Below are 227206 nucleotides of genomic sequence, written 5' to 3'. Positions count from 1 at the left end.
GACCCGGTACACACGAGCGTGACCTTCGCGGCGGGCAGGCGGTCGAGCGCCTTGAGGTCGACGACCAGCCCGTCGGGTATGCGGAGGTAGCCGAGCTCGGCGGCGATCCCCATGTTGCGGACCATCGACCGGCCGACGAAGGCGACCTTGCGGCCGTGTTGGTGGGCGGCGTCGAGTACCTGCTGGATGCGGTGCACGTGACTGGCGAAGCTGGAGACGATGATCCGCCGCGGGGCGGTGCGGAAGACCGTCTCGATCGCGGGTCCGAGTTCGCGCTCGGCGGTCGTGAAGCCGGGTACGTCCGCATTGGTGGAGTCGACGAGCATCAGGTCGACACCCTCCTCACCGAGGCGGGCGAACCCGCGCAGGTCGGTGATCCGACGGTCGAGCGGGAACTGGTCCATCTTGAAGTCACCGGTGTGCAGCACGAGGCCGGCCGGGGTGCGGAGAGCGACGGCGAGCCCGTCGGGGATGGAGTGGTTGACCGCGAGGAACTCGCAGTCGAACGACCCGAGAGGACGCCGGTCCCCTTCGGCGACCTCGATGGTGACCGGTCGGATGCGGTGCTCCCGCAGCTTCGCGGTGATGAACCCGATCGTGAGCCGGGACCCGACCAGCGGGATGTCGGGACGTTCGCGCAGCAGGTAGGGCACGCCGCCGATGTGATCCTCGTGGCCGTGGGTGAGCACGATGGCGACCACGCGGTCGAGCCGGTCCCGGATCCAGGAGAAGTCGGGCAGGATCACGTCCACACCCGGCTGGTGCTCCTCGGGGAACAGGACCCCGCAGTCCACGATCAGCAGGTCGCCGTTGTGCTCGAAGACCGTCATGTTGCGGCCGATCTCGCCCAAGCCGCCGAGCGGAACCACGCGCAGGCCTCCTGCCGGCAGAGGAGGCGGCAGAGGAGACTGGCGTCGTCGATTCATACCCTGACGCTACGGGAGGCTCGAAGGCCGGGCGGATCCGAGGTGCTCGTCGGCGGATGCAGCAGACATCACAGGTCAGTCTGTCATTCGAGGTCCGGAATCGTGCTGAGGGAAGGCGGCGTAATCGGACCCGACGTCCGATTACGCCGCTGGTGGGCCGTAGCGAAGTCGCGGCCCGCCATCGCAGAGCGGACGACGGTGGAGTCGAGCTCGGCACCGGAGTTGCCCCGCGCCGACCACAAGCACCGGGCCTGTGGTGCTGCGAGATCGGTATCGGCCCGACTCGCTCGTCAGGGTTCGGGGCGCGCGAGACAGCGGTGCCAGCGTGCGGATCTCGACGGCGGTCGAGTGTCCAAAGCCGGCCCGAGTGACGCCGCCATCGCCGAGCGGCCACTCGGCAGCGCGCACCGGGTCGAACAACTCTCGTCAGTTGTGTATCCCAGATCACCGACAGCCTCGAATGGCCGGGGCAGGTTGGTCCGACACGGCCTGCATCCGCGGGCTCGAGAACTGGAGCTGACGATGGTCTCTGATACGCGGACAACGGCGACGATGCTCACCCGGGCGATGGACGGGGTACTTGCCGGTCTCGCGGGCGGTGTGATGTTCGGCGCGTTGATGGCCATGATGGGGATGCTGCCGATGGTGGCGATGCTGGTCGGGTCCACTAGCCCCGTGGTCGGAGCGATCGTGCACCTGGTGATCTCGGCCGGGCTCGGGGTGCTGTTCGCGCTGGTCGTGCCGGCGTGGAGCGTCGCGATGACGCTCGTCGCCGGAGCGGTATACGGCGTGGTCTGGTGGGTGCTCGGACCGCTGCTGATCATGCCGACCGTGCTGGGGATGTCGCAGATGGTCTTCGTCGTCGACACCACCGCGCTGTTCAGCCTGATGGGACACGTGATCTTCGGAGTGGTCGCAGCCGCCGTGCTCGTCGCCCTGCGTCGCCGCCGCGCCCGGGCGTGAGGGCGCAGGATCCGCTGAGGGTGGTGGTCTCGGCAGGGTGTGCCGCGTGCCGGAGGGCCCGGGAGCTGGTCGAGGCGATCCGACGACTGCGCCCGGCCCAACCGATCGAGGTGATCGATCTCGACGACCGCGACGCCGAGGTGCCGGCCGGGGTCGTCGGGACCCCGACGTTCCTCATCGGTCGGGAGATCGTGTCCATCGGGAATCCCTGCCTGGGCCTGCTCCTCGACACACTGGACGCCGTGGAGTCGGCGGACGGGCCGTGCTGAGGCGACCGGGCGGAGGGGTCGGAGTGGAGGAGGGCCACCATTGTCTCGACGAGGTGGCGCTGTTCCGGGACCTGTCGCGCCGCGAGATGGCCGCGATGGCGGCCGGCGCACCGCGGCGGACGGTGGCGGCGGGCCAGGTCGTCTACGACCCGAGCCGGCCGACGAGCGTGCTGTTCATCGTCAAGTCCGGGCGGTTCCGGCTGTTCCGCGTCGTCCCGGACGGCCGGACGGTCACGACGGCGCTGCCGGGGCCGGGTGCGGTCTTCGGGCAGATGGACCTGCTCGGAATGCAGATGGGTGGTACGTGGGCGGTGGCCTTGGAGCCCGGCGACCTGTGCCTGATGAGCCGCGGGGACGTCCGTTCGATGCTGTTGGGCGACCCGCGGATCGCGGCGCGGGTCGCCGAGCAGCTCGGGGCGCGGATCGTCGAGCTGGAGCAGCGGCTGGCCGACATGGTGGGCAAGTCGGTGCTGGAGCGGACGGCGCACACGCTGGTGGTTCTCGCCGGTCCGGGGCCCTCGGACGTGGAGCCGGCGCCCGTGCGGCTCACCCACGAGCAGCTGGCCGGCCTGGTGGGGGCCACCCGGGAACGCACCACGACCGCGCTCGGCGAGCTCGCCGAGCGCGGGCTGGTGTCACTGCACCGCGGCCGGATCCGGATCCGGGATCGGGTGGGGCTGGCGGCGGTCGCCGACGGCGCAGCGCGCAGCGACGCGACCGGTGGCCGATCGGAGGGAAGCAATGATGGAGACGAGGGGTTCCCGCGTTTGTGACCAGGTTTTCGAGATCGACCCGCGGCGGGTTTGTCCTGCTCGTCGCGCTCACCTTCGGGCTGTCGGGGTGTTCCTCGGGTGCGGGCCCGGATTCGACTCCCGGCGCCGGGAGCGCGCAGGAGGCGACGGCGGCCGGCCCGCTCGCCTTCACCGGGACCACCCTCGACGGCTCGACGCTGGATGCGGCCACGCTGGCCGGGACCCCGGTGGTGTTGTGGTTCTGGGCCCCGTTTTGACCCTCGTGTCGGGTCGAGGGACCCGGCGTGGCGGCGGTCGCTGCCGAGTACGAGGGACGCGTCACCTTCCTGGGGATGCCCGGACGTGGCGCGGTGGGAGAGATGCGGGAGTTCGTGGCCGACACCGGCACCGGTGGCCTGACCCACGTCGTGGACGGCGACGGCGCGCTGTGGCAGCGCTTCGAGGTCTTCTCCCAGCCGGCGTTCGCGTTCATCGGCGCCGACGGGACGGCGCGGACCTTCTCCGGGAGCCTCGATCCGGAGTCGCTGCGCCGGGCCGTCGACGAATTGCTGGCCGGGTGAGGCGGTGAGCACCGCAGCGCTGGCGTTCGCCCTGGTGGCGGGTGCGGTGGCGGCGTTCAACCCGTGCGGGTTCGCGCTCCTGCCGGCGTATCTGGGGCTGCTGGTCGCTGACGAGGCGCCCGGTGGGCGGGCGGTGGCGATGCGTCGGGCTGCTCGGTTCGCCGCGGGGATGACTGTGGGGTTCGTGGCGGTGTTCGGGCTGGTTGGGGCCGTGCTGGCTCCGCTGGCGCTGTCGATCGAGCGCTACCTGCCGATCGTCACGGTCGTGATGGGCGTGGCTCTGGTCGGGTTGGGCGGCTGGTTGCTGGCCGGGCGGCAGCTGGGGATCCCGGGGCTGGCCGGTCACGGGTCGGCGCCGACGGCGGCGAGCTGGTGGTCCCAGATCGGGTACGGCGTGTCGTTTGCGCTGGCCTCGCTGTCCTGCACGATCGCGCCGTTCCTGGCCGTCACGGCGGGGGCGCTGAGCACCGGCGGTGCGCTGGGGGTGGCCTCGGCGTTCCTGGCCTACGCGCTGGGCATGGGGATCGTGGTGCTGGTGCTGGCCCTGGCCGTGGTCACTGCGCGGACTTCGCTGGTCGGGTCCATGCGCCGGGTGGGGGCGCTGATCAGTCGCGGGAGCGGGGTCCTGCTGGTGGTGGCGGGTGCCTACGTCGCGTGGTACGGCTGGTTCGAGATCCGGGTGCTCGCCGGGGCCACCACGTCGGACCCGGTGATCTCCGCGGCGGTGTCGGTGCAGTCGGCGGTGGCGCGCTGGGTGAGCGGGTTCGGTCCCGCCGGGCTGCTCGGTGTCGCCGTCGCGCTGGCCGCGATCGGGGCGGCGGCGGTGCTCGCGCGCCGGTCCCGTGCGGCGCGTCGGGAGGAATCGGCCCGATGAGCGCGGCGGCGGTCCGATGAGGGTGGCACTGGTGTCGACGGCGCTGGTGGCGGTCGTCCTCCTGGCGGCCTGTGCAGCGCCGGAGCAGGCGCCACCCCCCGGGCCCGCCGTGGCCGCGGTGACCCTGGAGGCGGTGACCGGATCGCCCCGCGAGGAGGTGCCCTCAGCACTGGACCGGATCGACGACCCGGCGCTGCCGGAGCCGCTGGTGGACCCGGCCCGGGTGATCTCCGGCGGGCCGCCGCCCGACGGCATCCCCCCGATCGACGCACCCACCTTCTCCCGCGCCGCCGACGTGGACTGGCTCACCGACGACGAACCGGTGCTGGCACCGGCGATCGGCGCCCCCGCCCGGGCCTACCCGGTACAGATCCTGATCTGGCACGAGATCGTCAACGACACCATCGACGGGCGCCCGGTGGCGATCACCTACTGCCCGCTGTGCAACTCCGCGCTGGGCTTCGACCGGCGCCTGGGTGAGCGGGTGCTGACCTTCGGCACCTCGGGCAGCCTCTACCAGTCCGACCTGGTGATGTACGACCGGCAGACCGAGTCGTTGTTCTCCCAGCTCGAGGGCCGCGCGATCGCCGGGGTGCTCGCGGGGGAGGAGCTCGACCGGGTCCCGGTGCAGACCATCACCTGGGCGCAGTTCCGCGACGCGAACCCGGACGGATTTGTGCTCAGCCGCGACACCGGCGTTGTCCGGGATTACGGCGCCAACCCCTACACCGGCTACGACGACCCGTCGTCGCAGCCGTTCCTGTTCGACGGCGAACCCGATCCCAGGCTGCCGCCCAAGGAGCGTGTCGCCGGGCTGGGCGGGGACACCGACCCGGTCGCCGTGCCACTGCCGGCCCTCGTCGAGGCTGGTGTCCTCGAGCTTCAGGTGGCCGGGCGGCCGGTCGTCGTGTGGTCGGTGGAGGGGCTGCGGTCCGCGCTGGACACCCGGGAGATCACGCGGGGCCGCACGATCGGGGCGACCGGGGCGTTCGACCCGGTGCTCGACGGGCGGCGCCTGAGCTTCACCCGGACCGCGAGCGGGGAGTTCACCGACGCGGAGACCGGTTCGACATGGAACGTGCTCGGCCAGGCCGTCGACGGCCCGCTGACCGCAGCGCGGCTCGACCCGGTCGAGCACGTGGACACGTTCTGGTTCGCCTGGGCGGCCTTCCACCCCGGCACCCGCATCACCGACATCCCCTGACCCTGGAGGCACCTGTGACCGGCCCCGACGTCGACGGCCTACGCGCGCTGTTCGTCAACTGCACCCTCACCCCGTCCCCGGGCCGCTCGCACACCGCGGGGCTGATGGCGATGAGCACGGCGATCATGGCCGCGAACGGGGTGCGCGTCGACGAGGTCCGCGCGGTCGACCACCACCTGGCCCCCGGGGTGCAGCCGGACATGACCGAGCACGGCGCCGAGCGCGACGACTGGCCGGCGTTCTACGAGCGGGTCCGCGTCGCGGACATCCTGGTGCTCGGCACACCGATCTGGCTGGGGGAGAAGTCCAGCGTGTGCACCCGGGTGGTCGAGCGGCTCTACGGCAACTCCGGCGAGCTCAACGACGCCGGGCAGTCGTCGTACTACGGCAAGGTCGGCGGGGTGATCGTGACCGGCAACGAGGACGGCATCAAGCACGTCGCGATGAACGTCCTGTACTCGCTGCAGCACCTGGGCTACGTGATCCCGCCGCAGGCCGACGCGGGTTGGATCGGCGAGGCCGGGCCGGGCCCGAGCTACCTCGACGAGGGCTCCGGTGGCCCGCAGAACGACTTCACCCGGCGAAACACCACGATCATGTCCTGGAACCTGATGCACCTGGCCGCGATGCTGCGTGCCGCCGGCGGCATCCCGTCGCACGGCAACGACCGGAACGCCTGGGCCGCGGGCGCCCGGTTCGACCACCCCAACCCCGAGTACCGGTGAGCCCGTCCGGCCCGCCGCGTCACCGCGCCGAGAACGGCGAGGACGCTGCGGCGTCGCGACCGTCGAGGGCCTGCGTGCAGCGCACCATGTCGATCGTGACGTCGAGGATGAAGCGCTGGAACAGGAACAGCAGCCCGGTGATCGCCGCGACCTCGGTGTCGGTGCAGACCGCGAGCGCCTGTTCGGGGGAGAGCCCCGCCGGGGCCGGGAACCGCCGGACGTGGTTGCGGGCGCGTTCCAGGAGGGCGAGGGCGGTGGTCTCGTAGGGGGCGCTGCGGACCACCGGGGCCAGGACGTCGTCCAGGGCCACCTCCAGGAAGTCCGGCCAGGCGGCGAGCACCCGGAAGTCGCTGACGGGCCGTGGTGCAGGTGCAGGTCGGTGACCCGGGTGAGTAGCCGCAGCACTCGCTCGTCCGCATCGCGGGGGTCCACCAGGTGCAGCGCCGCCATCGACTCCGGCGGGCCCGCCGGCAGCGTTGCAGATCCTGGCCCGTCGGGCGCGTTGCCCCCGCTGGACCGTCCCTGGATGCCCTCGCACCACGCGGTGATCAGCAGCAGGTACTTGACGTTGCCGTAGTTCAGCGCGTCCAGTGCGCGGCGGACCTCGCCGATCCCGGCTTCGCCGAACCCGAGCTCGGCCAGTCGCGGGCGCGGGTCGGGCGGGTCGGCGACCGGTAGCACGGCCAGGGCGCGCAGTTCGTCGGCGGCCCGCTCGACCCGGTCGGTGCTGAAAACGGGTGCGGCCGCTTGCCAGGCGGCCGGGACGAACCCGCCGAACACGGCGAGGCTGCGCGCGGCGAACATCACCCACGGCACCCGCAGGACCGACTGCATGTCGTCGTAGCACTGCCGCAGCGCGCCGCTCGACTCGGCGTACTCGACCTGCGGGAACTTGGGTCCGGCGCTCATCGCGGTCCGCTGGAGATCATGGCCCGATCATGCCAGCAGGGGGCCGTCGGAGGGGGAGCAGTGGTGTCCACTTCCGGTCGCTTCACGGTCTGCTCAGCGTGGACCGTCGACGCTGGTACTCGTCGTCGTCGATCTCGCCGGCGGCGTAGCGCCGCTGCAGGATGTCCGCGGCGTCGGTGCCGTCCCGGAGCATGGTCCGGTCGTGGCGCAGTCGGCGGACGAGCCAGATGCTGGCGAGCACCGCGGCGACCAGTATGGCCAGCACGGTGGCGATCAGGACGAGGGCCCAGATCCCCATGGCCGCCATCATCCCGCCGCCCATCATGTCCATGTCTGGCATGCGCGTTCTCCGTTCCTTGTTCTCGAGCCGTTGCGGATCCGGTCCTGCCGTGGCCGGATCAGCCCTTGAGTTCCTGGACCGCATCCTGGGTGGTGAGTACGGCGCCGGCCAGGAAGCCGAAGTTCGTGATGGCGGCGGCGTAGCCGTCGCCGAGCTGCGGGTGGTTGGCCGCGGCGGTGGCGTCGGACACCACCGTCACGTCGAAGCCCATTTCGAGCAGGTCGCGCAGGTGGCTCTCGACGCACAGGTTGGCCGACATCCCGGCGAGGACGACCTTGGAGACGCCGCGCTTGCGCAGCTGCAGGGCCAGGTCGTTGTTCTGCGGTCCGTAGACCTTGTGCGGGCTGGTGATGACGGTCGCGCCGTCGTCGAGGTAGGGCTTGTAGCGCTCGAGCCAGTCCGCGCCCGAGCCGGGAAGTCCCTCGCCGGTGAGCGGGCTGGTGCGGTCGAACATTCCGATCTCGTGCATCATCTTCTCGAGCGTGCCGCCGAACATCCACTCGTGGTCGGTGGGGTAGTAGAAGTGCGGGGAGACGAAGACCGGGTAGTCGCCGTTCTTGGCCGCGACCAGCAGTTGCTCGATGTGCTCCACGGTGCCGTTGTCCTCGACGCTGGCGCCGACGAGCTGCCAGGTGGCGCCGTCGGGGCTGAGGAAGTCGTTCTGCGGGTCGGTCAGGACGAGTGCGGTGTCGGTCGGGTTCACGTCGATCTCCTCGGTGGTCGGGGCCGCGGGGCGCGGCCTGCTCACCTGCAGGTGCCCGGCCTGGCATGCGACAACCGCCATGTGTCAGGGTGCTGACACGATCGGCGGCGTGGCCGCTCAGCTGCACCCGCGAGGCCCGATCTCGGTGTCGGTCGGTGTGTGCGCGATGATCCGGCAGACCACGGCGTTGCAGCCCTCGCGTTGGGCGGTGTCGGCGGCGCGGCGGGCGGCCGACAGCGCGCGACGCAGCCGGCGGAGGTCGGCGAGCTTGCGGTCGATTCCGGCGAGGTGCTCGTCGAGCAGGCTGGTCACGCGCGCACAGGTCTGTTCGCCGCCCCGTTGCAGGTCCAGCACGTCCTTGATCTCGTCCAGGGTCAGGTCGAGGGCTTTGGCCTGCCGGATGAAGTGCAGCACGTCGAGGTCGTCGGCGGTGAACAGTCGGTACCCCGATTCGGTGCGCTCCGCGGTGGGGAGCAGTCCCCTGTGTTCGTAGAGCCGCACGGCTTTGGGACTGAGCCCGACCAGTGCGGCGGCTCGGCCGACGGTCATCGGCTGCATGTTCACCTCCTGTCCGAGTTGGTGGCCTCGACTTGACCTTAACCTCGGGGCAAGGTTCTACGGTGGCGGTGTCTGCGCCGCACGGCCTGATGATCGCTCCGGGAGGTCGCAGATCGTGACGATGATGACAGTTCAGGTCGAGGTGACGGGGGACAGTCCCAAGGCCGGCGCACATCGCCACGGAACCGGGGAATCGACGACGTCCACGCCGGGGCGCACCGTGGAGAGGCAGGCATGATCGGGGACCGGACCGACGGTGCGCCGCGACGTGGTCGAGCATGACCCGGCGGCCGCGGAGCCCGGGCAACCCGACCGCGGCGTGATCCCCGAGGTCCGGTCGGTCGGCCGCGCGGTGCGGGTGCGGCTTGCTGTGCTAGGCGTGGTCGTCGCTGCGGCGGTTGTCGTCGCGGTCGTGGTGGGGTTGCCCGACGTGGAGTCGCTGCGAGCCGGCATCGCGGCGGCCGGGCCCGCGGCGCCGGTGCTGTTCGTGCTGCTCTACGCGGTCGCCACGCTGGCCCCGCTGCCCAAGAACGTGTTGTCCACCGTGGCCGGGGTGCTGTTCGGGTTGGTGCCGGGCGTGGCCCTGGTCCTGCTCGCGGCCCTGCTCGGCGCGGCGGGTGCGTTCGGGTTGGGTCGCCTGCTGGGGCGCGGTGCCGTCGAACGGTTCACCGGGGCGAGGGTGGCTCGGGTCGACGAGTTGTTGCGGCGGCGCGGGTTGCTCGCCGTGATCGGGGTGCGGCTGGTGCCGGTGGTGCCGTTCACCGCGGTCAACTATGCGGCCGGGCTGACCGCGGTCCGGATCCGCGACTACGCCCTGGGCACCGCGCTGGGCATCATCCCCGGCACCATCGCGTTCGTGGCGCTGGGGGCCTACGGCTCGTCGCCGGGTTCGTGGCCGTTCGTCGTCGCGGTCGTCGCCCTCGTCGGGCTCACCGCCGGCGGCGCGGTCGTCGCTCGCCGGTCGAGGCGCCGCAGTGCGGTCGGGCCCGGCCCGGGAGCGAGGTGAACGTGGCCGGACCGGCCGTAGGAGGTGGGCATCAGGCTGCGGATGAGGTCGGCGACCAGTAGCAGACTCTCGGCCATGGTCAGGGCAGAGGCGGCTACCTACCGCCGCTCGCCCGGTCGCGGTCAAGAGCAGTGAGATTCGTTCGGCCCGCGATCCGATGCCGCGCCCGGGTGGGCACGACGAGGTCGAGCGGCGGGACTGGGTAGTCCGACGCCAGCTCGATCACCGGCTCGGGCTGGGGCCGGTCGGGCACCAGGAACGCCACCAGCAGCACGACCCCGAGGACGATGCCGATGACGAACAACAGTGCGGTGAGGTCGCCGCCCTCGCTGTTGCGCCAGGTGCGGATCGCGAAGATCGTGAGGATCCAGAGCAGGCTGCCGGGGACCAGTACCTTCCAGCCCAGCCGCATGAACTGGTCGTAGCGCAGGCGGGGAAGCGTGCCGCGCAGCCAGATGAACAGGAACAGGAAGATCATCGTCTTGAGCAGGAAGGCGACGAACTGCAGCCAGCCGCTGGCGTTGAGGAACGAGAGCGGCCACGGCCACATCCCGCCACCCAGGAACAGCGTGGTGGCCATGGCCGAGACGGTGACCATGTTGACGTACTCGGCCAGGAAGAACAGCGCGAACTTCAGCGACGAGTACTCGGTGTGGAAGCCGCCGACCAGCTCGGACTCGGCCTCCGGAAGGTCGAACGGGGCGCGGTTGGTCTCACCCACCATCGCGATCACGAACACCACGAAGCTCGGGATCAGCAGCCAGCCGAACCAGCCGCCCGCCTGCGCCGCGACGATGTCGGCGGTGGAAAGCGAGCCCGCATAAAGGATCACCGCGACGATCGAGAGGCCCAGCGCGATCTCGTAAGAGATCACCTGAGCGGCGCTGCGCAGTGCGGAGAGCAGCGGGTACGGCGAGCCGGAGGCCCAGCCGCCGAGCACGATGCCGTAGACGCCGATCGAACTCGCCGCGAGCACGACGAGCACGCCGACCGGGAGGTCGACGAGCTGCAGCACCGTCGGCTCGCCGAAGATCGTGACCTCGCCGCCGAACGGGATGACGGAGAACGCGACGAACGCGGGGATCGTGGCGATGATCGGGGCGATGAAGTAGACCACCTTGTCGGCGTTCACCGGCATGATGTCTTCCTTGAACGCCAGCTTCAAGCCGTCGGCCAGGCTCTGCAGCCAGCCACCGGGGCCGGTGCGGTTGGGGCCGGGACGCTGCTGCATCCGGCCCACGACCTTGCGCTCGGCGTTGATCATGACAAGTGTGAGCACCACGCCGATGGCGAACAGCACCCCCACTTTGAGCAGGATCAGCCAGAGCGGGTCGTCGGCGAGCAGCTGTTGTGTGCGGGTCACCGCGGTGGTCCTCCGTCGTGTCATGGCGATGCGGCCGATGGGCGGAGCAGTGGTAGGGCTCCGGGCCGCCCGTCAGGGTCTGCCTGTGATCAGCCGGCGTCGTCGGTGTCGGCCAGGGACCGGCTGAAGGCGTGCAGCCGGCGCAGGGCGAGGTCGTCGACGTCTCGGGAGCCGGAGCGCAGCGCTTCCTTGATGGCCTGGTAGGTCCGGGCCTGCAGGCCGCAGCGGCGGCACGTCTCGAGGTGCTCGGCGACCCGGGCGGCGGTGAGGTCGTCGGCCTCGCCGTCGAGGTAGCGCTGCAGTACCCGGGAGGTGCGCAGGCAGCGGGCCATCTCGGACAACGACATCATGGTCACGGTCGGCTCCGGTGGGGGACGAGCCCGGCGGCCACCAGGCGGGTGCGGATGCGGGCGCGGGCGCGGTGCAGCCGGCTCATCACGGTGCCCCGCGGGATTCCGAGGGCGAGTGCGGCCTCGGCGTAGGTGAGGCCGTCGACGTCGACGAGCTGGACCACCGTGCGGTGCATGGTGGGCAGCGCGGCGAGGGCGTCAGCGACGACGGCCTCGAACTGGGCGTCGACCACGATGTCCTCGGCGCTGCGGGTGTCACCGCCGCGGTCGAGGCGCCCGGCGGGGTCCTCGTCGTCGTGCAGGAGTGCCGGGATGCGGGTGCGGGCCCTGTTGCGGTGGGTGTTGCGCAGGATGGTCAGCAGCCAGGCGCGGGGGTGGGCGCCGTCGAAGCGGTCGATGGCGCGGTAGGCGCGCACGAGGGTGTCCTGGACGAGGTCCTCGGCGTCGGCGGGCTGGCCCGCCATGGTCAGGGCCACCCGGTAGAGGACCGGGACTTCCGGCTCGACGTAGCGGGCGAACGCGGCCGCGGACGAGCGACGGCCCGGGTCGGGCGTCGTGGCCGCGTGGTCGTTCACGGGTTCGGAACCCCGCACGGCCCGCCGCGATTCCCCTCCCGGGAATCCGATACCGGATCAGCGGGTTCCCGACGCATGAGCGCAGAGCACCGACATCCCGGGGGGATGACCTGGTCACATCCCGCGCAGGCGCTCGGGCTGGTCCTGCGGGGCCGCACCGTCCGCACGGCCGCGCCGGTGGCGGCGGTCGTCGGGACGATCCTGTCGGCGGTGAACCAGGGCGAGGTGCTGCTCGGCGGTGCGGCCGGGACCGGGACGTGGGTGCGGGTCGCGGTCAACTTCCTCGTGCCGTTCTGCGTGGCGAGCATCGGGTTCCTCTCCGCCTGCCGGGTCCGGCCCGATGACGGTCCCCCACGATGACGATGCCGGGTGGAATCGGTCGTCACCCGGCCCGGGTTCCCTGGCCGGTTGCATTCGATCGACCGGCGGCGAGCCGGACCGGAGGAACAGATGGACACGACGTCGGTACCCAGGGTCGAAATGCTGTGGAGGCCCGGGTGCCCGTTCTGCTCGAGGTTGCGCCGGGGCCTGGACCGGGCAGGCGTCGCGACCGTCGAGCACGACATCTGGGCGGAACCGTCCGCCGCGGCCCGCGTCCGCGAGGCCACCGGCGGGGACGAGACCGTGCCGACGGTCGTGATCGGCGGGCAGGCACTGGTGAACCCGTCGGTCGCGCAGGTGCTCGCCGCGGTGCGGGCGGAGTTCCCCGACGACCCCGCGCCGACCGCGCCGCCCGCCGCCCCGTCGGGCCGGACCGGGGCCGGGTGGACCGCGGTGGTCCTGCTGGCCTGGGTGCTCCTCGCCCTGTGGCGGCCCACGACCACCTGGCACCTCGCACCGGCCCTGCTCGCGGCGGCGTGGCCCTGGGCGGCGGGGCAGGACGTGCGCACCGGTGACCGCCGCGGCGCCGTCCGAATCGGGTGGGCGGGGGTGGCGGGCCTCGCGGTGGCCGGGATCGCGGCGCTCGGGCTGGCACGCGCGAATCTGCTGCGCGGCCCGACGTTCGGGGGGTTCCCGGACGTGGTGACTGAGGCGGTGGTGCTCGGCGGTGGGGCGGCGGTGGCGGCCGTGCTGATCGGGCTGTACCGGGCGTTGCGGACCACGGTGACGCGGTCGGCCTGGGTCGGCGACGAGCGGATCGCGGTGTCCGACGACGTGGTGATGGTGGAGGGCAACGCCTACTTCCCGGCCTCGGCGGTCCGGCCGGGGGTGCTGACCCCGAGCTCGACGACGTCGGTGTGTCCGTGGAAGGGGCGGGCGCGGTACTTCACGGTGACCGTCGACGGTGTCGAGCTGCCCGACGGGGCGTGGACCTACCCGCGACCGTTGCCGCTGGCCCGGCGGGTGAAGGGCCGGATCGCGTTCTGGGGTGGGGTGGCGGTCCGGCAGGAGTGACCCCGCGCCGGCTCGGGTCGGAGCCGGCGCGGGGTCCCGCGGGTCAGGACACCCCGCGCTCGGCCTCCAGCAGCCGCAGCCACACCTCGCTCAGGGTGGGGAAAGCGGGTACGGCGTGCCAGAGCGTGTCCAGCGGCACCTGCCCGACGATGGCGATGGTGGCCGCGTGCAGCAGCTCACCGACGCCTGGGCCGACGAACGTCGCGCCGACGACCACCCGGCGGGTGGTGTCGATGACCAGCTGCGCGGTGCCGTGCACGCCCTTGCCCGCCAGCGCGCCGGCCGCGGTGGAGCCGAGGTCGTAGCGCACGGTGCGGATGTCGAGGCCCGCGTCGCGGGCCTGCTGCTCGGTGCGGCCGACGGCGGCGACCTGCGGGTCGGTGAAGGTCACCCGGGGCACCGCGACGTGGTCTGCCCAGGCGGCCCGGTCGTGCCCGGCGATGATGTCGCCGACCAGGCGGGCCTGGTACTTGCCCTGGTGGGTGAGCAGCGCGCGCCCGTTGACGTCGCCCGCGGCGTAGAGCCAGCCGCCCTCGACGCCCCGCACCCGCAGCTGATCGTCGACGTCGAGATAGCCGCCGGCGGTCAGGCCGACGGTCTCCAGGCCGATGTCGTCGGTGTTGGCGCGGCGGCCGGCGGCGACGAGCAGCTCGTCGGCGGTGAGCTCGGTGCCGTTGTCGAGGACCAGGGTGACCGGGCCGTCCGGGGACGGTCGCACGGCCCGCTCCGCGCGGACCCCGGTGCGCAGCGTGATGCCCTGTGCGGTGAGCGCGTCCGCCAGCTCGGCGCCGGCGAACGGCTCCTCCTGGGACAGCAGCCGGTCGGCCTGCTCGACGACGGTGACCTCCTCGGCGCCCAGCCAGCGGTAGGCCTGGGCCATCTCGGAGCCGACCACGCCACCGCCGAGCACGAGCAGCCGGCGCGGGACCTGCTTGGCCGCGGTCACGTCGCGGTTGTCCCACACGGCGATGTCGCGCAGCCCGTCGACCGGGGGGATCGCGGCCGCCGTGCCGGTCGCCACGACCACGGCCATGCGGGCGGTGAGCGCGGTCGTGGTGCCGTCCGCGGCGGTGACCTCGACGGCCCGCTCGCCGGTGAGTCGGCCGCGTCCGCGGACGACGTCGACGTCGATGTTCGCGAGCCAGTCGGCCTGCGGGCCGTCGTCCCAGCCGCTGCTGAACGCGTCCCGGGTGGACAGGGCCTGCTCCACGTCGACGCCGCCGGTGACCGCCGTCGCGGCGGCGGGCACCCGGCGGGCGGCGGCGAGCGCCTCGCCGGGGCGCAGCAGCGCCTTGCTGGGCATGCACGCCCAGTAGGAGCACTCGCCACCGATCAGCTCGCTCTCCACCACCGCCGCGGTCAGCCCGTTGTGCCGGGCGTACCAGGCCGCGTTCTCCCCGGTCGACCCGCCGCCGATCACGATGACGTCGTACTCCTGCCGGTCCATCTGCTCTCCCATCGCTACACGTTCCCGCCGCTCGTTCCGCGGTTTGCCTATGGAGAACCCACACCACCCCGTGACAAGGCACCTTCTGTCACTGCGCTGACACCTTTCGCGTTCAGCCGACATCTCGCCGTCGAGCAGACGTGCGGCGAACTCCTCTCGAGTCGGTTCCTCGTCGTGGTAGCCGATGAGACTGGGTGAACCGGCCGCTTATCGATGATCGATTAAGCCCGGTCAGCGCGGTGTTCCGCCTGCCGACCGGTCTCGTGCCCACCCTTCTGGGCCAGCTCGACATCCTCGCTACCGCACTGGCGATCTACCTCGCCGTGGTGGTGATCGTGTTGTTGGCCGGGGACTGTCCGACGAACGGTGTAACTGGTCCGACACGCCGAGCGCAGCTCGGGGGAAGGACCAGCAATGACCGAGACGATCGAGGGTGTGCCGGATCGGATTGATCAGCAACAGCTCGCCCAGCAGTTGGTGGAGGCGGCCCGGGCCGAGGGGGTGGAGCTCGTCGGCCCGGGCGGTCTGCTCACCGGGTTGACCAAGACCGTGCTCGAGACCGCCCTGGAGGCGGAGATGACCGAGCACCTGGGCTATGACCGCCACGACCGGGCCGGGCAGGAGAACCCCAACTCCCGTAACGGGACTCGCGTCAAGACGGTGCTGACCGAGATCGGGCCGGTGCAGATCGAGGTGCCCCGTGACCGCGACGCCAGCTTCGACCCGGTCATCGTGCGCAAGCGCCAACGCCGTCTGGACGGGATCGACGAGATCGTGTTGTCGCTGACCGCGCGCGGTCTGACCACCGGTGAGGTGGCGGCGCATTTCGACGAGGTCTACGGCGCGAAGGTCTCCAAGGACACGATCTCCCGGATCACCGACAAGGTCCTCGAGGAGATGGGCGAATGGGCCCAGCGCCCGCTCGATGCGGTCTATCCGGTGCTGTTCATCGACGCCATCCACATCAAGGTCCGCGACGGCCAAGTCACCAACCGGCCCTTCTACGTCGTCATCGGCGTCACCGTGGACGGGCACCGCGACATCCTCGGGATCTGGGCCGGCGACGGCGGCGAGGGCGCCAAGTACTGGCTCCACGTCCTGACCGAGATCAAGAACCGCGGCGTCGCCGACGCCTGCATCGTGGTCTGCGACGGGTTGAAGGGCCTGCCGGAGTCGATCACCACCGTCTGGCCACAGGCGCTGGTCCAGGCCTGTGTGCTGCACCTGATCCGCAACACCTTCCGCTACGCCAGCCGCCGCTACTGGGAACAGATGGCCCGGGACCTGCGCCCGGTCTACACCGCGCCCACCGAGGCGGCCGCGAAGGCGCGGTTCGACGAGTTCACCGCGACCTGGGGCGGGCAGTACCCGGCGATCATCGCGTTGTGGCGCAACGCCTGGTCGGAGTTCGTGCCGTTCCTCGACTACGACGTCGAGATCCGGAAGGTCATCTGCAGTACGAACGCGATCGAGTCGATCAACGCCCGCTACCGGCGCGCGGTCAAGGCCCGCGGGCACTTCCCGACCGAGCAGGCCGCGCTGAAGTGCCTCTACCTGGTCACCCGATCGCTGGACCCGACCGGGAAAGGCCGGGCCCGGTGGGCGATGCGCTGGAAGCCGGCGCTCAACGCCTTCGCGATCACCTTCGCCGGACGTATCGTCCCCAGCAACGGAAACTAGCCATCATGACCGGTTACACCGTTCATCTGACACTCCCGTTGGCCGCGGTGCTCTCGAAGGAGCCCGGTCGCCGTCGCGCTGCGCTCAGCGTCCAGCGGCTGTTGCTGCCGCGGCGCCGAGGCTCGGATCGTGACGATCCGCCCCGCGCGCCGTAGGGATCGAGGAGGTGAGGTCGGTGAGGGTGCCGGCGGTGGTGAGGTCGTAGCCGCCGAGGGCGGTGATCGCGGCCTGGACGTCAGGGTCGGTGATGGCGGTGAGCAGCGGGCGGGCGGCGCCCAGCGCAGCACCGGGCAGGGCGATGTCGTAGAACTCCCAGGCCAGCGGGATGAAGTCGAGCCCGAGGTCGGCGGCGGTGGCGCGGAGCCCCAGCGCGGTGTCGGCGATGCCGGACGCGACGGCCAGCGCGATCTCCAGGTGCGAGTCCAGCTGCGGGCCCTGCAGGGTGTGCGGGCCGGTGCCGGTGGCGAGGAGGAGCTGGTCAAGCAGCACGCGGGTTCCCGCGCCGGGTTCGCGGCGGGCGACGAGGCGCCCGGCCAGGTCGGCCGGGCTGGTGAGGTGGTGCGGGTTGCCGGCGGGAACGATCAGGCCCTGTTCGCGGCGCCACAGGTGCAGCAGGTGCGGGTGTCGCCCGCGGAGCAGGGCGCGGGCGTAGGGGGCGTTGTAGGCGCCGGTGTAGTGGCGCAGGTGGATCGCGGCGCCGTCGGCGTCACCGCGGGCCAGGGCGCGCAGGCCCTGGAAGCTGCCGCGGGTCCCGACCGGCACCACCGCCGGGCCGACGCGGTCGAGGAGCAGTTGGAGAGCGGGATCGTCGCTGCCGGCGAGGCGGAACACCCGGTCGGCGTCCAGTAGCCGAGCGGCCGCGATCGCGCCGTCGGCGGGCACACGAGCGCGGCGCCGATCGCCGAGGGTGATGATCGCGTGATCGGCGAGGTAGCCGTAGGCACGGGCGACGGTCGAGGTCGTGGTGGCGTGCTCGCGGGCGTGCTCGCGCACCGCCGGAAGGTCGACGCCGGCCGCGAGCTCACCGGTCCTGATCCGGTGCGCGATCTGCTCGGCGATCTCGACGTAGCGGGCCACGAGCGGAGAGCATATGGGCACCGGCGTTGCATCCGGCCGCGTCGACGCTGTGTCGAACAGTGTGTGCACAGTTCGGTACTGATGATCATCATACGCGGAACCGTGACCGCACACAAGACTGTGTTTGCGGCTTCAGCTGATGTTTCCTGCCGTGTATGCAAGAAGAGGTAGGGACGAGGACGTCCGACCGGCGACCGTGGATGACACCGGGCGTCGGAGGGATCGGCACGGCCAGCTTCCTGGCCGACGTCGGGCACGAGGTGCCGACCTCGTTGATGGCGAGCTTCGTGACCGCGACGCTCGGCGCCCCGGCCGCGGCGCTCGGGCTGATCGAGGGGATCTCCGAGGGTTTGGCCGGGGCCGGGCGTTTCGTCGGCGGCGCGTTGGCCGATGATCCGAAGCGGCGCCGGGCGGTGGCGGTGGGTGGCTACACTGCGACCGCGGTGCTGTCCGGGTTGATCGGCACCACGACATCGGTGGTCCAGGCCGGGGTGCTGCGCGGCGCGGCATGGGCCGCCCGCGGACTCCGGGTGCCCGCACGCAACGCGCTGCTTGCCGACCTGGTCCCCGCGCACGCCTACGGCCGCGCGTACGGGTTCGAACGCGCGATGGACAACCTCGGGGCGATCGGCGGGCCGCTGCTCGCGCTCGGGCTGGTGTCGCTGTTCAGCGTGCGGACCGCGATCCTGCTCTCGATCATCCCCGGGCTGCTCGCCGCGGTCGCGATCGTCTACGCCATCCGCCAGGCCAAGCTCCCGAAGGTCGCCGAGCGCCGCAAGCTGCGGTTCCAGGTCCGCCCGGTGCTGCGCGGGCAGCTGGGGCGGGTGATGGTCGGGTTCATCGCGTTCGAGGTCGGCAACGTCGCGGCGACGTTGCTGATCCTGCGTGCCACCGACCTGCTCACCCCGGGCCGCGGCATCGACTCCGCCACGCAGATCGCGATCGCGCTCTACGTCGTCTACAACATCGCCGCCACGATCGCGTCGTTCCCCGCCGGCGGGTTCTCCGACCGGCTCGGCAAGCGGGGCCCGCTGCTGGTGACCGCAGCCGGGGTCGCGACGTTCCTGGGCGCCTACGTGCTGTTCGCGGTGTCCGGGCCGGTGATCGTGCTGCTCGGGGTGGCGTTCGCGTTGGCCGGGATCGGGATCGGGTGTGCGGAGACCGCCGAGCACGCCGCGGTGGCCGCATTCGCGCCGGAGGAGATCCGCGGGTCAGCGTTCGGGCTGCTCGCCACGGTGCAGGCGATCGGGAACGTCGCGGCCAGTTTGGTCGCCGGGCTGCTCTACACCTTCGCCTCGCCGGCGGCGGCGTTCGGCTACCTCGCGGTGTGGATGGTGATCGCGCTCGCGGTGCTCGCCTGGGCGGCCGCGGCGGCACGTCGTTCGGAGCCGGCGGTATGAGCCGCCGGTTAACGGGATGCGGGTGGCGAACCGATCCAGCATCACCGCCGCGGGCCCTGCGCCGGGGCTGCTGGCCGACTGTGCGGCTGTTCCCGGCTCACGCGCCGCAGCCGGCACCGCGAGATCGTTCATGGAAAGCACGCTACGGCCACCCACCGACAGATCGACCTCACACCGGCTGCGGCGGCGCTACTCCCTCGGAGGGGGCTCCTCTCGTGGTGGCGGTACCGCCGGTGGCCCGGGCCGAGCCACCGGTACGTCCTCGGCCGGCTGCTCAACAGCCGGAGGCGACCCGTCCATCACCGCGTGGAGCATCTTCACCAGGTCGTCGGCCTCGGGCGCAGCGGCCGTGATGCGCTCGGCAACGACGCGACGCAGCTGGGCCTGGCTCCGCTCTCGCACCAGGACACCTAGCGCCAAGAGAATCCCGGGGAGCCGCATCAGCACCGGCGTCAACAGCAGCACCGCACCGATGAGAGGCCAGGGGAGCCCGTCGAACGAGACCAGCTGGAATTGGGCAGCATTCATTGCCGCCGCCTCCTTTGGATGGACGCGGCGGCCTCGTGAACCGCCATCGGGTGTGTGGTTGTCATCTAGCCCGTAGTGGGGGCTAGGACTCGCTGGGCCAGGGGCCAGTCGCGTGTCGGGCCGTCGTCTGAACGCGATCGGCCCGGCCGCAGGCATGAGAAAGCCCCGGTCGCGGTATCGCGCCGGGGCTCCTCGGGACGGATCTCAGGTGGGGAAAGGTAACGGGGTAACCGCCGCGGCTACGAGCCGCCCGGCCCCGAACATGCAGATGCCCCGACCACCGGCCGGGGCAACGAGCGGACGGTTTATCGCCCACCGGATTCTAGACGCGCACGCGTTCGCGCTCTGTCAAGGCGACACGCCGCAAAAACAAGAACCCCGCAGCCGATGGCTGGGGGTCCCGTATTTTTCGCGCACGAAGCTTGCGGCAATGAGCGTGACAGGTCGGAGATCCGAGCGCAAGTCCTATGCGCCGGGTCGGGCCAGGGTCTCGTCGTCAGTGGCGTCTGTGGGTCGGCGGCGGGTGAACAGGACCGCGACGGCGGTGGCGAGGGCGAGGGCGGTGGCGGTGAGTGCGACGGCGGCCAGGTGGGTGCTGATCCAGGTGGCGACTTGTGCGGAGAGCGCGCTGACGCCGCCGTCGGAGGGTCGGTCGGCGCCCAGCAGCGGGGGCAGCCAGTGATAGAGGAGGTAGCCACCGGACAGTGCGAGCAGTGCCCCGGCGATGCGCCCGGCGTAGGGGGCGACCCTGCGCATGGTGCGGGCCAGCGCGGTGCTGGCGGCGGCGGCGAGCAGGGCGAGGGCGATCAGGAGCAGCGCGGACCCGGTGGCGTAGGCGGCAAAGACGGCGAGCACCCCGATCCAGGTGGTCGCGGCGGCCTGGGTGACCACGGCGAGCAGCACAGCGAGGGTGCAGGAGGCCGACGCGATCGCGTAGCCGGCGCCGAACCCGATGAGCCCGCGGGTGCTGGTCACCTGGCGGGTGTCGGGTTGGCGGGCGCCGATCCGGAGGGTGGGGTGCCAGCCGGCGAGCATCGCGATCCCGACCAGGGCGAGCACGCCACCGAGCGCGGCGGCCAGCCACGGAACCAGGGTGATGACCGAGCGGACCCCGACGGTGAGCAGCAGCCCGATGATGGTGAAGGTGGCGGTGAACCCGGCGGTCAGGGCCACGCCGGCGCGTAGCCCACCGGTCAGCCGCTCGACCAGGCCGGTTCCCCGGGTGTTGGCGGTGGTGGTGGCGGTGAGGACGGCGGGGAGCAGCCCGAACCCGCAGGGGTTGACCGGGGTGAGCAGTCCGGCGCCGAAGGCCAGCACGAGCAGTCCGGTCACCGGGTGCCGGCCTCGGTGAGTGCGGTCTGGATCTGCGCGATGTCGGGCTTGTAGCCGCGGAAGACCTCGGTGCCGTCGGCGTCGAGGACGACGGCGACGCCGATCTGGCTGATCTGGTAGCCGCTGAGCAGCCGGCCGTCGGTGTCGATGGCGTAGGCCAGGTCGGTGGCCTGGTTGGTGTCGAGGAAGCCGCGGATGTCCTCGACGGTCTCGTTCGGGTCGAGGTCCACGGCGGCGAAGTTCGCGGCCGGGGTGGTCTGCTGGAGCTGGGCCAGCGCCTGGGCCTCGGGCCCGCAGGTGCCGCAGTTGACGGTGAAGAAGTACACGACGCTGGGTTTCCCGCCGGGCACGTCGACCTGCTGCCCGGACAGCGTGGTCGCGGTGAACTCCACCCCGGTACTCGAACCCGTGGGCGGGGTCGGGGCGGGGGAGAGCGCGGTGTAGGCCACGGCGAGCACGGCGATCACCGCCAGGCCGATCCCGGCCAGCAGCGGCCAGCGCCGCCGCGAGGGCCGGGGGGACGGTGAGCGGCCGGTCGTGGTCTGGGACATCTCAAGGCTCCTGCTTGTCGAATGTGATGAACGGAGGGGGGCGGAGGAGGTTCAGCGACCGGACGGGCATGTGCGGCGCACCGTGGCGGCGAGCCGGTTCCGGCGGGTCTGGTGGCGGGCCAGCAGCGCGGCGGCGGCGAGCAGGACGACACCGGTGGCCAGGAACGGCCACCCGTGAGTACCGGCCCCGCCGGCAGCGCCCGCGGCACCGGTCCCGACGGCGGCTACGCCACCCGCGGCGAGTGCCGGGCCCGCGCAGCACAAGCCGATCAGCGACAGCCCCGTTCCGACCAGGGCGCCCAGTGCGCCGAGCCCGCCCAGCACCGCCACGACCAGACCATCGAGCACGCGGCGCGCGAGCCCGCGGGCCCGGCCCGGCCCGGCTCCGGTCGTCGACGCAGCGCGTCGTCCCGCACCGGCGGCGCGACCGGCGCGGCGGCCGGGGACAGGGCGGTGGGGCTCACCGTTTCCGGCCGGTGTGCAGGGGCGATTCGTCGGCTGTGGGCGCAGTGGGAGGGGTGGGCGGGCCGCAGAGCTCACCGCGGGCCGCACCGGCAGCGGTGGCGCGGTGGCGCAGTCGCCAGCCGACCACGCCGAGGGCGAGCAGCACGGCGGCGCCGATCAGATAGGGGTTGAGCAGCCACGCCCCGAGCCCGCCGAGGACACCGGCGGCGAGCAGGCCGGCCCGGCGCAACACAACACCGCCAGTCCGGCGATCGCGGCAATACCGACCGAGTCGCGCATCGAGTGGTCAGTGGGGTCATCAGACATGGCGGGAGGTCCTTCCTTCTCAGGTGCGGGGTGCGATGCGCTCGCAGGCGGCCAGCGCGGCGCAGTTGTCCGCGGCCAGCGACCGGGCCAGCACGACCAGGTCGGCCACCCGCGGGTCGACCACCCGGTAGTGGGTGAACCGGCCTTCGCGGCGGGCGGCGACGTAGCCGCAGTCGGCCAGACACGCCAGATGCACCGACACCCGCCCCTGGGACAGCCCGACGTGCGCGATGCACTCGCTGACGGTGTGCTCGCCGGCGAGCAGGAACTCCAGCAGACGCAACCGGGTCGGGTCCCCCAGCGCGCGGAAGAACTTCGCCACCACCCCCACCTGCTCACCCGCCTCACCGAGCAGCGGCGCCGCCCCCGCCGCAGCGGGAGGGGCCCCTGCCGCAGGGGCAGGGGGTGCGGGCGGGGCGGTGGAGCCCGAGTTGCCGGTCATCGTGTCCCAGCTCCCTTCCACGAACGACGCATCCGCCTGGACGAATGCCCGGACGCTAGCATACATTCGGATAAGCGGATTGAACGGTTCGGTGACGGGTACCCACTCGATCAGCGACCCAGCCGATCAGGCGCGCGGGCCGGGCCCGTTCGCTCGGCACTACCGCATGAGCTTGAGGAGGTTCTTCGTGAATGACACCGTGTTCGACCTGGCCGTGATCGGTTCCGGTGGGGCCGCGATGGCCGCGGCGATCACCGCCCGGCAGGCCGGCAAGTCCGTGGTGCTCATCGAGCAGGCCACCCTGGGCGGCACGTGTGTGAACGTCGGGTGCGTGCCGTCGAAGACGCTGCTGGCCGCGGCCGGGGCCCAGCACGGCGCGCTGGGCAACCCGTTCCCCGGCGCCCCGACCTCGGCCGGCGAGGTGGACTTCGCGGCGCTGGTCGGGCAGAAGGACGAGCTGGTCGGTCGGCTGCGCCAGTCCAAGTACGCCGCCGTCGCCGACGCCTACGGGTTCGAGGTCCGCCCCGGGCGGGCCCGGTTCACCGACGAGGACACGCTGACCGTCGACGGGCGGCCGCTGCCGGCCCGGGCCTACCTGGTCGCGACCGGCGCCGAGCCCGCGCACCCCGACCTGCCCGGCCTGGACGAGATCGACTGGTTGACCTCGACCACCGCGATGGAGCAGACCGAGTTGCCCGAGTCGCTGGTGGTGATCGGCGGCGGCTACGTGGGGATGGAACAGGCGCAGCTGTTCGCCCACCTCGGCACCCGGGTCACCCTGGTCGGGCGACTCGCCCCGGCCGCCGAGCCGGAGGTCGCCGACACGCTGCGCGCCGTGTTCGCCGACGACGGGATCACCGTGATCGAGGACCGCGCCGTCGCGGTCGAGACCGTGAACGGCCAGGTCGACGTGCTCACCCGCAGCGGGCAGCGGGCCAGCGGCGCCCGGTTGCTGGTGGCGACCGGGCGCACCCCACGCACCGCCGCGCTGGACCTGGACGCGGCCGGGGTGAAGACCGACGACCGCGGCTTCGTCGTGGTCGACGCCCAGCAGGCCACCTCCAACCCGCGGATCTACGCCGCCGGTGACGTGTCCGGGGCCCCGCAGTACGTCTACGTCGCCGCCGCCACCGGGCGGGTGGCCGCGCTCAACGCCACCGGCGCCGCCGGCGCCCGCCCGGCCACGGTCGACTACACCGGGATGCCCGGGGTGGTGTTCACCCGCCCGCAGCTCGGCACGGCCGGGCTCACCGAGGCACAGGCGCTGGCCGCCGGGTATCACTGCGAGTGCCGGGTGCTGGACCTCGCGGACGTGCCCCGCGCGCTGGCCAACCGTGACACCCGCGGTGTGGTGAAGCTGGTCGCCGACGGCGACACCGGCAGGTTGCTCGGGGTGCACGCCGCGGCCGACGCGGCCGGGGAGATCATGCTCGCCGCCACCTACGCGATCAAAGCGGGGATGACCGTCGACGAGATCGCCGACACCTGGGCGCCGTACCTGACGATGGCCGAGAGCCTGCGCATCGCGGCCGGGTTGTTCCGCAACGAGATGCCCACCTCCTGCTGCGCCTGAACCCGCAGCCCACCCCCCTTACTCGATCTCCAAGAAGGGATGTTGCTGTCATGAGCATCGACGCCGACCACCTCGCCGCCAGGCTCGGCGAGACCATCAGCTCCACCCCCGGCGCCGGCGCAGACGGGATGGGCTGGCTGTGGTCGGCGCTGCTGCGCGAGCTCGCCCGCGGCCGCCCGGTCACCGTCGAGGACCTCACCCGGGTGACCGGCCGCGGCGTCGCCGAGGTGCGTGCCGGGCTGGGTGGGCTGTCGGACACCGAGTACGACGAGACCGGCGCGGTGCTCGGGCACGGGATCACGCTGCGCGAGACCCCGCACCGGTTCACCGTGGACGGCCAGGTGCTCTACACGTGGTGCGCGCTGGACACCCTGATCTTCCCCACCGTCCTGGACCGTCCCGCACACGTCGTGTCGCCCACCCCGGGCACCGGCGAGCTGGTGCGCCTGAGCGTGGACCCCGCCGCCGGGGTCACCGAGCTGGATCCCGACACCGCGGTCGTGTCGGTCCTCATCCCCGACCCGGGTGTCGGGGTGCGGTCGGCGTTCTGCAACCAGGTGCACTTCTTCGCCACCCCCGCCGCCGCCCGCGACTGGCTCACCGAGCATCCCGGTGGAGTCGTGCTGGGAGTCGGTGAGGCGTTCGAGTTGAGCCGACGTCTGGCCCAGGACCTGGTCGGTGACCAGCCCCGCTGCTGCTAGCCCAGCACCGCCGATCACCCGAGCAACGAGGAGAACATCATGTCGATCGCTACACCCACGAGGATCCGCGGGGCCGCGGAGGACCTCGGCGTGGCCGCGCTGGCCGGCTACCTGGGCACCAAGGCGATGGAACCGGTGTCGCAGAAGCTCTACGAGCTCGAATCCGACACCGACCGGGCCCAGGAGGACGCCGCCCGCCCGGGACCACCCGACCGGATCGCCGCCGAGAAGCTGACCCGCCTGGCCGGGCTCGACTTGAGCGGCGCACAGCTGGACCGTGCGTCGTTGGTGGCCCACTACGGGCTGGCGCGATCTCCTGGGCGCCGCTCTACGGGCTGCTGCGCCGCACCACCGCGCTGCGCCCGATCACCGCGGGGTTGGCGACCGGGGCGGCGATGAGCGTGCTCGCCGACGAGCTGATGACCCCGGCGTTCGGGTTCTCCGCCCCCAACCTGGACTACCCGCTGATCACGCACCTGCGCGGGATCGCCGCGCACCTGGTGTTCGGGCTGGCCGTCGCCGCGGTCACCGAGACCGCCTGGAGCCCGCGCGGCCGCCGCCCCTGATTCTCTATCTGACCCGCTCGCCCCGCCCACAGATAAAGGAGTGCCCCGATGCCGATCCCGACCGATCTGGACAGCCGTACCGTGCACAGCCCTGACGTCGAACAGCGCACCGAGCAGCGCCGCCGCTACCGCGCCGTCTACGACCTCGCTGTAGGCACGGGTGCGCTGACCCCGCTTCCCGACGTGGGCCCGGCACCGGTGGAAGGCGGCCGGCGGTGAGCGAGCAGTTCGACGCCATCGTCATCGGCATGGGTCCCGGCGGGGAGGTCGCCGCTTCCCGTCTGCTGGCCGCCGGCCGGAGGGTCGCGGTCATCGAGCAGGAACTGATCGGCGGCGAATGCGGCTACTGGGCGTGTATCCCGTCCAAGACGCTGCTGCGCCCACCCGAGGCGAGCGCCGAGGTCGAGCGGGCCGCCGGCGTCGAGGGCGCCCGCCTGGACTGGCCCGCCACCCGCGCCTGGCGCGACGACATGATCCGCCAGCTCGACGACAGCAACCAGGTCACCGGCTACGAGAAGTCCGGCGCCACCGTCGTCAAGGGCGCCGGCCGCATCACCGGGCCCGGCACCGTCGAGGTCAACGGCCACACGCTGCGCGCTCCCCACCTCATCATCGCCACCGGCTCCGACGCCGTCCTGCCCCCGGTCGAGGGACTGGACACCGTCCCGGTGTGGACCAACCGGGAGGCCACCACCCTGACCGAGATCCCCGACCGGGTCGCCATGCTCGGCGGCAGCGCCGTCGGCGCCGAGCTCGGCGGGTTCCTGCACCGCTTCGGCGCCCACGTCACCATCGTCGAGCGATCGGCCACGCTGCTGGCCCGCGAGGAACCCCGCGTCGGGGAACTGCTCGGCGAGCGGATGCGCGCCGAGGGGGTCGACGTGCGCACCGGAGCCACCGCCACCGCCGCCCACCGCGACGGCGCCGACACCGTGCTCACCCTCGACGACGGGACCGGGCTGCGCTGCGACGTCGTGGTCGTCGGTGCAGGCCGTCGCCCGCGCACCAGCGGCCTGGGCCTGGACACGATCGGCGTCACTCCCGGGGAGAACGGCGAGATCGGCGTCGACGAGCACTGCCGGGCCGCCGAGGGGGTGTGGGCGATCGGGGACGTCACCGCGGTCATGCCATTCACCCACGTCGCGAAGTACCAGGGTCGGATCGCCGCCGACGCCATCCTCGGCCGCCCGCATCCCGCCACCTACGGGGGCATCCCGCGGGTGGTGTTCACCGACCCCGAGGTCGCCGCCGTCGGCCTCACACAAGCCCAGGCCGCCCAGCAGGGCCGGCGCACCACCACCACGGAACTCGACCTCACCGGCGCGCTCGCCCGCCCGTGGACCTACGAGCAGAACCCCTGGGGTCATCTCGGGCTGCTCGCCGACCCCGACCAGGGCGTCCTGCTCGGCGCCTGGGCGGTGGCCCCGATGGCCGGGGAATGGATCCACCACGCGGCCCTGGCCATCCGCACCGCGATCCCGATCGAGGTGCTGCTCGACCAAGTCGCCCAGTTCCCCACCTACAGCGAGGGTTTCCATGCCGCGCTGGAGCAACTCGACCTCACCGACACCGATCACGGAGGCCCACGATGACAGCGGTTCTCTACCCGGCGTTGCGCCGGCTGCTCGACGACGGGGCGCAGCTGGTCGAGGTGCTGCCCGTCGGCGAGTACACCGAGATGCACTTGCCGGGCGCGGTCAACATCCCGCTCAAGACCCTCGACGCAGCCACCACCGCCGGGCTCGACCGGTCGCGGCCGGTGGTCCTGTACTGCTGGGACGCCCTTTGAGATATGAGCCACGAGCCGCGTGCCGGCTCGCCACGCTCGGGTTCACCCAGGTCTATGACTACGTGCCGGGCAAGGTCGACTGGCTCGCCCGCAACCAGCCGGTCGAAGGAACCGACGCCGACACCCCGACGATCGGCCGGCACCTGCGCCACGAGGTGACCACCGCCCGGCCGGACGAGCTCATCGCTCAGGTCCGGGCCCGGGTCGCCCGCTCCGCGCACCGCTTCTCGTTGGTCACCACCGCCGACGGGATCCTGCTCGGGCGGCTGCGCGCCGCTGTCCTCGACGACACCGATCCCACCCGGGCGGCGGGCGAGGTGATGGAGGCCGGGCCGTCCACGCTGCGCCCGCACGAGCCCACCGCCGCGATCAAGGACCGGCTGGTCGGCAAGGGGTTGACCTACGCGATCGTCGCCGACCCGGACGGGCGCCTGCTCGGCACGGTCCATCCCGGCGACCTGTAACAGCACGAGAACGGATCCCACGAACCCGCACAATCGATGAGGAGGTCATGACCGTGATGGACGGAATGATGAGCGATGGAATGACGGCGGGGATGGGGCTGTGGATGGTCCTGTTCCTCGTCACGGTCCTCGCGCTGCTCGTGCTGGCAGCCGTGGGCACGGTCTCGGTCTACCGGCGGTTGCGCACGCGGCAGGGCGACGTCGCCGCCGTCGGTGGTGACACCGCGCGGGACCGGCTGCGCGAGCGCTACGCCGCCGGCGAGATCGACGACGAGGAGTACGAGCGGCGCCTCTCCACGCTGACCCACTGGAGGTGACCTCGGCGAGTGTGATCGAACCGACGAGGCTTGACCTTCGACTCGACTGGAAGGTTTACCGTCCGGGGTGTGGGTAGCTTTCGGATCTCCCAGTTGGCCGAGCGCAGTGGTGTCCCGGCGACGACGCTGCGGTTCTACGACTCCGCCGGGTTGCTCCCGGCCCAGCGCAGCGAGTCGGGGTACCGGGTCTACGAGGAACAAGCAGTCGAGCGACTGGAGTTCATCCGCGCGGCCAAGCACGTGGGGCTGCAACTCCACGAGATCCGCGAGCTGCTCTCGGCGTGGGAGCACGGGACGTGTTCCGGAGTGCGGGCCCAGCTGCGGCCGATGATCAGCGCCCGCATCGCCGACGCCGAACGACGAGCCGCCGAGCTGGAGGTGTTCTCCACCTCGCTGCGCGCGTCACTGGCGCACCTGGACGCACTGCCGGACCGGGCAACGCAATGCGACCCGACGTGCTCCTTCCTGGAGCTGCGCGGCTCCACCCGCGACGAAGCGGGCGTGACGCAGTGACCTACGTGATCGCGCAGCCCTGCGTGGACGTCATGGACAAGGCGTGCATCGAGGAATGCCCGGTGGACTGCATCTACGAGGGCGGGCGGATGCTCTACATCCAGCCGGACGAGTGTGTGGACTGCGGCGCCTGCGAACCGGTGTGCCCGGTGGAGGCCATCTACTACGAGGACGACCTACCGCAGCAGTGGTCGGACTACACGCGGGTGAACGCGGAGTTCTTCACCGAGCTGGGCTCGCCGGGCGGTGCCGCCAAGACCGGCCCCCTTGCTGTCGATCATCCAGTGGTCGCGGCCTTGCCCCCGCAGCCGGCGTAGCCGGCGCACCCACCACCACGATCCTGGTCGCCGCCTTCCTGCGGGACCCCTGAACCCCCGGGAAATGTGCAGCGTGTCCCTGTCACGAGTGGAGTGGCTCGAACGCCACCAGATCGTCATCTACCTCGCCGCCCTGGTCCTGGGAGCGGTCGCCGGGCTGGTCCTGCCGGGGGGCGCGTCGGCTCTGGAACTGGCGATCTACCCGGTGCTCGGGGCGTTGCTGTACGCGACGTTCCTGCAGGTGCCGTTCACGGCGCTGACCCGCGCCTTCCGCGACGTGCGGTTCCTCAGCGCCACGATGGTGCTCAACTTCGTCGTCGTGCCGGTGGTGGTGGCCGCGGCGATCGCGCTGATCCCGCTACCGCAGGCGGTGCTGCTGGGTGTCCTGCTGGTGCTGCTGACCCCCTGCATCGACTACGTGATCGTGTTCTCCGGGCTCGCCGGCGGCGCCCACCAGCGGCTCCTGGCCGCGGCCCCGCTGCTGATGCTGGCCCAGATGGTGGCCCTGCCGTTGATGCTGGTGCTGTTCATGGGGCCGGGCTTGGCCGACATCGTGGAGATCGGCCCGTTCCTGGAGGCCTTCCTGATCCTCATCGTGTTGCCCCTGGGGTTGGCGTGGGCCACAGAGACCCTCGCCGCCCGGCATCGCTCCGGCCAGCGGATCACCTCCGCGATGAACGCCGCGATGGTGCCGTTGATGACCGCGACCCTGTTCGTCGTGGTCGCCAGCCAGTTCCCCCAGATCGAAGACCAGGTCGGGGCGGTCATGAGCGTGGTACCGCTCTACGTGGCATTCCTCGTGGTCATGGCCGGTCTCGGTCTGCTGCTCGCCCGAGTGTTCCGACTCGACGTCCCCTCCTCCCGGGCCCTGATCTTCAGCGGGGCCACCCGCAACTCCCTCGTCGTGCTTCCCCTGGCCCTCGCCCTGCCCGAGGCCTACGCCATCACCCCGGTCATCGTGGTCACCCAAACCCTGGTCGAGCTGATCGGCATGGTCATCTACGTGCGCGCCGTCCCGTGGCTGGTCCCTGCGCAGGCACGGTCGATGCGCTAATCGGCACGTCAACGGGGTGGGCGAGGGCGCGGAACGGGATCGGGCACGACGCCGCGCACGAGCAGGTGTCCAGGTCGGTGCATCCGGCGTCGAGGACGTCGAGCAGGGTGGCCCGGACCGCGGTCAGGTCGGCGATCTTGGTGTCGACGTCGGCGAGCTTGGCTCGTGCGGCCGCGCGCAGCCCTGGTCGCGGGCCGCGGTGCGACCCGAGGTCGAGCAGGTCGGTGATCTCGTCGAGGGTGAACCCGAGCTGCTGCACCGCTTTGATGGTCCGCAGCACCCGCAGCGCGTCCGGTCCGTACTCGCGGTGCCCGCCCAGTGAGCGCTGCGGGTCGGGGAGCAGGCCGCGGCGCTCGTAGTAGCGCAGGGTCTGCACGCTCACCCCGGCCGCGGCGGCCAGCTGCCCCGAACGCAGAGCCCCGGTCATGACCTCGAGCCCGCTGCGTGTGCCTGTCGGATGATCCCGTCGAGCACGTCGACCCGGGTGTCGGGGACCCGCACGTCGAGCTGGAGCTCCCCACGGTCGGGGGTGAGCTGGAAGTCGAAGAACGAGCAGCACGTGGACTCCCGGGCGATCAGCTCCCGCGCGGAGGCCTCCACGTCCGGGTCGCCCGCCAGGACCAGCCGCAACCAACCTGGTTCCCGCCGCTCCAGCCGACGCAGCGCGCCCGTGAACAGGGCGTCGAACTCCGCGACCCGCAACGGCTGCTCCGCGATGGGCAGCGTGCACGCATCCGCCGGCACCCACGACCCCGACGGGGCCGGCAACGCCGCAGCGGCACCTGCGCTTCGAGTCAGGACCGGGTCCAGCAGGTCGCGCACCGCCTGCGCGGGTTGCGCACCCACCAGCGTGCGGATCGGTTCACCGCCCTCGAACAGCATGAGTGTCGGGGTCGAGGAGATCTCGTAGCGGCGCACCAGCTCCGGGTTCTCGTCGGCGTTGACCGTGACGACCGGTACCCGGTCGGCGTACTCGGCCGCCACCTGTTGCAGTGTCGGTGCGAACCGGCGGCAGTTCCCGCACCAGGTCGCGAAGAACTCCACCAGCACCGGCCCAGCGCCCGTGCGCACCTGCCGATCGAACGTCGCGTCACCGACCTCGGTCAGGACGCCGGCACTGGTCGTGTCGTGCACCGCACTCGCCTCCATCACAGTCCGCATCTCGGGCCCCGACATCACGGTAAGTCTGTACCTAGGTACCGGATGCAAGTAGGCGAGTTACGAGCTGGTCGGGCCGCGGCGGGGTGAACTGTCGGATGTGTGCCCCCGTGTCGGTGTCGAGGAGGCGATCCGGTCGCACCAGCAGCTGTGCTCTGCGGCGGCCGGTTGCCTTCGGCGTTGGCCTAGTGACCTCTCGCGCGGTATCGCCGCCGAGGCCGAAGAGCGCTGACCCTGTACTCGGGTACGGGGTCATGCTGGCAGATGAGGACGAGCGAGGGACCTGTGATCAAACCTGCACCCGACGGTGTCGGGACGGAGCCGAGCGCGACGTGACCCTGCGACACCGAACTCGGTCCCGGCTGCTGCCCGTCGCGCTACCCTGCGCCCATGAGGCGGGTCCTGGTCCGTGGTGCGTCGGTGTACCTGCTCTTCGCCGTGATCGGACGCTTCGTCGAGGCCATGGGCGCGGTCCGCTGTGGCTGTGCACCGAGCTGCTGGTGTCACCAGCCGGTCCTGAGCACCTTCCGCTGGGTGTTCCCGGTCGGTCACCAGCCCGGCGCCGGCTGCTCGTAGCCACGGACGGGCCCCCTGCGACGGCCCGACGGCGGACTCCGGCGTTGAGTGCCCCGGGCCGCTCCGCGGCTGGTCGTGGGTGGCGGCGACATGATCGGTGGTTCGCCGGCCCGGGTCGGGCTGCGGGCGGTGTTCGCCCAGCCCGGCTACCGGCGACTCTGGTCGGCCCGCACGGCCTCGCAGGCGGGGGACGTGTTCGCCACGGTGGCGTTGGTGTTGTTGGTGTTCGACCTGACCGGCTCGGCGCTGGAGGTCAGCGCGGTCGTGTTCGCCGAGATCGCGCCGGTGCTGCTGCTCGCCCCGCTGGCCGGCACGCTGGTCGACCGGCTGCCACGGGTCTTGGTGATGGTCGCCGCGGACCTGTGGCGCGGCGTACTGGCCGCGGCGCTGATCGTCGTCGGGGACAACGTGGTCGCGGTGTACGTGATCGCGTTCGGGCTCTCGGTCGGCGCGGTGCTGTTCAACCCGGCCGCGAACAGCGCCCTGCCGACCCTGGTCCGCGACCACGAGCTGGTGGCCGCGAACAGCGGGATCTGGACCGCCGCGGTGCTGTCACAGATCGCGCTCGCCCCGGCCGCGGGGGTCCTCTACGCCGCATTCGGTGCCGGACCGGCGTTCGGGGCCAACGCCGCCAGCTTCGCCGTCAGCGCCGTCCTGCTCATCGGGCTGCGCCTCCCCGCACCACCGCCCTCGACCGAGCGGCGCGGGTTCTTCGCCGACGCCGTCACCGGGCTGCGCGTCCTCACCGGCGACCGGCTGCTGCGGGTGCTGGCGGCCGGGCAGCTGCTCGCGGCGTTGTCCGCCGGCGCGACCAGCGCGCTGCTGGTGGTGCTCGCCCGCGACCACCTCGCCGTCGCACCGTCGGCATATGGGCTGCTGCTCGGCGCGATCGGTGTCGGTGCGGCGCTCGGCCCGTTCCTGCTGACCCGGCTGGTCGACGATCCCCGCCGCCCGGTGTTCGTGTTCGGCCCCTACGTCCTGCGCGGCCTGGTCGACGTCGTCCTGGCCGTCTTCACCGCGCTGCCGCTGGCCCTGGTCGCGCTCGCCGCCTACGGGCTGGGCACCTCGACCGGCGCGGTCACCTTCAACTCCCTACTCCAATCCCACACCCCCGACGCCCTGCGCGGGCGGATCTTCGCAGCCTTCGACATGCTCTGGCAGCTCGGGCGGCTGGTCTCGCTGCTCGTCGGCGGACTGCTCGCCGCCGCCATCGGCATCCAGGCCGTCTACGCCCTCGGCGGCGCCCTGCTGTTGCTCGCCGCCGCCATCGGATGGACCGGCGCCCGCCCGGCCGCAGCGCGACCACATCTCCGTGATCCCGCTGAGGGGGAAGACGAGACCGGCAGTGCGTGGTGACCCGCTGGACAACCTACGGCGGCAGCCGGAGCCGATCACACCGCGTCGGTCTCGACGACGATCTCGGAGTGCAGGGTGCGGTGCACCGGGCAGCGGTCGGCGATCGCCAGCAACGCCGCGCGCTGGGTGTCGTCGAGGTCTCCGTCGAGGTGGATCGCGCGGACGATCCGGTCGAGCCGGCCGGTGTCGGTCTCGCAGGAGACGCAGTCCGCGGCGTGCAGCTTGTCGTGGGTGAGGGTCACGGTGCTGCGCCGCAGGTCCCACCCCTTGCGCTCGGCGTACATCCGCATGGTCATGGTCGTGCACGCTCCGAGGGCGGAGAGCAGCAGCTGGTAGGGGTCGGGGGCGCTGCCGAGACCACCGGCGGACGGCGGTTCGTCGGCAGACCACTCGTGCTGCGCGGTGCGGATGCGCTGGGTGAACCGGCCGACACCGTTCTCGCTCACCTCGACGGTGCCCGGCTCCGGGGCCGTCCGGTCGAGCTGGGCCTGGTCGAGGTAGGGCGCGGCCCAGGCGGCGATGATGGCGGCGACCCGGTCGGCGTCGGCGGGCCGGGTGAGCAGGTGGTCGGCGCCGTCGAGGGCGACGAACGACGCCGTCGGCCCGGCGGCGTCGAGGATCGACCGGGCGTTGCCGACGTCGACGATGTCGTCATCGGGGGCGTGCAGCACCAGCAGCGGGCGGTCGAGCGCGGCGAGGCGGCTGTGTTGGGGCTGGTCGGCGATGTCGTCGAGGAAGGCGCGCCGGACCTGGAACGGGCGCCCGCCGATGTGCACCACGGCGGTCCCGCCGACTTCGATCTCCGGACGGGCCCCATCGAACGGGTGTGGGTCGAACAGGTGCGTCACGTGGTCGGGGGAGAACGGGGCGCCGATCGTCGCCACGGCCCGCACCTCCGGGATCCGGGAGGCCGCGGCGATGACGGCGGCACCGCCCAGCGAGTGCCCGACGAGCAGGGTCGGTGCGCCGACCTCGGCCCGCAGCCAGTCGGCGGCTCGTACGAGGTCCTCGACGTTCATCGAGAACGTCGAGTCGCCGAACTCCCCACCGGACTCGCCCAGCCCGGTGAAGTCCAGGCGGAGCACTCCGATGCCGCGGGCGGTGAGGCCGCGGGCGGTCCGCGTCGTGGCCCGGTGGTCCTTGCTGCAGGTGAAGCAGTGCGCCAGCAGGGCGAGCCCCAGCGGTGGTCGCGCCGGCAGGTCGAGGTGGGCGGCGAGCGGGGCTCCGGCGCCGCCGATGGTGTGTCGGACACGTGTCACGTGATCGGAACCCGGTAGCCCTCGTCGCGATTCCGACAGCGGGCCCCGGCCGTCCGTGTGGACGACCGGGGCGGTGCTGATGCTCGGGCTCAGACGGCCGGGGCCTGGGGGACGTCCAGCTCGGTGCCGACGTAGTGGTTGAAGTAGTTGGTGTAGAGGTTGGCGGCGATGTGGGCGAACGCCTCGGTGAGCTCCTGGTCGCTCCAGCCGGCGGCCTGGGCCTGCTTCCAGGTGCCGTCCTGCACGGCGCCCACGTCGAGGGTGGCCTCGCGGGCGACGGCGAGCAGGGTGTCGAGCCGGTCGTCACCGGTCGGTCGTCCGGCCCGGGCCGCGAGCATGGTGTCGGCGTCGAGGCCCGCGGCCTTGCCGCCGAGGGTGTGCGCGGACTGGCAGTAGTCGCAGTTGTCGGCCGCGCCGACCGCGAGGGCGATGGCCTCGCGGGTCTTCCCGTCGAAGGTGCCGTGGGTGGCGATGGCCTCCTGCATGGCGGCGTAGGTGGCGAGGACGACGGGGGAGTGCGCCATCAGGGCGTGGATGTTGAGCAGCTTGCCCATCTTCTTGCTCAGCGTCTCGAGCGTGGGTCGGGTCTGCTCGGGGGCGTCGTCGAGGGTGTGGACGGGAACGCGGGGCATGGTGCCTCCTGAAGGTCGACTGTTGTGCTCGAACTCTCGGGGTAACCGGGCACGGCCGAGGTTCACACCGGCACTGTCAGCGAGACGACAGGATCAGGCTGATCGGGTCCGCTGCAGGGCCGCGACGTCGAGCAGCCGCACCGAGGAGTAGCCGACCTCGACGTGCCCGTGCCGCTCGAAGTCCTTGAGGATCTTGTTGAGCGAGGGTCGGGCGACGCCGAGCATCGCGGCCAGGGTGCGCTGAGGCAGCCGGACGACCCCGCCGCCGTCCGGGTCGTGGTCCGCCTCGTCGAGCAGCAGCCCGGCCAGCTGCGCCGGCAGCGGCCTGCCGAGCAGCGCGATGAGCCGTTCGTGGCTGGTCGCGAGGCGTTGCGCGACGCTGGAGAGCCACCGGCGGGCGATCGCGGGGTGCCGGGCGAGCAGCTCCTCGAAGTCCGCGGGGCGCAGGTGCAGGCAGGTGACGGCGTCGACGGCGCGGGCCGCGTAGGGCAGGGCCAGCCCGAGCAGCAGCGGGATGTCGCCCTCGACGTCGCCGGGACGCAGCACCCCGACGACGACCCGGTTGCGGCCGGAGGCGACGCTGAGCTCGACGTGGCCCGAACGGATGATCCACACCCCGGGGTCGGACCCGGTCGACGCCCCGAACAGCGGCGCCCCGGCGGCCAGGTCGACCGGTTGCAGGGTCGCGGCCAACGCGGCCACGTCGGCCGGGGCGAGCGGCGCGTTGGTGCCGCGCCCGACGCAGCGCGCGACCCACGCGGCGTCGCGGACGGTGGCGTCGGCGGTCACTGATCCGGCTCGTGCGGTCCGCAGCGCCTGGGACCACCGGCTGAGCTCCATCCACGGATCGTGTCACCTCGCTGACAGTCCCCGGTTGGGGGTCGGGACCAGCGGGTTCCCTGCTCTGGTCAGCGGAGGCCGTGATCGGGGTGGATCCTCGGTCCGCCCGACTCCCCTGCAGAAGGAGCCCCGGTGGTCCACCGCCCGCACACCGTCGCCTTCGACGTCGTGGAGACCCTGATCTCGCTGGAGCCGTTGCGCGCGCGGTTCGTCGAGATCGGGCTGCCCGACTCGACGTTGGAGCGGTGGTTCGACCGGATGCTGCGCGACGGCATGGCCCTGACCTTGTCCGGGGACTACGAGCCGTTCCCGGCGGTCGGCAAGGCCGCGCTGCGCGTGATCGGCGGCGGTCGGCTCTCCGACGAGGACGTGACGCACGTGATGGACGGGTTCGCGACGCTGCCCGCCCAGCCCGACGCCGAGCAGGCCATGCGGGTGCTCACCGAGGCAGGGATCGACGTGGTGTGCCTGAGCAACGGGGCCCGGGAGACCACCGAGGCGTTCCTGGAGCGCAGCGGCCTGGACCGGTTCGTCGAGCAGGTGATCAGCGTGGCCGACGTGCGGATGTGGAAGCCGCCGCGCGCGGTCTACGACCACGCGCTGTCCCGGATCGGCCGCCCGGCGGAGGAGGTGGCGTTGGTGGCGGTGCACGCCTTCGACTGCCACGGCGCGCACGCGGCCGGGCTGACCACCGGGTGGGCCGGGCGGTTGGAGCGGCACTACGCGGAGATCTTCACCAGGGCCGATGTGCTCGGCGAGGACCTGGTGGACGTGGCCAAGGCGCTCACGGCCCTGCCCGCCCGCTGAACGATGACGCAACACCCGAGAAGAAGGAGCAGTACCTGATGGCAACCCTGCGTACCCACCTGACGATCGACCGCCCGGCCGATGAGGTGTGGTCGGTGGTGAGCGATGCCGGCAGCATCTCGGCGTGGTTCCCGATGGTGGCGACCTCGGAGGCAGGTGGCGGCGAGCGGCACTGCATGCTCGACGGCGACGTCCCGCTCGACGAGGAGATCGTCACCAACGACGCCGAGCTGCGCCGGTTCCAGTACCGGATCGTCGGTGGCGGGGTCCCGGTGGAGTCGCACCTGGGCACGGTCGACGTGCTCGAGCAGGGCGGCGCCAGCCTGGTCGTCTACAGCACCGAGGTCACCCCCGACGAGGTCGCGGGCACCCTCGGCCCGGCGATCGAGGACGGCCTGCGCGGGCTCAAGTCCTACTGCGAGTCGCGCGGCTGAGAACTCCTGGAAGATCCGTGACCCGGCCCGGGTTCCCTGCGCGACCACCACCGTCGGCGCAGGGAAGGGATCACGACGTGCTCGATCGGATACGCGAGTGGGAGCGGCGGACCCGGCCCGCCGACCCCGCGTTCGCCGCGGCGCTGGCGCGCCGCTGGGCGGAGCTGCCCGACGTGGTGAAGACCCCGGGGCAGGTCCTGGGCCGGTTCGGGGTGGGCTGCGAGGGCACGCACGGCGTGTTCCCGGCGTGCGACCTGGCCTGCACGCCGTGCTACCACTCGCGCGACGCCAACCGGGTCCGCGTCGACGGCGCGCACACCCGCGCGCAGGTGCAGGCGCAGATGGCGACGCTGCAGCGGCTGCGCGGGCCGCGGGCGCACGCGCAGCTGATCGGCGGCGAGGTGACGCTGCTGCCGCCCGACGACCACGCCGAGTCGCTGCTGATCATGCGCCGGCACGGGCGCGAGCCGATGAGCATGACCCACGGGGACGTCGACGACGACTACCTCGACCGGCTGGTGCTGGGCCCGGACGGGCACAGGCGGCTGGACCGGGTGTCGTTCGCGGGGCACTTCGACTCGTTGATGTTCGGCCGTCGTGGGATCCCGCGCCCGCCCGACGAGGCGTCGCTGCACCCGTACCGGCGCCGCTTCGTCGAGCGGTTCGCGCGGCTGCGCCGCGAGCACGGGGTGCGCTCGTTCCTGGCGCACAACATGACGGTCACCCCGGTGAATGTGGGGGAGGTGGCCGACGTCGTCCGGGAGGTGGGGGCGATGGGGTTCGGCATGCTGTCGTTCCAACCCGCCGCGTTCGTCGGCGACGACCGGCGCTGGCGCGAGGAGTACCGCGCCGGGGACGTGAGCGCGGACGCGGTGTGGGCGCAGATCGAGCGCGGCGCCGGCACCCGGCTGGACCATCGGGTGTTCGAGAACGGCGACGTGCGTTGCAACCGCACCGCGTACGGCTTATCCGTCGGGCCGCGCTGGTACCCGGTGCTCGACGGCGACGACTCCCGCGACCTGCGCGTCCGGGACGAGGTCTTCCGCCGGCTCTCTGGCATCGGGCTCGCCGCCACACCCCGGCCGCTGCTGGCGGTGAAGCTGGCGCGGCTGGTGGCGCGGCACCCGTGCGTCCTGTCGGTGGCGCTCGGCTGGGCGGCGCGCACGGTGCGCCGGGTCGGGCTACGGCCGCTGCTGCGCCACGGCGTCCGCCCGCTCACGTTCGTGATGCACCGGTTCATGGACGCCGCCGACGTGGCACCCGCCTGGGAGCTCACGCAGCAGGGCGTCCTCAGCGACGACCCCCGGCTGCGGGAGACCCAGGAACGGCTCGCCGCGTGCCACTACGCGATGGCCCACCCCGAGACCGGGACGCTCGTCCCGGCCTGCGTACAGCACAGCCTGCTGGACCCGAAGGAGAACGCCGAGTTGACCGTCCTGCTCCCGATGCCCACCGCCCGCCGCCGGAACGGAACCCGATGACCTCATCAGCCCTCCCGCCGCCGCCCGATGGGAGCGCGTGGGACCTGCTCGTCGTCGGCGGCGGCACCGCGGGCCTGGTCGGGGCGCGCACGGCGGCGTCGTTCGGGGCGTCGGTGCTGATGGTGGAGCGCGACCGGCCGGGCGGGGACTGCCTGTGGACGGGCTGCGTCCCGAGCAAGGCGCTGCTCGCCGCGGCGTCGGCCGCGGCGGACGCCCGCGGCGCGGCCCGGCTCGGGGTGCACGTCGACGGGGTCCGGGTCGCGTTCGACGAGGTGATGGCCCACGTGCGGGCCGCGATCGCGACGATCGAGCCCGTGGACTCGCCGGAGGCGATGCGCGCCGCGGATGTCGTGTACGCGGCCGGGAGCGCGAGGTTCACCGGCCTGGCGACGGCCGAGGTCGACGGCCGGCGGCTGCGCTTCCGGCAGGCGCTGGTCGCCACCGGATCGGACCCGTCGCTCCCACCGATCCCCGGGCTCGCCGAGACTGACCCGCTGACCAGCGACTCGGTATGGGACCTGACCGAGCGGCCCGACCGGCTCGTCGTGCTCGGCGGCGGCACGATCGGATGCGAGCTGGGACAGGCCTTCGCCCGCCTCGGCAGCACCGTCACGATCGTCGAGGCCGCCGACCGGATCCTGGGCAACGAGGACCCCGACGCCGCCCGGCTGGTGACCGACGGGCTGGCCCGCGACGGCGCGACGGTCCTCACCGGGACCCCGGTCACCGCCGTGGACGGGGCAGAGGTGGTGCTCGGCGACGGGCGTCGGATCCCCGCGGACCGGGTGCTCGTCGCCGTGGGCCGCCGCCCCGACACCCGCGGCCTCGGGCTCGACGCGGCCGGGGTCGCCACCGACGACCGGGGGTTCGTCGCCGTCGACGCGTACCTGCGCACCAGCAACCCGCGGATCTGGGCGGCCGGGGACGTCACCGGGCACCCGCAGTTCACCCACGTCGCGGGGGTGCACGGATCCACCGCGGCGTCCAACGCGGTGCTGGGTGTGCGCCGCGCCGCCGAGGTCACCGCGGTACCCCGCGTCACGTTCACCTCCCCGGAGGTCGCGTCGGTCGGGGTGCCCGCGGAATCGGACGGCACGACCACCCGCACCCGGCGGCACGACGAGGTCGATCGCGCGATCGCCGAGGGACGCACCGTCGGCTTCACCCGGCTGGTGCTCGACCGGCGCGGCCACATCGTCGGGGCCACCGTCGTCGGCCCGCGGGCGGGAGAGACCCTGGCCGAGCTCACCCTCGCCGTCCACCGGGGCCTGCGGGCCCGGGACCTGGCCGGGGTCATGCACCCCTATCCCACCTGGGGCGACGGCCCGTGGAACGCCGCTGTTGCCGAGGTCCGCGAGCAGCTGGCCGGACCGGTGGCGCGGCGCGCCACACACGCGGCCACCGCGCTGCGCCGCCGCTGGCTGGACCGGGGCGCAGGGTCTCACCGCAGCGCGCGGTAACCCGCCACGATCCGGTGGGCGGCGCTCACGCCCACCAGCGCGGCCCACACCACCGCGATCTGCGGAGCCCAGAACGGGAACAGCAGCCACACGGTGTGCACCACGATCGTCTCCCCGCCCTCGGCGAGACCCCCCAGGAACGACAGCGACCGGCCGTCGTCGATCGTGGCGCCGGTGCGCTCGGCGATGGAGGAGAACGCCAGGAACGCCGCACCGTTGATGTAGTAGGCAAGCAGCACCAGCAGGAACGGCCACAGTGGTCCGCCGCCGAGCTCGGCGCTGCTGCCTACCGCAACCCCGACGACGGTGGCGCCGTAGACGGTGAAGTCCGCGGTGATGTCGAAGAACCCACCCGCTCCCGCGTCGACCTCACCCCTGGTGCGCCGGCGCCGGGCGAGCGGGCCGTCCAGCCCGTCGGCGAGCCGGGAGGCCAGCCACAGCAGCACTGCCGCGGTCCACAAGCCGGCCGCGGCGGCCCCGGCGCTGCCCAGGCCGAGCACCAGTCCGGCGGCGGTGATCCGGTCCGGGGTGACGGCCGCGACGTCGAGCGCGGCGGCCGCGCGGTCCAGCGGGTGTTCCAGCAGCCGGCGGGCCCGGGCGTCGAACATCAGGTGGCCGGTTCGGCCCGGCGGCGGCGAGCGACGACGAGCCCGGCCACCGACAACGCGACGAGCCCGCCGACGGCGAGCAGGAACGGCAGCGAGCCCGGCTCGGTTCCGAACGCACCGATCGCGACGAAGGCGGTGGCCCCGGGCAGGATCCCGACCGCGGTGCCCGCCACGTAGTCACGGGTGCGGACGGCGGTGAGGCCGCACAGGTAGTTGAGCGCGTTGAACGGCAGCAGCGGCACCAGCCGCACGCCGATCACGGCGAGCAGGCCGCGGCGGCGCAATAGCGCGTCGAGGCGGCGCAGCCGGTCGTTGTCGACCCGCTCCACGGCGCGCCGCCCCAGGCCGCGGGACAGCCCGAACGCCCCGACCGCGCTGAGCAGGGCGCCGGCCATGACGACGGCGAGCCCGCCGGCCAGCCCGAACAGCACCCCGGCGGCGATGCTGAGAACGGTGGCCGGGGCCGGGGTGAGGGCCAGTACCGCGTAGAGCGCGGCGAAGAGGAGGGGACCGAGCCAGCCCACTCCGTCCACCCAGGTGCGGACGTCCTCCACCGGAGGCACTCCGACGGAAACCGCCACGGCGACGCCGATCCCGAGCACGCCCACCAGGATCAGCGGCCGGATCCACCAGCGGTCGGGTCGGGTACTCGGCACGCGGTCGTCGCTCACGGGTCAGGGAACCCGCTGGTGCCGCCGATTGCTTCCCCGATCGCGGAATCAGCTGCTCGCCGACCGGGTTCCCCTCCCGACCTGCGCCGGCCCTCGGACACGGACCGGATTCCCCCGCGCGGCCCCTGGAGGATCTCACGTGCCCCGCTCCGCTTCCCGTTTCATGGCGCTGCTCTGTGGCGCCACCGCGATGCTGACGGCGTGCGCCACGTCGGCGCCGACCGGTGGCGGCGCTTCGCCCGATCCCACTGACTGGGCGTCCGTGCTCGACACGGCGAAGGGTCAGACGCTCGACTGGTACATGTACACCGGGGACGAGGCGATCAACGGAGTCGTCGAGGGATACGTCGCGCCGCGCCTGCTTCAGGAGTTCGGGGTCACGCTGAACGTGGTCGGCGTGGCCGACACCGCCGACGCGGTGAACAAGGTCCTCGCCGAGCGCCAGGCCGGCCGCGCCGGCTCGGGCACGGTGGACGCCATCTGGATCAACGGGGAGAACTTCGCCACCGGCCAGCAGGCCGACCTCTGGGCCTGCGGCTACCCCGAGGTCCTGCCCAACGCGCAGTACGTCGACCTGACCGCGCCCGTCGTGGCCACCGACTTCGGCGTCCCGGTGGACGGTTGTGAGGCGGCGTGGCAGCAGGCGAACTCCGCACTCGTCTACGACAGCGCCCGCCTCACCCCGGCCGACGTCATCTCGCTCACCGCGCTCGAGGACTGGGCTCGGGCCAACCCCGGGCAGTTCACCTACCCCGCTCCGCCGGACTTCACCGGCTCCATGGCGGTGCGCACGTTCCTCTACGACACCGCCGGGGATCCAGCGATGCTGGCCGGCTCGACCTACGACGCGGCGACGTTCGCGCCGCTCGCCGACCGGCTCTGGGCCCGCCTCGACGCGCTGGAGCCCGCGCTGTGGCGAGGCGGGGAGACCTACCCGACCAGCCAGGACGCCGTGGAGCAGCTCTACGCCACCGGGGAGATCGCCGCGTACCTGACCTACGGCCCGGGCACCGTCGCGGCGAAGGTCGCCGACGGAGCCTTCCCGGCCACCACTCGCACCGCCGTGCCGGGCGTCGGCAACATCGCCAACACCAGCTACCTCGCGATCCCCGCCGACGCCGCGGACCAGGCCGCGGCGCTGGTGCTGGCGAACCTGCTGCAGGACCCGCAGACCCAGCTGCGCTTCTACGCCGAAGGCGGCATCTACCCGGTGATCGACATCAACCGGCTCGCGGCGCCGGAGCGGGCCGAGTTCGACGCGGTGGTGCTCGGCCAGTCGGTGCTGTCGCTCGACGAGCTGACCGCCCGCGCCCTGCCCGAGCTCGACACCGGCTATGCCACGGCGGTGGAGGACGGGTGGACCGCCGCGGTGCTGCAGCGGTGAACCTGCGTGGCGTGGCGTTGGGAGTGGCGACCCGGCCGTCGCGACTCCCGCGAGGGCTGCGGGTCGCCCTGTTGCTCGCCCCCGCGCTGACGGTGGTCGTCGTGCTCTTCGGCGGCGGGTTCGTCCAGGCCGTCGCCCAGAGCATCGGCTACCAGCCGTTCCTCCCCGCCCGGGGCCCGTCGCTCGACGCCTACCGGACGGTGTGGGCCGATCCCGCGGTGCGGGCGTCGGTGGGCATCACGCTGCGGGTCGCGACGGTGTCGACCCTGGCCGCCGCAGTGCTCGGGGTGGCTGCAGCGTTGTTCGTGCGCTCACTGTGCCGGACCCGCCGGGCGTTCGCCGCGCTGCTGCAGGTGACGTTGCCACTGCCGCACGCGGTCGCCGCGCTGGCGATGATCCTGCTGCTGTCGCAGTCCGGTGCGCTGTCGCGGGCGGTCTCCACCCTCGGCTGGGTCGACGCACCCGTCGACTTCCCGGTGCTGACCCAGGATGCATTCGGCTGGGGCATCATCGCCTCCTACGTGTGGAAGGAAGCGCCGTTCGTGGCGGTCGTCGTCCTTGCTGCGCTGTCGTCCGGCGTCGCCGAACTGGAGGACGCCGCTCGTGCCCTGGGCGCGAGCGCGTGGCAGCGCCTGCGACACGTGCTCGTCCCGGTACTGGCCCCGGCGCTGGGCGCCGCGTCGGTGCTGGTGTTCGCGTTCACACTCGGCTCCTACGAGGTGCCTTTCCTGCTCGGCCGCCCGTTCCCGGCGACGTTGCCGGTGGTGGCCTATCAGCAGTTCCGCGACCCCGACCTCGCCGCCCGGCCGCTGGCCATGGCGATCGCGGTCCTCACGACCCTGCTCGTCGGTGCCTGCGCCGTGGCTTACCTGGCGCTCAGCGATCGGCTCCGCCGATGAGGAGGCTCGGAGCCGGTGTCCTGGTGGCGTTCCTGCTCGTGCCGTTGCTCCCGCTGCTGCTGTGGGCGGTGGCCGGCGACTTCCGCTACCCGGCCGTGATGCCGGCGTTCTCCGATCGCGGCCTGCGACTGCTGGGTGAACCCGCAGTGCGATCGGCGGTGGGCACGTCGCTGCTGATCGCGCTCACGGTCGCTGTGCTCGCCACCCTCATCGGCGCCGCGGCCGGACGGGCGATCGGCCTCTATGCCTTCCCCGGCCGCCGTGGCGTCCAGCTGCTGCTGCTCGCACCGGTGATCGTCCCGACGCTCGCGGTCACCCTCGGCATCCAGGTCTACTTCATCCGCTACGGGCTCGCTGACTCTGTTGCCGGGGTGGTGCTGGTGCAGCTGATTCCGACGGTCCCCTACGTGAGCCTGGTGATGGCCGCATCGTTCGCCGGACTCGATGTCGACATCGAGGACGCGGGCCGGGTGCTCGGCGCGGGACCGGTACGCCGCCTGGTGCACGTGACCCTGCCCGCCGTCGCGCCCGGTCTGGCAGTGGCGGCCCTGTTCGCGTTCCTGATCTCCTGGAGCGAGTACATCCTCACCCTGCTGATAGGAGGAGGCACCGTGCGGACGCTGCCGCTGCTGCTGTTCGCCTTGATCGGGTCGGCCGACCTCACCGCCGCCGCCGCGCTGTCGCTCGTGATCGCCGCCCCACCGGTGTTGCTGGTCGGTCTCACCGCGCGTTTCCTCACCGGCGCCTCGCCGGCCGTGGTCGGGTTCGGGCGCCTGTGATTGGCGGGGAGCTGGCCGTCTCCGGGCTGCGAGTCGCCTACCGGGCCGGTGTCCCGGTCGTCGACGGGGTCGACCTGGTGGTGCCCGGTGGAACCCTGACCGCGCTGCTCGGCCCGTCCGGTTGCGGGAAGACCACCGTGCTCAAGGTCGTCGCGGGGCTGCTCACCGCGAGCGCGGGCGAGGTGACGGTCGACGGGACCTCGCTGCTCGGGGTCCCGGCCGAGAAGCGTCCGGTGGGTCTGGTGTCCCAGAAGCCGCTGCTGTTCGGCCATCTGAACGTCGGCGACAACGTGGCGTTCGGGCTACGGATGCGGGGGGTCCCGCGCGCCGCGCGGCGTCGGCGGGTGGCCGAGATGCTCGACCTGGTCGGGCTGCCCGACCTCGCCCGGCGCCGCGTCGGGGAGCTCTCCGGCGGACAGGAGCAGCGCGTGGCGCTGGCCAGAGCGCTGGTACTCGACCCGCGGGTGCTGCTGCTCGACGAACCCTTCTCCGCCCTCGACGCCGAGCTGCGCCACCGGATGCGCGACCTGGTCCGGCACCTGCAGCGCGAACTGTCGATCACCATGCTGTTCGTCACCCACGACCAGCACGAGGCCGTCGACCTCGCCGACCGGGTCGTGCTGATGCTCGACGGCCGGATCGAGGCCGCCGGTACGCCGGCGGGTTTCTACACCGACCCGCCGACGCTGGCGGCCGCCCGGTTCTTCGGCGGGGTCAACGAAGTGCCCGGGACCGTGAGCGGGTCGTCGTTCACGTGCGCCCTCGGCGAGCTGGCACTCGGTGCCCCGGCTCGCGAGGGCCCGGGAGTGCTCGTCGTCCGCCCCGAGTCGCTGCGCATCCTCGGCGCCGGAGATGCACCGAACACCGTGGCGGCCACGGTGCGCGAGACGCGGTTCCGCGGCACCCACCGCACCGTCGTGGCCGTGGCGGGCGGGATCGAGCTCACCGCCTCCACCGCACCCGCCCTCCCGGTCGACCGGGGCGACCGGATCCATCTGCAGCTGCCGCCGTCGACGTGCCGGGTACTGCCCGCCGCCGCACCCCTGGACGACACCTCCACCACCAGCCGGAACGAGGAAGCCCGTGCGTGAACAGCACATCGACACCGATCTCCACGGAATCGTGCTGACCGACGTCTCGACCGGGTCCCCCGTGGACCTCGGCCACCTGCCCGGGGTACAGATCCTGACACTGATCAGGCACCGGTTTTGACTGCCCTGCCAAGAGCACCTGGTCCAGGTGCAGCAGGAGCTCGACGGTGCGGTACCGCTCGTCGTCGTCGGGTTCAGCCCGGCCGAGGCGCTCGCTCCGCTTGCCCGGTACCTCGGTCTCACCGGGCTGGTGCTGTCGGACCCCGACCGGCAGCTCTACCACCGGCTCGGCCTACGCCGTGCACCGATCTGGCAGGTCTACTCGCCCGGCACGATCGCCCGCTACGCGATGCTCAAGCTCCGTGGCGCGACCCTGAACAAGCCTGTCGAGGACACCCGGCAGATGGGCGGTGACGCGCTGGCCATGGACGGCCGGATCAAGCGGCTCTGGCGGCCGGCGACGCCCGACGACCGGGCTTCACCTGTCGTCATCGCCGCCGCCGCCCTGGCGCAGGCCCGGCCCGGCGGCTGATCCGCGGGAGCCGGCGATCCAGCGACGCGGCGGTGGTCCACTGGAGCTCGCGGAAACCGGCTCACGAACGCCCTGTCAACGGCGGCCGAAAACTGACCCCTTGGCGGCACGTGGGTTCCGTCGACACGCCCGCCGGCGATCGAGCGGAGTACCTCGGCTGCCGGTGCCGGGTGGTGACCGAGATCGCAGCTGGCCGACGTGCGGGTTCGGGCGTCGCGTTCGAGTACGAGGAGGACTGTGAGGACGTCTGCTCGGTAGTGGTGGTGATCGACCTGACGGCTGGGAGAAGCTGATCGTCGCACTCGCGGTCCCCGTATCGCGGTTCGCCGGGCGGGGGAGCGAACTCGAGATGACGCTCCGAAGGTGGATCTCCTCTCGCACGGGCTGCCTCCCGACCCGCTCGGGTTCCACTCGAGCGGCGGCGAAGTGACAACGGGCCCGAACCCGACCCATGCAGGACCTCTGCGCCGCGCCGGGGTCATTGCCCATGGAACGTGACCAGCGCGGTCGTCGAACGCGGGTCCGGTCAGGTAGGTCGACACAGGCTGACCGAGGTGGTGCACGGCATCCGCGAGCTCGGCACTGGGTGGTCGCGCGGTTCCAGGTCCGCCAGGCCGACGTACCCAGCCGGTCGACGGGCGCACTTCGTAGTGGGACCGGCGGTCGCAGGCGCCGCGGCCATGCGTCGGGGCGTCCGACCCTGCCCGACTCCGGGTTCGCCTGCGAAGGGCCGAGCGCCCACCCGATGCCGAGTGAGACCGCCCACCAAGTCATCCGGTAGTCGGTCATGTCGTGCGGTCTCACGTCGATCGAGCGAGCGCATCGAGTCCTTCGCGCTCGCCCGGCATCGGGCGGACCCGTCGCGCCCCACCGCGTCCGGCGGGGCCGCCCGGCTCGTGGTCGGGTGCGTTCGGATCTCCCTTGGAGCCCCACCATGACGAGCACCGACTCCTTCTTGTCCACCCGCAACGCCTCCGTCGCCGACCTGGTCGCGCTGCTACAGGCCCAGCACGCCGCGAAGCTCGACGTCGTCGCCCCGGCCCGGCACCTCATCGCCGAGAACGGTCGGCTGCGGCTGATAGGGGTCGGCGAACCCCGCCTCACCCCCAACGGCGTCACCGTGGGGGAGACGGTGCTGCGTCCGACCAGAACCGCCGACGCCGGGATCGCGGACAAGCTCGGCATCCCGCTGCCCTACCTGCGGCGGCTCCGCGCGGAGCAGGTCGGTCTCTACGACGCGAACGTCAACACCTGGCTGGGTGTCGAACCGGATCGCCGGTTCCTGGTCCGCGGGCTGCACGACCCGGACGGTGGGAGCGGGGTGGCGCGGGCGGTCCTGTCGGACTCCTACCGCATGGTCGACAACCTCGACGTCCTGATGGCCGCACTCGAAGGCGTCCGCACCGCCGGCGTCCCGGTCGACATCGCCGGGTGCGACCTGACCGAGCGCCGGATGTACGTCAAGGTCCGCGCCCCGCAGGTCGCCGAGTACGCCCCCGAGCTCCTGGCCGGGTACCGCAGCCCGTTCACCGGGGCACGCGGGGCGGACAACCCGCTCGTCTTCGCCGGGTTCGTCCTGTCCAACTCCGAGACCGGGCACGGGTCGTTCTCGCTGACCCCGCAGCTCACCGTCGAGGTCTGCGACAACGGCATGACCATCACCCGCGACGCCGTCCGCGAGGTGCACCTCGGTGGGCGGATGTCCGACGGGGTGGTGCGCTGGTCGGCCGACACCCAGGACGCGGTGCTCGACCTGGTCGTCAAGCAGGCCCGCGACGCCGTGGCCACGTTCCTCGACCACGGCTACGTCCGGGCGAAGCTCGCTGAGATCACCCGTCAGGCCGGGGTCGCGATCACCGACCCGGCCGCGACGTTGGAGCACGTCGGGAAGGCGCTGCGGTTCACCGCCGAGCAGCAGGCCACGATCTTGGCCCACTTCATCTCCGGCTCCGACATCACCTCCGGAGGCGTGCTGCACGCGGTGACATCGGCCGCGCAGACCCTCGACGACGCCGACGCCGCGCACGACCTGGAGCGCCACGCGCTGCGCGCGATGACCCTGGCCGCCGCCCACGCCGGCTGACCCCACCCGCGACCACGGCGCAGCCAGGCGCTGAACACGGTCGACCACGACGCGGGTCCGGTCCCGGCCCAGCCTGGCCGGGTCCGGGCCCGCCCCACCCAGAGAGGACCTTCCATGTCCAGCATCACCCCGGCCGGGTCACCCGGCACCCCACTTTGCGACGATCCCGGCTGCGTAGCTGCGCGTCGGCGACCTGATCCACCGTGCCCGGCCCCGGAAAGAGCGACGCGGCTGCGTGCTCGTCGCCCGGGCCGCGCTCGTCGAGGATCTCGTGCAGCTGACGCTCTACGACTCCGGCCACCCCCACCGGCACTCCCGCTGCCCACCGGCCCGACGATCGGGTGACGCTCGCCTGCCGGGACCTGATCGAACCCGACGACGGACTGACCGCGTGGACCGACGCGCGGTGGCGCCGCGCGCACCGCCGCGGCGCGGCGTTCGCGTTGATCGACCAGATTCGCGCCCGCAACGTCGGGCTCTCCCCAACGGTTCACAATGGGCGACCGACTCCGTAGTTGGCGGCTGGGTGACTCTGACCGCGACCTGCGTGCGCCGACACATGACGCTGCGCCCCGAACTGCGTCGCGACACGCTCCAGGACAGACTTGCGTTGTAGCTAGATGCATGAAACTTTTCACGGATGCAGCTACAGCACCAGGAGCTGGTGGAGAGTCTCGCGCGGCAGCACGACGAGGACTTCGCGCTCCTGCACGCCGACTTGCGCGAGGCGTTGCCCGAGGTGGCGTCACGGTGGGCGGACCGATTCCCGAACGCGGCGGACATGAGTGGGCACAACCGGTGCACTGCGGTGCGTCAGACGCTGCTGAGCATGTTCGACGGCCGGGGTGAGAGGCCGTTCTCGCTGCTCGATGCTCGCGAGGGGCCGGGGCTGTCCGTGGTGTTGTCGGACGGGTCGGGCACCCGAATCCGGGTCCGGAGGTGGCCGACGGACAACCTGAAGCGGCGGATCCGGGTGGTGGATGTGCCACCTTCGGGACAGAGCGAGGCGTTGGCGGAGGCGCGTCAGCTGGCGCTGGACGAGGGGCACGAGGAGCTGGTCCTGCCGCGGTCGGCTGGAGGCCCGTTCGACGTGTTCGTGCTGTGGTGGGCCGACGACGACGAGGTCGAGCTCGCGGGGGCGGAGCTGGCAGCGGTGGCGGACATCGACTCGTCGTCGGTGGTGCGAATCCTGGCGACCGCGCCGTTGCCGGCACCGGAGCCGGTCCGGGCCGAGCCCCCCGCGGCAGATCCTGGGCCGCACGGCGACTTCGACGAGTTCGACGAGTTCGACGACGTGGCGGGCACGGGCGATATCACACCGGCGTAGTTCGGGTGGGGGTGGTTGGTGGTGCGCGATGCGAGCGACGAGACTTGAATCGGGCCGGATATGACGACGAGGATCGAGATGTACGGGGCCCGGGTGCGGCAGGCGCGGATCCTGCGACGCATGACGGGTAAGGCCGTGCTGGCCGAGATGGGCTGGAGAGGTGCCCGGCAGACCCGGCTCGAGCAGGCCGAGGTGACCGCCCTGGACGCTGATACGGCGGCGCGGCTGGCCGAGGTGCTGCGGTTCCCGCTGGAGTTCTTCACGACCCCGCCGGTGTCGCGGGTGGCTGCGGCGAGCCTGCTGTTCCGGGCGCCGAAGGCGACCTCGGCGACGGAGAAGGAGTACCTGGCCCAGTTCGCCGTCGCGGTGGGTGACTTCCTGGAGGAGCTGAACGTGCGCTCGCAGCTGCCGCCGGTGAAGCTTCCGGCGCTGGATCGTCGCACTGGCGTCGCTGCGGCGGCCCGCGCGGCCCGGGCCCGGATGGGTATGGACGCGGACGTGCCGATCCCGTATTTGACTTACGAGCTGGAGCGGGCCGGGGTGGCGGTGGTGATGCGGGCCCGACGCACGAAGTCCTCAGGGGAGCTGAACTGGGCATCCGACGGCGCCCGGGAAAAGCACCTTGGCTACTCGACCCGGGTCGGCGAGTACGGGGATCGTCCGTTGATTGTGTTGCGAGCGCTGGATTCCTGGGAGCGGATCCGCTGGACCGTGGCCCACGAGCTGGGGCATCTGCTGTTGCACGCCGACGGGGTGAACAGCAAGGACCAGGAGGAGGAGGCCTCGCGGTTCGCCTCGGAGCTGCTCGCGCCGGCGGCGGCGGTCGCTGAGGAGGTGCCGAAGGTCGTGTCGCTGCACAACCTGGTCCCGTTGAAGCTGAAGTGGGGGATTTCGCTGGGTGCGCTGCTGCGGCACTTGTCGGAGTCCGGGCTGATCGACTCCCACCGCTACGACATGTTGCGTCGCCAGCTCTACACGCGGATCAACCCGGCCACCGGGCACACCTGGGGCCGGACCGAGCCCGGCTGGGACGCCCGGGTCCCCGAGCAGCCTCGGCTGCTGGCCAAGTGGGTCGAGCGCTGCTTCCACGCCACCTCGGCGGCCATGCTCGCGCCGCGGCGGTTGATCTGGCCGGCGGACCTGCTGGAGGACTTCCTGGCCGGGCAGCGCCCGGCCCCGTCCACCACACCGTCCGACAATTCATCGATCGCTGGCACGAACCAGCGCAGGCCCGCCCTGTCGGCGGCTGCGGTCCCGGGGACTATCGCGCTCGCCAGAGGGAACGTCGTGGACTTCGACCGGTTCCGCAACGAGCGGCGCGCTTGAAGGTCGCCGGGGGTCGACTGGGAGGCGGGGCGGAGGGGCCGAGGATGGCGCACACGCGGTGATTCACGCCCAGGACACCTGCACGGTGCTCGGGGTGATCACCTCCGGTCCCGGCGGTGCTGGAGTTCCTGTAGCCCCGTTGTTCAGGAGGATGGACAGCCGGATGAGTGTCTACATCGGCGGACCGATCGGCTACCTCGGGCCGACGACGTCTGTGTCCAAGTCGGAGTAGAGCGTGGATCGTGCGGCGGCGCGGGAGCTCGCCGAGCTGGCCAATCGGGTTGGCCGCGTCTCCGGTCGGGAGCCCTGGCGTGGATTCCTGCGGTGGATCAGCCGTGGGCGACTGGGCCGGTCGCGAGGATGGCCGGTGGTTCCCCAGCTGTCCACCCCGTGGCAGGACACCATCTCGGGTGAGCGCATCGGCTGGCGTCAGCGCGCTGCCAACCTGGGCGGCGAGTGCGCCTTCGCCGTGGACTACCAGGTCTGCCGTCGCTGCCGGCTGGGTTGGGTGGAGCAGCCCTACACGACGCCCGAGTATCAGCGATGCGGACTGGCAGCTGCGGGCTTGGCCGCGCTGCGCGCCGAGCACCCTGGCTTCGCCTGGCACACCCTCGGCGGACACCTCGCGGATTCTCGGGCGTTCTGGGCCGCAGTTGGTGCTGGCGTCGAGGGCGGCTACCAGCAGCGCTATGTCTGCGTCCACGTCAGCCCGGGAGGCTGACTGGCACGGTCCGCCCGACGGCACGGTCATGCCTGGAGACCCGCTGCCGAGCCCGTCCACACGCCAGATCCCGGATGGGAGTAGGCGCACCCCGGCACCCCGGCACAGATGAGCTCGCGATCGCTTCCTCCACTCCAACGCGCTCGACCAGACTGCGGTGAGGGCCTCGTCGGTGGAATGCAGCGTCGCCGACGTCGCGATCATGATCAGGTCCCTCGCCTGACTCTCGGCACGTCGCGACCTGTCCGCGGGAGGCGGGGCTGCGCACTATGGCAGCGCCGCCGGGCGGTGGGTCGATGCCCTCGGCCCGCTGCCGCCCGGATGAACCGGCGCGATGACCTCGCCCCGATCGTTGCGTCCTGGATGCCGCCGGTCCACGCCGTCCGGCGCAGCCCCGGGCTCCCTCCTCCCACGCCCGGCGTCGCCGCCCTGGCCGAGCGCGCCCCGCACCCCGCGGGAGCACCGGACCGCCGAGCCCGCAGCGCTCGGTCAAGGAGGATCCAGTGACCATCACCGACCTCACCCAGGACACAGACAACATCGCGAACACTGCCGCTGTGCCGGACGACCCCGCCGTCGCGAGCGACACGACCACCGCGGGCGACTCCAACGACATCGAGAACCTCGAAGCCGACCCGTCCGTCACCTCTCGGCCCGACGCCGAGATCGGCGTGCTGGTCGCCGTCGATCCACGCATCCTGGTCGTAGGCGTCAACGTGCGCCGCGACCTGGCTCTGGACAAGCCGTTCCTGCGTTCGATCGCCGAGCGCGGCGTCCGCGAGCCGATCATCGCCCGCCGCGCCGCCGACGGCGCGCTGGTGGTGCGCAAGGGCAAGCGCCGCACGGTGGCCGCCGTCGAGGTCGGCCGCGCCAGCGTGCCGGTACTGGTCGAGCCCGGATCACCGGACACCGACGACGTCCCGGACGGGCTGGATCGTGCCGCGCGGGAGATGCGGGTCGAGCGGATCGTCGACCAGCTCGAGGAGAACCAGCACCGCACCGGCACGAGCGACACCGACGAGGTCCACGCCCACCAGCAGCTGCTCGACCTCGGGTTGACCGCCGGGCAGATCGCCCGACGCACCCACGTCCCGACCGCTCGGGTCAAGGTCACCACCGCAGTGGCGCGCAGCGAACTCGCCGCTGCGGTGCTCGACCGCTACGAGGTCACCCTGGACCAGGCGGCGGTGATCGCCGAGTTCGACGACCACACCGACGCCGGCACCGACGCGGTCAAGGTCCTCACGGTGACCGCGGCGAAGAACCCCGCGCAGTTCGACCACGTCGCGCAGAAGCTTCGCGACGAGCGCGCCGATGCCGCCCTGCTCGCCGAAGCGGTCGTCGACCTGACCGGCCAGGGCCTGGAGTTGATCGACCCCGACCAGCCCGGCGACGCCCGGCAGATCAGCGGGCTGCGCCCGAGCGAGGAGACTCCCAGCGGCACCGAGCTCACCGCCGAGGCACACACGGGCTGCCCGGGCCGCGCGGCCAGTGTCGAGGTCCGCCGCGGCTTCGACCGGCAGCCTCAGCTGCGGATCGTGCACTGGTGCCTGCACCCGGACATGCACGGCCACGCCGCCCGGTGGACCCAGCTCAACGCCGGCGGCGACCGCACCGGCACCTCAGCCGCCGGGAATGGGGGAGCCGGGAGCGCGGGCGCGCTGAGCGAGGAGGAGAAGGCGCAGCGGCGGCTGGTCATCGCGAACAACCGGGAGTGGGATTCCGCGACCACCGTCCGGCGGCAGTGGCTGCGCACGTTCCTGGCCCGCAAGTCCCCGCCGCGTAACGCGGCGGTGTTCATCGCCGCCACGCTCGGGCGGGCCGGGCACGACCTGCGCCGCGCGATGGAGTCCGGACACCCCACCGCGTTGGAGGTACTCGGCCACGACCCGGTCGGCAGCGTGTACACCGGCCGGCCCCACCCCATCACCGAGGCCGCCGCGACCGCCTCGCCCCAGCGGGCCACCCAGCTGACGTTGGCGGTCCTGCTCGGCGCGGCCGAGGACGCCACCAACCGGCAGACCTGGCGATCCCCCGAGCCGGGGCACCGCGCCTACTTCACCGCGCTGCGCGACTGGGGCTACCCGCTGTCCCCGGTCGAACAGCTCGTCGTTCCCGACCCCGACCAGCCAGGCGACGACCGGGACGACGCCGAGCGCACTGACGGCAGCGGTGACGCCGGGCCGGTGCAGGACGGCGAAGCGAGCAGCTGATCCGCGGGTCGGTGGGGCCACCCCCGCGGCGGTGGCCCCACCGGCCAACCACTCGCTTCGTTGGAAGGAGATCGATGATGTTCCCGCAGTGCTTCACCCGCTACGACTGGTGCCGCAGCTACGTCCTGCCCGCCCACGTCCTCACGACGATCCCGCGCACCGGCAGTGTTGGGATGCTCGGGGCGCACAACGCTGCCCGCGGCCTGCTCGTCGAGATCTGCCGGCACGCCGACGCGACCCCGGTCGCGCTGGACTACCGCGAGACCGTGCTGCCCGACGGCGACATCGCCATCGCCGTTACCGCCACGGCCCGTCACGCCGACGGGACACCCCTGGTCGTCGCCACCACAGCCCGGGCCCGGCGTTGTCCACCGGACCGGGTCGGGGACTGGACGCTGAGGATCGACGGCGTGCACCAGGTCGAGCAGGACCGGACCTGGCCGCCGTCCCCGCCGATGCAGGGCCACATGGTGGCCCGTCTGGCCCAACGCCCACCGGCGCCGATCTCCATCACCTGACCGCCGCCCGCCGTCGCCCCGCCCGGGCGCGGCGTCGGGTTCGCTCCCGCCGCTCCGCCAGTCGATCGGGAACCGGTCATGTGGCCTCCGGTGGTCGGTGAATGCGTTGTTGGCGGCGGCCTTCTCGTCGACGCTGTAGTAGCGCTGCGGCCAGGACGGGTCGGGTGCAGCACATCGCGTCGAGGCGTCCGGCCAGGACGGCGATGGGTGTCGTCACGAAGTTCGGCCCCGGGCTGAGCGTGCGGTGGTCTGATTGATCAGCTGGTGCGCTTGCGGCGGGTCGCGGTGCGGCTGGTGCGGAGCCGGTAGGACTGGGTGCCGGTTTCGAGGATGTGGGCGTTGAAGGTGACGCGGTCGACGATGGCGGCGACCAGGCGCGGGTCGGGGAACACGGTGCCCCATTCGGAGAAGGGCAGGTTCGTGGCGATCGCGATCGAGGCGCGTTCTTCGCGTTCGGTGATGATCTGGAACAGCAGCTCGGCGCCGCGTGGGTCGATCTGGACGTAGCCGAGTTCGTCGAGGCAGAGCAGGTCGAGGCGGCCGTAGCGGGCGACGACGCGGGACAGGACGCGTTCGTCGGCGGCTTCGACGAGTTCGTTGACCAGGTGCGCGGTGGTGACGTAGCGGACGCGGCGGCCTTGTTCGCAGGCGGCCAGCCCGAGCCCGATGAGCAGGTGGGACTTGCCGGTGCCGGAATCGCCGAGGAGCACGACGGGTTCACCGGCGTTCATGTAGTGCCCGGCGGCGAGGTGGCCCAGGGTCGCGGCGGGGATGGTGGGGACGGCGTCGACGTTGAACTCCGCGAGCCGTTTGAGCCGGGGGAACTTCGCGTCGGCGATGCGGCGGGCCCGGCGGCGTGCGGTGCGGTCGTCGACCTCGGCGGCGAGGACCTCGGCGAGGTAGCCGAGGTGGGTGCGGCGTTCGCGGGCTGCGATGTCGGCCAGGCGGGTGGCTTCGGCGCGGACGGTGGGCAGGTGCAGCTCCCGGGTCGCCGCCCCGATCGAGGCCTGCGCCGCGGCGTCGACGGTGCCCTCGCTCGCGGTGCGCCCGTTCGGGGTGGTCGTGGGGGTGGTGGTCATGTGCCGCTTCCGGTGAGCAGGTCGTCGTAGTCGACGAGGATGGGTGTCGGGCGGTCGTAACGGGCCAGCGCGGCGATGTCGACCACGGGTGCGATCGGGGTGGCCCCGCGGCGAGCGTCGATGATCACCACGTGCGGGTCGAGTGCGCCGGAGGCCACCGCCCGGCCCATCGCCGCGGCCAACGCAGGCGCCGGATGTGTGCGGTGGGCCAGCAGGATCTCGATCAGCCACCGGGTTCCGAGGGTGTCGCCCTTCGCGGCGCGAGCGGCGTCCCAGTAGGCCTGATGGGCGGCGGTGAACACCCCGGACTGCCGGGCCTGGGCCAGGGCGGTGGCGCCGGGCAGCGCGCCGGGCTTGGTCTTGAGGACCTCGAGGTAGTGATCCAGGGCCAGGACGTCGAAGAACTTCCCGACCCCCCGTTCGTGGCGGGCCACGACCGTCGGACCGTCGAGGACCTCGACGGTCGTGGCGCCGAGGCGGACGGACAGGCGGCGACCGGCGAACCGGGCCGGGACCGAGTAGTTGACCTGCCGGACCGACACCCGGGCCTTCGCGTCGACCCGGGCGGACAGCAGCCGGGCGCAGTCGAACCCCTCGCCCGGCAACGCCATCAGCGTCGGCGCCTCGGCGGTGAACGCGGCGGCGACGGTGACCGGCCGGCCGGTGATCACCCGGGCGTCGTCGAGGACGTCAGCGCTGGCGAGGAGCGTGTTGAGCTCGGCGAGGGAGCCCAGGTTCGGGACCGGGACCAGGTGGCGGCGGCGGAACCGGCCGATCTCGCCCTCGACCCCGCCCTTCTCATGCGCGCCGGCCAGGCCCGGGCGGCAGAAGAACGAGTCGAACCCGTAGTGGCTGCGCAGCGCGATGAACCGCTCGGACTCCGTGCGGTCGCGTCCTTTGCAGACCCGGACCACCGCCGGTTTCAGGTTGTCGTAGCGCAGCAGCGCCGGGACCCCGCCGAAGTGGGTGAACGCCCGGACATGGCCGTCGAGGAACGCCTCCTGGGCTTGGGTGGCGAACGCGATATGGAACGCCCGCCCGGAGTTCGACAGCCGCATCACGAACATCCAGCACTTCACCGCGACCCCGCCCAGGACCGCGTGGAACTCCCCGAAGTCGACCTCCGCCTCGGCGCCGGGCGGGTGGGTCTGCGGGATCGACACCTCGACCCGGACCAGGCCCAGCTCGACACGCCGCGTCCCGACATAGCGGCTCACGCTCACCTCCGAGCACGTCGCGCCGTGCTCGGCGACCAGGCGTTGCCAGATCCGGCGTGCGGTGTGGCGCTGCTTGCGTGGCGCGTCCCGATCGGCGAGCAGCCAGCCGTCGATGACCTTCGTCCACGGGTCGATCGCCGGACGCGGTCGCGGCGGATAGGCCTTGCGCGGTGGCGGGACCGCGTCCTCGAGCGCCTGGCGCACCGTGCGCCGATGCACCTGATATCGATCAGCGAGCTCCCGGATCGACACGTCCTCCAGCCGGCGCTCACGCCGGATCCTCTCGAACAGCTCCACCCGCGAACCCATCCTGACCGACCCCCGCGCCGACGACACCGACACGCAAGATCTGAACCGGGGTGGGGCCAACATTCGTGACGACACACCGGCCCACCCACAGCGGGAACGTCACCACCCCGGTGGGGCCGAAATTCGTGACGACAACCGGCCGAAGTGGGGCCAGATCAGGTGATCACACCCACGGCGAGCTAGCTAGCCCGCGCAGGCTCGGTCCGAGCCACGGGGTGGCGTAGCAGGGCGAACAGCGCAGACCCCGGCGGCAGGCGGCCGTCCGTTCGCACCAACCACGGCGGACCGCGTCGCGTGGAAGCGGTCCGGGTTGAACTGGCCCGGGTCTGGTCGCGCAGCCACGGCGCTCCGGGCACGGTGCCGTTACCTGCGGCAACGGTCGAACCCAAGGGCGACGGAGCGGGTTCGGGCATCACGGTTCCTCATGATGATGGCAGTGCGGGCCAGTGCTCCTCATCGCCGGTCATCCCGCGGGGGGTGTCCAGGGGGACGCCCGGAGGTCAGCACAACACGGGTAGGGCGAGCGGCGATGAACCTGGGCCCAGGTCCGACCGGGTGGGACGAGCCTCGCTGCGCTCGGACGCCTGCGGCGTTCCCACCCCGGTCGGACGAGCCCGGAACCCCCGCCGTCCCTACCGGGACCCCACCCGCGCCGTGCTGAGGCCAGGGCCGCGTCACCCACCGACACCCACCTCACGAGGAGACACCACGATGAACAAGATCACCGTCCACGGCAACGTCACCGGCAAGCCCGAGCTGCGGTTCTCCCGCTCCGGGGTCCCGGTCGCGACCTTCACCGTCGCGGCCAACCGGCGCCGGCTCAACCGCGGAACCGGCCGCTGGGTCGACCTGCCCCCGGTGTTCCACCGGGTCGTGTGCTTCAACGGCCTGGCCGAGAACATCGCGGCCAGTCTGGACAAGGGCGCCACCGTCGCGGTCACCGGCGAGTTCGCCGACGACAGCTACAAGCGCGACGACGGCACCCAGGTGCGCCGGATTCAGCTCGAAGCCGCCGACGTCGCCGCGAGCCTGCGCTACGCCACCGCCACCCTGGTCAAGAACTCCCGCCCCGCCCACGACGCGGACCGGGCTGATCGCACCGAGCCCGACGCCGCCCAGCCGGACGGCGACGCGCCCGCCGACGAGCCCGCGCCGGAGCCGGTCACCCGGCCCGAGCTCGCCATCGTCGGTTCCGACTGAGTCAGATCATCGGCGGGCCTGGACCTCAGCGGTCCGGGCCCGCCGATGTGCTCGCAGACGACCTACCTGTGGGTGTCCTCGCGTCGGTTTCGCACCGTGCCCGCGAACCCGGACCACGCGCCAGCCGCTACCCGAGCACCCACACCCGGACACGATGCGGCGCGCGGTCCGGAACCGCAGACCGCCCCGGTGCTCCGACGCGAGGAGAACATCGTGACCGACCATCAGCACTGTCCACCCGCTGCGCCGACGCCTGCGTTGGGCCGGCTCGGCGCGGCAGCTGCACGCGCCGCCCGGAACGGTTGGCGGGTGTTCCCCGCCGTTCCCCGTGGCAAGGTGCCGGCGATCGCCGATTGGGAGAACGCCGCCACGACCGACCCCGACCAGATCACGGCATGGTGGCGGGCGATGCCGTGGAACGTGGCCGTCAGTACGGGAAGATCCGGGCTTCTCGTCATCGACCTCGACGCCCGGCAAGGCGCCTCCGTGCGGTCGCGGTCGGCCAGCACGCGGGACGGGTACGACATGCTTCGTCGGCTCGCCGCCGCGGCCGGCGAGCCGCCACCCACCGATACGTACACGGTCGCGACGCCGGGCGGGCTGCACTTGTACTTCCGCCAGCCAGACGGTGCGGCGTTACGCAACACCCAGGGTGCACTTGGGGCGAACGTAGACAGTCGCGGCCATGGTGGGTACGTCGTCGCTGCGGGGTCCGTCCGGGCCGCAGGCTTCTACCGGGTCGTGAGGTGCCGCCCGGTGGCCGAGCTTCCGGACTGGCTGGTCTCTGCGCTCACCCCACCCGCACCCGCACCTGCCCCACGGACCCCGCACCGGATCTCGAACACGCCGCTGCCCGACGGGAGGGCGGGGGCCTACCTGCGTGCCGTCGTCGACGGCGAGTGCGCCGCCGTCGCCGCGGCGACCGTCGGACATCGCCACCAGACGCTGCTGCGCGCGGCGCGCAGGCTCGGGCACTGGGTCGGAGGATCTGCCCTCAGCGCGACCGCTGCCCGCGCAGCGCTCATCGATGCCGCCCGTGGCTACCTCGGCGTCGACGGCTACACCCGCGCGCAGGTCGATCGCGATGTATCCGACGGACTTGCCTACGGCGCCCGGTTCCCCCGCTGTTTCGACGACATCGGCAACCGGATGTAGCTCCGGACGTCCCGCCGCATCCGCGACCGGCTCGGCCGCAGGGACGCCCTCCCATCGCACGATGCCGCTGTCATGCAGCTCTCCGCAGGATCCCCGGGGTGGTGGTCCGGCACGCCCCCGAGCTCGGCAGCCGCGATGGGTCGGGCCTCCGGTGCTCGGCTCAGGTGGATCGCCCGGAGGTCAGCACACCGGGGCGGGGGCAAGCGGCGATGAACCCGGCCCGCCCATCCCGGTGAGATCGCGTGCGGATCCGACATCGGCCGCCGGTCGGGAAGGCGAGCACACCGGGATGGGCGAGCCAGAACCCCCGCCGTCCCTGCGGGACCCCCGCCCCGGCGCGCTGAGGCTTCGCCGCGTTCCCCCAACGCCGAGCACCGGAGGCCCTCATGACCATCACCGCCACCACCGAGATCACCGAGTCCGACACCCGCGCGACCCGACTCGCCGTCCTCGAGGCGCAGGTCTGCCAAGCCCGCGACGAAGTTCGCGTCGCCCGCCTCTGCGACGACCTGTCCCTCGCGTTCGACGCGCTCGAGTCCCTGGCCACGCTCCTGCAGCACACCCTGCAGGAGCTCGCGCACGTCGGCGTCGAGACCAGCCCGCGCTGACCGCCCCCGGGCACGTGGCCCGCCCGGGTCTGGGCGGGCGGTGACGGTCGTGGCGACTGCGGCTGCGTCCGGGCAGGGTGCGGTCTCGAAAAGGATGGACCGCATGCATCCGGGACCCTGATCCCCTGCCGCCCCGCAGAACCGCGAAGCGGGCGAGTAGGCGGGCCGGGTGACGTTCGTGCGGCGGGTCGACGAGGCGCCACCGGGACAGCTGGCTACTTCAAACGGTCGCGGTCCGGTTTGCGGCATGGCCGCGATCCTGACCTGACATCGGTCGCACTCACCTCGCTCACGACGGTCACAGGCAGTGCAGTGCACGGTGTCCCGGTATCAAAGGGTGGTCCGAGCCGGGCGAGTGATGATCACCCCAGTCCGCCGGCCGCCAGGCTGCCCAGCAACCGAATGGGACGCCCGTGCGGACTATCCGCCGTGACGAGCAGATTAACAATCTGGCCAACGCCTGGATGGACAGGCACATGCGGGGTGGCCTTTTGCCTGCTCAGGTATCATAATAGAACTTATGTTCGAGTATGTTGCTCGGTCGTGGGCCCGGGAGCGGGTACTGACCGCGGTCGGTGACGGCCCTACGCTGCCCAACGTGGGTACCTGGTGGAGCGATGACGAGCGTGCGGCGCTTGTCGCGCTGCTGCGCACTCGGCCCGGCGGGATGAAGTGGCCGCAGATCGTGGCCGAGGTCGACGCCCGCTCCAGCGCGCTCGCGCTCTGGAACGAGCACAACCCCGCCGACCTGTTCAGCGATTCCGCAGTGCCTGGGCTGCTCCAGGCACGCGCGGACATCGACGAGTGGCGGGCCGCCGACCTCGGGTTTCTGACGTTCCTGGACGCCGACTACCCGGCGCAGCTCCGCGAAATCCACGACCTGCCGCCGGTATTGTTCCACCGGGGCAGGCTCCTCGACGACGAGATCGCCGTATCGGTGGTCGGGTCCCGGGAGGCGTCCCGGCAGGGGCTCGACGCCGCGCGTGCGATCGCGACGGGCCTGGTGGAGCGCGGCATCACCGTGGTCGGCGGGCTTGCGGCCGGAATCGACACGGCCGGTCACATGGCTGCGCTGGAGGCGGGCGGGCGCACTGTTGCGGTGATCGGCACTGGGATCCGGAAGTACTACCCGGCGGACAACCGCGAGTTGCAGGACCAGATCGCCGACTCTGGGCTGCTGCTCTCGCAGTTTTGGCCGGAGGCGCCCCCGACGAAGCAGACCTTCCCGATGCGCAACACCGTGATGTCCGGGTTCGGCCGCGCGACGATCATCGTCGAGGCGGGGGAGCACAGCGGCGCCCGAATCCAAGCCCGTCGAGCGGTCGCCCACGCCCGCCCGGTGATCCTCACCGAGATGGTGGTGCGGGTGAACAAGTGGGCACAGGCGCTGCTCGACCGCCCCGGTGTCCACGTCGCGACCAGCACCGCCGAGGTGATGTCGATCGTGGAGAAGGTGACGGCGCGACCGTCGGACATGCTGTCGTTACTGCGGGTCGCTGCCGGGTGACCAGCAGTCTCGCCGAGTTCTCGGAGCAGGCGCGGGCGTATCTATTTTCGCAGGTCGGTGACTGTTTTACCAACACATCGCGCGGGCCTGGCCGCTGCTTGGTGTGCACGGGGCCAACCGGCATCGCCGAGGTGCAGCTGTGCGGGCAGTGCTCACGGCAGCGAGCCGAGTTCGGCGTGGGGCTCGCCGATCTGGTGGTGCCGCTCGCCTACGTGCGCGGGTGGATGACACCGCAGCACCAGTCCGAGCACCTGGTGCGCCGCTACAAGTCGCCGGTGCAGCCGTCGCGATGGTGCGCCGAACTCCTCCAGTTCATGATCCACGCGGCGTCCGCTATCCACGGGCCGTGCATCGCGGCGGCGGCCGGTAGCTGGTGGCAGGTGATGACAATCGTGCCGTCGGCGACGCGGCTGGGTGCCGACCATCCCGTGGTCGGCCTGGCGCAGCAGGTGTTCGAGCACGGCAACAACGTCGACCGCGTGCTGCTGACGCCCACAGAGCACATCGCGTCCACGGACCGCCACCCACGCCGGGACATGTTCACCCTGTCGCCAGAGGTCGTAGCGAGGGTGCGCGGCAGACACGTCCTGGTCATCGATGACACCTACGTCTCCGGCTCCAAGTCGCAGTCGGCTGCCCTGACGCTCAAGACGGCCGGTGCACAGCGGGTGACCGTGCTGTGCGTAGCCCGGTGGTTGAGCTACCGATGGGACGACCACCGGCGCCTGATCGAGAGCGTCCTGCCGCCATACGACGCACTGATCTGCCCGGTAGGTTCAGGCCCCTGTCTCGCGCCGCGTTGATCGGCGATCACCTCGCGGCTACGGAGTGCACCACGCACGGTCCCCTCCGCTCGTCGTCCTCGGAGCGCACGAGCGTGCCGTCGTTCCCCTGGCGTCAGCGGCTTGGCGGACGCGCGGGCTGAGCCTGGGAGCAGATCAGCGATACGAAGTACAGCTTGGAAATACAGCTACGCCAGCCGCCGCAGGCATCTTCTGCCAACCTCATCGTGCCCTCTGAACTGCGCAGATGCTCTCAGCAACTTCGCCGCCCGCAGTTCACACCGAAGAGGTCACTGGTTCGATCCCAGTATCGCCCACAGCCGAACGGCCTGGTCACAGCTTCTAAGGAAGTTGCTGACCAGGTCGTTCGTCCGTTCTGGGACGGGGTGAGTGACTAACTGAGTGACTACCGCTCCCGATGGGGAAGACCCGGTTCATGACGGTCGCGCCATCGTCGATGATCGGCCGTAGCTGTTTGCGGTAGACCGTCTCGGTCACGGCCGAGCCGCCGGCGTGGCCGACCAGCCGGGCGATCTGCTCGATGGGCACGCCTTCGTCGGAGAGCAGGGAGACGAAGCTGTGGCGCAGCTCCCGCGGCGTCCAGGCCGCGGCATCTAGGCCCGCGGCCGAGGCGACGCGGCGGAAGCCACGCCGGACATTCGCGGCATCGAGTTCGGTGCCGGTCTCGGAAGCGAACACGAGGTTGTTGTCCCTCCATCGAGCCCCGGCAAGATCGCGCGCAGCGCGTTGGCGATCACGCTGTTCTCGGAGAGCCACGACGCAGCGCTCGGGCAGGGCGAGGGTACGTCGCGATGTCCTGGTCTTGGTGTCTCCGCCTGCGCGGACGGACCGCCACACCATGACGTGTGGCGGGGTCGGCGGGTTCGTGGACGGACTGCCGGAGAGGTCGACGTGGTCCCACGTCAGTGGTCGGAGTTCTTCAGTGCGGGCGCCCGTGAGGAGGGAGACCAAGACATAGGCGCCCATCGTCGAATCGGTAGCCTTCTCGATGAGTGCCTGAGCCTGATCGAGGGTCAGGGCTTTCGAGGGTCTGCCGAGCTGACCGGTAGGGGTCTCGCACAGCAGGACGACGTTGCGCTTGACCTTGTCTCTGGCCTGGGCACGGGTTACTGCTCGACGCAGGATGGACTTGATGTCACTCAGCGTGCGCGTGCTCAGTGTCCGTGCCTTGGTGGCAAGCCAACGGTCGACGTCCTCGGCGGATAGCTCGATAAGCTTCCGAGAACCGAGGGCAGGGATCACGTGTGCCTGCGCCAGGATGCGTCGAGTTTCCACTGTGCTCGCACCGCGACCGCCGAGGCCATGATCGAGCCAGTCGTTGACAGCCTGCGCGACGGTGTAGGCGCGCGAGGCAGAGGCGAGACCGTCGTCGGAGTCGCGGATGAGCTCCTTGAGCTTGTTCCGCGCTTCGGTCTTGGTCCGTCCGCTTGCTCTGCGGACGATCCGCTTCCCGGCCGGCGAGAAGCCCACCGTGACGCTCGCTATCCAGCGCTGCCGGTCTTCGTCCCAGTGCAGGCCGCCGTCGCCGCGGCTACGCCGCGCCGTCATCGTCGGCCTGGCTCTCTTCGACGAGAAGAGCGATGTAGTCGGCCATTGCCTGAGCAGGGATCAGACGGGAACGCCCTTGCCGCACCGAGCGCAGTCGACCTGACCGGATCTGTTCGTAGATGACGGTGCGGCTCATCGACAACTGCGCCATCGCCTCGGGCACTCGGTAGAGCCGCCGACTCGCGTCGGCGGTGTGTGCCTGCTCGACCGATTCTCGAACTGGATTGCCCGTGACCGGCATCTCGGCCTCCTCGCAGTAGGTACTGCGCAGGGTCGCAAGGGGTGTAGGTCGCGGCGTGGCTCCGCGTCATGGCCGCCGCTTCGGAGTCGTGGTCGTGCCGTGGTCATCGCCGGAGGTCGGGTAGAGCTGCCTGTCGAACCGCTGTGGCTGCTCGATGCCGTCGACGTACCAGGCCACGGAGTGGCGCGTCCCGAGCTGACCGACCACGAAGCGTGTCACGGATGCCGAGAGGACACGATGATCTCGTGACCGGTCTGCCGCGTAGGCGCAGGCGCGCAGTTGATCGACGAAGACGATCTCGACGGCGCCGACGTCGTCAGGCCGCATCACGTGCACGGTGAACACGGTGTCGGACATGTTGTCGTCGGCGTTGCTCATCCTCTCAGCCTTTCGGGTCACCGAAAGGCGGTACAGGTCTACTGCGTTTATGGGGACAACTTCGGCCGCGGACGAGACGCCCTCGGACGACCTCAGCGGTATGTCCGAGAACCAGCTGCTCGACGCGGTGCAACGCTCGGAGGAAGCCCGCCGTGCCGGGCGGCAGCGGACGGGGCGCCTTCTGGCTGAGTTGCATCGTCGGGGTCGGTTGTCCTGGCCGGCTATCGCTCGTGTCACGGGGATCCGGCAGACGACGGCGTACGACCTCGCCCAGCCGTTCCTCGTCTCGGACGGCGAGGACGAGGGCTCCCCGCGCTGAGCCGGCGGATCGTCAGCCGGTGATGTCGCGCCGGTCGGGGTGGGGCTGTCGACTCTGCCCGACGTCGCCTCGCGTCGGCGAAGGCCGGCGGCCCGTCCGATGCGAGTGAGATCGTCGTCGAATCCGATCTAAGGCGGGGTTCTGCGCGGCGATCTCACGGTCGATCGGCCGAGCCGCCGGGTCCCTTCGCACGCGCTGCGCCGTCGGGCTGTCCGAGTCGCGCCCCACCGCCCCTCGGCGGGGCCATCCGGGCGACGGTCTCGGGTGTCCGGCCACACCGTGGAGTCATCGTGACCCAGTCCGACACGTTCCTGACCACGCGCAACGCGACGGTCGCCGACCTCGCCCGACTGCTGCAGGTCCAGCACGCCGGCAAGCTCGACGTCGTCGCCCCGGCCCGGAGCCTGATCGCCGAGCGCGGCGACCTGCGGCTCGTCGGCGTCGGCGAGCCCAGTCTCACCCCGGACGGCGTGACCGTCGGGGAGACGCGGCTGCGCCCGACCGCCCTCGCGGACGCGGCGATCGCCGACAAGCTCGGGATCCCGGGCACCTACCTGCGTCGGCTGCGAATCGAGCAGATCGGCCTCTACGACGCGAACGTCAACACCTGGCTGGCCGATGACCCCGACCGCCGGTTCCTGGTCCGCGGTCTGCGCGACCCGGACGGCGGGACCGGGGTCGTCCGCGCGCTGCTGTCTGACTCCTACCGGGTCGTGGACAACCTCGACGTCCTGATGGCGGTGCTCGAGGGCATCCGCACCGCGGGGGTCGAGGTCGACATTGCGCGGTGCGACCTGACCGAGCGTCGCATGTACGTGAAGGTGCGGGCTCCGCAGATCGCCGAGTACGCCCCGGACCTGTTGGCCGGGTACCGCAGCCCGTTCACCGGGGCCCGTGGCGCGGACAACCCGACGGTGTTCGCGGGGTTCGTGGTGTCGAACTCCGAGACCGGGCACGGGTCGTTCTCGCTGACCCCGCAGCTCACGGTGCAGGTCTGCGACAACGGGATGACCATCTCCAAGGACGCGATGCGCGAGGTCCATCTCGGGGCGCGGATGTCGGACGGGGTGATCCGTTGGGCGGCTGATACTCAGGGTGCGTTGCTGGATCTGGTGGTGAAGCAGGCACGGGACGCCGTCGCCACATTCCTCGACCACGGCTACGTCCGGGCCGCGCTCGTCGAGATCACCCGCCAGGCCGGGATCGCGATCAGCGACCCGCAGGCCACGCTCGACCACGTCGGGAAAGCGCTGCGGTTCACCGCCGAGCAGCAGGCCACCATCCTCGCCCACTTCATCCAGGGCGCGGATGTCACGAGTGGGGGAGTGCTGCATGCGGTCACCTCGGCCGCGCAGACCATCGACGACGCCGACGTCGCTCACGACCTGGAGCGCTGTGGGTTGAAGGCGATGGCGCTGGCCGCCGCCCACGCGGGCTGAGGTCCGGAGGAGTCGGTCCGGCGCCCTGCCGGGCCGACCCCCGATGGTGGCGGCACGGGTAGTGGCGACGTCACCCTGGGCGAGTCACCCGTCCGCGTATCGAACATACGTTCGCTGAGGCGGTAGCGTCGGCGGTCGCGGTGGCCGGGCGTCGGGGAAGGGCGCACCGGCTACCGCGATCTCATCGACGTCCAGGGAAGGGGTCTTCGTGTCGGCGAACATGACACCGTCTGAGCGCCGTGGTGCGTACAACCGGGCCAACGCGCGCGCGATCGCCGAGACCGCGCAGATCCTGCGCACGGTGGCTCAGTACGACTCGCACACCGACCCGTTCCGCGGGGATCTGGGCAAGGCCCAGGCCTCGGTGCTCGACGCGGTGAGCCGCCACGTCGCCACCCTGCCCCGCGAGATCACGACCGAGGCGTTGGCGGTGGTGACTGCGGTCGACCGGCTGACCGGGAACCGGCGCACCACCGACCGCTGACGGGAGCCGAGCTCGGAGGAGCAGTGGGGGACCGCGCGGCCACTGGACGGCGGCCGCACGTCGTGGTGGTTGAGTCTGCGGTATGACGGCACCACAGCCACCTGGATATGACGACGTCTTCCTCGGTGCCTCGACCGCCGTGCCGCTGCCCGCGGACGGGCGCGTGGTGCGGGAGCTGACGTACGTGCACTTCACGGTGCTGCTCGACCCGGCGCGGCGGCTGGCGGTGGCGACCGGGGTCAACATCGACGGGGCCCAGCTGCGCGAGCTCGACCGCAGCGACGACTGGCGCCTGGACCCCCGGGTCGACGCCGACGAGCAGGTCGGTGCGGACGTCTACGCGGCCAACGACCTCGACCGCGGGCACCTGGTGCGTCGCAGTGACCCGGTGTGGGGTGCGCCGGAGGTTGCGGAGCAGGCCAACAGCGACACGTTCGTCTACCCGAACGCGGCCCCGCAGGCGGCGCAGTTCAACCAGTCGATGGAGCTGTGGCTCGGGCTGGAGGACTACCTGCTGACCCACGCCGACACCTACGACACGAAGCTGAGCGTGTTCACCGCGCCCGTCCTGGCCGCGGACGACCCGCCGTACCGGGGCGTGGGGATCCCGCGGCTGTTCTGGAAGGTGGCCGCTTGGGCCACGGGCCCCGAACCGGGTGGGGAGCCGCAGCTGGCGGCGACGGGGTACGTGCTGGACCAGACCCCGCAGCTCGACGACATCGACCTCCCCGACGACGGCACGCGGCAGGTCGGCGACCCGCCGCCGCTGGGTCCGTACCGCACCTTCCAGGTGCCCATCACCGACATCGCCACCCTGACCGGCCTGGACCTGGGTCCTCTCGTAGCGGCCGACCGATTACTCGTCCCCGCCTCGACCGGTGTGGGGCCCCGTGACCGATGGAACCGGCTACACACCACCGCCGAGATCCGGCTTTAGGGCAACCCATCAACCTGCAGCGCGCCGGGACCTCTCGACGGGACGAGCTCGGGACCGCTCAGCAGCCGTATCAGGCTCGGTTCGTGCCATCGGCGGTCGACGGCGGTGCCGGATCGTTGCTGCCGGTGTGATCGACGGCTGAGTTCAGACGGGCGGAGGCCGGGCAGTCGCTCCGCGGCGCGCCATGGGCCAGCTGGCTAGAGCCGGTCCCGGGGGTGCGGGGCGGGCACTCTGGCAGCGCCGTCCGTTCGTCGGGCGATGAACCCGCTCGCTGCCGCCCGGGTGAACCGGCGCCGAGAGGTCCTGCGCGAGGTATCGGCTGGCGGCGCGCCGGTCCACATCGGCCGGCGCAAGCAGGACCCCCGCCCCGTCCGGTCGTCGCTGCCCTGGTCGAGTGCGCCCCGCATCCGCCGGGCACCTGCAGCGCCGAGCCCGCTCGGCCCTTCCGAGGAGCACCTCGTGACGATCACCGACACCCGACCGACCACACCCGACAACGACCCGGACCGCACGCCCCCACCCGAGGCGAGCACCGACACGTGGGGCGAACTGCTCGTCGTCGACCCCACCGCGCTGGTGATCGGCGCCAATGTGCGCCGGGAGGTCGCGCTGGACAAGTCGTTCCTGCGCTCGATCGCCGACCGCGGCGTGCGGGAGCCGATCACCGTCCGCCGCCGTGCCGACGGCGGGCTGGTCGTGCGCAAGGGGAAGCGCCGCACCCTGGCCGCGGTCGAGACCGGACGCCCGAGCGTCCCGGTCCTCATCGAACCCGGCACCCCCGACGACGACCCTGACACCGACGCCGCCGGGACGGAGGGGCGGATCGAGCGGATCGTCGATCAGCTCGAGGAGAACCAGCACCGCACCGGCACCAGCGAGGCCGACGAGGTGCGAGCCCATCAGCAGTTGCTCGACCTCGGGCTGACCGCCGGGCAGATCGCCCGCCGCACCCACGTCCCGACCGCTCGGGTGAAGGCCACCGCCGCAGTCGCGCGCAGCAAGCTCGCCGCTGCAGTCCTGGACCGCTACGAGGTGACGCTGGACCAGGTCGCGGTCATCGCGGAGTTCGACGACGGCACCGACGCCGGCGTCGAGGCAGCCAAGGTCCTCACGGTGACCGCGGCCAAGGAACCCGCCCAGTTCGAGCACGTCGCGCAGCGGCTGCGCGACGACCGCACCGACACGGCCCTGGTGGCCGAGCAGGTCGCCGAACTCACCACCGCCGGGGTGTCGATCCTCGACTCGGATGCCGCCGGGGGAGCCCTGCAGATCAGCGGGCTGCGGGCGAACGCGGACCTGCCCAGCGGTACTGAGCTCACCGCCGAGCAGCACGCATCCTGCCCGGGCCAGGCCGCGCAGGTGGAGATCCGCCGCGGCTGGGATCGCCAGCCCCAGGTCCGGGTCACCCACTGGTGCACCGACCCCGAGACCCACGGCCACATCGCCCGCTGGGACCAGTTGACCGCCCACACCGGCGGGTCCCGGTCGGGGGCGATGAGCGAGGAGGAGAAGGCGCAGCGTCGGCTGGTCATCGCGAACAACCGGGAATGGGACTCCGCGACCACGGTGCGCCGCGACTGGCTGCGCGGGTTCCTCGCCCGCCGCACCGCACCCAAGGACGCGGTGACCTACATGGCGGTCACCCTCGCCCGCGGCGGGCACGACCTGCGCCGGGCGATGGAGTCCGGCCACCCCAGCGCCTGCGAGCTGCTCGGGATGGCCCCGGTCGGCAGCGTCTACACCGGCCGGGCGAACCCGATCACCGACGCCGCGGCCACGGCGGCCACCCCGCGGGCGACGGTGCTGGCGTTGGCGGTGCTGCTCGGATCGGCGGAGGACGCCACCGACCGGCAGACCTGGCGCAACCCGACGTCGGATCACCGGGCCTACTTCACCACGCTGAGCCGGTGGGGCTACCCGCTCTCGACGGTCGAACAGCTCGTCCTCACCGACCCCGAGCGCCCGCGGCCCGACGACCCCACACCGGACGCCGACAGCGACTCCGCCGGAGGCGACGAGCTCGCCGAGCCGGAGACGCTGACGACCGACTGACAGCAGGCCTGGTGGGTCGCTCTCCGGGGGCGGCCCACCAGGCACGTCAGCCGTCATCGCGAGACTAAGCGCAAGAGGTCACGGCCCCGGTCGGCTACACGACGCTTTGCCGGAGATGCCGTAGCGAGCAAATCCATCACTGTCTCCGAGGCCTGGTGCTCGCCAGGAGACGCCCGAAGGTCAGCACAGCACGGGCGGGGCGAGCGGCGATGAACACGGACCCGGTCCGAGCGGGTGGGACGTGCCTCGCTGCGCTCGGACGCCTGGCGGCGTTCCCGCCCGCTCGGACGAGCCCGCAACCCCCGCCGTCCCTGCGGGACCCCACCCGCACCGCGCTGAGGCCAGGGCCGCGTCACCCACAACCACCAGCACCTGGAGACCCTGATGAACAAGCTCACCATCCACGGCAACATCACCGCGAAGCCCGAGCTGCGGTTCTCCCGCTCCGGGGTCCCGGTCGCCACCTTCACCGTCGCGACCAACCGCCGCCGGCTCAACCGGCAGACCGGCACCTGGACCGACCTGCCCTCGGTGTTCCACCGGGTCGTCTGCTTCAACGCCCTCGCCGAGAACGTCGCGACCAGCCTGACCAAGGGCGCCACCGTCGCGGTCACCGGCGAGTTCGCCGACGACACCTACAAGCGCGAGGACGGCACCACCGTGCGCCGCACCCAGATCGAGGCCGCCGACGTCGCCGCCAGCCTCCGCTACGCCACCGCCACCCTCACCAAGACCCGCCGCACCACCTCGAACCCGACCGGGCCCGAGGACCGCGACGACGAGACCACGCAGTCGCTCGACGCCGAGCGGCCCGAGCTCACCGTGGTCGGCTCCGACTGAGCAGCGCCCGTGGCGGGCCCGGGCCCAGGGGCCCGCCACGGAGCCGTTCCTCGGGGTGGGCGTTGCGGTGGGCCTCGCGTCGGGATCGCACCGTTCCACGGGTCCGGGACCACGCGCCAGCCACGCATCGGCCACACCCATCGGTAACGGTGTGGCGCGCGATCCGGACCCGCGGACCTCTCGGTGCCCCCGACGCGAGGAGACCACCGTGCCCCACCACCCACACTCAACGCCGTCGCCGCGACGACTTGGTGCCGCCGCCTTGCGCATGGCGCGCCGCGGCTGGCACGTGTTTCCCGTCCACCCCCGCAGCAAGGTCCCCGCCATCCGGGACTGGGAGAACACCGCCACCACCGACCTCGACCAGATTGCGGCCTGGTGGCAACGCCGGCCCTTCAACATCGGGATCAGCACCGGCCCCTCCGGGCTCCTCGTCATCGACCTCGACCCCAGCCACGGCGTACCCGCCCCCGACCGATGGGCTGGCGCCCGACAGGGAACTGACGTCCTGATCCGGCTCGCCGCCGACGCCGCCGAACCGGCTCCCACCGACACCTTCACCGTCGCCACCCCCTCGGGAGGGCGACACCTCTACTTCCACCAGCCCGACAGCGCGCAGCTACGCAACACCCAAGGCAAGCTGGGCTGGCGCATCGACACCCGAGGCCACGGCGGCTACATCCTCGCCGCCGGATCTCGCGGGCCAGCGGGACGCAGCTACCGCGTAGCGAACGCCCACCCCGTCGTGGACCTGCCGTGCTGGCTCGTCCGAGCTCTGACGCCCAGCCATCCACCACCGAGTCGAGACACCTCGGACCCAGCTCCGCCGGCGCGCGCCGGGGGGTCCATTGCCCGCGCACCCCGGACGCAGGCCTACCTGCGGGCCGTTGTCGAGGGCGAAAGGCATGCGGTCACGACGGCCGAGATCGGCTACCGACACTCCACCCTGCTGCGCGCTGCACGTCGTCTCGGGCACTGGGTTGGCGGCGGTGCACTCGACGAAGCTGACGCACGCACTGCCCTGACCGATGCCGCGGCACGCCATCTCGGTGTAGCCGGCTACACCGCCCGGCAGATCGACCGCGACATCACCGACGGACTCGCCTACGGAGCCCACCGCCCCCGCTACGTCGACAACATCGCCAGCCGCCCGTCGAAGGGCTGATCAGCAGCACCTCGCGCCCTCACAGCTGTGCTCGTCCATCGGTCCGAACAGTGCCGTGATGGTTGTCCGTGCAGCCACGTGACGCCGGTGACGGACCTCCGGAGCACGGCGGCGATGGACCGCCCGGAGGTCAGCACACCGGGGCGGGGCGAGCGGCGATGAACCCGTGCCCGACCGATCGGGTGGGACGGGCCTCGCTGCGCTCGGACGCCTGACGGCGTTCCCACCCGATCCGCCGAGCCCGGAACCCCCGCCGGCCCTACGGGCCCCCACCCCGGCGCGCTGAGGCCATGCCGCGTTCCAGCGACACCGAGCACCGGAGGCCAACATGATCACCACCACCGACCCCATCACCGCTGACACCGAGATCACCGAGACCGACACTCGAGCCACTCGCCTGCGGGTACTCGAAGCCCAGGTCTGTCAGGTCCGCGACGACCTCGCCTACGCCGCCGCCAACGCCGACATCGGCTACGCCCTGAGCGCGACGGAACAGCTGGCAACGTTGCTCCAGCACACCCTCCAGGAGCTCGCAGACGCCGTTCGATAACTGCGCCGGGACCTGCTCGCCGGCCTACGACTCGTGGGCCGGCGACAATCGAGCTCTCGGATTCCGAGGACCAGTTCCGTGTCAAGGCGGTTGGGCGGGTGCTGGACTTTGGGTTTTCGCAGGTCAACGGGTATATGTCGTCCATGCTCGTCCGCGGGTGACCACCTCTGTGCAGGTCGGTAGTCACCCAGTTAGTCACCCAGCGGGTGCTGCCGATCCGTGGTCGATCCGTGGTCGACGTCGTATAGCATCGTCGCTATGACCTGGGGTACCGTCGAGCTGGAACCGGAGGTCCGGGACTGGCTCGAATCGCTGTCGACGCCGCAGTTCGCCACGGCGGCGTTCTACATCGACCTAGTGGCCGATCGCGGTCCGTTGCTGGGCGAGCCGTACACGCGTCAGCTCGACGGCAAGCTCCGGGGGACTGCGGTTCCACCTGGACGGTCGGCCGGTGCGGGTGACGTACTGGATCGCGTCAGGGCGGCGGATCGTCCTGCTGACGGTGTTCGCGAAGACGCGGATGCGGGAGGCGGGGGAGGTCGAACGGGCGCGTCGGGCGATGGCGCGCTGCATGGCGCAGGAGCACACGGTGGAGGACGACGATGGCTGACACGACGGGCGACGGGCGGGAGTCGTGGTCGGCGCTGCGGGACCGCCGGATGAGTGAGCCGGGCGCCGAGGAGGCGTACGAGGCCGCCCGGCTGGCGTTCGAGCTGGGGGCGGCGGTGCGGGAGCTCCGGCTGGCCCGCGGGTGGAGCCAGGCCGAGCTGGCATCGGCGGCGGGGATGACGCAGTCGGCGGTGGCGCGGTTCGAGGCGGGGGGCACGGTGCCGACGCTGCCGGTGCTGGGTCGGATCGCGCGTGCGCTGGACGCGGACCTGACCGTGCGGGTCGCCGCCCGCCCGGATGTTGCGTGAGGCAAATCTTGCGCGAAGTGGGCACGGCCTTCATCAGCCCGATTCGTTCACGGCTGACGGTTCAAGCTTCGTCCCGAAGCAGACGTAGGGCGTGCGGAAGACGTCGACCATGCAGGTCAACGCGTGGTCGATGTCCGGCAACGTCCGTCGACGTGTGTCCGCGCTCGCCATGGTTGTCACTCAGTTGGTCACCTAGCGACGTCATTGCCTTCTACCGGGTGGCGTGATCGCGGCGTGGTGATTGCGTGGTCTCTCAGGATCGGGTGCCGGATGCCGGCCATTCGACGACCTCGGCCGGCCACACCGCGTCTAGCCGGTCTGTCTCGCAACGCTCACGTCCTTCGCAGTTGACACCAAGTCGGAGGCGAGGTCATCGAGTGATGGCTCGGTCCGGGTGGATCGCCAAGGTCAAATCCACGTCGCCGGATGCGCCGAACCGCTCACGATTCTGGTTGCCGCGCCGCGGCGTGTGTCCCGAACGTGCGGGCGTGATAGGTCAGTGGCATCCCGTTGGCGACCTCGGCGTCGACGACGGAACCGAGCAGGACCACGTGGTCGCCGCCATCGACGAACGTCTGCACATCGCAGGCCAGCCAGCCCGGCGCGTTGCCGATGCGGGGCAGGCCGTCCCGGACGGTCCACGGCACGCCGTCGAACTTGGTGCTGCCCTTCCGCGCGAAGCCCATCGCCAGCGGGGATTGGTCGCTGCCGAGGATGTTGACCCCGAACCGCCCGACCTCGCGGGTGATGGCGAGCAGATCGGAACCCGCGTCGAGCGACACGAGCACCATCGGCGGCCGCAGTGACAGTGAGGCGAAAGCGCTGACCGTCGTGCCGTGCGGATGGCCGTCGACCATGGCCGTGACCACCGACACCGGCGTGCACACTCCCGCCATGACCTCGCGGAAGGTGTCGGTCAGCGCCGCCGTCGCCGCGGTCACTCCCCGCCCATCGCGGCGACCATCATGTCGAGGACGGACTGGTCGGGGCAGGGCGGCGGCTCGGCGCCCGCGAGCCGACCCATCATCTCGAACGCCTGCGCCACGCGCGGCCCGTCGATCACCGGGCTGTGCCCGGAGATGATCGTGGACATGCCGTGGGCCTGCACCGCCTTGACGCACGCCGCGTAGCGCGTGGCGTCGACCATGCTCAACCACGGCGACAGCGCGTGGATGCCGAACATGACCATGCCTCCCCACCACGCCTCCGGGTCGACCTCTGCGATCGTGTCGACCGGGGTCACGCCGGGGCCGCCGGGTACCGGCGCGGCGAACGCGTCGGCGGCCCAGTAGACGCCGGTCGAGGTGTCGAACAGCCCGCGGGTGGCGGGGGAGTCGTAGACGGGCGGACGCAGGGCGACGAGGGTGCGGTCGCCCGCGTCGAGCGACTCCCCGTCGTTGAGCCAGCGGCAGCGCTTCAGCGGGAACTCGTAGGCGTTGGCGAAGCGCTCCACCAGGGTCCAGCTGCACACCAGTGTCGCGTTCGGGCAGGCGTCCATGACCTGGCTGAGGTTGCCGGTGTGGTCGGAGTCGTCGTGGGTGAGGAAGACCCACCTGACGTCCTCGGGCTCCACCAGGCCGAACACGTCCTGGAGCCAACGGTCACGGTTCCGGGCGCTCCCGGTGTCCACGATGATCGGCTCGGCGCCCTGGATGACCGCGGAGTTCAGGTAGACCGACAGGGGGGCGCCGAGGGCGTGTTGCACGTCCTGGATCACGTACGTGCCGGGCCCGACCTTCTTCGGGGCCAGGTGCGCGGTGCGGACGGCGTCGAGCAGGGACATGGTCGTCTCGTTTCACAGATCCGGGGGTGGGCTAGGCGCGTGCACGTTCGTCGAAGTCGACCTCGGCGGCGGTGCGCCCGGTCGGGAGCTGCTTCTTGGCGATCTTCTGGGTCTCGGTGAGCGGCCACGCCTCGATGAACTCGACGTAGCGCGGCCGCTTGTAGGGCGGAAGCCGCTCCGCGCACCAGTCGCGGAGCTCCGCCGCCGAGACGTCCGCGCCGGGGCGCACCAGGACGAACGCCTTGACGTCCTCCTCGGTCAGCGGTGACGGCACGCCGATCACCGCGCTGGACGACACCGCCGGATGGGCGTCGAGGACGACCTCGACGTCGGCGGGGGAGAGGTTCTCCCCGCGGCGGCGGATCAGCTCCTTGACCCGGCCCGCGAAGTAGTGGTTGCCGGCCTCGTCGAGGCGGGCGAGGTCGCCGGTGCGGAGCCAGCCGTCGCGGAGCACGGCCGCCGACTCCTCCGGCATCCCGAAGTACCCGGGCGTGGTGGCCGGGTTGCGTAGCAGCAGCTCGCCGACCTCACCGGTAGCCACGTCGTCGCCGGTGGCCGGGTCGACGACGCGGGAGCTGTTGATCCGCCCCAGTCGTGGGTGCTGGCGCGGGCGGCCCATCGAGCCGTATGCGATCGGCTCGTCCACCGGTGATATCAGCCCGTACGGCGACTCGGACAGCGCGTAGCCGATCACCAGCCGGAAGCCGAACCGCTTCTCGATCTCCTCGTGCCGTTCCCGGTGCGGGGCCGGTGCGGAGTAGCAGTAGCGGAGCTTGTGCTCGCGCTCGATCGGCGACGGGTCGCGGGCCATGAGGATCTCGACCATGGCGCCGATCGCGTTGAACACCGTGGCGCCGGTGTCGCGCACGGTCTCCCAGAACGTGCTCGCCGAGAAGTGCGGCAGCAGGACGAGCCGGACACCGCAGCCCCAGGACCCGAGCGTCGAGTACGCCTGGGCGTTCAGGTGCGACAGCGGCAGCGTCGTGAGCAGCACGTCGTCCGGGGTGAGACCGAGCCAGTACGGGTAGCCCTCGGCGGCCATCGTGTACATGCCGTGGGTCTCGATGATGAACTTCGGGCGGCCGGTGCTGCCCGAGCTCTGGATGTAGGACGCGGGATCGTCCGGTGTGCGGGCCACGGGCTCGGCAGGCAGGCTCCGCAGCAGGCCGGCGACCTCGACGCGGCTCACCGTGGACGGCACGGGCGTGTCCACGGGGGCGATGACGATCCTCGCCCCCGTCTCCTCCACCACGGCGGCGAGCTCCGACTGCGCCGCCTTCGGGTTGACGGCCACGCTGACCGCGCCTGCCAGCACGACGCCCAGCCAGGCGCGGATGAAGTCGAGCCCGTTGGGCAGCACGATCACCACGTGGTCGCCGGGTGACACCCCGAGGGCCTGCAGCCCGCCCACGCACCGCAGCGCGTCGGCGTGCATCTCCGCGCGGGTCGTCTCCCCGTCGGGAGTGCGGCACCACGGCTCGTCGGGCCAGCGGGCCGCGCCCTGGGCGAGGAACTCGGAGAAGGTCAGGATGTCGTTCACGGGCGGGCTCCTCAGGCGAAGACGGGCGAGGTGTCGACGGTGATCCGCTGCTCGCGGCACAGCCCGTCCTCGCCGAACACGAAGAAGCAGCCTCCGCGCACGGCCACCTCCTTGCCGTCCTTGCGCGTGTAGATCACGTCGCACTCGAACGCGACGAGGTCGTCCTCCACCTGCCAGGCCGTGTGGAGCACGTGCCGGATGCCGTCGACGCTGCCGAGCAGCCCGGTCAGCGCCTCCCGGATCGCGTCGCGGCCCTCGAGCGGGTCGGCGTTGGCGAAGACCATGCGGGCGTCCTCGGCGAACATCGCCATGTACGCCTCGGTGTCCATCGCGTCGATGGCCCGGTAGTAGTCGCGGAGCCAGGCCTGGTTCTTCTCGGTTGCGAGCATGGGGAACTCCGTCTCAGAGCAGGGGTGAGTTGGGGGCCAGGCCGGCCAGCGCACGGCCGTGGAACTCCAGGCCGGTGGTGGGCGACATGATCGCGTGCACTTTCAGGGCGGCCGCGTCGCGCGCGAGCCGCTGCATCGGCGAGCTCTTGTGGATCGCCGACGCACCGGACGCCGCGCGCAGGATCTCCACGGCCTCGGAGTACAGCTCGGTGGCGTAGGCGACCTGTCCCCAGAGCTGGGAGTGCTCGCCCTCGGCGTACGGGGTGTCGTCCGCGGCGTGTCGGTCGACGATGTCGGCCACCTCGAACGTCAGTGCGTCGGCGGCCCGGATCCGCAGCGCGGCCTCGGCGGCCTGGTGGTGGCGGATCGGTGCCTGGCTCTGGTCGCCGTAGGTCGTGTAGGTGATCGGCCGGCCGGCCCCGATCTTCCCCAGGAAGAAGTCGAGCGCCGCGCGGGCGACGCCGGGGAAGCCGAGCGAGCCGGTCGTGAGGATCGTCGAGATGATCGGCGTGCGGTAGAGCGGGGTCGCGGCGTTGCGCTCGGTGCGGAACCGACCCTGCTGGGCGTCGCCGAAGTGCATCATGCGGTCGCCGGGCACGGGGATGTTCTCGCCCGTCACCGTGTTGCTCCCGGTGCCGCACAGGCCGCTGACCTGCCAGTCGTCGACGATCGTCATGCCCTCGTACGGGGTGAGGAACATGCCGAAGCCGGGTGCGTCGGATTCCGGGTCGATCACCGCGCTGCGGATCGCGTACGTCGCGTGCGCGCAGCCGGTGTTGAACGGCCAGCGCCCGGACAGCCGGTAGCCGCCGTCGCCGTCGGAGATCGCGACGGTGCCGCCGAGGGGGAACGACACCGTGATCCGCACGTTCGGGTCGGCGAAGACCTCGTCCTGCACGTGGTCGGGCATCAGCGAGGTGAACAGCGTGCCGTCACTCCACAGCCCGGCCACCCACGCCGTGGACGAGCAGCCCTTGCCGAGCTCGCTGTACACCTCGACCTTGGTGCGGGTGTCGGCCTCGTAGCCGCCGTAGCGGCGGGGCAGGGTGAGCCGGAGCAGGCCTGCTTCCTCGAGTGCCCGGACGTTCTCCTCGGGCAGCTTCCCCTCCTGCTCGCAGCGCTCGGCGTTGCGGCGCAGGAGTGGAACGAGTGCGGCCGCGCGCGCGACGAGCTCCTCGCGGCTGGGCACATCCGTCGAAGTCCGGCTGTCGATCGTGGTCGTCACGGGAGGTACTCCTCGTCCGGGCACGGCGGCCCGGCCCGGGCCCCGCACGCGGCGGGGCCCGAGCACAGGGCCGCTGGGGGATTGGTTCAGATGGTGAAGAAGAGCCTGCGGAAGGTGTCGATGGCGCTCTGGTCGCCGGTGGCGGAACCGCCCTGCAGGCGCTGGTAGACGTCCAGGCAGAACTCGTTGCAGGGGAAGGAGAACGTGGCGTCGGCCTGCTCCGGGGCGCCGGGGGCGAAGGTGAGCGCGCCGTCCTTGACCTGCACGGTCCAGTGCTCGTCACCGGAGGTGTTGATGTGCACGTCGATGGTGAGGTCCACGCCCTCGGCGAGCTCCGGGGCGAAGCAGATCTGCAGGAGCCCGAACATGAACGGCACCAGGGTGTCGGCGGCTTCGGAGTCGACGAAGGCCTCCTTGCCCAGCGCCTTGCGCAGGTCCCAGTTGTGGACGGAGTAGTCCATCAGCTGGAACGCGGCCATCATGAACGCCGGCACCGGGCCGACCCACTTGTGCGGCACCAGCCGGCCGGCCCACTCCTCCTCGGTGAGCCGGTCGAAGTAGGAGAACATCAGCTCGGCGCACGCGTCGAGGCGGCCGAGAACCTCCCAGCGGTAGACGCTGCGGTACTCCCGCGCACTCTCGCCCAGCGCCTCGCCGTAGGCGCGCATGCCGCGCGGCTCCTCGGTCGGGAAGCCGTGCTCACCCTGCTTGAAGTAGCCGAGGTAGCCGTAGGCGGCGTCGAGCAGGTGCCCGGCCATGTCCCGGACCTCCCACATGTCGCAGGGGGTCTGGGCGTGCCACTCCTCCTCGCTGGCGGCCACCATCATGTCGAAGGACTTCTGGTACTCCTGCCGGATCAGCCGGATGAGCGTGTCCTTGCCGGCGAACTGCGTCACGTCGATGCGGGTCGGGAGGGTGGACGTCATGGTGGACTCCTTCGGTGTGTGTCGGGTCAGCAGGTGGGAACGTCGATCTGGCGCAGCCAGTCGTCGCGGTCGTACAGCGTCTTCACCGAGGTGACCGCGCCGTCGCGGGTGCGGATCACCACGACGCCGGGCAGCGAGAAGCGCTGGCCCGCGCCCCGGTGCACGCGCCCGCGCCAGCCGAGCTCACCGGTGAACGCCCCGGTGAACACGACCTCGGCGAGCACCGCCCCGTTCGCCGCGGCGGCCGGGGTCGACACGAGCCCCATGGCGAGGCCGGCGAACGTCTCGGTGGTGGTGCGCAGGAAGTGCGCCACCGCGGCGTCGGGCGAACGGGCAGGCTCCGTGCGGAACAGCGAGTGCACCTCGACGTCGTCGGCGAACACCTCGCGCAGGGCGGCGACGTCCCCGGCCTCGTGGGCGTCGTACCACCGGGTGAACACGGTGAGGGCGTCGGCGCTCACAGCATCGGGGTGTTCGGCGAGAGCCCGCACAGTGAGCGCCCGTAGATCTCGATGCCGGTGGTCGGCATCATCACCGCGTGCGTCGCGAGCGCCTGGGCGTCGCGCGAGACGAGCTGGATGGGTTGGCTCTCGTGGATGCCGCTGGCCCCGCTGGCCTGGCGCAGCGTCTCGATCGCCTCGCCGTAGAGCCGCGTGGAGTAGGAGACCATGCCCCAGATCTCGGGGATCTCACCCGCCTCGTAGGGCTCGCCGCTCTGCGCGTGCCGGCTGACGATGTCGGCGGCCCCGGACATCAGGTGGTCGCCGGAGCGGATCTTCATCGACGCCTCTGCCACGTGGTGGTGCGTGATCGGCGCCTCGCTGCGCTGCCCGTAGCCGGTGTAGGCGATCGGGCCGCGGGTGGGCAGGCGCTCCAGGAACAGCTCCATCCCCGCCTTCGCCAGGCCGGGGAACGTGGCACCGCCGCTGGTGAGCACGTACGGGACCGCGGGGATCCGGAAGATCGGCCGGTCCTTGTTCTGCTCGCTGCGCCCGTGGCCCAGCTTGAACTCCTCGAGACGCAGCATGCGCTCCTCGGGGACGAAGACGTTCTCCCCGACGACGCTGTTGCTGCCGGTGCCGCGCAGCCCGCTGACGTGCCAGTCGTCCAGGATCGTCAGCTCGGCGTAGGGCATGAGGAACAGGCAGACCTCGGGCTTGCCCGCCTCGAGTTCGACCACGGCGGGCTCGGCGACCCAGGTGCCGTCCAGGCAGCCCGTGTTGAACGGCCACTTGCCGTTGACGCGGAACCCGGTGCCGTCGCGCTCGGCACGGGCGGTCGGCACCAGCGTGGCGGTGCAGTGGACGTTCGGGTCGCTGAAGATCTCCCGCTGCACCTCGTCGGGGAAGTGCGACACGATGAAGTCGGCGTCGGAGTAGAGGGTGGCCACCCACGCGGTGGAGCCGCACCCGCGGGCCAGCTCCCCGAACATGGCGATCTTCGAGTGGCTGTCGATCTCGGATCCGCCGTACTCCACGGCGCGGGTGGCCCGGAGGATCCCCGACGTCTCGAGGGCTCGCAGGTTCTCCGCGGGGAGCCGGCGCTCGGCGTGGGCCTGCGCGGCGTTGGCCCGCAGCAGGGGTACCAGGTCCGCCGCGCGCTGCACGAGCTCGGTGCCGGTCGGGATGGTGGTCGGCCGGTCGGCCACGTCAGTCATGTCCCACTCCTTCGTGGACGCGCCGGGACGGGATCGCCCCGGTTCGGGCGCAGCGGCACTCACCCGGGCATCGGCCCGGGGGTGTCTATCGATCGAGGAGGCGCGGCGATGTCGGGAGGATGTGCATCCGAGATCGAGCGCCCGCCGGGCGGTCGGGGCTCCGGCTGTGTCCGGAGCCACAACTGCTCACGTGGCTTTGTATACGACCGGACGGTAGCGGCGCTGCTCAGGATGCGTCAAGGGTGTCGTCGGAATCGCCGCATTCCATCGTTCGCCAGTGCGCAACATGGGGTCGATCGCTGGTGCAATCACCCCTGTGAGCAGCACGAAGGTACGTCGAGCGAGCCGCTTACCGCACGCTGGACGGCGAGATCGCCGTGGGTGGGTGTGCAGTCCTTGGCACCGGTGGGGCGCGTCGAGATGTGTACGAACCGCCGTGCACGACGGTTCGCGGGCGCAGGCAGCCCGACAGGAGTTGTGTACGATCTGCCGCCGCGTCAGGCGCTGGCGCGGCCCGGGTCGCCCACGTCGGACGTGCGCTGCTCCTGCTCCATCTGTCGCAGCGACCGGCGCCCGGCCCGCAGGTGGGCCCGCATGACGCCCTCGGCCCACTCACCGTCGCCCTCTTCCAGGGCCTCGAGGATCTCGCGGTGGAAGGCGAAGGCCCGCTCGAGGTCGTGGTGCGTGTGGTGGTGGAACGCCTCGCGGACGAACGGGGTGGCCAGCAGCGTCGGGATGATCGCGATGAGCTGGCGGTTCTGCGAGGCCTGGTTGAGCGTGACGTGGAAGTCGATGCACAGGCCGCCGATGCGTTGCAGCTCCGGCTCGGCCGCCCCTGGCAGGAGCAGCTCCATCTCGGTGCACATGGCGCGCAGACCGTCGAAGTCGACGTTCTCGCGGGCCTGGGCGGCCCGGCGTACGCCGTAGCCCTCGAGCAGCACGCGGAGGTCGTAGATGTCGTCGAGGTCCCGAGCCGTCCATCCGACGACGACGGCCCCCCGGTTGCGCAGGATCTGCACGAGACCCTCCGCCTGCAGCCGGTGCAGCGCCTCGCGCACGGGAGTGCGGCTCACTCCCGCCGCGGCGGCGACATCCTCCTCGCGCAGCCAGCTCCCGGGGGGGTACTCGCCACTCGCGATGCCGCGCTGCAGCACCTCGTACGCGACCGCCCGGGCCGACCTCGCCATCTCCGACCTCCTCTAGCTGATGCTCCGGGCATCATCCCATCACGAGGATCCGGGGTGGCGGAACCTTGATTGGATACAAGCGATGATCTCCCCTGACGCTCCTGGCGTCCAAGGCCACGGCTTCGTATGCCAGCTGAGCTGGAATTACCGTCGAATCCGAGTGATCGAGGGCGACTTGTAGCCGCCCAGTACTTGTGTCCTCAACCGAAGCTCGCATACAATCAGCACCGTCGCTGGGACGGCCGTCGCCGTTCCCGAGCTGCCCTCGAGCCCGCTCCGGCCCCTGTGACCGTCCGGCCGCCCGGGGCCCGGCCCACCCGCTCCGCCGCACATGCAGGAGGACACGATGACCGCCATCAACTTCGCCGGCCTGAACCACCTCGCGCTGGTCACCGACGACATGGACAAGACGGTGCGGTTCTACCGCGACGTGCTGGGCATGCCGCTGGTCGGCACGACCGGCAACCGCGATGAGAACTACCCGCACCGCCACTACTTCCTGAGCATCGGCCGCGGCGCCTCGATCGCGTTCTTCGAGTGGAAGGACGTCGAGCTGCCCGCCCGCAAGGACTCCGGAGTCCCCGCCTCGGGCATCCAGTTCGACCACGTGTCGATCAGCGTCGACTCCGATGAGGACCTGGAGAACCTGCGCAAGCGCCTGACCGACTCCGGCGCCGACGTCAGCGAGGTCGTCGACCACGGCCTGCTCCGGTCGGTCTACGCCACCGACCCCAACGGCATCTCCATCGAGTTCTCGGTGCCCGCCCGCGACCTCGACGCCGACCCGTGGTTCGACGACGCCGACCCCGTTCCCGCCGTGCGGGAGACGTCGTCGGCCGGTTGAGCCCGATGACGACCTTCGACACCGACATGCCTCCGATGACCACGTCGATCGGGCGCTCCACGGCCGACGACATCTGGGTGCAGGGCTACGACCTCGCCGGCGAGCTGATGGGCGAGGTCGACTTCGGCAGCGTCTTCTACCTGCTCATCACCGGCCGGCTGCCCACGGCGGGCGAGGCGCGGATCTTCAACGCCGTGCTCGTGGCGCTCGCCGACCACGGCCTCACACCCACCGCGCTGGCCGCACGGCTCACCTACACGGGCGCGCCGGATGCGATCCAGGGCGCGATCGCGGCCGGCGTGCTCGGCGCGGGGTCGGTGTTCCTCGGGGTGTTCGAGGACGCGGGCCGCGTGCTCACCGCCGCGGGCCCGACCCCGGACACGGGCGAGGAGGAACTCGAGAGGATGGCGGCGGAGATCATCGAGGACCATCGCGGCCGGGGGGCCCGGATCCCGGGCCTCGGGCACCCCTTCCACAAGGACGGCGACCCCCGCACCGCGCGCCTGCTGGCACTGGCCCGCGAGCACGACCTGCTCGGGCCGCACACGCGGCTGATGCTGCGCGTGCAGGAGCGGGCCACGTCGCCGTCGGGCAGGCAGCTGGCGCTCAACGCCGGCGGGGCCTGCGGCGCGCTCCTCTCCGACCTCGCGATCGACACCGCGGTACTGCGCGGCGTCGCGGTCGTGTCGCGCGCCGCGGGCGTGGTCGGACACCTCGCGGAGGAGGCGCGCGCCCCGATGGGCCGCACGCTGTGGCACATGGCGGAGCGTGCGGCGACCTACGAGGCCCGGCGGTGACGGCGGGCCCCGCCTACTCCGGCGACGTGACGGTCGGAGGGCCGCCCGCCCGCCGCGAGCTCCGCGGCCTCCGCGTCACCAAGGTGGCCGTGGGGGACTACGACAACAACGCCTACCTGCTGGAGTGCACGGCCACGGGCGAGCGGCTCCTGATCGACGCCGCGGCGGAGCCCGACACGCTGCTCGACCTCATCGGGCCGGCCGGGTTGGGCCGGGTGCTCACCACCCACTTCCACTTCGACCACTGGGGCGCCCTCGCCGAGGTGGTGGAGCGGACGGGGGCCACGACGCTGGCGCATCCCGCCGACACCGTCGGCATCCCCGTGCCGACCGACACACCCGTCCGCGGCGGCGACGAGGTGCGCGTCGGCGAGGTCCTGCTGCGGGCCGTGCACCTGGTCGGTCACACCCTCGGGTCGCTGGCGCTCGTCTACAGCGAGCCCGGCGGGGCACACCACGTCTGGACCGGCGACGCACTGTTCCCGGGCGGCGTCGGCAAGACCCACGGCGAGCCCGCCCTGTTCACCGCCCTGCTGGACGGTGTCGAGGCGGGCCTGTTCGACGTGCTCGGCGACGACACGTGGGTCTATCCCGGCCACGGGCGCGACACCACGCTCGGGACCGAGCGGCCGCACCTGCCCGAGTGGCGGGAGCGGGGGTGGTGAGCGAGCGATCGACGCAGCAACCGTCCGCAGCGCCGACCTCGGACAGCGAGGGAGCGATGCGCGGGCCGCTGGACGGGGTGCGGGTGTTGGAGGCCGGCACGCTCATCGCCGGCCCGTTCTGCGGGCAGCTGCTCGGAGACTTCGGCGCCGAGGTGATCAAGATCGAGGATCCGGTGCGCGGGGACCCGATGCGGCAGTGGCGCACCGACGACCGTGGTCGGTCGCTGTGGTGGCCGGTGATCGCGCGCAACAAGCGGTCGGTCACCTGCAACCTGCGCGACGCCGACGGCCAGGCTCTCGTGCGCGAGCTCGTGGCGCGCTCCGACGTGCTCGTGGAGAACTTCCGGCCGGGCACGCTGGAGCGCTGGGGCCTCGGCTTCGACGAGCTGCAGCGGATCAACCCGAGGCTGGTGCTCGTGCGCGTCACGGGCTACGGGCAGTCCGGGCCCTACGCCCACCGCGCGGGCTTCGGTTCCGTCGGCGAGGCGATGGGCGGGCTGCGCTACGTCACCGGAGAGCCGGACCGGCCGCCGAGCCGGGCGGGCATCTCCATCGGCGACTCGCTGGCCGGCACGTTCGCCGCGCTCGGCGCGGTCATGGCGCTGTTCGCGCGGCAGACGACGGGACGCGGCCAGGTGGTCGACTCGGCGATCTACGAGGCGGTCCTCGCCATGATGGAGTGCCTGCTGCCCGAGTGGGAGGTCGGCGGGATCCGCCGGGAGCGGACCGGGGCCGTCCTCCCCGGAATCGCGCCGAGCAACGTCTATCCGAGCGCCGAGGGCGCCGACGTGCTCATCGCGGCGAACCGCGACACCGTGTTCGAGCGACTCTGCGAGGCCATGGGCCGGCCGGAGCTGGCCACCGACCCGCGCTTCGCCGACCACGGCGCCCGCGGTGAACACGCCGCCGAGCTCGACGCGATCGTCGCCGGCTGGTCGGCCGGCCTGCCCACCGACGACCTGCTGCGCCGCCTGCACGACGGCGGCGTGCCGGCCGGGGTTGCGTACACGGCGGAGGACGTGCTGGCCGACGAGCACGTGGCCGCGCGGGATGCGGTCGTGCGGCTCGTGCATCGGCAGCTGGGCGAGTTCCCCGTGCAGAACGTCGTCCCCAAGCTGTCGGACACGCCGGGGCGGGTGTCGCGGCTGGGGCCGGAGCTGGGCGAGGACAACGACGAGGTGTTCGGACGCCTGCTCGGCATCGGTGCCGAGGAGCTCGGCAGGCTGCGCAGCAGAGGGGTCGTGTGATGGTCGAAGGACACGGGATCGGCACGGCGCTCGTCGACCTCGCGGCCGGCCGACCGGTCGTGCTCGTGGACGACCGCGGCGAGGGCACGCTGGTCTTCGCGGCCGCCGCGGCGACGCCCGCGCTGCTCGCGTTCACGGTGCGGCACACGTCGGGGTGCGTCTGCGTGGCGCTGCAGGGCGGAGCGTGCGAGCGGCTCGGCCTACCTCCCATGCACGGGGCCGACCGCCAGGAGCGGGGCCGCACCCACACCGTGACGGTCGATGCCCGCACCGGGATCACCACGGGCATCTCCGCCCGCGACCGCGCCCGCACGCTGCAACTGCTCGCCGACCCGGCTGCCGTGGCGGGTGACCTGGTCCGGCCGGGTCACGTGTTGCCGCTGCGTGCCGCGGAGGGAGGGGTGCTCGGCCGCGCCGAGCCCGCCGAGGCGGCCGTCGACCTGGTGCGGCTCGCCGGGCAGCAGCCCGCGGCGGCGCTGTGCGAGATCGTCTCCGTGCGGCGGCCGGGCGCGATGGCGCGGGCCCGAGAGCTCGCGGCGTTCGCGTTGGTCCACGGGCTGGCGCTGGTCACGGTGGGCGACGTCGTCGCCCACCGCCGATGGGGCGAGCGGCACGTCGTGCGGGCGACCGAGTCACTTCTGCCGACGCTGCAGGGCACGTTCCGCGCGATCGGCTACTCCTGCACGCTCGACGGCAGCGAGCACATCGCGCTGGTGCTCGGGGAGGTCGGAGCCGGCCGCGCGGTGCGCGTCGAGCTCCACGCAGAGTGCCGGCTCGGTGACGTCTTCGGCTCCCGGCTGTGCGGCTGCCGAGATCGGCTGGAGGCGGCGTTGGCCGCCGTGGCCGCCGACGGCAGTGGCGTGGTCGTGTACGTGGGCGGTGCCTCGGGGCGGGAGATCCGATGTGGAGCCGTCCCGGACGGCACTGCCGAACTCGTCACCGCGCAGATCCTCGGCGATCTCGGGGTGCCCGCGGCGCCGGTGGACGACCGGCACGCCGCGGTGTCCGGATGAGCGCACCGGACACCGCCGTGGAGATCATCGAGGTGGGACCGCGGGACGGGCTGCAGAACCAGGACGCCCTGCTGACCACCGCTGCCAAGATCGAGCTGGTCGAGCGGTCGATCGCCGCAGGCCTGCGCCGCATCGAAGCTGTCTCGTTCGTCCATCCCGGGAGGGTCCCGCAGATGGCGGACGCGGAGGCCGTGATGGCCGGCGTCCCACGCGTCGACGGGGTCCGCTACGCCGGGCTCGTGCTCAACCGCCGCGGTGCCGAGCGGGCCGTCGCCGCCGGGGTGGACGAGCTGAACGCCGTCGTGGTCGCCAGCGACACCTTCGGCGGGCGCAACCAGGGCGTCACGTCGGAGGAGAGCGTGGCGGTGTGGCGGGAGATCGCCGGGGTCGCGCACTCGGCGGGGATGCCGGCGACCGTGACCGTGGCGGTGGCCTTCGGGTGCCCGTTCGAGGGCGAGGTGGCCGCCGCTCGCGTCGGCGAGGTCGTCCGGCGCGTCGCGGGGGAGGGGCCGGCCGAGATCGCGCTGGCCGACACGGTCGGGGTGGGTGTGCCGACGCAGGTCGCCGAGCTCGCCGAGCAGTCGGCCGCGAACGCGCCGGGCACACCGCTGCGCTTCCATTTCCACAACACGCGCAACACCGGGTACGCGAACGCCGTCGCCGCGGTACAGGCCGGCGTCCGCCTCCTCGATGCGAGCCTCGGCGGGATCGGCGGTTGCCCGTTCGCACCGGCCGCCACCGGCAACATCGCCACCGAGGACCTCGTGTACCTCCTCGAGAGGATGGGCGTCGGCACCGGGGTGGACCTCGCGGCGGCTGCACTGGCCGGGACGTGGGTGTGCGGCCTCCTCGGGATCGACCCGCCTGCGCTGCTCGGCCGCGCCGGTGGGTTCCCGACCGCGAGCGACGATGCGCGATGATGTCGCCGGGTCGGACGGCGCAAGGAGGACTCCATGCCGCGGGCGGCGGAGGTGGCCTACCAGGTCATCCAGGGCGCGATCGCCACGGGCGAGTACGCGCCGGGCAGCTGGCTGCGGGAAGAGGACATCGCCGACCGCGCCGGCGTCAGCCGCACGCCGGTGCGGGAGGCGCTGCGCAGGCTGGGCATCGAGGGCCTCGTGGAGATCGTGCCGAACCGCGGAGCACTCGTCCTCGGGTGGACGACGCGCGACCTCGACGACATCCACGACCTGCGCGCGATGCTGGAGGGCTACGCCGTCCGCCGCGTGGCCGAGGGCGGCCACGCGGACCTGGCGGCACTGGCCGCACTCTGCACGGAGATGGAGCGGCTCCTCGAGATCGACGACGAGTCGAACTTCCCGCGCATCGGCGAGCTCAGCTCCGAGTTCCACACAGCGCTCTACGTGGCCTCCGCGAACCGCCAGCTCCTGGCCGTGATGCCGGCCCTGATCGAGATCCCGCTCGCCCGGGAGGGCTACCACCAGCGCACCCGCGAGATGATCGAGCGGAGCATGACCCAGCACCGCGAGATCCTCGACGCCATCGCCGCCCGCGACGGAGACTGGGCGGAGTCGGTCATGCGGGCCCACATCCGCTCCGGCCGCACCTCGCTGCGCCGTCGGGGCCGGTGGGCCGAGCAGCCGACCGACGGGGAGCCGGCCGAGGGCGCCGGCGCCTGATGAAGGAGACCCGGTGATCGAGTCCCTCGACACCGCCTTGGCCTGCACGGCGGACCTCTGCGACGAGCACGGTGACGAGCTCGAGTCGTGTGATCTGCAGCACGGCACGTCCTGATCTCCATGGTCACCGCGACCGGCACCGCACCGGTCAGCGACTACTACCACCTGAGCTGGCATCTGCTGTTCCGCGGGGTCCAGCTCGAGCAGATCCGCGCCGATCGCGTCCTGCACGAAGCCCTCGCCGCCCGCGCCGACCCGCTGCGTCTGGCCGCGGTGTTCAACCTGAGCACGTCGACCGCGATCACCTACGCCGACATCGCCCGCGCCCTGCTCGAACGCCCCGTCGAGGCGCCCCCGCTCGATCGATGACGCCTGCGGGCAGCGACCCGGACGCCGACGCCGTTCCCCGACCGGGCAGCCTGCTCGAACCGGACGCCATGGCGATCATCAGCGACCAAAGGCGTCGGGTTCGTTCTGACGACAGTTCATTCAGGCTGAACCCGCGGCCAACGCAGCAGCGAGATATGCCGATGGCAGCCTTCTGGCTCGGAAGGGCGGGAACGGGGGCGTTCCCGACGGCGCAAGCGGGCAGTGCGTGGTCGTCGCAGACGACCCGGCGCCTGGCGTGACCACGCTTCGATCCAGTCGCGATGGTCGCCTATCCCCGTGGACGGAACGGGCCGGAGTGCGGGACGTCGACGAACTCGCGTCGACGAGGTGCGGGCCTGCCGGGTGGTCGTTCGGTTCTCGGAGTCGGAGCGTCGCAAGCTCGACGATGCGGCACGCCTGGCCGGCTCCGCGCTCGCAGCTTGGATCGGGGATGCGGCCCTACGGGTGGCCGACGGTCGCGGCGAGGGAACCGGTGTTATCGACTTGCTTCGGCTCCATGCGGACGTCGTGGGGTTCGCCTCGCGGGCCACAGGTTCCGACGCTGCCGACGCGCACCGACTCCTGATCCGGCTGGATGCCGCCATCGACGCGGTCGCTTTGAACCGGCGAGACGAGCAGCCGTGATCACTCGGGTGGTGCACGGCTGGAACGTCGGCGGGCTGGTCACCTATCTAATGGGGCCGGGACGGGCGCAGGAACATGTGGACCCCCGGGTCATCGCGACCTGGGATGGGCGCGAAGCCGTCTGGCAGCCGGAACCGGAGAGTGGCCCGGCTGCGCTGATCCGGGCCTTGAACGCACCGGCGTTGGCTGCTGGTCTGCCATCGCGGAGCATCGAGGGCAAGCGCGGGTATGTGTGGCACTGCTCGGCGCGGGTGGCGGCCGGGGACCGGGTGTTATCGGACGGGGAGTGGGCGGAGATCGCGCGGGAGCTCCTGGATGGCTCCGGGGTCGCTGCTCGGGGTGACGCGGGTGGGCCGAGATGGGCCGCGGTTCGGCATGCCGATGACCACATCCACATCGCGGTGGTGCTGGTACGCCAGGACGACTGTCGGCGGTTCTGGCCGTCGTGGGACTACCCGCGGTTGCGGGCGACCGCGAACCGGATCGAGAAGCGACTCGGCCTGACGATCACCGCGGCCGCCGACGGCACAGCGGCGAAGGCGCCCGGGCGGGGAGAGACCGAGAAGGCGCTGCGTCAGGGGCGGGAGCCGGCTCGGGTCGAGCTGGCGCGTGCGGTGCGGAAGGCGGCGGTGGCGTCGACGGGTGTCGAGGAGTTCGTCGGAGCGCTCGAGGCGGCGGGCTACGTGGTGGCGCTGCGACGTGCGCCATCGGGCGATCCGCTCGGGTTCACGGTTGGGCGGCGCGGAGATGTGACGGCGGCGGGGGATCAGGTGCTCTACAGCGGCAGCAAGCTAGCTCCGGACCTGTCGCTGCCCAGGCTGATGGCGTCCTGGCGGCAGATGGGCGGTGGGCGGGAGGTGCGGGCGCCGGTGGACGTCGCCCGGATCCGGGTCGACCGAGCCCGGGGTGCTGTGCGGGCGGCGCGCGGGGGGAGGGGCAGGGAGGACCCAGGGGAGATCGCGCACGCGGCGTTGGACGTGCTCACTGCAGTCGGCGGCTGGTCCCCGGCCCTGGCGTCAGCAGCGGAGGAGTTCGACCGGGCGGCGCGATCGCCGCGTGGTCACCGCGCCGGGGACTGCGTCTCGGGGGTGGGTCTGCGGCGGGTGGCACGTCAGCTGTTGCGGCAGCGCCGGACGGTACGGGTCAGCGGTGACCCGGCCGCGGCGTCGGTCGCGCTGGCGGTGGCTGTCGCAGCGTTGCTGCGGGAGATCGCGCTCTGGCAGCGGGAGGTCGGTCGACCGCACCAGGCACGCGCGGCCGACGCAGCGGCGACGCAGGTGGGGCGGTGGGTCGGTACGTGGTCACTTCGACAACGGGACGAGTCGCACGAGCCGGGTCTGTTCGACCACGCCGGCGTCGACCGGCGACCACGGGCCGAGACACCCGCTCGGTGAGGGTGCGGGGTGATGCGATCCCGTACCGGGTCGCGCACCCCCAGCAGGAGGCCCGGGTCAGATGCAGGAGCGGCAACGCCAGTCGGTCGGGGTGGTCCTCACGCTCGTCGGGGTCCAGGACACCGCGGTCACCGTGCAGCATGCCGGTACGCCGGAGGCGTCGGTGGCGGTCCGTCTCGGGAAGGCGCTCATCTACCTGCAGGACCGTCCGACGGCGAACGCGTTGGCCTTCGCCTGGAAGGACCTGGCCCGAGACGCCCGGTTGCTGCCCAGGGAGATCAGCTCGGCGCTCGTCGCTCCGCTGGCGGGGATGGCCGAGCCGGCGGTGCTGATCGAGGCGGGCGGGTTGCCTCCGATGCTGGGACGGGTGGAGCGCCCGGTCGGTGCCTATCCGCACCTGAGGCTCGTGCTCGGCCGGGTCATGTTCTCGGTGCGGGATCTCGGCGCGTACAGCTCGACCACGGCCGCGTTCCGCCGCGCCGCTGAGTTGGCCGTCGCAGCGTTCCCCGGCGCTGATCGGCAGACAGTCCGGCAGCTGGCGTCCGACGAGGCCTCGCGCCTGTTCGTCGCGCCACGGGCAGTTCGCCGGACGTCCGGCAGGGAGCCGGGCGCGGCGGCATCCCGAATCGGTCCTATCACCCGGGTCAGCGAGCAGATGCGGAGGGAAGCCTGATGTCCGGTCCCGACTACCCGGTCCTGGGGTTGCCGAGCTACGAGACCTACCAGCTCGCGCACATCGCGACCTACATCGCGGAACGACTGGCCCGGTACCGCCGCTCCGCCCCCGGTAGGGGCGGTCGCGTCGAGCGGATGACGGCGGTGCGTGACCTCGCCGGGGCGGCTGCGGCGCTGGACGGGTTCGTCGACGTCCCGTCGTCCGGAGCGCTCCCGGCCCCGCTCGACGTCGCGACCTACCGCACCGCGACAGGGTTGATCACCGGCGGTGCTCGGGCAGCGGACGTCGTGTCGCTCGCCGCGACGGGGCAGCCGGGGTGGGCTGTGGTCGGACACGTTCCCGGCCTCGGCGCGGTCGGCGCGCGGACCGAATCACGCGAGATCGCTGACGCGCTCCGTGCTCACTTCATGATTCAGCCGGTTCGGGAGCTCTCGCCCTGGGCTGTCACCGCGCATCCGACGCGCATCCCCACGTTGGCCGGGCGCGTTGATCTGGCCGCGTTCGTCGAGCACCTCGATCCGTCGCGGGCCACGGATCGGGCCGTCGCGGCAGAACTGCGTGGCACCGACCGCCGGACCGACGCCGCCATCCAGGGCCGCTTCGCCGACGTGGACCTCGTTGGGTCGCAGACGGCTCCGGCGCGTCCCTCCGGCGAGCGGTCGGATCGTGCCGCCCGGTCACAGGCCGACAGCAGCCACCAGCGTGCCCACGACCAGCGCCGGCCCGTACGGAACCACGGCGGACCGACGCCCGGGGGATAACCTGATGAGCAGGGCCGACAGTGCCACGAGCAACGCCATCAGGACGATCCCGGTCAGGACGGCACCCTGCACGGTCAGGACCGCCACCAGACTGGGTAGCAGCTTGACGTCCCCCCAGCCCACGGCTGCCGCGGCGGTCATCTTGAGGACGAGGAGGATCGCGACGGAGGCCGCGACCCCGACCAGGCTGCGGCCTGCGGCAAGAACTGCCACCAGGGACCCGAGAAGAAGAGGACCCGTCAGCGCGTCGGGCAGCCGTCCCTCCCGGGCGTCGACTACAGCGGCTGCTCCACCGAGCACGACAACCGGCAGCAGCATCGCGAGCTCCGCGGGCTGGCGGGCCAGCACCAGGGTGGCGGTCAGACCGGCGACGGCGGTCGCCGCGGCTACGTCCCACGGACCGGGCGCATAGCTCAAAGACGAGGCCCGCCGGGCCAGGGTGAGGACGGCGGGGCCGGCTAGCGCCGCCGTGCAGGCTCCGACGAGCACGACGTTCACGGCCGGGCCCGGCGTGGCCCAGCCGGCAACAGCGCGTTGAGCACGGCGAAGCTCTCCGGCGCGAGCTCCTCCGGGACCTCGAACCCCCTCGCGTCCAGCAACAGGGCTGCGTGCAGCTCGAGCTCGGCCCGGTTGTCCTCGGCGTGGGCGATGCGCATCAGGTCGGTCAGCGGCTGGTCGAACGCGACGTCGACGTCGACGGCGCGTGCCCGCTCGGCGGCGCGCCGGGCACGGGTGGTGTCGCCGGCAGCGAGCGCGATGTCGACGAGCTCGTGTGCGGCATCGACGATGTACCCCGGGATCTGCAGGTCGTGACGTTGGTCGTGGTTGTTGAGCCACGCGTATCCGCCGGGCCGCAGACCCGACAGGACCGGGCCCCGGATCAGCGCCAGCGCGGCCTCGTAGTCCTTGACCGCCCCGCTGTGACCCGCCGCGTACCGGGCCTGACCTCGTTTGCGGAGCCGGCGGAACAGGTCCCAGTCGAGCAGGTGACCGCGGAGACGGTAGGTGCTGTCGGTCTGCATGTCGCTGACGAATGCGGCTGCCGCGTCGCCACCCCACCCGCGCCCCGCCCACCGGCGCGCCCCGTAGAACGCGTGCCGCACGGTCGCGGCGTTGACCCGACGCCCGTCGGGCCACAGATCCGTCAGAGCCTTCTCCGCCGTCACACCCGCCGGGTGCAGGCTGAGGTACACGAGCACCTCGACGAACCAGCTCGGGCGGGCCTGCGGTGGGGGACCGGGAGCGCGGACCGCCGGTCCACCCAGAACCGCGATCATCGGGACGAGCGGGTGCGAGTCTTCGGCGTTCCAGGCGGCCAGGTCGTCGTCCAGACGCGGGTCCTGGTGGTCGACGATGCGCAGGCGTCGCACCGCCTCCGCGTCCACCTCGGGTGGTGATTCGTCGGGGTCGGTCGGTCGGTCGACCGGTAGGGGTGGCAGGTCGGGTAGTGCTCCGTCCTCGTCCATCCCCTCGGCCCAGGGTTCGGACTCCGGGGCGGGCCGGACCGGCTCGGACGGATCGCCGGTCGCGCCGAGCACGGAGGCGAGTTGTGCGCCGATGCTCTCGGACAGATCAGCGGCCCGCCACGGACCGTCGTCGAGATGCGGTGCACCGAGCCGGCCGTCCGTATCGATGTAGAGCTCGACGCCGTAGTCGGCATCGTCGGCCACGACCACAACGACTCCGGACGGCGCGAGCGATTGAAGCCTTCGCCGGTCGGACTCGGCAGGATCGACGGCTGCGATGACGACCAGCGGGAGCCAACTGTCGGCGGCGACGCCCCGCAGACGCCCGTCGCGCACGGAGCCGACGCCCATCCGGGCGACGAGATCCCGGTTGGCCGAGGAGCAGAGTTCGACCTCGTCGAGGGCGTGGCCGAGGGTCTCCACCGTGCGGAGCCGATCCGGGTCGAGCGCGACCAGCTCGTCCCCGAGCCCGACGATCAGGACCTCGACATCCTCCGCCCACCGTGCGGTGGCGAGCTCGGCCACGACGTGACGCATCAACGCGGCTCCGCGGTCTCCGTCACCGGTGACCCGGGTGACGACGTCCTGTTCGAGGTCGACCAGGAGCGTCCGTTCGCCGTCGGTGGCCACGGACACCAGCACAGGGAAGGGCGCGCAGTACCCGCCCGCCTCGTTGACGGGGAGCGGTAGCTCGGCTTCCGCGTCGAGCTCCCAGGCGTCGACGTCGAGCCCGAGGAACGGGGCGGGCGGCGCGGCGGGTTCGGCGAGGGTGAGCGTCGCCTGTCCGCGGTCGAGGACCACGTACCGGAGCGAGGGAGTGGCGTCGTCCCACTCCTGGAGGGTCAGTGACCTCAGGGCGGCGTCGAGGAAGGCCGAGGTCAGGTCGACCGGGGCCTGGGAGGTCAGCCACTCGACCCGTCCAGCGGTATCGGGCGGGACGGCGATGCGGTGGCGGGCAGGTCGGAAGCGCTGCTGCCGCCGCCGGCGTACTCGGAGGGCCGTCGCGAGGCCTCCGAGCACGATCGCGGATACGGCGGCAATCGCGGCCGGGGCGACGACGTCCTTGTCAGGTTCCTGATCGGTCTGATCCGCCTGGTCCAGCGACGAGGTCGGGAGGGACGTCGGCGCCGGAGTCGACGGTGTGACGGGAGTGGCCGGTCGGGGCTCGACGGGTGGAGCCGGCGGTGGAACGACCTCAGCCTGCGGCGGCTCGACAGTGTCGAGCCCGCGCGGAAGGGTGAGCAACCAGCCGGGCCGCAGCAGGTCCGGGTCGACCAAGCCGGGACCGCCGGCCTGGTCGACCCCGCGATTGACCTCGAACAGCTCTGGTGCCCTGCCTGGATCTCCGAGATGGTCGGTGGCCAGGGCGCTGAGGGTGTCGCCGGGTTCCACCCGCACCGCGTCTCTCGCGTCGGTCGGCAGGCGGAGCTCCCACCCGACGGTCAACGTCGACGCCTCGGTCAGCGTCGATCCGTCGGCCTGGGGCCTGCCGACGTTGAGGTCGAAGATCTCCCGCCACCGCAGCGGGTCGCCGAGAGCTGTCTCGGCGATCTGCCACAGCGTGTCTCGAGGTGCGACCAAGTGGACCGGTCCCACGTCGGGGACCTGTCGTGGTTCCTCGATGACCGTGGAGACGGGGACGACCATCGCGGCCGGCGCCGCCGCCATCGCCGGACCGGCACCGACGATCGTGGTGATCAACGCAGCGGCGACGGTCCGGCCCAGCCGGAAACCCGGAAGATCGATCCGCCGGCTCGGGCGACTGCCCAGGACGGCGACGAGTTCCGCCAGGATCGACAGCGCCAGGACGAGCCAAACGACGATGCCGATGACGAGGAGGAGGGCCATGAGCACGGTGCCGTCGTCCGGACGCACCAGCATCGCCAGGAGGTCTGGTCGTGATGACCAATCAGCGGAGGTCGCCAGTTGCTGGGCGAGGGACCACAGCACGGCGGGGACGCCGAGGAGGATGAACAGCACGGCAGCTGTCGCCGCAGCACCTGCCAGAATCCGACCCATCGTTCTCATGGAGCCCCTTCCGTGGGAACGGTCGTAACCAGCAGCGCATCCGCAGAGCCGGTACTGACGATCTCCGTCCGCCCCACCAGCCCGAGGAGCACCGTGGGCTGCGAGATCCGGACCTCCACCCGGACCCGGTCACCGATGATCGATGCGGTTCCCTCGGCGTCCGACTGGCGCAGGTAGGCGAGGGCTGCGCTCGCCGCAGCTCCGTCGTCGATGACGACCACGCCGCGTTGCAGCTCCGCCACGTCGAGGATCTGGCCAGCCGCGCGAGCCGCCTCCTCCGCCAGCGCATCGGCACGTGCGAGGCCCTGTGCCGCGCGGACGCCGTCGATGCCCAGCCCGATCACGGCCAACAGCGCCAGCACCGCGATGGCCATCGGCGCGGTGACGGCGCCGCCGCCCCGCTCGTCGCCGGTCATGCGCGCTCCCGCCAGCGGTCGATCGGACTCGTGAAGGTGGCCTCGACCGATCGACCTCCCGAGGTTCCCGGCAGGCCGAGGTCCGACCAGTCCACGTCGCAGCGCACCGTCGCCGTCACGGACGCGGGCTGGCCGAGAGGTGTCCCGAACCCGGAGGTGTCGATCAGGACGGTCAACGTGATGCAGCGGATGTCCTGCTCATCGAGGATCTGCTGGGCGGTCGACCCGGCGTCGGCCTGTGCGCTCGCGGCGTCACGATGCAGGGACGCCACACGGGCTGCCGACCGGGCTGCGTGGTCCGCGACCGCTTCGACGGTCACGAGCCGTCCGCCGGCGATCGCGAATGCGATCAGGAGACCGGCGACGACAGCGAAGATCGCTGCTTCGACCGACGGGCTGCCTCCGCGCTCCGCCTCCGGCGGCACCACGCGGGTCACGGGGCAGGCCGCTCGAAGCCACCGACTGCCTCGCGCACCACGGAGAGCGGAACCCCGGGGATGAGGGAGAGCGCTTCGCCCTCCACCCGGACCCGGACCGTTCCTGCGGTGACGACGTCAGCGGTGACGACGACCTTCTGCAGCGCAGTCCCGGCGGCGCGGTCCAGGAACGACGTCGCCTGATCGCGGGCGGCGTTCAGCGTCGGATCGGCGTCGTACAGCCGCCCCGTGCGAACAGCGTCCTGGGCTGCGGTCAGGGCCAGCTGCCCGGCGTAGAACAGCAGCGCGACCTGCACCACAGCGAGAATGATCAACAACATCGTCACCCACAGCAGTGCCATCTCGACGCCGGTCGATCCGCCCCGTTCGTCCACGGCCCGCTACTCCAGTGCGCCGAGCTTCTTGGCGATGAAGGCCCCGACCGCGGTGGCGATGACGCCGGCGATCACCGCGCCTGCGGAGATGTGGAAGCCCTCGTCGGTGTTGCGGCCGCCGCCGCGCTCGTCGAGCGGCTCCCACCGGGAGGACAGCAGCCAGACGGCGCGGGACAGCTGGGCCCACGCGCGGGTGGTCAGGTCGGACATCGTCGGGCTCCCATCATCAGACGCTGCTGAGCAGCGCGGTACCTGCCGGAAACAGCACCCAGGCCGCGATCAGGAACACCTGCACCGCGCCGGGCGTGCTCATCTGTGCGCTGGCCCGATGGGCCGCGGCGTGCTCGTCGGCCAGCAACTCGTCGCGGAGGCTGTCGGCGCGGGCCATGAGCGTGTCGACCACGGTCCCGCCGTCCTGTCCGGCCGTCGCCGCGATCGTCGAGAGGTCGGCTAGCTCGTCGATGTCGACGCGATCGCCGAACCGACGCAGCCCTTCCCAGGGGAGCTCGCCGGAGCGTTCGGCGAGGTCGAGCTCGTCTCCCAGCCGCCGCAGTGCCCAGCTGCCCCTGAGCAGCCGCCCGGGCAGGGTCAGCGCGGTGGACACCCCCGCGCCGCCGCGCCGCAGCAGCCCTACCTGCTGCAGGTACGAGACCAGCGCCGACCGCAGCTCGTCCCGCGCTGCGTCGGCTCGGTCGCGGACGCGCCGGGCGCTGCTGGTCCAGCCCACGAGAGCTCCGAGCACGGTGAACCCGGCCGGTACGACCAGGGGGAGTGAGACGTCGGCGACGGCGAGCACCGCGACGAGTGCCGGCCCGCTCAAGGCGTAAGCCGTCGCCGCACCCGCCGCGGTGACGAGGAACCGATCCCGATCGAGGCCGACCAGGTCGAGATCGGCGGCCGGCACATTGACCGGCAGCCTGCGCAGGAGGGGGAGGAGGGCGCTGCCCGCCGGGGGTGTCGAATGCTGTGCGGGCGGCGGGATCCGTTCATCGAGAGCGACCAGGGCGTCGGCGAGTACCGGGTGTCGATGGATCAGGGCGGCTACCGCGGTGGCCAGGGAAGCCCCGACCAGAGAACCGGCGACGAGCACCCACACGCTGTTCACGATGAGCCTCCCGAGCGGGTGAGGAACCGGGGAGCCGGCTGACCGACGGCGAGTCGTCGCATCCACACCAGCACTGCCCCTGTGCCGGCCAACAGCACCGCCATCACGGCCTGCCCGACGGCTGTCCCGTACGGCGCGGCGAATCCGGGGACGAGGGCCAACAGGACCAGCAGTGAGGCTTGGATGATCAGCAGCATCCGCACCGACTGCCGGGACTCCGCCCGCGCCGCCTCGATGTCGCGGCGGGCACGGACGTCACGGGACACACCGTCGGCGAGCTGTCGCAGGACCTGCCCGACCCCAGGACTCTGTGCGTGCAGCGCGAGGAGCAGAGCGGCGGCGACCGCATCCCCGGTCCGATCGTCGACCGCGTCAGCGAACCCGCGTAGCGCCTCCGACGGTTCGGTGTCGCCGTTGCGCAGGTTCCGAGCCAGCACGCGCACCGCCGAACCGATCGGGCCGTCCGTCCGCTCCGCGGAGACGATGACGGCCTGCGCGAGCCCGATCGCGCCACCGCCGGCGAGCATGTCGCCCATCCGCCGGCACCAGCCCTCCAACGCCTCCAAGGTGGCGAGCCGGTTCTCCACCACAAGACCGCCACCGAGCAGCCACGGCAGCAGCATGCCGGCGATCGTCGTGGCCATTCCCGCGACGGGCCAGCCACTCGCCGCCCACACCGCGAGGCCGAGCAGGCACGAGACCGCCGCGCGCCTCCGTGTCTGGCTGTTCGCGGTGGCGCGCCGGATCCGGTCGAGGGCCTGCATGCCCGGCGCGGCCGGTCCGGGCATCCGCCGTTCGACGTCTCCGCCGCGGAATGCGGTGATCAACACGATGACGGCCACGGGCAGCAGCCCGCCCGCCAGGGCCGCGGCGAGTTCGGTCGCGCTCATCGGGCCGTGCTCTGGGCTCGGAGGAAGGACAGGTCCACGCCTGCCTCGACGAAGGGACGCCGGTCCTGGGGAAGGAGCTGGAACACTGCCCGCGGGTCGCCGTTGCCGGCCGGGGCGAAGATGCGGTTCAGCGCCACCCGGCCGTCCTCGGCGACGGCAGAGACCTCGGCGACCTCCGCGACGAAGCGGGAGCGGGTGCCGTCCGGGGCGCGGACGTGGCGCATGTGGACGACGTACTTGATCCCCTGGGCCGCGAGACGGGTGACGAATCCGTCGGACCAGCCGGATCCGGCGCCCTTCATAGCGGCTGTGACCAGCCGTTCGAACGCTTCAGCCGCCGATCCGGCGTGCAGGGTGCACATCGACCCGGGCATGCCGGCGTTCATCGCCTCGAGCATCGGGAGCGCTTCCTCGCCCCGGACCTCGCCCACGATCACCCGGGTGACCGACATCCGGAGGGTCTGGACGAGCAGGTCCGACAGGGTCTTCTCTCCCGCGGCCCGGCCGGTGGCGGGATCGCGCTCCGTCGAACCTCCCCGGCACTCCGCCGCATACATCAGCGGCGGGCTGCTCGGGAGGCCGTGCAGGTTCAACTCGAACTCGGTCTCGAGGGTTGCGAAGCGTTCGGTCGGGTCGATCTCGCGCGCCAGTGCGCGCAGCAACGTGGTCTTCCCCGCTGCCGGCATACCGGTGACGAGGATGCTCACCGCAGAGCGGACCAGTGCGATGAGGAACCGCGAGAGGGGCTCGGACAGCGTGCCGTTCCGGACGAGGTCGGCCAACGTGACGTCGACCAGGCGGTGCCTGCGGATCGTGACCACGGGCCGGGGCACCACGTCACGCATGGCTGCGAGGCGGGATCCGTCGGGGAGCTGCATGTTGAGGAAGGGCTGGGCGGGGGAGAAAGCACGTTCGGAGCTCCCGTGGTGCGCCGCGATGAACTGGATCTGCTGGACGAGGTCCTCGTCGGACTCGGCGATCGCGGACTCGGCCCTCCGCACCGAGCCATCGGCCATTCTCAGCAGCGGCACCTCCGATCCGGCGATGTGGATGTCCTCGACTCCGGGTACGTCGAGCAGCGCCTGGATCCGCCCGAGCCCCCACACCGTGTTCTCGACGGCACGCACGACCGCCCGCTCGGCCTCCGGGCCGAGCTGCTCCTCCCCGTGAGCCACTCGCCGACGCGCTTCGCTGTCGAGCTCTGCCTGGATCCAGGCCAGCACGAGCTGTCGCTGGTCCGAGCGGTCGAGTCGCTCCCGGCCGGGATGAATGGCGAGCCGCTCCAGGACAGCGCCGTGGACGCGTCGAGCGAGTGTCTGATGGGTCGTCTGGCCCGGTGCTCCGTTGACCGGGCGGGTCACGCCGCACTCCACGTCGGATCCAGGCGGGCCGCCAGGCTCGCGAGACGGCGGGCTTCGCGCTGCAGGGCGCTCCGGGGGAACGACCGCGTCGGGCGGGCACCATCGCTCCACACCTCGGCGGCCCGCGGATCGTTGGGCACCGTGCCGAGGAGGGGCAGCGCGCATCCGTCGGCGATCTCCTTGGCCGAGTACGGATCGCCCGCGCGGACCACGAGCAGCGATACGCGCGGGTCGCCGACGCCGGCGTCGAGTTCCTCTCGAAGGAGTGGCGCCACCCGACTCGCCGAGCGTGCCGCGCGCAGCGTCGATCCGGTGACGAGGAGGACCAGGTCAGCCACCCGGAGGAGCTCGACGACTCCGTCGACCGCGACGAACCGCCCGCAGTCGACGATGACGTCGCCCCCGTTCAGCCGGGCCAGCTCCGGTGCGAGCCGACTCCACGGGACGCTGCTCGCCTGTCCGACGCACCCGAACCCCGCGATGACCGGCGGGCAGTGCTCGGCAGGACGGTGCACCCGCCGATGCAGGCTCTGCTCGACCGGCCCGGTCCGCAGGTCGACCACCAGCTCGGCGAGTCCGGCGCGGGAGGGCCACTCGCCTGCTCCGAGGCCCGCACGGATGTCACCGCCGAAGGGGTCGGCGTCGAGGACGAGGGCGGCGCGGTGCCACTGCGACGCGATGGCCAGTGCGCTGGTGGTCACCCCGGGACTGCCCTTGGCCGAGACGAGTGCGATCAGCACCTCGATCACCCCCGACCGACGAGAACGAGGACGACGCGCTCGTCGAGCGCGGCGAGGGCGACCGCCTCGGCCTCGGCCTGGGGCACCACGACATCGACGGTGCGGCGTCCGCTCAGATCCGTCTCACCGGTCCGGACGACCGTGGCGAGCAGGCTTGGCCGCCCGGCGGACACCACCAGCACCGCGTCCCTCGGGGTCAACGGTGAGGTGGGAACGTGTCCGGGTTCGGCGGGGATCCCCACGACGGCCTCTCCGGGCATCGGCGTTCGGGTGCTCGTGACGGCATCCGGCGTGAGGGTCTGGCCGACGCGGAGGTCGGTGGCGGCGATCGTGCCGATGACGCTTTCTACGTCCCTCCAGGCGATCGTCGCCAACCCGGTGTCGGATGGCAGGAGAACCTCGCGCAATGCGGTCGGGTCGATGGTGTCGCCGTAGGACAACGGGCGGGCCAGAGCCACGACACCCTCCCTCGCCACCGCACCGCGGAAGGCGAAGACGGCCAGGAGCGCACCGAGCACACCGAGCAGGACCGCGAGGAGGAGCAACTTCGAGGTTCGACCGCCTCGTCGAGGAGCGCGCGGCACGGCCTGGCCGTTGGTCGTGGTGGTGTGAACCGCGGTCGTCATCGGGCCTCCCCGGTCACGAGCATCTGGATCTCGCCGATCTCGAGGGTGGTCGTGGCGGGCACCTCGACGGTCTCCTGCCCGTCCACCGGCTCGCCGCCGGACACCCCGCTCCAGGCGACCGTCCAGACGGCCGTGGCGACGATCTCCCACGCTCCGGTTCCCGAGGTGCGCTCAGGGAGGGACCGCTGTTCGTAGACGTACCCGCAGTCGGGTGACGGGCCGCTCTGCCCGGCCCAGGGGGTCCCGGGACCGTCGCAGCTGACGAGCGCCCCGGGCGGCCCCATGCTCCACTCGACCCGCGCCAGACGCGCGGTCGCGGTGACGCGTGCGGCACCGGCTGCTGCCGTTGCCGAGACGGGCCCCGCTGCGGCAGCGTCGTCCTGGATCCACAACCAGACGGGCACGCCGACGAATCCCGACCCACCGGTTGAGGTGCGGAGTGCCGGCTGGTCGAGGGTGAGGAGCTCGATCGCACGCTGTGCGAGGACGGCCGCCGGAGCGGCCTCGGCGGCCACAGCCGTCGCCGGTTCCGGGTCGAGGAAGTCCGCGGGATCGATAGCCTCCCCGACCCGCCAGGTGTCACCGAACGGCAGAGCTTCCAGCTGTGGTCGCGGCGGTGCGACCGGCGCGGTGGCATCGGCTGATGCTTCGCGCGGTGCCGCATCGCGGGTGGCGGGTGCAGGTCCGGCTTCGTCGCGCGGCCCGCCTGGCCGAGCCGGGTCCGCCGCGATCACGAGGCAACGACCGATGCTGTCGACGACGGCGCATCCCGGCGGACCGGGCTCCAGAGGGGCCCCCGGCACGAGCATCTGCAGTACCACGGTCATCGCCCCGATCGCGGTCAGCACGGCTCGTCCAGTGCCGGAACGGTGCGCTCTACCAACCATCGACCGTTGATCGAGACGAGCTCGGCGCGGAACTGGTAGCGGGGGACGCGGTTGGCCAGGTCGTCGAGCACGTCCCCGGTGGTGTCCGACACCAGGCGGGAGTCACCGAGGTCGACGCAGTCGAGGACCTGTGCCCGCGAGCCGAGGACCTCCTGCACGACCGGGTCGCGGGTCACCTGCCCCTCGGTGTGCGCCGGCAGGCTCGCGTAGTTCTGGACGTCCGTCGCCAACGAATCGAGAGCCGGACCGGTCGCCACGGCCTCGAGGTCCGGCAGCCAGTCCCGCGAGCCAGGTGCGGCGAGCGCGGAGTCCGTGACGGCCCAGAAGCGCTCGTAGGCCGCGAGGGACTCGATCGTCGGATCATTGTTCGCCGGGGGTGTCGTGGGTGACTCCGGCGGCGGGGACGCCGTGGAGCAGGACGTCGCGCAGAGCAGGGCGACGAGGAGGGCCGAGCGGAGAAGTGCCGTGGTCATCCATCGCTCCCGTGCGCAGTCGTGGTCGTTGCTGATCGTGCTGCCCGCCGTGGTCGATCCGTGGTCGTCGTGTGGTCGGGCCGTGGTTAGCGGATCCGATGCAGGTGGGAGTACCAGGAGCGGGTGCCCGCCCGTGGGCGAATGGAGCAGACGTCGCCCGAACGGACGATCCCCGCCGTGCGGCGACCGCAGTTCGACCACGGCGTGTCGTGCACCTCGACCACGGAACGACCACGCCCGCGCCACGTGGCGGTAGGGCCGCGCAGACAGCGTTGCGCCAGCGGCGGGCCAGCCGGCCGCGAGGTCGGACGGGAGGTGCGGACGGGATGCCACGTGGCCGGCAGGCGGTGAAGGCCATCGTGTCGTTGGTGGGTCCGCAGGACGTCACGGTCACGGCGCACCGGCCCGGCACCGACGGCGCTTCGGTGGGCGTACGTATCGGCGGCTCGTTGATCTACATCAACGATCTCGACACGGCCCAGGCCTTCCACGCGGTGTGGCGATCGGGCATCGAGCAGGGGAGGCCTCTCCCGACGCGGCCTGATCCGGACCTCGCGCGTCCGGTGTGGGGCGTATCGGAGCCGGTCGTGATGATGTCCGCTGCCGACGTCCCGCCCGCCCATGCGCGCCTCGAGAGGACCCGAGGGCGACCCTCGTGCCTCTGGATCACCCTCGGCCGGATCGTCTTTGCCGTCCATGATCAGCTGGCCCTCCGGTCGGCTGTTGTGGCGTTCCGGCAGGCTGAACGGCTCGCCGCGACGACGTTCCTGCCCGAGCCCGATCTGAGCGTGCGCTACCGCGCCGAAGCGACCGTCCAGCGGTTGCTCAACGCTCCGCCGCGGGCAGGCTCTGACCGAGCGCCACCTGTAGCCGCACCCGCAGCGCAGTCGCACCGGGGGGTTCTCCGAACGGCGAGCGAGCGAGCCCGCTGAGGCCCCTCGTCGAAGGAAGTTGTCCACATCGGTGGCGCACATCTGGACCGGATACGCGTACGTACCGATGGTGGGACGATGCGCCTGGCAACGGTGATCGTCGTGACCGGATTCCTGGTCGTCGGCTGCGCAGCCGCACCCGCGTCCCAGCTCGACGCGGGTGCGGGCTGCCGCGACGTCCACGTCGAGGTCGTCCTCGTCAGCGATGTGTCGATCGCGATGGTGAGCGCGGACAGCTGCGTCGACGGCGCAGGATCCGTTCTGCCGGCCGCTGACGCCACCGATCGGCTCGCGTCTGCTGCCTGGATCGCCGAGCTGCCGCGGTTCGATCGTGTGGACGCCTCGGTCGTCGTGTCGGCCGAGACCTACCCGTTCGCGCGCAGGTCGGTCCGGAGCTACTCGCCTTCCGAGCTGGAGTCCCGCTGGGGAGGTCGGCCTGCCCGGCTCGACGTCGGGGTGGCTCGGCACGGTCCGACGGGACCGTGGATCCTGCTTCCTCTCGCCGGCGTCCTGGTGCTGGGTGGGGCACTGAGGGCGGCCCGTTCCGGTTCGATCGTCGTCATCGGGATGCGAGCTCGCTGATCGTCAGGACGCGTAGCTGACGTGGATGTGGTCGAAGTGGCCGCCGGTGGCGTCGGTCGGGTCGTAGACACCGCCGCCGGTGTACGCACGGCCCCAGCCGTCGGTGTCGGACGTGCTGGGTGACCAGAAACGCCCCTGCCAGATGACGTAGCTGACGTCCAGCGTCGCCGCGTGCGCCCGCAGCCAGGACGCGAGCCGCCAGCCGGCGGCGAGCTCGTCACCCTGCGGGAAGGTGCCGGCGGCACCGGGGAAGTAGTCGCAGGCTCGGCCGCGCGGATGGTCGCTGTCGGGATTCCAGGCGTGCTCGTCCCAGCAGCCCACCGAACGGATCGGTCCGCCCGTTGCTGCGGGTCCGAAGGCCCGGACGATCTCGTCGAATCCGTGGCGAGTGGTCGGGGTGAGGCAGTTACCTCCTGTCGGGTCGGGCGCGGTGCATCCCGACCCGCCTCCGGCGAACTGGGTGGGTGCCGGCAGGTCGTCGATCGGGACCGGGCCGGAGTGGCGGCCGTAGGCGGCCAGGAACTCGTGGACGTGGGTCAGGTAGTCGTCGACGAGATCGGCGCACGCCGCATCGCAGCCGGCCTCGCCGGCGGTGGGCACGCCCGTTGCGGAGTCGGTGACACGGCTGCATCCGGCGATGTGGCACACGAGCATGGCATCGAGCGGAGTGGTCGGCTTCCCGGCTGTCGCGAGGTGTTGGGTCGCCGTTCGGAGGTTGCGGCACACCCAGGGGATCGCCGCACGCAGATGCTCTCCGGGTTGGAGGACGTCGGCCTCGGTAGGCGGTGGGGCGGACGCCCACGCTGCGCCGCCGGCATCGACCCAGTTCGCCTCGTTGAGCTGGTAGAGGCCCGCCGAACCGCCGTTGCGGTCGGGGCGGAAGGCGGTCGCGTCCCAGCCCGACTCGGCCTGGATCTGCGCGACGACCCACAGAGGCGGGAGCTCCGGGCAGACCGCGGCGGTCAGGTCCTTGATCAACGGGAGCTGCCCGGCCGCAGCGGTGGGGATCGCCGAGGGGTCGACCTCGCCGTCAGGGTCGATGGTGCTGAACACACCGAGCAGCGTGGCGATCAGCAGGAGGGGAAGGAGGAGGATCGCGACGAGGCCTGCCCCGCCGACGGCCAGCGCGCGCATGGGTCGCTCATCCGGTGTGCTCGAGCGGGCCGTCCGGCGCGGCGGTGGGCAGGGTCGCCAACGGGGTGTGACCGTTGAGGCTGCGGTAGCGCTCGTTGTGTGCGCAGTCGGCGAACGGGCCGAGAGGATTGAGGAGCTCCCGGAGGCACGGGTCGAGGTGGTCCCGGAGCCACAGCGACATCGCGACGCCGGGTTCGGAGGCGAGCTCGGCCCACGCGCGGTGCAGCGCCCGCATCCGGAGGATGGCCTCCGGGTGTTCCCACCAGCGGGGACACCACATCAGCTCGCCGCGCAGCGGCCGGGCGATGATGCCGGTGATGCACTGGTGCACCCAGGACACGAGGCCGTCCGCGTCGAGGTCCTCTATCGGGGCGGGGTCGCTCGCTGGCTCGGCTGTGGGCATGCCGTTGATGAGCTCGTCGAGAAGGTCGGTCTGGTGGTCCCGCCACGCTTCCAGGGCCTGCACCCGTGCCGTCAGTGCGGCGATCTGCTCGTCGTGGTCCGGCGCGCCGGCTGCGCTGCTCATGGCGTTCCTCTCGTCAGGTTGACGGGGTTGTGCGGGCCGAGGGCGATCGCAGCCGCGCGGCACAGCTCCTCGAGTGCGATGTCGGCGTAGCCAGAGATGTCGGTGTTGTCGCGTTCGCGGTACCAGGGATGCAGGCGTCCGAGCCCGGCCCTGCGCCCGGTGGCGAGCAGGACCGCCTGGTCCCGGGGAAGCGCGCGCAGTACCGATGCAGGGAGGATCGGCTCCCGGGCGGTGGAGTACTGCCGGGATGCGCCACGGGTCCGGTCGATGCTGGTCGAGGTCTTTTCGACGTCGTGGTCGCCGATGAGGCCGGAGAGGCGCTGCAGGAAGGCGTGGTCGTCGACCCCGGCGCCGACGACCTTGATCGTGGCGGCGGACCAGAGGGCCTGCATGCCCTGCTCGCCCCACACCCCGACGCCCTGCTGGTAGCTCTGCAGCATCGTGAGGACCTGGATGCCGCGGGAGCCGTAGTGGCTGTAGAGCTGGGGGAGCTGGCGGATCGGACAGATGTTGGCGGCCTCGTCGAGGACGGCGACCACGGGCGGATCGAGGCGTCCGCCCCGAGCCTGCGCCAGCAGTTCCGCGGCCTCGAGGATGCGGTCGACCAGCGCGGTGACGACGGGCGCAGCGGTGCCGGCTCCTTCCTTGGAGAGCAGGTGGACCGTGGCGCGGCCGTCCTGCGCTGCCCTGAGGAGGTCCCACATATCCAGCTCGATCGGCGGGTCGACGGGCGGGGACAGCCAGGTGTGTGGCGGGGTGATCCAGCGCAGGATGCGTTCGCTGGTCAGGGCCTTCGTCGCGGTGCGTGCGGTCTGCAGGATCCCCTTCGTCGTGACGTCGGCGCCGTGCAGCGTCGACTCCAGGTCCGCGGCCTCGACCAAAGCGCCCGCCGCGTCGAGTGCGGCGACGGCGTCACGGCTGCCCGGTTGCAGCCAGGAGACGACATCGCGCACGGTGCCGCCGTCCTGCAGAGCGGCCGCGAGCAGCGTCGACGTGAGCACCTGCTCGGCGGCGGAGTGGAAGAACGGGTCGCGCCGGTTGCCGCCGATGGTGCCCATGAAGTGTCCGGCGAGGCGGGACGCGGCCTCCATCCGTTCGGCGGGCTCGACGTCGCGGATGCTGCGCAGCGGGTCCCACCACCAGGTCTGACGGGCGTGGGCGATGAGCTGCGGGTCGAAGGTCCACACCGGTCCGGCGCGTCCACGCAGACCGGACGTCAGTGCCCACAGGTCAGCCTTGTTCGAGGTGGCGACGACGAGCCCGGGCGCGGCGAGGACGGTCGGGACGGCGAGCGCGCTGGTCTTGTTGGCGCGCGGGCCCATGACGACGAGTCCGACGTCCTCCCAGGACATCCACACGTCCCGGCGTCCGATGGACAGCAACCGCAGCCCGCGATCGGCGGGTTCGTCGCCGTCGAGCGAGGGGCGGAGGCGGCGGGCACGTTCCGCGGCAGCGTCGCCGGAGAGGTCGCCGAGCTCTCGACGCCCCAGGAGGGACCGCTGTGGATCATCGGCGCTGCTCGCACCGGTCAGCAGGAACGCGATCAGCACGACAGCTGTGGCTTCCAGCAGGATCGCCGTGCTCAGCACCGTTGCGAACACGGTCGTCGACGCATCGGGGGAGAGGATCGCCGCCGGACCGTCGCGCAGCAGCGTGGAGACCGTCAGCGGGTCGGGTCCGTCGGCCACCCAGGTCCCGGTGCCGCTGAGTGAGGCCAGGCCGGCGGCGAGCCAGACGTCGACGCACAGCAGTGCGGCCGCTCCGATGGCGGAGAGCAGCAGGAGCGGCGCCGCGGCGTCCCGGAGGAGGGCGCGGTTCACGAGGTCGGCCCCTGCACGCGGAACGCGCGGTCGGTGTCGTGCAGCTCGATCTCGGTGGGGGTGAGGGTGAGAGCGACGGGCAGGCCGAGCCGCTGGCCCGACTTGATCAGGTACTTGCCGCGACCGGGGTGGGTGCGGCCGGAGTGCCACGTGGGTGGGGCCGCCCAGGAGGTGATGAGGGCGGCCTCCCCGCGGGTGAGTGAGGTGAGCCGGCGGAGCCCGTCGAGCTCCTTGTCGGCCATGCCGCCGAGGAGGAGTACTCCGTTGCGCGACGCCATGCCCCGGGCCTTCGCCCGGTCGGCCTCGGTGGGGAGCGCTTCGAGGTCGTCGAGGGAGTGGGTGACCTGGAAGGACACGACTCCGCGGTGCCGGCCGAGGCGGGTGATCCGGTCGGACCGCTCCACCAGTCCGGGTGCGACCCGCAGGGCTCGCCAGAGCTCGTCCTGGACCTGTACGACGTTGCGGCGTCGCTCGCCGTACCCGGCGGCGTCGGCGAGTCCTGCCGACCAGGTCCAGGAGCAGAGCATGGCGGCGGCAACCACCTCGTCCTCGTCGTCGTCGAGGGCGCTGATGTCGAGCGACAGGGCGGGGGTGTCGGGGTCGAACCGGGTGCTGCTGGGGCGGTCGAAGATCCCGCGGATCGCTCCCTCGCAGAGCAGGCCGAGCGTGTTGGTGAGGGTCCGGGTGAAGCGGCGGTACTCCGCCGGTTCGTCGACCGCGGCGATGGTCGCGAGCGTGGACGGGCCGGCACGCAGGACCGACAGGATTTCCGGGATGACGGGTTCGCGGTCCGGATCTGCGTCGACGACGACGTCCAGGGCGGCGCCGAGCAGTCGGCGCTCGGTGACGTCGGGCTCGGTGCGCCGGACGATCGTGATCAGTGCTTCGAGGAGGGAGAGGCGGCGGGCGCGCAGGGTCTCGGTCAGGCGCAGCCGGTCCTCGGGCGGCGCGGCACGAAGCGCCTCGCGCAGCGGTCCGGCGTCGAGGGGGTTGAGTGATTCGAGACCGCGGCCGAGCCGCCACACCGAACCGCCGAGTGCATGGACCAGGCCGGTGTACTCGCCCTTCACGTCGCCGGGGATGACGGCTCGCATGCCGAACCCGACCAGGCCGGTCACCATCCGCTTGGTGATCGAGGACTTCCCGATGCCGGGCTGGCCCTGGACCCATACGCCGGTGTTGGACACCAGGCCGGTGCGGAGCCACTGGGCCGGGTCCAGCCCGATCGGTTCGGCCGTGTGCAGGTGACGGCCGATGGGGACGCCGCGGACGTCGGAACCGGAGGGGGTGGCGAAGGGGAACAGCCCGCAGATCTGGCTGGTGGTGCCGGCAAACCGGTTGCCGGGTTCGACGTGGCCGGCGCGTCCGCCTCCGGGGACGGCCCAGCCCCAGGAGCGGGGAACGGGTGCGGTCATGGTGGTCCTCCGTCAGCGTCCGCGTCGGTGGGTGATGAGGTCGGCGGGGTCGATGCCCAGCCCGAGAGCGGCGGCGAAGCCGGCGGCCTGCGAGCCGCGGAGGCGTCGCAGGCGCAGTTTCGACTGGCCGGCACGTTGCTCGGTGTCGGCGACGGCGGCGGGGAGGTCGTCGTCGTGCAGGACCGTGGTGGTCACGTAGACGGTGAACCGGCCGACGCCGGCTCCCTCGGCCTCCTCGCGAGCGGACTGCAGGGCGCGGCTGCGGTCGTCGCGCTCGCGTTGGGTCTCGTCGCGGCGGGTGCGTTCGGCCCAGGCCCGCCGGACCTGACCCGATGTCACTTCGTTCTCGACTTTCGCCGCGGCCTGCGCGGCGGGGTAGGGGTCGTAGAGCCAGGTGGTGCGTCGCGGGAAGGGGCCGGGGGCGAGCAGCGGGGCGAGCACGGCCGGACCCACGGCCTGGCGCGGTGCTTCGCGCAGCGCCCAGCTGACCGATAGCCCGCCCTCGTGGCGGTAGCCGTCCCACTGCTCCTGCGCCGCGACCGGGCCGGCGTCGCGCCAGGCCATGCTGTGGCCGGCCTCGTTCAGGCGAGCGATCTGCGGCCGGGCGTGCGGATCGAACGCGGCGCGGATGCGGCCGGTCAGCCACCCCGTGGACGCCCGACCGAGGACGGCGACGCCGCAGGCGGCGAGCTGGTTCTCGATGCCGGGCAGCCAGCGTCCGATCTCGACCGCGGAGGCCAGGAGGTCGACCGGTTTGGGGGTGGCGCGTGCGGGGTCGAGACAGACGGAGACGCGGGTGTCGACCTCGGCGCTGCTGGTGGGGGTGAGGGCGACGAGCTCGTCGAGGATGCGGCGCGCGACCGCGGGCGCGCTGGGATCGAGCGCGCGGGCGACGTAGTCGCGGACGGTCGTGCCGCCGGCGGGGGCGGTGTCGACGGTGACGGCGATGTGCCGGATGAGGGGGAGGTGGCCGAGGTCGGCGAGCAGCGCCCCCCAGGACGCGACCCACTGATCCGTCTGCTCGGGGTCGGCGAGGTCGAGGCCGACGGGGGAGCAGCGCAGGACGGCGGTCAGGGTGCCGGTGCGGCGGTGCCAGAGCAGGGCGTGCCGTCCACCGCGGCCGTCGTCGACGTCGACGGGTTGCAGGGGAGCCAGGACGCCCGGCAGGTCGGCGCCGCGGGGGTGCTCGGTCAGGACGCCACCGGAAAGCTCGGTCCACCCCGCGGCGCGGGCGCGGTGGAACCGCGCTCGCCGGGTGACGACGTCAACCAGGCTGATCCCGCCGATCCGGATCATCAGGGCGGCGATCACGGCGGCGCTGACACCGGCCAGCGGGAGGGCCGCGACGGGTAGCGCCGAGACGGCGAAGAGTGGAGTGAGGACGGCGACGAGGAGGATGACGGTGGACGGCGTGGACAGCGCGCCGATGCCCCAGCCGCGTTCGGCTCGCCAGTTGCCGTAGAGCCTCGGCCGGTCTTCGCGTGTGGTCGGGTCCGCGGTCATGACGTCGAGTCCTGGTCGGGCTCGCCGGTGATCTGGTCGCCCGCCTTCTTGGCTGCCCCGGCGACGGCGGTGGCCGCGACCGCCGCGCCGGCGACTGCTGCGCCGCCGGCCGCGGCCGAGGATGCGGCGCCGCTGGGCGGGTAGCTGCCCTGGACCGGGACGCTGCCCGGTCCCGTCGCGTCGACGGCGGCAGCTCGTTCGACGGACGCGGCTCGGCCGTAGCCGTTGTTCATCGCCACGGCTCCGGCAGCCCCGAGGAAGCCGGACCCGGATCCGCCTCCGCCGCCGATCTGGGTGCCGGTCCAGGAGAAGAACTTCAGCAGCACTGGCATCGCGATGACCGCGAGGAGCAGCACCATGATCCCGGTGATCATCGTGGCGACGTTGCCGTCGTCGCTGGCACTCGGGGAGGACAGGTAAGAGAAGCCGATGTAGTAGACGAACGCTGCGGCCGGCTTGTAGGCGACCATTGCGATCAGCCACACGAGCAGTCGGTCGAGCCAGCCGCGGGTGGAGCGGGTCAGGGATCCGGACGCGGCGAGCGGGAGCATCGCGGCGAGCACGAGGAGCCCGGCCTGGCGCATCGCCATCAGGACCCACTGCACGAGCGACAGCACGGCGGCGATGAGCGAGACGAGTAGGACGAGGAACGTGGAGTCGCCCTCGAGTAGCACGTCCTGCATGAGGAGCGCGAAATTGCTCGCGGCGCCGTCGAGCAACCGGGCGGCCACGACATCCCCGGCGCGCAACGCGCTCTGCAGCGTGACCAGCCCCAGCGCGGACACGACCGCGTAGCGCAGCAGCCCGGTCGCGACCATGACGACCGGCTCGCCCTTGCGGGACAGGATCAGCCGGATCGACTGCGCCAGCACCCCACCGACCAGCATGATCAGGACGAGGTCGCGGGTCATGCCCTGCGCGGCGACGACGGCGGGGTCGAGCGGGTCGACGCTCTCGGTCTCCACCCACCAGGTGGCGGTGGTGACGACCAGCTCCGCGGTGCTGCGAGCGACCTCGGCGACAATGCCCTCGAACGCGGATCCGATCGCGGCACCGGCCTGACAGCCGAGGTCGAAGGTCCCGCACTCCTGCGACGGCGCCTGGGCCAACGCGGCGGTCACGACGTCGGTCCGAGCAATGCGTAGCCGACGGTATCGGGCTGCAGGGACGGGCGTCGGACCGGGACACGCAGCTGCCAGTCCTGCCCGGACCAGCGCAGCGTCGTGTCCACCCGCGACAACCCGCCCTGGCTGCGGGCCTGCGGGGTGTCCGCGAGCAGGGACACGACGACGTGGTCGCCGGAGGGTTCACCGGCGATGACGCGGTAGTGCAGCGCGACCGGCGTCAGGTCCTCACCGGCGGGGGAGTCGGACAGGGGGAGCGCGGTTTCCAGCGCAGCCTGGGCGGCGCCGATGTCGCCGAAGCACTGCTCGGCCAGCGTCGGGCCGGAGACCGCAGCGCCGGCCGCGGTGGTGATCCGCGGGCTGATGTGGGTTGCGGCCAACGCCGCTCCGAGAGCGTCATGGCTGAACCCCGACGCCCGCATGCCGTCGACCCGGAACGGGCCGTGGCGGAGCGACTGTGCCGCGACGCCACCGGGCACGGCCACCAGAGCGACCTGCTCGAACCGGATGCTCTCGCTCGGCGGCCCAGTGCAGGCAACGGCGGCGATGAGGATCGCGAGTGCGGTGATCGAGCGCTTCACAGCTGGAACGCCCCCACCAGCAGTGCCGCGACGGAGGCAAGCGCGAGCCCGCCCATCACCCAGGCCCCGCCCACGAGGCCCTCGTAGGCGGTGGCGGAGCGGTTCCGCCGCCCGATGATGATCATCAGTGCGCAGACGAGGATGCCCAGGACGCCGGAGACGAGGACGCCCCACTTGAGCCAGCCCAGGAGGTCGCCGGCGAGAGCGTCAAGACCGGGTGGCGCGATCGGTGCCGGGTCCGGCACCGCGGAGGTCGGTTGAGGTCGCATGGTCAGGGACTCCTTGTCGGGATCGGGACGAGACCGCTGCGGATTGATGCCGCGCGGTGAGGAGCGAGGGGCTGGACGTCCGGGGAGAGGCCGAGTACTGCGCACACGTCGCGGGCGACGTCGGCGTAGCGGCGCAGCGCGCGCGGTACCTCGCCGCGGGGAACGGCGAGCAGCCCGCGGACCTCGTCGAGGGGCGAGGTGAGGTCACGCCAGCGCCGGACATACGGGAGCACCACGATTGCCGCGGTGTGCGGTTCGAGCAGCCGCAGCCGAGCGCTGACCGGTCGGCTCGGTCCGGAGGTGTCCGCGGAGGTGACCGCGAGGACGGGCCGGATGCCGCTGGTCGAGATGATCAGTTGCGCGGCTCGGCCGGCACGCACCAGTGAGTCACCGGTGGCGCGGCAGACCAGGACGTCGACCGGCCGTCCGACGAACACACCCCGGTCCGTTGCGCCGATCGCAGTGGCCAGATTCGACGTTCCGACGCCGCCGGCGACCCCGGCCACCGACCGCCGGCCGGGCTGCCGGGTCGTTCCGTTCGTAGGTTCCACGCTCTCGCCTCCACTGCTGGTGGGCGAAGCACACATCCCGCCATGTGCGGCTGCGTGGTCGGGCGTGGCTTGTGCGTGGTCCCGCAGGCGGTAGCGGTCCCGAGGCTTAGCACTGAGCCTGGACAGTAGATCAGGTCGGTAGTCGGCCGATTGCCAGAACGATCCCCGCCCGGCTCTGCGCGCAATGTGTGCGGACCATCCGCACCGCCGCGGCCTTCCTGGTCAAGTCCCGGGACGTGGTGTTCGACAGTTGATGCGTGATCTTCTGGAGGATGTTCAGGCGCTCAGCGCCGGGATATCGCTGGTGGTCACCTCCTCGGTGGTGCCGGAGTAGTCGGGGACGGTGGTGACGCGGGCCCGGGCCAGGACCTCGAGGCCGGGGTGGCGGCGGCCTTCAGCCCATTCGTCGTGTTGCTCGGCCAGGACGGCGTCGCCGAGGCGGATCAGGGAGTTGCGGTCGGGGAAGATCCCGACCACGTCGGTGCGCCGACGGATCTCCCGGTTGAGCCGTTCCCGGGGGTTGTTCGACCAGATCCGGCGCCATAGCTCCTTCGGGAAGCTGGTGAACGCGACGACGTCGGCCCGGGCGGTGTCGAGGTGCTCGGCGACCTTGGGGCAGTTTCTCGGTCAGGGCGTCGAGGACCCGGTCGAACTGGGCGTGGACCGAGGCGGTGTTGGGCTGGTCGTAGACCGGGTGCAACAGCGCGCATGACTCGCCCTGGGTCTGATGGAGGCCCGTCTCAGGAGGCTTCGACCGACTCGCGGTCGGCCCGTTGGGCAGCGTAGAACGCCTGCTCGTACTCGGCCGGCGGCCGGTCATCGAGGTAGCCGTGCAGACGCGCGGTGTTGTGCCAGTGCGCCCAACCCAGCGTGGCCAGCTCGACATCGGCGACGGTCCTCCACGGCTGCTGACGTGTGGGCCCGCGGATCAGCTCGGTCTTGTAATAGCCGTTGACCGTCTCGGCCAGGGCATTGTCCTAGGAATCCCCGACGCTGCCGATCGACGGGACCGCACCGATCTCGGCGAGCCGTTCGCCATAGCGCACCGACGTGAATTGCGACCCGGCATCGGAGTGACACCGCAACCCGTCCAGGCAGGTGCCGCGCGACCAGCGGGCCATCTCGATGGCGTCGAGCACCATCGTGGTGCGCATGTGCGGCGCGACGCGCCACCCGACGATCGTGCGGGAGAACGCATCGACGATGAAGCACACGTAGGCGACCCCGGCCCAGGTCGGGACGTAGGTCAGATCGGTGACCCACAGCTGGTTCGGCGCCCTAGCCTCGAAGCGGCGCCCCACCAGGTCCGGGTGCCGGACAGCAACGGGATCGGCCCGGGTGGTGCGCACCCTCTTCGTTCGCCGAACGCCCTCGATTCCGGCCGCGCGCATCAGCCGGGCGACCTGATCCCGGCCCACGTCCAGGCCGGCGCGGCGCGCGGCCTTCCACAACTTCCGCGCTCCGTAGACGCGATAGTTGTTCTCCCACAACGTGACCAGCTCCGGGATCAGGACTACGTCCCGACACGCCCGCGCCGACGGTGAACGGGTCTTGGCGGCGTGGTAGCTACTGGGGGCCACCTGCAGGACCCGGCAGATGGGCTCGACCCCGAGCGGCTTTCCCTCGACCACGTCGTCACGGTTGGGGTCGATGAACGCCACTATCTGCGATGTTGGCGGTCGAGCTCCGCCCCGAAGAAACTCGCGGCCCTCTTCAAGATCTCGTTCGCCCGGCGCAGCTCCCGGACTTCCTGCTCGAGCTCCCTGACCCGGGCGGCCTCGCCGGCGCTCACCCGGGTTCGTGGCCGTCGTCGATGTCGGCCTGGCGCACCCACATCCGCACCGACTCGACCCCGTAGCCCAGCTGCTCGGCGACCCGTTTCACGGTGCCGTGCTCGCTGCCCAGCTCCGCCCGCAGGGTCCGGACCATCCGCACCGCGGCGGCCTTCTCCTCATCCGAGTACCGACGCGTGGTCGGCTTGCCCGGGGACTGCTCTCTCGGCATGGCTCCATTCTCGTTTCCAAGGTCAGGAGCCTCCACCGGACCCAGGGCGAGTCACGATCGTTGCGACCGACGAGGTCGGGCGTCAGCTGGGCGAACGGGTCGTGCGGGCGACCGATGCCGGGCACCGGCAACTCGTAGGGTGGGCAGGCAGTTCCCCGAGGGCCGGACCTGGGCGGTCGAGGACTGTCGGCACGTCTCGACCCGGTTGGAACGAGCGCTGCTGGCGGCGGGTGAGCGGGTGCCGCGGGTGCCGCGGGTGCCGCCCAAGTTGATGGCCGGGGCTCGTGACAGCGCGCGGACCCGCGGCAAGTCCGATCCGATCGACGCGCTCGCGATCGCCCGCGCCGCGTTGCGCGAGCCGAACCTGCCCATCGCCGAGCACGATGACCGGTCGCGGGAGCTGAAGCTGCTGGTGGATCACCGGGAGGACCTCGTCGGGGAGCGCACCAGGATGATCAACCGGTAGCGGTGGCATCTGCAGGAGCTCGACCCGGAGCTCGACCCGCGGGCACGCGCGTTGACCCGACTCGCAGGTCTGGACCGGGTGGCTGGGTGGTTGGCCGAGCGCCTCGAAGGGCTCGTGGCGCGGTTGGCCGCAGAGCTGGTAGCCGACATCCGAGCGTTGACGGTGCGGGTCAACGCTCTGGAACGGGAGATCGCGGCGCAGGTCGAGGTCGTGGCGCCGGCGCTGCTGGCCTTGCCCGGTTGTGGCGCGTTGACCGCAGCGAAGATCGTCGGAGAGACCGCGAACCCGGGACGGTTCCGGTCCGAGGCCTGCTTCGCCATGCATGCCGGTACCGCACCGGTCCCGGCCTCGTCGGGGCGCACACGGCGGCATCGCCTGGCCCGTGGCGGGAACCGCCAGCTCAACGCCGCGCTGCACCGGATTGCCATCACCTAAGCCCGCCTGCACGGCAGCCTCGGGCAGGTCTACTACCAGCGCAGACGCGGGAACGACGACACGAAGATGGAGGCGTTTCGGGCGCTCAAACGCCGTCTCGCCCGAGTGGTGTTCGGCCTGCTCACCCCGACCACAACCAGCGCAGTCGACGCCGCGCCGGTCGCGGCTTGACAGAGGAGCAACGACATCGCGATCGTGACGACCCCGCCGATTCGTTGCAGCAGCAGCAGCTCGTTGCCGAACAGTCAGTCCGACAGACCGAGCACGAGCAGCGCTCAACCCGGCCGCAACTACCCGGCCCGCGTCGGCGGCTCCATCGACTCCGAGGTGCCGTGGTGTCCGCGGCGCGGGTAGCGGCGTAGGTGCGCGGTGGTCGACGGCGAGTCCTGTGCGGTGATCACCGCGTCGGTATAGACCAGGCACCATCCTGCTGCGAGCCGTTCGCCGACTCGGGCGGTGGGTCGGTGGGTCGGTGGGCTCACGTCCGCCGACGTCCGGCCGGTCCTGACCGCGGCCGCGCGGTTCCGTCGGAGTCGCCAGTTACACCGCCCGCCAGGTCAAGCGCGACATCGACGACGGCCTCGTCTACGGCGCTGCCCGCCCTCGCCACCTCGACGACATTCCGGACCGGTCCGGAATCGGAACACGAGACACGACCGGTAACCGCCGCCGAAGCAGGGCGGCGCGGGTGAACCTGGTTCCGCGGCCTCGTGATGCGTGGCAGCGCAGCACACCCAGGCGGGGCGGGCCCCGGCGGAGGGCCCCGGTCCCAGGCGGTGCCGCGGGCGTCGGGGCGCCCGGACGCCTCCGGCGTCGCCACCGCTCCGGGGAGCGCCACCCACACGGTCGTCCCTGCAGGCCCTGCCCCGGCGCCTACCGTCCGGACGCCTTCCATGAGCTTCCCGCCAAATCCGCGAGGTCGACCTGGGTGAGATGGCGGGTTGGGCCTCCCACCCACGGCACCGATGGATCGCCAGAAGGGTGTCAGCACACCGCGGTGGGGCGAGCGGCGATGAACCCGAACCCATACGACCGGGTGGACAGTCCTCGCTGCGCTCGGACGCCCTGACGGGCGTTCGCTACGGTCGGACGAGTCCGGAACCCCCGCCGGCCTTTCGGGCCCCACCCCGACGCGCTGAGGCAGAGCCGCGTTCCAGCGACACCGAGTACCGGAGGTCTGATGGGCACGACCCGCGAGATCACCGAGACCGATACCCGCGCCACCCGCCTGCAGGGCCTCGAAGCCCAGGTCTGCCAGGCCCGCGACGACCTTCATCGAAGCGGGCCCACCACATGGCCCTCAGAGTTGGCGGGGCGATGCCACACGCCGGATCTAGTCGGTGACGTGTAAGAGTGACTCTCGGCCAATCGCTTCACGCTGCCGCCGTCGACGACGGGGTCCAGCGCGTCCTTCATCGAGCTGCAGTCGTGGGTCGGGTGGTCGACGGGGCAGTCGAGCGCGTGCTCGAGGACGTTGCGAGCGCCCTTCGCCTGCTCGATGAGGTGGTCGAGCTCGCGGATCTGCGAGCCGACGGTCGCTCGCCAGTCCGGCCCCGGTTCGAGAGTGGCGGCGACCGTGGTGAGTGGGACCCGAGGCGTTGGGCGAACCTAATGTAGGCGAGTCGTCGGAGTTCGGATGGGCCGAATCAACGCTTGCCCCGGGCGCGGGTGGCCGCGGGGACGAGGCCGCGCTCGTCGTAGTCGACGTCCCGGGGTCCCGCCTACTGGATGTTCCTGATCGGCACCGCCGCGATGGCCGCTACCGGCCTCCTCCGGTGGGTGGAGTGCCGCCGCAGTACTCATGGGCATGCGGCGAGCAGCTACTTCATGCTCGGGTCTGCTGCGGTGCACGTGATCGCTGTGCGGGCATCACTCCGACGCCGCCTCAGACGCGCGCGGCGAGGGACGTAACGGTTGGCGAGGTATGCCCGAAGTCCAGCCGTGTTTGTTCGTGCACTTGTCGTAACCGGCTTCCGCAATCTGGATGGCTTGATCCCGCTGTGCGAGCCGCTGGCGGTGCTGTTGGGGGAGAACAACGCGGGCAAATCGAGCGTCATCGACGCGCTGCGTCTTTTGTTCACTCCGGAGACCGGGCCACGGGGCCGGAAATGGATCACCGAGCAGGACTTCCGGCACGACCCTGCTGGAGTTCGCACCACGGACGTCCTGGAGCTGGAGGCGCAGCTCACCGGGCTGACCGCCGAGGAGCAGGCGCGGATGGTGACCTGCCTCGCGCCGTCGCTGGGGGCGGGATGCGCGAGGCTGCGGCTACGGGCGACGAGGCGCATGACAGGTCGGGTCGACGTCGAGTGGTTCGGCGGGGACAGCCAGCACTCCGAAGTCGAGGCGTGGGCTCGTGAAGCGGTCGTCTTCACGTACCTGCCGGCGCTGCGGGACGCCGCGGCGGACCTGCGCCCGGGCCGGGACAACCGGCTCGTGGGACTGCTCGCCGCACTGGCCCCCGTCGGGCACGATGATCGGGTCGAGATCGAGCGGATCACCGCGGAGGCCAACGCTGCACTGGGCCAGGTCGGAGCGGTCGTCGAGGCCCGGACGAGCATCCAGAGACGCCTGGGCGGTATGACCGGCTCGGGCGGGTTCACGCAGCACTCGGACCTGGCGTTCGCCGATCCCCGCTTCGACCGGATCGTGGCGACGCTGCGTGCGCTGGCTGGGCCGTCTGTGCCGCTCGAGCTGGCCGAGAACGGGCTGGGCTACAACAACCTGATCTACATCGCGGTCGTGCTGGCTGCGCTGGCCGACAATCGGGACGCAGCGTTGCGACTGCTGCTCGTGGAGGAGCCCGAGGCCCATCTGCATCCACAGCTCCAGGACCTGCTCATGCGCTATCTGGAGAGCGAGAGCGGCAACGGCACGCAGGTCGTGCTGTCGAGCCACTCCCCGAACCTGGCATCGGCGGCCCGTGTGGAGCGGGTGACAGTCATGATCGGCGGGACGGAGGACTCGCCCAGCTCGGCGCGGGCGCCGCGCGAGTTCGGCCTCGGTCCGCGCGAGCTCGGGCATCTCCGCCGGTTCCTGGACGCGACGAAGTCATCGCTGCTGTTCGCCCGGGGCGTGATCCTCGTCGAGGGGGTGGCCGAGCAGCTCCTGTTGCCCGTGCTCGCCGACCGGTTGGGTCGGCCATTGCCCCGGCACGGTGTCGCCGTGATCAACGTCGGGGGCGTGGCCTTCGCGCCGTTCATCGGGCTGTTCGGCCCGGATCGCCTTCCCTGCCGGTGCGTGGTTCTCTCCGACGCCGATCCGCCGGCGGCCGGACCGGACATCGCCGAGGACCCACCGGACATGTCCGCCCGCGCGTCCGCCCTCCTCGGGATGGAGAGCGACACCTTGCGGGTTCGCCTCGCCCGCAGAACCCTGGAATGGGACCTGGCCGCCACAGGGAACTGGAAGGTGCTCGTCGCAGCGCTGCTGCCGATCAAGCCCCGGGTCGCCGGTCGACTCGCAACCGAACTCGCCCCGCTGGGCGACGAGGAGCGGGCCGATCGGATCCTCGCCGCGATCGCCGACGTCAAAGGCAGGTTCGCGCAGGAACTCGCCGCCATCATCGAGATCCCGACCATCGGGTTTCACGTTCCGCCGTACATCCGGGAAGCAGTGGAATGGGTCACGCCGTGACCGACCCGCTCGACGAACCCGGCTACCTCACACCGGCGCAGCGTCTGGTGGTCGACGCCCCGCCCGACTTCCTGCTGACCGCGTGTCCAGGGAGCGGGAAGACCCGAACCGCCGGGGCGAGGTTCGTGGTTCGCGCGGAGGCCGGCGATCGGGTCGCAGCCACGTCCTACACGAACATCGGGGTCGACCAGATCCGCGAGGTGATCAGCTCCGAGCTCGGAAGAACCGTCGGCCCGGAAAGCTTCATCGGCACCTTCCACAAGTTCCTGCTCCAGTACGTCTTCCATCCCTTCGGCCACATCGTGATGGGCTGTTCGTCACCGCACCTCGTCGACGCTGAGAATGCGGGCGACGACGTCCGCCTGAACGGCGACAACCGCTGGCGAGTCCCGCTCGGCGGGTTCCGCTTCCGTCCGGACGGATCGCTGCTCTACTGCGGCAGGGGACTGCCTGGCTGGAGCCGCGAGCGGGTCACCGCAGCCGGCAGCGCGGATGCCGCGATCATGAAATGGCGTGCCGCGGCCCGTGGACGGGCGACTTTCGACGACGCGATGTACTGGTCTCTACGTGTGCTGCGTGACGTGCCGGGAGTGGCTGCCGCCGTGGCGGGCCGATTCGACGAACTGATGGTCGACGAGGCGCAGGACACAAGCGAGTTGCAACTCGCTTGCCTCATCGAGCTGTCCGGCACAGGGCGGCTGCGGTCACTGGTCCTCATCGGTGATGTTGATCAGTCGATCTACGCTTTCCAGGGCGCCAGCCCGCAGGGCGTGTACCGGCTGGTGGCCGACCGGGGGATGCGGTCGGTCCCGCTCGTGGAGAACCACCGATCGTCACAGCTCATCTGCGACGTGGCCGTCCACTTCTGTTCCCGGCACCGGCCGGACGTGGCTGTCGGCGAGCACTCCGACTTCACGGCGCGGCCGGAGATCGTCTTCTATGACCCCGCCCTGCCGTCGACGGCGACCGACCAGTTCCTCGGCCGGATCGCCGCGCTGGGAATCGACCCGACGAGCACGACCGTGCTCGCGCGCAACAACGCGCTCGTCGCCCTTCTCAACAACCAGGCCGGGCGAGTCGGCTGTGCCTCGCGACCCACGGCGTTGGGACGCGCGGTGATGGCGTTGCGTCACGGGACAGCGGGTCGCCACGACCTCCACGCGGTCGACAAGGTCATCGCCTACGCGGCCTGGGGGGAGGCTGACAGCCTCGACGGTCTCGATGCCGAGGGACGGCGGGAGGTCCGGAACGCCACCATTGGCCTGATCACCGCGGCGCCCGCGCTTGGCCTGCCGCTGCAACAGTGGATCCGCGATGCGGCCGTCGTGCTCCGCGGTGTCACCAGCGAGCTGGTCGCCGTGCCGGCGCGACGGCCCGGTGACGTTCTGCGCAGCGCGGCGGATCAAGGCGATGTCGTAGCGGGCGACCACTTCACGCGCCCCTCGCCGGGCTTCGCCGCGCGCTCGGTCCACGATGTGAAGGGTGCGACGCGGGAGGCCGTCCTGGTCGTGGCGCGTGCCCGGACATCCGCTTACCGCCCGCCCGAGGCCGACACATGGACCGCGCATCTCCGTGGGGAGCAGGTGCCACCCGAGCATGCGGAGGAGCAGCGGATCCTCTACGTGGCACTCACGCGGGCCCGGAAGTACTGCGCCATCGCGCTCCCCATCAACACCTCACCGGCGGTGATCGACAGCCTGCAGCGGGCCGGTTTCCTCAGGAGGCCGATCGACAGCGGGTGAGTGCCATGTTTGTCGAGCTTCTCGGTTGGCGGGTGGGCTGACGCTGATCACGTCAATTCCTCCTGGGGCAGCAGGTCGCGGCCGGGGGGTGCCCGGCCGCGATCTGGATGGATTCTGGTCAGCGGTCCGTGGCGGCGCCGGTCTCGACGGGTTCGGCCGGGGACACCGCGGCGGTGGATCCGGTCGGCGGAACGTGGCGGAGCAGGGTGGCGGCCAGGGTCGCCCCCGCTGCGGCGATCACAGCGGCGGTGGCCGCGCCGGCGTTGAGGCCGCTGGAGAATGCGTCCCTCGCCGCCCCCAGCAGCGGGGTGCCGAGGTCGGCCGGGACCAGGCCGGCCACGGCGACGGCGTTGTCGAGGCTTTCGCGGGCGGCGGCGTCGGCGTCGGCGGGCAGCCCGGCCGGCAGGGTCGTGGCGACCTGGCCGGTGTACACGGCGGCGCCGATGCTGCCGATGATGGCGACGCCGAGGGAGATGCCCAGGTCGTTGACGGTGGATGCGAGGCCACCCGCTGAGCCGGCCTTCTCCGGAGGCACCGAGCCGACGACGAGGTCGGTGGTGAGCGCCATGGAGGGGGCGACGGCCGGGTAGAGCACGACGAACCCGGCGATGAGCAGTGGCAGGCCGGTGGCGGCGTCGACCTGGGTGAGCAGGAGGTAGCCGACCACCTGGACGGCCAGGCCGGTGGCGATGACATTCCCGGGCCGGAAGCGGCGGGCGATGATCGGCGAGCTGGTGGCGACGACGATGAGTACTAGCGCGGCGGGCAGGATTGCGAACCCGGTCTGGATCGGTGACAGGCCCTTCACCAGCTGCAGGAACTGGGTGAACATCAGGTACACCCCGCCCAGGCCGGTGGCCGAGAGGATGAATACGCCCAAGGCGCCGCTGACGGTGCGGTTGCGGAACAGGCGCACGTCGATCAGGGGTGCCGCCGAGCGGAGCTGGCGCAGCACGAACCAGATCCCGAAGGCGACGCCGGTCACGATGGACGCAGCGGAGACGGCGAGCGACCCGCCGGTGGCGAGTGACTTGATGCCGTAGATCAGGGGCAGCAGCGTTGCGAGCAGGAGCAGCGCGCTGAAGAAGTCCAGCTTGGCGTCCTGGGAGCCGTGGTGGCCGGGGAGCAGCAGGGGTGCGCCGATCACGACGATCGCCATGACCGGGACGGCGACCAGGAACGTCGCGCGCCAGGAGAACGCCTCCAGGAGCAGCCCGGACAGCAGCGGCCCGAGTGCGACGCCGGCGGAGATGCCGGCGGCCCAGGTGCCGATCGCGACGCCGCGCTGCTTGGCGTCGCGGAAGATCGTGAAGATCAGGCCGAGGGTGGCCGGCATCTGCATGGCGGCGGCGATGCCCAGCACGGCGCGCCACAGGATCAGCATCGCAGGGTCGCCGGTGAACGCGGCGAGGACGGACACGATCCCGAAGATCGACGCGCCCGCGATCAGCAGGGTCCGGTGCCCGATCCGGTCGGCGACGGCACCCATCAGGACGAGGAACCCGGCCATCAGGAAGCCGTAGATGTCCAGGATCCACAGCGTCTGGGTGCTGCTGGGCTGGAGGTCGGCGGCCAGGTACGGGATGGCCAGGAATAGGACGGTCAACATCATGAACAGCAGCAGTGACGGCAAGACCAGCAGGCCCAGCGCCATCCATTCTCTGCGCCCGGCGAGTGGCTCGGCCGGGTTCGTCGCCGAGGTCATCGGCGCTCCTCTCCTCGTGGTCGCCCTGCGTTGTGTCACCCAGGACCACACGCAGGTAAGTGCTTCAATATACCCACTACGGGGTAGTGGTATCGGAACGTACGGGGAGGGGGTATCGGTGTCAACTTGGCTGGTCAAGCTCCATTCGACCGGCGGGGCGAGGTGCTTGACGACGTGGCCGGTGTCAGCGCCGACGCTGCCCACGGGATCGGTCGGCCTACGCGGTCCGGCGCAGGAAACGCCAGACCCGGTGGCGGAGGAGTGGAACCTCGTCCATCAGGCCGCCTGCTGGGCCGGAGTGTGGTGGGCTATCGACTCGGAGCGCGCGCGCCGCTCGCATCCGAGCAGCGATGACCGGCATCGTCACTGCAGCCGCCGCCGGTCCCCGGATCGATCGGAGGAACCGCCGGTGCCAGATTGTCGAAACGACACACCGTCCGATTCGAGCATTCCGCGGAACTATGTACGCTACGTCGTGAATGAGACGTGGATGTGGTCGTAGTGACCGCCGACCGCATCAGAGGGGTCATAGACGCCTCCACCTGTATACGGACGCCCCCAGCCGTCCTGGTCGGTCGACGTGGGGGTCCAGATGCGGCCCTGCCAGATGATGTAGTCGACCTGCAGCGCCTCGGCGTTGACCCGGAACCACTGCGCGGCCCGCCACCCGTTGTCGACCTCGATCCCGCGGGCGAACCGGCCGCCCTCGCCGGGGAAGAAGTCGCAGCCCTTGCCGAGCGGGTGGTCGCTGGTCGGGTTCGCCGGCCGGGGTGCGTGGCAGCCCGCGGACCGGATGATCGGCCCCTTGCGCAGCCCGCCGAACGCCGCGGCGGCCTGCGTGACGGCGTAGAGCGTCGTGGAGGTGACGCAGCCGTTCGTGGTCGGGTCGTCCTCTATGCACCCGGTCCCGTGGCCGTCGAACGGGGTGACCGACCCGGGGGCGCAGTTCTGCACGGCGGCCGCGGCGACCAGGCCGGGATTGCCGTCCACCTCGGCGAGGATGTCGGCCGCGGTCTGCTCCCACTTGGCGTAGGCCAGGGGGAAGGCCGAGCGCTGCACGGTCTGCGCGGCCTGCCACAGTGGCATCTCGGTCCAGCCCGGGACCTCGATGAGCCGCTCGTAGAACCGGGTGGCCGCGTAGTGGGGGTCGCGGACCTGGGCGGGGCTGCCCCACCCCTGTGACGGGCGCTGCTGGAACAGGCCGAGGGAGTCCCGGTCGCCGTAGTCGAGGTTACGCAGCCCGGACTCCTGCAACGCCGTACCCAGGGCCACCCACAGCCCGCGTTCAGGGACGCCCATGTCACGGCCGGTGGCCACGATGGCGGCCGCGTTGACGAGCTGCTCGTCGGTGGTCTCCGCGTCGCCGGAGGCCTCGATCGGCACCCCCGAACCGCTCGGGTCGCACGCCCCCGACTGCCGGGCCCCGGCGCTCAGCACCGCTGACATCGCGACGAACACGACCCCGACCAGCGCGGCCAGCACACCCACCGCGACCGTGATGATCGTCAGGCGCAGTCCGAGCCGGCGTATCGCTACAGCGGCATACTGGATGCCGTTCACGACGAGTGTGGCGAGCCGCGGTCGGCACCGGCCGCGTCCCTGTCCACGCTCCGAGCGTGCCTCACGATCCCGATTGACGGAACCCCGGACGGGCTCGCGGTTCGGAATCCGCGGCGAGGGTAGCCTGGGGTCGATGATCAGGTCCGTGGCGCTGCGAGGACGACGGGCAATCATGCTCGGCGTCCTGGTCGCCGGTCTGTTCGTCGGCCTGGTGGGGATGCACCATCTATCCGTGATGACGCCGGACAGTGCGGCCATCTCCGCTGCGGCGATGGCCGGATCCGACATGGAGCCGGGCCCTGCACATTCCGGCGAGGACCACGGATCCGCGTCGCTCCATCTGTGCCTGGCCGTGCTCACCGCCGTCGCCGTCCTTCTGGTGTCGGCGGTGCTGTGGCGGCGTCCCGGCCCAGCCCGGGTCGCGCCTCGCGCGGGCACGTCCGGTGTGCGTCCGGCGCCGCGCGCCCCACCGGCAACCGCCCCGGCACGACTCGCCCTGCTCTGCGTCCTGCGGACGTGAGGTCGACCGAGCGACTCGGTTGATCCCGCACTTCCCAGACGTACGAGAGGTTTTCACAGATGAATGCACGGCTTTCTTCAGCGCGCCTGCTGGCCGGTATCGCGGCCGCGGGCCTGATCCTGACCGGCTGCGCGGCCGGCGCTGACACCTCCGCCGGGACCGCCGCCCCGGGCGGCTCCTCGTCGTCCGCGGCGCAGGGCGAGCAGAATGACGCGGACGTGGCGTTCGTGCAGGGCATGATCCCGCACCACCGTCAGGCGGTCGAGATGGCCGATCTGGTGGCCGGTCGTAGCCAGAATGCGCAGGTGATCGACCTGGCCGCGCGGATCGGTGGCGGGCAGCAGCCCGAGATCGACATGATGGTCGGCTGGCTCCAGGAGTGGGGCGCAGAGGTGCCCGCCGAGGACGGCGGCATGGGCGGCATGGGCGGCATGGGCGGCATGGATCACGGCGGGGACATGGGCGCCATGGGCGGGATGATGACGCCCGAGCAGATGCAGCAGCTGCAGGGCGCGTCCGGGCCGACGTTCGACCGCATGTTCCTGGAGATGATGACCGAGCACCACCGGGGCGCGGTCGAGATGGCACAGACCGAGCTGCAGGACGGTGCCGACCCGGATGCGCTCGCGTTGGCGCAGAAGATCATCGATACCCAGCAGGTCGAGATCACCGAGATGGACACGCTGCTCCAGCAGGTCTAACCGGTCGATGTGGCCCGGACCAACCCGTCGGTCCGGGCCACATCCGTCTCGTCTCGGCTGGTGGTCGACCCTCGCTCCGTGGTACTAGTACCCCGTATCCGTATAACGGGAGGCGATGACGATGGCGGCGGAGTTCGGACCGGCCCTGTTGCTGATTGCCGTGGCAGCAGCGGGGGTGTCGCTGGTCTACGGGTGGTCGTTCCTGGTGCGGCAGGCGCCCGGGGTGGTGACGGTCGAGCCGTTCCTGGCCGGAACGCCCCCGGTGCAGCACGCCGTGTCCCGCTACCACGTGCGCTGGTACACGATCACGATGGTCTTCCTGGCCTTTGACATGGAGATGGTGTTCATGTACCCGTGGGCTGTCGTCGTGGCGCAGATCGGGCCGAAGGCCGTGATCGAGATGTTCAGCTTCCTGGCCGTGCTGCTCGTCGGGGTCGTGTACGCCTGGCGCGAAGGGGCGTTCCGGTGGACATGACGAGCTGGCTGCATGGGACGCCGCGACTGCTGGTCATCACGGCTCGGAACGGTCGTCCCGCGCGGCTGGCTGTCGAGCGGCTGGCTCGCGAGCGGGGGTGGGAACTGGCGGTGGCTCCGGCCGATGCCGACCTGCTCGTCGTGTGCGGCACTCCCGGCCCCAGGTTGGGTGACGCGATTGAGCGCGTCTGGTCGCAGGTGCCCGCGCCGCGAGCACGGGCCGACGTCGGATCGGCCGATGGGGCCCGCGACGAGCTCGATCGGGTCCCCCACCGGCTCCGCGACGCCACCGGGGCGGGCCACGCCTGCGTCTCGCCCGCGACCGAGGAGGCGCGACCGGAACCGGGCCACGGCACCGTTGCCTCGGCCCACGAGGTACAGGCCCACGAGGTACAGGCCCACGAGGTACAGGCCCACGAGGTACAGGTCGACGAGGTGCCGACCCACGAGATGTCCGGGCACGAGATGTCCGGCGGTCACGACATGCACATGATGCACGTCGGTGAGGTGGCCGGTCTGCCGATGGCGGACCGGGCGCCAGACCGTGACGGGCTCACCCTCGACGTGCTGCAGATGTCCCTGGGACCCGTCCTGTCCGACTGGCCCGCCGGACTGGTCGTGCACGTCACGCTGCAGGGCGACGTCGTGCAGACCGCGCGGGTGGAGGTGGTGGGGGAGCCCGGCCCGGCGTGGGACGGCTCACCGGCGGCGTCCGCGCTGGACGGCCTGGCGCAGCTGCTGGGCGTGTGCGGGTCGTCCACGGCGGCACGCACGGCCCGGCGGCTGCGCGACGACGTCCTCGCCGGCACCGTCGACAGCGCCGTACTGCACCGGTTCGCGCGCCGGCTGCACCGATCCCGCACGCTGCGCTGGGCCACCGACGGGCTCGGGAGGCTCGACGATGGCCGTCCCGACCTGGCCGGGGACGCCACCGCACGCTGGCTCCGGTGGCTCGACACTGCCGAGCACGGCGGGCCCGCGCCGGACGCCGGGCGGGCCGCCGCCGCGGTGACGGCATTGCCGGGTCTCGTCGAGGGCCGCGAGCTGGCGTCGGTCCGGGTGGTGGTCGCCTCGCTGAACCTGGACCTCGATGCGCTGGTGACGGTGCCGCGATGAGCCCGGTGCAGCAGGGCCCGCTGTGGACGGTGTTGCTGGTGCCGGTGCTGCTGGGCACGTTGGCGCTGTGCGGCGCGGCGTTCGCCCGGATACTGGAGGCGCGGGCCGACGGGCGGCGGATCAGCGGCGTCGTCCTGGCCGCGCCGCTGGCCGAGTCGGGACGGTTGCTGGTGCAGCAGCGGCGCACGGTCGTCGCCTCGGACCGGTTCCTGGCCCGCACCGGGGTGGTGCTGGTGCCGGTGGCGGCGGTCGGGGCGGCACTGGTCGTCCCGCTCGGCTCGACCGCGGCGAGCGACTTGTCGGTGGGCATCGTGTGGTTCAACGCGATGGAGATCGTGATGTGGGCGGCGCTGTGGATGGCCGGCTGGGGCACCAACTCGGTCTGGGGTCTCGTGGGCGGGTACCGGTTCGTGGTGCAGGGGATGTCCTACGAGCTCCCGCACATGTTCGCCCTGATCACGGTGGCGACGGGGGCGGCCTCGCTGAGTGTGGCGGATGCGGTCGCCGCGCAGGACGGGTTGTGGTTCGTGGTCTGGATGCCGGTGGCGTTCATGGCGTTCCTGCTCTCCTCGCTGGCGCTGTCGTTCGCCGGGCCGTTCGACACCGCGACCGGGCGCGATGTCGCCGGTGGGGTGCTGGCCGAGTTCTCCGGGGTGGATCGGTTGCTGCTGCTGGCCGGGCGGTGGCTGCTGCTGGCCGCGGCGGCGGCGATGTCGGTGCCGCTGTTCCTCGGCGGCGGGGCGGGGCCGCTGCTGCCGCCGTGGCTGTGGACGGTGCTGAAGACAGTCGCGGTGCTGGGGGTGCTGGTGTGGGTCCGCAGCCGGACTGCGACGGTGCGGATGGACCGCTTCGCCGAGTTCGGCTGGATCGTGCTGATCCCGCTGACGCTGCTGCAGGCCCTGGTGGTGGCCGTGGTCGTGGTCAGCCGGGGCACGTCGATGGGAGGGATGTGACGTGTACGAGGCGGTGATCTTCTGGGTGTGTGCCGTCGGCGCGGTCGCCACCGGCGTCGCGGTGTTTCGCGTCGATTCGATGGCGCGGGCGACGTTCGCGCTGCTCGCGTCCTTCGTGTTCGCCGCGATCCCGTTGCTGTTGCTCGGCCTGTCCTACCTCGGTGTCCTCGTCATCCTCATGATGATCATGGAGATGGTCGTGATGGCCGTCTTCATGATCATGCTGATGATGAACCCGGCCGGGCTGATGCCGATGACGATGGTGCACAACCAGCGCGGCTCGCTGGTCATCGCCGTGGGCACGTTCGTCGTGCTCGCCGCCGGGGTGCTGCTCGTCGACTGGCCGCAGCGCCAGAGCGGGCCGCCCGCGGACCCCACCTTCGCGCTCGGCGAGGCGCTGATGGGCTCGCACATGCTGGTGATGCTGGTGGTGGGGCTGGGCCTGTTCGCCACGATCGTCTCCGCGGTCGTCCTGGCGCACCCGCGCGGCCGCTACGACCGGTTCGGCGACGACCTGCGCGGTCGCCCGGCCGACGATCCGATCCGGGGGGCCGGACTATGACCCTGCAAGCGTTCCTGCTGCTCGCGGTCGCCCTACTGGCCGTCGGACTCTACGGCGCGCTGTCCCAGCAGTCCATCGTGATGATCATGATGGGGCTGGAGCTGATGGTGAACGGCGTGGTCGTGGCGGGTGCGGCGTTCTGGTTCTACGTCTCGCCCGCGCAGCCCGACGGGCAGGTGGTCGTTCTGGTCGCGGTGACGTTGATGGCGGTGGAGATGGCGATGGGGTTCGCGGTGGCCATCGCGATCTTCCGCTCCGGCGAGATCGACATGACCGACATGGCCGCCGAGCTGAAGGACTGACGTGGAACTCGCGCTGTCCGGGTTGGTGGCGGTGCCGGTGCTGGCCGGTGTCGTGCTGCTGGCCGTCGGTCGCCCGGCCGGCCGCGTCGCCGCCCCGGTGGCGATCGGGGTGGCGTCGGTCGGGCTGGTCCTGGCCGTGCTGGTGGCCGTGGGCCGCCCGGCTGCATTGGCGCCGTTACTGGCCGGCATCGATCTCGGGCTAGCGGTGGACGGGCTGTCGGCGGTGATGGTGCTCGTGGTCAGCGCGGTGGCCCTGGCCGTCGTGGTGTTCGCCGCCGCCGAGGTGGACGCCGCCCACCGGTTCTTCGGGCTGCTGCTGGTGTTCATCAGCGCGATGCTGCTGACCGTCACGGCCACGAACCTGGTCACGCTGCTCGCGGCGTGGGAGGTCATGGGTGCGATGTCCTACGCGCTGGTCGCGCATCGTTGGAGCGAGGGGCGGCCCGCGACCTCGGGTGCGGTGGCGTTCCTGGTGACCCGCACCGCCGACGTCGGGCTCTACGTCGCCGCCGGGGCGGCACTAGCCGGGGGAATAGGGATCCTCGCACTGGCCGACCTGCCGCGGGCGACCGGCGGCTGGCGGGACCTGCTGACCGCGGGGCTCGTCGTCGCCGCGCTGGGGAAGTCGGCGCAGCTGCCGTTCAGCTTCTGGCTCGCCCGGGCGATGGACGGCCCGAGCCCGGTCTCGGCCCTGTTGCACTCCGCGACGATGGTCGCGGCCGGGGGATACCTGCTGCTGCGGATCGAGCCGCTGCTGGCCGGATCCGGCTGGGCCGGGCCGCTGGTGGCCTGGGTCGGGGCGGTGACGGTGGTGCTGCTCGGTCTGGTCGCGCTCGCGCAGACCGATCTCAAGCAGCTGCTCGCCGCGTCGACGTGTTCGCAGATCGGGTTCATTGTGCTTGCCGCCGGAGTGGGCGCCACCGCGGGCGGCACGCTGCAGTTGGTGGCGCACGCGGCGACGAAGAGCCTGCTGTTCCTCGTCGCCGGGGCGTGGCTCACCGCGCTCGGCACCAAGCAGCTCGCGACGCTGCGCGGAGCGGCAGCGCGCTGGCCGCTGGTCGGAGCGGTGTTCGCGGTGGGTGCGCTGAGCCTGGCCGGCCTGCCGCCGTTGTCAATCTTCTTCGGGAAGGACGCGGTACTCGCCGCGGCGGCGGCGACCTCGCCCGCGCTGTACGTGGTCGGGCTGGTCGGGGTGCTGGTCAGCGCGGCCTACGCCGCGGCCGCGCTGGTCGCGGTGCTGGGCCGGGCGCCCGCGGATGCCGGGAACGACCGGGAACAGTCGGCCACCGGGGAGGTACCGCTCCTGGCCCGGTTGCCGCTGGTGCCACTCGCACTGGGGGCCGCGGTGCTCGGAGCGGCCGCGGAGCCGGTGCGAGCCGCGCTGGGCGCGGCGGGCGAGCCGGCTCCGACGCTCGTCGAGGCGCTGGTGTCGGGCGTGCTGGCCGCGGCCGTGGTGCTGGCCGTGCTGCTGTCCGTCCGCGCCGGCCTGCGCGGGGCGGCGGTGCTGCCGGCCACGCCCCCGATCATCGCCGCCGCGGCCCGGGTCGGGTTGTTGCACGGCTGGCTGGGCCTGGAACGGATGGCGGTGGCGGGGGCGGCGACGCCGGTGATGGCGCTGGCCCGGGCCCTGTCGAGGTTCGACGAGCGGGTCGTCGACGGGGCGGTGCGGGCGGCCGCGGGCGGTACCCGTGCGGCTGCCCGGCTGGCCGACCTCCGGCTGGAGGGGCCGCTGTCCCGGGGGGTCGACGGGCTCGGCGCCGTGGGCCGGGCCCTGGGCCGGCTGGCGCGCCGCCCGCAGACCGGGCAGTTGCACCAGTACTACGCCCAGGCCGCGGGTGCGCTCGCGGTGCTGGCCCTGTTCCTGATCCTGGTGAGGTGAGGCGTGCTCTCGATCGTGGTGTTCCTGCCGCTCGCGGTCGGGCTGGTGCTGCTCGCGCTGCCCCGGCTGCCCGATCGCGCGGTCCGCTGGACGTGGGTGGCGGTGAGCGTGCTCGACCTGGCGTTGGTCATCGCGCTGTGGATCGGGTACGACCCGGCTGGCGGTATCGGGTACGAGACCGACATCGCGTGGATCCCGACGGTGTCGGCCGGTTACCACGTCGGCGTCGACGGCCTGTCGCTGCCGTTGCTGGCGATGACCGGCGTGCTGTTCCTGGCCTGCTCGGTGTACTCGCTGCGTGAGCAGCGCCGGGTCCGCGCGTACGCGGTGCTGTTCTTGCTGCTGCACACGGTGTCGCTCGGATTGTTCGTGTCGCTGGACCTGATCCTGTTCTTCGTCTTCTTCGACGTCTCGATCGTCGCGATGTACTTCGTGATCGCCGGGTGGGGGCACGGGGAACGGGCGCGGAGCTCGGCGCTGATGTTTTTCCTCTACACCTTCCTCGGCTCGCTGGTGCTGCTGCTTGGGTTCATCGGGCTCTACCTGGCCGGGGGCACCTTCGACATCGTCGAGCTCACCGCGGCCGCGCCACTCGACGGCGGGGGTGCGCTCGCCGGGTTGGTGCTGGCCGCGCTCGTCATCGGGTTGGCGATCAAGACCCCGACCGTGCCGTTCCACACCTGGCTGCCGCCCGCGCACAGCGACGCCCCCGCGGCCGGGTCGGCGATCCTGGCCGGGGTACTGCTGAAGATGGGCACGTTCGGGTTCGTCCGGATCGTGCTGCCGATCATGCCGGAGACCTGGCGGCAGTACTCGTGGGTGATCATCGGCGTCGGGGTGGTGTCGGTGGTCTACGGCGCGCTCGTCGCGCTCGCGCAGACCGACCTGAAGCGCATGATCGCCTACACGTCGGTCAACCACATGGGCTACGTGATCCTGGCCGTCGGAGCGGCCGGACTGGTCGCGGGGAGCTCGGAGCAGGCCCGGACGCTGGCTGTCACCGGCGCGGTGACGCAGATGGTCAGCCACGGGCTGATCACCGGTGCGCTGTTCCTCCTCTCCGGGGTGCTCTACGCCCGCGGCGGGACCTACGACATGGCGGCCTACGGGGGACTCGCCCGGCCCGCCCCGCGGTTCGCCCTGCTGTTCGCCGCCGCCGCGTTCGCCTCGCTCGGGCTGCCCGGGTTCTCCGGTTTCATCGCCGAGTTCCAGATCTTCACCGGGTCGCTGCCGGGCGCGCCGGTGCCGACGGCGATCGCGGTGCTCGGGATCGTCGTCACCGCGGCGCTGTTCCTGCTCGCCCTGCAACAGGTGTTCCTCGGCGAGACCCGCGTGCCCGGCGCGACCGGTGACCTCACGGCGGTCGAGGCCTGGGCCATTGCGCCCCTGATGGTGGCCACGGTGGTGATCGGGGTGTTCCCGCGGTTCCTGCTCGACGTGATCGAGCCCGCCGCCCGGACCGTGGTGGAGCTGGTCGCCGGATGACGGGCATGAACGAGAACCCCGGTGCGCTGATCCCGGAGCTGCTGCTGGTGTTCGCCGCCGTGGTGGGCCTGCTGGCCGGATCGTTCCTGCCGCGGAACCGTCAGGGCGCCGTCCGGTCGATCGCGGTGCTCGCCTGTCTCACCGGTGTCATCGCGGCGGCGGCGGACCTGGCCCGCCCGGTTCAGTCGGTCTTCGACGACACCTACGTCGTCGACGTCGGCCTGGGCGCGGTTCGGATTGTCGTGCTCGCCTCGATCGTCCTGACCATCGGTCTGGCGGGTGACCAGGTCTCGGGGAGCACCCGCGAGGCCGAGTTCTATGTCCTGCTGCTGCTCGGCGGGCTCGGCACCGTAGCCATGGCGGGCGCGAACGACCTGCTGCTGCTCGTGGCCTCCTACCTGCTCGCGAGCATCCCGCTCTACGCCCTGACCGGCATCGCCCGGACCGGGCCGGGCAACGAGGCCGCGCTGAAGTACTACCTGATGGGCGCTCTGTCCGGGGTCACCCTGCTGATCGGGTCGACGCTGCTGTTCGGCGTCAGCGGCTCGACGCAGTACACCGATCTGGCCGCCGCGCTACCGGACGCGCCGCGCGTCGCGGTCGCGGTCGGGCTCGTCGCGGTGCTGGCCGGGCTGCTGTTCAAGATCGGTGCGGTGCCGCTGCACTTCTGGGTGCCCGACGTCGTGCAGGGCGCCACCACCGGCGTCGCGGCGTTCGTCGCCACCGTCCCGAAGATCGGTGGGCTGTGGGCGATGTACCGCCTGCTGTCCACCACCGTGCCGACGTCCGACGTCGACTGGCCCCTGCTGGTGGCGGTCCTCGCCGCGGTCACGATGACGCTGGGCAACCTCGCCGCGTTCTTCCAGGACGACGTACGCCGGTTGCTCGCCTACTCCACGATCAGCCAGGTCGGCTACCTGCTGATGGCCGTGGCCGCAGCCGGCCGGGCCACGCTCGCGATGCCCGCGCTCGGCCTGTACCTCGCCGCCTACGCGGTGACCAACCTCGGCGCGTTCGCCGTGGTCGCCGCCCTTCCCCGGGCCCGCACCCTCGCCGACTACCGCGGCCTGGCCTCCCGGCACCGCCTGCTCGCCCTGAGCCTGGTGGTCTGCCTGCTCGGCCTGATCGGCACTCCGCCCACCGCGGTGTTCGTCGGCAAGCTGACGGTGTTCACCGCCGCCGTCGACGCCGGCCTGGCCTGGCTCGCTGTGATCGCGGTGCTCAACACCATGGCCAGCGTCTTCTACTACCTGCGGTGGATCGCCCCGGCCTTCCGGGCCCGTAACGCCGTACCCGCCGACGACCTGCCGCCGGCTGGCCGCTCCGCAGCACGGAGCGCCCACATCGCGGCCATCGTCTCACTTCTCCTCGGAGTGCTGGCCGGTCCCGTACTCGCCGTGCTCACGGTCTGACAGGCGACGCAGTCCACCCGCCACGACTACGTGACCGGATCGCTGCGCAGGCCGTGCGGAGGAACCGAGCCCGGTGGTCATCGCAGCCGGACGTCAGGCGCCGGCACAACGGCGGTGGAGCTGCGGAACCGGCATCGATCTGACTGTTGCCCAGTCCGCGACCTCTCCGGCGACCTCGTCCCAGTCGATCGCGTCGGTCCTCGCGCTGGGGCGCGTGCGGGTGGCCCCGGTCAGGACCTCCATGTGCCAGATCAGCTCCGGATCGGCACCGAGCTGGATGCGCCTGCGAGCCGGACGGCGCCGCGACCGCAGGTTGGCGAGCACGCGAACCGTTCCCCGGGCCACCCCGCGCACGAGCGAGGCCTCGCACGTCGGTAGGACCTCGGCCGGGCCGAAGGGTCGGTAGCCCTGCAGCGCCAGGCAGGTGGCGGTGTCCCACGCCCCGCCGGTGAACGGCATGACCCGCAGCAATGCGGCATCCTCGCGCAGGGCGCCCCGTCGCACCCCGAAGGTGCTAGTGGTGGCGTAGGCGCGGTACCAGGTTGCGGATCCGCAGTTCCGCGCGTCGGGGTCGAATGCTGCACCTGGCGCGGAACGGCGCACCGGACGTCGCCCGGCGACCGACGTGTCGAGCGCGTCCGACCCGTAGAGGGAGAAGTAGTCGGCATCGGGGAATCTCTGTGCCGCCTGGACGAACGTCGTCAGGGAGTCCGGCCGGTAGAGGTAGTCGTCCTCGGCGAACCACACGAGGCCGCTGCGCGATCCGGGCCGGCCCGCCTCCCGGGCGATCGCGCGGCGAAAGGTGGCCCGGTTGCCGCCGTCGTCAACGCGACGGACTTCGCCGACCCCGCCCATGATCCGTACCCGGTCCGCCGGCACCTCCCCGTCGTTGAGGAACACGAAGCGCGGCCGGGCCGGCAGCGCCTCGGCAGCCCTCAGCACGGAGGCGAGCGCCAGGGTCTTGTCGTAGTACCGGGGGCGCGGCTTGCTGTTCTCGGCCGCGCTGGACCGGTACACGATCGTCAGGTCGGGGTCGGGCGTGCACACAGTGGGCGGGCTCCTCACGGTCGGATGCCATGCCGACGCTAGGCAACGTCAGGCAATCCACCGGTAGAGCATGGGTAATCGAATGGCAAAGAATTCGGCGCATCACACGCCGCGGCGGACCGAAAGCCAGCAGATCGCCCTCATACGGCAAACGGACGGTAAAGGATCTGTCTAGGAGCCGCCAGCGCGATCACGACTACCTACACTCGCGCCGGTCGTCCTGCCCGAGCCCGGGTCGAGAGGAGTCGTACACGTGCGTCATCGGATCGTCCGGCTCGCCGTGGTGGCGGCGGCGGTGGCCGTGGCGCTGTTCGGGTTTCCCCTGGCTGTCGCCGTCGTCCAGTACGCGGAGATCTACAAGCTGCTCGACCTGGAGCGGCTGGCCGACCGGGCCGCGTTGCGGGTGTCGGCGGACCTGACCGACGAGGGGGACCCGAACTCCGGCGATCTCGAGGACGAGGCCACGCTGACGTTCCTGTCCCTCTACGACGACGACGGCACCTATCTGAGCGGTCGCGGGCCCGAGCTGCCCGAGGCCATGGTCCACTCGGCCCTCGACGGTTCGGTCGAGACCGGTTCGGCCGACGGTCTGCTGCTCGTGGCAGTCCCTGTGGCACACGACGGGGAGATCGTCGGGGCAGTGCGGATCGCCGGTTCGCGCGACGCGCTGCTGTGGCCGGTCACCGTGGCCTGGCTCGGGATGGCCGGTCTGGCGCTGCTCGCCGTGGGGGTCGTCTGGGGGATCGCCCGGCGGGAGGGTGCCCGCCTGGCGCGCCCACTCGACGACCTGTCGACCGCGGCCTGCCGTCTCGGTGACGGGGATTTCAGCGTGCGAGTGCCGACGGTGCGCTACGTCGAGATCGACGCGGTCGGAAGCGCCCTGAACCGCACCGCATCGAGGCTGGACGAACTCCTCGCCCGCGAACGCGCGTTCTCCGCGGAGGCGTCGCACCAGCTGCGCACCCCGCTCACCGGGCTCCGCCTGGGTCTGGAGAACGCCCTGGAGCAACGTGGCGAGGATCCGTGGCGGGCCATCGCCCGGGGCCTGCGCGCCACCGATCGCATCGAGCGCACCATCGACGAGCTGCTGGCCCTCGCCCGGGACGACCGCGGCGCCGCCGACCCGCTGGACCTCGGACGGGTGGTGCAGGAGGCCGTCGATCAGTGGGACCCCCAGTTCAGCGCCGCGGGCCGCCCGCTCCGGGTCGACCTGCAACCGGACACCCCGCCCGCCTTGGCGTCGGCCGCAGCGGTGCGACAGGTGCTCGCCGTCCTGCTCGACAACGCTCTGCAACACGGGCGAGGCGAGGTTGAGGTGTCCACCCGGGACGTGGGAGGCGCGGTAGCCGTCGACGTCGGTGATCACGGTCCGGGGATCGTCATCCCGGACTCGGAGCTGTTCACCCGGACCGGGACATCGTCAGGCGGACACGGCATCGGGCTGCCGCTGGCGCGGCGGCTCGCCGAGGCCGAGGGAGGCCGGTTGCGGCTCGCCCGGCCCACACCGCCGCTGTTCTCCCTACTACTCCCGGCAGGCAGCCATCACTGAGACGGCGTATCCACTCCGCTCGTGCTCGCGTCCGTATGCTGTGGGCGTGACGACGGCCGAGGCGCGCGGCCGGATCGGTTCCCCCGGTCGGGTCGTTCTCGTCGCCACCGCGGTACTCACCGTGGCGATCGCGGTCTTCTCCGATCTCGTCGCCGGCGAACCGCCGCTGCACGTGATCACCCTCGGCGCCATCGTCGCCGTGGTCGCCGGTGTGCGGGTGCACCTCGGCGGGCGGCATCGGGGATTGCTTCAGTTCGTCTGTGCGGGCGTCGCCGCGCAGCCGGTACTGCACGCTGCCGTCAAGCTCGTCCCCCACGGGCCGCTGCGCCACGGGCACGGCAGCGAGATCGGCCGAGCCGACCTCGCCGTGACCATCACCCAGGTCGTACTCGTCGTCGCGGTGGTCGCCGCGATCTGCCTCGCCGAGCAGCTCGTCGTCGCCGTCGGCGGGGTCGTCCGCGCCTGCTGGCTGCGCCTGATGTTGCGCCGCCCGCACCCCGCACCGGGCGTCGTCCGCCGCCGCCCCGCCTCGGCGCCGGCCCGGCCGCGCCGCCTGCTGGGCCGCGGCACGACCGTGAAGCGCGGCCCGCCCCGCCGGACCGTCGCGGCCTGAATCCGGCCGCGTCCTTCCCGGCCCACGGCCCTGACGCCGTGAGGTGACTCCCGCGACCCGCTGCGGGTCGCCCACATCGCCGCGCGCCGGCTCCGACGGAGCCGAAGACGCGTGGCGCCATCACCGGAGAGACTCCATGCCGAACAACACCGGTCCACATCTGGCCGAAATGCGCCCATGTGCGGACTACTGAGCTTCCTCAGCGGCGACGGCAACCCCGACGAGCCGGCTGCTGCCGTCGCCGCTGCCCTCCCGGCGACCGCGCACCGTGGTCCTGACGAGAGCACCGTCCACGACGGTGGTGTCCTCGTCTCGGGCTTCCAGCGGCTCGCCGTCGTCGACCTGGACCATTCTCATCAACCGATGCGCTGGGGCCCGCCGGAGGACCCGCGCCGCTACACCGTGGTGTTCAACGGCGAGGTCTACAACCATCCCGAGCTGCGCGCCGAACTGGTCGCCCTCCACGGCGCGGAGTTCGCGACCCGGGGCGACACCGAGGTCCTCGTCGCAGCCCACCACTACTGGGGACCCGAGGCGGTCACCTGGCTCCGCGGCATGTTCGCCTTCCTGATCTGGGATGACCGCGAGCAGTTGCTGACGGGGGCCCGTGATCCGTTCGGCATCAAGCCCCTGTACTACGCCACCGGGCCCGCGGGCACCGCGTTCGCGAGCGAGAAGAAGTGCCTGCTCGGACTGGCGCCCGCCCTCGGCCTCGATCCCGCCGCGTCGGGCGAGCTCGACCACGACGCCCTGCGCGACTACCTGGTCCTGCAGTACGTGCCCGAACCGGCGTCGATGCACCGGGCCGTGCGCCGGATCGAGTCCGGCACCACGTTCACGCTGCGACCGGGAGGCCAGCCGAGGTCGCGTCGCTACTTCCGTCCGGTGTTCCACGACGGCGCCGGGACCGGCCCGCAGGTGCACCGCAGGATCGCCGCGGCCCTGGAGGACTCGGTGGCGATGCACCTGCGGGCCGACGTCCCGGTCGGCGCGTTCCTCTCCGGGGGGATCGACTCGACCGCGATCGCCGCCCTCGCCCGCCGGCACGACCCGTACCTGACCACGTTCACAGCGGGTTTCGACCGACCCGGCTTCTCCGAGATCGACGTCGCCGCGGAGTCCGCCGCCGCGCTCGGCGCACGACACGTCACCCGGGTCGTCTCGGCGCAGGAGGTGATGGAGAACCTCCCGTCGATCGTCTGGTACCTCGACGACCCGGTCGCCGATCCCGCGCTCGTGCCGCTGTGGTTCATCGCGCGGGAGGCGGCCCGCGAGGTGACGGTGGTGCTGTCGGGGGAGGGGGCGGACGAGCTGTTCGGCGGCTATCGCATCTACCGCGAACCGCTCTCGCTGGCTCCTTTCGAACGGGTGCCCGGCTCCCTGCGTCGTCTGCTCGGCCGGGCCGCGTCCGCGTTGCCCGAAGGGATGCGCGGCAAGGACCTGCTCCGGCGCGGGGCGCTACCGCTGGAGGAGCGCTACCACGGGAACGCGCGCATCTTCCGGCCCGACCAGCTCACCTCGGTCCTGCGCGGGCACGACCCGTCCCGGCTCGGCGAGGAGGCCAGCGCGCGGCACTACCGGCTCTCGACCGGCTCGGACCCGGTGGCCCGGATGCAGCACGTCGACCTGTTCACCTGGTTACGCGGGGACATCCTGGTCAAGGCGGACAAGATGACGATGGCGCACTCGTTGGAGCTGCGCGTGCCTTTCCTCGATCCCGAGGTCTTCGCGGTGGCCGCGGGGCTGCCCCGGTCGGAGAAGCTCGCCGCCGGCACCACCAAGTACGCGCTGCGGCGAGCCCTGGACGGGATCGTGCCCCCACACGTGCTGCACCGCCCCAAGCTGGGTTTCCCGGTGCCGATCCGGCACTGGTTGCGCGAGGAGATGCAGGACTGGGCCCGCCAGCTGGTGCGCGAGTCGGGCGCCGGTGAGCTCGTCGACCTGACCGCCGTGGAGCGGATGATCGACGCGCACCGCGCCGGCCCGATCGACCACAGCCGCAAGCTCTGGGCCGTGCTGACGCTGTTGATCTGGCACGGGATCTTCGTCGAGGACCGCATCAAGCCCCGGATCCCGGCGCCCGTCTCCCGGATCCGGACCGATCCGGTGATCCGGTGAGATCCCGCGAGACCGGCGACGCGTCCGCCGCCGTCCCCCATTCCCGATCGCCGCGAACCCTCATGGAGTCCGCCATGTACCTGCTCTACCACCTGCGCGAGAACGTCCGGGACGCGAGACACCTCGGCCCGCGCTTCCTGCTGCGTCACCTGTCGCGACTGCGTCGGGGCGATGGCGCATCCGTCCGGGTGTCCGTGAGCGGTGTCGGTCGGCTGATCCTGCGCCGCGAATCGCAGGACCTCGGTGTCGTCCGGGAGATCTTCCGGGAGGACGCCTACCGCATCCCGTCGCCCCCGCACGACCGGCAGGTGGACGAGGTCTACCGGTCCCTGCTGGCGCAGGGCCGACGCCCTGTGATCATCGATGCGGGAGCCAACAACGGTGCGAGCGCGGCGTGGTTCGCCGTCCGCTACCCCCGGGCATTGATCGTTGCCGTCGAACCCGATCCGGGGAACGCTCAGGTGGCCCGCGCCAACACCGCGCAGTTCGGGGTGTTGGTCGTGGAGGCGGCGATCGGATGCCGGTCGGGGCGGGTACGCCTGGTGGGCGGCGACGGGTCAACGGACGCCGTGCAGACCGTGCGGGGGGACGACGGCGTCCGGGTGGTGACCGTCCCGGAGATCGTCGGGGAGCAACCGCCGGGGTGCGCGCTGTTCATCGTCAAGGTCGACATCGAAGGCTTCGAGTCCGATCTGTTCGCTCATGACACCGGTTGGGTGGGGGACACCTCGGTGTTGTACGTCGAGCCGCACGACTACCTGTTCCCCGGTCGCGGCGTCACCCGCGGGATGCAGGCGGCGGCCGTCGAGCACGATCTGGAGCTGCTCGTCGCGCGGGGAAATCTCGTGTACGTCAACAAGGCGGCGGGTCCGGGCCCAGGGCCGACCAGGAGACTGCCGGAGAAGGGGTAGGCGGCGGGCAGGGTGCCTCGTGGCATGAAACCCCGCGTCGGTATCGCGAGCCCGCACCCGGCTTCCAGCGCAGATCGAAGGCGACCAACCTCGAGCAGGGTCGACCGGCGAGGGCGAGTTCGATGTCAGCCGCGGACGTTGACGGTGGCCATCATTCCGGCGTCCTCGTGGTCGAGGATGTGGCAGTGGTAGACGCTGCGCCCGGGGAAGGTGGTGAACGGGATGCGCAGCCGGACCCACCCGTTGGCCGGGATCAGGACCACGTCCTGCGGCACCCCGATCGGTAGGGCCGCGTCGCTGCTGGCCAGCACGGTGAACGGCCACACGTGCAGGTGGAACGGGTGTGCCAGCGGGCCGGTGTTGGTGACGGTCCATTCCTCGGTGGTGCCCAGGGTGATGGTCTGGTCGTCGCGGTCGCCGTCGAAGACGCGGCCGTCGATGGTGAACGCCATACCTCCCGTGCTCATGCCGCCCATGGCCATCCGGAAGGCGATCCGGCGCTGCGCGGTCGCCGGGCCGGCAGGGGGTGTCTCGGCGGGCAGGGTGGCGGGCAACGGCGGTGACGCGGAGTTTGCACCCTCGGTGACCATGGTGGCGAGGGTGATCGGTCCACCAACCGGGTCGCCGCTTCCCATGCCGCCGCCTCCCATGCCGCCCATACCGCCCATCCCGCCCTGTCCGGCAGGTTCGGCGGTGAGCGCGTGGCGGCCGGGTCCGGTGGGACGCACCACGACGTCGGCGCGGTTGCCCGGGGCGAGCACGATCCGGTCCCGGGCGACCGGGACCGGCAGGAACGTCCCGTCGTGGGCGACCTGGACGAGTTCGTGCCCGGCGAGGCGGATGTCGAGCACCCGGGAGGTGCAGGTGTTGATGAGCCGCCAGCGCTGCGCCGCGCCCGGGGTGGCGGAGACGGTGGGCTGGTGCTGGCCGTTGACCAGGACCAGCTCGCCCCGGCGGCCCATCGCTCGGTCCATGGCGCCGGTGGCGACGATCCGGCCGGCACCGTCGAGGGTGGTGTCGGAGATCAGGAGGATCCGGTCGGCGACGACGGGCAGGTCGGGTCCGCGGTCGACGAGCAGCGCGCCGACCAGCCCGCCGAAGGTCTGGTCGGCCACGGTGCCGTGGTGGTGGGCGTGGTACCAGAACGTGCCGGCCGGGTGGTCGGGCGGGATGCGGTAGAGGTAGTCGAACGTCGAACCGGGGTCGATCGTGACGAACGGGTTGTCACTGTTGCCCTGCGGTGACACGCGCAGGCCGTGGGTGTGCAGGTTGGTGGGCTGGTCGAGCCCGTTGGTCAATCGCACCGCGAGCTCGTCGCCGGGTCGGACCCGCAGCGTCGGCCCCGGTGAGGTGCCGTTGTAGCCCAGGGCGCTGGTGTCGCGCCCGGCGGTGCGTGCCCCGGCAGCGGCGGTGAGTGCGACGTCGAGCCGGCCGTCGCGGCTGTCGTGCAGCAGCGGCTGCGCCAGCTCGGCACCGGTGTCACCGGGCTGTAGCCGGTCACCCGGACCGGCGCCCGCCGTGCCGGCGATCCAGCCGGTCACACCGGCGGCGACCCCGACCGCACCGAGACCGCTCAGGACGATCACGCGGCGCCTGCTGATCGGATGCGTCATGTCAGTTCCGCGCGGCGCGTGCGGTAGGTGTGGTCGTCAATCTCGCCGCGGGCGTAGCGCTCGTCGAGGGTCCTGAGCGCAGGCAGGCGCCACGCCCCCGGGCGGGTCCCGCGCCTTTGCACCAGCCCGTAGGCCACGTAGCCGAGCAGGACCAGCCCGACCACGACGAACACCGGCCAGATCCAGAGCCAGCCCATCGAGCCGTCCATCATCGTCGTCACTCCTCTTGGGATTGCAGCGCGCCGCCGCCTGCCGGCACCACCGGACGCGACATGATCTGGCCCCCGTTCAGCCGGCGGTGAGGGTGTCCAGCGCCGCCCGGATACGCTGCCCGGCCTCGTCTGCGATCGGGCGCAGCTCCTCGCGCTCGGGGACGGTCACCATGACCTGTGGGTCCAGGGCCGAGATGATGCTCCGGTCGTCCCCGTCGGCGCGGACGACGACGTTGCAGGGCAGCAGCAGCCCGATCCGGCGGTCCACCTCCAGGACGCGGTGAGCGAGCTGGGGGTTGCAGGCGCCCAGGATGATGTAGGGCTCCATGTTCTTTCCGAGCTTCTCCTTCATGGTGGCCCGCGCGTCGATTTCGGTGAGGACGCCGAACCCCTGCTCGGCCAGAGCCTGCTTCACCGCGGGCACGGCCTTGTCGTAGGGCAGGTCCAGAGTGATCGTCATGCTGTAGTCCATTGCTGGTCCGTTCCTCTCGTAGTGACGGCTGGGACGGCCGCGGGCCACAGGGAGGCCTCGACCTGGTTGTGGCACCGTCGGCCACCGCCGCGAAGGTCGGCGACGGCTCCGTCGGACGAACTCAGGACTTGGCAAGCGGTCGGGACCCGCCCCGCAGGGTCTCCAGGGTCCGGAGGTACTGCTCCTCATCGATCTCTCCGCGGGCCAACCGGTCGGCCAGCAACAACTCAGGGGTCGGCCGGGTCACGGACGCCGGCTGATCCTCACGAGCCGAGTAGCGGAGCAGGGCGATCGCCCCGTAGATGACCAGCCCCCAGAACAGCACCATGCTGATGGTCATCAGGGCATAACCCCACACGTTCGTCTCGTTGCCGTACCAGAACATCATGGCGACTTCTCCTTGTTGATCAGTGATTGCCCGAAACGATCAGGACCGGGCGATTGTGTGTGATCGCGATCCTCGGGGCCGTCGTTGCTGTGGCCGTCCGGATCCTTGGTTCCGCTACGGGGGCTGCCGTGCATGCCGCCCATCATGAACATCATCATCAGCGGACAGAGCAGCACGAACCCGACGAGGAACAGCGTCGAGGTCGGGACGCCGAGGGCGACCGATACGAGAATCAGGACCGCCGCGGCGAGAGCGTAGAGCGGAACGTGATGTTTCATGAGGGCCCCTTCATCAGCCGGACACCACAAAGGATCCGTGCTGATCCGGCCGTGCGACACCGGCTGAATGCCCCTGCTCGCAGATCCGAAGGTCCCGTAGCCGCCGGGTTCTGACGAGTTGCCGGCGCGGCGGGCTCGGAGCACATGTCTGGCCGCTCATGTCGGGAGGACCTACCGACCCGTACCCGACGGGACCTTCGGCGCTACCGCCTGCCGGTGTGTCGTGTGGACGCTGCGAGAGCTGTCACCCATACCGAGGAGCAATCGTGCGTACACAGATCCACCGCCCGGCGCGCACCGTCGTGGTGGAGCTCGACGGGTTGCACTGGGCGACCGAGACGAAGGCGGTGGAGGCGGTCCTGGGTCGACGGCCGGGTGTCGTCGCCGTCGAGGCGAACGCGGTGGGTCAGACCGCGACGGTGACCTACGACCCTGCCACCACCACGGTCGAGGAACTCACCGGATGGGTCCGGGACTGCGGCTATCACTGCGCCGGGGAATCCGTACCGGATCACCTGTGCCCGCCGCCCGCAGCTGTCGGGGACCACGCAGCGCACGACCGGGCGGAGGTTCGGACGGGCAGCCCCGCCGAGGTGATGGGCCACGGCGGGCACGGTGAGATGTCGATGGCGGCGATGGTCGCCGATATGCGCAACCGGTTCCTCGTCGCGCTGGTCTTCGCCGTGGTCATCACGTTGTGGTCCCAGATCGGGCGCCAGGTGTTCGGGTTCACCGTGGCGGCGCCGTTCGGGCTGCGCGACGATGTGTTCCAGCTGATCCTGAGTCTGCCGGTGATCGGCTACTCGGCGTCGATCTTCTTCACCGGTGCGGTCCGGGCCCTGCGCGCCCGCACGCTGGACATGATGGTGCTGGTCGCGGTGGCGGTGGGTGCGGGCTGGGTGTACTCGGTCGGGGTCACCCTCACCGGCGGCGGGGAGGTGTTCTACGAGGCCGCGACCATCCTCACGACGTTCGTGCTGCTCGGGCACTACTTCGAGATGCGCGCCCGCGGCGGGGCCAACGAGGCCGTGCGCGCACTGCTGAAGCTGGCGCCGCCGGTGGCGATCGTCCTGCGCGATGGCGAGCCGGTGGAGATCCCGACCGACCAGGTGGTCGTGGGTGATCTGCTGCTGGTGCGGCCCGGGTCGAAGATCGCCTCCGACGGGGTGGTCACCGACGGCGAGAGCGACGTGGACGAGTCCACCGTGACCGGGGAGAGCCTGCCCGTGCACAAGGAGCCCGGGGACGAGGTCGTCGGGGCCACCATCAACACCACCGGCACGCTGCGCGTGCGGGCGACGAGGGTCGGTGCGGACACCGCGCTGGCCCAGATCGTGAAGCTGGTGCAGGAGGCGCAGAACTCCAAGGCGCCCGGGCAGCGCCTCGCGGACCGGGCCGCGTTCTGGCTGGTGTTCGTGGCGCTGGTCGGGGGCGTGGGCACGTTCGCGGTGTGGCTGCTCGCCGGGCGTCCGGTCGCTGAGGCGTTGCTGTTCGCGATCACGGTGGTCGTGGTGACCTGCCCGGACGCCCTCGGTTTGGCCACCCCGACCGCGATCATGGTGGGCACCGGGCTGGGTGCGGGTCGTGGGGTGCTGTTCAAGAACGCCACCGCGATCGAGACGTCGCAGAAGATCGACGTGGTGGTCATGGACAAGACCGGCACCCTGACCCAGGGCGCGCCCGAGGTGACCGACCTGATCGTCGAGGGGCTGCCCGAGATCGACGCGTTGGCGCTGGTCGCGGCGGTCGAGCGGGAGTCCGAGCACCCGCTCGCCGAGGCCGTGGTCCGCCACGCCGACGCCGCGGGCGCCGCGCGCCTGGCCGCGGAGGGGTTCCGCAGCGTGCCCGGGAAGGGCGCGGTCGCCACCGTCGACGGCAGGCGGGTCGCGGTGGGAAACGTCCGGCTGATGGAGGCCGAGTCCGTCGAGCTCGGCGCGCTCGGAGCGGCGCAGCAGGAGCTCGCCGCCGGTGGGCGGACCGCGGTGCTCGCCTCGGTCGACGGCCGGGCCGTCGCGGTGATCGGGATCGCCGACGCGGTGCGTCCCACCTCTGCTGCCGCGGTCGCGGAGCTGACCGGGCTCGGTGTCGAGGTGGTCATGCTGACCGGGGACAACGCCGCGACCGCGCAGCGGATCGGTGAGCAACTGGGCGTGACCACGGTGATCGCCGAGGTGCTGCCGGGGGACAAGGCGGCGAAAGTCAAGGAATTGATGGACGGTGGGCGTCGGGTGGCGATGGTCGGTGACGGCGTGAACGACGCCCCAGCACTGGCGCAGGCCGATCTCGGGATCGCGATCGGCGCCGGCACCGACGTGGCCGTGGAGACCGCTGATGTCGTCCTGATGCGATCCGATCCCCTCGACGTCGCGGTGGCACTGCGGATCGGACGGGGGACGGTGCGCAAGATGCGCCAGAACCTGGGCTGGGCGATCGGCTACAACGCCATCGCGCTCCCGATCGCGGCCGGGGTGTTCGAGCCCGCCTTCGGGCTGGTGCTGCGCCCGGAGATCGCGGCGATCACCATGGCCGGGTCCAGCATCATCGTCGCGGTGAACGCGCTGACCCTCAAACGGCTCCGGCTGCCCGAGCCGGTCGTTGCGCCGCGCGCCTCAATCGGCACACCATCGGTCGGGCCGGTCATTGCGCCCGCCGACGCGCAGCGGCATTGAGATGCCGGTGCGAAACCGCGCTGACCTCGCGTCGCTGTCGAGGGTCACGGGCCGGCCCGTCGGCGCGCCGGTAGGCACTCGTCGATGACGGTTGCCCCGGCGACCGGAGGACGCCCGGCAGCGCTGACCCACCGGCCGTCACCCCTGCGGATGCTGTTGATCACAGGTGCTCTCGGGGCATGCTTCCTGGGCGTCCGGTGGGGGCTGCGGGACGCGCCACTGCTGTGGTTCGCCGCGTTGAGGGCGCTGCTCGGCGGGACCGCCCTGGCCGTCGTCGCCGCGGTCCAGCGCCGGCCGCTACCCCGATCGATCGGGAGCTGGAGCAGCATCGGGGCGCTCGGATTGGTCAACGTCAGCCTGGCGTTCGCGGCGATGTTCGCCGGCATCGCGGGGTTGGCCACCGGCACCGCCGCGGTCCTGGCGAACGCCCAGCCCCTGTTGATCCTGCTGCCCGCCTGGTGGTTGTTTGGCGAGCGGGTGACGGCGCGGGCCGGTATCGCGCTCGCGGTCGGGTTCGGCGGGCTGCTCGTCGTCGCGGTGCCCGGTGGCGGCGGGCAGGGAGCGCTGCTTTCGCTGCTCGCGGCCGTCGCGGTCACCGCAGGGACCCTCATGGTCCGGCGCCTGGGCGACATCGACATCGTCGTGGCCAGCGCCGCGCACTTCCTGATCGGCGGAGTGGTCCTGGCTGGCGCCGCCCTGCTCATGGAGGGCGTCCCGGACATCGCCTGGACGCCGCGGTTCGTCGCCGTGCTCGCCTTCCTCGGGCTGGTCGCGACCGCGGCGACCACGCTGGCCTGGTTCGTGGAGACCCAGCGCAGCCCGCTGTCCTCGCTGACGCCGTGGATGTTCCTCGTCCCCGTCTTCGGTCTCGTGGTCGGCATCGTCGTGCTGGGTGAACGCCCCGACGCCTGGACGGTCACGGGCGTCGCACTGGTGCTGGTCAGCATGCGGGTGGCGTTGAGACACCAGTCGGTGGCGCCTACCCGGGCGCCGGTTTGAACCGTCCCGGCGTGTCCGGAGAGCTAACGGGTTGAGTGCTCTGGCTCGGGTTGGCCGTGATGTCGACGCTAGTGGGCGGTCTCCAGCTCGGCCGGGGGCAGGTCTGCAGCGGCGGAGTGCAGGCGTCGGTGGTTGAACCAGTCGACGTGTTCGAGGGTGGCGATCTCGACCTGCTCGACGGTGCGCCAGGGTCCTCTGAGTTTGATGAGCTCGGTCTTGAACAGCCCGATCGTCGACTCCGCGAGGGCGTTGTCGTAGGCGTGGCCCACCGAGCCGCCCGACGGCGCGGCCCCAGCGGCGGCGAGGCGCTCGGTGTAGGCGATGGAGCGGTAATGCACGCTGCGGTCGACGATGCAACAGCACTATGAATCCCGTCATCTCGCCCAGATGGAGCCGGTCCGATCGCGACCAGCGGGCAACCGCCGGACCGCCGCTCGTGAGCACGTCAGGCATCCGTGCATCACGCGTGACTACAACGCTGCTGCATAGCAATGGCAGTAGCGGTAGTTCGTTAGAAGGTGGAGCGAAGAGGTCACGCGGTGTCACCGGAGGGATCGCCCGGTCGTGGCGGATTCAGATTGTTAGCGTCATGTCACTGTGAGCAGCAACGTAGTGAGGGTCGGGCGGGTCCTCGTCATGCTGCTCGTCACGCTCGTGATCGTCGCGCAGGCGGCGGCATCCTGTCCGCCGCTCCAGGTGACCGCCCATGCGGCCGGAGGGCCGACACAGAGCGAGCACTGTGAAGGTCACGGACCGGTCGAGGACGACGCGGCGCCCGAACTCCGGCGGGGTGCGGTCGATCACGAGGCCCTCGCTCCCGTGCTGGCTGTCATCACCGCCTCCCAGACACGGGCGGCCGGTCACCCGCGTCGACGTACGCCTCGACGTCCGCCCCCGGCGGGTCGAGCGCTCCTCCATCGGTTGTGCATCGCCCGGACGTGACGGGACCTGCCCAGGTCCCCGTCCGTCCGCGCCGGCGTGCGCGCCTCGAGGAAGCAACTCCGTGACTCTTCCCGCTCTCACCCCGGTCCGTCCCGACGACGAACCGCGCACCTCCCCGACGCTGCGGCTGCCCCTGGTCGTCGGTAACACTCCACTCGTCCGCATCGACCGTCCCTTCACCGCCGACGACCGCGGCTTCTGGGCCAAACTCGAGGGCTTCAACCCCGGCGGGATCAAGGACCGCCCGGCCCTGCACATGGTCCGCCGCGCTCGAGAGCGCGGCGACCTTGCCGACGGGGCCCGCATCGTCGAGTCCACCAGCGGCACGCTCGGACTCGGGCTCGCGCTCGCCGGCATCGCCTACGGCCACCCCGTGACGCTGGTCAGCGACCCGGGTATGGAGCCGCTGATGCAGCGCATGCTGCGTGCGTACGGAGCCGAGCTGCACACCGTCGACCAGCCCTGCCGTGAAGGTGGCTGGCAGGAGGCGCGGCGGCGGGCGGTCCGGCACATCCTGGCCGGGGACCCCGGTGCGTACTGCCCGGACCAGTACCACAACCCCGACAACGTGGCGTCCTACGCCCCGATGGCGCACGAGTTGCTGGAGCAGACCGGCGGTCTCGACGTGCTGGTGTGCTCGGTGGGCACCGGCGGGCACTCGGCCGGGCTCAGCGCGGTGCTCCGCGTCCACCAGCCGCACCTGCGGGTGGTCGGCGTCGACGCGGTCGGATCGACGATCTTCGGCCAGCCTGCGCGTCCCCGGCTCATGCGTGGGCTCGGATCGAGCATCCTCCCGCGCAACGTCGCCTATCCGACGTTCGACGAGGTGCACTGGGTCGCGCCCGCGGAGGCCGTGTGGGCGTGCCGCAGGCTCGCGGCGACGACGTACGCCAGCGGCGGGTGGAGCGTCGGTGCGGTCGGATTGGTCTCGTCGTGGGTCGCCCGGACCAGTGCGCCAGGCACGCGGATCGTCGCGGTGTTCCCGGACGGGCCCCAGCGATACTTCGACACCGTCTACAACGACGAGTTCTGCCGGACCAACGGGCTGCTCGACGTCGATCCCCGGCCGGACCCGGATCTGATCGAGCACACGTCCCACCGCGAGGTCACCCGGTGGACCCGGTGCACGACCGTCACCGATCCGGCCGGGCCGGCGGCGGCGCGGCGCCGGTGATGCGTGTGCTGGCCCAGTACCGCTCGTTCCCGAGGTCCGTGCAGCTGCTGCTGCTCAACCAGCTGACGATCAACCTCGGCTTCTACATGCTCATCCCGTACCTCGCCGCGCACCTGTCCGACGGCCTCGGGCTGGCGACCTGGCTGGTGGGGCTGGTGCTGGGGGTGCGCAATTTCGCCCAACAGGGGATGTTCCTGGTCGGTGGCGCCCTGGCCGACCGGTTCGGGTACAAACCCCTCATCGTGGCCGGATGTGCCCTGCGTACGGTCGGTTTCGCACTGCTCGGCGTCGTCGACTCCTTGCCCGCGCTCATCGTCGCCTCGGCGGCGACGGGGTTCGCCGGGGCACTGTTCAACCCGGCGGTGCGGGCCTACCTCGCGCAGGATGCGGGTGAGCGCCGGGTCGAGGCATTCGCGTTGTTCAGCGTCTTCTACCAGGCCGGGATCCTGCTCGGGCCGCTCATCGGTCTCGCCCTCACCGGCGTCTCGTTCTCGTTGACCTGCCTGGTGTCGGCGGGAGTGTTCGCGCTGCTCACGGTGCTGCAGATCCGCGCCCTGCCGTCCAGCGGTGGCGCGGCCGACGGTTCTCCCGGTCGGGACGCGGCCGGCTGGCGGGACATCGTCGGCAATCGCCCGTTCCTGCTGTTCGCCGCGGCGATGGCGGGCTCCTACGTCCTGTCGTTCCAGGTCTACCTGGCGTTGCCGCTCCAGGCAGCGACAGTGACCGCGACCGCGGCCCACGCCACCATGCTGGTGGCCGCGCTGTTCGCGGTGTCCGGGCTGGTCACCATCGTGGGGCAGCTGCGGGTCACGGCGTGGTGCCGCGAGCGGCTCGGTCCCGCCCGGTCCATGGTTCTCGGGCTGGTCACCCTGGGCGCGGCGTTCCTGCCACCACTGGCGACGTCCGCGCTGCCGGGCGGTGGGGGAGTGCTCGGTGCCATCGCCCTGGTTCTGTCCGCCGGGGTCCTCGCGCTCGGAACGGCGATCCTGTTCCCCTTCGAGATGAGCACGATCGTCGCGCTGTCGGGCAACCGGAGGGTCGCCACCCACTACGGCCTGTACAACACGGTGTGCGGGGTCGGGATCCTGCTGGGCAACCTCGGCACGGGCTGGGCGCTGGACCTGGCCCGCTCCTCCGGGCTCCCGGTGGCGCCGTGGCTGGTGCTGATAGTCGTCGGTACGGGGTGCGCGGCAGCGGTGCGGTCGCTGCGTCACCGCGGCCTGTTGCCCGCCGAGGAGCAACGGCGCCTCCGCGGCGGTCGGCACCGCCTGCGGCGATCGGACGCCGGGCGAGCCCGGCCCGGTGTTCCGGCCGGTGTCCCGACCCGACCCGTCGAGCCGCGGGCCGGAGTCGCCGGCGGTCGTGTCGGTCCCCTTCCTGCGCGTCCGGCGTTACGGATGGAGGCGGGGACCCGCACCGACGAGCGCCTCATCCGGCGATGACGAAGGCCCGGTCGGCGGCCCATGCCCGGGTCTCCTCGGCGGTTCGCCGCCAGTCCGTACGCAGGGTGGCCGCGCTTGGAGACGTGCGTGTGCTGTCGTCATGGACCTCCATGTGGTGGACCAGTTCCGGATCGGCGCCGACGAGGACCCGCCGCCCGCCCAGACGTGCGGCGGCACCGACGTCGGCGGCGATCCGTACCGCAGCCCGGATCAGGGTGCGGGCGGTGACGCCGTCCGACTGCGGGAGGAGGTTGGGCCGGGGGAAGGGCAGGTACCCCTGCAGCGCGAGGCAGGTCGCGGTGTCCCACGCTCCACCGGCGAACGGCATCCTGCGCAGCAGCGCCGCGTCGGCGCGCAGCGCCCGGGCCCGTACGCCGAACGTGCTGGTGGTGGACTGCGCGCGGAACCACTGAACCGACCCGGCTGCGCGTGCGTCCGGGTCCCCTTCCGCGCCCGGCTCGGCTCGCACCGCGGGGCGGTGCCATGGGGAGGCGGTGTCCAGGGCGTCCGAACCGTAGAGCGCGAAGTAGTCGACCTCGGGGAACGCGGCTGCGGCCGCCATCAGCGAGCTCAGCGCGTCGGGCCGGTAGAGGTAGTCGTCCTCGGCGAACCACACGAGCTCCCGGTCACCGGTGCACAGCGCCGCCTGCCGAGCGACGGCGGTCCGGAACGTGGCGCGATTGCTGCCACCCACGATCCGGCGGACGTGGCCGTGGCGCCTCATCAGGGCCAGCCGTTCGGCGGGCAGGACGCCGTCGTTGAGGAAGACCAGTCGTGGCTCGGTCGGCAGCGCCTCGGCGGCCCGCAGGATGGACGCGAGGGCCAGGTCCTTGCCGTAGAAGTGCGGGCGCGGCTTGCCGTTCTCGGCGTCGGTCGAGCGGTACACGATCGTCAGCCGGGTGGGGGTGGGGGTGCTCACGCTGTGGTCGACCTCCGGGTTCAGGTGCGGCTTCGACGCTAGGTAGAACTTCGCAATCGGGTGGTGAGTGATCGGCAAGCGTTTGGGCAACGAGCCCGGGCGTCGCCGCCACGCCACGCGACTGGTGTGTTGACAGCTGCGGTCCGCACGGTCGAGATCCTGATCTGTGCCGGGCCCTTACTACTACAGTGCATAGTAGTTGCGTGCGGGCGATCGGACGCGGCTGATATGCGATCGACGACCGGAAGACGCCAGGAGGAACGCATGACGCTCCGACAGCTGCCGGCGGGTCCGCCGCTGACCCGACGACGGTTCCTGGCGGTCTCCGCCGGCGCAGCGCTGCTCGCCGGCTGTACCGCCGGGCAGGCCGCTCCTCCCAATCCGGTCGGGCCGTTCTCGCCTCGGATCATGGAGCTGGAGCAGGCCCGCACCCGTCCGGGGCAGCGCATCGTCGACGCGGTTCTGCGCGCCGCTCCCGCCGAGGTGGACCTCGGCGGGGCGCGGGTCGCCACCTGGACCTACGGCGGTGAGCTACCGGGCCGAGAGATCCGGGTCCGTCGTGGGGACCTGCTGCGGGCCCGGCTCGACAACGCCCTGCCTCAGCCCACGACCGTGCACCGGCACGGGCTCGCGCTGCGCAACGACATGGACGGAGTACCAGGGCTGGCCCCAGCCGGAGGTCGCGCCGGGTGCGACGTTCGACTACGCGTTCACGGTGCCCGACGCCGGCACCTACTGGTTCCACCCGCACGTCGGCGCGCAGCTGGACCGGGGCCTCTACGCGCCGTTGATCGTGGAGGACCCGGACGAGCCCGCCGACTACGACCAGGAGCTGGTCGTCGTGTTCGACGACGCTCGACGGCACCGGCCGCGATCCCGACCAGGTGCTGACCGACCTGCTCGCCAACGGCATGGGCGGGATGGACATGGGCGACGGGGCAGGCGCCATGACGATGCCGCGGTCGGACCTGCTCGGCGGTGATGCAGGGGACGTCACCTACCCGTACTTCCTGGCCAACGGGCGCACCGCCGACGCCGCCCGCCCCTGGACGTGCTATCTGGTCAGCGGATCCGGCTCCGGATGATCAACGCATCCGCCGACACCGCGTTCCGGGTCGGCGTGCCCGGCACGCCGATGACGGTCACGCACACCGACGGGTTCCCGGTCGTCCCTACCCGCGTCGAAGCGGTGCTGCTCGGCATGGGCGAGCGCGTCGACGCGGTGGTCGAGGTGCCGGACGCGGTGGTGCTGCTGCTCGGCCTGGCCGAGGGCAAGGACGGGGTCACCCAGGTGCTGCTGCGCGTGGGCCCGGGAGCCGCACCTGACGTGATGGCGGCTGCTGCTGCGCTGCGCGGGAGCCCGGTCACCCCGATGAGCGACCTGTCGGCCGCGGAGTCCGTGGTGTTGCCCGACCGGGAGCCCGACGTCGTGCAACCCATGACGCTCGGCGGACCGGAGCCCGGCTACACCTGGACGATCAACGGCCGGACCTACGACCCGGCGGCCGGGGTCCCGGTCCGGGAGGGGTAGCGGGTGCGGCTGCGGTTCGAGAACCCCACGTCGATGTTCCATCCGATGCACCTGCACGGGCACACGTTCCAGGTCCGCGGCGCGGGTGGTGTGGGTCCGCGCAAGGACACCGCGATCGTGTTCCCCGGGCAGGCGCTCGAAGTCGACTTCGACGCTGACAACGCCGGTCAGTGGCTGACCCACTGCCACAACGTCTACCACGGCGAGGCCGGGATGACGGTCGAGTCGTACGTCGACTCGTAGGCGGCGCTCGCCGCTCGCGCTCAGCGCAGCAGCAGGGCCACACCGGCGCCCACGGACGCGATACCGGTCGACAGCATCACCAGCTGCCGCCCGTACCGCGTGTGCCGGGGGAGCGACCGGAGTGGGAAGAGCAGCTGCCGGCCGAACGTGTACGCCGCGATTGTGGCGACGAACACCGCCCCCGCAGGCTCGGTGTCGACGACCAGCAGGACGGTGCCCGCGACCGAGCCGATCAGCAGGGCGCACGCCGACTCCACCAGCTGGGTCGGGATCCGGCGCACACCCAGGCGCCGGTCGGACGACCAGAGCCCCCACCGTGAGGCGGTCACCCGGCCGGCACAACAACCGCCGAGGAAGCAGCCCACCCGCCCGATCGCCATCCCGGCCATCAGGCCGGGCGCGGTCACGTCCATCAGTCGGCCGACCGGGAGCCCGAGCAGTAGTGCGCCCATGACGACGGTGCCGATCGCGGCGAGCACGAAGCCCTGGATACACATGCCCGTGACCCGAACCGGCGTCTCCGGGCCCCGGGGGTATTCGAGGCGGTAGTACAGCCGCGCTCCGCCGAGGCCGAGCAGGCAGGCCACGAGCGACAGGACCGACAGCTGGCCCGTGGGCAGTCCGAACCGGGACGCGAGAACGCCCTGCAGGATCAGGGCCACGGCAGCGCCAGAGCCGACCAACGCGGGCCAGGCGCCGATCCGGACCCCGGGTGCCCGTACGCGGATGAGTGGGGCGTAACCGGTGCTCGTCTCGACCTGGGCCGTTGCGGGCACAGATCGGTCGGGGCCGGACGGGTCGACGACGGAACGGGCCTGCACGGTCCAGCCGCCGGGCGTGATGCCCTCGATGCGGCGGGTCAATGAGACGGTTCCGCTGCCCGGAACGACGCCGGCGATGGTGTCGACGACGTCGAAGGTATCGCCCGGTGCGGGTGGGTTCGTCGCTCCCGCCCGCAGGCCCACGAACCGCACGGTGAGCGGGTACGGCTCCCCGTCCCGCGGTGCGTCGAAGGTGAGGGTGATGCCGAGTGCCTGCGGGTCTAATCCCTCGACCGGACCGCAATTGGCCTGCGTGGCCTGCAGCGACGAACCGACGGTGAGTGTCGCGGACGGGGGCGTCGACGGTCCGGGTCGTGCGGAGCGGGGTTGCTGCCGGGCCGTCGCCCCGGGGGTGCCGTGGCCGGCCGGAGAGGTTCGGTCCGATGGCCGGGCTCACGCAGCAGGACCTCCGGTGTCGAAGTCGTTCCGGCGGCCGGACGCCGCGTCGTCGCGGCGGGCGGGGGCACCGCCCGTGCGCGCCTGCGTTGCTCGCGCTCGGCACGGCGGCGTTGTTCTCGGCCCACGTCTCGATCTCCTGTTCCCGGTCTGGCGACGGACCGGTGGTTCACCGGCACCGTGGGCAGCGGAGCCGCGGTCCGGCAAGGTGCCAGCCGAGCGCGAGGACGCTGTCGGTTCCCTCGCGGGCGTCCGTGAAGTGCACGTCGTCGGTGCCGTCGCCGTGAGTGGTGTGACACTCCACGCACCTGGCGGTGAAGCAGGTCGGGTCGGTCCCCGGCCGAGGCTCGTGCATGTGCCGACCTTCGGCGTCGATCCGGACGGCGCAGCCCGCTTCCGGGCGGAGCATGCCGACGACGATGTCCGGGTCGTGCGGACGGCGCCAGCCGCCGCCCAGGACGACCACGGCGCAGATGAGCCCGACGACCGCCGCAGGGATGCCGGCGAAGACCAGTACCGCGCTCCAGGTGCTCACCGGTACTGCCGCCGGATCCGGGCCCCGCTGGTCGATCGACGTCGTCGTCGCGTTCCGGGCAGGCGATGCACGGGGCCTCCGCTCGATGCCAAACTACGTAGTATCTCAGTAATTTAGCGGCGGGGCGTCAAAACCCGGTGACGTGCTGGACCCGCGCGGCACTCGGCGAGGTGGAGGAGCCGCACAGGTTCTGGGTGCGGAGGTGTTGGGCTACAGGCCGAACGGCAGGACGCCGCACGCGACGGCGCCGACCAGCGTGGGTCCGGCCAGCAGCGTGACGGAGCCGGCGGTGAGCAGGGTTCGGGCCCGACGCAGTGCCCCGCGATCGGGTGGCGACGCGAGTCGCTGGGCGCGCTCCGTCACGTCGGTGGCCGCGGCCGCCAGCGCGGAACCGGGCATGCCGACCGGGGCGGAGAGCGTCACCAGGGCCCTGAGAAGGTCGCGGGCGCTGCGGCTGTCATGGATCGCCGCGTCGTCCGCGCACATCTCCACCAGCCGGGCGAGCTCGCGCCGGCCCGTGGTGAACAGGCGCACCCGCGGCATGATCCGGGCCAACGCGCCGCTGAGGCCGAGCACCAGGTGATGGCGGCCCGCGAGGTGGGCCCGTTCGTGCGCGAGGATGACGCCGAGCTGGTCCTGGTCGAGTGACTGCAGGGCCGGGCGGCTCAACACGATCGTCGGCGGGCGCCCGGCGACCGCGTAGACCACCCTCTCCGGCACGTCCAGGATGACCGCGCCGAGTGTGCTGTCGTGGTGTCCGAGGAGGCGGGCGTCGTCGGCGTGGCGGTGGGTCAGGGTGCGCGCCCGGAGCAGCGCGCGGCCCAGCCCGAACGAGGCACCGACGGTGCCGGCGACCAGCGCCACCGCAGTCCCGATCGCCAGCCACTGCCCGACCGAGCCGTGCGCACCGAGCGCCGCGGCGCAGAAGGACGCGGCGCACCGGCCCACGACATGGCGGACCTCGGGGGAGAGGAGCACCTCGACCGCGGCCAGTACCACGGCGCTCAGCCAGGCCACGAGGACGCCAACGATGGCCGCCAACCAGATCGTGACCCCGAACGTGGGAGCTCGATCCAACAGCGCGCGGCGGTAGAGGACACGCGGCGCCACAACCGCCACCACGAACCCGTAGACGATCAGGCACGCCGCGGCGGTCATCGCGGCGGCTCCTCCATGGTGGCCAGCAGTTCGGCCAGTCGGCGACTGTCGGCCGGATCGATGCGCTCGACGAAGTGACTCAGGACCGCACGCGGGTCCCCACCGCTGCCCAAGGCCTCGCGCATCAGTTCGGCACTGTGTTCGGCCCTGCTGGAGGTGGTGCGGTAGCGGTGCTTGCGACCTTCGCGGACGCGGGTCAACCTGCCCTTGCGGTGCAGGTTGTGCACGGTGCTCATGACCGTCGTGTACGCGATGTCCCGGTCCGCCTGCATCCTCTCGTGCACCTGCGGGATCGTCGCCCCGTCCGGGAACGCCCACAGGTGCTCCATCACCGCCGCCTCCAGCTCGCCGAACCCGCGCATCACGACCCCCTCCCGGTCCGCTCAGCGTAGCTGCCACGGCAGACCTCCTGCGGGTCGCCGTTCGGCGCGTGGCGGGCGCCGGTCGGCTCCCCCGTGCGGCGATCAGGCTGCGGAGTGGACGTTCTCGCTACTGTCTCATCCAGTAGATGACGATCCGGTCTCGACGCGTCCGCTCCCCGCTGTGATGTCGAGTGCCGACCAGATCACGAAAGGAATCTCGTGGCGCGGCATCGCTCCCCCCGTGGCCGCCGCACGCAGACCGCGCAGGTCCGACCGGCCCCCTTGTGGCAGCCGGCTCCCCCCGGACCCCGGCTCGTCGGCGCCTCCTCCGTACCGATCGAGAACAGGAATCCGTCGGTTCCCGGTCGCGTCATCGCGGCCACCGTCGCCGGTGGCCTGCTCGCGCTCGCAGCCGAGACGGCGCTCGCGGCGTCGCCGGCAATCGACGACCCCGGCGTGTTCCGGCTCGGTGCGGCGACCCTGAGCGTTCCACCGACATCGAACGCGGTGGTGGTGCCGGTCGCGTTTCCTGCGCCGCTCGAGCCTCCGGTCGCCGACGCCGCGGGTTTGATCAAGGCGGTGGAGCTCGAACGGGTGGCGGACGAGGATGCGCGCCGGGTGGAGACGGCCCGGGCGGCCGAGGAGGCCCGGGCCGCGGAGGAAGCCGCGGAACAGGCCCGGCGCAGCGTCTCGACGGCCACCCGCCTCCTCAGCGGCGGTGGGGTACAGATGATGACGGGACGGATCACCTCCGGGTACGGCCCGCGCTGGGACGCCCAGCACAAGGGCCTCGACATCGCCGCGCCCGTCGGCAGTCCCATCCGCGTTCCCCTGGACGGTGTCGTGGTCGACTCCGGCCCCGCGAGCGGCTTCGGCCTGTGGGTGCGTGTGCGGCACGACGACGGCACCGTCACCCTCTACGGCCACATCGACCGCACGCTGGTGCAGGTCGGGCAGCGGGTGTCCGCAGGGGACGTGATCGCCGAGGTCGGCAACCGGGGCCGCTCCACCGGGCCCCATCTGCACTTCGAGGTGATCACCCCGGGTGGCGGCAACGTCAACCCGACCCCGTGGTTGGACGAGCGGAACATCGCTGTGACGTGAACGACTGTCGGGTCAATCGACAACTCGTTCGAGTGGCGACGTACAGCCGTCACCGGGTGACGTGCCGGCGCGCTCCGTGAGCCGAGAAGTCCGCCCGTACGGGGCGCCTTCTCGCACCCCCGGGTGGTCAGAACGGGTTCCTGTGGCGTGGCGACCCGGCCCCGGGCCACGCCACCAGCATGATCCGGGTACCGGCAGGAGGTGGGAGATGCGAACGATCTTGGTCTCGGTGTTTACCGTCGCTGGCCTGCTCGTCGCCGCTTCCGTCGCGGCAGCGCAACCCGCGCCGCCGCCCAACCCTTCGGACGACGCGCTCGACGCCAGCCGCTCCGCCGTCGTCGAGCGGGCCGCTGAGCTGGGCCGGCTCTCGGGCATGGCGGCTGAGCTCGACGGGCAGGCCGCCGAGGCCCGGGCCGTCCTGCAGAGCCGCCGGGAAGCGGCGTTCGAACGGTTGACGGCGCTGCGGGCCGCCGAGCAGGCGGCCGCGGCCGCGGCGGCCCGCGCTGCCGACGCCGACGTCGCCACCATCGCCGCCCGCGGCGCGGTGGATCAGGCCCGGCAACGGCTCGACCAAGCTGCGGCCGTCACATACCAGCAGACACTCGATCTCGGCCCACTCGGGTTGCTCACCGGTGCGGAGACACCGGAGGACCTGATCGCCAGAGCGGAGTTCGGCAACCTCATCGGGCGGGAGCTGGCCCGGACCATCGACGCGGTGCAGCGTGCCAACATCGACCAGGTCAACGCCGAGTCGCTAGCTCGGGCGGCCGTGGACGAGGCCGAGGAGACGAGCGCAACGGCCGAGCAGGCCCGTGTGGTTGCCGACGCGGCGGTCGAGGACGCAGGCGCTGCCGTCGCCGACCAGGAGGCCCAGCTCGAACGGCTCGACGCGCAGCGGGCGGAAGTCGAGGCGCAGCTGGCGTCCTTCACCGCGACGGACCAGCGGCTCCGCGAGCAGCGCGGCGCCTACCAGTCCTACCAGCAGCGGGCCGCGCAGGCCGCGGAGGAAGAGCGGCGCCGGGCCGAACGGGCTGCGGTCTCGACCGACACCGATGCCGGCAGCTCGACCGGCCCGGCCGCCGCACTGGGTCCGGAGTACGGCTGCCGGACGGGCGTGCCCCGGTGGGGGCCGGTGAAGCGGTGGGTGTCCGATGCGGGGCAGCTGTTGCGCTGCCGCTTCGGCATCGAGTCGGTTGGCGGGGTCGGCCCGCGGGGCCGGGTGTCGGACCACCCGCTCGGCCTGGCGCTGGATTTCTTCGTGGACCGGGAGACGGGCGATGCGCTGGCCGAGTGCGCGTTGCGCAACCGCGGCCCGCTCGCCGTCAGGTACGTCATCTTCCGTCAGCGCATCAACTCCGGCTCCGGCTGGCAGATGATGAAGGACCGCGGGTCCCCCGTCGAGAACCACATGGAGCACGTCCACATGTCCTTCAACGCGTCGCCGGGGGGTTCGCTGGCGTCGGTCCGCTGCTGAGCGGCTCCGTTAAGAGCCCGACGCCGGCGGCTTCGTGGGCGTGATGCCAACATGGATGTGGTCCTGATGGACCGCGTCGGCGAAGAGCCCGGTCCCGGCAGGAAGGACGGGTCCGCCGACCTCGGTCGCACCCGCCGCCCCGGCCGCTACCATGAACGAGGTCAGTACCGGATCGTCCCGGGGGATCGCGGCGACCGGTCGCCCGTCGATCGCGCGCACATCGACGGCTCGGCCGACGGTGTGGTTCGAGACGCGGGTGGTCGGGAAGACGGTGCCGGGGTGGCCGCTGACGAGTACCTGCACGTCCAGGTCCCAGGTCTGCGCCAGCGTGGCGAGCACCGAGAGGATCGGGTCCCCGGCGCGGCGTTCGACGATGTCGTCGCGCGCCGGCCCGGGCAGCTCTATCCCCGGGGCCTCGAGCACCTGCCCGCCGCGCTCGGTCGGGCCGCCCGGTCGGGCCTCGGCGTAGGCGGGACGCGCCGGGTCGATCCGCGAGGTGACCTCCCAGGCGCCGTCCGCCTGCCGGGCGAGTCGCACGTCGAGCAGGACCTCGCGCTCACGGGCGCCGGTGCTGTCCCGCAGTTCCTGCCGGGCGAGCACCATGACGCTCGCCGTCGTGTCGGTCAGCCCCCCGTACTGCGGGTAGACGACCTGGGTGGTCGCGGACGACGCGCTCTCGTCGAGCAGCGCTCCGGCGACGACGACGAGGTCCGCCGGGTAGCCGGCGGCGGCCAGCCGCTCCGACGCAGCCGCGGGGGACGACGGCGACCACGTCCCGACCGACTGCACGAAGCGGACCGCGGTCACCTTGATCTCTGGGGTGACATCGAACGGGGCTGCCTCGAAGCCGTCCGCGTCAGCCGTTCGAGGCGCGGGCACTTCGGCGGCGGTGGGCTGCGGTGCGGGTGGGGTGCTCGTCCGGGGCGGATTGTCGGCCCCGGATGCGTCGGCGACGACGACGCCACCGAGCACCGCGGCTGCGGCGAGCAGGATCCCGACCGCGACGACGCCGATCCGGCGGGTCACCGGTCCCGGCCCCCGTCGCGGAGGTCCACCGAGAACCAGCGCAGGGAGCGACCGTCGCGGGCGGTGGCGGTCCGGCCGCACCGCCATCCGGTCCGCTCGTAGAAGCCGCTCGCGGCGCCGTCGGCCACGACCTCGATGTGGGTCGCCCCGCCGGCGGCGCAGATCCGCAGGAACTCCGCGGTCAGGGCCCGCCCGGCGCCTCCGCGGTGCAGTCGCGGGGCGACCGCGATCGCGGTGAGGTCGGCGACGGCGGTACCGAGTGTGGTGCCGGCGATACGCGGGCGGCGGAGCCGTCGCAGGTAGGCGGCCGAACGGGTACGCAGGAACCGTGCCAGTACGCGCGGTCGGACGAGCAGAGCGCCGGCGCCGTACATCAGCAGGGCGCGCCGGTGCCGCGTGAGCAGCTCGACCCGGAACGCCCCCCGGTCGACCGCCCCCACGAGGAACCCGGCGACCTGTTCCCCATCGTCTGCCGGTTCGTGGCGGACGAGGGCGACGCCGTGCTCGCTGTCGATGTGGGCCTGATGCCACCGGGCGACGAAGCAGGCTCCGAGCGAGGGGAAGAGCCCGACCGGTAGCTGGTCGACGTGTAGCCGGGCCATGGCGCGGACGTCGCCGGACGTCGCCCGCCGGACGGTGACCGCGGACGGGCAGGGTGCTGCCGCCGATGATCGGGCGCCACGAGGACGGGACAGGGGTCGGGGTACCGGCACGGAACGGGGCGCGGGGACGGGCAAGGTGCTGGGCACAGCGGACTCCAGACGGATCACGGAGGTGCGCGCCCCGCAGGTGGAGCGCGTTCAGGTCGTGATGAGCGGGACGGGCGGTGCCCGGAGCCGAAGTCGCTGGCCGGCGGCGCGCTGCCTGTGGCGGCAGGTGAGTTCCGGTGGTACGGGAAGGGTGACGTCGACCGACCGTCGCGAGACGGACCTGAGGACCGTCCGTGGCCGCCACCGGAGGCAGCGGTGGAGCAGTGGCTCGACGCTCGCCACCGACATGACGACCACGGCGGCCAGGAGCAGCTGCCCCAGGGCCACCGGCGTCTCCAGCAGTGCGTGCGTGGCGTCCGCAGTAGCCGAGCCGGGCGGCACGAGCAACGTGGTGGCGTGCCACACGGGCTGGCTCAGCAGGGCGGCGGTCGCCGCCGCGTTCGCGGCACGCGCACGTCCGGCCGTGCGCAGCCGCAGCGCGCCGAGCATCAGTGCGAGCAGGCCCAGCGCCACGGTGTGTGTCGCCGTACCGCCGGCGGCGATGTCGGCGCCGACCGCGACCGCGCCGGCGATCGCGGCCGCGCCGGCGGCTGCAGCCGGATCGCACCACGCTGGTCGCACGCGCCGGGACTCCTCTCGCACAGCCGGACGTTCCCGACGGTACCCGGCCCCGTCACCAACTACGTACTTGGGCAGTTGTACGCAGTGTCGTCGAAGGAAGCAGGACGTGATGAGGCACTACTCGACCGTCGCGGCGATCGCGTTGACCGCGATCAGTCTGGCGACGTTCACCGCCGTCGGAGCGGCCGACGAGACCGGTGCAGCCGTGGTGCCGGGAACGCCGTGCACGGCAACGGCCGAGGCCTGCGTCGACCTCGGACGGCAGCAGGCGTGGCTGCTCACCGGCGGTCGGGTGGTGCGCGGTCCGGTGCCAATCAGCTCGGGTGGGCCGGGCCGGGAGACCCCGACCGGCACCTTCGGGGTGGAGTGGAAGCACATCGACCACGTCAGCGGCGAGTTCGGCACGCCCATGCCGTACTCGGTCTTCTTCGCGCCCGGCGGGATCGCCTTCCACGAGGGACCCATCGACCATCCCTCGGCCGGGTGCATCCGCCTTCCGGCCGCCGACGCCCCGGCGTTCTTTGACACGCTGCAGGTCGGCGACGAGGTGCAGGTGCGCTGAGCCCGAACTGGGCTACGGCCCGGCGAGCGCGGCCTCCACCGCGCCGGCGACCTGGTCGGGGTCGCGGAACACCAGCGGATCGGTGACCCGCACCGCCGAGCCTTCGGGGCGCAGCACCCAGTTGGTGGGCAGGACGGGTGGCGTGCCCAGGGCGGCCTGCACGGCGTTGTCGGGATCGAGCACCGAGGGATAGCCCGGGTCGAGCTCGTCAGCCATCGCCAGGGCATAGGCGGGGCGGTCGCGCACGACGACGCCGAGCACGTCGATCGCGTCCGGCTGCGCGGCGTAGGCGTCGAGCACGGGGATCTCCTCGCGGCATGGCACGCACCAGGACGCCCACAGATTGAGCAGGACCGGCCGCCCGGCAAGCACGGCACCCAGTGGTATGGCACCGATCTCGCCGAGGCAGGGCACGACGACGTCGGCCAGTGGGCCCGGCGGGACGGACACGCCCGAGGGGTCGGGACAGGGCGGCAACGCCGCTGCGGCCCGCGCCGGGCCGAGGGTGGCGTCGTCGGGTCGTTCCGCGACCCGCTCGGCCGTGACGGGCCGCGGGTCGGCGGACGTGTCGGGGTAGGCGTCGGGTCGCGGCCACAACGCGACCACCCCGGCGACGGTGAGCACGACGACCAACACGGTCCACCGCAGCTCCGAACTCACCGTCCGGCTCACAACGGAAGGGTGTAACCGGCGATGGGCCCGCGCAACCACGCCACGAACTCGCCCCACGCCCCCGTCACCAGCAGGGCGCCGAGTAGGACGAGCATGATCCCGCCGGCGATCTGCACCCCCCGGATGTGGCGGCGCAGCCAGCCTGCGGTGCGCACGGCCCAGCCGGTGCCCAACGCGATGAGGACGAACGGCACGCCCAACCCGGCGCAGTACGCCAGCACCAGCACGACCCCGCGCGCGGTCGACGGACCCACCTGGGTGCCGGTGGCCAGGGCGATCACCCCGGTGAGGGTCGGGCCCAGGCACGGGGTCCAGCCCAGCCCGTACACCGCGCCGAGGACCGGGGCGCCGGCCAGCCCGAACCGCGGGACGTGATGGATCCGGACGTCGCGCTGCAGGGCCGGGACGAACCCGAGGAACACCAGGCCCATCGCGATCGTGACGACCCCGCCGATCCGTTGCAGCAGCAGCTCGTTGCCGATCAGCCAGTCCGACAGGCCGAGCACCAGCAGCACGCCTGCGGTGAACACGACCGTGAACCCGCCGACGAACAGCAGTGCGGCTCCGGCGACCCGCCACCGGGCGGTCCGGGTCGCGACCTTGTCGCCGGAGACGCCCTCGTCGCCGACCAGCCCGGCCAGGTAGCCGACGTAGCCGGGCACGAGCGGCAGGCAGCAGGGAGAGGCGAAGGAAATGGCCCCCGCGGCCAGGGCCACCGCGACGGCGACCAGGAGCGGACCGGAGACCGCGAGTTCGGTGAGCCCGTTCACGTCCCGCCGCCCGATGCCGGTTCCTCGGTGGCGATGCGCTGCACCACGGGCAGCAGCTCGGAGACCCGCACCGCGGTAAGGAACACCGCGGCGACGCGGTGCTTCCGGTCCAACACGATCGTCGAGGGCACCGTACTGCGGGGGAACCCACTCAGCGCCAGCAGCGAGCGGCCGGGGTTGTCGTAGATCGAGGGGTAGGTGATGTCCCGGTCGGCCGTGAAGTCGCGGGCGGCGTCGGCGCTGTCGCGCACGTCGATGCCGAGCAGGGTGACGCCCTGTGGCTGCATCTGGTCGTGGATCTGCTGCAGCCCGGGCATCTCCTCGCGGCAGGGGCCGCACCAGGCGCCCCAGAGGTTGAGCACGACTACCTGGCCCGGGAAGTCGTCCAGGCCGATCGTCGAACCGGGTTCGAGGAGGCTCTCCCCGGACAACCCACTCACCGTTCCACGGGAATCCGGCGGGTCGTAGAGGATGCGGGTCTGTCCCCCGGGGGCGACGAAGGTGAACTCGGCGGCCTGGCTGGGTGCAGAGCCGTCCGGCCGGCTGAAGCTGCAGCCGCTCAGCGCCACGAGCAACGCCACCACCAGCGCAGTCGTGACTCGGCCGCGCAGGCGACGGAATGGGACGGGCTGCATGGTCACCTTCGAGTGGGGTCATTACTACTATGCGTTGTAGAAGAAGCTGGTTCAGCAGCGGGGTGGCCGGGGTCGGAGCGTCAGACGACGGGTGTGAACGTGGCGCCGTCGTCGGTGGAGCGGTGTACGCCGCCGGCGGTTGCAGCCAGCAGTTCGTCCGAAGTGGCCGTAACGGCCTGGGGACGGCCGCCCGGGACCGTGCCCGTGGTGGTCCAGGTGACGCCGGCGTCGGTACTGGTGTGTACAGCGCTGTCCAGGTCGAGGCCGTACACCGTGCCGTCGGGCGCCCACGACACGTACGCGAGCTGCGGTCCGGTCGGCGGTGCGAAGGTGCGCCCGCCGTCGGTGCTCAGCGCGGTACCGCCCTGCACCGTCGCCAGCACCCGCTGCGCGGTGCCGGGTTCGACCGCGATGTCCAGCGCCTCGACGGCGGCCCGGTCCTCCCAGGTCCGCCCGCCGTCGGTGCTGGCGCGCAGGAGGCCGTTGGTGGCGTCGTAGCCGTACACGGAATCACCGGCGACCTCGAGGGCGTGGAAGTCGACTTCACCGGTCAGCGACAGCGGCGTCCAGGTCGCGCCGCCGTCGGTGCTCTCCGCGAGCCCGATCGGTTCGGGCAGCGAGTCGTCCGGGGCGGGGTGGCCGCTGGAGAGGAACCGGCCGGGCCCGGCAACGGTGAAGCCCATCAGGTCGCGACCGGCCGCACCGGCCGGGACCAGCCCGTCGGGACCGCTGCGGAACAGCCCATCGTGCGAGGCGACGTAGACGGTCCCGTCGGCCGGGTCGGTCCCGACGCCGTGCACGTGCTCGAAGACCGGCCCATCCGCGGCCGGGACGGTGTCGCCGGGGGAGGAGCAGGCGGTCACGGCGACGGCGGCGAGCGCCAGGGCGGTGATGGTCCGGCAGCGGTGCGGCATGGTTCTCCGGTTCGGTCAGGCCGGCGGGCAGCCGGCGTCGGGTTCGGGGACGAGGAACGGGTTGCCGGCCAGCGCGACGAGGAACTGCTCGAACCGGGGGTCGGCGGGGGTGTCCAGGACCAGGCGATGGCCCCAGGACTGCAGCGACAACGGCGCGCCGAGCCCGGGGAAGGGCGACATCAAGAGATCGTCACCGTCGGTGACACGGAAGCCGAGCAGTCGCGCGGTGTCTGCGGGCAGCAGCGCCGGGTCGTAGGTGACCCACACCGCGCCGTGCTCCAGCGCGTGCACGGCCTCCGCCGAGTCGACCAGGCCGGGCGAGGTGACGCCGTCGCAGGGGGCGGCGCGCGGGCCGTGTGAACCGCCCGTCGGCGGCCGGCCGGGCTCGAGGACCGGCTCCGCCCCGGTCACGTCGTGCTCATGCGCCGGCACCGGTTCGACGATGACGCCCGAGATGGCCGTCGACGGGTCCTGGAGCTGCTCGGTCGGGCGCAGGGCCGCGAGCTCCCGCTCCGCCGCCGACGGCAGCAGCATTCCCACCACGACCGAACCGAAGGACCCCGCGGCAACGAGCAAGACCAGCGGGCCGGTCCACCGCGACCACCGCCCGGCGGGCTCCTGCTCGCTCATCGCCGCCTGCCCCGCAGCACCGGCAGCAGCAGCGCCAGCGCGGCCAGAAGGAGCACCGGCAGGTCCCCGGTGCGCGCGTAGGGCGTCAGGCCGGTGCGCAGCGGTACGTCGGCCCGCAGCAGCGCCGGGTCACCGAGGACGCTCTGCTCGACCACTCTCCCGTCGGGCAGGACGATCACCGAGGAACCGGTGGGGGCGGACTGCAACACGGTGCGCCCGAACTCCAGTGCGCGCATCCGGGCGCCGGCCACCTCGATCGCCGGGACGTCCTCGGTGACGTAGGACGCCGCGTTCGTCGGCACGAGCACGATCTCGCCGCCCGCGGTGACGGCCTCGCGCACACGGTCGGCGAAGAGCACCTCGTAGGAGATGACGACGCCCAGCGGCCCGACCGGCGAGTCCAGCAGCGCGGTGCCCTCGCCGGGGATCGCGTCGCGCGGGACCAGTGCAGTCAGGTCGGTGACCCGTTCCAGTAGCTCGCGGCCGGGGATGTACTCCCCGAACGGGACGCGGTGCTCCTTCTCGTAGCGGCCCAGGATCTCCCCGTCCGGACCCCACAGCACGGCGGCGTTGCGGAATCCGGTGCCCTGGTTCTCCACCACCCCGACCACGACGGAGGCGCCCAGGCGGCGGGCAAGCTCGGCGGTGCGGAGGTCCCCGGCCGAGCCGGCCACCGTGCCGGTCACGCTGATCACCGTCTCCGGCAGCACGACCAGGTCGGGGGAGCCGGAGATCAGTTCGGCCACCGCGAACTGGCGGTCGGTGGTGTCCTGGGGGTCGGTGAACACCGCACGCAGGCCACGCGGGCCTCCGCCCTGGACGACCGCGACGTCCAGTGTCCCGCTGTCCGTGGTGTCGACCAGGGTTCCCACCGCGACCGGGAGCGCGGCCACGACCAACGCCGCTGCGACGACCCGTGCGGGTCGCCGCGCCAGCACGAGCGCGGCCAGCGCGACACCCGCCGTCGCGGCGCACGCCGTCACCAGCAGCGACCCGCCGAGCGGTGCCGCCCACGCGAACGGTCCGTCGAGCTGCGAGTGCACCAGGGCGGGCAGCGGGAACCCGTCGAACGGGAACCGGGTCTGCGCCGCCTCCAGCAGCACCAGTGCGCCGGGCAGTGCCCAGATCCCCACGGGTCGGGTGGTCGGGACGAGCGCGAGGGCCACGGCCAGCATCAGCGTCTCGACGAGCGCGATCGCCAGATACCCGGCGAGCGCGAAGCCACCGATCCAGCCGAGCGTCGTCCCGTACAGAACGGCGCCGGCGACGGCCCCCACCAGCAACCGCCCGCGCACGGTCCGATCGTGCAACGCGAACGTCAGGACGGCCGCACCGAGCGGGAGCAAGGGCCACCATTCGCGGGGGGACGCCCCCAGAGCCCACAGACCTCCGGCCAGAACCGCCAGAGCGAGGGAAAGGGGGACGGGAAGGGCCGGGCGCGACGGAACCAGCTCGGTCCTGCGCCGGATCAACTGCGGCAACGTGCGGATGAGTCCCCCCGGATGTCAGGTCCTGCCCGCCCAGTATCTACTAGGCCCTGTAGAAGTTGACGCCCGGCATCGAGCGAGAGACAGCTCAGATGGGACGCCGTACCTGTCCAGGTGCATGACCGGGCTGCGCTGCCCGGAGCCGGAGAAGGGCCGTAATGTCGTGAAGGTGAGCCGAGCGGTCATCGATCCGGCGCTCGGCTCTCGCTCGCGCCGTGTTGCTGTGGGCTTGTCCTGCTCGCTGGCCTTGGCTGCCGACCTGCTGACGGACGAGGCGCCCCTGCATGTGCTGACGCTCGTTGCCGTCACCGCACTGGTGGCCGCGACGAGGCTGCACCTGATGGGCAGCTCCTACGGTTTAATGCGCGCTCTCGGTGCGTGCGCTGCGTCGCAACCCGCGCTCCACATTGCGGCCGAGTTCGGGCCGCACGCGCAGGTCGAGCACGGAGTCGGTCAGCAGATCGGTCACGCCGACCTCGCAGTGATGGTCACGCAGATCGTCATCGCGACAGTGATCGTCGGCGTTGTCTCGTTCAGCGACCAGATAGTGGCTGCAGTGGTCGGCGTCATCAGAGTCGCGCGAATCACGTCATCATTCGCGCGTACCAGAGTGTCGTCGGCGGTGACGCGCCGCGCTCCGGCCGCAAGTCGACTGACCAGCCGATACCGACCAGGAATGGTGGCTCTGCGGGGTCCGCCGCCTCGCTTCGTTGCCTGATTCTCGACGCTGACATCTTGGTGATCAGTGGTGGTCCGTCACGTCGCTGAGGTCTCCCTTGCCTGGTGATGTGCGTCTGTGCAGGCGACTACTCCCGTTGCATTCATTATCTATTAGATCCTTATTGAGCATGGAGCGAGCTGTACATGTATACGCAAATACTCGCGGCACATCCGGTAGGTACCGACGGCAGTGGGGGGTGGGTGGCTGTCGCGGTGTTCGGTGTGATCTTGATACTCGTGCTCCTGATCGCGGCTGCGCATCTCACGGATCCTGATCGACGTGCGCGATCGGCTGGAGCTGAGCAGGACGAACCCATCCCTCACGAGTCGACGGTTCCCGCCACTGACTCCGACCGTGATCCAGCAACGGGTTCGAAGTGAACCGCCTGACGCAGGTCCGCAGGACCCTTGTCCGGCGCGTGTCGTCGTCGCCGGTCGTACGGGGTCGGACCGAACGGCCGGACTCGGGGGATATCTGGTCGCACGGTCCACGGCGCCTCGTGCGACTCACCGGGGTACTGCTCGGTCTCAGTTTGCTCGGCGGAATCGTCGCAGCCGGCATCGCGTTCCCTGCTGCGATCGGGCTCGGGCTGGTGGCGAACGACGCCAGCGACAGCGTCGGCAGCGTGTCCACCGACGTCCTCGACCAGCCGCTGCCCCAGACGACCATCGTCACCGACAACGCCGGCAACACGATCGCGCAGCTGTTCGTCCCGGACCAGAACCGGCGCTCGGTCACCTCCGACGAGATCTCCCCGGCCATGAAGGCCGCGATCGTCGCCGTCGAGGACCGTCGCTTCTACCAGCACCAGGGCGTCGACTGGCAGGGCACGGTGCGCGCCGTCGTCACCAACTCGGTGTCCGGCAGCATCGAGCAGGGCGCCTCGACGCTCACGCAGCAGTACGTCAAGAACTACCTGCTCTACGTCGACGCGCAGACCGAGACCGAGCGGCTCAAGGCCACCGAGCAGACGCCGGCCCGCAAGCTCAAGGAAGCGCAGATCGCGCTGCAGCTCGAGCAGTCGCTGAGCAAGGACGAGATCCTCACCCGCTACCTCAACATCGTCCCGTTCGGCAACGGCGCCGCCGGCATCTCCTCCGCCGCGCGCACGTACTTCGGCGTCACCCCCGCCGACCTGACGGTGCCGCAGGCCGCGCTGCTCGCGGGCATGGTCCGCAGCACCACGGCGACGGACCCGGTGCAGAACCCGCAGGCAGCGGCCGACCGGCGCAACCTGGTGATCCAGCAGATGCTGGAGCAGCAGATGATCGACCGGACGCAGGCCGACGCCGCGCTGGCAGAGGGGCTGGGGATCGCGCAGCCGCTCAACACCCAGGCCAACGGCTGCATCGGCGCGGGCCCGGCCGGTTTCTTCTGCCAGTACGTGCAGGAGTACCTCGCCGAGGCCGGCTTCTCCACCGAGCAGCTGCGCCGCGGCGGCTACACGATCCAGACCACCCTCGACCGCGGCGTGCTCGACGCCATGCAGGCCTCGCTCACCGCCGAGGTGCCGCCGGACCAGCCGGACGTCGCCAACGTGATGGCCACCGTCCGGCCCGGCACCGACCGGCACGAGGTGCTCGCGATGGGCTCCAGCCGTGTGTACGGCCTCGACGGGGACGCGCTGGAGACCAGCTACGGGCTGCCCTACATCCCGGTCCCGCTCGGCGCGGGCTCGGTCTACAAGACCTTCACCGCCGCCACGGCGCTGGAGAAGGGGCTCGGCATCAACTACCAGCTCTCGGTGCCGCCGAGCGGGTACGCCTCCCCGATCTACGTCGACGGCGGCGGGCGCCCGCTGCCCGTCCAGAACTCCGGCAACTACTCCGAGCGGCTCTCCCTGTCCGACGCGCTCGCGCAGTCGCCGAACACCGCGTTCGTCAAGCTGATGGAGTTCACCGGCGTGCCCGACGTCGTCGACATGGCGGTGCGCCTGGGCATGCGGTCGCTGGCCACGGAGCGCTTCGTCGACCCGAACACCGGCCAGCCGACCGACCGCTCGATCGCCGAGGTCACCAAGGCGCAGCGGCAGGCGTCGTTCACCCTCGGGGTGAGCCCGACGAGCGTGCTGGAACTGTCGAACGTCGGCGCGACGCTGGCCAGCGGCGGGATGTGGTGCCCGCCGACGCCGATCGCGTCGATCACCGACTCCGTCGGCAACCCGGTGCCGGTCACCGAGGCGCCGTGCGAGCAGGTCGTCGACCCGGGCCTGGCCAACGCGATGATGACGGCGATGAGCAAGGACGACCTGCCGGGCGGCACCGCGGGTGCCGCGGCGCGCCAGGTCGGCTGGGACCGCCCGATGGCGGGCAAGACCGGCACGACCCAGGCCAACAAGTCCGCGGCGTTCCTCGGCGTGGTTCCGGAGCTGTCGGGTGCTGTGATCACCTATGACAACGACAACCGCCCCGACGCGCTCTGTGATGGGGCCGGTTCGCCGTTCGCTTGTACGCGCGGCAACATCTTCGGCGGCAAGACCCCGGCCGAGACGTGGTTCGGGACGGTGGCTCCGCTGTTGGAGGGCCAGCCGGTGACGCCGCTGCCCGCGGTGCAGGACCGGTACCTGGAGGGCGGCGCGGAGTCCCGCGTTCCCGACGTGGTGGGTGACGGGGAGAACGACGCCCGCGCCACGCTGGAGTCGGCGGGCTGGATCGTGACCATCCGCGAGCAGGACAACGCGTCCTCGCCCGGCACCGTCATCGGGCAGAGCCCGCGCGGCACGGCGCTTCCCGGCGAGACGATCGTGCTGACGGTGAGCACCGGCGAGGTCCCGCCACCGCCCGCCCCGCCGGGGGACGAACCCCCGGCTGAGGGAGAGGACGACTCGCCGCCCGCCGACGACGGCGGCGACGATGCGGATGGAGGCTGACGGTCCGGCACCAGAAAGGCACCGTATCGAGAGGTGAGAAGCTGACGATCGCGGCGCTGGACGGTGCAGCAGGGCGCCGTCCGGCCACGTGGCGATGCCACGTTCGAGTCTTACGGAATGAGCGACGCGCCTGCGTTCGTCGTCAAGTGGACGTCGCCGGGTCACCCGTCGCCGGACCGGGGCAGGAAGATGTGCCCGGCTCCGGGGAGCCGGGCACATCTTCCGTTGAGCCTGGTCAGACGCGGATCTCACCGGCTCGGGAGGTGAAGCCGCGCAGCCGGAGGCTGTTGGCGACCACGAACACCGAGCTGAACGCCATGGCGGCGCCGGCGATCATCGGGTTGAGCAGCCCCATGGCGGCCAGCGGGAGCGCGGCCACGTTGTAGGCGAACGCCCAGAACAGGTTGCCCTTGATCGTGGCGAGCGTGCGACGGGAGAGCCGGATGGCGTCCCCGACGGCGCGCAGGTCGCCGCGGACCAGCGTGATGTCACTCGCCTCGATCGCGACGTCGGTGCCGGTGCCCATGGCCAGGCCGAGGTCGGCCTGGGCGAGGGCGGCGGCGTCGTTGACACCGTCGCCGACCATGGCGACGACCTTGCCCTGGTCCTGGAGCCGCTTGACGACGTCGAGCTTGTCGGCGGGCAGTACCTCGGCGATCACGTCGTCGATCCCGACCTCGTCGGCGACGGTGCGGGCGACCGTCGCGTTGTCGCCGGTGAGCAGCACCGGGGTGAGCCCGAGTGCCCGGAGCTGGCTGATCGCCTGCGCGGAGGTGGGTTTGACGGTGTCGGCGACGGCGAGCACGGCCCGCGCCTGCCCGTCCCACGCGACGGCGATCGCGGTGTGCCCGCGCTGCTCAGCCGCCTCCATGGCCGCGGCCAGCTCCAGGGTCAGCGGCTGGCTCCATTGGTCGAGCAGCGCCGGGCGTCCGACGAGCACGGCGTGCCCGTCGACCACCCCCTGCACGCCCAGGCCCTCGATGTTGATGAAGTCCTCGACATCGGGCAGCGCGCCGACGCGCTCACGCGCCCCGGTCGCCACCGCCGCGGCGACGGGGTGCTCCGAGGCGCTCTCCAGCGCCCCGGCCAGCCGCAGGACCTCGGTCTCGTCCTCGGAAGTGTGCACGCCGACCAGGCTCATCCGGCCGGTGGTGACGGTGCCGGTCTTGTCCAGCACGACGGTGTCGACGCGGCGGGTGGACTCCAGCACCTCCGGGCCCTTGATCAGGATGCCGAGCTGGGCGCCGCGGCCGGTGCCGACGAGCAGCGCGGTCGGTGTGGCAAGCCCCAGCGCGCAGGGGCAGGCGATGATCAGCACGGCGACGGCGGCGGTGAACGCCGCGGCCGCACCCCCGCCGGTGCCGAGCCAGAACCCCAATGTGGTCGCGGCGAGGGCGATGACGATCGGCACGAAGACACCGGAGATCCGGTCGGCCAGGCGCTGGACCTCGGCCTTGCCGTTCTGGGCGTCCTCGACGAGCCGTGCCATTTGGGCGAGCTGGGTGTCGGATCCGACGCGGGTGGCCCGGACGACGAGCCGCCCACCGGCGTTCACGGTGGCGCCGACCACGGTGTCCCCGGGTCGCACCTCGACCGGCACGGACTCGCCGGTGAGCATCGAGGCGTCGACGGCGGAGCTGCCGTCGGTGACGATGCCGTCGGTGGCGAGCTTCTCCCCGGGTCGGACGACGAACCGGTCGCCGACAGCGAGCTGTGCGGTCGGCATCCGAACTTCCTCACCGTCACGCAGGACAGTGACGTCCTTCGCGCCCATCTCCAGCAGGGCGCGCAGGGCGGCTCCGGCCCGGCGCTTGGAGCGGGCCTCGAAGTACCGCCCGGCCAGGATGAACGTCGTGACGCCGGCGGCGACCTCGAGGTAAATGTTCGCCGCGCCGTCCGAGGGCGCGACCGTAAGTTCGAACGGGTGGGTCATGCCGGGCACGCCCGCTGTGCCGAGGAACAGCGCGTAGAGCGACCAGGCCAGCGCGGCGAGGGTGCCCAGCGAAATCAGCGTGTCCATGGTGGCTGCGCCGTGCCGCAGGTTCGTCCACGCGGCGCGGTGGAACGGCAGCGCGCCCCACACCACGACCGGGGCGGCCAGGGTGAGCGAGAGCCACTGCCAGTAGGTGAACTGCAGCGCGGGGATCATCGCCATGGCAATGACCGGGACGGCGAGGACGGCGCTGATGACGAGCCGGGTGCGCAGGGCGCGCACCGGAGCGTCCTCGGCGTCGTCCTCGCCGGCGTTCTCGGTGGTGCCGGGCGCCTCGGGCAGCCGGGCGACGTAACCGGCCTGCTCGACCGCGGTGAGCAGGTCCTGGCGGTCGACGCCGTCGGCGAAGGTGACCTTGGCCTTCTCGGTGGCGTAGTTGACCGTGGCGGTCACGCCGTCGAGCTTGTTGAGCTTGCGCTCGATCCGGTTGGCGCACGAGGCGCAGGTCATGCCGGTGATCGCGATCTCGACGTCGGTGGTGATGGTGGTCGGGGTGCTCATGTCTCCTCCTCCGCGCTCAGTGGCCGTGGCCGTCGGTGGCGTGCACCGGGGCTGCTGGGTCGGTCGCGGCCCCGGTCGGCACGGTGAACTCCGCCGTGCGGACCACGTCGCCGTGCCGGAAGTCCAGGAACAGCCGGTAGCTTCCGGCGGTCGGGACCTCGGCCACGAACTCGATCTGCGGCCCGGCCGGGGTGACCCCGTCGCCCGGTGCGCCGTCCGGGTGGACGTGCAGGTAGGCGAGGTCCCCCTCGCGCAGCGCCACGAGATGGCCGTACGCGGCGAGGTAGGGCTACAGATCGGTCACCGGCACGCCGTCCAGGCTCACGGTCAACGCCACCGGCGACGCCTGCCCGGGGACCAGGTCCCCGGTGAGCTCGACGGTGTAGCCGTCGACCTGCGCGGTCCGGCTCGGCGCATGCTCGACCGGCTCGAACGGGCCCGGCGCAGCGATGTCGACCCCGAGCGTGGTCGGCTCCCCGCCGCTGGGCGCGAAGTCGGCGAAAGCCCGGTAGGAGCCGCCGGCCGGGAGGGTGAGCGGCACGGTCCAGGTGCCGTCGGGGGCCATCTCGGGATGCACGTGCTGGAACCCGGTGGTGTCGCGGCGAACGACGATGAGGTGCATGCGCTTGTCGTGCTCGACGTCGTAGGCCGTGACGGGGGCGCCGTCGGGTCCGGTGACGGTGAAGGAGAAGGCCCCGTCGGTGGGCGTCGGGTCGGTGGGCGTGAGGGTGTAGCCGCCCCTGCTCGACGCCAGCCCGGCGGGCTGGTCGGTGGCGGTCTCCGCGACGGTGCCGCTGTGTACGTCCCCGTGCCCGGCGTCCTCGCTGACGGGCATCGCACCGTGGCCACCGGGTGCGGCGGTCGCGGCTGTGAGGGGACCGACAGCGGTTCCGGTCGCCCACCCTGCTGTGATGAGCAGAGCGAGCGCCGCACCGTAGGCGGAGAGCTTCGCTGCAGTGTTCATGTCCTCGATCCGTTCCTCCTGGCTACGCCGCGAGGCGGTAGCCGGCTTCCTCGACGGCGTTGCGCACGTCGGCCTGGTCGATCGGGGCGGTGCTGGAGACGGTGACGCCGCCGGTGGGCAGGTCCACCGCGACCGCGGTGACGCCGTCGATCTCGCTGATCTCCTCGGTGACCGAGGCGACGCAGTGCTCGCAGGTCATCCCGGTCACCGTGTAGGTGGTCTCGCTCATCACGTTCCTCTTCTCGCGGAATTCAGGACTTGACCAGTCGCGCGATGGCGGCGCTGGCCTCGGCGACCTTCTGGTCGGCGATGGCGCCCCCCTCGGTCACGGCCTGGGTGACGCAGTGCTTGAGGTGCTCGTCGAGCAGGCCCAGCGCCACGGCCTCCAGGGCCTTGGTGACGGCGGAGACCTGGGTGAGCACGTCGATGCAGTACTTGTCGTCCTCGATCATCTTCGCGATGCCGCGGACCTGCCCCTCGATGCGGCGCATCCGCTTGAGGTAGGCATCCTTGTCCTGTGCGTAACCGTTCATGAGTCCTCCTGTCTTCTTCAGCGAAGATACCCTAGGGGGGTAGTGTAAGCAAGGCGGGGGCCGTCAGAACCGAGCGGGACGCCTATGCTCACCAGGCGCCCGATGTCATGAATGCAGTGGTCGGGTGCGCGCGGTGGCCGCTTCTCGTCGGTGCCGCAGTTCCACGGTGCGTTCTGGTGTCGCAGAGTCTCGCGCTGATCTCGGCGACGGCGTCACCCGGCCAGTCCATGTCGACGATGGTCATGCCGACGGCGAACGCGGCAGCGGATTCAGTGGTTGGGGCGGCGGCTGTGCTGCCCGGCGCGATGCTGGGATGGGCGGCTCGGGCGCCGTGCACGGATGCCTCGCGGCGGTGGGGCGCGCTGGTGCTCATGGCGCTCGGGGTCGTCCTGGCGCTCGTCGTCGACGGGTGGGGCCGGCGGCACAGCCCGGCGCCCGGAACGATCGGGTACGTGGTCGAGGGGTGGGGTGCGCCCCCGGGACGGTGCTGACGCGCCCGCACTGTCGGTGATCAGGGTCTGAGAGGTCGCTCAGGACCGCGTCCTGAGCCTCTTCCGGCGCGGGTGCCGACGAGGTCGGCCGACCCGCCCGCCTCACACCCCTGATCGCACCGATCCCCCCGTCCGTTCCGCAGGAGCGGTGGGTGACGAGTCGGTGCCCGCCCCAGCGGAAGGACTGCATTAATCATGGACATGACGACGGGCTCGGCAGTGCCAGGGTGGCCCACGCCGCTGCCTGGGTGTTCCTGATCCTCGCCGCGGCCTCAGTCGCGGCGATCGCCTTCGACATCTATGGGCGCTGCCGCCGCCACCCCGCCGCACGTCAACCGAGCTCGTGTGGGTCGGTTCAGCCCAATACCTCGGGCCGTTCGCCCTCGCCGCCTACGCCCGCTCCGGCCGCGCCGGCAGCGGGGACCGGGTCCGGCCGGACGCGGTGGCCACGTTGCCGGAAGTACCGCCTCCGCCGTCGCCCACGTGGTCGCGGTGCCGTTGGTCCTCGCGTCCGGGCTCACGATCGCGGGCATCGTGATGTGGTGATGATCATCGTGCTGTCAATCGGGCTGCTCTACGCTTACGAACGCAGCGCCGGTACCGCCCGGGCCGGTGGGGCCCCGCCGCCACCGCGATCGGCGTGGCGGTGCTGACCGTCGTCTTCGACATCGGGATCATCGGGTGGATGCTGCTTCTGCATTCCAAGGAGTTCATGATTCCAAGGAGTTCATGATTCCAAGGAGTTCATGCCCCCCTCCGCCGACGCCGGCGTCTGGCTGCTCATGCAGGTCGGGACGGTCCTCGGTCTGGTCACCGGCTTCCCGGTCGGCACTTGCTGGCCCGTCGCAGCCACACAGTGACCCCGGCCTGAGCGCTCCGGTGGTCCGCAGCGAGGGTGCGGACCACCGGGAGGGGTGTCGCTGATGCGGTCCACAACCTCGCCCGACGGAGGGGCGTAGCACCACGACTTGACCACGAGATTGCAGGGCAGTGACCACATACAGAACCACGACATGGCCACCCCGGTCGACCGTGCGAGTTCGACAGGTGGATGTGTGAACGAGCCTGCCGGACATCGCGGTGCGAGCTCGTCGGCGAGGATCGAAGGCGTTGCGGTCGGCGTGCACGGCGCTGACCCGTCGGGACTAGCGGGGACCTCTGTGTCGACTTCGTGCATCGCCACCGGCACGTTCGAGGTATTCCGGAACGCGCGCGACGTAGTTGAGGTGCAGGAGTAACCCACCCGCCGACCTGGGGGGCATGGGCCGCAGGTTCGAATCTTGTCGTCCCGACGGTCGAAACGGACGGTCCTTTTCACGGAGGACCACCCCCATTGCACCGCTGAGTCGTTGATGCCCGCTGCCGCACCTGGACTGACTCCGGGATGGCCATCGATACGGTCCGGGAGGGTTGCGTTCCACGGCCTGCGCCCCGTCGAGGACGGAATAGTCTCCTCCGTCGCTGAAGCTTTCGGCCCTTTGGGCTCGATGTCGACGGCTTGGCCTTCATTGTCGACGCGGCGAACCTAGACGGGTCCAGACGATCACCGCGGATGGGGGACGAACCGCCGGGTGAGGTCTGCGCCAGCGGTCCTGACGGGTCGAGTCGAGGTCCCGGCAACGGCGGGGCGCGCGGGACCGTGGACGCTTTTGGGCTCGCGGGTGGAGCGGGGGAACGTGGGGGACGGCTACATCGAGGGCGGGCCAACGGAATGCAGTTCTGGTCAACTGGGTGCGTGCACCTTGGCCATGACGCAAGCTACCGACGTGATCCGTCGTGATGCTGCGACGCGACCCCGGGATCGCCAAGCGTCGAGGCGTCCGGTCGAACTGAGTAACAAACTGAGTGACAACGACGGCGAATCCGGGCCTCCGCGGGCGGACGACCACGTACGTCGAACCGCCTTTGAACTCCACAAACAAGCTTGTTGAGCAGTCCGGCGGGTTGCTTCACACCGAAGAGGTCACTGGTTCGATCCCAGTATCGCCCACCAGCACGAACGCCCCTCACCGCATCGCGGTGGGGGGCGTTTGACACAGGTTCTGACAACAACGGTGACCGCTTCGGCGAGCGACGCCTGCGGTCATTTGCACGACCGGGCGATCGTTCGACCTGGGCCGTCCTCGCGCAACGAGCAGGTTGAGCGCTTCGGACTTGTGCGCCGACGTTGTTGTCAGGGTGATGTGACGCCGTAGCGCCGACCAGATCGCCATCAGGTCCCCGCGCGACGTCGCCGTCTGTTCATGGAGTGCCCGCAGATCCGAACGGCCGATAGGCCGTCGTGCGCCCGCGCAGGTCGCGCGTTCGGCGGTACAGCGTGAGGTGGTCGGCCGACCACCCTGAGTAGGTGCAGCGGGGGGACGGGGAGTCCACACACGTGTGCGGGCACACCAACAGGTACCGCCGCCCGGGGGAGCGGCGAGCAATAGTCAAGACCTGTGGATGAAGATCTTTAGGCGGCTTCCGGTTGGTGGTGGTCGTCGGGTCGTTCGACGAGCTTGCCGTTGACGAACAGGGCGCCGGCGCGGACGAGCGCGACCAGGTGTGGGCCGTTCACGGCGCGCCAGCGGTCCTGGGCGGCCTCGATGAGCTTGAACGCCATCGCCAGCCCGGCTGCCCGCGAGCCGGGACCGCGAGTGATCTTCGTGCGGTGCCGGACGGTGGCGAAGGTCGACTCGATGGGGTTCGTGGTGCGCAGGTGGATCCAGTGCTCGGCGGGGAAGTCGTAGACCGCGAGCAGCACCTCGACATCGTCGGTGATCTTCGCGACCGCCTTCGGGAATTTCGCCCCGTAGGCGGCCTCGAATGCTTTCACGGCGTCGAGGGCGTGGCGGCGGTCTTCGGCGTTCCAGATCTCCGCGAGTGCCTTCTTCGCCCCCGGGTGCGCGGATTTCGGGAGGGCGCCGAGCACGTTGGCGATCTTGTGGAACCAGCAGCGCTGCTCGCGGGTCGCGGGGAACACCTCGCGCAGCGCGGCCCAGAACCCCAGCGCGCCGTCTCCGACCGCGAGGACCGGGGCGCGCATCCCTCGCCGGGCGGCATCGCGCAGCAGGTCCGCCCAGGACTCGGTCGACTCGCGGTAGCCATCGGCCAGCGCGACGAGCTCCTTGCGCCCGTCAGCACGGACGCCGATCAGCACGAGCAGGCACAGCTTGTGTTCTTCGAGGCGGATGTTGACGTGGATCCCGTCGGCCCACAGGTAGACGTAGTCGGCTCTGGACAGGTCGCGGGCGGCGAAGGTGCGCTGTTCGGCCTTCCAGGTCTCGGTCAGCTTCGTGATCACCGGCGCCGAGAGCCCGGCGGTCGAGCCGAGGAACTGGCCCAGGGCGGGCACGAAGTCGCTGGTCGAGAGCCCGTGCAGGTAGAGCAGCGGCAGCACTTCGGTGATCTTCGGGGTCTTGCGGCACCAGGGCGGCAGGATCGCCGAGGAGAACCGCGCCCGCTCCCCGGTCTGCGGGTCGGTGCGCCGGTCGTTCACCCGCGGCACGGTCACCTCGACCGCGCCGGCGCTGGTGAGCACCTCGCGGGGCTGGTGGGTGCCGTTGCGCACGACCAGCCGGCGGCCGTGCTCGTCGCGCTCGCCGACGTGGCGGGCAATGTAGTCGTCGACCTCGGCCTGCAGAGCCTCGGCGAGCATCCGGCGGGCGCCCTCGCGGACCAGCTCGTCGATCAGCGAGCCGCCGTCCCGGTGGGGTTCATCTGCGTCGGCAGCTCCAGGAACTACGGTGAGCACGGGTCGTACCCTTCCGACCGGCGTTGGCGCGCCGATCTTGCTTGATGGCCTCAAGATCACCGGAAGGGTACGGCCCCTCCGGTCATCCACAGGTTTCAAGCATTGCTCGCGAGCGGCACCGTGGGCGCTGTAGACGCTTGGTCTGTGACGCGAGTGGCCATCGATACTGCGAGGACCATTGCGACGGGTTCGAGTCGTGGACGCGGTGGCCCAGGCGTGTACCCCCCTCTGCAGCCGGCGGGCATCGGGCTCGGACCGCGGCCGAGATCCCGTCACCGCGCGCCGAGCTGACGCCGGGACGGCGTGATCGAGCCAGACCTCGACGGGCGCGGGGCGGGGACCGTGGGTGGAAGGCCGACGGCCTGCCCGATCGCCGAGTGGCCATCGCAGTAGCAGAGGCCCAGCGGATCACCGTCGTGAGCTGGCGTTACCAGGCGGAACGGCGAGTGATCGGTGCTGTCGGGCAGGACGTGCACCGGCAGGCGAAGGCGGGTGCCGGCTCCGGGATGTGTGATGCGTTGGCCGCGTTGGCGACGGATCTGGAGAACGGCAGGAGCAGTGCGATGCGGGCGCTGGAGCGCATGACGGCGTCGGTTCTCGGATTCGTCACGGTGCCGAGACTCGCCCGGATGATCACTCGGCACTTCGTTCTGCACGTCACGGCGGAACCGGCTGCTGAGGTGGATGCCGTGATTGCTGCACTTCGGGCTTACGGGGTCTTGTTGTGCGTCATCGATGGCCGTGATCTCCAGAGATGTCGGTGCCTGCGGGTTCTGGCGGTGTCGGAGATCGACGAGACGATCCGGTCCGAGGTCCGCGAGGTCGTCGGTCGGGGGCTCGAACAGCTCAGTCGAGAGTGCCGGCCATTCGTGTGATCCTCTCCGTGGAACCCGGTGCGGTGGGTGCTGAGCGGCCGATCGGGTGCGTTGCTGCCGATCATCGGGGGAGGGCATGGTCGAGCTGAGTGACCGATCGGGGCAGGACGGCGGGACCAACCGGCGGGCGCGGGCGACCCTCGCAGCCGTTCGGGACCTGGCCGAGCGGGCGACGACACTCCTGGCGGCGCCGGCTGTGCTGCGGGACAGTGCGCGGCGTCAGGTGGAGGTGCTCACCGCCGGGCAGGTGTCGGACCGGCTGCGTGCCACCCCCATCACAGCTCTGCGAGAGTTGGTCGGCCGAGGGGTTCGGCTCGGAGCGCTGCAACAGGCCGGGGTAGCCACCGTCGCCGACGTCCTCGCCGCTCCCGATCATCGGCTGCAGCAGGTCCCCGGCGTCGGCGCGCAGACGGTTCTTGAGGTGCGTCGCGCCGCCCGGACGGTGGCCGTGCAGGTGCAGCGCGACGTGCGGTTCCGCATCGATCCCGACCGCCGAGACCCCGCGCAGACCCACCTGATCGCCGCGCTCGCCGCGACCCGGGCCGCGGACGCCGCCTCGGCGGCACTGCGGGAACCGCTCGAGACGTTCGTGAGCCGGACCGGGCCGCTTGCGGCCGAGGCCGACCGGGCCGCGAGCCGATGGTCGATGCTCTTCTCTCGCCGCCGCACGAAGGACTCGGCTCTCGACGCGCTGGCCAGGCTCGAAGCGATCCTCGTCGAACCGGCTGTCCGTGGCCTGCACGACGCTGTCGCGGCGCAGGAACGGGCCGTCGACCCGGCGTCCTACGAATCGGGCGCATTGTGGAACGAGTACCTGCAGAACGCCGCGGGGATCAATGCCGTCCTCTCGACGGTGGGTGCCGCTCCACCTGACGACGACGCGGCGCGGGGGTTCGTCGCCGAGGAACTGCGCCAGCGGATCACCGCGATCCCGCTCGACCTCTCCCACCTGAAGGCGACGCTGCGTGGCTACCAAGTCTTCGGTGCCCAGTACGCCATCCATCAGGAACGCTCGATCCTCGGTGACGAGATGGGGCTCGGGAAGACCGTGCAGGCGCTCGCGGTCCTCGCACACCTGGCGGCGAAGGGGCAGCGGCGGTTCGTAGTGGTCTGCCCGGCGAGCGTGCAGATCAACTGGGTCAAGGAGACCGCCAAGCACAGCACCCTCGCGACGCACATGCTGCACGGTGCCGGCCGTGATGACGCCGGACGGCGGTGGTTGCGCGAGGGCGGAGTGGCGGTCACGACGTTCGGCACCCTGGCGCGCCTGCCCGCCGCTGTGCGGGAGGCCGACGTCGCGATGCTCGTGGTCGACGAGGCGCACTACGTGAAGAACCCGGACGCGGCCAGGTCGCAGGCCATCGCGGCAGCAGTTGGTCGCGCCCAGCGTGCGCTGTTCCTCACCGGCACGCCGATGGAGAACCGGGTCGAGGAGTTCCGGACGCTGGTGAACTACCTGCAGCCGCAGGTCGCGCGCAACATCGACCCGGCCGACGCGGTGGCAGGCGCGAACGTGTTCCGGCGCGCGGTGGCGCCGGTGTACCTGCGACGCAACCAGGCCGATGTGCTCACCGAGTTGCCGGAGAAGATCGAGACCGAAGCGTGGGTGCAGTTCGGCGACGGGGAAGTGGCGACCTACCGCGACGCTGTGCAGCGGCGGAACCTGCAGGCGATGCGTCAGGCGGGCTTCGGCCCGGGCTCGGCGAAGCTGGAACGGTTGCGGGAGATCGTGGAGGAGGCGGCCCAGGACGGGATGAAGGTCCTCGTCTTCTCCTACTTCCTCGCCGCGCTCGAGACGTGCGCTCGCGAGTTCTCCGTCGTCGGGACGATCACCGGATCCGTGCCTCCCGCGGCACGCCAGGAGCTCGTGGGGGAGTTCGCCGCTCGGCCCGGTCATGCCGTCCTGCTCTCGCAGATCGAGGCCGGCGGGGTCGGGATGAACTTGCAGGCCGCGTCGGTGGTCGTGCTCATCGAGCCGCAGTGGAAGCCCAGCACCGAGGACCAGGCGATCGCCCGGGCACACCGGATGGGGCAGGTCCGGACGGTGCAGGTGCACCGCCTGCTGGCCAAGGACAGCATCGATGAACGGATCCGTGAGATCCAGGACAACAAGCGGCTCCTGTTCGACCACTTCGCCCGCCGCAGCGAGGCCAAGGAGTCCGATTCGCGGTCAGTGGATACCGCACTACACCGGCCGGAGGCGCTCGACGACGACTCCGTTCCGATGGAACGCCGTGTACTTCTGGCTGAACAGCACCGACTGGGGCTGAGCTGACACCAGATCACTCGCCGCAGGCCACGACCTGCATCGGCATCCAGATCGCTCCTGCCGACCCTGACCCCGCTATGCGACGTCGGTGGCCTGCGATTGCCGCAGCGGCAGCTCGGTGATCTCGAAGGTGGTCTGTGCGAGCTGCTCGATCCGGTCGGGATTGGCGGTGCGGATCTGGTGGTCGCGCAGTAGGAAGTCCCGCAGATTGGCGCGGCGCAGTGAGCTCGGCGGACCTGGCGCCTTCTCCAGTTCAGTGGCGTCGACGACCTCGAGTTCGCGCTGGGCGGAACATTGCGCGCAACCGGGCCGATCAGCACCGGGGACCGCATCCGTGGCCGCCGGGACTCAGCCTTCGTTGACCACGACACCGTAGCGGGCGGCGAGCTCGGCCAGGCCGTCGTCGTAGCCCTGCCCGATGGCGCGCAGGCGCCAGGAGCCGTCGCGTCGGTAGATCTCCGCGAGCAGCAGGGTGCGCTCGGTGGTGGCGGCGTCGAGGGTGGCGGTGGCCGCCGTGACGAGATCGCCGTCGACGGCGAGGGCGACGGCGCCGAGGTCACCGAACGTCGCGCCGCCGACGAGCGCCGCGGCGACGACGATCTTCGAGTGCTGTTCGTCGAGCTGTGTCAGGTCGACGCGGAGGCTCTGCTCGCTGTCACCGTCCACCGAGAGGGCGACGGCTCCGTGCTCGCTGACGGGTGCGTTGTAGAAGACGAAGTCCTCGTCGGCGACGACCCGCTCGTCGGCGTCGAGGAGGAAGGCGACGACATCAACCTCGGTGCCCTCGGCGAGGGCGTCGGCGCGCCAGGCGGCGTTGACAGTCCACGCGCCGGCGTCGGGCAGGTCGATGACCTCGCCGCCGACCACGACCGGCACCCCCGGCCCGGCGGCGTCGTTGCGGTGGCGGCCGACATAGGCCGCGAGGTCGGGGTCGGTCACCGGCGCCGGCGCGGTCTCCGCCGCGGGGGCGGGGACTGAGATCCCGAGCGCCGTGGAACCGGTGTGGACCGGCAGGCCGGTCTCCCGGATCCGTGCCAGCCGCCGGTCCGCCTCGCCACCCGCCATCAGCACCACGTCGGTGACCGCGGCGGTGAAGTTGACCGCGGCAGTGCCGCCCTGCCCGGCGATCGCGGCGCGTACATCGGCGGCCTGCTCGTGGGTGCCCCCGATGATGAGGACGCGTCGATCGTGCAGTGGGCCGCGCGGGGACGTCGTGACCCGGATTCGGGGTGCGGCCGGGCGGGTGGTCGCTGTGGTCAGCGGATCGCCGGGGCGGACGTCACCGAGGAGGCGCCGCAGGGTGGCCTCGTCGATGACGGGGATACCCTCCGCGCGGGCCCGCTCGGCCTTGCGGGTGCGGTACTGCGCGTTGTTGGTGACCAGCGCGCTGGTCAAGCGGCTCACCGAGCGACTGACGTCGATCCCGGCCACGACGAGCTGGTCGACGAGCTGCTCGCGGGGCACGCTCACCGCCCCGGTGACCGCGACGCGCATGCCCTGCACCAGCGGGCCACCGGGCTGGAGCCGGCCGGGGTTGCGCCACGGGCATCGCGGTGTGGTGGTGCGTGCGGGGCCCGAGCTGACCTCGTCGTTTCCTCCGCAGGCGACGATGGGGAGCGGCAGGTCGAGCCGGGCAGCGAGCAGCAGGCTGTGGGTGAGGATGCGGGCGAGCACCTGGACGTCGTCAAGTGCGTCGTGCGCGTGCTGCTGGTCCACGCCCCAATACCCGGCGAGTGTGCCCAGCTTGTGGTTAGGCACCGCCAGCCCGAGCCGCCGGCTCAGCGCGAGAGTGCACAGCCGCCGCTCGACGGGCAGACGCAGCCCGGCCCGCTCGACCTCCGTCGCGAGGAACCGGTGGTCGAAAGCCGCGTTGTGGGCCACGAGGATCCGCCCGTTCAGCATTGCGAGCAGCTCAGGGGCTATCTGCTCGAAGCTCGGCGCGCCCGCCAGCCGCTCGCGGGTCAGGCCGTGGATGTGCACCGGGCCTGGCTCGACGCCCGCGTCGACGAGCGTGTGGAACCGCCGCTCGGGACGGCCCGCCGAATCGAGGGCCAGTGCCGCCACGCTCAGGACGCGGCCGGTGTCGGGCTGGAAGCCGGAGGTCTCGACGTCGACGACGGCCCAGGAGTGGTCCAGGTCGAGCAGCGGCTCGATCCGCGCGGTCGTCACTGCGGCACCTCGTCGCGTTCGTGCGGTGGATCCGTCGGGAGCGAGCACGGTCCTGCACCGCCTTCGCTCCACCGGACCGATCCGTTAGCAGCACGGTGGTCCCTAACGTCCAATTGTCACCCGGCGATCCCCGATCGAGTGGCCCCGGCTGCGCCCCGGGACCGCTCCGCTACGGTCGGTCGCGTCCACGGTCGGGGGGACCGGTGCGGGTTCGGACGATCTCTCCGAGCGGTGAACACCGGACTGGGGGTAGCGACGTGGCGAAGCTGCATGTGCTCGGCGACTGGCACGGCCCCGGCGAGGAGAAGGCCGCTCGCCGGCTCGCGGCCGACCTGCCCGACGGTTGGGACATCGTGGCGGGGCGGGACGTGCCGTCGGGGATGGGCACGGTCGACATCGACCTGATCGTCGTCTCACCGCGGGCCGTCTACGTGCTGGAGGAGAAGTCGTGGGGCCCGCACATCGTCGCGGGCGAGGTGGCCTGGTACGTCGGCGGCGACAAGAGGCACAACCCGAACAGTCAGGTCCAGCACGCGGTGCGGGTGCTCGCCGGCCGGATCAAGACCCGGGTCCCGGACTGGCGCGACGTCGAGAAGGAGTTCCCGCAGGGACACCGCATCGTCCGTGGCCACGTGCTCCTGTCGCACGACAACCTGCTCCTCCAGGGCGCCGACGAGCTCGGCGAGGACGTCGTCCTGCGGCTCGACGACGCCTCGACCACCCTCCGGCGGCTCGACGCGACCTGCCCGGACGCGTTGGGCGCCCGGCGCCGGCACCTCATGGGCTTCCTGCTCGGGCTCGCACCGCGGGGACCGGCCGCGCCGCCCGTGCAGATCTACCAGTACCGCGTCGAGGGCAAGCCCATGAGACGGGGCAACGCGACCGTCTACGGCGCGCGCACCCCGGCCGGGGAGCTCGTGGGTCTGTTCTGCGTCCCCGTCGCCAACTCCGATGATCCGGACGCGGCTCACCTGCTGGCGGTCCGCGAGCACGATGCCCTCACCGCGCTCGCGACTCTGGACCGGACGTGGCGGGTGCAGGCGTGGTTCCCGTGGAACGGTTACGTCGTCACCCCGGTCACGGTCGACACCGACGGCACCAGCCTCGCCAAACTCGTGCGTTCCCAGCGGCACGTCGACGGCGACGGCCGGGTCCCGACCGAGATCGCGGTCCCCGTGGTGCTGGACGCCTTCCGAGCGCTGTCGGATGTTCACCGGCTCGGCATCACACACCGGGCTCTGCGGCCGACCAACATCGATGTCACTGCGCAGAACAGGGTGCGCTTCCGCGATTTCGACCGGGCGCACCTGCCGTCGGCGGCCACCATCGCGCCGGTGCTCGACGACGCCCATCCGTCGGCGGCGTTCCGAGCGCCCGGCGCGACGATGGAGATGTTCCAGCCGGCGGACGACGTGTACAGCCTCGCGCTGTGCCTGGTCCAGTGGCTGCACGGCGATCCGTCCGAGGAGCCGGACCACGCCCTCGCGCGCCGACGTGCCCAGGGCGTGCCGGTCGTGGGTGAGGTGCTGGTGCGCTGTCTGTCGCGGGGGCCGGGTGAGCCGTTCACCGCGGCATCGGCTGTCGCCGCCCTGACCCCGCCGGAGGAACGTCCGGTCGTCCCCGTCGTCGAGGTCGACGACGAGGTGGTCGTCGCGGGTGCCCTGCTCGGTGGCCGGTACCGGCTGATCCGGGAGTTGGGGGAGGGTGCCTGGGCGGTGACGTGGCTCGCTCACGACGAGAACCTCGACGAGCGGCGCACCGTGAAGCACCTGCGTCCCGGCCGGGTCACACCGGAGCAGGTCAAAGCGGAGTACGACAACGCCGCCGCGCTGCGCAGCTTCCACTGCGCGCGGATGCACGACCGGCTGGCCCGGCCCGCGCCAGGCTGTCTCGTCCAGGAGTACGTGCCGGGCGAGACGCTGCATGCGCTCACGTCGGGCCGGCCCGCGCTGGAGAAGGAGCAGGCCCGCCGGATCGCGATGGACGTGCTCAGCGGGCTGGCCGACGCGCACGAGCGGTCGATCTACCACCGGGACGTCAGCCCGCACAACGTCATCGTGCGGGAGGACGGCCAGGCCGTACTGATCGACTTCGGTCTGGCGTCGAAGGCGGAGTCCGCCCAGTCCGCGGTCGGTTCGCCGCCCTTCACCGCGCCCGAGGTCTGGACACGGCGGACGTGGTCACCCGGTGCCGACATCTACAGCGCGTCCGCGGCCGTACTCCAGGCGATGCTCGGCCGGCTGCCCTACGCCGGCCCGGGGATCGACGAGCGCCGCACGATCGTCCCGGCGACGGCCGAACAGCTGGACCGCTACGGCCGGGCCCTGCTCGACGTCCTCTTCCGCGGTGTCGCCCACGACCCGGCCGACCGCCCGTCCGACGCGCGGGCCTTCGCGGAGGAGGTCCGGCGGGCGAGCGACATCGTCCCCGTCCCCGGGGGCCACCGGGTCGTGAACCCGACGGTCGCGGCACTGCGGGGGCTCTACCGCCACAGCGGGATCGGGAACGCCGGCAACCGGGGGCTCGACGACGCCTTCGCGCGCGACACCTACGTGGCGACCCGCCTGGACACCGAACTGCTCCCGGCGATCGTCCGTGGGGAGCTCGACGTCGTCGTCCTGTCCGGCAACCCCGGTGACGGCAAGACGTCGTTCCTCGTGAACGTGGGTGCCGAACTCGACCGGCAGGGTGCCGTCGTACTGAACGAGGACCCCGCCGGCTGGCGGCGCATCCTCGGCGGCCGGACCTACGCCGCCGTCTACGACGCCTCGGAATCCCATGGCGACCTGAGTTCCGACGCCCTGATCCGGCAGGCGTTCGAGGCCGAGGGACCGCACACGGTGCTGCTGGCCGCGAACGACGGCCGGATCGCCCAGTTCTGCGCCGACCACGCGAATCGCCTCCCCGAGGTCGTCGTCGAGCTCGAGCGACAGCGGTGGGGAGGGACGGCCGGGCCGGACGCGCGGATCGTGCTCGTCGATCTGAAGCGCCGCGCGCTGGCTCTCCCCGACCTCGACCGGCCGTCGTTGGGGGCGAACGTGCTCTCGTCGCTGACGGTGCTGCACCGGTGGGAGGCGTGCGGCGGCTGCGAGGTGCGCCAGGCCTGTCCGATCAAGCGCAACGCCGAACTGCTGCGCGCGGGGCAGGCGCGCCGGACGGTGTCGGAGCTGCTGTTGACCAGCCACCTCCGGCGGAGGCGGCGGGCGACCGTGCGCGACGTGCGATCGGCGTTCGGATGGCTCATCACGGCCGACCGCTCCTGCGACGACATCCACGACGACGTCGAGGCGGGCCGGCATCCCGGGTTGGGGCGCGAGGCCTTCGACCTGGCCTTCGACCCCGCCAGCCGCGACTACCTGGTGCAGGAGTGGGCGGAGCTCGATCCGGCGGGGCTCCCCGCGCCGGCGCTGGCCAGGGCCGCGCGAACCAACCGGCACCTCGTGCCCGACCTCGCCGGGCTGGACACCGCTGCGATGACCCACCTGAAGCGGGCGGCCCTGTTCGGCGCCTGGACGGTCCCCGGCGCCGCCCACGAGGTCCGCAGCTACCGTCACCTCACGGACTTCCTCGACGCGCTCGCCGAGCCGGACACCGGCCTCGCCAGGTTCCTGCTCGGGGTGTCCCGGGTGCTCGCCTTCGTCGGATACCAGGACGAGGGACACCTCGCGCTGCGCGACCGCGCGTTCGACGATCCGGCCGTCCGCTCGATCGTCGTGGTGAAGGAGCTGCCCGCCACCGAGTTCCGGCTGGTCAGCGTGGCCGGCGCCGCGCCGTACGTCGAGTCGTTCCCCGACCAGCTGGAGCTGCGCCACTCCTCGTCCGGCGCCCGACTGCGGATCACCCTCGACACGGCCGAGCTGCTGCTGCGGTCGGCCGACGGAGAGATCCTCGGCGACTCCGCGTCGGCGGCACTGCGCCAGGAGATCCAGGGTTTCGGAGACCGTCTGCGCCTGCAACCCGCGCGCACCGTGCGGATCGTCGACGGTGCCGGGTCGTCGGTCACCGCCACGGCCACCGCCGACGGCCGCATCGTCCGAGGGGACCGTCGATGACGATCACGCTGCCGCTCCCGCTGCGGACCTACCAGTACCGGCCACTGACGGTGTTCTCGTTGCTGGACGCCGACACCGATCGCGTCCTCCCGTCGCTGTTCGAGATGTGCGTCAAGGGCGGCCGGTCGAGCCGGTCGCGCACGGACGCCCGCGACTACGAGGGTTACCGCCGGGCGCTGCTGGACAGCGGTGGGGTCACCGGGTTCGATGACAAGCGCGACCAGGCGCTGCTGGACGGGTGGTTGCGTTCCTGCGTCGTGGACATGGGTGCGGTCGGGCGGGCGAAGACCGGCGAGCAGATGCTCGCGATCGCTCCGCTCACCCTCGCCGCCTACCGGGCAGGTCTCCCGACGAAGCGTGACCGTCACCGAGGTATCGACGACGTCGTGTACCGGCTGCTGCTCGACGCCGTGTCCCGCGACCTGCCCGGTACCGGGTCCGGCGCGTCCACCGCGACGCTGCGCGAACTGGTGACCCGAACCATCGGGCGTGGTCTCGGCATCGGGCCCGGACCGACGTGGGAGCCACGCCTCGAGGATCCGGGCAAGCTCGACATCGGCGCTCTGCTCGCCTTCCGCTTCGTCGAGGGCTTCGCGATGAGCGACGCGCGCGAGGTGGACTCCAGCGCGCCGGAGAGCCCGCTGCCCGGTGTGAGCGCGGCTCTCGGGACGACGCTGCTCGACCATCTGCGGGTCTACGGCGACCTGCTCCCCGTGCCCGCGCTGATGTCGAGCTTCGCGGCCCTGATGGCCACGGGCATCTTCGCGTTCAGCCTCCGCGCGGATGCGGCCGCCCGGGAACTCCTGCGGACGGGGGAGGCGCCTCCCGACCTGTCCGACGGTCCGACGCCCGCGTCCCCGCTGGAGCTGTACTGCGACTTCACCGGCGACCTCGGCTCGGAGTCGGACCGGATGACCCGCAGCTGCGTGGCGCGCGACCTGGACCGGGTCAGGCTCGCGTTCCGCGACCGCATGACGTTCGTCGTGGTGGAGAACGCGCTGCCCCGGATCCCGGGGCAGGCGGAGCGCCGGGTGGGGATGACGGCGGTGGAGCGGCTCGTGCAGCTCGCGGAGCTGCGCGACCATCGGCGCGTCGAGTCCTACGCCGAGGCACGGCTCGACGATCTCGTCGCTGAGGCGCAGTCGTCGGCGGACGCGACCGGGCCGGACCTGGAGCTGCTCCTCCGTCTGCAGTCAGCGGAGACTTCCGAGCTCGACAAGCTGCTCGACGTCCTGGAGCACGTGAACGAGAGCAAGGCGGTACGCAACGCCGCGGCGTGGTTCAAGTCGCTCGGAGGACTCGAGAAGTCCTACGGCCTGCTCCGCGGTGACGTGCGCAACCGGCGATCGTGGCGCTACGCACCTGGCGACGAGCTGCTGACCGCCCTGCTCCTGGCGATCTTCGTGGAGCCCGGTGGGACCGCGCACCGGCCCGCGATGCCGCTGCGCGACGTCCTCGACGCGCTCGCCCACCGGTTCGGGATCCTGATCGACCGCCCACCCGCGTTCCTCGACGGGGCCGAGGCCCGCGAGGCCGCGACCGCCAACCGCGAGGCGTTCACCCAGCGCCTGCAGCTCCTGGGCTGCTTCGACAGCCTGTCCGACGACTTCTCCGTGCAGATCGTCCGCCACCCCCTCGGAGACCAGGCATGACCGTGCTCGCTCCCACCGCCCCGTCGACCTTGCCCGAACTGGTGCTCGACTCGATCGCGAGCCAGATCGTCGCAGAGCTCGAGAACCGCGACGCCGGACACTGCGTCCGGATCGACAGCATCCGTCGTGCCGACGCGGCGCTCCTGGTCCAGGCGGTGCGCGGCCGGTCGGCCGTCGGCGTCGCCGACGTCCACGTCCTGGTCGACAAACCGGGCGAGGCGGACGGCACGTTGTCCGTCCCGGCCGAGCGGGCCGTGGAGCTACGCAACCGCAAGGAGCGGCCGCTCGTGCTGATGGTCCCGGTGGGCAGCGGCTCGGCCGCCAGCTCGCTGGACAACAGCTTCGCGCGGATCGACGTGACCCGGCTGCTCGCGACCGCCGCGGCGAGGCTCGTGGAATCGATCGCGGACCCCGAGATCCGCGCGGGCGTCGGGCAGGTGGCACGGGAGCTGGGCCGCAACCGTCCCGTCGAGGCGTGGGCCCGCTACGTCGCCGCCGTCGCGGGGGATCCGTCGTGGGAGACGGTCGGGGCCGCGCTGTGGACCGTCGGGCTCGTCCCGGACCTCGGAGGGCCCGAGCTGGTCGCCCGACTGGCGCGAAACGCGGCCTGCGTGCGGGCCATCGCCCGGCCGGCCAGGGCGGTGGCGTCCGTGACCGACCGGCTGACCACCGCCGAGGTGGAGGAGGGAGAGACCCGGGATCGGATCGCGCGGTTCCTCACCCGCCCGGACGTCGATCTCTCGGACGCGCCGGCGTGGACGGCGATGCTGCCCCACAACCTCACCTTCGGCGCCTGGACACTCGCCGGACGAACCACGGTCGACATGGCCGGTGTCCGGCTCGAGACGTTCCTCAAGGACGACGGCACCCTCCGCCCGGGCACCCGGCTGAGTCAGGACGGCCCCGGTGACCTGCCCTACGTCGAGACCGGGCCCGACGCGCCGGGCACGGTGGCCGTCGTGTGGCGGACCGATCCGGCCCGGACCGACGCCGTCGACCGGTGGCTGCTGGAGGCGCTGCCGCCCGCCGACCTGCGGGACCCGGACTCGGCGCCTGTGGCGCGGCAGACGGTCAAGGGTGACAAGCGCCGTGCGACCGTCCGCATCGAGATCGCCGAGGAGGACGTCGCCGACAGCGCCCTGCTCGTCGTGCGGCTGACGGCGGTCGACGCCGACGGCCAGCCGGTGCTGCTGCGCAGCGGCGTCGACGCCGTCGACGAGACCCAGCAGTTCGCCGTGCGCTGGGAGGAGGACCCCCTGCCGGGCACCACCCGCCGCGCGTCGGCTCCCTCGCTCGCCCAGGCCCGCCTGGACGCCGCCCTGGAGGGCCAGGACGACCTCCGCGAGGAGAGCCCCACCTGGGACGGTGGCGCGTTCTCCGTCCGTCTCGGGGCCCGGCGGACCACACTGCTCGCGCTCAGCCCGGCGCTGGTCAGCCTGCAGGACAAGCTGCTGCAGGCCCGGGGCCGGGCCGTCGCGTGGGAGGCGGACGGCCGGCTCGGCGAGGTGCTCGAGCCCGACGCGTTCGAACCGATCGCCGGAGCGCTCCCTCCGGCGTTCACCGACCGCCGCCGGCGGCTGTTCGAGAAGCTCGAGAACCGCAGGCCGCGGTACGCGGTGGAGACCGTCCAGTGGGACGACGAGCTGCGCCACGAGGTGTCGGCGTACTGCCAGACCTACCGCCGTGCACTCGACTCCGCGCCGGACGACGAGACGAGGACCGCACTGCTGGCGCTGGACACCGTCCGGTTGTCGATCGACACCGTCGGGCATCCCCCGATCGCGGCCGTGGTGGTGCTCCCGCTGCATCCCCTGCGGCTGTCCTGGGCCGCCGAGTACGACGCGACGCTGACCCGGTGGGCCGGCGAGCTGTCCACGGTCGGCCGGACTGCGGCGAAGCGGAAGCAGTCCGTCGACGCACGTCTGACCCGGCGGATCACTCCGGCGAACCTGCCCTTCGCGATCTACGGCGTGAACGGCCTGCCGTACGTCTACGCGCGCGAGGCGACCCTCGGGACGGGTATCTACCTGCATGCCGACGAGGCCGAGCCGGGCGCCGCGGTCCAGGCCGTGTTCGAGGTGCTCGGCCTCGACCGGAGGGATGTCGCCACCGATCTGCCGCCGTCGGCCGTGGCCGAACGGATCGCGGCCTACCGCGCGGTCAACCCCGGTCAGGACGGGCTGCGCGTCATCGCCTACAACGCCGGGTCCGGCGAGATGCTCGCGCGGGCACTGGGGGAGTCGGTTCTGCGTGAACCCGAGCGCGACGAGGACCTGGCCGCGCCGCCATCCCGACTCGAGGTCACGGCCTACAGCAACCGCCCGTCCTACACCGACCCCGTGCCGGCACTCACGGACCTGCAGCAGGCCGTCGCCTCGCAGCAGGTGCGCGGTTCGCGCTCGCACCTCGCGCCGCCCCTGGGGCTGACCGTCCGCCCGCACGACCGGCTGGCCGAGGACCACCAGGCGGCGAACATCAGCGTCGTCGCAGACCTCGCCGTGACCCGCACGGCCGACTCGGGCAGCCTCGGAGCGGTGGCCGTCCCCGACGCCGCGACGTCGTTCCGCAATCTGTTGACCCCGGCGCAGACCCAGCGGGTCGCAGGCCCCACCCCGGTGTGGCGGACCGCTCCTGCGGCGCGCCTGCGCAACCGGGAGGGCGCGGTCGACGCGGTCGACGCGCACCGCAGCTACCAGGCGGCGCTGGCGATCGCACTGGGTTACGTGTCCGGCACGCTCGCGCTCACGGCCAGCCTTGATCCCGCCCAGGTGGCCACCCTGCAGGCAGCGCACGAGCGATCCGACTGGGTCGTCACCCTGGACCGCAACCTCGGCGTCGACCTGTTCAGCGCGGCGTCCGACGCGGGTGCGCCGCCGTACCTCCTCGACTACGCGCCCGACTTCCTCGAGGGCCTCGGACCGCGGCTGACCGTCACCACCACTCACCGCGGGGAGGTCCAGCGGCTCCTCGCCGACGCGATGGCCGGCCTCGACCTCGCCGCCGTCGACGAGTCGGTGCGGGTCGTGCTGGACCACCTGCAGGTGGTGTCGGGTCGGCTGGCGCTGCGGCTGGTGGGGCGGTCGACCCTCGCCACCGAGGCGGTCAGCCTCGCGGCCCTGATCGCGCACCTGCGGCGGCGCGGGGAGCTCGACGGTTGCCTGGTCGTGCCCGTGGACGCCCACCAGGAGGTGTTCGGCGACCTCCGCGGCGATTCCGGCACGCGGCGCTGCGACGTGATCATCGTCCGGACGACCGCGCGAACGATGCGCATGGAGTGCATCGAGGTGAAGTCGCGGCGCGCCGCAGCGCTCCCCGCGGCGCTGGTCGACGACATCGTCGACCAGCTCGACGCCACCGTCGCGATGCTGAACGACACGTTCTTCCGCACCGACCCGCCTCGCATCGATGCCGAGCTGCAGCGCGCCAGGCTCGGCGGGATCCTGCGCCACCACGCCGACCGGGCACTGGCCATGGGCCTGCTCGACCCGCGCCGCCGCGGTGAGGTCGAGCGCATGATCGAGAAGGTCGAGGACGGGGCGCTCGTGCCGGAGGTCGGTCGGCGCGGGTACGTCGTGAGCCTGTCCGGGAGCGCCGGATTCCCGTCGGAGCACCGCGGAGTCAGGATCGACGTCCTGACCGCGGCGGACCTCGGGCAGGTCGGGTTCACGTCGCGGCGGGGTGCCGCCGCACCGACCCCGGACTGGACGGCTACCCCGGCAGCGCCGGTGCCGCACGCGCGTCTGCGCCCGTCACCACGGCCGCGGTCCGCGCCGACCCCCGCTCCGCAGCGCGCGGCGGAGGTGACGGCCGAGCTGCCGGGGGTGACGCCGCGTCCGGGCGTACCGGCCGACGAGGCGACCGTGACGATCACCGACCCGCTCCGCGGGGTCGAGGCTCCCGTCCCGGCGGCCCCCCGGCCGGCCCAGGACGTCGTCGTGCCCGAGCCGCCACAGGTCGTCGAGGTGGCGCTCGGCCAGGACGCGGGCGCAGCCGAGGTGAGGTGGCGGATCAGCACTTCCGGCAGCCCGCACCTGTTCGTGCTGGGCATTCCCGGACAGGGCAAGTCGGTGACGACCCGTCGCATCCTGAACTCGTTCGCCGGGCAGGGTCTGCCTGCGCTCGTCGTCGACTTCCACGGCGACATGGCCGCCGAACCCGCCGGGGGCGCAGCCGTCCTCGACGCGTCGCAGGGCCTGCCGATATCTCCGTTCGAGCTCGACGAACCGGAGCGGTACCGGGAGGCGGCGTGGGAGCTGTCGGAGGTGATCGGCTACGTGTGCGGGCTGGGCGAGATACAGCGCAACGCCGTCTACGACGGTGTTCGTGCGATCTACGAGGCGAAGGCCCTGCCGCGCCCGGCAGGTCCGGACGACTGGCCGACGATGGACGACCTGGCCACCGCCGTTGCGTCGGTCGACACGTCCGCCCGTACCCGCAACGTGGTCGCCCGTCTGCGCCCGCTGAGCGACTTCGGGTTGTTCGCCGCCCCGGCCGGTAGCCGCCCCTTCGCCGACCTCCTGCGCCAGGGCGTCGTGCTCGACGTGCACGGCCTGATGGAGCAGGTCCAACGCGCCGCGGGTGCGTTCGTGCTGCGGAAGGTCTATCGGGAGATGTTCCGGTGGGGTCAGACCAAGCAGCTCCGCCTGGCGGTCGTCCTCGACGAGGCCCACCGCCTCGCCCGCGACGTCACCCTCCCGAAGATCATGAAGGAAGGGCGTAAGTACGGCGTCGCCGTCGTGGTCGCGAGCCAGGGTGTGGACGACTTCCACCCCGACGTCCTCGGCAATACCGGTACGAAGGTCGCCTTCCGCTGCAACTACCCGCAGAGCCGCAAGGTCGCGGGCTTCCTGCGGGGGAGGAGCGGGCAGGACATGTCGGAGGCGCTGGAGCAGTTGTCCGTTGGCCAGGCCTACGTGTCGACCCCGGATCACGCTGCGGCGCGGAAGGTTTTCATGACCAGGGACTGAGCAGCTTCAGCGAGTACCCGATGCGGATCCAGAAAGAGAGTTGGTCGATGTGACAGGTGAACTCATGAGGTACGTCCTCGACGGACGACGAGTCGCAGTCCGCGATCTCATCGGCTCGGGCCTCCTGTCTCCTGGCGACACTTTGACGTTCGAGCTTCGAGGGCTGTGTCGGTGAGGCGGTCCGGGGTGAGGAGGTAGAGAACGAGCATGTGGATGTCCGCGACGATCTTCACGCCCAGCGCTGCTCGAGGTCGGGGACTCGCTCGGACTTGGCGTCGTCGAGTGCTGCGAGAAGGGCGTCGACGTCTGCGGTGCCGGTGAGCGTCCCTCGGACGCTCCGGCGGTAGGCAGGGACCTTGTGCGCGGTGACGATGCGCAGGTGGCTGCCGGGCTGGACGCCGTGGCGGGCAACCTCGGCGTCGGGGACATGGAGGGGCCCGTCGGGGTCGACGACGAAGTCGAGACCGCCGTCGGGGCGGGGGCTCGCGGTGCTGCTCATGAGGCTGCGAATAGTCGAGCCTGCGTCGGCGGGGTGGCTTCTGCGTGCTCGTCTCGTGGTCGAGCGCGTGCTGACACGGTTCTGACAACAACGTGACCTGGTCAGGAGGTTCTCGGACGACGTCCACGGTCGTCAACGACGAGGTCAGGGGTCCGTAGCTGGGTGGTCTCGGGAGTTCACACCGAAGAGGTCACTGGTTCGATCCCATCGCCCACAGCCGAACGGCCTGGTCACAGCCTTAAGCGAGGCTGCTGACCAGGCCGTTCGTCCGTTCTGGGACGGGGTGAGTGACTAACTGAGTGACTGCCGTTCCCGGTCGGGAAGACCCGGTTCATGACGGTCGCCCCATCGTCGATGATCGGCCGCAGCTGTTTGCGGTAGACCGTCTCCGTCACGGTCGACCCGCCGGCGTGGCCGACCAGCCGGGCGATCTGCTCGATCGGCACCCCTTCGTCGGAGAGCAGGGAGACGAAGCTGTGGCGCAGCTCTCGCGGCGTCCAGGCCGCGGCATCCAGGCCCGCGGCCGAGGCGACGCGGCGGAAACCACGTCGGACGTTCGCGGCGTCAAGATCGGTGCCGGTCTCGGAGGCGAACACCAGGTTGTTGCAGGAGTGGGACAGGCGCCGGGGATGCTCAGCGGGCCCGCAGACCGCCGAGCGCGCCACCGAGCCGCAGCAGCTGCTCGACGCCGCCGTCGAAGTCCGGGGCGATGGTGTTGACGCGCACGTGGTCGGCACCGGCGTCGAGGTGGCGCTGGACCGCGGCGGCGACGTCGTCCGGACGGCCGTGTCCCAGCACCGCGTCGACGGCGTGCGGCGCGGCGTCCACCAGGTCCGCCTCGGTGTAGCCGAGCCGGATGAGGTTCGCAGCGTAGGGAGAGCCCGGCCGGGCGACCACCTGCGACAGGAACGCCGCGGCGGCCCGCCGGGCCGCGTCCCGGTCGTCGTCCACGGCCGCGCTCAGTCCGACGACGAGGAGCTTCTCCGGCCCGATGGTCCGCCGCAGGTGCGCCGTCTGCTCGGGAGGGACGAGCACGGTCAGCACGCCGTCGGCCTGCTCCGCGGCGAGGCCCACCATCCGTGGCCCGCTCGCCGCGAGGATCCGCGGGTAGGTGACCTCCGGCGCCGGGGACATCGCGACGGGCTCGTGCATGCGGCGCAGGTACTCGCGGGCCGTCTCCAGTGGCCGGGCGAAGCTCTGCCCGACCGCGGCCGCCTGCTCGGGGTAGCCGATGCCCAGCCCGAGCGCGACGCGCCCGGGGAACGCCTCGGCGAGCGCGGCGGTGGCGCCGTGGGCGGTCTGCGCGGGCCGCGCCCACATGTTCGCCACACCGGTGGCGAACGCGATCCGCTCGGTGGCCGACAGGAGCAGCGCCAGCTGTACGAACACGTCCTTGCCGCCCACCCCCTCGTTGGCCCAGGCGGCGGGCCATCCCGCATCCTCCAGTGCCCGCGCCGCGGCGCGCTGCCGGTCGGGCGGCACGGCCGGCGCGAACGGGACGTTGGGCAGTGACGCCCCGGCGAGCCCGAGCGACCGACGTCCCCGGGCGATGACGTCGCCGCGCGGACCGGTGCTCACGACGGGCGACCGAGGGTTAGGGTGACAAGTGGAGGAATCATCCACATGACTATGTGGAGGAGTCTTCCACTTGTCAAGGGAGGACCGATGCCCGCAGCGCGCCGTGCCGACGCACTGCGCAACCGCGCCGCCGTCGTGGCCGCCGCGGCGGACGTGTTCGCTGCGCGCGGGGTCGGCGTCCCGCTGGCCGACGTCGCCGCCGCCGCGGGCGTCGGCATCGCCACCCTGCACCGCAACTTCCCCACCCGGGACGCGCTGGTCGTCGCGGTCTACCTGCAGGACATCGACGACCTGTGCGACGGCGTCGCGGAGCTCCTCGCCCGGCACCCGGCCGCGGAGGCGGTCGCGGTCTGGATGCGCCGGTTCGTCGCGGCCGTCGCGGGCCGCGCCGGGATGTGCCAAGCAGTGCGGGCCGTCGTGACCGGTGTCGACCCCGACCTGTGCCGGGTCGCCCACGAGCGCATCGACGCCGCCCTGGGCACGCTGGTCGCGGTCGCGGTCGCGGAGGGGTCGGTGCGCGCGGACGCCGACGTCGGCGACCTCGTGGTCGCGATGAGCGGGTTCTGCCTGATCGCCGACGCGCTGGGCTCCGCCGACTCCGTCTCGCGATCGGTCGGCGTGCTGGTCGACGGCCTGCGGCCGCGGTGAACAGCCACCGCGGGGACGTCCGCGCGTCGATGATCATACCGCCCACGGGCTTCCGCCGGTGTGACCTCTCGTGGTGCCATCTCGGCATGCTCCGTGCGCCCGCCGTGCTCATCGACCCGTTCTGGGTCGGGCGCCGGGGCGACGAGTTCGACCAGCGCTGTCGCTGAGTCCCGCCGCCCCCGGGGTGGCACATCCCCCCGTCGACGGCGTCCGCCTGTGAGGCCGGCGTGAGCACGTCCGCACTTCCCGTCATCGACCTCTCCCGGTTCCGGGGGGCCGACCCGTCGGCGTTCCTGGCCGAGCTGCGCCGGGCCGCGCACGAGGGGGGCTTCTTCTACGTCGTCGGGCACGGTGTCCCTGACGAGGTCACCGGCGGCCTGGCCGAGCTGACCCGCCGGTTCTTCGCGCTCCCGCTGGAGAAGCGCCTGGAGATCGAGAACATCGCCTCACCGCAGTTCCGCGGGTACACCCGGGTCGGCGCGGAGCGGACGGCCGGGGCGGCCGACCGGCGCGAGCAGATCGACATCGGGCCTGAGCGGGCGGCGCTGGACCTCGCGCCCGGCGACCCCGACCATCTGCGGCCCACGGGGAGAACGCGCTGCTCGGCTGGCTGCGTTCGCACCCGGCCGTGGCGCAGCGCTGGTGGCCCGAGGTAGTGGCGCGGACATCGTGACCTGGTCGTTCGAGACCCTGGCACTGCACGCCGGGGCGGCACCCGACCCGGCGACCGGCGCCCGCGCCACAGCGATCTACCGGACCACGTCCTACGTGTTCACCGACGCCGACCACGCCGCCGCCGCGTTCGCGCTGCAGGACCTGGAGACCCACGCCCACGCGCGGCTGTCCAACCCCACGACGGCCGTGGCCAAGGCCCGCATCGCCGCGCTCGACCCGGATGGGTGCGTGTCGCGCAGCGTCGACAGCGCGGTCGCCGGGCGCGGTGTGCGCCCGGCGACAGGGAGGAGGAGCACTCGTCGTCAGGAGCGGAACAGTGCCTTGTTCACCGGCAGCCCGTTCTCCTTGCAGTGGCGCAGGTAGTGGTCGATGAACCAGAACACGTCGTGGGTATCGACGACAGCGCCCTCCTCGTCGACGTACTCGAGGCTGCCGTTGATGACGAAGAAGCCCTCGAAGCCGTTCTCGGTGTAGAGGGTGTGGACCGCCCCCGGGTACTCCTCGACGAAGTCACCGGCCCTCGACACCCAGTCGTACTCGAGGTAGCCCCAGCTGCCCGACAGCGTGTAGGCGGTGACCTGTCCTCGGTGCCGGTGCGTACCGACGGCGCCGGACACCGTGCTCTTGAGCAGGGCATGGGTCCGTCCATTGCGCGGATCGAACGACAGGTAGCGGGTGAGCACCTGTGGACTGCCGTAGGGCATCCACGGCGAGTCGACCTCGTCGGCGGCCAGGTAGGAGTCCTCGACCTGGTGGTCGAGCACTGTCTGCGCGAGAGAGATCAGATCGGTCTGCAGGAGGGAGGTCATTGCGTGTGTTTCCTTTCGGGGGTGGTGGGACGCGCGGCAGTACGACGTCGGTGATGGCCGGCGGGGTCCGGAGCGAGTTGCTCGGGCGGGATGCACGCGCAGCGGGAAGGAGTCCCGCGCTCGCGGGGTGTTGTTGCGGTGGCGGCGCGGCTCGTCCGGGACTGTGCACAAAGGATGCGGACCGCAGCCACCCCTGCGGAAGGTGACTCTCAATGGGCGATAGGCATCTCACCCCCGGCCACCGTGTGCGACGCTCCGGCCGATCCCGCGCGCGGCGGCCTTGAGTACCGGCACGACAGCGAACGCTCGTCCGTCGTTCGGCACGACTGCCGAGAGTGCCGCCACAACGGTGCCCGCACCGTCCCGCACCGGGACGGCCACGCCCGTCGCGTCCACGTGGATGTGCCCGTTGTTGACCACGTGCCCGTCCCGGCGGACATCCGCGAGCACCTGCCGCAGCCGCCGCGGATCGGTCACCGTGTACGGGGTGAAGCGCTTCAGCGCCCCGAACAGGATCTTCTCGCGCACCTCCGCCGGGCCGTGGGCGAGCAGGACCATGCCCGACGACGAGGCGTGCAGCGGTAGCCGCCCGGCGATCCGGGTGATGTTGACGACCGCGCCCGGAGCAGCGAGCCGCTCCAGGAACAGGACCTCCTGCCCGTCGAGCACACCGAGCTGCACGCTGTGGCCGACGACGGCGTGCAGGTCCTCGAGGTAGGGCATGGCCGCCTCGCGCAGGGTGAGCGCCGGTGAGGCCCGCTGCGCCAGCTCCCACATCCGCATGCCGATGTGGACGCGGCCGTTCTCGGTGCGGGTGAGCAACTCGAGCCGGACCAGCTCGGCGATCAACCGGGACGCCGTGGCCACGTGCAGCCCGGAGCGGCGGGCGATCTCGGTGACGGTGAGCTCGCGACGGTTCGAGCCGAACACCTCGAACAGACGAACGGCGCGCGACAGCACCGACTCCCCGGTCGCCACCCTAGGCATGGCGGGGCCGCCTGCCATCGGCGCCGGGCCGGTGCCGGTTCCTGTCGACCCGCGCTGCGCAGCGCCTGCCCAGGCTGTCGAGTTCCATCCCTACGACCTCGAGTTCGGCTCTGCTCACGCGTGCGATGCGATCGTCGACGACAGCAACCCGACTCAGGTGTCGGTCCATCCGATCCGGCCCTACGGGGCCGCCGGTCGGCCCGGCTGCGCCGTCCCACACGCCTTCATCACGCGCCTGGGCACGACGTTCCCACTGCAGAACTCGATGCACGGCGGCAACTCCTCCTCGTTGCAGGTGGGGATGGCGGATCGAGGGTCGAGGCGGCTCGCGAGTTCTCGGCCGGTTCCGGGAGTGCGATCGAGGCATGGACCTCGGTGTGCGACGACGGCGATCTCGTCGATACCCGGCTCGCCCGGCTGCGCGGCGCGAGATCGGGCGCAACGGCGATCGTGACCAGTGGTGATCTCGACGGTGGAAGGCTCACCCGGGTCGGCGGCGGGTCGGACATCGCCCGACCCGCCGCCGGTGACGGGCTCCACTCGGCTGTTGAGCTGATCACCGAGTCGGGGTGGCGCAGGTGCTTGCGGGTCTCCAGCTCCTCGTTGCTGACGAAGGTCAGCATCTCCACTCCCTGCTCGCAGGCCATGACGACCACGAAGCGGAGCTCGGTGTGGCCCGGGTTCGCGGCCCGGTGGTGGATGCGGTCGATCAGGAGGCCGTGTCCTCGACCGTCTCGAACGGCCAGGTGGTGCGGTGGTCGGCGAGGTCGAGGATCGTGGCGGCGTCGTCGAACGGTGGGTAGATCCACTCGCTGTTGATGGTGTGCTTGAGCTTCTTGGCTTCGGCGCCGGTCTGGGCGACGGTGCGGTCCCATCCGGTGGTGAGCACGGCCCCGTAGGGGCCGAGGTCCAGGCAGGTGACGTAGGGGTTGGGCGCGAACGGGACGAGGGGGAGCCCGAGGGTGTCGGCGCCGACGTTGGCCCCGGCGAGCTTGCCCTGGGGGACGGCGTGTTGGCAGCTCTGCATGACGACGTGGCCGTCCTCGGCGACGGCTGCGGCGGTGTCGCCCGCGGCGTAGACGCCGTCGACCCCGATCACGCGCAGGTGCTCGTCGACCGCGAGTCTGCCGATGGCGTCGCGGCTGCCGGGGATCTGGCCGGTCAGGGCGCTGGCGCGCATGCCGGCGGTCCAGATGACGGTGCGGGTGGGGATCACGGTGCCGTCGGACAGGACCGCGCGCTGCGGGTCGAGCGACTGCAGGGAGGTGTTGAGCAGGACCTCGACGCCGGCGTGTTCCAGGGCGGCGAGGATCTCCGGGCGGGGGCCGGGGCCGAGCTCCGGGCCGACGGCGTCGGCGCGCTCGACCAGGACGACGCGGACCTCGCGTCCGCCGGCGGCGGCGCGGATCCGGGTGGGGAGTTCGGTGGCGACCTCAAGACCGGTGAACCCGGCGCCGACGACGACCGCGGTGAAGCGCTCGTCGCCGCCGGGCACCGTGCCGAGCCGTCCGATGTGGGACTCGAGGGCGGCCGCGGCGGGCAGCGTGTCGACGTCGAAGAGGTGTCGGGCGCCTTCGACCGGTGGGGTCAGCACGCGGCTGCCCGAGGCGAGGACGAGTCGGTCGTAGGTCAGCTCCAGCGTCGAGCCGTCCCGGCCCAGTGCGGTGACGGTGCGGGTGGCGGTGTCGATGCCGGTGACGGTGGCGGCGACGCGTCGCACGCCGATCGGACCGAGGACCCGGTCCAGGGCGACCCGCTTGCCCTGCGCGTCGTCCTCGTAGAGGCGCGGCCGGATGGTGAGGTCGTCCGCGGCGCTGATCAGCGTCACGGTGACGGCGTCGTCGGGCGCGCCTGCCTCGCGTCGTGCGCGCACGGCACCGGCCGCCGCCCAGACCCCGGCGAACCCGCCGCCGATAACCAGGATATGAGACATCCAGTTTCTCCAACCTCGTCGGCGCCGCGGGCGCGCATCGGGAACGGTGAACGGTGCGAGGGGTCAGCCGGTGGCCGGCGGTCGGTGACGCGTCGAGTGGTGCGTCGGACCTCGTCCGCGACTTGATACTGCATAACCTGGATATCGAATGTCAAGGTTCTTGCGCCGTCGGATGTGCGGGACGAGGTGGGCTCCGTCTGCGGGATCTTCCTGCAGGATCCGAACTTCCCCGTGCGTCGATCCCCGCTGCAGCGCCCGGCCCACGGCCTCCTCGTCCGTGGAGTCACCACGACGCAGAACGGATCGAGTGGCGTCCAGTCCGAACCGGAGCATCTCGGCCGTGGTGATCTCCGGCGCGGGCGTCCGGTCCTGCAGGAGGGCTCCGGTGCGGTGGGCCGCTCTCACGGGCGCAGCGAGCCGGTCGGGCCGCCGGCGAACATCACCCCGAGCAGCGTGGACCTGCCGGATTCTTGCGCGCGTGCCGTGCCGCGGCGGGGGTGCTCCGGGCCCCACGTGCACAGGCCGTGACGGCGGTCCGCCCGGTTCCCGGTCGTCGGTGGATGGACGGGCGTGCACAGGGTCCTTGCGGTCAGCGGGCCGCGAGTCGCAGGGTCCGCACGGTGGTGCGGACCACCTGCTCCTTGGCGAGGGCGGCGAGGCGGCCGGTGACGACCAGGTCGGTGGGGGAGTCGTCGCGGCGGACCTTCTGGACCAGGCCGTCGTGGCGGCCGAGGCTCAGCACCTGGGCCTGGTAGCGGAACCGCAGGGGGCGGGGCTCGTCGCCGGTCAGGTCGGCGGCTGCGTTGCGCCCGGCGCGGGTGCCGACCGGAAGCGCGGTGGCGCACGCCATGCGCAGGGCGCCGGCGTCGCGTGTCCAGGCCCCTGCGGCGTCACCGGCGGCGTAGACGTCAGGGTGTGACACCGCCCGGAGGTGCTCGTCGACGGTGATCCGGCCGTCGGCGCCCACGGTGATACCGGCGGCGGTTGCCAGCTCGGTGTTCGGTTGCAGGGAGGCGTTCCAGACGACGGCGTCGGCGTCGAGGTCGGCCGGTGTGACGGCGGCGCCTTCCCGCAGGGTCACGCCGAGTGCGCGCAGCACCTCGCGGACGTGGGCGCGGCCCTTCGGCGAGAGCGACGGGCCGACCTGGCCCGCGGTCACGAGCTCGACCTCCCAGTCGGTGACCTCGCCGAGCTCGGCGGCGGTCTCGATGCCGGTGGCGCCGCCGCCGACGACCACGAGCCTGCCGGGGCCGTCCTGCAGTCTCTTGTGCAGCTGGGCGGCGGTCTCGGAGGTGAAGACGCGGCCGTCGCCGTCGCCGGTGCCGCGGGTGCGGCTACCGAGTGCGTAGACCAGGCGGTCGTAGCCGAGCTTCTCGCCGCTGTCGGTGGTGACGATCCTCTGGTGGGCGTCCAGGGCGGTGGCGCGGGCGGGCACGTGCCGGATGCGCTTGCGTCGCAGCAGCGGGGCCAGCGGGTGACCGATCGTGGCGCGACCCGCGGCGAGCTCGTGCTGGCGGACCCGCTCGGTGAACTCCGAGGACGGGTCGACCAGCGTGACCGTCGCGTGGTCGGCCGCGCGCAGTGCCGCCATCAGCCCGCCGTACCCGGCCCCCAGGACCAGTACCCGCGCGCTCTCATCCTGCTTCGTCGTCTCCATGCCCTTATGACGACGCAGCCGTCCCGGATGTGAGGTCGCGTCGTGGCTGCGTCGTCATGCCACCCGTTCAGGTCTGCAGCATCCGGATGATCATGTCGAAGTGGCCGACGGTGGCTCGGGCAGCCCGGTCCGGGTCGCCTGCTTCCAGTGCGAGGAGCAGTGATTCGTGGTCGGTGCCCCGGTGTCGGGGAGCTCCGGCTCGTCGACGAGGTCGGTGAGTGCGGCATCGAGGGACTGGCGCAGCTGGCTGTAGAGCTCGCTCAGGAGCCGGTTCCGCGCGGCGGCGGCGACGGCCCCGCGGAACCGCAGGTCGGCGGCGACGGAGGACGATGCGTCGTCACCGACGAGCGACCGGCGCTCGTCGAGAAGTTCCCGCACGGTGACGAGTTCCGCCGCCGTCGCGGGTGATGCGGCGAGGCGGGACGCTCACCGTCTTCGACCTCGGCAGGTTCGGCGTGGAGCAGTTCACCGCCGGGATCAACCCGCCTGATCCTGCGCACCACCCTCTCCTGCGACCACCGGGCGATCGACGGCGCCGCCGGCGCGTCGTTCCTGTGAACGCCCGCAGCGCTGCTGCCGGACCCGCTGCGGACCCTGGGCGATGGGGAGCCGGTCAGCCGACCGGTCGTCCGTAGGCGCGACGGGTCGCGTCCCGGGCCCCGGGGGCGTGGCTGTCGGCTTCGCTGCGTACGTCGTCGATGGTCTGTGCGGCCAGCTCGCGCCTCCACGCGAGCTCGGCCCGTCGCATCGATGCGCTGATGGTGCACGGTGCGTCGAAGGAGGATCCCGGCAGGGACTCGCCCACTCCCCGTAGGCGGATCTCGGTGCAGCGGAAGGCCTCCTGGGTGCCTTCGACGGCTGCCACCACGTCCATCAGGCTGATCGAGGACGCCGGTCGGGCCAGCCGGAATCCGCCGCGCGCACCGGGCGTGGACTCGAGGATCTCCGCCCGGGCCAGGGCTTGGAGCTGCTTGTTCAGGTAGGGGGCCGGAAGGTCGTGTCCGGCGGCGAGCTGGCCGACCGTGACCGGTTCGTCGTCGTCGAGCCATGCCAGGGTGAGGAGTACGTGGAGCGTCCATTCGACGCCCTGGCTCATCCGCACTCCGATACAGTACAACCTTGATAAGAAATATCCAGGATCGGGACGAGCGGTCGGGCGTGCGGAGGTGCTGCACGTCGCGGACCGCTCAGAGCCCGTCTCGGGCGGCGTCCGGCCGGCGATCGCTGCCCAGCTCGCCCGAGACGGCGGCGGCGGTACGGAGGAACAGCGGGACGGTGGTCGATTCCAGGTGCTGCGGTGTCACTCGGCCTGTCGAGGTCGAGAACGCCGGCGCGGCGACGACGGCCGGTGGGCACCGCCGCGTCGCTGCACGTCGCCTGTGCCACTCCGGGCGCGACGTGGGGAGCGAGCTGTTCGGGCCGCTGCTGATGTCCGCCGCCGCGTGATCTCCTCGCGTTCCGGGCGACGCACCCGACGGGGCGGACGCCGCATCTGCCGGTCGGGAGGATGCGCATGGATCGGTGACGATGTGGCCGGCACGAACGTCAGGCGCCTGACGTTCCGGTGCCCGACGTCGTCCTGGTGTCGAGGGGTGGTGACTATGGCCGGTCAGGAGATCGACGCCGAGGTGCTCGGCGAGCGGCGGCACTTGCTGTCGCTGGCCTTCCGGATGCTCGGGACGGTGGCCGAGGCCGAGGACGTCGTCCAGGAGACCTACATCCGCTGGTATCGGATGAGCCGGGCTCAGCGTGACGCCGTGGAGGTCCCGCGGGCTTGGCTCACGCGAGTTGCGAGTCGGGTGTGCCTCGACGTGCTCGGTTCGGCTCGGATGCGCCGCGAGCGCTACGTCGGCCCGTGGCTGCCCGAGCCGGTGCCCACGCTCGCGTTCATCGACCCGAAGCGGGACGACCCGGCGGAGCGAGCGACTCTCGACGAATCGGTCAGTACGGCCTTGCTGGTCGTGCTGGAGTCGATGAGCCCGGCCGAGCGGGTTTCGTTCGTTCTGCACGACGTCTTCGCGGTGCCGTTCGCCGAGATCGCCGAGGTCGTCGGGCGCACGCCGGCGGCCTGCCGCCAGCTCGCCAGCTCTGCCCGAAGGCGAGTGCACAGCGCCCGAGAGGCGAAGGTTTCCCGGGCGGCCCACGACGCGACGGTGCGTGCGTTCGCCGCGGCCGCCCGGGCCGGGGACCTGGCCGGGCTCATCGCCGTGCTCGACCCCGACGTCGTCCTGCGCTCGGACGGTGGTGGCATCGTGTCCGCGGCCCGGCACCCGGTCGTCGGTGCCGACAGGGTCGCTCGCTTCCTGCTCGGCGCGCTGGAGAAGAACCCGGCGGCCGAAGTCATCGACCAGGAGACCCCGGACGGTCTCGGATTCGCCCTGTGGGTCGAGGGGCGGGTGACAGGGGTCGTGACGATGGAGGTCACGCGGTCCGTGGTGACCGACGTCCGGATGGTGCTGAACCCCGAGAAGCTGACCTTCTGGAACTGAGCCTGACGAACCTGGTCGCCAACACCTCCGTCGAGCAGATGAAGGGCCCGGCGCAGGCCCGCCGTGCGCCCGGTGCGATTCGATGGCGCCTACTTCCGCCTCACGGTGACACCCGCGGCTCCTCGCCGAGGAGGCCATCGGGGATCTGATGCACGTCCGCCGCGCCCGCTGCCCAGCGGCTGTGATCGCGGTCTCCATCGGGCGCCGGCTGTCACGCCGCGCTGCACCGTCGACGTCCTCATGATGATCGCTGACCCCACGAGAGAGGTTCCGCCGATGCAGCAGCGTCTGAAGATGGAGAAGGTCGCTCCCGAGGCCTACCGCAAGGTGCTCGACCTGAACACCTATGCCATGGCCAACGTCGACCCGACACTGCTGGAACTGGTCAAGCTACGTGCCTCGATGATCAACGGCTGCGCCTTCTGCGTGGACATGCACAGCACGGACGCGACCAACGCGGGTGAGAACCCCCGGCGGCTGTTCGCCCTGTCGGCGTGGACCGAGTCCTCCTTCTTCACCCGGGAGGAACGGGCGGCACTGGCTCTGACCGACGCCGTGACGAGGATCGGCGAAGCGGGTGTTCCCGACGCGGTCTGGGACGAGGCGCGCGCGGTCTTCTCCGAGAAGGAGATCGCGGACGTCGTGATGGCCGTCATCATGATGAACGCCTTCAACCGGATCGCGGTCAGCACCCGCCAGACCCCCCGCCTGGACGCATGAGCGGAACCGCACCCGAGACACGGGCGGCCGGCCCGGTGCCGCCCGCCCGCCCGGCCTACTGCGCTCCTGGCGCGGTTGCCGGGCGAGATGGCCGCGGCGACGTGTTCGAACGGCACCGGTCGACGCTCCTGAGCGTGGCGTACCGCATCCTGGCGAGCTCCGCCGATGCCGAAGACATCGTCCAGGAGGCCTGGCTCCGGTGGGATGCGACGGACCGGACGGGCGTCGAGGCACCCCGCCGGTTCCTGATCACGGTCGTGTCGCGGCTGGCGATCGACCGGGTTCGTGTGGTCACCCGTCGCCGGGAGACCTACGTCGGTCCCTGGCTCCCCGAACCAGTGCACAGCGCGACGGCAGTGCTCGGGCCCGCCGAGACGGCCGCCCAGAGGGACACCCTCTCCCTCGCCACTCTGCGGCTCCTGGAGCGGCTCTCGGCGCCCGAGAGAGCGGTGTTCGTGTTGCGGGAGGCGTTCGACCTCCCGTACGCGGAGATCGCCGGGATCCTGGACCTCACCGAGGCAGGTGCCCGCCAGTTGCACCGGCGCGCCTCGACGAGGCTCGCCGCCGGTCGGCCCCGCTACACCGCAGACCTGGCCATCCACCGCAGGCTCGTCGAGCGCTTCCTCGCCGCCGCCGGCAGCGGGGACCGGGAGTCCCTGCAGTCGCTGCTCGTCCAGGACGTGACGCTGTGGAGCGACGGTGGAGGGAAGGTGCGAGCCGCGCTCCGGCCGGTGTCGGGTGCCGACCGGGTTGCCCGGTTGCTGTGCGGAATCCTCGCCAAGCACTCCGCACCCGTCCTCCGGATCATCGAGATCAACGGTCATCCCGGACTGCTCGTCGAGCTCAGCGGGAACTGGCACGTCTGCTCGGTCGAGGTCACCGAGGCCGCTCTGATCTCGGGCGTGCAGTGGATGTCGAACCCGGACAAGCTCGAGCGCCTGCTCGGGGTCGACCGGCTTGCGAGGATGTGGCTGTGATCGTCCTCGGCATGGTCGCGCGGCATCGCGTCGCGGTCTCGGCGTCGCCGCAGGTGTAGCCGGACACACCGTGGAACGCCTGAGGCTGAGGGAAGGGCCGGGACGCCCGGAACCGCCTGCGGCCTGCTCACACCGAAGCGGCCACTGGTTCGACCCCCAGTACCGCCCAGAGACGAACGGCGTCCCCTGACCGCCGACACCCGCCGGCCTCGGCAGTTCAGAGCCCGAACGGACGCCGCGGATCGTCCGCGGCTCCACGATGAGGAGAGTTCGCCGGCTCGGCAGGTGCAGCAGCGGAGACGACGAGGGCAGCCACCATCGAGCGTCGACGAACACCCAGCTTGGACAGGATCCGCTCGACGTGACCATCGGCGGTCCGTGGGGCGATGACGAGCTGTGCCGCGATCTCCCGGTTGGTCAGCCCCGCCGCCACCAGACCGGCGACCTCCCGTTCCCGGCGGGTCAGCACGGCCAACGGCTCCGCGTCGTGAGCTGCTCCCGTCCGTGGCCGTCCGAGCTGCTCGATCAGGTCCCGGACGATCTGCGCCTCGTCCTGGTCGACGATGACGGCCCTGGCGACGGTGGCGAGGTCGTCGACGCCGGAGCGGGCGGCGATCGTGGCTGCTGTGGCGGTCCACGCACGGCTGAAATCCCAGCCCAACGACTCCGGTTCGGTCCCGATCGCGGTGAACAGCCCCACGGCCGTGACGGCGAGCTCGTCGGCCCGCGCGGCGTCACCCCGGGACTCGGCGACGACCGCCAGCAGGGCGACGGTGCCGGCGATACACACCCGGTCCCGGAAGTTCCGCTGCACGAGGAGGACCTCACGCAGCGCGTCCTCGGCGGCGGCCGGGTCGCCGAGCTTCCACCGCGCGTAGGCCCGCATCCACCAGGCCCAGCCGTGGTTGAGGTGGTCTCCGGTGGTGCCGGCCCGGTCCACGACGTCCGTGGCGACGCTCTCCGCCTCGGCGCCCCGGCCCACCGACGCCAGGGCGTAGGACTGCATGAACCGCGCACTCATCTCCAGTGCGTCCGCGCCGCGGCGGCGGTGGCCGGTCGCCGCGCGGTCGAGGTGGACGATCGCGTCCTCGGCTCGCCCGGAGAACACCTCCAGCAGCCCCGTCCAGTGGTGGATGTGCGCCTCGACGTCGATCTCGTCGGCGAGACCGGCCAGCGCGTCGATGTAGCGCGCGGCGCCGTCGAGGTCGCCCTGCAGCATCGACACCCAGGACGCGACCCACAGACCGTGCCCCCGGGTCGGCGTGCTGATCCCCTCCTTGTCCAGGAACAGTGCGAGCCAGCGTCGGCCCTCGGCGAGGTGCCCGCCGCTGAGCCAGTGGTAGCGCAGCGTCGCTGCGAACTCCAGGCCCGCGTCGTGTTCCTCCTCGACCACCGCGGACCAGCTCAGCGCCGCCGCGTAGTGCGGGCGCTCGGCGTCCATCTCCTGCAGGGCATCGACGTGGGTGGGCCGCGCCCAGCCGCGGACGACCGAGGAGATCCGCGCGAGGTAGTAGTCGCGGTGGCGGCGACGCAGCGGCGCCACCTCGCCGGAGGCGATCAGCCTCTCCATCGCGTACTCGCGGATGGTGGAGAGCATCCGGTAGCGCATCCCGCCGGGCAGCCGCTCGGTGAGCAGGACGGACCGGGCGACGAGCCGGTCGATCCCGTCCAGCACCTCGTCGCGGGCCAGCTCGTCGAACCCGCAGACGTCCTCGGCCGCCGCGATGTCGAACGACGTGGGGAACACCGCGAGCCGTGTCCACAGCACCTGGTGCGACGGCGAGCAGAGCTCGTAGCTCCAGTCGATGACTCCGCGCAGGGAGCGGTGCCGGGGCTCGTGCCCGCCCGGATCGCGCGGCTCCATGTCCAGTCGGCCGTTGAGCCTCTCCAACAGCTGACCCACCGACAGGCTGCGGAGGCGGGTGGCGCACAGCTCGATCGCCAGCGGCAGACCGTCGAGCTGGGCGGTCAGTTCGGCGACGGCCCGGGCGTCGTCCACGCCGATCTCGAAGTCCGGGTCGACGGCACGGGCCCGTTCGACGAGCAGCCTCACGGCATCGGACTCCAGGAGTTCCTTCACGCGGGTGCCGGTGGACACCGACGACGGCGCCGGAACGGACAGCGGAGGTACCGCCAGCACCCGTTCCCCGGTGAGCCCGAGCGATTCGCGGCTCGTGGTGAGCAACCGCAGTCCGGCAGAGGCCGCGAGCAGGTCCCGCACGACGGGCGTGACCAGGGGGAGGATGTGTTCGCAGTTGTCCAGGACGAGGAGCAGCCTACGATCGGCGAGGTGCGCGGCCAGCTTGTCCTCGGGCGGGCGGGCGGATTGGTCCGCTATGCCCAGCCCGGTCAGCACCGCGCCGGCGACCGAGGCGCGGTCGGCGCTCAGGTCGAGATCGCCGAGCGGGACGAACCAGACGCCGTCCGGGTAGGTGTCGTCGACCGACCAGGCCACCTCCAATGCGATCCGGGTCTTGCCGACCCCACCTGGGCCGGCCAGCGTGACCAACCGGGACCCGCGCAGCGCTGCTTCGACCGCGGCGATCTCCGAGACGCGGCCGATGCACGCGTCGACCGGTCGTGGGGCTCTGGGCACGGACCGTCTCCTCGTCGTGGCGGTCTTCCGGTGGGACGGGCCGGTCCGGTGCGGCCCGCCTGCCCTGCGCCCGGGACCGGGCCATTCTGACGGCTGCGGTCCGGCGGGTCCACCAGACCTCCGGTGCGGCCGCACCGGGGACGCGGGCCCGGCGAGCAGAACACGAGGGGGCGGTCGGCGGCACACCTGAACGGGTGGGGTGGGTCGAACAGGTGGACGGGTGGACCGAACAGGTAGCCGGAAGGGGTAGAACACCCCGTGTGGACGGAGTGGGCCCGGCCACACCATTCCCGCCATGCCCCACACACCTGATGTCGACGTCGTGGTCGTCGGTGCCGGCTTCGCAGGTCTGTACTCGACCCACAGGCTGCGCAACCTGCTCGGACTCACCGTCCAGTCCTTCGATGCCGGTTCCGGTCCGGGCGGGACCTGGTACTGGAACCGCTATCCCGGTGCCCGCTGCGACATCGAGAGCGTCTGGTACTCCTACTCCTTCGACGAGGACCTGCAGCGGGAGTGGCGCTGGAGCGAGCGCTTCGCCGGCCAGGCCGAGATCCTGCGCTACCTCGAGCACGTCGCCGACCGGTTCGACCTGCGGCGCAGCTACCGCTGGAACACCCGCGTCACCTCGGCCGTCTGGAACGACGACGAGCACCACTGGACGGTCTCCACCGACGACGGCGCCACCACCACCGCACGCTTCGTCGTCTCCTGCGCCGGCAACCTCAACGTGCCCAAGGAGAACGAGTTCCCCGGCCAGGAGACGTTCGCAGGCGAGGTCCACCGGACCAGCGCCTGGCCGCACGAGGGCGTGGACCTCACCGGCAAGCGCGTCGGCGTCATCGGCACCGGTGCGACCGGCATCCAGCTGATCCCGCGGGTCGCGGAGCAGGCCGCTCACCTCACGGTCTTCCAGCGGACCCCGAACTTCGCCTGCCCCCTGGGCAACCGCGCGGTCGACGACGAGGAGTTCGAGGAGATCACCTCGAACTACCCGGAGCTGCGCCGCCGCTCGCGCGCGAACTTCGGCGGTGCGCCGTACCCGGACCCGATGCCGTCGGCGCTGGCGGTGAGCGACGAGGTGCGCGACGCGGAGTACGCCAAGTACTACGACGGTGGCGGATTCCGCATGCTGCTGTCGGCGTTCGCCGACGTCATCCTCGACAAGAGGGCCAACGACACCGCGTCGGACTACATCCGGGACCGGATCCGCGAGCGGGTCGAGGACCCTCGGACCGCCGAACTGCTGTGCCCGACCGACCACCCGTACGGCACGAAGCGGGCGCCGTTCGAGACCGGGTACTACGAGGCCTTCAACCGCGACGACGTCGACCTCGTCGACGTCGGCTCCGCGCCGATCACGGCGATCACCCCGACGGGCGTCAGGACCGCCGTGGGCGAGTACGAGCTGGACGTCATCGTGCTGGCCACCGGTTTCGACGCCTTCACCGGCTCCCTGCTGAAGATGGGTTACGTGGGCCGCGGAGGGACGAGCCTGAACGAGAAGTGGGAGCACGGCCCGTCGACCTACCTGGGCATCGCGGTGCCGGGGTTCCCGAACCTGTTCACCATCACCGGCCCGCAGAGCCCGGTCGCGCTGTACAACAACCCGCTCGCCATCGAGGATCACGTCGAGTTCGCCTCGCGGGCGATCGAGCACACCCGGTCCCGCGGTGCGACGGTGTTCGAGGCGACAGAGGACGCGGCAGCCGAATGGGGCCGGATGACGGTCGGCGTGGGCGATCTGACGCTCCTGCCGCTGGCGCCGAGCTCCTTCTACACGGGGTCCAACGTGCCCGGGAAACCGCGCGTGATGCTGTTCTTCGCCGGGGGTGCGCCGCTCTACCGCGCTATGTGCGACCAGGTCGAGGGCACCGGCTACGGAGGGTTCGCGGTCGACGGCGCCGCGGCGCCGATCCCGCCGATGGTGCTGCTCGATCCGGCGGCCGCGATGGTCACGGGCATCATGATCGGCCAGGAGCAGCGTCCCTTCGAGCAGCTCACCCTCGAGGAGCAGCGCGGGGCGTTCGAGAGCTTCACGTTCCTGCAGCGGCCGCCGCGGGCGAGCGTCACCACCACCGAGGTCACCTATCCGGGCGCCGCCGGGCCGCGCACAGCGCTCGTGCACGTTCCGGACGAGCAGGGCCCGCTGCCGGTCGTCGTGTTCTACCACCCCGGTGGCTGGGTCGGCGGCAGCGTCGGTGTCTCCGCCGAACCCTGCTCGGTCATCGCCGAGGAGCTGGGCGCGGTCGTCATCGCACCGAGCTACCGGCTCGCTCCCGAGGACCCGCAGCCCGCAGCGGGTGACGACGCCTACGCGGCTCTCGCGTGGGCCGCCGAGGTCGCGCCCGAGTACGGCGGCGACCCGACGCAGCTGTTCGTGGTCGGCGAGAGCGCCGGCGGCACCCTGGCCGCCTGCCTGGGCGCCCGGGTCCGCGACGAGGGCGGCCCGGCGATCGCGGCCCAGGTCCTGATCTACCCGGCCATCGATCCCGATGCGGACACGCCGTCCCGGCGGCTGTACGCGGCGGGCCCGCCCATCACCGTGGCGGCGATGGACCAGATGTGGCAGACGTACCTCGGCGCGAACCGCGTGGGGACGCGCCCGGCGGGCGCGATCCCGGGTGCCATCGAGTCGGTCGCGGGACTGCCCGAGACCCTGCTCGTGACCGTCGAGCTCGACCCGCTGCGCGACGAGGGCGAGGAGTTCGCCCACCGACTCGCCGCGGCGGGCGTACCGGTCGAGACGGTGCGCGTGGAGCGGCTGATCCACGGGGTGCTGAACATGTCCGGCGTCGTGCCGCGAGCCCACGAGATCACCGACGCGGTCGTCGACTACCTGCGTCGGCGGGTGGCGCAGGGCGACCGGGTCCTCGTCCGGGGCTGACCCGACCCGGCGGGCCCGGGGCGAGCGCTCGACAGCCGCCCCGGGCCTGCCCGCCACCACCGTTCCCCGAGCAGACGAGGCCGTCGTGAGCGACACCCCCACCCACCCCGACAACGATCTGGTGACCACGGACGTGCTGGTCATCGGTAGCGGACCCGCCGGCGGCTCGGCCGCGCTCTTCCTGGCCACCTACGGGGTGGACCACATCGTGATCACGAAGTACCGGTGGACCGCGAACACCCCGCGGGCGCACATCACCAACCAGCGCACGGTCGAGATCCTGCGCGACATGGGGATCGAGGACGACGTGACCGCGCAGGCGGTGCCGTCGAAGCTGATGGGCGACACCGTCTTCTGCTCCAGCCTGGCGGGGGACGAGATCGGACGCGTCCGCACCTGGGGCACGCACCCCGCTCGTCGGGCCGACTACGCGCTGGCCAGCCCGTCGGACAACTGCGACCTCCCGCAGACGCTGCTGGAGCCGATCCTGATCAGGCGGGCCGCCGACCGCGGCAGCCGCATCCGCTTCGACACCGAGTACGTCGGCCTCGTCCAGGACGACGACGGCGTCACCGTGACCGTGCGCGACCGGCTCGCCGGTCTCACATACCGCATCCGGGCGAAGTACGTCATCGGCACCGACGGCGGGCGCAGCCAGGTCGCCCGCGACGTGGACCTGCCGTTCGAGGGGCGGATGGACGTCGCCGGCAGCATGAACATCGTCTTCCACGCCGACCTGTCGCGGTTCGTGGAGCACCGGCCCAGCGTCCTGTACTGGGTGCTGCAGCCCGGGTCGAACATCGGCGGGATCGGGATGGGCCTGGTCCGGATGGTCCGCCCGTGGGACGAGTGGCTGATCGTGTGGGGCTACGACATCACGCGGCCGCCGCCGGAGGTCGACGACGCGATGGCGACGAGGATCGTCCATGACCTGGTCGGCGACGACTCGATCCCGGTGACGATCCGTTCCACCTCGCTGTGGGGCAACAACAAGATGTACGCCACCCGCTACCGCTCGGGTCGGGTGTTCTGCGCGGGCGACGCCGTCCACCGGCACCCGCCGTCGAACGGTCTGGGGTCCAACACCTCGATCCAGGACTCCTACAACCTCGCCTGGAAGCTCGCTGCGGTCCTCTCCGGGCGCGCGGGGGAGGGGCTACTCGACTCCTACGACGCGGAGCGGGCTCCCGTCGGCGAGCAGATCGTCCTGCGGGCCAACAAGTCGATCGAGGAGTTCGGGCCGATCTTCGACGCGCTCGGCTTCACCTCCACGAACGACCCCGCTCAGCACCTCGCGAGCATGCGGGCCCGTGGCGACGACACGCCGCAGGCCGCCGAGCAGCGGGTGGCCCTGCGCAAGGCGCTGGAGCAGAAGGACTACGAGTTCAACGCCCACGGCGTCGAGCTCGGCCAGCGCTACCGGTCCGGCGCGGTGGTCGGCGACGGCACACCGGAGCCGGAGTACGAGCGCGATCCGGAGCTGTACTACCACCCGACCACCTGGCCGGGAGCGCGCCTGCCGCACTGCTGGCTGGGGCGCGACGGGCACCGGGTGAGCACCCACGATCTCGCGGGCAAGGGCCGGTTCACGCTGCTGACCGGCATCTCCGGAGGCGTGTGGGTCGAGGCCGCCGGGGCCGCGGCGCGTGCCCTCGGCATCGAGCTGACCGCCCACGTGATCGGCCCGGGCCGCCGGTACGAGGACCTGTACGAGGACTGGGCCCGGCTGCGCGAGGTCGAGGAGTCAGGCGCCGTCCTCGTCCGCCCGGACCTGCACGTCGGCTGGCGGGCTCACCAGCTGCCCGCCGATCCGGGCGCCGAACTCCTCGACGCCGTGACCCGCCTGCTCGCCCGCACCTGAGCCGTGCCGCCTGTCCCGGACGACCGCCACCGACGCCGTTCCCAGGAGAACCGATGACCACCACTGCGCCCGCGACCACCATCTGTCCCCGCTCGGACTTCGACGTGTACACCGACTCGGCGCTACTCGACCCCTGGCCGGGCTACCGCGAGCTGCGTGACGCCGGCCCACTGGTGCACCTCGACCGCTACGGCATGTTCGCCGCCACGCGCTACGACACCGTGTCGCACGTCCTGCGCACGCCCGAGGTCTTCCCCTCCGGCGAGGGCGTGATGATGAACGACGAGATGAACCAGGTGCTGCGCGGCAACACGCTGTGCAGCGACGGTGAGGCGCACGACGCGTCCCGCCGGGTGATCGCCAGACCGCTCACCCCGAAGGCCCTGCGCCCGCTGCACGACGAGATCCGTGCGGAGGCGCGCGGGCTGGTCGACCGGTTGACCGCCCGAGGGTCCTTCGACGCCGCCGGCGACCTCGCGCACCACCTGCCGGTCACCATCGTGTCGAACCTCGTCGGTCTGCCGGAGGAGGGCCGGGAACGCATGCTCGTCTGGGCCTCGGAGATGTTCAACTGCTTCGGACCGATGAACGAGCGGACGCAGAGGTCGCTGTCCGTGCTCGGCGAGATGATGGAGTACGCGACCACCCAGGCCGTGCCCGGCAAGCTCAAGCCCGGAAGCTGGGCCGAGGCCGTGCACGACGCCGCAGCCCGCGGCGAGGTGGACCCGGGCAAGTGCCCGGTCATGATGATCGACTACATGGGTCCGAGCCTGGACACCACGATCTTCGCCATCTCCAGCGCGGTGTGGCTGTTCGCGGAGAACCCCGACCAGTGGGACCTGGTGCGCGAGAACCCGTCGCTGGTCCCGTCGGCGATCAACGAGGTGCTGCGGATGGAGGCACCGATCCAGGACTTCTCCCGCAGTGTCGCCGTGGACCACGAGATCGACGGCGTGCTGCTGCCCCGGGGCTCGCGGGTGATCGCCTTCTACGGCGCGGGCAACCGCGACGAGCGGCACTACCCGGATCCGGACCGCTTCGACGTGACCCGCAACCCGACCGACCACCTCGGCTTCGGTGCCGGGCCGCACGCGTGCGTGGGCATGAACCTCGCGCGGCTGGAGATGCGGGCGCTGTTCGAGGCACTGGCGGAGAAGGTCACCCGTTTCGAGGTCCAGCACTCCGAACGCGCCCTGCACAACATCCTGCGCGGCTTCACCCGCCTCGACGTCACCGTCCACTGATCCCGGGAGGAACCATGCCGAAGATCACCTACAGGGTCGGCGGGGACAGCACGACCGTCGACGCAGCAGTCGGTACCAGCCTCATGCAGCTGGCCTTGCAGAACGCGGTGAGCGGCATCGTCGCCGAGTGCGGCGGCAACGCGATGTGCGCCACCTGCCACGTCTACGTCGAGGACGGGCCGGTCGACCGGCTCGCGGACGTCGGCGCGGCCGAGGACGAGATGCTGGACTGCACGATGTCGCCGCGCGAGCCGAACAGCAGGTTGTCCTGCCAGATCCCGATGACCGACGAGATCGACGGACTGGTCGTCCGGGTCGCCGACGAGCAGCACTGAACAGAGAGCGCACATCGTGACGAGCTTCCAGCACACCGCCCACCCGACCCGTGTCGTCTTCGGCACGGGAACCCTCGACAGGGTCGCGGACGAGGTCGAGCGGCTCGGCCGGGGCCGGGTCCTGGTCCTGGCCTCCGCCGACCTGGCCGCCGCGGGCGACCGCATCGAGAAGGTCCTCGGACCCCTCGTGGTCGCGCGGTTCGACGACGCCGCGATGCACACGCCCGTCGAGGTCACCGCCCGGGCTCTGGAGGTGATGCGCGGAGCCGGGGCGGACTGCGTGGTCGCCGTGGGCGGCGGCTCGACCACGGGCCTGGCCAAGGCGCTGGCCGTGCGCAGCGGGGTGGACCAGGTGATCCTGCCGTCCACCTACGCCGGCTCCGAGGTCACCCCGATCCTCGGCGAGACCGCGGACGGGCGGAAGACGACCCGGTCCTCGCCGGACATCCTGCCCGAGACCGTGATCTACGACGTCGACCTGTCGGCCGGGATGCCGGTGCCGATCGCGGTCACCAGTGCGGTCAACGCGCTGGCCCACGCCGTCGAGGCTCTCTACTCGCCCGACGTCGACCCGATCGTCGAGTGGCTCGCGCTGGACGCGATCACCCGGCTGGGCCGCGGGCTGCGCAGGCTTCCCGCCGAGCCGCACGCACAGGAGGTCCGCGAGGACCTGCTGCACGGCGCGTGGCTGGCGGGCACCTGCCTGAGCGCCGTCGGGATGGGCCTGCACCACAAGCTCTGCCACACCCTGGGCGGCAGCTTCGACCTGCCGCACGCACCGGTCCACGCCGTGGTGCTGCCCCACGCACTGGCCTACAACGCCGCGGCGGCCCCGGACGTCGTGCGGCGCATCGCCGCGGCACTCGACGTCATCGACCCGGGTGATGTCCCCGGTGCGGTGCACGACCTCGTCCTCCGGGCAGGCGGGCCCGTCGCGCTGAGCGAGCTCGGGATGGCCGCCGGCGACCTGGAGCGGGCCGTCGACCTCGCCGTCGAGCACCCTTATCCGAACCCGGCGCCGCTCACCCGTGCCGGCATCGCCGCGCTCCTGCGCGAGGCGTGGGAGGGGAACCGCCCGGCGACCGCCGACGGGGTGCGGACCACCAGGATCACCCGGACCGTGCTCGACACCCTGTCGGGAACACCCGACCCGCGGCTGCACGCGCTGATGTCCGACCTCGTGAAGCGGCTGCACGCGTTCGCGGTGGACAACGACCTCACCCAGGCGGAGTGGGAGCAGGGCATCGACTTCCTGACCCGCACCGGACAGATGTGCAGCGACGTCCGCCAGGAGTTCGTGATGCTCTCGGACACCCTGGGCCTGTCCAGCGTGGTCGACGTGCTCGCCAACTCCCGCACCCCGGACAGCACGGCCTCGGCGGTCCTCGGCCCCTTCTACCTCGAGGGTCCCCCGGAGCTGCCGCAGGGCGTGGACATCACGGGCGGCTTCGGAGGAACCCCGCTCCACGTCGACGTCCACGTCACCGACACCGACGGACGGCCGGTCGCCGACGCGGTGGTCGACGTGTGGCAGTCCGACGAGGACGGCTTCTACGACCTCCAGCTCCCGGAGCTCGACGGGCCGGTGCTGCGTGGACGACTGCGCACGGATGCCGACGGGCGGCTGCGGTTCTGGTCGATCGTGCCGTCGGAGTACCCGCTCCCGATGGACGGCCCGGTGGGCGCGATGCTCACGGCGACCGGGCGGCACGCCTACCGGGCGCCGCACATGCACTTCATGATCGACGCGCCCGGCCGACGGCAGCTGATCACGCAGCTGTTCCCCGTCGGTGGGCGCTACCTCGACTCCGACGCGGTGTTCGCGGTGAAGCCGGACCTGATCGTCGACTTCGCGGCGCGCAGCGGTCCGACACCGGACGGGCGCGAGGTCGCGGGGGAGTGGCGGGAGCTGACCTTCACCTTCCGGCTCGGCGCGGACGCATGAGCCGAGTCTCCCGTGCCGACGCGGTCGTCGTCGTCGTCGGTGCCGGTCACGCCGGGGTGCAGGTGGCCGACTCGCTCTGTGAGGGTGGGTACCACGGGCCCGTCCTGCTTCTCGGGGACGAGCCGGGTCTGCCCTACCAGCGTCCCCCGTTGTCCAAGGACGTCCTGAGCGCGCGCGACGAGCCCGGTCTCCTGCCGCTGCGCGGGGAGCGCCACTTCGCCGACCGGGGGATCGACTACCGGCCCGATGCCGTCGTGACCGGGATCGACCGGGCCCGGCGCACCGTTCTGCTCGCCTCCGGACAGGAGATCGGCTACGCGTCGCTCGTGCTCGCCACCGGCGCGGCGCCCCGTCCGCTGCAGGTCGAGGGTTCGGAACGCGCCGGGGTCCTCCCGCTGCGCTCCCTCGCCGATGCTCGGGCACTGCGGGCGGCACTGCAGTCGGCCCGCACCGCCGTGGTGGTCGGGGCGGGGTTCATCGGCCTGGAGTTCGCCGCTGCCGCCCGCAAGCGCGGAGTCGACGTCGCGGTGTTCGAGTCCGGGGACCGGGTGCTCGCCAGGGCCGTGTCGGTCGGGACGAGCCTGCACATCATGCAGGTGCACCGCGCCATGGGCACCACCGTGCTGGTGGGGGAGGGTCCGGTTCGGCTCGAGGGCGCCGGCGGCGCTGACGGCGCCGTGCGCGCCGTCGTCGGCTCACGCGGCAGCCGGCACCCGGCGGACCTGGTCGTCGTCGGGATCGGCGTGCGGCCCCGCGACGACCTGGCGCGGGGTTGTGGTCTCGCCGTCGACGACGGCGTCGTGGTGGACGAGCACCTGCGCACCACCGATCCGGCGATCTTCGCCGTCGGCGACTGCGCGCGGTTCCCGTCCCCGGCCGGCCCGTTGCATCGCCTCGAGTCGGTGCAGAACGCCACGGCCCAGGCCCGCCACGTGGCCCGGGTGATCCTCGGCGCCGGCACCGCCGCCTACGTGGAGCTGCCGTGGTTCTGGAGCGTCCAGGGCCCGGTCACCCTCCAGATCGCCGGTCTCGCCGTTGCGGACGACGAGAGCGTGACCAGTGGTTATCCCGACGGTGGGGGGTTCTCCGTCCTCCGGTTCCGCGGCGACCGGTTGATCGCCGTCGAGTCGGTGAACCGTCCGGCGGATCACGCAGCGGCCCGACGGGTGCTCGCGGGGACCGAGCGGCCCACGGCGGCTCAGGCTGCGGCTCCCGGGTTCTGCCTCAAGGAGCACGCCGGCCGCGCCGTCGCCGCGGTCCGCCGACCCCACGGCCTCGCCGGCTGACGAGCCGGTCCAACCGGAGCGGTTCTCTCGCGCAGCAACGGGAGCACCTCCTCACCGGCACGTGGCTGCGTGGTCGATCGGAGAGGAGCTCGTCCGATGCCTGCACCCAAGCCGCCGGAGTTCCGCCGCCGGGCCGCGTCGACGGCACGACCAGCGACGAACGGGCCGAGTCGGTCGAGCTGCGCCGCCGCGACCGCGTCCTGGAGATGGAAGTAGGGATCCTCAAGCGGGCCGGCGCCTACTTCGGCCGGGACCGCCCACTCCCGGCCCCGCCCGACGACCTGGTGCGACGCCGATTCGTCGCCGAAGCGCCGGATCAGCTGTGGGCCACCGACATCGCCGAGCACCCGACCGCTGGGATTCAAGCCGCGGGCGGGAAGGTGTACCGCTGCGCGGTCATCGACGCCTGCTCACGGATGGTCGTGGGGCTGGTCGATCGCCGATCACCTGCGCACCGAACTCGTCGTCGACGCCCTGCAGACGGACACCTGGAGACGCCGCCCGGCCCAGGTTCGATCGTGCATCCGGACAGAGGATCCCCGTACACCTCGTGGGTGTTCGGGCACCGGCTCCGTGAGGCCGGCCCGCTCGGGTCGATGGACCGGGTCGCCTCCAGCGTGGACAACACGATGATCGATCGGCGATCCCTGAGTGGATCGAGGCCTGGTACAACCCGCGCCGACGCCACACCAGCATCGACGATCTGTCCCCGGCCGCGTTCGAGGACCTTCACAGACCTGCCGCTACCGCGGCATGATCAGCGCACCGTCCGTGTCCGGAGAACCGGGTCAGGCTCCAACCTCTGCCACCGCGTGCCGAATCGGGCGCGCGTCCTCGGTGCAGGTCAGCAAGCACGGTCATCGTTCGGTTTCCACCCGAGCGCAGGTCCGAGGTGGGTGGCCATGTCGGTGAGGATCTGGACGTAGTCGGCGTGGTCGAAGCTGAACGGCAGGGCGAAGACGACCTCGCGTACCTCGCGGAACGCCGCGTCGGCGTAGAGCCGTTCCGCGATCTCCTGCGACGTCCCGAGGACGTCGGGCGCCGCGAGCAGGCCCGGGCCGGGCGGGCCCGACGGCGCGGCCGTCCGCGGGGTCCGCTTCTCGACGTAGGCCTGGTACCGGGCCCGCTGCTCCGGGGTCGCGGTGTCGGTGGGGATCACGACGAGTCCCTGGGAGACCCGCGCGGCGTCGCCGTCGGGGTGGTGCTGCCTGAACAGCGCGATCTGGCGCTGCTGGACGGCGGCGAAGTCCCACCGGCCGTCGGCCTCGAGGTCCGACGGCTCCGGCTTGATGATGTTGCTGGTGAGCAGGTTCAGGCCCTGTTCGGCCGCCCACCGGGTCGACCGGCTGCTGCCCGAGCCGTACCAGATGCGGTCGATGAGACCGGGGGAGTGCGGCTCCACGCGTGCGGAGAACTGCTCGAAGCCCGCGGTGCCGGTGAAGGTGCTCACGGGGTCGCCGGCGATCATGCGCAGCAACCGCGCGACCCGTTCGGAGGACAGGTCCTCGGCCTCGGCGGTGTCGGGGTAGAGCGCGCCCTTGACGTTGTCCCAGTGGATCGGTGGGCCCACCGAGAAGCCGGGTTCCAGACGGCCGCCGGAGAGGATGTCGACGGTGGCGAGGTCCTCGGCCATCCGCAGCGGGTTCTCCCAGCCCAGCGGGGTCACCGCCGTCCCCATCGCGATCCGGCTGGTGCGCTGCGAGGCCGCGGCCATGATCGCGATGGGCGAGGAGATGCCGGTCTGGAAGTGCCGGTGGCGCAGGTAGGCGCTGTCGAATCCGAGCTGCTCACCGAGCTCGATGACCTGCAGCACGTTCTCGTGCCCCGGCGCCGGGTCGTCACCGTCGAACAGGCCGATGGTCAGGAAGCCGAGCTTCTCGAGCGGGACGTCGGGGGTCGGCATGCGGATCTCCTTCTGTGACGACCTCTCGGCCAACGGGGCTACCGCGCTCGTTGTTCCATCTCGGCTGCGACGCGGACCCGGCTCCCTCAGCCGGCCGTACGGATGCGGGAGCGATCCGCGACGACCCTGCTGATCTGCCGTGCCTGTCAACGCGCGGAGACGGGTGGTCAGCGGTGGAGCCATCCGATCCGCTCGGGATGCGTGCGCGGTGCGTCGAGTGCCTGGAACACGAGCATGGAGCCGCCGCCCAGCACCCGGCAGCCCGGTCGGGCGTCGCCGAGCACGGAGGCGCGGGCGCGGTGGTCACCGGTGCCCCGGGGAAGGAGCCGGGGGGCGCGCTCGCCGAGCGCCGCCACGGTCTCGGCGAGCCGGGTGAGGGAGCGGATCGTCTCGTCCGGGTCGGTCAGGTTCGAGGCGACCACGAGCTCGTCCGCACCGGTCGCGCCGCCGCCCGTCCGACGACCGCAGCCGAGCTGTTCCGCGGCGCTCAGGCCGTCTCGCCGGGTGCGGCACCGCCCTCGTCGTAGGCGCGGCGCGCCTCCGCGATCGTGTCGTGGTGGCGCTCCGCCCACCTGGTCAGGACGACCAGCGAGGAGCACAGCTCGATGCCGATCGGGCTGAGCGAGTACTCCACCGTGACCGGCACGGTCGGGTGGACCGTGCGGACCAGCAACCCGTCACGCTCGAGGCTGCGCAGCGTGCGGGTCAGCATGCGCCGGCTGATACCTCGGATCTTCCGCTCGAAATGCGTGAAGCGGACGGGCCCGTGCGCCGCGGCCAGGAGGATTCCGATGCTCCACTTGCCGCTGACCTGCTCGACGACCTCGCTCAGGGCGCACGCCGCGCCTCCCGACAGGCTGTCGTCGCTTTCGGTGTCCGGCCGCATGCGCTGATCAGACCTCCGAACGGGGACGGTGTGCGTCGCTACCCAGCGTAACTCGGGTGCCGAGGTCGTCCCAGCCCGTCCCGGGCCGTTCACACCTCGTCGAGCGCCGCCACCGGGGCGTCGGCCGGGGCCGGCGTGGCCCGGAGGATCAGGGCGGCGAGGACGGCTCCGACGAGGGTGACGGCAGCCGCCACCCACGACGCGTCGCGCAGCCCGGCCACGACGACGTCGGGCCCTGCTGCCGGGCCGACCCCGGCGGTCGCCACGGCGACGAGTGCGGCGAGGCCGACCGCCGACCCGATGTACTGCGAGGTCGACGCCAGCGCGGCGGCCACACCCTGCTGCTCGGCGGGCACCCCGGTGGCCACCGCGATGAACAGGGGCGGGAACGACAGGCCCGCGAACGTGCCCCAGAGCAGGACCGCGGGCAGCGTGGCCCAGTAGCCGGCACCGACCGACATGCCCAGTGCCATCGCCACCATCGACGCGGCGACGCCGGTCATGCCGACGACCAGCGTGGTGCGGATGCCGAAGCGGCCCAGCAGCAGCGGCACCAGCAGGATCGACGCCGCGATGCTGCACAGGCTCAGCGGGAGGAACGCGAGACCGGCCTGCAGGGGCGAGTAGCCCAGCACGTCCTGCAGGTAGGTGGTGAACAGGTAGTACAGCGTGCCGATGGTGCCCATGAAGACGAAGACGACCGTGACGGCGGCGAGGACGTTGCGGTTGGCGAACAGCCGCAGCGGCACCAGCGGATCGCGGGTGCGCGCCTCGACGACGACGAAGAGGGCGAGCAGGACGGCGCCGACCAGCAGCGCCCCCGCACCCGGAGCGCTCAGCCAGCCCGCCTCGGGCCCGGACACCAGCCCGAGCACCACGAGCGTCGCCCCCGCCGTGACGAGCAGGGCGCCGGGCAGGTCGAAGTTCCGCGCGCCCGCTGCGGGCACGTCGGCGGCGAGCAGCACCGGGGTCGCGACGAGTGCCACGAGCACGAGGGGGACGTTCACGAGGAACACCGACTCCCAGCCCAGCAGGCTGGTCAGCACACCACCGCCCAGCGCGCCGATCGCGGCCCCCGAGGCGCCCGCCGCACCCCAGACGGCCATGGCCCGGTTGCGCTCGGTCCCCTCCGCGAAGTGCGAGGAGATCAGCTTGAGCGTCGCCGGCGTCAGCAGCGCCGCTCCCAGCCCCTGCACGGCGCGCGCCGCGACTAGTGCGGTCGGGCCGTCCGCCAGCCCGGCGGCCAGCGAGGACGCACCGAACAGGGCGAGGCCCACCACGAACACCCGCCGGGCCCCGAGCCGGTCCGCCGCCCGCCCGCCCAGGAGCAGGAAGCCGCCGAACACGACCGTGTAGGCGCTGACCACGGTCTGCAGGGACACGTCGGAGAAGCCCAGGCTGCGGCCGATGTCAGGGAGTGCGACGAAGACGATGTCGAAGTCGATCGCGGTCATGAACTGCGCGAAGGCGAGCAGGGCGAGGGTGCGGCCCGGTCGGTGGGTGGATCCGTTCCTGGTGGGGGTCACGACACTGTTCTCTCGTCGGGTCCGAGGTGGCGCGGAGACGCCTTCCGACCGCCGATGGTGGTCGCCCGCAGGTCGACCGGGAAGGAGGCACATCGGTGTCCCCCCGGAACACGGATGTGACCGTCGAGGTGGGGGGCCCGGGCGGCTGCGGTGGTGTGGCCGGAACGACAACCCCTGGTCGGGAGCCTGTACCGGTCGGTTCCGCCGGTCACCGGCCGATGGGTGTGCGGTGGGCGCGTCCGCCGCAGCCTGGGTCCGTCCCAGCACCGAAGGTCGTCGCCACGGAGGTCTGACCCTGCTGCTCCTCGGTGCCGTCGGGCACCACGTCCTGCGGGGCGACCCGTCGTCGACCGGCTTCGCGAGGTGCTGAGCGGCGCGGTGGACGCCGCCGGGGCGCCGGACGGGCTCGGGGTGGCGCTCCCGGCCTCGGTGGACCGCATCAGCCGGCCGAACCGTCCGCACCGGATCGGGTTGGACCGGGCGGATCTCGTCGCGGGCGCCGTCCCGGGGGTACCTGTCCGGTACGGGGACGACGGCGATCGGGCTGCACGCGAACCTGGCCCGGGCCGACCACGCCCGGGTCGTGGTGGTCAGCTCGGTGGGGCACCTCGACGGAGAGGTTCTGTTCGACGACATCGACTTCGAGCGGTACCCCCACGACCCGTCATCCTGTTCGCGGTCGAGGCGGCCCACCGGTGGGCGGCCGACGGGATCGCCGTCAACGCCCTCACGCCCGGCCGGATCGCGACCGGCCTCATGCGCCACCTCGACGTGGTGCCGGACGCCCCGGGCGCGTTCCGGGCCGACACTGCGGAGATCGCGTGGAAGTCGATCCCGCAGGGCGCTGCGACGTCGGTCCTGCTCGCCGCCTCCCCACTGCTCGCCGCCTCCCCACTGGTCGTCGCCGCCCCCTACTGGTCGAGGGGGTCACCGGGCGCTGCTTCGAGGACTGTGTCGAGGCCGGGCCGGCGGTGAGTCAGCCGCCGGAGACCATCCGGAGGGCGAGTCCGGCGTAGTGCTCGCCGAGCTCGTCCGGGTCGTCGTCGCCGCGGTACCAGCGGGCGACGTCGACGCAGAGCGACAGCAGCGCGCGCCCGGTACGGGCGACGTCGGTGACGGTGAAGGTGCCCGCCGCCGCACCGCGTGCGAGCACGTCGTCGATCAGCGCCTGCGTCGTCCGGCGGATCTCGAGGACCGGGGTGAGGTGCTCACCGGACAGCGAGTACAGCTCGTAGTGCACGATCCGCGCGACGCGGTGGTGTCGCGCGTGCCAGGCGGTGAACTCGCGGACGAGCGCCGCGAGCTGGGGGCCGGGCCGGTCCGACGACGCGATCGCGGCCTGCAGTGCGTCGACGGCGCGCTGGTGGCCGGTGAGGCAGACGTCGAACAGCAGCTCCTCCTTCGACCGGTAGTGGGCGTACATGGCCCCGGTGCTCATCCCGAGCCTCGTGGCGATGTCGCGCGTCGTGGTCGCGTGGTAGCCGCGCTCGGCGAACAGGGCGATCGAGGCCAGCAGCACCTGCTGCGAGGCCGGTGCACGGGGGCTGTCGGCCCACCAGTCGTGCACGAGCTGGAGGTCGTCGCCGGCTCCTGGCCACCGGTCATCCCCGGCGGTCGTCATGCCGTCCTCCTGCTCGTGCGTCCGACGGGCCGTTGACAGCCGTCCGACGGCCCTCGCATACTTGCATAACGAGCGCTCATTGTCTCATTCCGCGGGAGCAGATGTGGACCAGGTCGAGGCACGCATCACGGCAGCTCCGTCAGCGGCCTCCTGTGCAGGCGGATGCGTTGCTGCGCGTCCACCACCTTGACCTTGAGCAGCTCGCCGATGGCGGTGAGGTCGTCGTTGCGCATCCGGTAGGCCGGGATGCACACCGAGAGCGCGGCCTGGGGGCGGCCCCGGTCGTCGAGCACGGCCGCACCGACGCCCCCGACCTCGGCCCGGTAGGCGCCGCGGTTGATCGCGAAGCCGCGCTGCCGCACGCGCTGCAGCTCGGCCCGCACCGCTCCGGGGTCGGTGAGGGAGCGCTCGGTGTACGGGGGCAGCGCGGCGTCCAGCACCCAGTCGAGCGCCTCGGACGGCAGGGCGGCGAGCTGCGCCAGGCCGGGCGACACGCAGTGGGCGGGCGAGCGACCGCCCAGCGTGCTGACCGAGTGGACCGGCTTCGGCGAGATCAGCTGGTCCACGTAGACGACGTGGCGCCCGCGCAGGATCGTCAGGTGGACGGTCTCGCCGGTCGCGTCCTGCAGTTCCTCCAGTAGCGGCCGCAGCAGGTGTCGCAGGCCCTGTCCCAGCTGGTCGGGCGGCACGAGGCTCAGCAGCGCGGGTCCGAGGCGGTACCGCATCTCCTCGTCCTTCTCGACCCATCCGCGCTCGGTCAGCGTCTTGGCCAGACGGAACGCGGTGGTCTTGCCGGTGCGCAGGCGGTCGGCGAGCTGCGTGACGGTGAGGCCGCTGTTCTCCGCGAGCAACTCCAGCAGCGTCAGGGCGCGGTTCACCGACGACAGCGTGTCCGACTGCTCCCTGTTCTCCATGGCGGCACCTTATACGGAAGATCTGTTCCTGCATACGGAACGATCGTTGCCGCCATGCGCAACTGGTTCGTACCTTCCCGTTCCACCACTGGGCACGGCTCTCGCGACGAGGAGGTCGCCTTGAACGGCACCACAGGGACGGCGGACGGCAAGAAGGTCCGCGCGGCCGGCATCGCGTCCATCACCGGATGGGCGCTGGACCTCTACGACCTGACGATCATCCTCTACCTGGCCTCCACCATCGGGCCGCTGCTGTTCCCCTCGGACAACCCCACGCTGCAGCTGACGTTCGTCTACGCGTCGTTCGCAGTCACCCTGGTCTTCCGGCCGCTCGGGTCAGCCCTGTTCGGCGGCTACGCCGACCGCAACGGGCGCAAGCGGGCGATGCTCGTGGCCATCGTCGGCGTCGGCGTCTCGACGGCGCTCATGGGCCTGGTCCCGACCTACGCCACCGTCGGGGCGCTGGCGCCGGTGCTGTTCCTGGCGCTGCGGGTCGTCCAGGGCGTGTTCGTCGGCGGCGTGGTCGTGTCGACCCACACGCTGGGCACCGAGACCGTCCCGGCGCGCCACCGCGGGCTCATGTCCGGAGTGGTGGCG

At 71.9% G+C, this 227206-nt stretch carries 223 protein-coding genes, 7 pseudogenes and 1 other annotated feature (2 of these 231 running past the window's edge); of the genes and pseudogenes, 123 read left to right on the top strand and 107 right to left on the bottom strand.

What is annotated here, in order from left to right; translation table 11 throughout:
• Nucleotides 1-926 carry the 5' portion of a ribonuclease J gene (locus tag I4I81_RS12520; protein ID WP_218601530.1) on the bottom strand. Its footprint begins 757 nt before the window's first position, so only the first 926 of its 1683 coding nucleotides appear in the window; its start codon is at nt 924-926; the stop codon falls past the left edge of the window.
• Between the two features lie 567 nt (nt 927-1493).
• Here I4I81_RS12520 and I4I81_RS12515 point away from each other — a divergent pair.
• The 8 genes from I4I81_RS12515 to I4I81_RS12480 all read left to right on the top strand — a co-directional run bounded on the left by I4I81_RS12515 (nt 1494) and on the right by I4I81_RS12480 (nt 6273).
• Entirely contained in the window at nt 1494-1889 is a 396-nt protein-coding gene (locus tag I4I81_RS12515) for a hypothetical protein (protein WP_225924566.1), read from the top strand.
• A 110-nt stretch (nt 1890-1999) separates the two neighbouring features.
• Entirely contained in the window at nt 2000-2158 is a 159-nt protein-coding gene (locus I4I81_RS12510; RefSeq protein ID WP_218601532.1) for a hypothetical protein, read from the top strand.
• Entirely contained in the window at nt 2152-2931 is a 780-nt protein-coding gene (locus tag I4I81_RS12505) for a Crp/Fnr family transcriptional regulator (RefSeq protein ID WP_218601533.1), read from the top strand. The genes I4I81_RS12510 and I4I81_RS12505 overlap by 7 nt, the downstream gene beginning before the upstream one ends.
• Nucleotides 2928-3167, top strand: coding sequence for a thioredoxin domain-containing protein (locus tag I4I81_RS12500; RefSeq protein WP_218601534.1), 240 nt, complete (start codon nt 2928-2930; stop codon nt 3165-3167). The genes I4I81_RS12505 and I4I81_RS12500 overlap by 4 nt, the downstream gene beginning before the upstream one ends.
• A gap of 27 nt (nt 3168-3194) precedes the next feature.
• Nucleotides 3195-3470: a TlpA family protein disulfide reductase gene (locus tag I4I81_RS12495; protein ID WP_218601535.1), complete on the top strand. Its 276-nt coding sequence runs from the start codon at nt 3195-3197 to the stop codon at nt 3468-3470.
• A 4-nt stretch (nt 3471-3474) separates the two neighbouring features.
• Nucleotides 3475-4344, top strand: coding sequence for a cytochrome c biogenesis CcdA family protein (locus I4I81_RS12490; protein ID WP_218601536.1), 870 nt, complete (start codon nt 3475-3477; stop codon nt 4342-4344).
• A 16-nt stretch (nt 4345-4360) separates the two neighbouring features.
• Nucleotides 4361-5548 (top strand): DUF3179 domain-containing protein, encoded by a 1188-nt coding sequence (locus I4I81_RS12485; RefSeq protein ID WP_225924565.1) that lies wholly within the window; start codon nt 4361-4363, stop codon nt 5546-5548.
• A 14-nt stretch (nt 5549-5562) separates the two neighbouring features.
• Nucleotides 5563-6273, top strand: coding sequence for a flavodoxin family protein (locus tag I4I81_RS12480; protein WP_226363905.1), 711 nt, complete (start codon nt 5563-5565; stop codon nt 6271-6273).
• Nucleotides 6274-6292: 19 nt separating this feature from the next.
• Here I4I81_RS12480 and I4I81_RS12475 read toward each other — a convergent pair whose 3' ends face one another.
• The 5 genes and pseudogenes from I4I81_RS12475 to I4I81_RS12455 all read right to left on the bottom strand — a co-directional run bounded on the left by I4I81_RS12475 (nt 6293) and on the right by I4I81_RS12455 (nt 8774).
• Complete coding sequence (locus I4I81_RS12475; protein ID WP_218601538.1) at nt 6293-6613, bottom strand: hypothetical protein; 321 nt, start codon at nt 6611-6613, stop codon at nt 6293-6295.
• Between the two features lie 56 nt (nt 6614-6669).
• Nucleotides 6670-7077 (bottom strand): annotated as a pseudogene (locus I4I81_RS31565) (halocarboxylic acid dehydrogenase DehI family protein); the annotation flags it as partial.
• Between the two features lie 187 nt (nt 7078-7264).
• Nucleotides 7265-7522: an SHOCT domain-containing protein gene (locus I4I81_RS12465; protein ID WP_218601539.1), complete on the bottom strand. Its 258-nt coding sequence runs from the start codon at nt 7520-7522 to the stop codon at nt 7265-7267.
• Nucleotides 7523-7580: 58 nt separating this feature from the next.
• Complete coding sequence (locus I4I81_RS12460) at nt 7581-8306, bottom strand: cysteine hydrolase family protein (RefSeq protein ID WP_218601540.1); 726 nt, start codon at nt 8304-8306, stop codon at nt 7581-7583.
• A 36-nt stretch (nt 8307-8342) separates the two neighbouring features.
• On the bottom strand, nt 8343-8774 hold the full coding sequence (locus tag I4I81_RS12455; RefSeq protein ID WP_218601541.1) for a MerR family DNA-binding protein: 432 nt from the start codon (nt 8772-8774) through the stop codon (nt 8343-8345).
• A gap of 277 nt (nt 8775-9051) precedes the next feature.
• Between I4I81_RS12455 and I4I81_RS12450 the strand changes: the two genes are divergently transcribed.
• Complete coding sequence (locus I4I81_RS12450; RefSeq protein WP_218601542.1) at nt 9052-9789, top strand: TVP38/TMEM64 family protein; 738 nt, start codon at nt 9052-9054, stop codon at nt 9787-9789.
• A gap of 94 nt (nt 9790-9883) precedes the next feature.
• On the opposite strand, the gene nuoH is transcribed toward I4I81_RS12450, so the two are convergent.
• From nuoH to I4I81_RS12435, 3 genes are all read right to left on the bottom strand, one after another.
• Entirely contained in the window at nt 9884-11152 is a 1269-nt protein-coding gene (gene nuoH / locus I4I81_RS12445) for an NADH-quinone oxidoreductase subunit NuoH (protein WP_218601543.1), read from the bottom strand.
• A gap of 89 nt (nt 11153-11241) precedes the next feature.
• Nucleotides 11242-11502, bottom strand: coding sequence for a zf-HC2 domain-containing protein (locus tag I4I81_RS12440; protein WP_098959857.1), 261 nt, complete (start codon nt 11500-11502; stop codon nt 11242-11244).
• Between the two features lie 2 nt (nt 11503-11504).
• On the bottom strand, nt 11505-12077 hold the full coding sequence (locus I4I81_RS12435; RefSeq protein ID WP_218601544.1) for an RNA polymerase sigma factor: 573 nt from the start codon (nt 12075-12077) through the stop codon (nt 11505-11507).
• A 105-nt stretch (nt 12078-12182) separates the two neighbouring features.
• On the opposite strand from I4I81_RS12435, the gene nrtS reads away from it, so the two are divergent.
• Together nrtS and I4I81_RS12425 are read left to right on the top strand one after the other, a co-directional pair.
• Nucleotides 12183-12437, top strand: coding sequence for a nitrate/nitrite transporter NrtS (gene nrtS, locus I4I81_RS12430; RefSeq protein ID WP_218601545.1), 255 nt, complete (start codon nt 12183-12185; stop codon nt 12435-12437).
• 120 nt (nt 12438-12557) lie between these two features.
• Nucleotides 12558-13472 (top strand): DUF427 domain-containing protein, encoded by a 915-nt coding sequence (locus tag I4I81_RS12425; RefSeq protein WP_267461543.1) that lies wholly within the window; start codon nt 12558-12560, stop codon nt 13470-13472.
• Nucleotides 13473-13515: 43 nt separating this feature from the next.
• Here I4I81_RS12425 and I4I81_RS12420 read toward each other — a convergent pair whose 3' ends face one another.
• The gene (locus I4I81_RS12420; protein ID WP_225924562.1) at nt 13516-14931 is read right to left on the bottom strand and encodes a dihydrolipoyl dehydrogenase family protein; all 1416 of its coding nucleotides are present in this window, start codon (nt 14929-14931) and stop codon (nt 13516-13518) included.
• Between the two features lie 402 nt (nt 14932-15333).
• Between I4I81_RS12420 and I4I81_RS12415 the strand changes: the two genes are divergently transcribed.
• The gene (locus I4I81_RS12415) at nt 15334-16599 is read left to right on the top strand and encodes an IS256 family transposase (protein ID WP_218606459.1); all 1266 of its coding nucleotides are present in this window, start codon (nt 15334-15336) and stop codon (nt 16597-16599) included.
• An 84-nt stretch (nt 16600-16683) separates the two neighbouring features.
• Here I4I81_RS12415 and I4I81_RS12410 read toward each other — a convergent pair whose 3' ends face one another.
• A complete protein-coding gene (locus tag I4I81_RS12410; protein WP_218605690.1) occupies nt 16684-17676 on the bottom strand; it encodes a substrate-binding domain-containing protein in 993 nt (330 codons plus the stop codon).
• A gap of 200 nt (nt 17677-17876) precedes the next feature.
• On the opposite strand from I4I81_RS12410, the gene I4I81_RS12405 reads away from it, so the two are divergent.
• Entirely contained in the window at nt 17877-19076 is a 1200-nt protein-coding gene (locus tag I4I81_RS12405) for an MFS transporter (protein ID WP_225924561.1), read from the top strand.
• A 993-nt stretch (nt 19077-20069) separates the two neighbouring features.
• On the opposite strand, the gene I4I81_RS12400 is transcribed toward I4I81_RS12405, so the two are convergent.
• From I4I81_RS12400 to I4I81_RS12380, 5 genes are all read right to left on the bottom strand, one after another.
• Nucleotides 20070-20936: a cytochrome c biogenesis CcdA family protein gene (locus I4I81_RS12400; RefSeq protein ID WP_218605688.1), complete on the bottom strand. Its 867-nt coding sequence runs from the start codon at nt 20934-20936 to the stop codon at nt 20070-20072.
• Complete coding sequence (locus I4I81_RS12395; RefSeq protein ID WP_218616047.1) at nt 20933-21487, bottom strand: TlpA family protein disulfide reductase; 555 nt, start codon at nt 21485-21487, stop codon at nt 20933-20935. Before I4I81_RS12395 ends, I4I81_RS12400 begins: the two co-directional genes overlap by 4 nt.
• Before the next feature lie 51 nt (nt 21488-21538).
• On the bottom strand, nt 21539-21835 hold the full coding sequence (locus I4I81_RS12390) for a hypothetical protein (RefSeq protein ID WP_218616046.1): 297 nt from the start codon (nt 21833-21835) through the stop codon (nt 21539-21541).
• 112 nt (nt 21836-21947) lie between these two features.
• Nucleotides 21948-22181: a mercuric ion transporter MerT gene (merT, locus tag I4I81_RS12385; protein WP_218616045.1), complete on the bottom strand. Its 234-nt coding sequence runs from the start codon at nt 22179-22181 to the stop codon at nt 21948-21950.
• Between the two features lie 96 nt (nt 22182-22277).
• Nucleotides 22278-22700, bottom strand: coding sequence for an ArsR/SmtB family transcription factor (locus tag I4I81_RS12380; RefSeq protein WP_218616044.1), 423 nt, complete (start codon nt 22698-22700; stop codon nt 22278-22280).
• A gap of 187 nt (nt 22701-22887) precedes the next feature.
• Here I4I81_RS12380 and merA point away from each other — a divergent pair, with 187 nt between their 5' ends.
• From merA to I4I81_RS12320, 12 genes are all read left to right on the top strand, one after another.
• Nucleotides 22888-24273, top strand: coding sequence for a mercury(II) reductase (merA, locus tag I4I81_RS12375; RefSeq protein ID WP_226363904.1), 1386 nt, complete (start codon nt 22888-22890; stop codon nt 24271-24273).
• Nucleotides 24274-24323: 50 nt separating this feature from the next.
• Nucleotides 24324-24974 (top strand): organomercurial lyase MerB, encoded by a 651-nt coding sequence (merB, locus tag I4I81_RS12370; RefSeq protein WP_218603068.1) that lies wholly within the window; start codon nt 24324-24326, stop codon nt 24972-24974.
• Between the two features lie 39 nt (nt 24975-25013).
• Nucleotides 25014-25373 carry a hypothetical protein gene (locus tag I4I81_RS12365; protein WP_225924560.1) on the top strand — a complete coding sequence of 120 codons (360 nt, stop codon included), beginning with the start codon at nt 25014-25016 and terminating at the stop codon, nt 25371-25373.
• The gene (locus I4I81_RS12360) at nt 25370-25540 is read left to right on the top strand and encodes a hypothetical protein (RefSeq protein ID WP_225924559.1); all 171 of its coding nucleotides are present in this window, start codon (nt 25370-25372) and stop codon (nt 25538-25540) included. Before I4I81_RS12365 ends, I4I81_RS12360 begins: the two co-directional genes overlap by 4 nt.
• Nucleotides 25541-25588: 48 nt before the next feature.
• Nucleotides 25589-25759 carry a hypothetical protein gene (locus tag I4I81_RS12355; protein ID WP_218603069.1) on the top strand — a complete coding sequence of 57 codons (171 nt, stop codon included), beginning with the start codon at nt 25589-25591 and terminating at the stop codon, nt 25757-25759.
• Nucleotides 25756-27132, top strand: coding sequence for a dihydrolipoyl dehydrogenase family protein (locus tag I4I81_RS12350; RefSeq protein ID WP_226363903.1), 1377 nt, complete (start codon nt 25756-25758; stop codon nt 27130-27132). The genes I4I81_RS12355 and I4I81_RS12350 overlap by 4 nt, the downstream gene beginning before the upstream one ends.
• Complete coding sequence (locus I4I81_RS12345; RefSeq protein ID WP_218603070.1) at nt 27129-27329, top strand: rhodanese-like domain-containing protein; 201 nt, start codon at nt 27129-27131, stop codon at nt 27327-27329. The genes I4I81_RS12350 and I4I81_RS12345 overlap by 4 nt, the downstream gene beginning before the upstream one ends.
• Nucleotides 27326-27793 carry a CBS domain-containing protein gene (locus I4I81_RS12340; RefSeq protein ID WP_218603071.1) on the top strand — a complete coding sequence of 156 codons (468 nt, stop codon included), beginning with the start codon at nt 27326-27328 and terminating at the stop codon, nt 27791-27793. The genes I4I81_RS12345 and I4I81_RS12340 overlap by 4 nt, the downstream gene beginning before the upstream one ends.
• A gap of 68 nt (nt 27794-27861) precedes the next feature.
• Entirely contained in the window at nt 27862-28110 is a 249-nt protein-coding gene (locus I4I81_RS12335) for an SHOCT domain-containing protein (protein WP_218603085.1), read from the top strand.
• Nucleotides 28111-28179: 69 nt separating this feature from the next.
• Nucleotides 28180-28623 carry a MerR family transcriptional regulator gene (locus I4I81_RS12330; protein ID WP_218603072.1) on the top strand — a complete coding sequence of 148 codons (444 nt, stop codon included), beginning with the start codon at nt 28180-28182 and terminating at the stop codon, nt 28621-28623.
• Nucleotides 28620-28940 (top strand): ferredoxin, encoded by a 321-nt coding sequence (fdxA, locus tag I4I81_RS12325; RefSeq protein ID WP_218603073.1) that lies wholly within the window; start codon nt 28620-28622, stop codon nt 28938-28940. The genes I4I81_RS12330 and fdxA overlap by 4 nt, the downstream gene beginning before the upstream one ends.
• Before the next feature lie 64 nt (nt 28941-29004).
• Complete coding sequence (locus I4I81_RS12320) at nt 29005-29994, top strand: arsenic resistance protein (protein ID WP_218603074.1); 990 nt, start codon at nt 29005-29007, stop codon at nt 29992-29994.
• Here I4I81_RS12320 and I4I81_RS12315 read toward each other — a convergent pair.
• Together I4I81_RS12315 and I4I81_RS12310 are read right to left on the bottom strand one after the other, a co-directional pair.
• Nucleotides 29936-30421, bottom strand: coding sequence for a MerR family transcriptional regulator (locus tag I4I81_RS12315; protein WP_218603075.1), 486 nt, complete (start codon nt 30419-30421; stop codon nt 29936-29938). The two genes, I4I81_RS12320 and I4I81_RS12315, sit on opposite strands and share 59 nt — an antisense overlap.
• Nucleotides 30418-31170 (bottom strand): thioredoxin family protein, encoded by a 753-nt coding sequence (locus tag I4I81_RS12310; RefSeq protein ID WP_225924557.1) that lies wholly within the window; start codon nt 31168-31170, stop codon nt 30418-30420. The genes I4I81_RS12315 and I4I81_RS12310 overlap by 4 nt, the downstream gene beginning before the upstream one ends.
• A gap of 372 nt (nt 31171-31542) precedes the next feature.
• Between I4I81_RS12310 and I4I81_RS12305 the strand changes: the two genes are divergently transcribed.
• Entirely contained in the window at nt 31543-31728 is a 186-nt protein-coding gene (locus I4I81_RS12305) for a hypothetical protein (protein ID WP_218603076.1), read from the top strand.
• 90 nt (nt 31729-31818) lie between these two features.
• Nucleotides 31819-33084: an MFS transporter gene (locus tag I4I81_RS12300; RefSeq protein WP_218603077.1), complete on the top strand. Its 1266-nt coding sequence runs from the start codon at nt 31819-31821 to the stop codon at nt 33082-33084.
• 35 nt (nt 33085-33119) lie between these two features.
• Here I4I81_RS12300 and I4I81_RS12295 read toward each other — a convergent pair whose 3' ends face one another.
• The 3 genes from I4I81_RS12295 to I4I81_RS12285 all read right to left on the bottom strand — a co-directional run bounded on the left by I4I81_RS12295 (nt 33120) and on the right by I4I81_RS12285 (nt 35815).
• Nucleotides 33120-34343, bottom strand: coding sequence for a bifunctional alpha/beta hydrolase/OsmC family protein (locus I4I81_RS12295; protein WP_218603078.1), 1224 nt, complete (start codon nt 34341-34343; stop codon nt 33120-33122).
• Between the two features lie 89 nt (nt 34344-34432).
• Entirely contained in the window at nt 34433-34975 is a 543-nt protein-coding gene (locus I4I81_RS12290; protein ID WP_218603079.1) for a carboxymuconolactone decarboxylase family protein, read from the bottom strand.
• 93 nt (nt 34976-35068) lie between these two features.
• On the bottom strand, nt 35069-35815 hold the full coding sequence (locus I4I81_RS12285; protein WP_218603080.1) for a Crp/Fnr family transcriptional regulator: 747 nt from the start codon (nt 35813-35815) through the stop codon (nt 35069-35071).
• A gap of 132 nt (nt 35816-35947) precedes the next feature.
• Here I4I81_RS12285 and I4I81_RS12280 point away from each other — a divergent pair, with 132 nt between their 5' ends.
• The 4 genes from I4I81_RS12280 (at nt 35948) to I4I81_RS12265 (ending at nt 39997) form a co-directional block, all read left to right on the top strand.
• Nucleotides 35948-36622, top strand: a complete 675-nt coding sequence (locus I4I81_RS12280; protein WP_218603081.1) for a haloacid dehalogenase type II — start codon at nt 35948-35950, stop codon at nt 36620-36622.
• 38 nt (nt 36623-36660) lie between these two features.
• Nucleotides 36661-37056, top strand: a complete 396-nt coding sequence (locus I4I81_RS12275) for an SRPBCC family protein (RefSeq protein WP_218603082.1) — start codon at nt 36661-36663, stop codon at nt 37054-37056.
• Nucleotides 37057-37133: 77 nt separating this feature from the next.
• Nucleotides 37134-38537 (top strand): hypothetical protein, encoded by a 1404-nt coding sequence (locus I4I81_RS12270; protein WP_218616043.1) that lies wholly within the window; start codon nt 37134-37136, stop codon nt 38535-38537.
• Nucleotides 38534-39997 carry a dihydrolipoyl dehydrogenase family protein gene (locus I4I81_RS12265; RefSeq protein WP_218602617.1) on the top strand — a complete coding sequence of 488 codons (1464 nt, stop codon included), beginning with the start codon at nt 38534-38536 and terminating at the stop codon, nt 39995-39997. Before I4I81_RS12270 ends, I4I81_RS12265 begins: the two co-directional genes overlap by 4 nt.
• Here I4I81_RS12265 and I4I81_RS12260 read toward each other — a convergent pair.
• Both I4I81_RS12260 and I4I81_RS12255 read right to left on the bottom strand, forming a co-directional pair.
• The gene (locus I4I81_RS12260; RefSeq protein ID WP_218602618.1) at nt 39979-40605 is read right to left on the bottom strand and encodes a CDP-alcohol phosphatidyltransferase family protein; all 627 of its coding nucleotides are present in this window, start codon (nt 40603-40605) and stop codon (nt 39979-39981) included. The genes I4I81_RS12265 and I4I81_RS12260 overlap by 19 nt on opposite strands.
• On the bottom strand, nt 40605-41261 hold the full coding sequence (locus tag I4I81_RS12255) for a TVP38/TMEM64 family protein (protein WP_218602619.1): 657 nt from the start codon (nt 41259-41261) through the stop codon (nt 40605-40607). Before I4I81_RS12255 ends, I4I81_RS12260 begins: the two co-directional genes overlap by 1 nt.
• Before the next feature lie 154 nt (nt 41262-41415).
• Here I4I81_RS12255 and I4I81_RS12250 point away from each other — a divergent pair, with 154 nt between their 5' ends.
• The 12 genes from I4I81_RS12250 to I4I81_RS12200 all read left to right on the top strand — a co-directional run bounded on the left by I4I81_RS12250 (nt 41416) and on the right by I4I81_RS12200 (nt 54149).
• On the top strand, nt 41416-42660 hold the full coding sequence (locus I4I81_RS12250; protein ID WP_218602620.1) for an ABC transporter substrate-binding protein: 1245 nt from the start codon (nt 41416-41418) through the stop codon (nt 42658-42660).
• Nucleotides 42661-42671: 11 nt separating this feature from the next.
• Nucleotides 42672-43559 carry an ABC transporter permease gene (locus tag I4I81_RS12245; protein ID WP_218602621.1) on the top strand — a complete coding sequence of 296 codons (888 nt, stop codon included), beginning with the start codon at nt 42672-42674 and terminating at the stop codon, nt 43557-43559.
• On the top strand, nt 43556-44338 hold the full coding sequence (locus tag I4I81_RS12240) for an ABC transporter permease (protein WP_218602622.1): 783 nt from the start codon (nt 43556-43558) through the stop codon (nt 44336-44338). Before I4I81_RS12245 ends, I4I81_RS12240 begins: the two co-directional genes overlap by 4 nt.
• The gene (locus I4I81_RS12235; protein WP_226363901.1) at nt 44335-45429 is read left to right on the top strand and encodes an ABC transporter ATP-binding protein; all 1095 of its coding nucleotides are present in this window, start codon (nt 44335-44337) and stop codon (nt 45427-45429) included. The genes I4I81_RS12240 and I4I81_RS12235 overlap by 4 nt, the downstream gene beginning before the upstream one ends.
• Complete coding sequence (locus I4I81_RS31160) at nt 45422-45550, top strand: hypothetical protein (RefSeq protein WP_267461542.1); 129 nt, start codon at nt 45422-45424, stop codon at nt 45548-45550. The genes I4I81_RS12235 and I4I81_RS31160 overlap by 8 nt, the downstream gene beginning before the upstream one ends.
• 27 nt (nt 45551-45577) lie before the next feature.
• Nucleotides 45578-45961, top strand: coding sequence for an AhpC/TSA family protein (locus tag I4I81_RS12230; RefSeq protein ID WP_218602623.1), 384 nt, complete (start codon nt 45578-45580; stop codon nt 45959-45961).
• A 934-nt stretch (nt 45962-46895) separates the two neighbouring features.
• On the top strand, nt 46896-48044 hold the full coding sequence (locus tag I4I81_RS12225) for a DUF932 domain-containing protein (protein WP_218602624.1): 1149 nt from the start codon (nt 46896-46898) through the stop codon (nt 48042-48044).
• A 640-nt stretch (nt 48045-48684) separates the two neighbouring features.
• Nucleotides 48685-49371 carry a hypothetical protein gene (locus I4I81_RS12220; protein ID WP_218602625.1) on the top strand — a complete coding sequence of 229 codons (687 nt, stop codon included), beginning with the start codon at nt 48685-48687 and terminating at the stop codon, nt 49369-49371.
• 93 nt (nt 49372-49464) lie between these two features.
• The gene (locus tag I4I81_RS12215; RefSeq protein WP_218616042.1) at nt 49465-50697 is read left to right on the top strand and encodes an ImmA/IrrE family metallo-endopeptidase; all 1233 of its coding nucleotides are present in this window, start codon (nt 49465-49467) and stop codon (nt 50695-50697) included.
• Between the two features lie 367 nt (nt 50698-51064).
• Entirely contained in the window at nt 51065-51418 is a 354-nt protein-coding gene (locus tag I4I81_RS12210) for a hypothetical protein (protein ID WP_218602627.1), read from the top strand.
• A 503-nt stretch (nt 51419-51921) separates the two neighbouring features.
• On the top strand, nt 51922-53631 hold the full coding sequence (locus tag I4I81_RS12205) for a ParB/RepB/Spo0J family partition protein (RefSeq protein ID WP_218602628.1): 1710 nt from the start codon (nt 51922-51924) through the stop codon (nt 53629-53631).
• A gap of 74 nt (nt 53632-53705) precedes the next feature.
• Nucleotides 53706-54149: a hypothetical protein gene (locus tag I4I81_RS12200; protein WP_218602629.1), complete on the top strand. Its 444-nt coding sequence runs from the start codon at nt 53706-53708 to the stop codon at nt 54147-54149.
• Nucleotides 54150-54406: 257 nt separating this feature from the next.
• Here I4I81_RS12200 and istB read toward each other — a convergent pair whose 3' ends face one another.
• Nucleotides 54407-55228, bottom strand: a complete 822-nt coding sequence (gene istB, locus I4I81_RS12195; RefSeq protein WP_218602630.1) for an IS21-like element helper ATPase IstB — start codon at nt 55226-55228, stop codon at nt 54407-54409.
• Nucleotides 55225-56754, bottom strand: a complete 1530-nt coding sequence (gene istA, locus I4I81_RS12190) for an IS21 family transposase (RefSeq protein WP_218616041.1) — start codon at nt 56752-56754, stop codon at nt 55225-55227. The genes istB and istA overlap by 4 nt, the downstream gene beginning before the upstream one ends.
• Before the next feature lie 711 nt (nt 56755-57465).
• Between istA and ssb (I4I81_RS12185) the strand changes: the two genes are divergently transcribed.
• The 5 genes from ssb (I4I81_RS12185) (at nt 57466) to I4I81_RS12165 (ending at nt 62027) form a co-directional block, all read left to right on the top strand.
• A complete protein-coding gene (ssb, locus tag I4I81_RS12185) occupies nt 57466-57954 on the top strand; it encodes a single-stranded DNA-binding protein (RefSeq protein WP_218616040.1) in 489 nt (162 codons plus the stop codon).
• Between the two features lie 213 nt (nt 57955-58167).
• Nucleotides 58168-59109, top strand: coding sequence for a bifunctional DNA primase/polymerase (locus I4I81_RS12180; RefSeq protein ID WP_226363900.1), 942 nt, complete (start codon nt 58168-58170; stop codon nt 59107-59109).
• A 386-nt stretch (nt 59110-59495) separates the two neighbouring features.
• Nucleotides 59496-59717 (top strand): hypothetical protein, encoded by a 222-nt coding sequence (locus I4I81_RS12175; protein WP_218604163.1) that lies wholly within the window; start codon nt 59496-59498, stop codon nt 59715-59717.
• A 598-nt stretch (nt 59718-60315) separates the two neighbouring features.
• Nucleotides 60316-61224, top strand: a complete 909-nt coding sequence (locus I4I81_RS12170) for a DNA-processing protein DprA (RefSeq protein WP_226363899.1) — start codon at nt 60316-60318, stop codon at nt 61222-61224.
• Nucleotides 61221-62027, top strand: a complete 807-nt coding sequence (locus I4I81_RS12165) for a hypothetical protein (protein WP_218604161.1) — start codon at nt 61221-61223, stop codon at nt 62025-62027. The genes I4I81_RS12170 and I4I81_RS12165 overlap by 4 nt, the downstream gene beginning before the upstream one ends.
• Nucleotides 62028-62348: 321 nt before the next feature.
• Here I4I81_RS12165 and I4I81_RS12160 read toward each other — a convergent pair whose 3' ends face one another.
• From I4I81_RS12160 to I4I81_RS12150, 3 genes are all read right to left on the bottom strand, one after another.
• Nucleotides 62349-63575 (bottom strand): site-specific integrase, encoded by a 1227-nt coding sequence (locus tag I4I81_RS12160; RefSeq protein ID WP_218604160.1) that lies wholly within the window; start codon nt 63573-63575, stop codon nt 62349-62351.
• A complete protein-coding gene (locus I4I81_RS12155) occupies nt 63559-63816 on the bottom strand; it encodes a helix-turn-helix domain-containing protein (protein WP_218604159.1) in 258 nt (85 codons plus the stop codon). The genes I4I81_RS12160 and I4I81_RS12155 overlap by 17 nt, the downstream gene beginning before the upstream one ends.
• A gap of 66 nt (nt 63817-63882) precedes the next feature.
• Nucleotides 63883-64194 (bottom strand): hypothetical protein, encoded by a 312-nt coding sequence (locus I4I81_RS12150; RefSeq protein WP_218616039.1) that lies wholly within the window; start codon nt 64192-64194, stop codon nt 63883-63885.
• A gap of 609 nt (nt 64195-64803) precedes the next feature.
• Between I4I81_RS12150 and I4I81_RS12145 the strand changes: the two genes are divergently transcribed.
• The 9 genes from I4I81_RS12145 to I4I81_RS12105 all read left to right on the top strand — a co-directional run bounded on the left by I4I81_RS12145 (nt 64804) and on the right by I4I81_RS12105 (nt 72897).
• The gene (locus tag I4I81_RS12145; protein ID WP_226363898.1) at nt 64804-65952 is read left to right on the top strand and encodes a DUF932 domain-containing protein; all 1149 of its coding nucleotides are present in this window, start codon (nt 64804-64806) and stop codon (nt 65950-65952) included.
• 220 nt (nt 65953-66172) lie between these two features.
• A complete protein-coding gene (locus I4I81_RS12140) occupies nt 66173-66436 on the top strand; it encodes a hypothetical protein (protein WP_218604156.1) in 264 nt (87 codons plus the stop codon).
• Between the two features lie 82 nt (nt 66437-66518).
• Nucleotides 66519-67373 carry a DNA/RNA non-specific endonuclease gene (locus tag I4I81_RS12135; RefSeq protein ID WP_218604155.1) on the top strand — a complete coding sequence of 285 codons (855 nt, stop codon included), beginning with the start codon at nt 66519-66521 and terminating at the stop codon, nt 67371-67373.
• Nucleotides 67374-67832: 459 nt separating this feature from the next.
• On the top strand, nt 67833-69425 hold the full coding sequence (locus tag I4I81_RS12130; protein ID WP_218604154.1) for a ParB/RepB/Spo0J family partition protein: 1593 nt from the start codon (nt 67833-67835) through the stop codon (nt 69423-69425).
• 384 nt (nt 69426-69809) lie between these two features.
• The gene (gene ssb, locus I4I81_RS12125; protein WP_218616038.1) at nt 69810-70265 is read left to right on the top strand and encodes a single-stranded DNA-binding protein; all 456 of its coding nucleotides are present in this window, start codon (nt 69810-69812) and stop codon (nt 70263-70265) included.
• Nucleotides 70266-70533: 268 nt separating this feature from the next.
• Nucleotides 70534-71430: a bifunctional DNA primase/polymerase gene (locus tag I4I81_RS12120; RefSeq protein ID WP_218616557.1), complete on the top strand. Its 897-nt coding sequence runs from the start codon at nt 70534-70536 to the stop codon at nt 71428-71430.
• A 328-nt stretch (nt 71431-71758) separates the two neighbouring features.
• Nucleotides 71759-71980: a hypothetical protein gene (locus I4I81_RS12115; protein WP_218616037.1), complete on the top strand. Its 222-nt coding sequence runs from the start codon at nt 71759-71761 to the stop codon at nt 71978-71980.
• Nucleotides 71981-72437: 457 nt separating this feature from the next.
• On the top strand, nt 72438-72590 hold the full coding sequence (locus I4I81_RS12110) for a hypothetical protein (RefSeq protein WP_225924555.1): 153 nt from the start codon (nt 72438-72440) through the stop codon (nt 72588-72590).
• Nucleotides 72583-72897: a helix-turn-helix domain-containing protein gene (locus I4I81_RS12105; RefSeq protein ID WP_218602668.1), complete on the top strand. Its 315-nt coding sequence runs from the start codon at nt 72583-72585 to the stop codon at nt 72895-72897. The genes I4I81_RS12110 and I4I81_RS12105 overlap by 8 nt, the downstream gene beginning before the upstream one ends.
• A 440-nt stretch (nt 72898-73337) precedes the next feature.
• Here the strand turns inward: I4I81_RS12105 and I4I81_RS12100 are convergent, their stop codons facing one another.
• The 9 genes from I4I81_RS12100 to I4I81_RS12060 form a co-directional block, all read right to left on the bottom strand.
• Nucleotides 73338-73793 (bottom strand): flavin reductase family protein, encoded by a 456-nt coding sequence (locus I4I81_RS12100; RefSeq protein WP_225925446.1) that lies wholly within the window; start codon nt 73791-73793, stop codon nt 73338-73340.
• A 41-nt stretch (nt 73794-73834) separates the two neighbouring features.
• Nucleotides 73835-74680: an oxygen-binding di-iron domain-containing protein gene (locus tag I4I81_RS12095; protein ID WP_218602666.1), complete on the bottom strand. Its 846-nt coding sequence runs from the start codon at nt 74678-74680 to the stop codon at nt 73835-73837.
• A 31-nt stretch (nt 74681-74711) separates the two neighbouring features.
• Complete coding sequence (locus I4I81_RS12090; RefSeq protein ID WP_218602665.1) at nt 74712-76220, bottom strand: AMP-binding protein; 1509 nt, start codon at nt 76218-76220, stop codon at nt 74712-74714.
• Between the two features lie 11 nt (nt 76221-76231).
• Nucleotides 76232-76609 (bottom strand): nuclear transport factor 2 family protein, encoded by a 378-nt coding sequence (locus I4I81_RS12085; protein WP_218602664.1) that lies wholly within the window; start codon nt 76607-76609, stop codon nt 76232-76234.
• A gap of 13 nt (nt 76610-76622) precedes the next feature.
• Complete coding sequence (locus I4I81_RS12080; RefSeq protein ID WP_218602663.1) at nt 76623-77834, bottom strand: acyl-CoA dehydrogenase family protein; 1212 nt, start codon at nt 77832-77834, stop codon at nt 76623-76625.
• 86 nt (nt 77835-77920) lie between these two features.
• On the bottom strand, nt 77921-78760 hold the full coding sequence (locus I4I81_RS12075) for a maleylpyruvate isomerase family mycothiol-dependent enzyme (protein WP_218602662.1): 840 nt from the start codon (nt 78758-78760) through the stop codon (nt 77921-77923).
• Between the two features lie 26 nt (nt 78761-78786).
• Complete coding sequence (locus I4I81_RS12070; protein ID WP_218602661.1) at nt 78787-79221, bottom strand: nuclear transport factor 2 family protein; 435 nt, start codon at nt 79219-79221, stop codon at nt 78787-78789.
• Nucleotides 79218-80417, bottom strand: a complete 1200-nt coding sequence (locus I4I81_RS12065; protein ID WP_218602660.1) for an acyl-CoA dehydrogenase family protein — start codon at nt 80415-80417, stop codon at nt 79218-79220. The genes I4I81_RS12070 and I4I81_RS12065 overlap by 4 nt, the downstream gene beginning before the upstream one ends.
• A gap of 497 nt (nt 80418-80914) precedes the next feature.
• Nucleotides 80915-81604, bottom strand: a complete 690-nt coding sequence (locus tag I4I81_RS12060) for a GntR family transcriptional regulator (protein WP_141282664.1) — start codon at nt 81602-81604, stop codon at nt 80915-80917.
• Between the two features lie 346 nt (nt 81605-81950).
• Between I4I81_RS12060 and I4I81_RS12055 the strand changes: the two genes are divergently transcribed.
• The 12 genes from I4I81_RS12055 (at nt 81951) to I4I81_RS12000 (ending at nt 91655) form a co-directional block, all read left to right on the top strand.
• On the top strand, nt 81951-82448 hold the full coding sequence (locus I4I81_RS12055) for a VOC family protein (protein WP_218602659.1): 498 nt from the start codon (nt 81951-81953) through the stop codon (nt 82446-82448).
• A gap of 35 nt (nt 82449-82483) precedes the next feature.
• Nucleotides 82484-83245 (top strand): citryl-CoA lyase, encoded by a 762-nt coding sequence (locus I4I81_RS12050; protein WP_267460812.1) that lies wholly within the window; start codon nt 82484-82486, stop codon nt 83243-83245.
• A complete protein-coding gene (locus I4I81_RS12045) occupies nt 83242-83910 on the top strand; it encodes an MBL fold metallo-hydrolase (protein WP_218602657.1) in 669 nt (222 codons plus the stop codon). Before I4I81_RS12050 ends, I4I81_RS12045 begins: the two co-directional genes overlap by 4 nt.
• A gap of 56 nt (nt 83911-83966) precedes the next feature.
• Nucleotides 83967-85157, top strand: a complete 1191-nt coding sequence (locus tag I4I81_RS12040; RefSeq protein WP_218602656.1) for a CaiB/BaiF CoA transferase family protein — start codon at nt 83967-83969, stop codon at nt 85155-85157.
• Nucleotides 85157-86170, top strand: coding sequence for a 3,4-dihydroxy-2-butanone-4-phosphate synthase (locus I4I81_RS12035; RefSeq protein ID WP_218602655.1), 1014 nt, complete (start codon nt 85157-85159; stop codon nt 86168-86170). The genes I4I81_RS12040 and I4I81_RS12035 overlap by 1 nt, the downstream gene beginning before the upstream one ends.
• Complete coding sequence (locus tag I4I81_RS12030; RefSeq protein WP_218602654.1) at nt 86167-87090, top strand: hydroxymethylglutaryl-CoA lyase; 924 nt, start codon at nt 86167-86169, stop codon at nt 87088-87090. The genes I4I81_RS12035 and I4I81_RS12030 overlap by 4 nt, the downstream gene beginning before the upstream one ends.
• A 33-nt stretch (nt 87091-87123) precedes the next feature.
• Nucleotides 87124-87810 carry a GntR family transcriptional regulator gene (locus I4I81_RS12025; protein WP_218602653.1) on the top strand — a complete coding sequence of 229 codons (687 nt, stop codon included), beginning with the start codon at nt 87124-87126 and terminating at the stop codon, nt 87808-87810.
• Nucleotides 87811-87930: 120 nt separating this feature from the next.
• On the top strand, nt 87931-88179 hold the full coding sequence (locus tag I4I81_RS12020; RefSeq protein ID WP_218602652.1) for a hypothetical protein: 249 nt from the start codon (nt 87931-87933) through the stop codon (nt 88177-88179).
• Between the two features lie 297 nt (nt 88180-88476).
• The gene (locus I4I81_RS12015; RefSeq protein WP_218616035.1) at nt 88477-88824 is read left to right on the top strand and encodes a hypothetical protein; all 348 of its coding nucleotides are present in this window, start codon (nt 88477-88479) and stop codon (nt 88822-88824) included.
• Nucleotides 88821-90218, top strand: a complete 1398-nt coding sequence (locus tag I4I81_RS12010) for a relaxase/mobilization nuclease domain-containing protein (protein WP_226363897.1) — start codon at nt 88821-88823, stop codon at nt 90216-90218. Before I4I81_RS12015 ends, I4I81_RS12010 begins: the two co-directional genes overlap by 4 nt.
• A 91-nt stretch (nt 90219-90309) precedes the next feature.
• On the top strand, nt 90310-90891 hold the full coding sequence (locus I4I81_RS12005; RefSeq protein WP_218606174.1) for a hypothetical protein: 582 nt from the start codon (nt 90310-90312) through the stop codon (nt 90889-90891).
• A gap of 137 nt (nt 90892-91028) precedes the next feature.
• Nucleotides 91029-91655: a hypothetical protein gene (locus I4I81_RS12000; RefSeq protein ID WP_218606173.1), complete on the top strand. Its 627-nt coding sequence runs from the start codon at nt 91029-91031 to the stop codon at nt 91653-91655.
• Here the strand turns inward: I4I81_RS12000 and I4I81_RS11995 are convergent.
• The 13 genes from I4I81_RS11995 to I4I81_RS11935 all read right to left on the bottom strand — a co-directional run bounded on the left by I4I81_RS11995 (nt 91572) and on the right by I4I81_RS11935 (nt 102458).
• Nucleotides 91572-92153: a prepilin peptidase gene (locus tag I4I81_RS11995; protein WP_218606172.1), complete on the bottom strand. Its 582-nt coding sequence runs from the start codon at nt 92151-92153 to the stop codon at nt 91572-91574. The two genes, I4I81_RS12000 and I4I81_RS11995, sit on opposite strands and share 84 nt — an antisense overlap.
• Complete coding sequence (locus tag I4I81_RS11990; RefSeq protein WP_218616033.1) at nt 92150-95101, bottom strand: AfsR/SARP family transcriptional regulator; 2952 nt, start codon at nt 95099-95101, stop codon at nt 92150-92152. Before I4I81_RS11990 ends, I4I81_RS11995 begins: the two co-directional genes overlap by 4 nt.
• Before the next feature lie 44 nt (nt 95102-95145).
• On the bottom strand, nt 95146-95565 hold the full coding sequence (locus I4I81_RS11985) for a pilus assembly protein TadG-related protein (RefSeq protein WP_218600822.1): 420 nt from the start codon (nt 95563-95565) through the stop codon (nt 95146-95148).
• Nucleotides 95562-96002 carry a hypothetical protein gene (locus I4I81_RS11980; protein ID WP_218616032.1) on the bottom strand — a complete coding sequence of 147 codons (441 nt, stop codon included), beginning with the start codon at nt 96000-96002 and terminating at the stop codon, nt 95562-95564. Before I4I81_RS11980 ends, I4I81_RS11985 begins: the two co-directional genes overlap by 4 nt.
• Nucleotides 95999-96376, bottom strand: coding sequence for a TadE family protein (locus I4I81_RS11975; RefSeq protein ID WP_218600824.1), 378 nt, complete (start codon nt 96374-96376; stop codon nt 95999-96001). The genes I4I81_RS11980 and I4I81_RS11975 overlap by 4 nt, the downstream gene beginning before the upstream one ends.
• 6 nt (nt 96377-96382) lie before the next feature.
• Nucleotides 96383-96586, bottom strand: coding sequence for a hypothetical protein (locus tag I4I81_RS11970; RefSeq protein ID WP_218600825.1), 204 nt, complete (start codon nt 96584-96586; stop codon nt 96383-96385).
• 16 nt (nt 96587-96602) lie between these two features.
• Nucleotides 96603-97481 carry a type II secretion system F family protein gene (locus tag I4I81_RS11965; protein ID WP_218600826.1) on the bottom strand — a complete coding sequence of 293 codons (879 nt, stop codon included), beginning with the start codon at nt 97479-97481 and terminating at the stop codon, nt 96603-96605.
• Nucleotides 97478-98371: a type II secretion system F family protein gene (locus I4I81_RS11960; RefSeq protein WP_218600827.1), complete on the bottom strand. Its 894-nt coding sequence runs from the start codon at nt 98369-98371 to the stop codon at nt 97478-97480. Before I4I81_RS11960 ends, I4I81_RS11965 begins: the two co-directional genes overlap by 4 nt.
• Complete coding sequence (locus I4I81_RS11955; protein WP_218600828.1) at nt 98368-99546, bottom strand: TadA family conjugal transfer-associated ATPase; 1179 nt, start codon at nt 99544-99546, stop codon at nt 98368-98370. Before I4I81_RS11955 ends, I4I81_RS11960 begins: the two co-directional genes overlap by 4 nt.
• Before the next feature lie 182 nt (nt 99547-99728).
• Nucleotides 99729-100472: a CpaE/TadZ family protein gene (locus I4I81_RS11950; RefSeq protein WP_218600829.1), complete on the bottom strand. Its 744-nt coding sequence runs from the start codon at nt 100470-100472 to the stop codon at nt 99729-99731.
• A gap of 5 nt (nt 100473-100477) precedes the next feature.
• The gene (locus I4I81_RS11945; protein WP_218600830.1) at nt 100478-101098 is read right to left on the bottom strand and encodes an SAF domain-containing protein; all 621 of its coding nucleotides are present in this window, start codon (nt 101096-101098) and stop codon (nt 100478-100480) included.
• Nucleotides 101095-101502: a hypothetical protein gene (locus I4I81_RS11940; protein WP_226363896.1), complete on the bottom strand. Its 408-nt coding sequence runs from the start codon at nt 101500-101502 to the stop codon at nt 101095-101097. The genes I4I81_RS11945 and I4I81_RS11940 overlap by 4 nt, the downstream gene beginning before the upstream one ends.
• Before the next feature lie 437 nt (nt 101503-101939).
• Nucleotides 101940-102458, bottom strand: a complete 519-nt coding sequence (locus I4I81_RS11935; RefSeq protein ID WP_218600832.1) for a hypothetical protein — start codon at nt 102456-102458, stop codon at nt 101940-101942.
• Between the two features lie 347 nt (nt 102459-102805).
• Between I4I81_RS11935 and I4I81_RS11930 the strand changes: the two genes are divergently transcribed.
• Complete coding sequence (locus I4I81_RS11930; protein ID WP_218600833.1) at nt 102806-103390, top strand: hypothetical protein; 585 nt, start codon at nt 102806-102808, stop codon at nt 103388-103390.
• 78 nt (nt 103391-103468) lie between these two features.
• Nucleotides 103469-103972: a hypothetical protein gene (locus I4I81_RS11925; protein WP_218600834.1), complete on the top strand. Its 504-nt coding sequence runs from the start codon at nt 103469-103471 to the stop codon at nt 103970-103972.
• A 3-nt stretch (nt 103973-103975) separates the two neighbouring features.
• Here the strand turns inward: I4I81_RS11925 and I4I81_RS11920 are convergent, their stop codons facing one another.
• The 11 genes and pseudogenes from I4I81_RS11920 to I4I81_RS11870 form a co-directional block, all read right to left on the bottom strand.
• Nucleotides 103976-105106: a VldE C-terminal domain-containing protein gene (locus I4I81_RS11920; RefSeq protein WP_218600835.1), complete on the bottom strand. Its 1131-nt coding sequence runs from the start codon at nt 105104-105106 to the stop codon at nt 103976-103978.
• Between the two features lie 7 nt (nt 105107-105113).
• Complete coding sequence (locus I4I81_RS11915) at nt 105114-105632, bottom strand: DUF4913 domain-containing protein (RefSeq protein WP_218600836.1); 519 nt, start codon at nt 105630-105632, stop codon at nt 105114-105116.
• Complete coding sequence (locus I4I81_RS11910; protein ID WP_218600837.1) at nt 105629-107452, bottom strand: type IV secretory system conjugative DNA transfer family protein; 1824 nt, start codon at nt 107450-107452, stop codon at nt 105629-105631. Before I4I81_RS11910 ends, I4I81_RS11915 begins: the two co-directional genes overlap by 4 nt.
• Complete coding sequence (locus tag I4I81_RS11905; RefSeq protein ID WP_218600838.1) at nt 107449-108867, bottom strand: putative type IV secretion/conjugal transfer ATPase; 1419 nt, start codon at nt 108865-108867, stop codon at nt 107449-107451. Before I4I81_RS11905 ends, I4I81_RS11910 begins: the two co-directional genes overlap by 4 nt.
• Before the next feature lie 12 nt (nt 108868-108879).
• Nucleotides 108880-110370, bottom strand: a complete 1491-nt coding sequence (locus I4I81_RS11900) for an SCO6880 family protein (protein ID WP_218600839.1) — start codon at nt 110368-110370, stop codon at nt 108880-108882.
• Nucleotides 110367-111491 carry a TrbL/VirB6 family protein gene (locus I4I81_RS11895; protein WP_218600840.1) on the bottom strand — a complete coding sequence of 375 codons (1125 nt, stop codon included), beginning with the start codon at nt 111489-111491 and terminating at the stop codon, nt 110367-110369. Before I4I81_RS11895 ends, I4I81_RS11900 begins: the two co-directional genes overlap by 4 nt.
• A complete protein-coding gene (locus I4I81_RS11890; protein WP_218600841.1) occupies nt 111488-112075 on the bottom strand; it encodes a DUF8175 domain-containg protein in 588 nt (195 codons plus the stop codon). The genes I4I81_RS11895 and I4I81_RS11890 overlap by 4 nt, the downstream gene beginning before the upstream one ends.
• Nucleotides 112072-112344 (bottom strand): hypothetical protein, encoded by a 273-nt coding sequence (locus tag I4I81_RS11885; protein ID WP_218600842.1) that lies wholly within the window; start codon nt 112342-112344, stop codon nt 112072-112074. The genes I4I81_RS11890 and I4I81_RS11885 overlap by 4 nt, the downstream gene beginning before the upstream one ends.
• Before the next feature lie 2 nt (nt 112345-112346).
• Nucleotides 112347-112781 (bottom strand): hypothetical protein, encoded by a 435-nt coding sequence (locus I4I81_RS11880; protein WP_218600843.1) that lies wholly within the window; start codon nt 112779-112781, stop codon nt 112347-112349.
• Between the two features lie 390 nt (nt 112782-113171).
• Nucleotides 113172-113601 (bottom strand): annotated as a pseudogene (locus I4I81_RS11875) (transposase); the annotation flags it as partial.
• A 34-nt stretch (nt 113602-113635) separates the two neighbouring features.
• A pseudogene (locus tag I4I81_RS11870) lies at nt 113636-114899 on the bottom strand (IS3 family transposase).
• Nucleotides 114467-114601, bottom strand: a sequence feature (AL1L pseudoknot). (Overlaps the previous pseudogene by 135 nt.)
• A gap of 56 nt (nt 114900-114955) precedes the next feature.
• On the opposite strand from I4I81_RS11870, the pseudogene I4I81_RS31560 reads away from it, so the two are divergent.
• The 3 genes and pseudogenes from I4I81_RS31560 (at nt 114956) to I4I81_RS11850 (ending at nt 121178) form a co-directional block, all read left to right on the top strand.
• A pseudogene (locus tag I4I81_RS31560) lies at nt 114956-115971 on the top strand (IS110 family RNA-guided transposase).
• 1770 nt (nt 115972-117741) lie between these two features.
• Entirely contained in the window at nt 117742-119436 is a 1695-nt protein-coding gene (locus I4I81_RS11855) for an ATP-dependent nuclease (protein WP_218600844.1), read from the top strand.
• Nucleotides 119433-121178, top strand: coding sequence for a UvrD-helicase domain-containing protein (locus tag I4I81_RS11850; protein WP_218600845.1), 1746 nt, complete (start codon nt 119433-119435; stop codon nt 121176-121178). The genes I4I81_RS11855 and I4I81_RS11850 overlap by 4 nt, the downstream gene beginning before the upstream one ends.
• A 118-nt stretch (nt 121179-121296) precedes the next feature.
• Here I4I81_RS11850 and I4I81_RS11845 read toward each other — a convergent pair whose 3' ends face one another.
• Together I4I81_RS11845 and I4I81_RS11840 are read right to left on the bottom strand one after the other, a co-directional pair.
• On the bottom strand, nt 121297-122883 hold the full coding sequence (locus I4I81_RS11845; protein ID WP_218600846.1) for an MFS transporter: 1587 nt from the start codon (nt 122881-122883) through the stop codon (nt 121297-121299).
• A 468-nt stretch (nt 122884-123351) separates the two neighbouring features.
• Nucleotides 123352-124443: a VldE C-terminal domain-containing protein gene (locus I4I81_RS11840; protein ID WP_218600847.1), complete on the bottom strand. Its 1092-nt coding sequence runs from the start codon at nt 124441-124443 to the stop codon at nt 123352-123354.
• A 133-nt stretch (nt 124444-124576) separates the two neighbouring features.
• Here I4I81_RS11840 and I4I81_RS11835 point away from each other — a divergent pair, with 133 nt between their 5' ends.
• The 10 genes from I4I81_RS11835 to I4I81_RS11790 all read left to right on the top strand — a co-directional run bounded on the left by I4I81_RS11835 (nt 124577) and on the right by I4I81_RS11790 (nt 133847).
• Nucleotides 124577-124963, top strand: a complete 387-nt coding sequence (locus tag I4I81_RS11835; protein ID WP_218600848.1) for a DUF6153 family protein — start codon at nt 124577-124579, stop codon at nt 124961-124963.
• Between the two features lie 59 nt (nt 124964-125022).
• Nucleotides 125023-125664 carry a DUF305 domain-containing protein gene (locus tag I4I81_RS11830; RefSeq protein ID WP_218600849.1) on the top strand — a complete coding sequence of 214 codons (642 nt, stop codon included), beginning with the start codon at nt 125023-125025 and terminating at the stop codon, nt 125662-125664.
• A 115-nt stretch (nt 125665-125779) separates the two neighbouring features.
• Nucleotides 125780-126139 carry an NADH-quinone oxidoreductase subunit A gene (locus tag I4I81_RS11825; protein ID WP_225924550.1) on the top strand — a complete coding sequence of 120 codons (360 nt, stop codon included), beginning with the start codon at nt 125780-125782 and terminating at the stop codon, nt 126137-126139.
• A gap of 110 nt (nt 126140-126249) precedes the next feature.
• Entirely contained in the window at nt 126250-127254 is a 1005-nt protein-coding gene (locus tag I4I81_RS11820) for a hypothetical protein (protein WP_218600850.1), read from the top strand.
• A complete protein-coding gene (locus tag I4I81_RS11815; RefSeq protein WP_218600851.1) occupies nt 127251-128207 on the top strand; it encodes a complex I subunit 1 family protein in 957 nt (318 codons plus the stop codon). The genes I4I81_RS11820 and I4I81_RS11815 overlap by 4 nt, the downstream gene beginning before the upstream one ends.
• Before the next feature lies 1 nt (nt 128208).
• Nucleotides 128209-128769: an NADH-quinone oxidoreductase subunit J gene (locus I4I81_RS11810; protein WP_218600852.1), complete on the top strand. Its 561-nt coding sequence runs from the start codon at nt 128209-128211 to the stop codon at nt 128767-128769.
• A complete protein-coding gene (locus tag I4I81_RS11805; RefSeq protein ID WP_218600853.1) occupies nt 128766-129071 on the top strand; it encodes an NADH-quinone oxidoreductase subunit NuoK in 306 nt (101 codons plus the stop codon). Before I4I81_RS11810 ends, I4I81_RS11805 begins: the two co-directional genes overlap by 4 nt.
• A 1-nt stretch (nt 129072) precedes the next feature.
• Nucleotides 129073-130950: a proton-conducting transporter transmembrane domain-containing protein gene (locus I4I81_RS11800; RefSeq protein WP_226363895.1), complete on the top strand. Its 1878-nt coding sequence runs from the start codon at nt 129073-129075 to the stop codon at nt 130948-130950.
• 3 nt (nt 130951-130953) lie between these two features.
• Nucleotides 130954-132435, top strand: coding sequence for a complex I subunit 4 family protein (locus I4I81_RS11795; RefSeq protein WP_218600854.1), 1482 nt, complete (start codon nt 130954-130956; stop codon nt 132433-132435).
• 5 nt (nt 132436-132440) lie between these two features.
• Nucleotides 132441-133847 (top strand): NADH-quinone oxidoreductase subunit N, encoded by a 1407-nt coding sequence (locus I4I81_RS11790; protein WP_218600855.1) that lies wholly within the window; start codon nt 132441-132443, stop codon nt 133845-133847.
• Between the two features lie 93 nt (nt 133848-133940).
• On the opposite strand, the gene I4I81_RS11785 is transcribed toward I4I81_RS11790, so the two are convergent.
• A complete protein-coding gene (locus I4I81_RS11785; protein ID WP_218600856.1) occupies nt 133941-134894 on the bottom strand; it encodes a hypothetical protein in 954 nt (317 codons plus the stop codon).
• Between the two features lie 253 nt (nt 134895-135147).
• Here I4I81_RS11785 and I4I81_RS11780 point away from each other — a divergent pair, with 253 nt between their 5' ends.
• The 4 genes from I4I81_RS11780 (at nt 135148) to I4I81_RS11765 (ending at nt 140085) form a co-directional block, all read left to right on the top strand.
• The gene (locus tag I4I81_RS11780; protein WP_218600857.1) at nt 135148-136443 is read left to right on the top strand and encodes a sensor histidine kinase; all 1296 of its coding nucleotides are present in this window, start codon (nt 135148-135150) and stop codon (nt 136441-136443) included.
• 46 nt (nt 136444-136489) lie between these two features.
• A complete protein-coding gene (locus I4I81_RS11775) occupies nt 136490-137056 on the top strand; it encodes a hypothetical protein (RefSeq protein ID WP_218600858.1) in 567 nt (188 codons plus the stop codon).
• Nucleotides 137057-137233: 177 nt separating this feature from the next.
• Nucleotides 137234-139174 (top strand): asparagine synthase (glutamine-hydrolyzing), encoded by a 1941-nt coding sequence (gene asnB, locus I4I81_RS11770; RefSeq protein WP_218600859.1) that lies wholly within the window; start codon nt 137234-137236, stop codon nt 139172-139174.
• A 74-nt stretch (nt 139175-139248) separates the two neighbouring features.
• Nucleotides 139249-140085: an FkbM family methyltransferase gene (locus I4I81_RS11765; protein ID WP_218600860.1), complete on the top strand. Its 837-nt coding sequence runs from the start codon at nt 139249-139251 to the stop codon at nt 140083-140085.
• Nucleotides 140086-140210: 125 nt separating this feature from the next.
• Here I4I81_RS11765 and I4I81_RS11760 read toward each other — a convergent pair whose 3' ends face one another.
• From I4I81_RS11760 to I4I81_RS11740, 5 genes are all read right to left on the bottom strand, one after another.
• Nucleotides 140211-141698, bottom strand: a complete 1488-nt coding sequence (locus I4I81_RS11760) for a multicopper oxidase family protein (protein ID WP_218616031.1) — start codon at nt 141696-141698, stop codon at nt 140211-140213.
• On the bottom strand, nt 141695-141910 hold the full coding sequence (locus I4I81_RS11755) for an SHOCT domain-containing protein (RefSeq protein WP_218601324.1): 216 nt from the start codon (nt 141908-141910) through the stop codon (nt 141695-141697). The genes I4I81_RS11760 and I4I81_RS11755 overlap by 4 nt, the downstream gene beginning before the upstream one ends.
• Before the next feature lie 76 nt (nt 141911-141986).
• Entirely contained in the window at nt 141987-142382 is a 396-nt protein-coding gene (locus I4I81_RS11750; RefSeq protein WP_218601295.1) for a DUF302 domain-containing protein, read from the bottom strand.
• Between the two features lie 121 nt (nt 142383-142503).
• Nucleotides 142504-142770 carry an SHOCT domain-containing protein gene (locus I4I81_RS11745; RefSeq protein ID WP_218601296.1) on the bottom strand — a complete coding sequence of 89 codons (267 nt, stop codon included), beginning with the start codon at nt 142768-142770 and terminating at the stop codon, nt 142504-142506.
• Complete coding sequence (locus tag I4I81_RS11740; protein ID WP_218601297.1) at nt 142767-143048, bottom strand: DUF2933 domain-containing protein; 282 nt, start codon at nt 143046-143048, stop codon at nt 142767-142769. The genes I4I81_RS11745 and I4I81_RS11740 overlap by 4 nt, the downstream gene beginning before the upstream one ends.
• A gap of 266 nt (nt 143049-143314) precedes the next feature.
• On the opposite strand from I4I81_RS11740, the gene I4I81_RS11735 reads away from it, so the two are divergent.
• Both I4I81_RS11735 and I4I81_RS11730 read left to right on the top strand, forming a co-directional pair.
• Complete coding sequence (locus tag I4I81_RS11735) at nt 143315-145717, top strand: heavy metal translocating P-type ATPase (protein WP_226363894.1); 2403 nt, start codon at nt 143315-143317, stop codon at nt 145715-145717.
• A 150-nt stretch (nt 145718-145867) separates the two neighbouring features.
• Complete coding sequence (locus tag I4I81_RS11730; protein ID WP_218601299.1) at nt 145868-146716, top strand: DMT family transporter; 849 nt, start codon at nt 145868-145870, stop codon at nt 146714-146716.
• A 68-nt stretch (nt 146717-146784) separates the two neighbouring features.
• Here the strand turns inward: I4I81_RS11730 and I4I81_RS11725 are convergent.
• Together I4I81_RS11725 and I4I81_RS11720 are read right to left on the bottom strand one after the other, a co-directional pair.
• Nucleotides 146785-147063, bottom strand: a pseudogene (locus tag I4I81_RS11725) (integrase core domain-containing protein); the annotation flags it as partial.
• Between the two features lie 226 nt (nt 147064-147289).
• Complete coding sequence (locus tag I4I81_RS11720) at nt 147290-147520, bottom strand: hypothetical protein (protein ID WP_218601327.1); 231 nt, start codon at nt 147518-147520, stop codon at nt 147290-147292.
• Between the two features lie 259 nt (nt 147521-147779).
• On the opposite strand from I4I81_RS11720, the gene I4I81_RS11715 reads away from it, so the two are divergent.
• Together I4I81_RS11715 and I4I81_RS11710 are read left to right on the top strand one after the other, a co-directional pair.
• Nucleotides 147780-148832 carry a PLP-dependent cysteine synthase family protein gene (locus tag I4I81_RS11715; RefSeq protein WP_225925431.1) on the top strand — a complete coding sequence of 351 codons (1053 nt, stop codon included), beginning with the start codon at nt 147780-147782 and terminating at the stop codon, nt 148830-148832.
• A complete protein-coding gene (locus I4I81_RS11710) occupies nt 148772-150274 on the top strand; it encodes an MDR family MFS transporter (protein WP_372453526.1) in 1503 nt (500 codons plus the stop codon). Before I4I81_RS11715 ends, I4I81_RS11710 begins: the two co-directional genes overlap by 61 nt.
• Here I4I81_RS11710 and I4I81_RS11705 read toward each other — a convergent pair.
• Nucleotides 150261-151193: a hypothetical protein gene (locus I4I81_RS11705; protein WP_218601302.1), complete on the bottom strand. Its 933-nt coding sequence runs from the start codon at nt 151191-151193 to the stop codon at nt 150261-150263. The two genes, I4I81_RS11710 and I4I81_RS11705, sit on opposite strands and share 14 nt — an antisense overlap.
• Before the next feature lie 228 nt (nt 151194-151421).
• Here I4I81_RS11705 and I4I81_RS31415 point away from each other — a divergent pair.
• The 5 genes and pseudogenes from I4I81_RS31415 to I4I81_RS11685 form a co-directional block, all read left to right on the top strand.
• Nucleotides 151422-151802 (top strand): annotated as a pseudogene (locus I4I81_RS31415) (cupredoxin domain-containing protein); the annotation flags it as partial.
• Nucleotides 151720-152175, top strand: a complete 456-nt coding sequence (locus tag I4I81_RS31410; RefSeq protein WP_308187768.1) for a multicopper oxidase domain-containing protein — start codon at nt 151720-151722, stop codon at nt 152173-152175. The pseudogene I4I81_RS31415 and the gene I4I81_RS31410, both read left to right, overlap by 83 nt.
• Nucleotides 152078-152278, top strand: a complete 201-nt coding sequence (locus I4I81_RS11695) for a cupredoxin domain-containing protein (RefSeq protein WP_225926489.1) — start codon at nt 152078-152080, stop codon at nt 152276-152278. Before I4I81_RS31410 ends, I4I81_RS11695 begins: the two co-directional genes overlap by 98 nt.
• The gene (locus I4I81_RS11690; protein WP_267460788.1) at nt 152275-152724 is read left to right on the top strand and encodes a cupredoxin domain-containing protein; all 450 of its coding nucleotides are present in this window, start codon (nt 152275-152277) and stop codon (nt 152722-152724) included. The genes I4I81_RS11695 and I4I81_RS11690 overlap by 4 nt, the downstream gene beginning before the upstream one ends.
• Nucleotides 152725-152727: 3 nt before the next feature.
• Nucleotides 152728-152967, top strand: a complete 240-nt coding sequence (locus I4I81_RS11685) for a multicopper oxidase domain-containing protein (RefSeq protein ID WP_226363892.1) — start codon at nt 152728-152730, stop codon at nt 152965-152967.
• A 20-nt stretch (nt 152968-152987) separates the two neighbouring features.
• Here I4I81_RS11685 and I4I81_RS11680 read toward each other — a convergent pair whose 3' ends face one another.
• The 4 genes from I4I81_RS11680 to I4I81_RS11665 all read right to left on the bottom strand — a co-directional run bounded on the left by I4I81_RS11680 (nt 152988) and on the right by I4I81_RS11665 (nt 156239).
• Nucleotides 152988-153941 carry a prolipoprotein diacylglyceryl transferase gene (locus I4I81_RS11680; RefSeq protein WP_218616030.1) on the bottom strand — a complete coding sequence of 318 codons (954 nt, stop codon included), beginning with the start codon at nt 153939-153941 and terminating at the stop codon, nt 152988-152990.
• A gap of 412 nt (nt 153942-154353) precedes the next feature.
• Nucleotides 154354-154719, bottom strand: a complete 366-nt coding sequence (locus I4I81_RS11675) for a hypothetical protein (RefSeq protein WP_218601304.1) — start codon at nt 154717-154719, stop codon at nt 154354-154356.
• Between the two features lie 210 nt (nt 154720-154929).
• Nucleotides 154930-155877: a M56 family metallopeptidase gene (locus tag I4I81_RS11670; protein WP_218601305.1), complete on the bottom strand. Its 948-nt coding sequence runs from the start codon at nt 155875-155877 to the stop codon at nt 154930-154932.
• Complete coding sequence (locus I4I81_RS11665; protein WP_218601306.1) at nt 155874-156239, bottom strand: BlaI/MecI/CopY family transcriptional regulator; 366 nt, start codon at nt 156237-156239, stop codon at nt 155874-155876. Before I4I81_RS11665 ends, I4I81_RS11670 begins: the two co-directional genes overlap by 4 nt.
• Nucleotides 156240-156458: 219 nt before the next feature.
• On the opposite strand from I4I81_RS11665, the gene I4I81_RS11660 reads away from it, so the two are divergent.
• Nucleotides 156459-157343: a M23 family metallopeptidase gene (locus tag I4I81_RS11660; RefSeq protein WP_226363891.1), complete on the top strand. Its 885-nt coding sequence runs from the start codon at nt 156459-156461 to the stop codon at nt 157341-157343.
• A gap of 208 nt (nt 157344-157551) precedes the next feature.
• Nucleotides 157552-158817: a coiled-coil domain-containing protein gene (locus I4I81_RS11655; protein WP_218616029.1), complete on the top strand. Its 1266-nt coding sequence runs from the start codon at nt 157552-157554 to the stop codon at nt 158815-158817.
• Nucleotides 158818-158826: 9 nt separating this feature from the next.
• Here I4I81_RS11655 and I4I81_RS11650 read toward each other — a convergent pair whose 3' ends face one another.
• The 3 genes from I4I81_RS11650 to I4I81_RS11640 all read right to left on the bottom strand — a co-directional run bounded on the left by I4I81_RS11650 (nt 158827) and on the right by I4I81_RS11640 (nt 161174).
• Nucleotides 158827-159843 (bottom strand): hypothetical protein, encoded by a 1017-nt coding sequence (locus tag I4I81_RS11650; protein WP_218601308.1) that lies wholly within the window; start codon nt 159841-159843, stop codon nt 158827-158829.
• Nucleotides 159840-160445 carry a GNAT family N-acetyltransferase gene (locus I4I81_RS11645; RefSeq protein WP_218601309.1) on the bottom strand — a complete coding sequence of 202 codons (606 nt, stop codon included), beginning with the start codon at nt 160443-160445 and terminating at the stop codon, nt 159840-159842. The genes I4I81_RS11650 and I4I81_RS11645 overlap by 4 nt, the downstream gene beginning before the upstream one ends.
• A gap of 198 nt (nt 160446-160643) precedes the next feature.
• Complete coding sequence (locus I4I81_RS11640; RefSeq protein ID WP_218601310.1) at nt 160644-161174, bottom strand: hypothetical protein; 531 nt, start codon at nt 161172-161174, stop codon at nt 160644-160646.
• A gap of 109 nt (nt 161175-161283) precedes the next feature.
• Here I4I81_RS11640 and I4I81_RS11635 point away from each other — a divergent pair, with 109 nt between their 5' ends.
• Nucleotides 161284-161736, top strand: a complete 453-nt coding sequence (locus I4I81_RS11635) for a L,D-transpeptidase (RefSeq protein WP_218601311.1) — start codon at nt 161284-161286, stop codon at nt 161734-161736.
• A gap of 12 nt (nt 161737-161748) precedes the next feature.
• On the opposite strand, the gene I4I81_RS11630 is transcribed toward I4I81_RS11635, so the two are convergent.
• The 6 genes from I4I81_RS11630 to lnt all read right to left on the bottom strand — a co-directional run bounded on the left by I4I81_RS11630 (nt 161749) and on the right by lnt (nt 166829).
• Complete coding sequence (locus I4I81_RS11630; RefSeq protein ID WP_218601312.1) at nt 161749-162408, bottom strand: TlpA family protein disulfide reductase; 660 nt, start codon at nt 162406-162408, stop codon at nt 161749-161751.
• Nucleotides 162405-163178, bottom strand: coding sequence for a cytochrome c biogenesis CcdA family protein (locus I4I81_RS11625; protein ID WP_218601313.1), 774 nt, complete (start codon nt 163176-163178; stop codon nt 162405-162407). The genes I4I81_RS11630 and I4I81_RS11625 overlap by 4 nt, the downstream gene beginning before the upstream one ends.
• The gene (locus tag I4I81_RS11620; protein ID WP_218601314.1) at nt 163175-163813 is read right to left on the bottom strand and encodes a TlpA family protein disulfide reductase; all 639 of its coding nucleotides are present in this window, start codon (nt 163811-163813) and stop codon (nt 163175-163177) included. The genes I4I81_RS11625 and I4I81_RS11620 overlap by 4 nt, the downstream gene beginning before the upstream one ends.
• An 80-nt stretch (nt 163814-163893) precedes the next feature.
• The gene (locus tag I4I81_RS11615; RefSeq protein WP_218601315.1) at nt 163894-164727 is read right to left on the bottom strand and encodes a F510_1955 family glycosylhydrolase; all 834 of its coding nucleotides are present in this window, start codon (nt 164725-164727) and stop codon (nt 163894-163896) included.
• A 15-nt stretch (nt 164728-164742) separates the two neighbouring features.
• The gene (locus I4I81_RS11610) at nt 164743-165357 is read right to left on the bottom strand and encodes a thioredoxin-like domain-containing protein (protein WP_218601316.1); all 615 of its coding nucleotides are present in this window, start codon (nt 165355-165357) and stop codon (nt 164743-164745) included.
• Nucleotides 165354-166829, bottom strand: coding sequence for an apolipoprotein N-acyltransferase (gene lnt / locus I4I81_RS11605; protein ID WP_225924548.1), 1476 nt, complete (start codon nt 166827-166829; stop codon nt 165354-165356). The genes I4I81_RS11610 and lnt overlap by 4 nt, the downstream gene beginning before the upstream one ends.
• 133 nt (nt 166830-166962) lie before the next feature.
• Here lnt and I4I81_RS11600 point away from each other — a divergent pair, with 133 nt between their 5' ends.
• Nucleotides 166963-167562: a hypothetical protein gene (locus tag I4I81_RS11600; RefSeq protein WP_218601318.1), complete on the top strand. Its 600-nt coding sequence runs from the start codon at nt 166963-166965 to the stop codon at nt 167560-167562.
• A gap of 502 nt (nt 167563-168064) precedes the next feature.
• Nucleotides 168065-170434, top strand: coding sequence for a transglycosylase domain-containing protein (locus I4I81_RS11595; protein WP_218601319.1), 2370 nt, complete (start codon nt 168065-168067; stop codon nt 170432-170434).
• A gap of 235 nt (nt 170435-170669) precedes the next feature.
• Here I4I81_RS11595 and I4I81_RS11590 read toward each other — a convergent pair whose 3' ends face one another.
• From I4I81_RS11590 to I4I81_RS11575, 4 genes and pseudogenes are all read right to left on the bottom strand, one after another.
• The gene (locus tag I4I81_RS11590; protein ID WP_218601320.1) at nt 170670-172928 is read right to left on the bottom strand and encodes a heavy metal translocating P-type ATPase; all 2259 of its coding nucleotides are present in this window, start codon (nt 172926-172928) and stop codon (nt 170670-170672) included.
• A gap of 16 nt (nt 172929-172944) precedes the next feature.
• Nucleotides 172945-173892 (bottom strand): annotated as a pseudogene (locus tag I4I81_RS11585) (DUF8832 domain-containing protein).
• A gap of 22 nt (nt 173893-173914) precedes the next feature.
• Nucleotides 173915-174121, bottom strand: coding sequence for a heavy-metal-associated domain-containing protein (locus tag I4I81_RS11580; protein ID WP_218601321.1), 207 nt, complete (start codon nt 174119-174121; stop codon nt 173915-173917).
• A 22-nt stretch (nt 174122-174143) separates the two neighbouring features.
• The gene (locus tag I4I81_RS11575) at nt 174144-174425 is read right to left on the bottom strand and encodes a metal-sensitive transcriptional regulator (RefSeq protein ID WP_218601322.1); all 282 of its coding nucleotides are present in this window, start codon (nt 174423-174425) and stop codon (nt 174144-174146) included.
• Nucleotides 174426-174601: 176 nt separating this feature from the next.
• Between I4I81_RS11575 and I4I81_RS11570 the strand changes: the two genes are divergently transcribed.
• Nucleotides 174602-174916 carry a hypothetical protein gene (locus tag I4I81_RS11570; RefSeq protein ID WP_218616028.1) on the top strand — a complete coding sequence of 105 codons (315 nt, stop codon included), beginning with the start codon at nt 174602-174604 and terminating at the stop codon, nt 174914-174916.
• A 2452-nt stretch (nt 174917-177368) separates the two neighbouring features.
• Here the strand turns inward: I4I81_RS11570 and I4I81_RS11565 are convergent.
• On the bottom strand, nt 177369-178649 hold the full coding sequence (locus I4I81_RS11565; protein WP_218606453.1) for an IS256 family transposase: 1281 nt from the start codon (nt 178647-178649) through the stop codon (nt 177369-177371).
• Between the two features lie 377 nt (nt 178650-179026).
• On the opposite strand from I4I81_RS11565, the gene I4I81_RS11560 reads away from it, so the two are divergent.
• A complete protein-coding gene (locus I4I81_RS11560; RefSeq protein ID WP_218601289.1) occupies nt 179027-179524 on the top strand; it encodes a hypothetical protein in 498 nt (165 codons plus the stop codon).
• Between the two features lie 76 nt (nt 179525-179600).
• Nucleotides 179601-181799 (top strand): DEAD/DEAH box helicase, encoded by a 2199-nt coding sequence (locus I4I81_RS11555; RefSeq protein WP_218601288.1) that lies wholly within the window; start codon nt 179601-179603, stop codon nt 181797-181799.
• Between the two features lie 342 nt (nt 181800-182141).
• Here I4I81_RS11555 and I4I81_RS11550 read toward each other — a convergent pair whose 3' ends face one another.
• Nucleotides 182142-183962 carry a TerD family protein gene (locus tag I4I81_RS11550; RefSeq protein WP_218601287.1) on the bottom strand — a complete coding sequence of 607 codons (1821 nt, stop codon included), beginning with the start codon at nt 183960-183962 and terminating at the stop codon, nt 182142-182144.
• Between the two features lie 257 nt (nt 183963-184219).
• On the opposite strand from I4I81_RS11550, the gene I4I81_RS11545 reads away from it, so the two are divergent.
• Genes I4I81_RS11545 through I4I81_RS11535 form a run of 3 tightly spaced genes read left to right on the top strand, consistent with a single transcriptional unit; the run spans nt 184220 to nt 194633 of the window.
• On the top strand, nt 184220-188014 hold the full coding sequence (locus I4I81_RS11545) for a protein kinase domain-containing protein (RefSeq protein WP_218601286.1): 3795 nt from the start codon (nt 184220-184222) through the stop codon (nt 188012-188014).
• Complete coding sequence (gene mads7, locus I4I81_RS11540) at nt 188011-189666, top strand: methylation-associated defense system protein MAD7 (RefSeq protein WP_218601285.1); 1656 nt, start codon at nt 188011-188013, stop codon at nt 189664-189666. The genes I4I81_RS11545 and mads7 overlap by 4 nt, the downstream gene beginning before the upstream one ends.
• On the top strand, nt 189663-194633 hold the full coding sequence (locus I4I81_RS11535; protein ID WP_218601284.1) for a helicase HerA domain-containing protein: 4971 nt from the start codon (nt 189663-189665) through the stop codon (nt 194631-194633). Before mads7 ends, I4I81_RS11535 begins: the two co-directional genes overlap by 4 nt.
• Nucleotides 194634-194862: 229 nt before the next feature.
• On the opposite strand, the gene I4I81_RS11530 is transcribed toward I4I81_RS11535, so the two are convergent.
• From I4I81_RS11530 to I4I81_RS11520, 3 genes are all read right to left on the bottom strand, one after another.
• Complete coding sequence (locus I4I81_RS11530) at nt 194863-195132, bottom strand: hypothetical protein (RefSeq protein WP_218601283.1); 270 nt, start codon at nt 195130-195132, stop codon at nt 194863-194865.
• Between the two features lie 230 nt (nt 195133-195362).
• Nucleotides 195363-195797, bottom strand: coding sequence for a tyrosine-type recombinase/integrase (locus tag I4I81_RS11525; RefSeq protein WP_267461540.1), 435 nt, complete (start codon nt 195795-195797; stop codon nt 195363-195365).
• On the bottom strand, nt 195766-196710 hold the full coding sequence (locus I4I81_RS11520) for an LLM class flavin-dependent oxidoreductase (protein ID WP_218601281.1): 945 nt from the start codon (nt 196708-196710) through the stop codon (nt 195766-195768). Before I4I81_RS11520 ends, I4I81_RS11525 begins: the two co-directional genes overlap by 32 nt.
• Nucleotides 196711-196797: 87 nt before the next feature.
• On the opposite strand from I4I81_RS11520, the gene I4I81_RS11515 reads away from it, so the two are divergent.
• The 3 genes from I4I81_RS11515 to I4I81_RS11505 all read left to right on the top strand — a co-directional run bounded on the left by I4I81_RS11515 (nt 196798) and on the right by I4I81_RS11505 (nt 198396).
• Complete coding sequence (locus tag I4I81_RS11515; RefSeq protein WP_218601280.1) at nt 196798-197358, top strand: SbtR family transcriptional regulator; 561 nt, start codon at nt 196798-196800, stop codon at nt 197356-197358.
• 227 nt (nt 197359-197585) lie between these two features.
• Nucleotides 197586-198014 (top strand): 2-oxoglutarate and iron-dependent oxygenase domain-containing protein, encoded by a 429-nt coding sequence (locus I4I81_RS11510; RefSeq protein ID WP_226363889.1) that lies wholly within the window; start codon nt 197586-197588, stop codon nt 198012-198014.
• A gap of 13 nt (nt 198015-198027) precedes the next feature.
• Nucleotides 198028-198396, top strand: coding sequence for a PLP-dependent transferase (locus I4I81_RS11505; protein ID WP_226363888.1), 369 nt, complete (start codon nt 198028-198030; stop codon nt 198394-198396).
• On the opposite strand, the gene I4I81_RS11500 is transcribed toward I4I81_RS11505, so the two are convergent.
• The 5 genes from I4I81_RS11500 to I4I81_RS11480 form a co-directional block, all read right to left on the bottom strand.
• Nucleotides 198336-198842, bottom strand: coding sequence for a 2,4'-dihydroxyacetophenone dioxygenase family protein (locus I4I81_RS11500; RefSeq protein WP_218601279.1), 507 nt, complete (start codon nt 198840-198842; stop codon nt 198336-198338). The two genes, I4I81_RS11505 and I4I81_RS11500, sit on opposite strands and share 61 nt — an antisense overlap.
• 228 nt (nt 198843-199070) lie before the next feature.
• Nucleotides 199071-199829, bottom strand: a complete 759-nt coding sequence (locus I4I81_RS11495) for an IclR family transcriptional regulator (RefSeq protein ID WP_218601278.1) — start codon at nt 199827-199829, stop codon at nt 199071-199073.
• Nucleotides 199830-200538: 709 nt separating this feature from the next.
• Nucleotides 200539-201762, bottom strand: a complete 1224-nt coding sequence (locus I4I81_RS11490; RefSeq protein ID WP_218601277.1) for an NAD(P)/FAD-dependent oxidoreductase — start codon at nt 201760-201762, stop codon at nt 200539-200541.
• Between the two features lie 589 nt (nt 201763-202351).
• Nucleotides 202352-203419, bottom strand: coding sequence for an NAD(P)/FAD-dependent oxidoreductase (locus I4I81_RS11485; RefSeq protein ID WP_218601276.1), 1068 nt, complete (start codon nt 203417-203419; stop codon nt 202352-202354).
• 90 nt (nt 203420-203509) lie between these two features.
• Nucleotides 203510-203797, bottom strand: coding sequence for an FCD domain-containing protein (locus I4I81_RS11480; protein ID WP_218601291.1), 288 nt, complete (start codon nt 203795-203797; stop codon nt 203510-203512).
• A gap of 108 nt (nt 203798-203905) precedes the next feature.
• Between I4I81_RS11480 and I4I81_RS31405 the strand changes: the two genes are divergently transcribed.
• Nucleotides 203906-203977, top strand: coding sequence for a 2-oxo acid dehydrogenase subunit E2 (locus I4I81_RS31405; protein ID WP_225925416.1), 72 nt, complete (start codon nt 203906-203908; stop codon nt 203975-203977).
• Between the two features lie 55 nt (nt 203978-204032).
• Here I4I81_RS31405 and I4I81_RS11470 read toward each other — a convergent pair whose 3' ends face one another.
• A complete protein-coding gene (locus tag I4I81_RS11470; protein WP_218601275.1) occupies nt 204033-204521 on the bottom strand; it encodes an RrF2 family transcriptional regulator in 489 nt (162 codons plus the stop codon).
• A 427-nt stretch (nt 204522-204948) separates the two neighbouring features.
• On the opposite strand from I4I81_RS11470, the gene sigJ (I4I81_RS11465) reads away from it, so the two are divergent.
• The 3 genes from sigJ (I4I81_RS11465) (at nt 204949) to sigJ (I4I81_RS11455) (ending at nt 207605) form a co-directional block, all read left to right on the top strand.
• On the top strand, nt 204949-205908 hold the full coding sequence (gene sigJ, locus I4I81_RS11465) for an RNA polymerase sigma factor SigJ (protein WP_226363887.1): 960 nt from the start codon (nt 204949-204951) through the stop codon (nt 205906-205908).
• A 240-nt stretch (nt 205909-206148) separates the two neighbouring features.
• Nucleotides 206149-206628, top strand: coding sequence for a carboxymuconolactone decarboxylase family protein (locus tag I4I81_RS11460; RefSeq protein ID WP_225924546.1), 480 nt, complete (start codon nt 206149-206151; stop codon nt 206626-206628).
• A gap of 101 nt (nt 206629-206729) precedes the next feature.
• Complete coding sequence (gene sigJ / locus I4I81_RS11455; protein WP_267461539.1) at nt 206730-207605, top strand: RNA polymerase sigma factor SigJ; 876 nt, start codon at nt 206730-206732, stop codon at nt 207603-207605.
• A 217-nt stretch (nt 207606-207822) separates the two neighbouring features.
• Here the strand turns inward: sigJ (I4I81_RS11455) and I4I81_RS11450 are convergent, their stop codons facing one another.
• Nucleotides 207823-210201 (bottom strand): ATP-binding protein, encoded by a 2379-nt coding sequence (locus I4I81_RS11450; protein WP_218601272.1) that lies wholly within the window; start codon nt 210199-210201, stop codon nt 207823-207825.
• A 295-nt stretch (nt 210202-210496) separates the two neighbouring features.
• On the opposite strand from I4I81_RS11450, the gene I4I81_RS11445 reads away from it, so the two are divergent.
• The 6 genes from I4I81_RS11445 (at nt 210497) to I4I81_RS11420 (ending at nt 219759) form a co-directional block, all read left to right on the top strand.
• Nucleotides 210497-213088 (top strand): flavin-containing monooxygenase, encoded by a 2592-nt coding sequence (locus I4I81_RS11445; RefSeq protein WP_218601271.1) that lies wholly within the window; start codon nt 210497-210499, stop codon nt 213086-213088.
• A gap of 85 nt (nt 213089-213173) precedes the next feature.
• Nucleotides 213174-214949: an FAD-dependent oxidoreductase gene (locus I4I81_RS11440; protein ID WP_226363886.1), complete on the top strand. Its 1776-nt coding sequence runs from the start codon at nt 213174-213176 to the stop codon at nt 214947-214949.
• Nucleotides 214950-215002: 53 nt separating this feature from the next.
• Entirely contained in the window at nt 215003-216193 is a 1191-nt protein-coding gene (locus I4I81_RS11435; RefSeq protein WP_218600780.1) for a cytochrome P450, read from the top strand.
• A 14-nt stretch (nt 216194-216207) separates the two neighbouring features.
• Complete coding sequence (locus I4I81_RS11430) at nt 216208-216528, top strand: 2Fe-2S iron-sulfur cluster-binding protein (protein WP_218600779.1); 321 nt, start codon at nt 216208-216210, stop codon at nt 216526-216528.
• A gap of 16 nt (nt 216529-216544) precedes the next feature.
• Nucleotides 216545-218473 (top strand): maleylacetate reductase and hydroxyquinol 1,2-dioxygenase domain-containing protein, encoded by a 1929-nt coding sequence (locus I4I81_RS11425; RefSeq protein WP_218600778.1) that lies wholly within the window; start codon nt 216545-216547, stop codon nt 218471-218473.
• A complete protein-coding gene (locus I4I81_RS11420; protein ID WP_218600777.1) occupies nt 218470-219759 on the top strand; it encodes an NAD(P)/FAD-dependent oxidoreductase in 1290 nt (429 codons plus the stop codon). Before I4I81_RS11425 ends, I4I81_RS11420 begins: the two co-directional genes overlap by 4 nt.
• 844 nt (nt 219760-220603) lie before the next feature.
• On the opposite strand, the gene I4I81_RS11415 is transcribed toward I4I81_RS11420, so the two are convergent.
• The 4 genes from I4I81_RS11415 to I4I81_RS11400 form a co-directional block, all read right to left on the bottom strand.
• The gene (locus I4I81_RS11415; RefSeq protein WP_218600776.1) at nt 220604-221662 is read right to left on the bottom strand and encodes an LLM class flavin-dependent oxidoreductase; all 1059 of its coding nucleotides are present in this window, start codon (nt 221660-221662) and stop codon (nt 220604-220606) included.
• A gap of 167 nt (nt 221663-221829) precedes the next feature.
• On the bottom strand, nt 221830-222084 hold the full coding sequence (locus I4I81_RS11410; RefSeq protein WP_218600775.1) for a hypothetical protein: 255 nt from the start codon (nt 222082-222084) through the stop codon (nt 221830-221832).
• A gap of 65 nt (nt 222085-222149) precedes the next feature.
• Nucleotides 222150-222548 (bottom strand): winged helix-turn-helix transcriptional regulator, encoded by a 399-nt coding sequence (locus I4I81_RS11405; protein WP_218600774.1) that lies wholly within the window; start codon nt 222546-222548, stop codon nt 222150-222152.
• An 89-nt stretch (nt 222549-222637) separates the two neighbouring features.
• A complete protein-coding gene (locus I4I81_RS11400; protein WP_226363885.1) occupies nt 222638-224074 on the bottom strand; it encodes an MFS transporter in 1437 nt (478 codons plus the stop codon).
• Nucleotides 224075-224830: 756 nt separating this feature from the next.
• Between I4I81_RS11400 and I4I81_RS11395 the strand changes: the two genes are divergently transcribed.
• The gene (locus tag I4I81_RS11395; RefSeq protein WP_218600772.1) at nt 224831-225049 is read left to right on the top strand and encodes a hypothetical protein; all 219 of its coding nucleotides are present in this window, start codon (nt 224831-224833) and stop codon (nt 225047-225049) included.
• A gap of 1 nt (nt 225050) precedes the next feature.
• Here I4I81_RS11395 and I4I81_RS11390 read toward each other — a convergent pair whose 3' ends face one another.
• Both I4I81_RS11390 and I4I81_RS11385 read right to left on the bottom strand, forming a co-directional pair.
• Entirely contained in the window at nt 225051-225695 is a 645-nt protein-coding gene (locus tag I4I81_RS11390) for a TetR/AcrR family transcriptional regulator (protein WP_218600771.1), read from the bottom strand.
• A 125-nt stretch (nt 225696-225820) separates the two neighbouring features.
• Nucleotides 225821-226609 (bottom strand): IclR family transcriptional regulator, encoded by a 789-nt coding sequence (locus I4I81_RS11385; protein ID WP_218600770.1) that lies wholly within the window; start codon nt 226607-226609, stop codon nt 225821-225823.
• Nucleotides 226610-226729: 120 nt separating this feature from the next.
• Here I4I81_RS11385 and I4I81_RS11380 point away from each other — a divergent pair, with 120 nt between their 5' ends.
• Nucleotides 226730-227206 carry the beginning of an MFS transporter gene (locus tag I4I81_RS11380; protein WP_225924545.1) on the top strand. Its footprint extends 909 nt past the window's final position, so 477 of the gene's 1386 nt are visible here — the first part of the coding sequence; its start codon is at nt 226730-226732; its stop codon lies beyond the right edge, outside the window.

It is taken from the genome of Pseudonocardia abyssalis, from assembly GCF_019263705.2.
GTDB lineage: Bacteria > Actinomycetota > Actinomycetes > Mycobacteriales > Pseudonocardiaceae > Pseudonocardia > Pseudonocardia abyssalis.
This window is presented reverse-complemented; position numbering and strand designations above follow the sequence as displayed.

What these genes read in the sequence shown, in the direction of transcription:
- I4I81_RS12290 (WP_218603079.1), bottom strand. Translation starts at nt 34,975, where the DNA reads ATGCCCCGCGTTCCCGTCCACACCCTCGACGACGCCCCCGAGCAGACC.
- I4I81_RS11740 (WP_218601297.1), bottom strand. Translation starts at nt 143,048, where the DNA reads ATGAAACATCACGTTCCGCTCTACGCTCTCGCCGCGGCGGTCCTGATT.
- I4I81_RS12135 (WP_218604155.1), top strand. Translation starts at nt 66,519, where the DNA reads ATGACGGCACCACAGCCACCTGGATATGACGACGTCTTCCTCGGTGCC.
- I4I81_RS12420 (WP_225924562.1), bottom strand. Translation starts at nt 14,931, where the DNA reads ATGGGAGAGCAGATGGACCGGCAGGAGTACGACGTCATCGTGATCGGC.
- I4I81_RS12305 (WP_218603076.1), top strand. Translation starts at nt 31,543, where the DNA reads ATGAGGCGGGTCCTGGTCCGTGGTGCGTCGGTGTACCTGCTCTTCGCC.
- I4I81_RS12395 (WP_218616047.1), bottom strand. Translation starts at nt 21,487, where the DNA reads ATGTCCCAGACCACGACCGGCCGCTCACCGTCCCCCCGGCCCTCGCGG.
- I4I81_RS11555 (WP_218601288.1), top strand. Translation starts at nt 179,601, where the DNA reads ATGGTCGAGCTGAGTGACCGATCGGGGCAGGACGGCGGGACCAACCGG.
- I4I81_RS11900 (WP_218600839.1), bottom strand. Translation starts at nt 110,370, where the DNA reads ATGACCGCGGACCCGACCACACGCGAAGACCGGCCGAGGCTCTACGGC.
- I4I81_RS12515 (WP_225924566.1), top strand. Translation starts at nt 1,494, where the DNA reads ATGGACGGGGTACTTGCCGGTCTCGCGGGCGGTGTGATGTTCGGCGCG.
- I4I81_RS12380 (WP_218616044.1), bottom strand. Translation starts at nt 22,700, where the DNA reads ATGACCGGCAACTCGGGCTCCACCGCCCCGCCCGCACCCCCTGCCCCT.
- I4I81_RS11395 (WP_218600772.1), top strand. Translation starts at nt 224,831, where the DNA reads ATGCGCCACCTCGACGTGGTGCCGGACGCCCCGGGCGCGTTCCGGGCC.
- I4I81_RS12060 (WP_141282664.1), bottom strand. Translation starts at nt 81,604, where the DNA reads ATGGCGAGGTCGGCCCGGGCGGTCGCGTACGAGGTGCTGCAGCGCGGC.
- I4I81_RS11985 (WP_218600822.1), bottom strand. Translation starts at nt 95,565, where the DNA reads ATGACCGGCGACGAGCGGGGCGGCGGCGCCGTCACCGCGCCGATGGCC.
- I4I81_RS11945 (WP_218600830.1), bottom strand. Translation starts at nt 101,098, where the DNA reads ATGACGACCGCGGTTCACACCACCACGACCAACGGCCAGGCCGTGCCG.
- I4I81_RS11905 (WP_218600838.1), bottom strand. Translation starts at nt 108,867, where the DNA reads ATGACCGCACCCGTTCCCCGCTCCTGGGGCTGGGCCGTCCCCGGAGGC.
- I4I81_RS12265 (WP_218602617.1), top strand. Translation starts at nt 38,534, where the DNA reads ATGACCTCATCAGCCCTCCCGCCGCCGCCCGATGGGAGCGCGTGGGAC.
- I4I81_RS12465 (WP_218601539.1), bottom strand. Translation starts at nt 7,522, where the DNA reads ATGCCAGACATGGACATGATGGGCGGCGGGATGATGGCGGCCATGGGG.
- I4I81_RS12155 (WP_218604159.1), bottom strand. Translation starts at nt 63,816, where the DNA reads ATGCCGGTCACGGGCAATCCAGTTCGAGAATCGGTCGAGCAGGCACAC.
- I4I81_RS12220 (WP_218602625.1), top strand. Translation starts at nt 48,685, where the DNA reads ATGCAGCTACAGCACCAGGAGCTGGTGGAGAGTCTCGCGCGGCAGCAC.
- I4I81_RS11645 (WP_218601309.1), bottom strand. Translation starts at nt 160,445, where the DNA reads ATGGCCCGGCTACACGTCGACCAGCTACCGGTCGGGCTCTTCCCCTCG.
- I4I81_RS11830 (WP_218600849.1), top strand. Translation starts at nt 125,023, where the DNA reads ATGAATGCACGGCTTTCTTCAGCGCGCCTGCTGGCCGGTATCGCGGCC.
- I4I81_RS12160 (WP_218604160.1), bottom strand. Translation starts at nt 63,575, where the DNA reads ATGACGGCGCGGCGTAGCCGCGGCGACGGCGGCCTGCACTGGGACGAA.
- I4I81_RS11790 (WP_218600855.1), top strand. Translation starts at nt 132,441, where the DNA reads ATGAACGAGAACCCCGGTGCGCTGATCCCGGAGCTGCTGCTGGTGTTC.
- I4I81_RS12020 (WP_218602652.1), top strand. Translation starts at nt 87,931, where the DNA reads ATGGTCACCGCGACCGGCACCGCACCGGTCAGCGACTACTACCACCTG.
- I4I81_RS12150 (WP_218616039.1), bottom strand. Translation starts at nt 64,194, where the DNA reads ATGAGCAACGCCGACGACAACATGTCCGACACCGTGTTCACCGTGCAC.
- I4I81_RS12285 (WP_218603080.1), bottom strand. Translation starts at nt 35,815, where the DNA reads ATGGAGCTCAGCCGGTGGTCCCAGGCGCTGCGGACCGCACGAGCCGGA.
- I4I81_RS12140 (WP_218604156.1), top strand. Translation starts at nt 66,173, where the DNA reads ATGACACCGTCTGAGCGCCGTGGTGCGTACAACCGGGCCAACGCGCGC.
- I4I81_RS12360 (WP_225924559.1), top strand. Translation starts at nt 25,370, where the DNA reads ATGAGCGTGCTCGCCGACGAGCTGATGACCCCGGCGTTCGGGTTCTCC.
- I4I81_RS12365 (WP_225924560.1), top strand. Translation starts at nt 25,014, where the DNA reads ATGTCGATCGCTACACCCACGAGGATCCGCGGGGCCGCGGAGGACCTC.
- I4I81_RS11635 (WP_218601311.1), top strand. Translation starts at nt 161,284, where the DNA reads ATGAGGCACTACTCGACCGTCGCGGCGATCGCGTTGACCGCGATCAGT.
- I4I81_RS11805 (WP_218600853.1), top strand. Translation starts at nt 128,766, where the DNA reads ATGACCCTGCAAGCGTTCCTGCTGCTCGCGGTCGCCCTACTGGCCGTC.
- I4I81_RS11600 (WP_218601318.1), top strand. Translation starts at nt 166,963, where the DNA reads ATGACCGGGCTGCGCTGCCCGGAGCCGGAGAAGGGCCGTAATGTCGTG.
- I4I81_RS12050 (WP_267460812.1), top strand. Translation starts at nt 82,484, where the DNA reads ATGACCACGTCGATCGGGCGCTCCACGGCCGACGACATCTGGGTGCAG.
- I4I81_RS12440 (WP_098959857.1), bottom strand. Translation starts at nt 11,502, where the DNA reads ATGATGTCGTTGTCCGAGATGGCCCGCTGCCTGCGCACCTCCCGGGTA.
- I4I81_RS11845 (WP_218600846.1), bottom strand. Translation starts at nt 122,883, where the DNA reads ATGACCTCGGCGACGAACCCGGCCGAGCCACTCGCCGGGCGCAGAGAA.
- I4I81_RS12225 (WP_218602624.1), top strand. Translation starts at nt 46,896, where the DNA reads ATGACGAGCACCGACTCCTTCTTGTCCACCCGCAACGCCTCCGTCGCC.
- I4I81_RS11915 (WP_218600836.1), bottom strand. Translation starts at nt 105,632, where the DNA reads ATGAGCAGCGCAGCCGGCGCGCCGGACCACGACGAGCAGATCGCCGCA.
- I4I81_RS12115 (WP_218616037.1), top strand. Translation starts at nt 71,759, where the DNA reads ATGATCACCACCACCGACCCCATCACCGCTGACACCGAGATCACCGAG.
- I4I81_RS11765 (WP_218600860.1), top strand. Translation starts at nt 139,249, where the DNA reads ATGTACCTGCTCTACCACCTGCGCGAGAACGTCCGGGACGCGAGACAC.
- istB (WP_218602630.1), bottom strand. Translation starts at nt 55,228, where the DNA reads ATGACCACCACCCCCACGACCACCCCGAACGGGCGCACCGCGAGCGAG.
- I4I81_RS11435 (WP_218600780.1), top strand. Translation starts at nt 215,003, where the DNA reads ATGACCACCACTGCGCCCGCGACCACCATCTGTCCCCGCTCGGACTTC.
- I4I81_RS11670 (WP_218601305.1), bottom strand. Translation starts at nt 155,877, where the DNA reads ATGACCGCCGCGGCGTGCCTGATCGTCTACGGGTTCGTGGTGGCGGTT.
- I4I81_RS11415 (WP_218600776.1), bottom strand. Translation starts at nt 221,662, where the DNA reads ATGCCGACCCCCGACGTCCCGCTCGAGAAGCTCGGCTTCCTGACCATC.
- I4I81_RS11490 (WP_218601277.1), bottom strand. Translation starts at nt 201,762, where the DNA reads ATGTCTCATATCCTGGTTATCGGCGGCGGGTTCGCCGGGGTCTGGGCG.
- I4I81_RS11655 (WP_218616029.1), top strand. Translation starts at nt 157,552, where the DNA reads ATGCGAACGATCTTGGTCTCGGTGTTTACCGTCGCTGGCCTGCTCGTC.
- I4I81_RS12455 (WP_218601541.1), bottom strand. Translation starts at nt 8,774, where the DNA reads ATGACCGTCGGCCGAGCCGCCGCACTGGTCGGGCTCAGTCCCAAAGCC.
- ssb (WP_218616038.1), top strand. Translation starts at nt 69,810, where the DNA reads ATGAACAAGCTCACCATCCACGGCAACATCACCGCGAAGCCCGAGCTG.
- I4I81_RS11590 (WP_218601320.1), bottom strand. Translation starts at nt 172,928, where the DNA reads ATGAGCACCCCGACCACCATCACCACCGACGTCGAGATCGCGATCACC.
- I4I81_RS11485 (WP_218601276.1), bottom strand. Translation starts at nt 203,419, where the DNA reads ATGGAGACGACGAAGCAGGATGAGAGCGCGCGGGTACTGGTCCTGGGG.
- I4I81_RS12035 (WP_218602655.1), top strand. Translation starts at nt 85,157, where the DNA reads ATGGTCGAAGGACACGGGATCGGCACGGCGCTCGTCGACCTCGCGGCC.
- I4I81_RS11515 (WP_218601280.1), top strand. Translation starts at nt 196,798, where the DNA reads ATGCCCGCAGCGCGCCGTGCCGACGCACTGCGCAACCGCGCCGCCGTC.
- asnB (WP_218600859.1), top strand. Translation starts at nt 137,234, where the DNA reads ATGTGCGGACTACTGAGCTTCCTCAGCGGCGACGGCAACCCCGACGAG.
- I4I81_RS11430 (WP_218600779.1), top strand. Translation starts at nt 216,208, where the DNA reads ATGCCGAAGATCACCTACAGGGTCGGCGGGGACAGCACGACCGTCGAC.
- I4I81_RS11385 (WP_218600770.1), bottom strand. Translation starts at nt 226,609, where the DNA reads ATGGAGAACAGGGAGCAGTCGGACACGCTGTCGTCGGTGAACCGCGCC.
- I4I81_RS11495 (WP_218601278.1), bottom strand. Translation starts at nt 199,829, where the DNA reads ATGCCTAGGGTGGCGACCGGGGAGTCGGTGCTGTCGCGCGCCGTTCGT.
- I4I81_RS12075 (WP_218602662.1), bottom strand. Translation starts at nt 78,760, where the DNA reads ATGACGTCCACCCTCCCGACCCGCATCGACGTGACGCAGTTCGCCGGC.
- merB (WP_218603068.1), top strand. Translation starts at nt 24,324, where the DNA reads ATGAGCATCGACGCCGACCACCTCGCCGCCAGGCTCGGCGAGACCATC.
- I4I81_RS11575 (WP_218601322.1), bottom strand. Translation starts at nt 174,425, where the DNA reads ATGAACGGTTACGCACAGGACAAGGATGCCTACCTCAAGCGGATGCGC.
- I4I81_RS12055 (WP_218602659.1), top strand. Translation starts at nt 81,951, where the DNA reads ATGACCGCCATCAACTTCGCCGGCCTGAACCACCTCGCGCTGGTCACC.
- I4I81_RS12120 (WP_218616557.1), top strand. Translation starts at nt 70,534, where the DNA reads ATGGCGCGCCGCGGCTGGCACGTGTTTCCCGTCCACCCCCGCAGCAAG.
- istA (WP_218616041.1), bottom strand. Translation starts at nt 56,754, where the DNA reads ATGGGTTCGCGGGTGGAGCTGTTCGAGAGGATCCGGCGTGAGCGCCGG.
- I4I81_RS12200 (WP_218602629.1), top strand. Translation starts at nt 53,706, where the DNA reads ATGATGTTCCCGCAGTGCTTCACCCGCTACGACTGGTGCCGCAGCTAC.
- I4I81_RS11390 (WP_218600771.1), bottom strand. Translation starts at nt 225,695, where the DNA reads ATGACGACCGCCGGGGATGACCGGTGGCCAGGAGCCGGCGACGACCTC.
- I4I81_RS11620 (WP_218601314.1), bottom strand. Translation starts at nt 163,813, where the DNA reads ATGCAGCCCGTCCCATTCCGTCGCCTGCGCGGCCGAGTCACGACTGCG.
- I4I81_RS11690 (WP_267460788.1), top strand. Translation starts at nt 152,275, where the DNA reads ATGATCAACGCATCCGCCGACACCGCGTTCCGGGTCGGCGTGCCCGGC.
- I4I81_RS12315 (WP_218603075.1), bottom strand. Translation starts at nt 30,421, where the DNA reads ATGACCGGGGCTCTGCGTTCGGGGCAGCTGGCCGCCGCGGCCGGGGTG.
- I4I81_RS12485 (WP_225924565.1), top strand. Translation starts at nt 4,361, where the DNA reads ATGAGGGTGGCACTGGTGTCGACGGCGCTGGTGGCGGTCGTCCTCCTG.
- I4I81_RS11745 (WP_218601296.1), bottom strand. Translation starts at nt 142,770, where the DNA reads ATGATGTTCTGGTACGGCAACGAGACGAACGTGTGGGGTTATGCCCTG.
- I4I81_RS12100 (WP_225925446.1), bottom strand. Translation starts at nt 73,793, where the DNA reads ATGGCGGGAGTGTGCACGCCGGTGTCGGTGGTCACGGCCATGGTCGAC.
- mads7 (WP_218601285.1), top strand. Translation starts at nt 188,011, where the DNA reads ATGACGATCACGCTGCCGCTCCCGCTGCGGACCTACCAGTACCGGCCA.
- I4I81_RS11445 (WP_218601271.1), top strand. Translation starts at nt 210,497, where the DNA reads ATGCCCCACACACCTGATGTCGACGTCGTGGTCGTCGGTGCCGGCTTC.
- I4I81_RS12260 (WP_218602618.1), bottom strand. Translation starts at nt 40,605, where the DNA reads ATGTTCGACGCCCGGGCCCGCCGGCTGCTGGAACACCCGCTGGACCGC.
- I4I81_RS12320 (WP_218603074.1), top strand. Translation starts at nt 29,005, where the DNA reads ATGTGCAGCGTGTCCCTGTCACGAGTGGAGTGGCTCGAACGCCACCAG.
- I4I81_RS12460 (WP_218601540.1), bottom strand. Translation starts at nt 8,306, where the DNA reads ATGGCGGTTGTCGCATGCCAGGCCGGGCACCTGCAGGTGAGCAGGCCG.
- I4I81_RS11420 (WP_218600777.1), top strand. Translation starts at nt 218,470, where the DNA reads ATGAGCCGAGTCTCCCGTGCCGACGCGGTCGTCGTCGTCGTCGGTGCC.
- I4I81_RS11935 (WP_218600832.1), bottom strand. Translation starts at nt 102,458, where the DNA reads ATGACCACGGCACTTCTCCGCTCGGCCCTCCTCGTCGCCCTGCTCTGC.
- I4I81_RS11405 (WP_218600774.1), bottom strand. Translation starts at nt 222,548, where the DNA reads ATGCGGCCGGACACCGAAAGCGACGACAGCCTGTCGGGAGGCGCGGCG.
- nrtS (WP_218601545.1), top strand. Translation starts at nt 12,183, where the DNA reads ATGACCTGGTCACATCCCGCGCAGGCGCTCGGGCTGGTCCTGCGGGGC.
- I4I81_RS12275 (WP_218603082.1), top strand. Translation starts at nt 36,661, where the DNA reads ATGGCAACCCTGCGTACCCACCTGACGATCGACCGCCCGGCCGATGAG.
- I4I81_RS12300 (WP_218603077.1), top strand. Translation starts at nt 31,819, where the DNA reads ATGATCGGTGGTTCGCCGGCCCGGGTCGGGCTGCGGGCGGTGTTCGCC.
- I4I81_RS12065 (WP_218602660.1), bottom strand. Translation starts at nt 80,417, where the DNA reads ATGACTGACGTGGCCGACCGGCCGACCACCATCCCGACCGGCACCGAG.
- I4I81_RS11760 (WP_218616031.1), bottom strand. Translation starts at nt 141,698, where the DNA reads ATGACGCATCCGATCAGCAGGCGCCGCGTGATCGTCCTGAGCGGTCTC.
- I4I81_RS11960 (WP_218600827.1), bottom strand. Translation starts at nt 98,371, where the DNA reads ATGAGCGCGACCGAACTCGCCGCGGCCCTGGCGGGCGGGCTGCTGCCC.
- I4I81_RS11885 (WP_218600842.1), bottom strand. Translation starts at nt 112,344, where the DNA reads ATGCGACCTCAACCGACCTCCGCGGTGCCGGACCCGGCACCGATCGCG.
- I4I81_RS11970 (WP_218600825.1), bottom strand. Translation starts at nt 96,586, where the DNA reads ATGTCCGACCTGACCACCCGCGCGTGGGCCCAGCTGTCCCGCGCCGTC.
- I4I81_RS11755 (WP_218601324.1), bottom strand. Translation starts at nt 141,910, where the DNA reads ATGATGGACGGCTCGATGGGCTGGCTCTGGATCTGGCCGGTGTTCGTC.
- I4I81_RS11925 (WP_218600834.1), top strand. Translation starts at nt 103,469, where the DNA reads ATGCGCCTGGCAACGGTGATCGTCGTGACCGGATTCCTGGTCGTCGGC.
- I4I81_RS11500 (WP_218601279.1), bottom strand. Translation starts at nt 198,842, where the DNA reads ATGACCTCCCTCCTGCAGACCGATCTGATCTCTCTCGCGCAGACAGTG.
- I4I81_RS11615 (WP_218601315.1), bottom strand. Translation starts at nt 164,727, where the DNA reads ATGCCGCACCGCTGCCGGACCATCACCGCCCTGGCGCTCGCCGCCGTC.
- I4I81_RS12105 (WP_218602668.1), top strand. Translation starts at nt 72,583, where the DNA reads ATGGCTGACACGACGGGCGACGGGCGGGAGTCGTGGTCGGCGCTGCGG.
- I4I81_RS11835 (WP_218600848.1), top strand. Translation starts at nt 124,577, where the DNA reads ATGATCAGGTCCGTGGCGCTGCGAGGACGACGGGCAATCATGCTCGGC.
- I4I81_RS11920 (WP_218600835.1), bottom strand. Translation starts at nt 105,106, where the DNA reads ATGCGCGCGCTGGCCGTCGGCGGGGCAGGCCTCGTCGCGATCCTCCTC.
- I4I81_RS12415 (WP_218606459.1), top strand. Translation starts at nt 15,334, where the DNA reads ATGACCGAGACGATCGAGGGTGTGCCGGATCGGATTGATCAGCAACAG.
- I4I81_RS11580 (WP_218601321.1), bottom strand. Translation starts at nt 174,121, where the DNA reads ATGAGCGAGACCACCTACACGGTGACCGGGATGACCTGCGAGCACTGC.
- I4I81_RS12085 (WP_218602664.1), bottom strand. Translation starts at nt 76,609, where the DNA reads ATGCTCGCAACCGAGAAGAACCAGGCCTGGCTCCGCGACTACTACCGG.
- I4I81_RS12025 (WP_218602653.1), top strand. Translation starts at nt 87,124, where the DNA reads ATGCCGCGGGCGGCGGAGGTGGCCTACCAGGTCATCCAGGGCGCGATC.
- I4I81_RS12095 (WP_218602666.1), bottom strand. Translation starts at nt 74,680, where the DNA reads ATGTCCCTGCTCGACGCCGTCCGCACCGCGCACCTGGCCCCGAAGAAG.
- I4I81_RS12405 (WP_225924561.1), top strand. Translation starts at nt 17,877, where the DNA reads ATGACACCGGGCGTCGGAGGGATCGGCACGGCCAGCTTCCTGGCCGAC.
- I4I81_RS11535 (WP_218601284.1), top strand. Translation starts at nt 189,663, where the DNA reads ATGACCGTGCTCGCTCCCACCGCCCCGTCGACCTTGCCCGAACTGGTG.
- I4I81_RS12425 (WP_267461543.1), top strand. Translation starts at nt 12,558, where the DNA reads ATGCTGTGGAGGCCCGGGTGCCCGTTCTGCTCGAGGTTGCGCCGGGGC.
- I4I81_RS12175 (WP_218604163.1), top strand. Translation starts at nt 59,496, where the DNA reads ATGACCATCACCGCCACCACCGAGATCACCGAGTCCGACACCCGCGCG.
- I4I81_RS12345 (WP_218603070.1), top strand. Translation starts at nt 27,129, where the DNA reads ATGACAGCGGTTCTCTACCCGGCGTTGCGCCGGCTGCTCGACGACGGG.
- I4I81_RS11750 (WP_218601295.1), bottom strand. Translation starts at nt 142,382, where the DNA reads ATGGACTACAGCATGACGATCACTCTGGACCTGCCCTACGACAAGGCC.
- I4I81_RS12310 (WP_225924557.1), bottom strand. Translation starts at nt 31,170, where the DNA reads ATGTCGGGGCCCGAGATGCGGACTGTGATGGAGGCGAGTGCGGTGCAC.
- I4I81_RS11665 (WP_218601306.1), bottom strand. Translation starts at nt 156,239, where the DNA reads ATGCGCGGGTTCGGCGAGCTGGAGGCGGCGGTGATGGAGCACCTGTGG.
- I4I81_RS12030 (WP_218602654.1), top strand. Translation starts at nt 86,167, where the DNA reads ATGAGCGCACCGGACACCGCCGTGGAGATCATCGAGGTGGGACCGCGG.
- I4I81_RS11815 (WP_218600851.1), top strand. Translation starts at nt 127,251, where the DNA reads ATGAGCCCGGTGCAGCAGGGCCCGCTGTGGACGGTGTTGCTGGTGCCG.
- I4I81_RS11460 (WP_225924546.1), top strand. Translation starts at nt 206,149, where the DNA reads ATGATGATCGCTGACCCCACGAGAGAGGTTCCGCCGATGCAGCAGCGT.
- ssb (WP_218616040.1), top strand. Translation starts at nt 57,466, where the DNA reads ATGAACAAGATCACCGTCCACGGCAACGTCACCGGCAAGCCCGAGCTG.
- I4I81_RS12040 (WP_218602656.1), top strand. Translation starts at nt 83,967, where the DNA reads ATGCGCGGGCCGCTGGACGGGGTGCGGGTGTTGGAGGCCGGCACGCTC.
- I4I81_RS11610 (WP_218601316.1), bottom strand. Translation starts at nt 165,357, where the DNA reads ATGAGCGAGCAGGAGCCCGCCGGGCGGTGGTCGCGGTGGACCGGCCCG.
- I4I81_RS12000 (WP_218606173.1), top strand. Translation starts at nt 91,029, where the DNA reads ATGACGGCGGTGCGTGACCTCGCCGGGGCGGCTGCGGCGCTGGACGGG.
- I4I81_RS11730 (WP_218601299.1), top strand. Translation starts at nt 145,868, where the DNA reads ATGCTGTTGATCACAGGTGCTCTCGGGGCATGCTTCCTGGGCGTCCGG.
- I4I81_RS12335 (WP_218603085.1), top strand. Translation starts at nt 27,862, where the DNA reads ATGAGCGATGGAATGACGGCGGGGATGGGGCTGTGGATGGTCCTGTTC.
- I4I81_RS11825 (WP_225924550.1), top strand. Translation starts at nt 125,780, where the DNA reads ATGACGATGGCGGCGGAGTTCGGACCGGCCCTGTTGCTGATTGCCGTG.
- I4I81_RS12355 (WP_218603069.1), top strand. Translation starts at nt 25,589, where the DNA reads ATGCCGATCCCGACCGATCTGGACAGCCGTACCGTGCACAGCCCTGAC.
- I4I81_RS12240 (WP_218602622.1), top strand. Translation starts at nt 43,556, where the DNA reads ATGAGGAGGCTCGGAGCCGGTGTCCTGGTGGCGTTCCTGCTCGTGCCG.
- I4I81_RS11530 (WP_218601283.1), bottom strand. Translation starts at nt 195,132, where the DNA reads ATGAGCAGCACCGCGAGCCCCCGCCCCGACGGCGGTCTCGACTTCGTC.